Genomic DNA, 230,686 nt, shown 5'->3' on the forward strand with positions numbered 1-230,686 from the left:
GCACTTCAATCATCGTTTTCAAATTAATCACCATAAATTATTATATCAAAAGCTTGTATTAATGGGAACTAAACAGACGAAAACCCGAATCAGTTAACGATCCGGGTCTTTTGGGTCTAATATTTCAGGGCGACGATGCTTTATCGGTACTGGTACGCGGATAATAACATCACGTAACGCTTTTGGTGAAAATGGAATAAATGGCCAAAAATAAGGTATTTTGAACGTATTCATTTTTGTAATGTACAATAGCCAACACGTTATTCCTAGCACGTAACCAATCACACCGAAGCTTGCAGTTGCGAGTAATAATATAATACGTACAATTCGGTTTGCCATACTTAGCTCATAACTAGGAGTCGCATAAGAACCTATTGCAGCAGTAGCAATATATAGAACTACTTCATTCGTAAACCAGCCTACTTGAACGGAGACATCACCGATCATGATTGCTGCCACCAAACCGAGCGCCGTTCCTAATGCTGAAGGCGTGTGAATAGAAGCCATTCTTAGCATATCTAACCCTATTTCCGCTATTAAAAATTGTAGCAGCAGAGGAATTACTCCTGGATCATCAGGGCCAATAAACTCTAGGGCTGCTGGCAATAACTCTGGCTGTGAAGACATCAAATAATATAAGGGCAATAATATCATTGAAAATAAAATTGCAAAAAAACGAACCATTCTTAAGTAAGCACCAACAGTGGGCTTTTGTCGATATTCTTCTGCATGTTGTAAGTGATTCCAAAACGTAGTTGCAGTGATCATGACACTAGGTGATCCATCAATAATTAATAATATATGCCCATCATATAAATGTGCCGCAGCAGTGTCTGGCCTCTCTGTATATCGGACAGACGGATATGGATTCCAATAACGATCACTTAAAAACTCTTCAATTGTTTTTTCAGCCATCGGTAGACCATCTGTGTCAATTCTTTCCAGTATCGATTTTATTTTATCTATATGTTTATTATCTGCAATATCTTCTATATTACTTATGACTACGTCTGTTTTTGACCTTCTACCAACCTGTAAGTATTCCATTCGAAGTGAACGATCTCTTACCCGTCTCCTTGTTAAGGCGGTATTAAATACTAAAGTTTCTACAAAACCATCTCTAGGTCCTCGAACCACTCTTTCTAAATCTGGTTCTTCAGGTGAACGTGCAGGGTAAGTTCTTGAATCAATGATAATCGCTTTATCTACACCATCTACAAATAAAGCAGTTGCTCCTGCTAAAACAAAATCAGCAGCTTGATAAATATTATCTATTGGTTCGATTTCTATATAGGGAATATATCTCTTAAGTAGTTTTGTTAACGTGTCTTCATCCAGTTCATGCTCTTTTAGCTCAGCCAACGTTTGCATGATATATAACGATATATCATCCTTGGCAAATCCATCAACCATGAACATAGCCATATCTTTACCAGCATAATTTAAATCTAAATAAATTAAATCAAAACTTTTTTCAACCCCTAAATAATTTTTTAGGAATGTAACGTTGTTTGTTAATTTATGGTCAATTGGTCTTTTATCCTGTTTCATTCGTTACCACCCATGATCTATAAGATATGAATAGTTTATAACGAACTATAATTTCTATACTACAATCCTTCATATATTCTTTTTCATTATCATATATAAACATATAGACAAGCGATAAAGGATGAGTAAGATGTGGAAAAAATATATTCTTCCTATCATAGGCGGTTTACTATTTGTAATTACGTTATACTTAATAAATATGGATAAACAAGCAATTAGCTTTTTTCCGTTGGACGATACACATACGTTTAATTATGCAGATACTAAAATTTCTCTTATCGGAGAAGAAGGTACAAATCAATACGAAATGCAATGGGATGTCCATTCACAAAGTGACACCGAATTAGCCATGCGCCAAGATGTTTCATTATTATTCGTAAATGGAAGGCTTAAAGGAGTACGTAGTAAATGGCAACAAGATACTGATAAGATTGATATCAAACAAAATTTTATTGGACAAGACTCAAATCATTATGAAAGTATTTCTTTTCACCAAGGAGAAATTCATATAGATGATAATACTATAAGAAGTATTCAGCGTATGTCTCATGATGATTTATATGTTATCGACTCCCCTTCTGAACCAATAGCTTCATTTAAAGAACCAGCTAATGAATATGAAAAGGAATGGAAAGAAGTCTTAAAACGAACTTCAAATCAACAATTGATTTATCAATGGCAACAGCTTATGTATTATTTTAACGTTGATTCTTCTGATTATTATGCTATACCTTTAACAAATTTAATATTATATGAAGATACTCCATTACCAAATATGACAAAGCAAGAATCAAATCAAGTGATTGGACAATTATGGGAAGGGCTATATAAAAACTACATTATCCCTGCACTTGATCCACCAAATGATAAACTTAGCAGCTTTGTACCAATAATTTTAATTGACAAAGAAGCAAAGCACTTACTCGTGCTGTTCGAACTTAATGGAAAAAAAGAGCAGCTCATTCAGCGATTGCCAAAAGCTACTCTTAGTGATTAATAATTGGATAAGTCTTGTTGAAGATCTAATAATTCTTGATTTTCAGGAAAACGTTCTAAACCTTCATCTATTATTTCATTTGCCTTATCAAATTCAAAATTATTTGCATAGATAATAGTTAAATTATTGTATGCTTCAGGGATCGTTTCATCGTAGTTTAAACTTTCTTCTAGATCAGCTTGTGCTAATTCAATTTCATCCTGCTGTAAATATGCATATGAACGATGGAATAGAAAATAAGGAACCAGCTCATTATCGTTCGTTGATTTTAATTCATTTAAAGCATTGGTAGATAGGTCAATTGCTTCTTCAAATTGATTGTCAGATAATTTCTCTTCTACTTCAATTAATTTAAATTCTAAAGAAGAAGCATTATTATCAAAACCGTACATTAATAATCCAGAACATAAAATAATAAATGCAATAATTGCTCCTAATTGATATTTACCATTCTTTTTACCTGGTACATAAAGACAAGCTGCTATTAGAAAGCCTCCAAGTAATCCACCGAGATGAGCACCCATATCTATTTCCGGTATAGAAAAACCGATAACAAGATTCACTACAAGTATAAATACAATATTCATACCCATTGTATCCTTAAAGACATCTTTATAGATTAATCCAAAGAATAACAAGGCACCAAACAATCCAAATATTGCTCCAGACGCACCGGCTGAAATACTAATAGATGTAGCGAAGCTCGCTATAGAACCAGCAATTCCACCTAGAAAGTAAATAACTAAAAATCTCGTTCTGCCAAATATCCTTTCAACTGCTGTTCCTAAATAGAATAAAGCAACCATGTTCATTAAGATATGAACAAACCCTATATGCAGGAACATCGAAGTCAATAGACGCCACCATTCTCCTTCCATGATTAATGGATTATATTTTGCACCCATTTGTATAAGCGTATCGATATTTTCACTGCCGCCATTATTTATTTGTTGTAAGAAAAAAAATAGATTAAGTGCTATTAAAATATATGTAAATAATGGTTTTCCATTTGAAAATACTTTTCTTCTTTTTTCGATTCGATTATTATAATCATGAAATATGGTTTGCTTAAAATAATTAACTTTACTTTCTTTTTGTTCATCATCCAATTCATTTAGTTCATCCATAGATAAATCTAACCCTATTTTCTCCCGTAACCGTTCAATTTCATCAGAAAACGTAGATTCATGTAAAAAATAGACATTCATCGTAAATGGTTTTTTTGCATTTGAAGTAATTGGTTTCTTTAATGTTTGCCAATCATCACCAATTGGTTCCTCACTTGATGTATAAATCGTAATTGCTTCAATATGTTTTCCTTTAAACATCTTTCTCATTTGATGAATTCGTTGATATGTATTTGTTACATCTTGTTTAAGTTGATTGTCCCAATCAAACCTTTTTGGTATTAATCGAATGATGACTGAAGTATTGTTTTTAAACTTTTCAAACCAAAGCTCATCTGTTTCCTCGTTCTTATTAATTAATTCAAACCCTTGTTCAAGTAATTGATAAGCTAACTGGTACTCCACATATACATCGTTTATGTACATACACCAACCTCCCCAATAAATATCATACCAAACGGGAATATTTTTTGCACAGAATTACCATAATCCAGGTATCTAAAAAACCTTAGAAGATAAGTGTAAAAATACTTATCTTCTAAGGTTTTAGTAATTATAGCGATTTGATTGTTCACCAAAGATTTTTGATTGAACGCCCGGAAAATTCATAGCTAATCTAACTGCTAATTTTCGTATTATACTTATAGCAAACAGCGTATTAAATAATTTATATCTCCACTTTAATACGATAAAAATTAGAGATATAAATAATGCAATCGAAATAAGTGGACGCATTAAAAAATCATTCCTTCCTAGCTCTATTATGTATATAGTTTTTTCTAGAATGATTTACTTATACATAGAAAAATTAGCTACCATAAATTCTTGTTTCAGTTAGTAGATAATCCACCGAAAGGTCATGGGATTCTTTAGGTATGGAAGAAATTATTTGTACCTCACTACAAATTGACAAGGTAGGAGCTTGTATACTCGGTAATATTCGATCATAATACCCCCCACCAAATCCAATCCGATAACCGTTTTTATCAAAAACAATTCCCGGAACAATACATAATCCAAGTAATTCATTTTCTAAGGGACTCGTATGTTCCATAATAGGCTCTTCAATTCCCGCGTATACAACTTCAAGTTGTTCAAAAGAAGTGATTTGACGATATGTCATTGTTTTATCAATCGGATTACATTTAGGAACGGCAATTACTTTATTTTCTTTCCATCCTTGTTGAATAATTTGTTTCGTGTCCCATTCGAACCCTTTAGAAACAGTGATTCCAATTGTTAAGGAATTTTTCCATAGGTGTGAATGAAATAGTAGATGCTGTTGTTTTGATTGAATAGACTTTCTTCTATCTTGAGATAATTCATTTAATTGTTGAATCATATTTTTCCTTAAAATTTGCTTATTCATTATGTACACCCCTAATAATAGAAAAACTCCTATCCAAACGATAAGAGTTTTTTGCTAACATTATTTTGTTTCACGATGTAACGTGTGTTTTTTAAGACGTGGTGAGTATTTCTTAAGCTCAATACGTTCAGGATTTGTACGCTTGTTTTTTGTAGAGATGTAGTTACGATCTCCCGTTTCTGTACAAGCTAAAGTTATATTTACGCGCATATTTTATCCCTCCAAACTTTTCAACTTGCCTCTTCATACATAATTGTGCAGACTTTAATTATATTATCAAACTTTCCATTAATTATCAAGATTGTTTACTGCAATAATGAATGAAAATCAACGCTTAACTTATTTCCATAATAATTGTAATGATAAAAATTAGTAGAATAATGATGATTCCATTGTCTATTTATGGTATAACTATTAATGAATATAAAGGAGGGAATAAAATGTTTTATGCGATAATAGCTATTATCGTAGTTGCAATTGTTCTATTCATACTATCTTATTTTATGAATGATAGAATTGAAGAAGTAGAATCACAATTAGAACAAATGTCGATTACAACAATGCAAGATACATATCAATTAAAGAAGAAAATCAAGGTGCTTGAAGAAGAACTATTACCAAGTGATTTAAATGATCATAAAACGGAAAATAGTAATCTTATCAATAGTTAAAGGAGTAAATCAATGAAACACCACATTAGAGCTTTTGCACTTGGTTTGTTTACAAGTGCCATAATTATTCTGATTGTATTCTTTCTCGTGCAAGACTCACAAACATCTATCGAAGATGTTAATGCAGAAGAAATGATTCCTGTATTAGAAGATCAAGGGTACACAGTTCTTTCCCAAGAGGAATATATATCCTATAGTGTAAATGGCAACGATTCAGAAAATAGTTCGGAAAGTAACAATGAATCATCAGATGAAGAGTCTCAACAAAATGAAGATACAAACAACAAGAAGAGGAAGAAGAATCATCAAATGAAAATCAGAATGAAGATGAATCTGATGAAAATTCTACGATAGAATATGAGCTAACTGTTGAAACGGGTATGGCATCATCTGAAATAAGCGACATTCTGGAAAATGAGGATATCATTGAAAGTGCTTCTGACTTTAATGATTATTTAGAAGATAATGATTATGCAATTAACGTTAAACCAGGTACATTTGAATTAACAAGTGACATGTCTCATTTTGACATAGCAGAAGTAATTACAAGTTATAATTAAAAATAGCACAGCGATATGCTGTGCTATTTATTTAGATTTACATTTTCTCCTTTGACCAAATATAATATGCTTTCACCAATATTTGTGATATGATCTGCAAATCTTTCCAAGTATCTCGCGCAAAAAGACATTTGCATCACATATTCGATCTGATCGGGTCGGGTAGCCGTTTCGTATAACAAGTCACTAACTACTCTTTTATAAACATGATCTACCTCATCATCCATTTCTGCTAACTTTCCAGCAAGCGAAATATCTTCCTGTTCAAATGCTAATACTGCTGTGTGAAGCATCTTTTTTACTTGATGGTGCATATGTGAAAGGTCAGGAGGGACACTCGAAGGATTATCTAGTAACCTAATACTCGATTTGGCAATATTTTTCGCGTTGTCACCCATTCGTTCTATATCTATCATTACTCTTAAAGCAGTTACAATTTTTCTTAAGTCTGTTGCTACTGGTTGTTGTTTTGCAATTAATAAAATAGCTTTATCATTAATGTTTTTTTCAAGCTTATCAATTTCTTTATCTTTCGCTATAACAGTCTCTGCAAGTTCTTGCTGTTGTTGTATTAGTGATTCAACTGAACTATCCAATGCTTCACCTACCAAATCCGCCATATGAAGTATGTCACCATAAAGTTCTTGAAGCTCTTCTTGGAACTGATTACGTGTTGTCATATAAGTTCCTCCCCTAAACAAATAGTTTCTATATGTTACTAATTATAAAGGTTTAATATTAACTATTTGTAAATTCTATGTAATCATTTATAAAAATAAGCGAATCCATTTTGGATTCGCTTATTTTTTATTCATCAACTGCATTTTCTTCATCTTGTTCTTCTTTGACTTCGAAGTATGCATCGAGGATACGTCTGCCGATTTTACCGTTAATTCCATTTCCTTGCCCCGTGTGTGGAACTATTATGGCAAATGCAACTTCAGGTTCATCAAATGGAGCATAGCCAACAAGTGAAAGACTATTTGTATCAGCTAGCTTTTTCCCATCATCATAAATAGATGTTTCAGCTGTTCCTGTCTTACCTGCAGGATTATAATCTACATCTTGAAAATAACCTCTTGCTGTTCCAGATTCATAAACTCGCTTAAAACCATTTTGTACTCGTTCTATTTCACTTTGACTCATATCAATACGGTTCATTACTTGCGTATTTTTTGTATAATACACTGGACCTAATTCATCAAATGATGCAATCGGATCATGAACTTGCTTTAAAAAGTGTGGTTGAACACGATATCCATCATTGGCAATTGTTGAAACATATTGTGCTAACTGTAATGTCGTATACGTATCATATTGTCCTATTGTAAAGTCCAGAACATTACCTGGGTTCGGTGCACCATTTGATCTAACCCCGGTAGATTCATGTGGAAAATCAATACCTGTAGATACTCCTAGACCAAATTGATTAAAGTAATTTTGTAAATCATTTAGCGCATTGTTGTATTCAGACCAACTTGCATTAAGAGTTGAGTTATCTGGATAAGGGTGACGATTTTCTCCCATCATTCTTAAAGCAATATAAAACATATATACGTTTGAAGATTTTTCCAATGCTTCTAGATCTGTTACATAGCCTAAATTTGAAACTGATTTTTTTACAGGCGTACTAGCTATCCTAACGGGGTTATCAAAAAAAACTTGACCAGGTGAAATGACACCTGATTCATACCCTGCTAATACACTGGCACCTTTTACGGATGATCCAGGTTCATATGCGCTAGCTAAAGCCATAAATGCAGCATCATTGTATTCGTTTTTTTCTTTATTATAATTCACACCAGACATCGCCAGTAGTTCTCCTGTTTTTGGATCCATTACTACTGCGAATGCATTGGTTAAGTGTTGGTTAGGTCCAGGATATTGTTGTTTAACCTTCTTCATTTCATCTAATACTATTTCATCTACTTTTTCCTGAAATTCCATATCAATAGTTAATACAAGGTCTTTTCCTCGTTTCCCTTCAACTACTGTTTCCGTTCCAACTATTGATCCATTTTTTCTTGTCTCATATTGAATCTGTTCTTTTCTTCCTCGCAGGAAATCCTCATATTGTTGTTCTATTCCACTTGTACCTACTCGATCATTACGGCTATATCCTTTACTTAAGTATGCCTGCACATCTTCAGCTGGAATACCCTGCTCTTGACTTGTAATACCTCCCAGGATACTGCTTAGCGTATTATCATAAGGATACAGTCGATCCCAATCTGTTGTCGCATTTATTCCTGGTAATTTATCAAGATTCTCCGCTACAGTAGCATATTCCTCAGCTGATACATCTTCATTCTTTATAACTTGTGGAGTCAATGAATATGCTTTATCTAATTCTTTTTTTATGGCGATAATTTCCATATCGTCATCAGAAAAATCACTGATTTCTTCCTCGGTAATCAACTCTAATGTGTGGTTATATACATCTGCATTATCCATTTCGGAAGTATCTATGTCATTTAACCGTTCGTCTACATCTTTTTGATTTAATAAGTAATAATATTCTCGTTTATCTCTATCTGTGATACGTTTTAAGCGATCTTCCTGACCCATCTCAATATAATCCGCTAACTTTTGGGCTAATTGTAAGCGGTCTTTAGCTTGTACCCCTTTTGGTGGTGTATACGTAATAGAATACATTGCATTATTATCTACAATTACATTTCCATTAGTATCCAAGATTCTTCCTCTTGGGACCGGTACACTTGTCGTATCAATATTGGTTCTCTCAATTTCTTCTTGGTGAGCCTCCCCATTTAATATTTGAACAACCCCTAATTGCAAAATTAATACAGAGAACATCAAAAAGATTGCAAAAAATAATATATTTATCCGAAAGGGAAGTTGGGCTCGTTTCTTTTTAATATCTTTACTCAATGTTTCTTCTCCCCCAATAATTTAGTACAATATTTTCCTCTGTTTGATTTTACCATAATTAACGATTTTTTTCGTCTGTAATTTGCTCTTTTATTAAAATTTCTTTTGGATTCCTTGTCCCTATTTGAATATTTTTAATGAAGAAATAAATAGCGAGATGACCCGCGCCAAAAACTACAAGTAGAATCGGGATGATTTGTTCTTCTTTAAATAATACAATCCCTAATATAAACACGGTTATTGATAGTGCTCTACCTAAATTCAAGAAAATTTCTCGTATTACGATATATTCCACTCGCATTTCAGCAGCTTTATATGCTTTTCCAATTACATCAAAAGTCATTGATACAAATGGGACATTTAATATAGGGTAGGCAATACCGATAATTACTGCATACACCATCAATAAGGAGTAATTCACTTCAAAAATGATGATAAATATGGAAGCAAATAGTAACAAACCACCTAATAATATCGATTTTTTCCTTAAATGGGGCTTTATAAATCTTGCCGCAATTAGATAAAACACAATCGATAAACCAGATAAAAACATATTAAATGTCCCAAGTGCGAGTTCACTATTTGTAACGAGAAACACCCATATTGTGATATAAAAACCAAAAATACCTTCTCTTAAGCCTTGGAAAAAATGAGAATGTAAAATTCTTTTCCAATTTTTGTTTCTCTTCCTTTCTTTTGCGATATGCTTCATTGCAAATAACCCTTTTGACCCTTTCCGTACGATAAAAAAGCTTGCAATCACTGCACAAGCAAATAACAAAAAAGAGATTCCAAAGATTACATTATAACCAACATCATCTACCATATTTGAAATTATAAAGCCTGCTAATAGAGGGCCAACCATACCTGCAAATGAACTTAAAATACCGAACACACCATTAAACATATCTCTTGTATCCGGTTCCGTAATCTCAAAAGTCATAACATGAAAAGCTAACCAAAAAAATCCGTAACCAATACCGATTAAACACCCCAGTATAAAGTTATAATAAGCTGCTAACTCACCAATAAATAATACACATACAAAAAATAAGCAAAGGAAGAGGATACCAACACGCAAAATAAGTATACGATCAATGGATTTGGATAATTTACCTGCCCATACAAACGCAAGAGCCTGAAAAATATAACTAGCTAAATTATAATTAGCAATTGTTATTAATTCTCCAGATTGTTTCCATATATAGACATTAACAAATGTATTAGATAAGAAAATACCGCCTGAATATAATCCACCAATTAATAAAAGAATGATTAAGTCACGATTTTCAATTTTATGTTTTTGAAAAAAATTGTTTATTTGTTGGAACATTAAAAACGACTCCTTCTTTTCCAACTTTATTTTTTGCGAAGGAGTCGTATCTATACAAAAAAAACACGTGAAAATCTTTTCACGTGTTTTAATCTATAATTATATTACTTAGCTTCTTCGTAGTTTTTTGCAACTTGATCCCAATTAACTACATTCCAGAATGCTGAAATGTACTCTGGGCGTTTGTTTTGATATTTAAGATAATAAGCGTGTTCCCAAACATCAAGTCCTAATACAGGAGTTTTTCCTTCCATTAATGGTGAATCTTGGTTTGGTGTGCTTGTAATTTCTAGTTCACCATTGTTAACAATTAGCCAAGCCCATCCAGAACCGAAACGTCCTGCTGCAGCTGCTGCAAATTCTTCTTTGAATTTGTCTAATGAACCAAATTTAGCATTAATTTTATCAGCTAATTCACCTGTTGGCTCACCGCCGCCATTTGGTGATAATAACTTCCAAAATAGGCTATGGTTAGCATGTCCGCCACCATTGTTACGTACTGCAGTTTTTGCATTTTCAGGGACTGCATCAAGATTACTAATTAATTCTTCTACAGACTTACTTTGAAGGTCTGCATGTCCTTCCAATGCATCATTTAATTTAGTTACATACGTGTTGTGATGTTTCGTATGATGAATGTTCATTGTTTCTTTGTCAATTGTCGGTTCCAATGCATCATATGCATATGGTAATTCCGGTAATTCAAATTTTGCCATGTTTATCTTCCTCCTTAAAATAAATGATGTAAAGGTTTATGTCCCTTTATATTAAAAAGACTATCAAAGCTTTTAAGTAGTTGCAAACGATATGCTTTATATTTCCAATGTTTGTAGTTGGTTCCAATTTCAACATACAAAAAAACAAGCAAATGCTTGTTTTTTAAAATGGCTCGGGACGGAATCGAACCGCCGACACAAGGATTTTCAGTCCTCTGCTCTACCGACTGAGCTACCAAGCCGTATTAAATTATAACGTAATCCATTCTAAATCGAATTTCCAGCTTACTATCAATTAGCTCAGAAGTTATATTGCAATTTTAGTTTCATCGATAGTTAATTCGAAATACGTATTTTGAGGTCATTTAGTAATCACTCAAAATAAAAATATGTATGGAGGAGGTAGAGGGATTCGAACCCCCGCGCGGTTTGACCCGCCTCTCGGTTTTCAAGACCGATCCCTTCAGCCGGACTTGGGTATACCTCCGGATTGGTTAAAATGGTGGACCCTGCAGGACTCGAACCTGCGACCGATCGGTTATGAGCCGATAGCTCTAACCAACTGAGCTAAGGGTCCTTCTATTTAATATATGACGTTATTCATGGGGCGACCGGTGGGGATTGAACCCACGAATGCCGGAGCCACAATCCGGTGCGTTAACCACTTCGCCACGACCGCCATGATTATAATATGGTAGCGGCGGAGGGGATCGAACCCCCGACCTCACGGGTATGAACCGTACGCTCTCGCCAGCTGAGCTACACCGCCATGGCTCCACAGGTAGGATTCGAACCTACGACCGATCGGTTAACAGCCGATTGCTCTACCACTGAGCTACTGTGGAATAATCATCAAGTTTTGTTTATGTAATAACAGCAACGAATAATAATTTATCATGTTTAGCAAAATCTGTCAAACATTTTTTTGCGTCTTTGCAAAAGTTTTTATTTCGTTTTTCGACTGCGTTATTTATAATAGCATGTTCTTTTTCATATTTCAACAAAAATATTAATAGATTTTACATTTTTTTATTTTTTTCCGTTGAGACCTGCCTAATTTCATTATTTTGGACATCTCCTAAGTGCTATATCTTGGTATTTATCCCCTTTTTTCGATCTACCTGAAATAAAAGTATACTCTTCGTGTATCTCTATTTGGATTAATACTAAAAGTTTAAACGACACAAAAACTTAACGAGTATGCCCAATAAATAAGAAGGTTTAAAAACTTCTAATACAACTATTGATTTACATAATATATCACAATATCATTATGTGGTACATAATAGTTGGCATTTAAATAAATCCGTTTTTCTTTTTCGTTTCAATTCTTTCTTATTCACCTCTTTCATTTCCCCCTAAACTCCTTAGCGTAAATTGATTTTTTATACTATGATTAGATTCACTAGTCCTCCTTCATGAAAAGCAGTCAGAGAATCATATTTATGCTTGTGAACAGTATACACATTAATCATCAAGAGCATCTGCAAATTAAATTATTTATATTACATTTATTTCCCACAAAAAAATCGTAGAGAAGTTTTACCTCCCTACGATTTATTTTTTATTGCTCGCCTAATACATTTTCTGCAATATTCACTGCATGATCACCAATTCTTTCTAGATTACTTATAATATCTACAAAGACAATCCCTGCTGAACCATTACATAGACCTTCATTCATACGTATGATATGACTTTTACGGAATTTCCGCTCCATTTTATCAATTTGATCTTCCTTTTGAATAACTTCAAGAGCTGCTTCTCTGTCTTTTGATTCTAATGATTCAATTGCTTGTTTTACTGTCATTGCAGTAAGATCAAACATGTTATTTAAATTTTCCATAGCTTGATCTGTTAGAATTACTTTGTTTGACATTTTGTAATCAATTAATTCAACAATATTTTCAAAGTGGTCACCAATACGTTCAATATCTCGTACTGTATTCATTAGAGCTGTGTGTTCGGCACTTTCAACTTCTGATAAAGATGTTGATGCAATTTCAACCAAATAGTCCGTAATTTTTCTATCTAGATTATTTAAAGCACCTTCAATTTGTAACGCCATTTCCGAATTCTTTTCATTTTGAGTTGTCACATATGAATGTGTTTCTTCAAGACCTTTATGAGCATATCCACCCATTCTCACAACTTCAGCTTTAGCTTGATCCAATGCTAAAGAAGAGGACTGCTGGATAAATATTGGATCTAAGTGTTTTGGCTTATATTCAATAATTGTGTCATCGCCAGGTATGAGTTTTGTTACAAACCATGCTAGAGCTGCAATAAATGGAAATTGTAGCACTGTATTAGCAATGTTAAAGCTACCATGTCCAAATGCAATTGTCATTTCAGGATTTAAATTTAGCCAATCTTGTAAAAATGCCACATAATTAGTAAATGGTATTAATAGTAATAGGAAAATCGTTGCCCCTATTAAGTTAAACGTAACATGAGTTAATGCAGCTCTTTTAGCAGCTACTGAAGCACCAATACTAGCAATAATTGCAGTTATAGTTGTTCCTAAGTTATCCCCAAATAAGACTGGTAAGGCTGCTCCTAATTCAATTGCACCTTCAGAATATAATCCTTGTAAAATCCCAATTGTTGCAGATGAACTTTGAACAATTAATGTAAATACTGTTCCTATAACTACTCCTAAGATTGGAGTATCACTCATTGATAATGTAAGTTCATGAAACGCTTCTAAAGAGCGAAGTGGGGACATTCCACTACTCATTAATTCTAAACCAAAGAATAGGGAACCAAAACCAAATACAGCTTGTCCCACAGCATTAACAATTGGTTTCTTAAAGAAGAATAATAAGAATGCACCAAGAGCCATTATTAGTAATGCATATTCACCTAAATCGATACCGATAATGAATGCAGTTACTGTCGTACCTATATTGGCACCCATTATAACTCCAATTGCTTGTCTTAGAGTCATAAAACCGGCATTTACTAGTCCAACAGTTAATACGGTTGTTCCAGAACTACTTTGGATAAGTATAGTTACAATCATACCAGCAAGTACTCCTAAGAACGGATTGCTTGTAAACCGGTCAAGTATGTTACGAAGGCGATCCCCAGCCGATTTTTGCAAGCCATCACCCATATATTTAATACCTAATAGGAATATTCCTAACCCACCGATAAATTCAATTATAAGTTTTTGTACATCGATTTCCACGTGTTACTTCATCCCTTCTGAGGCCTATGTTATATCTTGTAGAATTTTGTGCCTTATCCATTATTGATGATATTATACCGTTTGTAAAGGTACTTTTGGAAAATTTACATACTCTTAATATTTCTTTTCATTTAATAAAAATAATATGGCTAAACCTTATTTTTAGATAATAATTTCTAAATATGTGTCCTTTCAATAATAAGTAATTTCCAGCTAGGAAAAATTGCAATTCCAGATATACTCTCATAATGAATTTTTTAGTATTCTTTTACTTTTAGCACAAAAAAACCGAAATTAAACCTCTTTTTCCAAAAGGTTATAATTTCGGGATCATATCAATTTTATTCTTCTACTATAGGTTTATCTATTTTTTCAATTCGAATTTTAGTTCCATCAACTTCTACAACCTTCACTTTCGATCCTTTTTCTAACCATTGACCACCAGTTACAGCGCTATAATGTTTCTTATTTATCTCAACTGTCCCCGAAGGTCGAAAGTCTGTTAATGCTTCTCCTTCTGTTTCTAATAGATCTTCATATTCTTTTGATAATGAACTGTACCCTGCTTCTTTTGTTAACTGATCCATAAGAGCTAATTTGGTCCACATTTTCCTACGTTTAAAAACTTTTAAAAATACCAATGATAATCCTGTACCGAAAAGTAGAGCAATAACTGCATATAAGCCACTTGCCAAATTTGGCTGTGGTAATGCTACAGCTGCAATCATTGTACCAAGCCCTAGTGTTGCCAGTGTACCATCGTTGACAATCTTACCGTCAATAATAATTAGTAATAAACCAATAAAATATACAATAACGATTAGTAAGACAGAATCTGTATCTAAATAAGCAGTAAAATATACAGAAATAAATCCAATTCCTAACAAACCAAATATTCCACGCATATTAACTAATACTTCACCTAATAAGAATAAAGTTCCTAAAAATAATGCAAGAAAACCAATCCATTGTACATCGAATAAATCCATACGATACTCGCCCCTTCCACTCTCTATCTATACATACGATTTTAGTACAAAAAGGTTTCAAAAAAGGAGACAAGACAACTATGCATCCCTTTAAAAAATTCTTATTATCTATATTAATTATATTGGTTCTCATAAGTATATTTCAAGATTTATCTAATATTAATAATAATCAACTCACCCAAAAAGCAAATGTTCAGACTCAACAATCTGATTATAACATCATACCAATAAAAGTAATGCCAGGAGATACGGTTTTAAGCATAATAGAGGGTCTCCACCAGGGAAGAACCAATGAGATTAAAACAGACCTTTTACTAAAAGAATTTAGAAGTTTGAATCCCACCACAGAACCAACAGATATAAGAGTAGATCATATTTATTATTTTCCCCTAGAGCAAGAGTGAAAAGAATAAAAAAATAAGGCTGTAAGAACAGCCTTAAAATAGAAAAGGTATTATAAATAAAGCAATTATCATTGAGATTGCACCTAATCCAATTGCAATATTTCCAAGTGTATCTACATCTCTACTTCTGGCTACAAAACCAAAAATGATGCTTGCAGCTCCTAATATTATTGGCCAAACAAAGAATGAGATTAATGCTAAAGCAATTCCTGCCCAGCCATAAAACGTACCTGGATTAGCGTCATCTTCAGGAATATCACTATCCCTCAGGTTATCAGCGGTAAATTCTTGTGCATATTCCTCATTTCTTTTGCTGTCTAAATCATGCCCAATAAAAGAATGGTGTTCATCATCCCCATGATGCGGTGCATTCTCTGTATGAACATCTTTATTTCTATCTTCTTCCATCATAAAATCCTCCCTCCAACATATATTTTGATACGACCTTATTTTATGGAGACAGTTACTATTCGAAACTGTTAAAATATGGTTAAAGTACCAGGCACTTAGATTATCATTTCTAAATTTTTAGCATATCTATATATGAGTGTGAAAAGGAGAGAAGAATATGTCATTTTTTATTAAAGAAATGGTTAAAAGTAAAGTCCGCAACCTGACAGTTGGAGAGTTATTGCATTACAGCAAACAATATAATTTTCACATAACTGAACCTCAAGCGAGACAAATCATTAACTATTTGAGAACTAATTCCCCTGATCCATTTAAAGCGAGCGATCGTGATCGTATGTTTCATGAATTATCTACGATTACAGACCCTCAAACAGCAAAGCAAGCTCAAGCTTTAATGGATGAAGTTATTCAATCTTACGGATTAGGACATCTCTTTAACTAAAAAAGAAGCTGATTATAAAATAAAGTTATAATCAGCTTCACTCAGTTATGCTTCCATTATTTTTTCTTTTAGATGTGGATCAAAATTGCCTTCTTTTAACATTTCTATTTCATGTTTATAAGGAGGTTTTTTGTTTTTCTTGTCTGTACCTACAAAAGGTGTTTCCAAAATTTTAGGTAGATCAGATAATTGTGGATGGTGCACTATATTATGCAGAGCTTCAAAGCCGATATAACCAAAACCAATATTTTCATGACGATCTTTATGAGCACCTCGCTCATTTTTACTATCATTTACATGGACAACTTTTAATCGGTCTATCCCAATGATTTTATCAAATTGCTCTAACACTCCATCAAAATCTTCTACAATGTTGTAGCCTGCATCGTGAATATGGCATGTATCCATACAAATAGACAGCCGATCATTGTGTGTTACACCTTCGATAATTTGAGCTAGCTCTTCAAATGTACGTCCTATTTCAGATCCTTTTCCTGCCATTGTTTCCAAAGCAATTTGGACATTACTATTTGGATCTAGAACTTCATTTAAACCTTCTATAATTTTTGGTATTCCTTTTTCAGCACCTTCCCCAACATGCGCTCCTGGATGAAGTACAATTTGTTTCGCACCTAATGCCTCTGTACGATCAATTTCATTTTTTAAAAAGTTAACTCCCAACTCAAAAGTAGCTGGTTTAATGGAATTACCAATATTTATAATATACGGTGCATGTACTACTATATCTTGGATTCCATTGGCTTTCATATGTTCTGTACCTGCTTCAATATTCAGCTCTTCTATAGGCTTCCTTCTTGTATTTTGAGGGGCACCTGTGTAGATCATAAACGTATTAGCTCCATATTGAACAGCATCTTCACTGGAGCCTAATAGCATTTTCTTGCCATTCATTGAAACATGTGATCCAATCTTTACCATTTTACTCCTCCTCTTCGCTTACTTTACTTTTTCTTTTTTTTAGTTAACTGTTTTTTAATTTCTTGTTGTTGGCGTTTTTGTTTCTTCTTATATCCTGGTTTAACTTTTTTCTGTTTAGATACTCGTTTCCAAGCCTCTTTATCAATAGAAGTATCTACTTTTTGACGACGTTGCCTTTCATTCCATGAAGGGTCAGTTTTCCATTCCCCATTTTTAACTTCTACGAATTCAAATATTAAACCTTTTTGTTCCAATCGTTGAATTAATGATAAATCATTGTCATCATATATACTTATGGCTGTTCCCTCTAGTCCAGCTCTTGCAGTTCTACCAACTCGATGAATATAAAATGATTCTTCTTTTGGAATTTGCGCGTTTATAACATGGCTTACACCCTTTATATCAATTCCTCTCGCAGCTAAATCAGTAGCTACAACGTATTGATATCTAAGGTTTTGAATTTCCTTTAAGACCCGTTTTCGTTCTCTCGGGGTTAATCCACCGTGAATAACTCCTACTTCTAACCCATACTCTAATAATTGATCTGCCAATTCATTTGCTTGTTGTTTTCCGTTAGTAAATATAAGCGCAAGATAAGGGTGAATAGATTGAGAAATTTCCCAAATGATTTCTGCTTCATTTCGATGTTTTTTTCGAATTAATCGATGATCCATTTTTTCTGGTGAAAAGTGTTCATTAATTTTTACATTTAATGGATTTTTTATATATTTCTTGAAAAAATGCTGTAAACGTTGTGGAATAGTTGCAGAAAATACAAGCAATTGTATATCTTGTTTTGACCTAACTAATAATTGATCTACTTCTTCAATAAACCCAAGATCTAACATCAAGTCAGCTTCATCAACAACAAAAGATTTTGCTGTATAAATAGATAGAGCTCCACTTTTAACAAGATCTAAAATTCGACCTGGAGTTCCGACAATAATATGAGGAGGTGTTTTTAACTTCTCCGTCATTTTTTGTTTATCGGTACCTCCAACGAGCAACTTTGCATTCCATTCTTTCGTTTTATCAGCTAATGTTATTATATTTCTTACTTCACCATATAATTGTGTGGCCAGTTCCCTAGTGGGTGCAGTGATAACAAACTGAACTTCTTTTTTATCACTTTCTAAGCCGTGAAAAAGTGGTAACAAAAAGGCATGTGTTTTACCAGATCCCGTACGAGATTGTCCAACTACACTATCTCCTTTTATAATGGCAGGTATAACCTTTTCCTGAATTTCTGTAGGATTTTTAAATTTTAACTGTTCAATAACATCATTTACAATGGGGTTTAATTGTAAATCTTCAAATTTCATACCCATGTAATGACCTCCTGTCTACTTCTACACAAACTGGAATGGATCTGTATTAATTTCAGATACCTCTATAAAATCCTTATCCAATTCCATCGTCTGTGCTAGTTTTTGTTTCGTATAGTATTTCATAACTTTTTCAATGTAATGTCCAGCATCAATTACAGTTAATCCCATTTCAGCAGCATCTTGAGCAATGTGAAAAGTCATATCTCCAGTGATATAAACATCCGCTTTCTTACGCATAGCATGGGAAACATATTTCTCACCGCTCCCACCTAAAATTGCTACTCGCTTGATCTTTTTATCTTTATTTCCTGAAATACGTATTCCTTCTAACTGAAATTGAGTTTTGACTGTTTTTATAAAAGAATCTAATGTAGTTGGTTCTGTTAAGTTACCAATACGACCAATACCAAAATTAGTAGTTTTATTTTCTAAAGGGTAAATATCATAAGCGGGTTCCTCATAAGGATGTGCAGAAAGGATTGATTTCACAACATTTGAAAGTATACTTTCTGGAACAATAGTCTCTATCTTATATTCATCGACATATGTGATTTTATCCTGTTCCCCAATGTATGGATCAGTACCCTCCAATGGTTTAAATGTCCCCTGTCCCGGGCTTTGAAAAGTACAATGACTATAATTCCCTATATAACCGGCTCCAGACTCAGCAAACGCTTGTCGGATCTTTTCTATATGACTTTCTGGTACATAAATTACTACTTTATAATTTTTCTCATTATATACTGGCACTAGTGGAGTTGTATGAGTGAGCTTTAATTCTGTAGCTAACATATCATTAACCCCGTTATTTGCTGCATCTAAATTTGTATGAGAAGCATATACAGTAATATCATTTTTTATCAATTTTTGTACTGTTCTTCCCTTAGGTGTATCCATATTAATCTGTTTTAATGGTTGAAATAATAGGGAATGATGCGCAATAATTAAATTCATTCCTTTTTCTATTGCTTCGTCTACGACACTTTCAGTAACGTCTAATGTGATAAGAACCTTGCTTGTAATTGCATTAAAAGATCCTATTTGCAAACCTACATTATCCCAATCATATGCTAAATGTTTCGGTGCCCAAACATCCATTGCTCGAAAAAAATCAGCGTGTTTCCATGTTGTTTTTTTCATTGTTTAAGACCTCCTGCATCCAATCCAATTCGTTAATAAATTGATCGATTTTATCTCGATCCATTTGCCTTGCTTGCTTCATCTGTTCGACAACACGTGTTAACTTATCTCTTTCTCCTCCCCATTTTTTCATAAATGCATCATTTCTGTCTTGTAATAAGTATGGACCAAAATATAATTGTTTTTCTTTTTCTAAATCGCTATAAGGTGATTGATGTGAATTACATTTCTCTGCAACTAAAATCTCATAAATATGTCCTTGTTCTTCTATAATTTCTTCCATTATTAACATATAATTTTGATCATCTAACCACTCTCGTAATTCTTTTGCATCTACATTAGGTTGTAAAATCATCCGATCAACTTCTAAAGATATGTTTTTTTGTTTATTTAAAATCGATGTTATTAACGATCCGCCCATACCCGCGATTACAATTTGATTAACTTCTCCTGGTCTAATTACTTCTAGTCCATCCCCGAGGCGTACCTCGATTTGATTTTCCAACCCATATTCGTTAATTGTATCTTTCGCACTATTTAATGGACCAACATTTACTTCTCCGGCAATTGCTTTTGCATTTGGGTCGTTCTGGCAAACATATGCAGCTAAATATGCATGATCTGATCCGATATCAGCAAAGTTTGCATTTTCGGGAAGATAAGATGCAACTTTCTTTAAACGATTTGATAAACTAACTCTATTACGCATTACTTAATTCACCTTCTACATTAAGAAAAGCTTTCTGATTTTTAAGCAGAAAGCTTTCATTCATTTAAACTTATAATTACTGTTTCTCACTTAGCCATTGTGTTAAAGCATCTAAATCTTCACCTTGAACTTGAGACTGTGCTGGCATATTACCTATACCTTCTTGTACAATTTGAGCAAGTTCTTCTTGAGAATATTTGCTTCCTATCTCAGTTAAATTAGGTGCTGATCCACTAGCTAAATCGGATCCATGACACATTGCGCAATTATTTTGGAAAACTGCATCTCCGTCTCCTCCAGCAGTTTCTCCACCGCCTTCGCCTTCTTCAGATTGCTCGGTTTGTTCCCCACCATTTTCTTCAGCGTCTTGAATAGCTTGTCTTTGATCAATCCCAACTACTGAAATAATAATTACAGCAAGGATCCCGATAACAGCAATAATCGCATATGGTATAACCGGGTTTTTTTTCATTATGCTTCCTCCTTATGTAATCCCCTTAATGCATATATAAAAGACTATATATAGTGTACTTTAAAATTGGATAATTTTAAAGGATTATCATAGAAAATTTAAAAAAACGACATAAATTAACATAGTTATAAGAGCGATTAATCCAACGATTCTTAAAATCCGATCTTTACGAATATATCCTAAGATATACCAAAGAAGAAATTGAAAACTTACTACGATAATTACTACCAAAGCATTAAAATATTGTTGACTTAATAGAATTGATAACTGCAACAAGAACAATAAAAGCGATATCCATCCTATAAAAGAAATAAGTTGTTGGTTTGGACGAAAAAAAATTATACCGATACCACTAAAAACAAATCCAATTGTTAATAGTAAAAATTGTAATGATGTATGACTATAAAAAGTAAATAACATGGATACAACCACTAGCATTACCAGTATTAATGCAAAATATACAAAGGCTATCCGCTGCTTCTTTGGATTTACCTCTGTCACCTTAATTTCTCCACCTTGTGAGTATAAAGCAAGGAGATAATCACAATACCTCTCTGGTAATAATCGATTTTCTTTCCAATAACTAATTTCATCTAATATAAGTTTCGTTTTTTCTTTTGAAATTCAGATCACCCCATTTTAGATATACATAAGTCATTATCCACCACGGGCAGATAATGACTTCGATTTAATCTAAAAAGTCTTTAAGACGCTTGCTTCGACTAGGGTGTCTTAATTTACGGAGTGCTTTTGCCTCTATTTGTCGAATTCGCTCACGAGTAACTCCGAAGACTTTTCCTACCTCTTCTAATGTTCTAGTTCGTCCATCGTCAAGTCCAAATCGTAATCGAAGGACATTTTCTTCTCGATCAGTTAGCGTATCTAAAACATCTTCTAACTGTTCTTTTAGCAATTCATAAGCTGCATGGTCTGACGGGGAAATCGCTTCTTGGTCCTCTATAAAGTCGCCTAAATGAGAATCATCTTCTTCTCCAATCGGAGTTTCTAATGATACTGGTTCTTGAGCAATCTTAAGAATATCTCTTACCTTATCCGGACCTAATTCCATTTCCTCACCAATTTCCTCTGGTGTTGGTTCTCGTCCTAGATCTTGTAACAATGACCGTTGAACTCTAATCAACTTATTAATCGTTTCAACCATATGAACTGGAATTCGGATTGTTCTTGCTTGGTCAGCTATTGCACGGGTAATTGCCTGACGTATCCACCAAGTGGCATACGTACTAAATTTAAACCCTTTACGATAATCAAACTTCTCAACAGCTTTGATAAGGCCCATATTTCCTTCTTGGATAAGATCCAAGAATAACATTCCTCGTCCAACATAACGTTTTGCTATACTAACTACTAATCGTAAGTTCGCTTCAGCTAGACGTCTTTTTGCTTCTTCATCGCCTTCTTCAATACTTGAAGCAAGATCGATTTCTTCTGCAGCAGACAATAGATTGACTCTGCCAATTTCCTTTAAGTACATACGAACAGGGTCATTTATCTTAATACCTAATGGTACACTTAAATCATTAAGATTAAATTCCTCTTCTTTTGCGATTTTCTGCATTTCGGGGTCATCTTCCGACTCACCTATCACATCAACACCCTGTTCTTCTAGGTACTCATAAAATTCGTCCATCTGCTCAGGTTCAAGCTCAAAGTTAGATAAACCGTCTGCCACCTCTTCATAGGCTAATGAACCGCGTTTCTTACCAATTTCTAAAAGTCTATTCTTAGCCTGTTCCAATGTAGTTACTTCTGTTGTTTCCGTTACTTCTGTTACTTCTTCTTTCATATGCGAAGGCTTTTGTTCGGCCATGAGTCCCCCTCCTTCCAAGTTAAATAATTTTTAGTGCATGTGCTTACGTTGTTTTTGTAGTTCAATGATTTCCATTGCTATTTTTGCTGCTTCCATTGGATTGTTTTCTTGCTCAGCAATTCTTTGCTTTTCTTTCAAGGATTTAATACTTACATTTTGATTACTTTCATTTAAGATAAATCGAATGTAATCATCAATTTCTTCATCTGTACTATTTGCAATATCCGTCATCATAACTGCTTCAACAACATGTTTTTTCAAATGATCTTCGGATAGTCTTTCCATAAATAATCCTATATCAGGAGGATTTCCCTCCTCGTAATAAGCATATAAATGCGTAGCAATAATTTTGTGATCATTCACATTAAATGCCGCTCCTAAATCGTTTTGTACCTTTTCAGTAATATACGAATCCTGTAACATATATGCAATTAATTTTTTTTCTGCATTAATAAAAGCAGGATGGAGCTTGGTTTGGTATGATGAATTACCTTTATTAGTATATCTGTTATACCTATGATTATCCCTAGAATTCTGTTGGTTATTCCGATATGATTGTAATTGAGTCATCAAAGATTCATGAGACAAATTAAATTCCTTATGCAACTCTTGCACATAATATTCCCGTTCTAGGGTACTCTCAATCATTGAAAGTTCTTTTAGTACTTTTTCAATATAAGCAATTCGATCTCCTTCTACTTTTAAGTTATAATCTCTGCGAAAATATCTCATATAGAAGGTCATATACGTATCACTTGTTCGAATTATCCGATTCTGAAAAGCTTCCATACCATTACTTCGTATAAAGCTATCCGGGTCATCAGAGGGATCCATTTTGGCAATTCTTATTTCACATCCTACCGATCGAAGTAACTGAGAAGCTTTATAAGCCGCATTAAGACCTGCATCATCTCCGTCATAACATAGGACCACAGTTTCCACATAACGGTTTAATAACTTAGCTTGAGATTCCGTCAAAGCTGTACCTAATGTAGCTACTACATTCTTTAAACCATTTTGGTAAGCACTAATAACATCAACAGAACCCTCAAACAATATCACTTCATTTTCTTTTCGAATGTGTTTTTTCGCTAAATCAAAATTAAATAATATTTTACTTTTTTGAAACAAGCCGCCCTCAGGGCTATTTAAATACTTTGGTTCTACACCATCATGCAGAGCACGCCCAACGAAACCAACTGTTTTTCCTATTGCATTACGAATTGGAAAAATCACGCGACCACGAAAACGGTCTATAACATCATGATCATTCTGTGCTGATAAAATACCGTTTTTCACAAGTAATTGTTTACTAAACCCTTTCTTCGTAAGGAACTCTAAAGTAAAGTCTTTTATATTTGGAGCATAGCCAATCTGAAAATCCTCTAAAGCTTCATCACTAATACCACGATCTTTCAAATATTGATATCCTTCTTTACCGTCTTTCGTGTACTTCAATAAATGATGGTACAACTTCATAAGCCAATCATTCGCTGTAAGTACTTGTTGGTCTTCTTCCGATAAGAAGGATTCTTTTTTTATGGATGTTTGTGGCAATTCAATTCCTTGCTTCTCCGCTAAGAACTGTAACGCTTCATAAAATGTAAAGCTATCTATTTCTTTCAAGAAAGTAAACACATTCCCACCTTTTCCACATCCAAAACAATGAAATATTTGTTTTTCTTGGGATACTGAAAAAGAAGGTGTCTTCTCTCCATGAAATGGACAAAGACCAAAGTAATTTCGTCCTTGTTTCTTCAGTTGAATATATTCTCCAATAACATCAACTATATCATTAGCATTTTTCACTTGTTCAATGATTTCATCTGGTATCTGATTGGTCATCTTTACCACCATACTATACTATTATTCGTTACATATTAAATAAATCCTTCACTTTTCGACATATTTTTCTCTTATTCCGAAAAAAACACCTTCTAAATGCTAAAAGTAACTCTCAGAAGGCTTTCATAATGTTTTTTTCGATAATTGCCTTTCTCTAGATTCTACAAAAGTGTAGTAGAATCCTTCTTACTTCTTAATGTTTTACTTTTCAGAATTGGATTTTGTGATGTTATACTCACACGAATGATAATTATAATATATTTTCTAAAGGATATCTATCATTTTGCCTCAAAATCTAGTAAAAAGAAAAACATTCTGCTTTTACGACAGAATGTCATCTTCTATGCTTATAATGAGTTGTTTTCTTGTTTCAAACGTAATATATGATTCGCTGTTTCTTCAACAGCTTTATTAGAAACATCAATGACCTGACAACCAATTTTGTCGACAATAGATTGGAAGTATTCTAGTTCTTGCTCGATTCTATTCATATTTGCATACGTCGCTTGATCTCCGAGTCCAAGTGCCTTAAGTCGTTCTTTTCGAATGCTATTCAGTTTTTCTGCTGTAATTTTTAAACCAATACATTTTTTGGGATCGACCATCATTAATTCTTCTGGAGGATCTACTTCTGGGACGATTGGAACATTTGCAACTTTAATTCTTTTATGAGCGAGATATTGTGACAATGGTGTTTTAGAAGTACGCGATACGCCTATCAAAATGATATCAGCTCGTGCAATCCCTCTTGGATCCCTACCATCATCGTATTTAACTGCAAATTCGATTGCTTCTATTTTTTTGAAGTAGTCTTCATCTAATTTATGGACTAACCCTGCTTCTAGACGTGGAGTTCGATTAAAAACTCTTCCCATTGCATCCATTGTCGGACCCATAATATCAATTGCCTCTACTTCTAATTTTTTGGCTTGACTATTTACGTACGCTCTTAATTCTGGATCAACTAATGTAAATCCTACTATGCTAACCGTATCTTTCGCAAGTGCAAGAAACTCATCCACGGTTTCCTTGTCTTCTACGTATGGAACTCGTTGAATTTTATAATCTCCATTTTTAAATTGACTCAAACCTGCTTTCACTACCAATTCCGCAGTTTCCCCTACAGAGTCAGAAAGCACATAAATAATTGGTTGGGTAGACATCCATATTACCCCTCTCTTAAGAATCAATAATGATTAAATATTTTCATCCGTAGTTAGTTCCACTAACAATTTAGTCATTGTTGTTTTCGTTATTCGACCTACTACTTCTAATCCACGCTCAGTATCCTTCACAACGGGAAGTCCATCGATTTGTTTTGAAATTAAATTATGAGCTGCATCAATTAACAAATCATCTCTACGACACACTGTAATATTTGGCATACGTGTCATTATAATATGCACTGGAATGCTGGTTAAGTCTTGGTGACCCATACTTGTTCTAAGTAAATCTTTTCTGGATAGTACACCAGTTAAACAAGCGTGGTCATCAACTACGAATAATGTACCCACATCTTCTAAAAACATGGTTGAAATTGCATCATACACCGACACACTTTCTTTAACCGCGACAGGCACCTGTTGAAATTCATGCACCTTGTATTTCTTGATTTTCTCAGATAATAGCTCTGAAGCGGTTTTTCCCGTATAGAAATAACCTACTCGTGGTCTTGCATCCAAGAATCCAGCCATTGTTAAGATAGCTAAATCCGGACGAAGGGTAGCTCGAGTTAAATCTAGTCGGTCTGCAATATGCTCCCCAGTAATTGGACCATCAGCTTTTACAATTTCTACTATTTGCTGTTGTCGTTTTGTTAAGTCCATTTTTTCACCACCCAAATAGCAATATATTCGTTGCTATTTAATTTTGATTGCGACCTTTATCCATCATTAATTGTATCAGTTATAGTACAAACAAGCATCTATTTTTCAACTTAAAACTGTTGTTTCCATTCAATTTTTCTTAAATCAGCATATGGAAGAATTAGTGATGTTAATGCTTGTATTAATGCAAGCCGGTTATTACGTATCTCTAAATCATCTGCCATTACCATATTATTGTCAAAGAACGCATGAATTGGAGCTGCAAGCTGTGCAAGCGTAGCTAATGCCTGTTTTGTTTCATTATGCAAGAGTTGTTTTTCATAAGTTTCCTTGATATCCAAATAGCGTGTATAAAGAATTTTCTCAGATTCGGTTTCTAACTTATCTTCACGAATCAATTCATTCGTTTCTACTTTATTTGATAAATTTAACACACGTACGAGTGCTTCCTGAATTGGTTTGAATGTCTCATCATTTCGTTTGTCAGATAATTCCTTTGCCTTTTCGAATGATACAAATACATTACCAAGCTTTTGATCTGTTACAGCGTGGATAACGTCCACTTCTAAGCCTTTATCCTTCATTAAATACACTGCCCGCAAACGGAAGAACTCAATTAATTCTTCGTTGGTTTTCTCCATAATAGTAACATTGGATTTTTGAAAAACATCTAGTGCAATATCAATTAATTCCTCTACAGTAAGATTCCATTTTTCATTATGCAATATCCGTAATATAGCCGAAGCCTGTCTCCGTAGTCCATATGGATCTTGTGAACCAGTTGGCACTAGTCCAACTGCTATACAACCAGCAATTGTATCTAACTTATCTGCTACACTAACAACAGAACCGATTACCGTTTGTGGTAAATCATCCTTGGCATGTTTGGGCTGATAATGCTCTTTTATAGCTTGTGAGGTGGCTGAATTTTCGCCGAAATGATTTGCGTACTTTTCACCAATAATCCCCTGCAATTCAGTAAACTCATTAACCATACTTGTCATTAAATCAAACTTAGAAATTTCTGCTGCTCGTTCAATTATTTTTCTATCGTCCGATTCCAAAGAAAGTTTCTCTGATATACGATCAGCAATTTGTTTCATTCTTTCTACTTTATCTGAATAAGTACCTAGCTTTTCTTGAAAAACTACTTTCGTTAGCTTCTCTTGGAAGAAATCAATGGATTGATGAAGGTCTTCGTTATAGAAAAATTCTGCATCAGCTAACCGAGCTCTTAATACCTTTTCATTACCTTTGGCAACTGTTTCAATATGATAATTATCGCCATTACGAACACCTACAAAATAAGGTTGTAAGACCCCTTTTTTGTGGACTGGAAAATATCGTTGATGTTCTTTCATCGACGTTATTAAAACCTCAGGTGGAATTTCTAAGTAAGCTTCTTCAAATTTTCCAACAAATGCGGTTGGGAATTCTACTAAGTTCCGGACCTCTTCAAGTAATTCCTGATCCACTGGAATTTCAAAACCATGCTCTCGTTCCAGTTTTGATAGTTGTTCAACAATTAGCGTTTCTCTATCTTTTGCTTTTACAATCACATAATTATCTTTTAATGTCTTCTCATATTCAGCCGGTTCCTGTATGGTTACTTCTTCTCCTAAAAACCGATGGCCATACGTTACATTATTTGTAGCCACATGAGCAATTTCAAATGGAATTACTTCATTTCCCATCATAGCCACTAACCAACGGATTGGTCGTGCATAACGAATAGTCTCACTACCCCAGCGCATATTTTTACCAAAAGTTATGGACTCAATTATCGATTTGAACTCAGGTAATAATTCTTGAATAGGTCTTCCTTCTATATGTTTTGTAACATAAATATAAGAAATGCCCTTTACTTCTCTAACAACAATATCGTCTGTAGTCAATCCCTGACCTTTCGTAAATCCTTGTGCAGCCTTAGTCCAATTACCATCTTCATCTTTGGCAATTTTAAGTGCGGGACCTTTTACATCTTCTTCAATGGATGATTGTTTTTCAGCCATATTTTTTACAAAAACAGCTAATCTTCTTGGGGTTGAATAAGATATTACGTTCTCTGAAGAAATTCTATTTTCTTCTAACCACTGCTTTGTTTTGGTATATAATTGTAACTCTGCATCATCAATAAATCGCGCAGGTAGCTCTTCTAATCCAATCTCAATTAATACATCACGTGCCATATTTTATTTAGCTCCTTTCTCTTGAAGCATTGGAAAACCTAATTTTTCGCGTTCGGAAACATATATTTTGGAAATACTTCTCGCTAAATTACGAATTCGAGCTATGTAACCCGTTCTTTCTGTTACGGAAATTACTCCTTTTGCATCAAGGAGGTTAAATGTATGTGAACATTTAAGCACATAATCATATGCAGGAAATACGAGTCCTTTTTCCATCGTTTGCTTCGCTTCTTGTTCATACATTGAGAACAAGTCGAAAAGCATATCTGTATTAGACTCTTTAAAAGTATAAGTGGAATGTTCATATTCAGGTTGATAAAAGATATCTCGAATGGTAACACCATTATTCCATTCAAGATCAAACACATTTTCTTTATCCTGAATATACGAAGCTAAACGTTCAATTCCATATGTTAATTCTACCGTTACAGGATTTGCTTCGAGTCCGCCAATTTGCTGGAAATAGGTGAATTGAGTGATTTCCATGCCATCTAGCCATACTTCCCAGCCTAATCCCGCTGCACCTAAAGTTGGATTCTCCCAGTTGTCTTCCACAAAACGAATATCATGTTCCAACGGGTTAATCCCTAGTTTTTTTAATGACTCTAAATATAGTTCTTGAATGTTATCTGGTGATGGCTTCATAATTACTTGGAATTGATGATGTTGATATAGCCGGTTCGGATTCTCCCCATATCTACCATCATCAGGACGTCTAGATGGTTCCACATAAGCTACATTCCAAGGCTCTGGACCTAAACTTCTTAATAGTGTCATTGGAGACATCGTACCTGCACCTTTTTCTGTATCATAGGCTTGCATAAGTATACAATTATGTTCTGACCAATGATTTTGTAGTGTTAAAATCATTTCTTGTATATTCATATTGTCAACTCCTTATTTTTTACTGCGAGGATCACTAAAGGTTAAATACTGTTATCCCACACTTTTTTTATAAGAAAAACCGTCCCTATGTCTACTATAGACATAGGGACGGTTTTACCGCGGTTCCACCCTACTTGCTCAAGATACATGAGCCACTTTATAGTTCATTGCTCAGAAGTTCCTTCTTAAGGTTACTATCCTCTAGCTTTCACTATCCTAGAGTCGCTAATCATAGTAAATCCTTAATACTCTTCTTCTTCATCGCAATAGAATTTATTATTAAATATGTAAAAATAATACTCTATACGGTTCATATTTGTCAATCTACATAAAGTGAAATTTTATTCATTGTAGGAATTACCGTTCTTTACATTCGGAATAAAAAAATCGAGTTGATCTAATACTTTACGGGATTTTATCCAAAATCCACCGTACTGATCATAATACTCATACAGTATTTTTCTTATCAATTGAACATTTTCTTTCTTCATTCGAATATTTCCAATTCGCTTTAAATCTACTTCACTAAAAAGATACAGCAAACGAGATAACTTTTCCGATATATGAATGGCTTCCGGATCAAAATAAGCGCATTGTTGACATAACATGCCACCTTCTCTAATTGAAAACTTACTCAGGCCTTCTTGATTACCGCATCTACTACATTGGTGAAGAACAGGGGCAAATCCTGCTTTTTTATATAACTTTAATTCATACATAATTACAGGGATATCTACCTCATCTTGATTATTTATCCACAATAAAGTCTGATAAAATTGTTCGTATAAGAACGGGTCATTTTCTTTAGCATCAAGCAGTTTATCGGTTAGTTCTGCCATATATGATACATAAGCAGTTTTAAAAATATCTTCTCGAATAATCCGAAAAGAGTCAAGTACTTCCCCCTGTTGTATCGTACTCAATCCTGATCCGATATATACAAAGAATCGAGCATTAATGAATGGCTGCGTAACAGCAGCCATCCTACTTTTTGGTTTTTTTGCGCCTTTTGCCAAAGCATTAAATTTACCTATTTTATTACTAAATATAGTTACTAATTTATGCGTTTCTCCATAGTCTTTCGTTTTAATAATAATTCCATCAATTTTTTCAAGCAACCGCTTCACCTTACTTTCTTTCCAAGATGAGCTATAGATTGGTTTCAGTAGAAGATACTTCTGTTGATTCTTTAGCCTGTCCATTATTATCCATTGTTGCATTTTCTAATTCTTTCATCAATAAATAGGTTTCTATGTTTCCTGTCTGACTAAACAACTTCCATGTTAAATCTACCACAAGAAACCCCACCTTTCTTTAATTATTAGGTTGAAAATGTAACTTATTTATAGAATGGCTTTTCTAAATCAAATCATAAGTATTAAATATTTCCATGTTTAATATTCGTCACTTCTAAATCCAAATTCATGTAATTGGTTTTGCCTGTTTCTCCAGTCTTTTTTCACTTTAATCCATAGCTCTAGATATACTTTGGAGCCGAGTAGTGCTTCAATATCTCTTCTTGCTTGTTTTCCAATATTTTTCAACATGGTTCCTTGCTTTCCAATCAATATCCCTTTTTGAGAACTTCTTTCCGTCACAATCGTCGCTTGAATTAGTAACTTTTCATTTTCATTCTTCTCTATATTCTCAATGACTACTGCAATTGAATGAGGCACCTCTTCTTTTGTTAAATGCAATACCTTTTCTCGTATTAATTCAGATATAACAAATCGTTCTGGGTGATCTGTCACTTGATCCTCCGGATAATATTGAGGACCTTCCGGCAAATGCTCCTTCAACACATCTACTAAATGGTCGACATTATTTCCCTCTAGAGCAGATATAGGTATAATTTCCTCAAAATCGTATAGTGACTTGTACTTTTCAATGAGTGGTAATAGCTGATCAGGGTGAATTAAATCAATCTTATTAATAATAAGAAATACAGGGCTATTAACCTTTTGCAATAAATCAATAATGTATTGGTCCCCTCTTCCATATCCCTCATCTGCATTTATCATGAATAATATGCTATCGACTTCATTTAGCGTATCTTCTGCAATTTGAACCATAAAATCACCAAGACGATGTTTCGGCTTATGAATACCTGGTGTGTCGATAAAGATCATTTGTGCATCATTTGTAGTAAATACACCTTGTATTTTGTTCCTTGTTGTCTGCGCTTTATCACTCATAATTGCAATCTTTTGACCGATTACTTTATTCATAAAAGTTGATTTACCAACATTAGGGCGACCAATAATTGATAAAAATCCTGATTTAAAATTTGTTTCCATATTGTATCCTCCGAGACGTTAAATTTTATTAATTTATATCATACTATAAAATGATTTCAGTTTCATTAAATCGACAAAACGTTTAAAAACTTTCTTTTTTTTGCGGTAGATTTTTGTACCAATAAACATCCTCTAAAAGTTAAATTATTAATTCCATACGAAGTACAGTCTCTATCTTTTATATAATAAGACAAAGACTACAAATCTGCGTTCCGGACGTAGCCGAAGCTACTTCAGTAATTTCGTTATCCGCTGCACACGAACGTATATATATATATCTTTTACAGTAAAAAAAGTCCAAATCTCATCTAAGATTTAGACCTTTACATTCTAATAATAATTGATTCATGTTTCTTCGCGTTACATAAGCTCAATTATCCTAGGAACAAAAATCATAATACCAACTACTACTGCAATAATAGCAGCGATTAAAACTGCACCTGCTGAAACATCCTTAATATGTTTGACTGCTGGATGAATCTCAGGTTGTACATAATCCATTACTTTTTCTATGGAGCTGTTAATCATTTCTGTAATTAACACCAGTCCAATTGTGAGCATAATGATTGCCCACTCTACATTTGATAAGCCAATGATGATACCAAAAAATATTACAATTACCGTTGAAATTAAATGTAGTTGAAAATTGGATTCCGTCGAAGCAATTTCTTTAAGACCATCCCAAGCATATCGGAAGCCTATTTTTCTTCGTTTACCTTTCAACGCCAAACTCACCTAGTATTTCTTCTTGTCGAGAAAACATTTTCTTCTCATCCTCTTCTTTCATATGATCATAACCTAACAGGTGTAAAAAACCATGTACTGCTAAAAATCCTAATTCTCTTTCTAGACTATGATCATATTCAATGGATTGTTCTTTTGCTTTATCCACAGAGATAACAATATCTCCTAATACTAGTGGTCCATCAGCTCCGATGATCTCCATCTCATCTTCATTACTTTCTTGCATTGCAAATGAAATAACATCTGTTGGAGTATCTTTTTGACGGTAATTACGGTTGAGAACTTGAATTTCTTTATTGTCGACAAAGTTTACGGACAATTCAGCTTCAGAAGTAACTCCTTCTTTTTGAGCAGCAAAATCCAATAATCGTTGAATTAAATCAATATAATCCTCCGATACAGAGTTTGTTTCATCGTGAAAGTCAATATGCATTAGTTTTCCTCCTCTTTCGGATATTGGATTCGAGAGTGAAATATTCCTTTGAGTGATTCACAAATAGTAAATTGAATTACAGTAAGCTCCTTTAATGTTAAAGGACTATCATTTAATTGTCCATCAGCAACTTTATCACGGATAATACCAGAAACAATTGCTTCTATCTTTTCTTCCGTTGGTTCTTTTAAAGAACGAACTGCTGCTTCGACTGAATCACATATACAGATGATTGCTGTTTCTTTTAGTTTCGGTTTTGGACCTGGATATCGAAAATCACTTTCTTCTACTTCAGGGTTTTCTTCCTTCTCTTTCATATAAAAATATTTTAGTAAAGAATTGGAGTGATGCTGCATCGCTATATCGATAATTTCTTTCGGCATGTGATGCTCTTTTAACATATCAGCACCATCATATGGATGACTAATTATTATTTCAGCACTTTTCTTTGGTGACATAAAATCATGAGGGTTACGCATAGATACTTGATTTTCAATAAAATACTGTGGTCTAACTGTTTTCCCTATATCATGATAATATGCCCCAACTCTTGCCAATAATCCATTGGCCCCTATAGCTTCACATGCTGTTTCACTTATATTTGCCACCATTACCGAATGATGATATGTTCCAGGCGCTTCAGTTAATAATTTTTTTAATAACGGTTGATTAGGGTTAGACAATTGAAGTAATTTCATATCTGATAATACACCTAGTAGGCTTTCGAACAGTGGTAGCATTCCCATTGCTAACACTGCAGCGAGACAAGCTGAGATTATTCCAAAACTACCTTGAATAATGATATCCATCCATGTATATTTTTCAAACGATAAAAATATAAATAATAGTATAGTGGCAATATGGATAAGTGACATCCCAAAAGCAGATTTAAGGATGGCATATCTATCTTTAACATTAGATAGTAGTCCAACCGCCGCTACTTGAGAGACTAAAAAATATATTCCTACTTCAACATTCAACGCTCCCGCAATTTGACCATTAAAAATAACCGTTGCGATAATCGAATAAAATATTGCCATTTTTATTGCAATCCGCTCATGTAACAGTAACTTATGTAAAATTGCTGCTGTGGCAATTGGTGTTACAAAGAACAATTGATTTGATTGAGATGTATACAAGCTGGTGACCTTCATTAGAAATACAGTGACTACACTGATTAATAAAACTGCCGCAACTTTTTTCATATTCCAATCATTTTCTTTTGCATTTCGATATAACTCAACTGCTATAAATAATGTAATGATAGCTACTAACAAACCTAGTCCCAATAAAGGGAAAATATTTCTTTCAGAGTCTAAAACACCTACTAAATCTAATTTTTCATAGATTTCATTCGTGATTGTTTGACCTTCTCGAACGATTACCTCTCCAGCTCGAATCATCACTGGATCAACTGTTGTAGCAGCATCTTTTCTAGCCTGTGAGGTTTTTTCATAATCAAAAAATGAATTCTCTGTTACTGTAAAATTCGCCAGATCATTAAGCGCTAATGTTAATTCCTCATTGAAATCGGAATATTCTACGGTTTGTTCTACATTAGCTATTGCTGTCTGTATATTTTCTGTCCTGACACCCCTATCCAATGTTTCCTCTAAAGCTTCTATAAATACCGTTTTGGCTTGATTTAAATCTTCATCCGATTGGGAAAGGAAGGTAATTAAAGTCTGGTCACTAAGTTCATTACTTATTTCATTTGATAATAATTGCTTTAACTGGATCGCCTTATCTTGATCGGTCAATGGCGGTACATCATTGTCATCATTCATTTCTTCGTCTTGCTCTTCATAAAATTTATCAACTGCATCAAATAATTCCGTAACGTAATTTAATTTCTCTTCTGTTACTTCTTCTGAAATATCATATCGATCTGGTACAGATTGAACAGCTTCCCTTGTCCTTCTTTCTGTCTCACCTTCATCTTCGATTGTGATTGGTGACCGTATGGTTTGACTAGCGTTACTAAACCTCTCGATTTCATAAGTTTCTGTCTGTACGTTGTCCCACATCAATACAAAAAATAGAAGCCCTAATAAAATTGCTGGTGGAATAATAATAATTGCTGAATGTTTTTGTTTAAACAACTGATACCTTTCTACCCATTTCTCTTTCACGCAGTTTCACCCCAATGATATAGAAATAAGACCCTTTTTACGGGTCTTACTTTTGTATAAGTTTTCATTTTTCATAAGCGTCAATTACTTTTGAACAAGTGGATGTCGAACTACGTCAGTTTGACTGAGGTGAATGAAGGATATTCCTTCAACTTTAGAAAGTAGTTGTTCTGCAACTTGTAGCCCGGAAGTTACTCCTTTTGGTAAATCAATCTGTGTAATATCACCAGTTATTATCATTTTTGATCCAAATCCAAGACGAGTTAAAAACATTTTCATTTGTGCGGGTGTGGTGTTTTGAGCCTCATCCAATATAACAAATGCATCATCTAATGTTCTGCCCCTCATATAGGCTAGAGGCGCAATTTCTATCGTCTCTCGTTCAATGAGACGTAATGTATGCTCTGACCCAAGAACATCATGTAGCGCATCATAGAGAGGTCGTAAATAAGGATCAACTTTCTCTTTTAAATCTCCTGGCAAAAAACCTAGACTTTCCCCAGCTTCTACTGCGGGGCGCGTTAGTATTATCTTTTTAACTAGTCCATTTTTTAATGCATGCACTGCCATAACTACAGCTAAATAGGTCTTCCCCGTACCCGCTGGACCAATTCCAAACACTAAGTCATTACCTTTAATTGATTGTATATAGCTTTTTTGTCCAAGCGTCTTTACCCTAATGGATTTCCCTTTATAATTCTTTGTTATTTCGTCTTCAAATAAAGTCTCAAACTGCGAGATTTTACCTTTACGTGACAACTCTACGGCGTAAACAACATCACGTTCGGTTATCGTTTGTCCTTTTCGGATAACATTTAACATTGCTAAAAGAATCTCTTTAACTTGTTGTATTGCTTGTTCTGAACCAGAAACACTAACTGCTTCTCCACGTGATACAATATTTACATCGAGCAATGTTTCTAGCTGTTGTAGGTGCTTATCATTTGTACCGAATAAACCTAAAGTTTCATTGGTACCATTTAATTGCAAATCTAAATCAGTTAAACGTTCGGACATAATCAGTCTCCTTGGCGAATAGGTTCATTTTTAACAATATTTTCTTCTACAGAAACATAAACGATTAATTTTACTTTACCATGCTCGATACGTTCATGCAAAACTTTTTCTGACAATATTTCTGCATCAGGACCTAGTTCAGTCTCTAGTTGTTTTACCGCTTGCTTTTTCCCTGCATCAATCGCTTCTTCCTTCGTTCTTTCACCTTCATATAATTGTTTTTCGTTAATTTCAGATTCTATAATTGAAATTGGTAGCTGCCATTTTAAAAACTGTATCGGTTTTTCATTTAATTCCACTTGTGTTTGTTCAAATTCGGGATCACGAAATCCCCATATAGGCAATTGAAGTTGTCCCATTTTCATATAATATTTATTTTTACTTTTTCCTGTTAACTGTTCATAATTATACGATAAGGGTACTGTTAATGTAACTTCATACCATGTATTTGCAAAGATCTCTGCTTCAGCAGTAATTGGTGGAGTTTTTCTCTTTTCCGAGTCACTTTCATCTTCATCTTGATTTTCTTCATAACTCAAGTCTCCAGATACGAGTAAATCTCCTGGTTTAACATAATCATTAATTTGTTTTACAGGTTCCCCTTTTGAAACATACATCCTTGTTATTACTCCTTCTTTAGCAGCAACAATATTTCCTGGTTCACCTGGGTCTAGTTCTTCAACAATTAACTTTTCCACCCCTTCTAAGTATAGGGTTGTCCCTCGTAATTCAACGCCTGCCCACAACAATTCTGGAACATCATCTAATAAATTTCTTTGTATATCTTTTGGTGAATCCACAGAAAATAACCACACACCAGAGTGAATACCATAACTATCTAATTGCACTTTAATTTTTTCTTCTATTTCTTTCGGTACACCTGTGATATTAACAGACCATAACAAATTAGATAAAAATAAAAAAAACAATACTCCAACTAATATACCTATTACTAAAAATCGCTTCTTCAAAAACCGAGCAAATCCAAACGGTAATCCTTTCCTCTCTTCAAAAGAAATTTTATATAATGTTCTTCTACGTAATTGTTTTAATTTCTTAATATCTTGTAACTTTAATTTAGCAACACAATCTTTTGAAGAGATTTTTTTTGCATCCCATACCAAAATACCTTCATTAGCACATTTTTGGAAAAATAGCTCCGGCTTTTCGCCAGAGACTCGAACAGTTACATATCCTCGGATCCTCTTACCATAATTACGTTTCATTGGAACCTCCTGTCCTACGAGTTAATTCGGTAAAAACTTCACCTCATGAATGGTACCCTCCAACATTATTTCTTTCGGTAACATCATTTTTAATACAAATGCATCTCCTTTAATTTGTACATAACCATTCGTTACCTTTAATTTTAATTCGTTATTTGAGTAAACCTCTAACCCTTGATGATTTTCAATATAAAAGTGAATATGCCCTATGATTGTTATTCTAGGCATCTCTAGAATAACATCAGAAGGAAGAGAGAATTGTTCAATTAATAGTGAACGAATTCGCTGATGCCATTTAGCCAATGATGATCCCCCCTCACATAGATATGTATGAAAAAACTTCATCAATAAGAACAAGAACCGTTGACTAAACCTAATTAACATACAAAAATTCATATACAATGGGTAAGGATACTATATGACAATTGAAGAGAATCGCACAGTCCAACCAATCTTTAGTTTATTTAATCCAGTTCACTTTCTATCATGGTCTGTTAGATATGGATGAAATAATATCTAACACAAAAATCCCGATTAACCGTAAGGATAATCGGGATTTACATTAATCAAATATTATTTATCTAATGTGAACGATCACGTATCACACTTCGATATGGTTTCTTTGCCCTTGGAGAGCCTAGAACTTCTGCCATAATTACACCATTCACAAGACCTTCTGCGCTTAAATTACTAGTAACTCGACGCTTCATTTCTTGCTGACTTATACCTTGATGATCGTCTTTCTTTGTAGGTAATACTGTAGACGTATCTTTCTTCTCCAGATTCTCTACATTCTGCACCTGGGCACTATACTTATTAGCAATGCGTTTCATTTGCTCTTGCTGTTGTTCCTGTATATTACCTGCTGCTGACATATTAGGCCTATCATTTTCGGTATAAACCTTTCTTTCTGCTCTGGGTTGGCGCTGGGTAGTTCTAGGAGCAGAGCTGGACTGTTTTTGAGGAGGAGTTTTCTTTTTTTGCTCTTCCTGATTTTTCTTTTTGCCATCTCCAAGTACTGCAATGATACCTGAAATAATAACAAAAATTAAAAATAGGTTTTCAAAAATCCAGTCCATTATATCCCTCCTTTACATCCACATATGGTTTTACTGTTGGTCATCATCTTTATTCTCTTTAGACAATTTACCAATAGAATCACGCATATCTGTATCAGCATCAATGTTTTGGTAATTCATATAATCCATAACACCCATTTTTCCTGAACGTAATGCTTCTGCTAAAGCAAGTGGTACATCCGCTTCTGCTTCCACAACTTTCGCACGCATTTCTTGAACACGAGCGACCATTTCTTGTTCTTGTGCTACTGCCATTGCGCGACGTTCTTCTGCTTTTGCTTGTGCAATATTCTTATCTGCTTCTGCTTGGTCAGTTTGTAAGATTGCACCAATGTTCTTGCCGATGTCCACATCTGCAATATCAATAGATAGAATTTCAAATGCAGTACCAGAGTCCAGACCTTTACTCAACACTGTTTGTGAAATAGAATCTGGATTTTCTAAAACTTGTTTATGGTGATCAGAGCTACCGATAGTACTTACAACACCTTCACCAACACGAGCGATAATTGTTTCTTCACCTGCACCACCGACCAAACGGTCAATATTTGCACGCACTGTGATACGAGCAAGTGCCTTTACTTCAATACCATCCATAGCAATACCTGCAATAAACGGCGTTTCAATAACTTTTGGATTAACGCTCATTTGTACAGCTTCCAAAACATCACGACCAGCTAAGTCAATAGCTGCCCCACGTTCAAATGGTAAATCTATGTTTGCACGGTGTGCTGCAATTAATGCATTCACTACTCGGTCCACATTACCACCCGCAAGGTAATGGCTCTCTAATTGATTGGTTTTTACATTTAATCCTGCTTTATGCGCTTTAATCAGCGGATTAATTACTCGATTTGGTACAACCCTACGTAAACGCATCCCAATTAGAGTGAAGATACTTATCTTAACCCCTGCAGCAAGTGCACTAATCCATAGTGCTACTGGTACAAAAGTAAACAAAATTGCTAAAGCGATGAGTACCGCTGCTATAATAATTATTGGTAAAATTATACTGTTTTCCATTTACACGCCTCCTAATTTTCTTTTATTTCCTTTACTACTACACGAACACCTTCTACACGAATGATCTTAAGATGTTGCCCTTTACCTATAAAAGAACCATCTGACACTACGTCAATTTGTTCATCTTCAAATAGGCCAATACCTGATGGGCGAAGTGGTGTTAGTGCTCTTCCTTCTAGCCCTACTAATTCTATTCGGTTAACAGAAGAAACATACCCTTGTTCTGTTGCAGTACTATCTCTTAGTATAATATGGCGGAAAACTCCTTTATCCATTCCAATTCTTCTAAACAATATTACTCCAACAATTACGGCTATTAAAAAGGCTATACCTATACTTAAAGACATATGACCAAGATCGTAACCGGACATAAACAAAGATCCTATTACAGCAGCAATACCAATAAAGCCCATAATACCGCTTGTAACAAAAAATTCAGCAATAATTAAACCGACGCCAATTAATAGGAGAATGATTGCTTCCATTCCTGCAAGACCAGCAACAATATGACCATAGAAGAATAATATTAATGCAACTAAGCCCATTGTTCCAGCAACACCAAACCCAGGTGAGTACAACTCTACGACTAAACCAAGACTAGCAACGGAGAGAAGAATAGGGATTACTACAGGGTTCGTTAGAAAGCGGGCTAATTCCTCTGCAAAAGATGTTTCGACTTCTACTATACTTGCATTACTTAGTTCTAGTTGTGTAAGTAACTCATTCCGATCATCTACTATTCCTTCTGCATAACCAACTTCAACAGCATCATTAGGTCCTAATGTTAAAAATTTTCCTTCTCCTGCACCAAATTCTGGAAGATCGATACTACTATCCGCCATTGCTGCGGCATATATTGGATCTCTCCCTTGCGATTCAGCAGCACTTCTCATTTGCGCTAACCAAGCAGATTGCGCTTTTGCATCTGCAGCTGTTCCATCTTGATTGATTACCCCACTTGCACCCATTGTAGCATGAGGATTGAAGTAAATATTATCAGAAAATAATGCGATATAAGACCCAGCTGAAAGTGCTTCATTAACAATATACGATGTGGAAGGAACGACCAAACTTTGAATCAGCGAACCGATTTTTCCTGCCGAGTCAACTCTTCCCCCTGGTGTGTCTATCTCAAAAATGATATGATCTGCACCATTCTCCATCGCTTCCTCTGTTGCTCGTTTCAAGAAGGCTTCTAGACCTCGCTCTACTTCATTTTCAATTGGAATAATATAGACTGTTTCTCCTTCTCCCTGTTCTGCCTCTACACTATTCCCAGAAGCAAAAGGTATGCAAAAAAGAATCACAATGAAAGTTATGTATACAGCATATCTTAACCGCTTTCCAATCAACTTAAATCACCCCCTACAAAGCACCTGTACCTATAATACGAAGCAATCAGTTAAAAGGATTCATCTTTTTTCGTGTATTCGGTACATCTTGATAGTACCACATAATTGAATACTAGAGAAAGTCTGACCTTAACATCGAATAAAGTGAATCTTCGTAATAGGAGAGTTTTATTCTTCCTTCACTGTGTTTTAGCAATATGGGAGCATAATCTAAAGTCCCCTCGAATAGGAAAAAATTATCCTATTCGTGTCTATGTTGCATACTCCAACCGAACCCAATTATGTTTTATTACTAATTGTATGCGATATGTAGACATAAATATTTTACCAAAAAAGAGATCATCCTAACTTAGGACGATCTCTTTTCATTAGCGCAATTCTTCTTGCACTGTTGTTTTTATTTGAGAGCCATCTGCTTTACCTTTTACTTTTGGCATAACAGCGCCCATCACTTTACCCATATCCTTCATCGATGTAGCATTCAATTCTTGAATTGTTTCTTGAATGATCGATCTTAACTCATCATCTGAAAGTTGCTCTGGTAAATACGTATTAAGTATTTCCAGTTCTTTTTCGATTTTTTCTACCAAATCTTCTCTTCCAGCATTATTGAATTCTTGGAGGGAATCTTTTCTTTGTTTAACTTCTCTAGATAGAATTGTTAATTCTTCGTCTTCAGAAAGTGTATCTTTACCAAGTTTAATCAATTCATTCTGAATAGAAGCTTTTACCATGCGAATAACGCTAAGGGTTTCTTTATCTTTGTTCTTCATCGCTTGCTTCATATCTTGATTCAGACGATCAAGTAACGTCATACGCTCGCACCTTCTTTAGAATTTACGTTTTCTAGCAGCTTCTGATTTCTTCTTACGTTTTACACTAGGCTTTTCATAGTGTTCACGTTTACGATATTCCTGTAGTGTACCGCTTTTTGATACACTGCGTTTAAAGCGACGAAGAGCATCTTCAAGAGACTCGTTTTTACGAACGCGAGTTGTATTTGACATGCTAATTTCCCTCCCTCCGAAGCACAAAACCATTTTATACATGCATGAATCTATTCTCATGCCTTTATAAAGTATAATATAAACAATCTTATAGGTCAACGGTTATTTGTATCTAATAATAAAAATAGGGAACAAAGATGAATTTGAAATTTAGTAATCTGATGTACCTTGTTCTCCTGAGACAATCGCTACCCCAGAACTAGCTCCAATTCTAGTTGCTCCAGCTTCAATCATTGCTTCTGTTTGCTCTAAATCACGAACACCACCAGATGCTTTCACTCCCATTTCAGGTCCTACTGTCTCTCGCATTAAGCGAATATCCTCAACAGTTGCGCCGCCACCAGAGAACCCAGTAGAAGTTTTTACATAGTCAGCCTCTGCATTTTTTGCTAATTTACAAGCACGTACTTTTTCATCTTCTGTTAAAAGACTTGTTTCAATTATCACTTTTGTTAAAGCTTTACCTTTTGCTGCTTCAACAACAGCACGGATGTCTTTTTCAACAAAAGCATCATTATTCGATTTTAATTCACCGACATTAATTACCATGTCTACTTCTGTAGCACCATCAGCAATAGCCTGATTGGTTTCAAAAATTTTCGTTTCAGTAGAAGTGGCTCCTAATGGGAATCCAATTACTGTACAAACTTTAACTGGTGTATCTTTTAATTCATTATAACAGTAAGAAACCCAGTGTGGATTAACACATACTGAAGCAAATTCATGTTGTTTTGCCTCTTCCACAATTTTTACAATACTTTGTTTTGTAGTATCTGGTTTTAATTGAGTATGATCAATATATTTAGCTAAATCCATTAAATCTCTTCCTTTCTGTGTTGTTAAGCTTCATAAACTTTTGCTTTACTGTGAGTTGAATGTTCCATTACACGAACAAAAACACCTTGATTAATAGGATATCCTGATTGAGTTACTTTGACTTTAACAATCTTTCCTATTAAGTCTGGTGTACCTTCAAATTGTACTTTCATATAATTATCAGTATAACCAACTAATGTATTGGATTGATTCTCATCTACTTGTTCTTCTGGAATTACCTCTAATACTTCATTTTCATATCTTGAAGCATATTCTTTAGCAAGTTGATCGGAGAGTGCAATTAAATCATGAACTCGTTTTTCTTTTATTGGATCTTCCACTTGATTTTCCATACGAGCAGCTGGTGTTCCTGTTCTTCTCGAGAATGGAAATACATGTAACTCTGCATAGCCTATTTCTTTGATAAAAGAATACGTTTGTTGAAACTCTTCCTCTGTTTCGCCTGGAAATCCAACGATAACATCGGAAGTAATTGCTAGTCCAGGTAATGCTTTTTGAAGTTTATTTACCTTCTCCTTATAAAAGCTTGTAGAATATTTTCTGCGCATACGAGCTAGAACACTATCAGATCCTGATTGAAGCGGTACATGCAGATGTCGCACAATTTTATTGCTTTGATCTATTACATCAATTACTTCATCCGTAATTTGACTCGCTTCAATAGAACTAATTCGAATTCGCTCTAATCCTTCTACTTCTTCTAGCTCTCTTAGTAACATAGCAAAATTATAGTCTTTCATATCTTCTCCATACCCAGCTGTATGAATCCCAGTCAGAACGAGCTCTTTATATCCTGCTTTTACTAATTTAGTAGCCTGCTCTATCACATTCTTTGGATCCCTAGATCGCAATAATCCTCTAGACCATGGGATAATACAAAATGTACAGAAGTTGTTACAACCTTCTTGTATTTTCAATGATGCACGTGTACGGTCTGTGAATACTGGGACGTCCATTTCTTCAAACACACGATTTTTCATTATGTTTGATACTCCATTTACTGGTTCTTTGGTTTTCTGATGTTCTTCAATATAGGAGAAGATATTTTTACGATCTTGTGTGCCTACTACTATATCTACACCAGGAATCTCCATAATCTCACCAGGCGACGTTTGAGCATAGCAACCTGTTACACAGACAACTGCATCTGGATTTTTACGAATCGCTCTACGGATGACTTGCCTGCTTTTTTTATCACCAGAATTAGTAACCGTACAAGTATTAATCACATAAACATCCGAATTATGATCAAAGTCTACTCTCTCATATCCTTCTTCTTTAAACATTCTCCAGATTCCTTCTGTTTCATAATGATTTACTTTACATCCTAGCGTGTGAAAAGCCACTGTTGTCATGTTAAACACCTCAATTCTTCTAATTGATAGGAAATACTCGATAGAGCATATAAAGCGGCTGTTTCTGTGCGTAAAATTCGTTTTCCAAGGCGAATGGGTATAAATCCATTTTCCCTTAATTGATCTGCTTCTTTAATTGAAAAGCCGCCTTCAGGACCAATACAGAGAATTATTTTATCATGAGATAAGATGTTTTGTAGTGTGTTCACTAAGTTTGAAGACATCTTCTCTGTTTTTGCTTCTTCTTCATAAGCAAATAATTTCACTGTGTATGCTGAAGCTTCATCCAAAATTTGTTTTAAATTCATTACTGAGTGTAGCGAAGGTATACGATTACGATGACTTTGCTCACTTGCTTCTTTAAGGATTTTTTGAAACCTCTTTACTTTTTTATGATATTTTTTTTCATCATTCCAAAGAGCTACTGACCGTTCAGCTTGGAATGGAATAAACGCGTCCGCGCCTAATTCAGTCCCTTTTTGAAGGATCAAATCAAACTTATCTCCTTTTGGAATACCTTGAGCAATCGTAACAGATACTGGTAATTCATTTGATTCCTCTAACCACTTTTCTATTTCCACATCCACATAGTCATCGGATAACTTTATAATATAGGTTAACGCAGCTCGTCCATTATCAGAAACGCAAATTAATTTCTCTCCAACTTGTGCTCGCATTACTCGTTGAATATGATGGACATCATCTCCAATGATTCGTATGGAGTTCTCAGTGACATTTTCTTGGGATACAAAGTATCTTTGCATCGTTTCACCTACTTTTCACTTGGCTTCTTAGCGACAATCGAAACCCAGTCTTCCATCTCGTTTAGAGATATAACTTCAAATCCTTGTTTTGTTAAATTATCTATAACAAGTTGTTTTTTGTTTTGAATTATTCCAGAAGTGATAAAATATCCGCCTGCTTTTAAATTACTCCATGCATCATCGACAAAACGTACGATAATTTCCGCTAAAATATTGGATACAATAACATCCGCCTCTTGCTGAACACCTTCTAGCAAGTTATTTTGTTTCACCTTAACAGACTCATGGATCTGATTTAACTTGGAGTTTAATTTTGTACTTTTTACAGCAATTTCATCAAGATCATAAGCATTTACTTTATCTGCACCTAATTTGGCAGCTGCAATACTTAAAACCCCTGATCCACAACCTACATCCATTACTAAATCTCCTGGTTTCACATACGCCTCTAATCCTTGAATACTAAGGACTGTAGTTGGATGTGTGCCAGTACCAAAAGCCATACCTGGATCTAATTCGATAATCAATTCATCACTAGATACTGGTGTATACTCTTCCCATGTAGGAGTAATTGTGATTCGATTTGATATTTTAACTGGTTTATAATATTTCTTCCAAGCCGTTGCCCATTCTTCTTCATGAACCTCACTCAACGAGACTTCATTCTTACCTAAGTCAATATCATAAATCAACAATTGATTAATAGCAGACTTTATTTCTTCAACTGTTTCTCCTAAAAAACTATTCATAGGAAGATATGCTTTAATACGTACTCCCTCTTCAGGGTATAGCGCCGGGTCAAGATCATAAAGTTCCCCAAATTCAGCTTTCTCCACCCTCTCGAGATCTAATGGATCCTCAATAACAAGACCACTTGCACCTGTTTCATGTAAAATATTCGAAATTGGTTCAATCGCCTCGTTTGTTGTATGAATACTTATCTCTGACCATTTCATTTGTGGTTACCACCCGTCTAATGGAAAAATATCTATGTAAACGGCGCAAAATTTGCGCCGTTATTCTCCTTTAAAAGCTCTACGAAATCGTTGGAAAATATTATCATCTTGTTCATCTGTTGATTCATTTCCTCCAAGTTCATTAAACTCTCGGAGTAAATCTTTTTGTTTTTCTGAAAGGTTTGTAGGTGTCATCACTTTGATCTTAATATGCTGATCGCCATGGCCTCTGCCACGTACATTTGGTGCACCTTTTCCTTTGATTCTGAAAGTTTTTCCAGTTTGTGTTCCAGCTGGTACTTTGACTTTTACTTTTCCATGTACTGTAGGAACTTCTAATTCATCTCCCAATGCAGCCTGAGCATAGGTTAGAGGCAATTCACAGAAAATATGATCCCCTTCACGTACGAAGAAATCATGTGGTCTAACCTTAATTACCACAAATAAATCTCCTGCTGGTCCACCATTTTTTCCAGATTCCCCTTTGCCTGCCACTCTAATTTGTTGACCTTCGTCAATTCCGGCTGGAATGGAGATATGGATTTTCTTATTCTTTTGTACTGTTCCTGAGCCACCACAAGTATTACATTTATCAGGTATAATTTTACCAGTTCCTTGACAATAGTTACATACTCTGCGATTCACAACACGTCCAAATGGCGTATTTTGTTCTTGGTTTAATTGACCAGATCCATGACAATGCGAACATGTTTCGGGTTTTGTTCCTGGTTTTGCACCTGATCCATTACATGTATCACAAGATTCCTCTTTTGGAATTTCAATATCGGTCTCTTTACCAAATACCGCTTCTTCAAAGTCTAAAATCATTGTATATTGTAAATCATTACCTTGTTGCGGAGCATTGGGATCACGAGAACGACCTCCACCCCCAAAGAACATATCAAATATATCTCCGAAGCCTCCAAAGTCTTGTGCTCCACCGCCAAATCCTCCGAAGCCTTGGCTTTGTGGTCCTGAATGTCCAAATTGATCATATTGAGCACGCTTTTGGTCATCGCTAAGTACTTCGTAAGCTTCTTTTACTTCTTTAAACTTTTCTGCTGCATCCGCTTCTTTATTCACGTCTGGATGGTACTTACGAGCTAATTTACGATAGTTTTTCTTTATTTCATCTTGAGATGCAGATTTATCAATCCCTAGAATCTCATAATAATCTCTTTTGCCCATCTTACATCACTCTCCCGACACACTTATAGCATAAGTTTTATCTTATCATCAACTATTTGTCTAAAGCAAATAGTTATTTCCATATATCCTTAAAAAAGCCAAAGTCAAGAAAATCCTGACTTTGACTTTTCATTTATTTCATCAGCTATTATTTTTTATCATCATCGTCTACTTCAGAATAATCAGCATCTACAACATCATCGTCCTGGTTTCCACTTTCTTCACCTTGCTCGCCAGAAGCTTGTTGAGCTTCTTGTTGAACTTGTTCATAAAGCTTTGCAGACAATTGTTGAACATGCTCTTCTAAAGCATCTTTTTTCGCTTTCACTTGTTCCATATCACCAGACTCAAGCGCTTGTTTTAATTCATCTTTAGCAGATTCTGCTTTTTGTTTATCTTCTTCAGATACTTTATCATCTAAATCTTTGATTGTTTTATCTGTTGTAAAGATAAGTTGATCTGCTTCATTTCTTAAATCTACTTCTTCACGACGTTGTTTATCTGCATCTGCATTTTCTTCTGCTTCTTTTACCATACGGTCCACTTCATCATCAGAAAGGCCAGAAGAAGATTTAATTGTAATGGATTGTTCTTTATTCGTACCAAGATCTTTTGCACGCACGTTAACAATACCATTAGCATCAATATCAAAGCTTACTTCAATTTGCGGCATACCACGTGGTGCTGGTGGTATATCAGTTAATTGGAAACGTCCAAGCGTTTTATTGTCTGAAGCCATTTCACGTTCACCTTGAAGGACGTGAATATCAACAGCTGTTTGATTATCAGCTGCAGTAGAGAAAGTTTGAGACGCACTAGTTGGAATAGTTGTATTACGTTCAATTAACTTAGTAGTTACTGCTCCCATTGTTTCGATACCTAATGATAATGGTGTTACATCAAGTAGTAAAACATCTTTTACATCTCCTTGAAGAACTCCACCTTGAATTGCAGCCCCAAGTGCTACAACCTCATCTGGATTTACACCTTTTGAAGGGTCTTGACCTAATTCTTTTTTAATCGCTTCTTGTACAGCTGGGATACGAGTAGAACCACCGACAAGAATTACTTTATCAATATCGCTCTTGGATAAGCTTGCATCACTTAATGCTTTACGCGTTGGTTGCATCGTACGCTCAACTAAATCTGAAGACAGCTCGTCAAATTTCGCGCGAGACATTGTCATCTCTAGGTGTAATGGACCAGCATCTCCTGCTGTAATAAATGGTAATGAGATTTGAGTTTGTGTCACACCAGATAAATCTTTCTTCGCTTTTTCTGCAGCATCTTTCAAGCGCTGTGTTGCCATTTTATCTTGAGAAAGATCAATTGCATTTTCTTTCTTAAATTCTTGTACCATATGATCGATGATTACTTGGTCAAAATCATCTCCACCTAGACGATTATCACCTGCAGTAGATACTACTTCAAACGTACCATCGCCAATATCAAGAATAGAAACGTCAAATGTACCGCCACCAAGGTCATAAACAAGAATTGTTTGATCTTGATCTTCTTTGTCAATACCATATGCTAGTGCTGCTGCAGTAGGTTCGTTAATAATACGTTCTACTTCTAGTCCAGCAATTTTACCTGCATCTTTTGTAGCTTGACGCTCTGCATCATTAAAGTAAGCAGGTACTGTGATTACAGCTTTTTCTACTTTTTCGCCGATGTAATCCTCTGCATACGACTTAATGTATTGAAGAATAATCGCAGAAACCTCTTGAGGAGTGTATTCTTTTTCTTCAATTTTCACTTTATAATCTGTTCCCATATGACGCTTAATAGATTGAATGGTATTTGGATTTGTAATTGCTTGTCGTTTAGCTACTTCACCAACTTGGCGTTCACCATTTTTAAAAGCGACTACGGATGGTGACGTACGGTTACCTTCCGGATTCGGAATAACAACAGCTTCGCCGCCTTCCATTACTGATACACATGAATTTGTAGTTCCTAAGTCAATTCCAATAATTTTACTCATTGTTTGTTTCCTCCTTAACTGCAATAACTTTCGATTATTTATTCACTTTTACCATCGCAGGGCGAATAACACGATCTTTAAGCTGGTATCCTTTTTGTAATTCCTCTACAACTGTATTGGAATCCATATTTTCATCTTCAATTTGCATTACAGCGTGATGAAGATTCGGGTCAAATACCTCACCCTCCGTTTTAATTGGTTCAACACCCTGAGATGTTAGAGCTTCTTGTAGTTGGCGATACACCATCATTATTCCATCAATAATGCTTTTGTTTTCTTCTGTAACTTCAACCTGTAAAGCTCGTTCAAAGTTATCAATAGCTGGTAAAAGTTCTGTAATAAGATCTTGTGATTTATACTTACGATCCGCTTCTCTTTCTTTTAGCGTTCTTCGTTTGTAATTATCAAATTCTGCTTGAAGACGTACTAAACGATTGTAAGTTTCATCTTTTTCTTGTTGTAATTTAGCTATTTCATCATTTTCAACAGCTTCTTCTTGAGGTTGTTCTGTTTCATTCTCCTCTGGCTGTTCACCAGAATCATTTACATCAATTATTTCTTGTTCATTTTCTGGTTCAGAAGTTGTTTGATTATCTTTTTCGTTCAATTTTAGTGGCACCTCGCTTTCAATTTCCATCATTGACTATATCATGATTGCACTATTTAGAAAACCAAGACGTTCTATTAAGAACTTAAGTTAAGAATCTCCCTTATACCACCTATCTAACGTGTTGGTCATTTCATCGGAAATTCCCTTCATTAATGAAATTACTTTTTTGTATTCCATTCTTGTTGGCCCTAATAATGCAATTGTACCCATAAGATTATCTCCTACATGATAAGATGCAGTTATGAGACTTAAATCTTTAATCGCCTCAACTTTATTTTCATTACCAATCGATACTTTAATACCTTGATGCGTATTTTTCAAGAGATTTGCTATTTCATCTTCTTGTTCGATTAAGGCATAAAATGATCGAATTTTATCTACATCGTTAAACTCAGGCTGCATTAAGATGTTTGATTTCCCACCGAAATACAACTTAACTGGGTGTTCGTTCATAAAGAATGCTCGAAGTAAATCAAAGGAAGCTTCAAAATCATCCATATAACGATGCATTAGTTGTGCGACTTCAGTAGAAATAACTTCTCCTAATCGAATAATCGGCACGCCTTTTAAACGATCATTTAAAATGTTCACTAACTTCTCTAAATCTGAAGAAGCTATACCTTCAGGTAGGGCAAACGAACGGTGCTCTACATGACCTGTACTGGTTACTAGAATTGCTACAGCGGTATGATCGGATAATGTTAGTACTTGAATTTGTTTTAACGTAGCTTCAAACATTTCTGGCCCTAAGATTATCGAAGTGTAATTTGTTAGTTCAGATAATACTTCTGCAGTCATTTGTACTACTTGTTCAAATTCAAAAAACTCTCCGTCAGTATACTTACGTAATATTCCCGCTTCGTGTTGATTCATAGGACCTATAAGGTGGTCTACATAATAACGATAACCCTTTTCTGAAGGAATTCTACCTGATGAAGTATGGGTTTTTTCAAGAAAACCTAAATCCTCTAGGTCAGCCATTTCATTCCGGATAGTTGCTGCACTATACGGAAGGTATTCGCTTTTTGATAATGCACGAGACCCAATGGGATGTGCAGTTTCAATAAAATCATCAATAATGACTTGTAAAATGATCAGTTGCCTTTCAGTTAACATGATGATCACCTCTGTTAGCACTCTTGATTATTGAGTGCTAATTCTATAAATAAATTATCAAATCCCTTTTTCTTTGTCAAACAGTTTAGCTTTCCAATTGAATAATTTTATCACCAGCAGATTGTAGCATTAAGAATTTGGAAAATACTTGATCCCCCAATAGCATTCCTCTATCCGTTAAACGGTAATTCCCATCTATCAATCTTAGTAAACCTTGTTCTAATAAATCCTGTAATTCTTTTTCATACAATTGCTCAAGAGATACCCCGTATTTTTGCTCAAACATCTTCTTATCAATTCCAGATGTTTTACGTAGTTGCAAAAATAGCTCTTCTTCAATTTGATCTTTTTTAGTGATTTCTTCGATTTCGTCAATTGCACTTCCTTCTTCTTTAGCAGCACGCATATATGTACCAAGTGGCTTACTATTGGAAGTACGCTTACCTGGAATGTATCCATGCGCACCTGCACCAAAACCGTAATAATAATCATTATTCCAATAAGTAAGATTATGTTTACTTTCATATCCTGGTTTTGCAAAATTACTTATTTCATACTGCCTTATGCCACGTTTTTTCATCTCGTGTTGTAATATCCGATACATTTCCACTTCTGCATCTTCTGGAGGGCGCTGTAGCTGACCTTTATTCTGCTTATGGAAAAACACTGTCTTCGGTTCAATTTGCAATGCATAGGTTGAATAATGTGGTAATCCAAATTGAAGCGCATCGTGTAATGTTTTTTCAAAGTGTTCTACTGTTTGGTTTGGTAATGCATAGATTAAATCGAGACTAATATTTCGAAAATCATTTTTGGTTAATAAGTCTACTGTTTCATAGACGTCTTTTACACAATGCATTCTTCCAATTTTTCGTAGCATGTCATCGTCCATTACTTGTACACCAAATGAAACTCTGTTAACCCCATACGAAGAAAGTAGCTGAGCTTTTTCATGATCGATGTCACCGGGATTTATTTCAATCGTAAACTCTTTACAAGATTCTAAATTAAATTTTCTACCTAAAAAATTAAATAGTTTTTTGAGTTGTTGTATATTTAAAGCGGTAGGTGTACCTCCACCCATATAAATGGTATCCACATGAACATTATATCCAATTACAGTGCAATCTATCTCATGGATTAGCGCTTCAATATAATCGTCAGCTTTGTTTTCCATATAAAAATATTTAACAAAATTGCAGTAATGACATATTTGTTTACAAAATGGAATGTGTATATATACTGCTTTTATTGAATCCAAAATTAATCGACCCTTCTAATAAAAAGGAAAACTGATAGATATTACTCTATCAGTCCCCCCTCTATCTATTTATACAAGTTTCTTTTTAGTTATCATCCATCTTCAGTACTGCCATAAATGCCTCTTGTGGTACTTCTACGGAACCAACCATTTTCATGCGTTTCTTTCCTTCTTTTTGTTTTTCTAATAATTTACGCTTACGAGTTATGTCTCCACCATAGAGTTTAGCAGTAACGTCTTTACGCACCGCTTTAATATTTGATCGTGCTACTATTTTATTGCCTATCGCAGCTTGTACTGGTACTTCAAATTGTTGTCTTGGGATTAACTCCTTTAATTTCTCTACAATTTGTTTTCCGCGCTCATATGCAAAATCACGATGGACAACAAAAGATAATGCATCTATTGTATCTCCATTTAATAAAATATCCATCTTAACTAAGTTCGATTGTTGATAGCCAATTAATTCATAGTCAAATGACGCATATCCTTTTGTATTAGATTTTAGTTGATCAAAGAAATCAAATACTATTTCAGATAATGGTATATGGTAAACGACATTTACTCGAATGTCATCCAAGTATTGCATATCAATAAAATTACCACGTTTTTTCTGTGAAATCTCCATAACTGGACCAACATACTCATTTGGAACCATTATAGTCGCTTCAACATAAGGTTCACGTATTTGTTCTACAACTTGAGGATCAGGCATTTCTGATGGATTATCGATATTTAATACTTCTCCATCTGTTTTTTCAACCTCAAATATAACACTTGGAGCTGTTGTAATTAAATTGATACCGAATTCACGCTCTATTCGTTCTTGAATGATTTCCATATGCAAAAGACCTAAGAAACCACAGCGATATCCAAAACCTAATGCCTGTGAAGTTTCTGGCTCATACTGTAATGACGAATCATTTAATTCAAGTCGTTCTAAAGCTTCTCTTAAGTCATTATAATCATTGGTATCGACTGGATACATACCACAAAACACCATAGGATTTAATCTTCGATAACCCGGTAAAGCTTCATTTGCTTTTCGATTTGCATGAGTGATCGTATCCCCGACACGAGAATCTCCTACATTCTTTATAGAAGCTGTTAAATAACCAACATCTCCTACGTGTAATTCTTTTTTCACCACCGTTTTAGGAGTGAATACTCCAACTTCATTAACTTCAAATTCTTTACCAGTCGCCATCATTTGAATCTTATCGCCAACTTTTATAGAACCTTCTTTCACACACACATAAGCGATAACACCACGATACGAATCATATAAAGAATCAAAAATTAAAGCTTTTAACGGTGCTTCACCATCACCAGCTGGTTCTGGTACAACCTCTGTAATACGCTCTAAAATTTCTTCAATACCAATATTTGCTTTTGCAGAAGCTAATATTACATCGTCACCATCAATTCCTAGTACATCTTCTAGTTCTTTTTTGACTTTTTCAGTATCTGCACTAGGCAAATCAATTTTATTAATAACAGGAATAATCTCAAGATCATTTTCCATCGCTAAATACACATTGGCTAATGTCTGAGCTTCGATTCCTTGAGCAGCATCAACTACTAAAATCGCTCCTTCACAAGCAGCTAAACTTCGTGAGACTTCATATGTAAAGTCGACATGTCCTGGTGTATCTATTAAATGAAAAATGAAATCTTCACCCTTATTACTTGTATAAGCTAGTTGAACTGCGTTTAATTTAATTGTAATTCCACGTTCGCGTTCTAAATCCATTCCGTCTAATAGTTGATCTTTCATTTCACGTTTTGTTACTGTTTTTGTATTTTCAAGTATTCGATCAGCTAAAGTAGACTTCCCATGATCTATATGAGCGATAATCGAAAAATTCCTGACGTTTCTTTTTTTGTTCGCCATTTCATGCACACTCCTATTTTTAATCCTACACGTTTCTATATATACTATATTAAAATAAGACGTCAATTACTAGGATGATTATAGCAATTGACGCCTTGAGATTCAATTGTTAACTAAAACAAAATAGGTTTATCAAAAAAAGATTTTCGAGATTTCATACATAATCCCAACAATAATATCAAATACTTTTTTAACCGTAGCTTCTAATACCGATGCTGTTTTATTAGTTAAGGAATATTGGCCCTCTTCGATTTCATATACGTTTGCTTCTTGTTCCATTGATGGTTGTTGAGATACAGGCGTAGCTGGTTCTTCTATAGCAGGTGTCGTTTCAGTAGTTTCTATTGTTGATGCTTGTTCATCTTTTTGCATTCCAAATACAAACCCTGATAAGAAAAATATAACCATAATCAACAATATTATTAAACCACGCATATTACTACCTCCTAAGGATTGGAAACTTCTTCTGCATCCCAATAATATTCACTAAATACTTCAGCTAACGCATCAGCGGATCGATAAAGTTCTTCCATCGTGTTGTCTACTCCCCCAAATTCAACTAATAGTGCATTACCAGAAACATCTTGATTATATACACCATTTCCATTTGATCCATCTTTTGGATAAATACCTCTACTTAATCCAGGATATTTTTCTTCAATAAGTGCATTTAACTCTGTAGCAGTTTTCATATTTTCTTCGTAATTTTCATGTGCTGTTCCAACTACAAAAATCAGTTTGGCATAGCTTTCGCCTTCAATTTCTATAGTTGTTTTATCCCTACGTAACGCATCACGATGTAAGTCAAATACATACTGAATATCTTTATTTCCAGAAAATGCTGTTTCTACTGCTTCTCGAGATACTTCATAGGACTGGTGATATTTTTTCCCTTGTTCATTTAGTTGTTGACCAAAATCTGTATTATCGACATAAGTACCAATACCTTTTCGTTCTAAAGATTGTCCTAGTCGTTCACTGACTTTAGAAATATTAATCTCGGCATGCATCGCAGAGTTAGGATCTTCCACACCTGGCAAATGTGGTAAAAACGATTCTCGATTATGTGTTGTATAGAGAAACACAACATCTCGATCACCAGTAGTTTGCTCTATATCTTCTTCTGGAGGAAGCTCTTCATCAACGTCATCTTCTACAACAGCTTCTCTATCCTTCAACACTTCTTCCAAAGGAGGATTAGATTCAATAGGAAAACTTGTAAAATGATTATCACCGCTTGCCATTAGAATTTGACTATCATATATGGAAAAACCAGGTAATTCATTCCCTAATAGACTCCTTGGATCACTTGGTTGTAAATTAGTTGTCAGCTGAAAAAATATAGATGATAACTTTGGCAATTCTTCATCATCGGGGAAGGAACTCTTGTATGCTCGATTTTCCATACCTAACATATTATAAAAAACCAATTCATCTATATTTCTTGTCCAATCAGACAATATTGTTGAAGAAAAACGATAAGCCGGTTGAACTGTAGTTAAGATACTAATCATTAAAAATAATACAAGTACGCTTGCTAGGTATAGTCCACTTCTCCTTGAAAAGACTTGTATAAAGGGCTTGATGTTTTTTTTCATAAGAATACACGACTCCACCTTTCATCCGACTCTTAGTATAATCTATGAGAGGGACTTAAAAAGTAGAACCGTGTAATTATAAAAAATAGAGTATTTAATAGAGCTAACGAGAATAGTTTGCAAAGTTGTCAACATCAACCTTTTCATGTAATGCAGCATTTATACCATTAGCTAGAACCTCTGCCATGTCGATCATAAATCCATCTACTTCTTTTGGAGTTACCATTAAATTATGCCCCAACGGCGTAAGAACCTCTGTGATAAGTTTTCGTTTTTCTTCATCTGATAGCTCTCCTACAATTCCTAAAACCGTCTTTCTTTTTTCCATATTCGGCAAATCTTCATCTGTTAATTTTCTATTTCCAAACGACATTCCTGCAGGAGTTAAAGATTTAGATGGGTCATCTTTTTCTTTCCATTCTCTACCAAAATGTTTTAAAACATAGTCAATCGTATCGCTTGTTATCGTAACTGCGTCAACAACAGTAGGTACGCCAATAGCGATTACGGGAATACCTAATGTTTTTTTGCTGATTTCTTTTCGTTTATTCCCAACTCCAGAACCAGGATGAATGCCCGTATCGGAAAGTTGAATCGTTTCATTTACCCGATTAATAGAGCGAGAAGCTAATGCATCAACAGCTATTACAAGATCAGGTTTATATTTTTCAACGATCCCAAATATAATGTCACTTGTTTCTATACCGGTTACTCCCATAACCCCCGGAGTAACAGCAGCAACATCACGGTAGCCTTGCGCTACAGTCTCGTATTGTAATCGAAACAGATGACTGGTTACTAATACTTTCTCTACAGTCATTGGCCCTAAAGCATCCGGGGTAACATTCCAATTTCCTAACCCAACAACTAAACAAGTACTTTCTTTAGTAACGTTATTTTTTCTCATTAGGTCTTCTAGTTCTTTTGCTAGTACCTGGGCTGCTTGTCCTTGACGATCCGTATCTTGTTTTTTTACTCCATCAGCATATATGGTTACATAGGAACCTGGTTTTTTTCCAAGCAGTTTTTCTCCCTCTTCATCAATATCTACATAGGATACCTTAATATCTTTAACCGATCTTTCTTTAAATGTTACTCCTTTTATCTCTTTATCATTTGTTTCTTCAGGTTTTGATTCTGTGTACATATCCTTCGCTTCAATTGCTAAGTCAGTACGAACCTGGAAAGGGATTTGTTGTTCTTCCATATTCTCATCCTTTCAAATTATAATTCCATTCTTAGAATGAGCCGTTTTAATAAATTCATACTTTATTTTATCTTGAACAAGCAACAATTCTATTGAAAACCGACGTTAGCTTTGGTACAATACTTGTTGTCCTGATGAGAAAAGGAGAACTTAAAATAGAAGTATTTGAATAATCGAATCTGGAACTATAGAAAGCTTTTGTAGGAGGTGAATGAAATGGCAAATATTAAATCTGCAATTAAACGTGTAGAAGTTAACGAGAAAAAACGTGTTTCTAATAGCAAACAACTTTCTGCAATGCGTACAGAAGTTAAGCGTGTAGAAAAAGCAGTAGAAGCAAACGATACAGATAATGCGAAGTCTCTTTTCCAATCTGCATCAAAACACATTGATAAAGCAGCTCAAAAAGGTATCATCCACCAAAACGCTGCTAACCGTCAAAAATCTCGTTTAGCTAACAAAATAAACGCATTATAATACTATTAGGATAAAGATCTCCTTTTAGAAAAAAAAGCCGAATGAACCTTGGAGTTCATTCGGCTTTATTTATGCAACTATTAATTCCATAAGTAATAGTTCAAACGCTAAACTTTTTTCCATCTTTCCTTGTTTCATTACACTATCCGTTTCAGCTAGTCGCTGGATTATCTGTTCTAATTTATCCTGTGAAATATTTTTTTCTCTTGACATTGCAATTTTAATAACATATGGATGAGCACCAATTTGTTTTTGCATTTGGAACTGTGTATATCCCTTTTGCTTCATTAATTTTACCCGAAGGATCATTCTGAACTGATAAGATAATAATCCGATCATTGCAATAGGATCTTCATTCATCTTTTCTAAATCTTTATAAATTCTCATTGCTCGCTGAATTTCTCCATGCATAACTGCATCTACCATTGCTAATGAGGTGCTTGTTGGAGTGTGAGAAATCAATCGTTGAGCATCTTCCTCACTGACATGTCCACCCTCTCCAACGTATAACGCCATTTTCTCTATTTCACTCTGTAATAGCTGAATATTAGTCGTAACTTCTGCTTCTAGCATATCTTTAGCTTTTGCATCCATTGTTATATTGTTTTTTGATATGATTGATTCTAGCCATTTTCTTGCATCCTGTTCTCTAATTTCCTGGCAGTCCACAAGTTGAGAATTATTTTTAAGTTGTTTTGTTATCTTTTTGCGTTCATCTAATTTTTCGTAAGGAGCAATAATTAATAAAACTGTATAATCTGGAGGATTTTGAACATACTCTTCTAAATAAGAAGTATTATGTTCAAAAGAAAGCTTGTCCGGTCTTGCTTTTAAAAATGATGCATTGGTAGCTATAATCAGTTTTTTTTCTTCAAAAAAAGGGAATGTCTCTGCATCTGTAAGAACTTCTTGAATCGGCATTTCATTTAAATCGTATAACGATAAATTACTTGTATCACCATTTAATACTTGTTTAATCAGAGCCTGTTTCAGTTCTTCTAAAAAATATGACTCCGTCCCAAATGCAAGGTAAACAGGTTGAACGGACTTCTTAATATCATTTACTATATTCGTTATTGACATTTCATTCACACACCTATGTATATTATATCAATATGTTAAAATGGAATGAAATGAATAGCAAGTGATATTTTATTTATTAGGAGGAGAAAAATATATTTGCATTGGATGTCTTCTCCCCCTAGCTCATCTATATTAAACGCCATAGGAAAAGCTCTAGAAACTATCCCTATTGACGATGTTTTTTACTTATCGTTAGGTTTTCCGATAATAGTAAAAGTATAGATGTTAACTCTTGCTAAAATTGGCTTTCATATGTGTTGTCTAATGAGGTAGATTTTTTAAAGTAATTCATTTATACTTAAATTGTGATAATAGGAGGGGTACAAGTTGAACGAGTTTGAAAAAGATGTGCAGTATAAAGGTAATGATGTAGTTGATTCAATTAAAGGTTTTACTTTTTCATTTTTATTCTTCTTTTTGATCTTTGCTATTGGCGTAGTAATTAGTTTTATCGGTCAATAATTGAAGAATGAATTACAAAAAGGAAGGGATTATAGCATCTCTTCTTTTTTATTTTCTTTACAAAGATAGTTTATGGCAAATGTATTAAAAATGTTCCTTGATTATTTGAAAAAAAATATTGGATGGCACCATGCATATCTGTACGTAGAATATCAATGCTTTTTGATTCCATTGTTTCAATTACTTCAACCGCGGGATGACCATATCGATTATTTCTACCTACCGATATCAATCCAAAATCAGGATCTATTTTTTCAATAAATTCACTATCACTGGACGTATCACTTCCATGATGAGCAATTTTTAGAATATCGATATTCATTTCTGGATGATTATTTAATAATGACTTTTCTACTCCGCTTCCTATATCTCCAGTAAAAAGCCATTTGCCCCCTAAATCAGCATACATTACTAATGAATTATCATTTACCGTCTGATGATCACTAGTTGGAGAAAGAACATAAAAATTAGTAAAATCGGCTTTGATTATCTGCCCTGCTTCAATTCTTTTAATAATTTGCTTTGGAAATAAAGACTGAATATCATTGATTATCTGATCATCAAAAAATGAACTGACCAAAATTGTATCAACGGTTACTTCTTCTAAAATATACTCCAGACTTCCAATATGATCCAAGTCTTCATGTGTCAATATAATTGCATCCAAATGCGTTATCCCCCTGGAATAAAAATAAGGACGTAATATTTGTTTATATACACCTCTATTTGCCTCCATACTTTCAAAATCAAAGGTTGATCCTGCATCCAATAAAATTGTGTCTTGTCTGTACGGAGTCTCAATTAAGATGGCATCTCCTTGTCCAATGTCAAACATTGTAACAATTCCTTCGTCACTTACATATGGTTTCAATGCTCCAATGATTACAGGTAGGCAAAAAAGTACTCCTGATAAAAATGCCATCTTCATTCTTTTTAGCTCTAGTTCATACATAAATCGAAAGAAAAAAATATAATAAGCAAATACCGCCGCAATAGATAACCCGCTCATAAGCAAAGGAAATGACAAATAAGTGTCAACCCATACTAGAAAAGCTACTACGATAGAATGAATCCATTGAAAAGAATTATCTAAAATGAGAAGCAAATGCTTTGGAAAGAAAGAAAATAACGTAGCAATATACATAAATGGTATGACCAAAAAGGTGAAGTAAGGAATAATAATGACATTGAGTAGAATCGATAGTGGTTGAAAAATATAAAAATAATGTAATTGTAGTGGGAGGATAGCCATTTGAGATACAAAACTGATCTGGACTATATTCCATAGAGTTGAGGTTGAATGAGTTATCCATTTGGCGGATAGAAGAATGCCAAAGGTGACCGCAAAGGAAAATTGAAATCCCAGTTCATATATAACGTAAGGATCAAAAAGAATTAATGACATAAATACAAAACTAAATATATCTATATACAGAAATTTCTTTTTAAACTTTTGTACGATAAGCAATATCGTAATCATCCAAACTGCTCTCCAAACCGAAGGCTCCCCGCCGGCTAATATCCCATAAAAAGGTAAAAATAAAATTAAAAGCGTTTGCGCCCTTTCTTTTGTAACAATATTTCCTTTTACTAGTAATAAGAACACAATTGTAATTATTAAAGTGATATTTGATCCTGAGATTGCAATGATATGAGATAAACTCCATCGTTGAAATAATTCTTCCGTAGGTTCATCCATCATAGAATCATCACCAAATACAATAGAGGTTAACCATGTAACAGTTTCATCACTCCACCTTCCTTTCACGTAATCAATAAGTTGATGGCGTAACAAATATATATGACTTAATGGTTTCGGATTTGTACAGTGTAGTTGGTCTACATCTTCCATAATGATTTGATAGTGAATATCTTTTTGAAGAAGAAATTGTTGATAATTAAATTGGGCAGGGTTAGTACTCGATGGTGGTTTTTCTATAGATTCGTGAGAGGTATAAATTGTACATGTGGCACCATGTAATAATTCGTTATTCTTAACGAATAATGCTTGTGATCGTGGAGATTGGTCAAAAAAGTACATAACCAAAAAGTTAACATTCGATTCAGATTGTGATCCATCCAACTGAAATTGCATATAGTCTTCTGTTATGACGACCGATCCATTAATGCTACCAGTTAATGGTGACGATTGGTGTTGGAAGTCTTCCTTCTCGACCCCTTCTTCAACCTCAGGGATATAGAATATAAAAAAACAGAAAGAAATTATTGAAATTATAAAAGGTAAAGTGGGTAATCCCTTACGCGTCTTTAACCAAATTAACCAAAGAATAATTAACAGCGGCAGCCATTCTGCTCTAGTAATAACAAAAAGAATAGCTGCCCCTGTTGTTATCGCAGCATAATACCAATACCCTTTCATCGATATGTACCTACTTAAATAGGCGCTCTGCTTTTTCTTTAATACGGGAGATTTCCGTATCATTCCCTGATACTTCATCAATTTTAGCAATTATCTCTTGAATAAATTGTGCTTTTTCTTCCACATTTACATCAATTGATAACTGATGGAGCGGGACTTTAACTGTTTTAACTCCTGCTTCAGTAAATAATTCCATTGCATATGGATGATTATGATAGTCTTCAGCATAATAAACAGTTCTTATCCCACTTTGAATTAATTGCTTGGTGCATTGTAAACAAGGGAAATGAGTAACGTACACGTCTGCACCTTCAGTTGGCACGCCAAATTTAGCACATTGCAATAACGCATTTGCTTCTGCATGAACTGTACGGACACAATGGCCGTCAATGACATAACAACCTTCATCTGTGCAATGTACACTTCCAGTAACGCTACCATTATATCCTCCAGCTATAATTCGCTTATCCCGTACAATAGTAGCTCCTACTTCAAGTCTTGTACAAGTACTTCTTAGTGATAGTAAATGGCTTTGCGCCATAAAATATTGATCCCATGAAATTCTCTCCATCTCAGACTCGTCTCCTTTTATTACACTGCTATAAAAGCTTTTTCTCTCTATGGAATTTGAATATAATCTCTTAATGATTCAATGGTTTTTTCGCCAATACCAGAAATATTTAATAAGTCCTCTAATTCACGAAACAATCCATTTTCCTCACGGTATTGAAAAATTGTTTCTGCCTTACTTGGGCCGATACCCGGTAATTGTTCTATTTCTTGGACTGATGCGTAATTTATTCGTATTTTATCATTTGAATCATTAATGCCTGAACTTATATTAGTTTCTTGTTCACCTTGCTCTGGAACTGCAATAATCATTTCATCTTGTACAAGTTGAGCTAAATTAACTTGAGATTGATCAGCATTCTTACTAAATCCACCAGCTAATTCAATCACATCGTGAATACGATCATCTTGTTCAACTGTGTAGACTCCAGGGCTTTGAACTGCACCTTTTACATCCACAACTAAAGATTGTTCATTATCCACTGTTGATTCAGAATTAGTATCATCTTGAAATAGTTCATCGGTATCCTTTGTATCGATAGGGAGTTCTGCAGAGGAATCTTGCTTTTTAGTAAATACCACAAAGAAGAAAACAGCTAATCCTGCAAGCAAGAAAAACGAGGATTTTTTCAGAAGATTTAACAACAGAATTTCACCTCCTTCTGAAACTGACCTTATAAGATATATATCAATTCGACAAATATCTCATTTCTCCTTCTTTAACTACCTTCATTAAAAACATAAAAGTTATCCATTTTTTTTAGCCAAAAAGAAGATTCTTTCCCCTTCTTGAATATGATTTTTGCTTTCAAAGGAAAAATCAGCGAAAACTTCGATATTATTGAATCCTGAATTACCAAGTAATTTTTTATAATATTCAACTGAAAATGTCCGTTGGTGATGTGTTTCAGTATAACGTTCATATTTCCCCGATTGATTCTCTTCAAAGAGGGTTAATTCATGGAACATCTCTCCCTCTTGATCACTTGGTTGGCAGTACCAAATATAAGCAGCCGTTTCTGTTACATCCGCAAACGTATTATTCATATAGTTTTCTTCAACATTTTGCAAACTGTGAACGTCAAAAAGAAATAGTCCATTATTATTTAGTGAACGGTATACTGAATCAAAGAAATCAGTTAAATCGCTAGGATTTACAATATAATTTACAACATCACAACAGCTGATAGCCATATCCATATATGGAATATTACTTAATTTAGTTATATCTTGTTGTAACCAATTAATAGAAAGAGAAGGATCTGACTCTTTTTTTGCAAGTTCTAGCATGTCGTTAGATACATCAATTCCTGTTATATCATAGCCTTGAACAGCAAGTTTTCTTGTAATTACTCCCGTACCACATCCAAAGTCCACAATCGACTTAATTTGACGGTCCGTATTTGATCCAATCACCTCTTGAATAACTGCTACCCAATCATCATATGGTGCATCGACCATTAACCGATCATAAAGAGTGGCCATTTTACTATATACCATACATTAGCGTTCCTGTCCTAAATGTAGCGGGATTTGATTTGCATCTCCCCATAGTTTTTCCAAGTTATAATAGTAGCGTTCATCTTTATGGAAAACGTGGCATACTATATCTCCAATATCAACTAACACCCAGCGAGCCTGATCAAATCCTTCTATTCGTTTTATACTTAACCCTTTTTCTTCAACCGTTTCTTTAACAGCTCGAGCAATTGCCTGAACTTGTCGCTCATTACTTCCATGACAAATTAGAAAATAGTCTGCAACTAGAGATACCTCATTCATATCTAATGCAACAATATTTTCTGCACGTTTATCATCACATGCTTCTGCAACATGTTTTATCAACTCTTGTTTATCCATTTAAATTCCTCCATTAATTTGATTTCGCAAGTCATTATAGGCATGAATGCTATCAGGATATATCGTATTATTCTTCGATATTAAATACATCGTCGTATTCTTAGCTGCCATCCAACAAGCTTTAGTCAAATCTTCTTGTGCTAACTTACGGACTTCTTCCACTCCAGGGAATTGTCTGCCTGGTTCAATATAATCTGCTAAAAAGATAATTTTTTCTAACTGAGACATATTTGCTCTGCCAGTCGTGTGATATTTTATTGCATTTAGTACATCTGTGGTCTCTACCCCATATTTTTCTTTTATAATATGCGACGCTACCGGTCCATGCCATAATTCATGATGATAATTTAACAAGTCATTAGGGAGATCGGTTTCTATAATAATCTGCTTCATTGTCGATTGATTATAGTACTTTGCATAATCATGAAAAATAGCCGCTAGTTCCGCATTACGAATAGACTCATTAAATCGTTTGGATAACTCAACAGCAGTATCCACGACTCTTAGAGTATGTGCAAATCTATGCTCTGTTAACTGAGCTTGCACATCTTGTTTAATTACGTCCAAATCCATATAACTGATGCTCCCTCACATATTGCATAACAGAATCGGGTAGTAGATATCGAATCCACTCCCTATTTTGTAATCTTTCACGTAAAATTGTAGAGGATAATTGGATAGTAGGAATATCTACAAAATCAACAGGATAAGATGTTTGCAATGAATAGCCCGGACGGCTCACACCAATAAATGTTATCATTTCCAATAATTCATCTATCCGATGCCATTTAGGTAAAAACTCCACCATATCTCCGCCAATAATAAAATAGAAAGTATGAGAAGGATACAAGTCTGTTAATTCCTGGATCGTATCATACGTATATGATTTCCCTTCCCTTTTTAATTCCATATCATTTAACTTAAAAGACGGATGACTATCAATTGCTAATTGTATCATCGATGTCCGATGGTCTGCACTTGTAGTCGTGTCCTCCTTATGAGGAGGTGTATTCGTAGGAATAAACCAGATCTCATCTAATTCTTTAGCTCTTCTAACTTCTTCCGCTATCAATAAATGACCCAGATGCGGAGGGTCAAAAGTGCCACCAAGGATACCTATTTCCCTCAATATTAATCACCTTCTGTAATTCTGTTATGGTAACCTAATCTGTTTATTTTCAACTGACTCTTTATATAATACGATATTATTCCCAATTACTTGTACAAGCTCAGCATTAGCTGAAGTCGAGATTTGCTCAGCAACTACGTCCTTGTCCTCCATGCAATTTTGAAGAACACTAACTTTAATTAACTCTCTTTTTTCGAGCGCTTCCTCTATTTGTATAACCATATTATCATTAACCCCATCTTTCCCGACTTGAAAAATAGGTTTAAGTTGATTTGCTTGAGCTCGTAAAAATCTTCTTTGTTTTCCTGTTAGCATTATTATCTTCCTTTCAATATTTGTTCGATTTGCATATCCATTCCGGATACATTGACATTTGTTCCTGTCCATATTTCAAAAGCTGCTTGTGCTTGATATAACAACATAGTGTGTCCATGGTGAATATAGGGAGTGCGTTGTTTTGCTAATTGCAGAAAATGGGTTTCTAACGGTTGATATACGATATCACTAACAACCGTATCTTCATTAATCCTGTCTAATATAATAATCGAGCGTGGTTCATTCATTCCAACGGCAGACGTTTGAATAACTAAATCAAATTGATGTAACTCTTCTGCAGCTTCTTCCAAACTGATTGCTAAAGCTTGTTTATTTGTTCCAATTATTGATTCAGCTCGGCTTAAAGTCCGGTTAGCAATTTTAATATTATTATAGCCTTCATTTACTAGGGCATGGAAAATACCACGCGCCGCTCCACCAGCTCCAAGGATTAATACACGCTTATTCGTTACTCCCTTTAAGAAAGGATATGCTGCATATAAAGATCGTAAATAACCTATACCATCTGTATTATATCCAATCCATTTCCCGTCTCTAATAGATACCGTATTTACTGCCCCCATTAAATTTGCTGTATCATCAACTTCATCTAAGAATTGCATAATCTTTTGTTTATAAGGTACCGTAACATTAAAACCCGTCAAGACAGATTTTTTGAGTGTTGTTACATTATCTTCAAAGCTTTCTTCCGGGCTTATTTCAAAAAGTTCATACGTACCTTCAAGATTTGAACGTTTTAGAAATTCATTATGAATCCATGGTGACATTGAATGTTCTATTGGATAACCAATCAATTTTAAAGATAACGTCAACGTTCTCCCCTCCCACATCTTAAATAAGTGACTTGCGTACAGTAATAGAAATGCCTTTCCAAGTATGAGCTTGTACAGTTGCTCCTTTTCCTTGCACACTGATCCACCCTAATCCCGGAAATACAATATCCGTTTTCTCATCATTTAATTTAAACGTTTTACCCACAAATTCAGGTAGATTATTCACTGATTCAGAATCTGGGGGCGACAATAACGCTCCTAAATGATCTTCATAAAGCGCATCTGCTTTTTCCAGTTTCGTTCGATGAATGGATAACTCGTTAGAAAAATAGCATACAAATGACTGTTTTTCCCCTTTTAGAAAATCTAAACGAGCTAAACCTCCTATAAATAAGGTTTGTTGATCCTGTAATTGATACACTCTTGCTTTAATCTCTTTATTAGGTGTAATTGTCTTTAAATCTTTATCTGAAACGTAATGAGCCATTTGCTGTTTATTTACAATTCCAGGTGTATCTACTAAAACATTACGTTCATCCAAAGGAATTTCAATAAAGCCTAATGTTGTCCCTGGAAAATATGAAGTAGTAATCGCATTTGCTTCCCCTGTTGATTGTTCAATCAACTTATTTATAAATGTAGACTTACCAACATTTGTTGTACCAACAATAAATACATCCTTTTTACCTCTATATGTCTCGATTAATTGTTTTAGTGAATCAATCCCCGTTCCTTTTTTTGAAGAAATAAACGCAATATCTTTTACTTTTATTCCTAACTGACTAGCTTCCCGTTGCAACCAATTTTTCAGCTTATTTACATTCGTTGACTTTGGAAGAAGATCTAATTTATTACCAACGAGAAGTATTGGATTGGCACCCGTAATTCTTGGTAAACTTTTTAATAATGTTCCGTCCACATCGAAAATATCGATAAGATGTACGATTAATCCATCTGTATCACGAATAGAACTTACCATTTGTAAAAAATCATCATCCGATATATTTACATCTTGAATCTCATTATAATGTTTTAAACGAAAGCATCGTTTACACAATACTATTTCCTTATTTAAAGAACTTGGCGGCGCATAACCTACTTCAGATTCCTCAGAAGTTTGTATCTCTGCTCCACAGCCTTGGCAAATCAATTGCTCCAAAATTATTCCTCCCAGCTTATTTTTCCTTTACGACGCATATAATTCAGAATTCTGCGTTCGATCGTACGGTTTATTCTTGTAATTTTCCCATCGGTCTCTACAATAGGTACAACTAATACAGTATAAAATCCTGCAAAATTTCCTCCTAAAACATCTGTTAAAAGTTGATCCCCTACAACCACGATTTCCTCCTTAGATAACTCCATTTCTTTAGCTACTGTTTTAAATGCTTTACTCAATGGTTTTCTTGCACTATAAACAAACGGGGTTTCTAAAGGCTCAGAAAATACTTGTACTCTCTCTTGGTTATTATTTGAAATTATCGTTACTTTAATATCATTTTCACGCATTTCTTGAAACCATCTAACAACCTCAGGAGTAGCATCCTTAACATCCCAAGCAACTAAGGTATTGTCTAAATCAGTTATGATCCCTTTAATACCACGTTTTTTTAATGTTGAAGGTTGCAAGTCAAATATACTTTTCACATGTTCATTTGGTAAAAATCTAGATAACATCTTCACACCTCATGTTCTTCCATCTTATCACTAATGCAATATCTCATTATAACTAATCCTATTACATCTTACTAGGTTTTTTAAAGCAATAACCATAATAAAACTATAATTGTATGCAGATTAATTGGAATTCATCACTTCATTGTCAATATAATCAGAAGAATCGTTCGACAAATTACTACTAATATCGATTCTGTGGATAACTTTACTAACATTATAAAAGTTTATATAACGGATATTACAGAAGTTATTTATATCTTTATACACAAGTTATCTACATACTGATGTAGATAACTTCAACCTTGTCCAACGTGAAATTACGTGTTAAATTATTAATAACTTTAAGACAGATGAAGGGTAGGAGGAGGCTGTATTATGGAAAATTTATCAGATGAATTACTGCTTGAATCCTATTATACAGCATGCGAATTACAGTTAAGTCCTGACTTTCTTTCTTTATTTGAAGAGGAAATTCATAAACGTTGTCTTTCTCACAAAATCAAAAATACTGTTTAATTTTGTCTAAAACAAGCAAGCGATCTTCAAATTTCACTTTTGAAGGTCCTTTTTTTTGACTTTTTTTTGAAATTTGAGGCTGTTTTTTCCTATTTAATATAAAAAGTTAAAGCTAGTTTTTTTGCATACTTTATACATGCATGCACTTCTCTTATAGGTTATACTGTTAAATAGTTCAGCATCTATATAGTTATCACAACAGAGATATTGTATGTAACTTAAATACAAGGAATTTTAAATTCAGTATGGATGATTTCTTTCCATTGTGGAATCTTAATTAAAAAACCAAAAGATAACTAAATAAAAAAATATGCTTTTTATGTTAGAAAAGGAGGAATTATCTTTGACAGTTTTACATTGGGCTACTCTATCCCCCTTTTTGATAGCCATTCTTATTCCGTTTTTGTATAAATATGTAAGGAAAGTGCATACTGGCTGGTTTGTTTTACTCTTGCCTTTTACTTTATTTATCTATTTTCTTTCGTTTTTATCAAGTACTAGAGAAGGAAATGTAATTTCTGAACATCTTGCATGGGTACCTTCCCTTGGTATCAATTTTAATTTATACATAGATGGTCTTAGTCTATTATTTGCTTTATTAATTACTGGGATTGGTACATTAGTTGTACTTTATTCCATATTTTATCTCTCAGATATTAAAGAGAAGCTGAACAATTTTTATGTATATCTCTTAATGTTTATGGGAGCAATGTTAGGAGTCGTTTTATCCGATAACCTAATAGTTATCTATGTGTTTTGGGAAGTAACTAGTATTGCTTCGTCCTTGTTAATTAGTTATTGGTATGGCAGAGAAAAATCAATATACGGTGCTCAAAAATCAATGTATATCACTGTATTTGGTGGTTTGTCGATGCTTGGAGGATTCTCCCTTTTATATGTAATCGCTGGTACATTCAGTATTCGTGAATTAATTGCAAATGCAGATATTGTTATGGCAAGTTCACTATTTCTACCTGCAATGATTCTTGTATTATTAGGTGCATTTACAAAATCTGCTCAGTTTCCTTTTCATATCTGGCTACCAGATGCAATGGAAGCTCCAACCCCAGTTAGTGCTTATCTTCACTCCGCTACAATGGTAAAAGCGGGGATTTACCTTGTCGCTCGATTAACAGGTGTGTTCGGAGGAAGCCCTGAGTGGTTCTGGATAATTACAATTGCTGGACTAACTACATTGGCGTGGGGATCTATATCCGCTGTTCGTCAAAAAGATTTAAAAGGTATATTAGCCTTTTCGACTATTAGTCAATTAGGCTTAATTATGAGTTTACTTGGCGTCGGTTCTGCTGCATTCTACTTCCAAGATGGTAATAATGCATTATATACTACTGCTATTTTAGCAGCAGTATTTCACTTAATTAACCATGCTACCTTCAAAGGAAGCTTATTTATGGCTGTAGGTATCATTGATCATGAAACTGGTACAAGAGATATAAGAAATCTCGGTGGTTTAATGACCATTATGCCTATTACAGCAACTGTCTCTCTAGTTGGATTAGCTTCAATGGCTGGATTACCACCATTCAATGGGTTCTTAAGTAAAGAATTGTTCTTTACAGGTATGTTGAATGCAACGGAATACGGTATATTTAATCTAGAAACAATGGGATATATCATACCTATTGTCGCTTGGATCGCTAGCGTTTTTACTTTCTTATACTGTATGATTATGTTCTTCCGTACATTTACTGGTAAATTTGATGGAAGCAAACTAAAAGTAGACCATGTACATGAAGCTCCAATTGGAATGCTAATAAGTCCTGTTATTTTAGGAATTCTAGTTATTTTATTTGGTCTATTCCCAAATGTATTAGCTTATTCGTTAATAGAGCCTGCGATGGCTGGTATTTTGCCAGGAATTTTAAACCCAGGTGAGTTTTTCAATGTTCACATTACACATTGGCATGGTTTTATACCAGAACTCTTTATGACAATTGGTGTGATCGTTCTTGGAGTAATTTTATACCTGTCAATGAGTAAATGGCAGAAAACTGCTTTTTACCTTGGTGAAAGAGACATCTTTAATTATGCCTATGACTATGGTTATGACGGATTAATTAAAGGATCGCAATGGATAACACGCATTCAAATGACCGGGCGACTTCGGGACTATTTTATCTATATGTGTGGATTTATGATTCTTCTTATAGGATATACGATGTATAAGTTTAATCTTCCTTCGTTTAACACGATGGAACTTTCCCCAATCGAACCATTTATCTGGATAGTTGCTATCGTATTTATTGGTTCTGTTATTGCAGTACCATTTATCAATAATCGTCTTGGATTGATTATCCTTACAGGAGTAACCGGATATATTGTAGCTCTATTTTTTGTTGTATTCCGTGCACCCGATTTAGCACTAACCCAATTACTTGTTGAAACTGTTACTGTAATTCTTTTCATGCTTGCTTTTTACCACTTACCTAAATTGAAAAAAGAAAAAACAAGCAAAGGTATACATGCGATAAAGCTTATTATTTCAATTTCGTTTGGAGTAATGATAACACTTGTATCATTAAGTGCATTTTCAATGGGTAGTACAGCTGGAATGCCATCTATTTCCGAGTACTTCACTGAATTCTCAAAAGAACTCGCAGGAGGATACAATATTGTAAATGTCATTCTAGTTGATTTTCGTGGTTTAGATACTATGTTGGAGATTCTTGTTGTAGGGGTAGCTGTTTTATCAATAATCAGCCTTATAAAACTCCGTTTCAAAGGGAGTGAAGATGTATGAAACAAGTAAAACCGAATGATGTTATGTTACAAACTTTTGCTCGTATGTTAATTTTTATAATACTTGCGTTCTCCATCTACCTACTGTTAGCCGGACATAATAGTCCTGGAGGGGGATTTATAGGTGGTTTGATGACCGCCAGCGCCATTTTGATTCTTTATTTAGCGTTCGATATGAAAACAATTCGTAAATCCATACCAATTGACTTTGTTAAGATTATTGGAATTGGATTGCTATTTGCAAGTTTAACCGGTGTGGTATCCATGCTCTTTGGATTTCCTTATCTAACTCAATTCTTTGACTATTTTCATATCCCCCTTTTAGGGGAAGTAGAATTGACTACAGCACTACCATTTGATTTAGGTGTATATTTTGTCGTTGTAGGTAGTGCATTAACGATAATATTAACAATCGCGGAGGATGATAATTAATGGAACTATTGATGTCAATCATCATTGGAATAGTATTCAGTGTCAGTATCTATTTATTCATGTCCAGAAGTCTACTCCGTGTAGCTGTAGCAAGTGTAATACTTTCACATGGTGTACACTTACTTCTTCTAACCATGTCTGGATTACAAAGAGGTATTGCACCAATTTTAAGTTTTGAATCTGATGCCTATGCAGATGCCCTTCCACAAGCATTAGTACTAACAGCAATTGTTATTAGTTTTGCAGTAACTTCTCTATTGCTTGTTATGGCATATCGCACATATAAAGTGCATCAAACGGATGATTTAGAAGAGTTAAGGGGTTCTGCTGATGAGTAATTTAGTTATTTTGCCGATTATAATACCATTTATAATAGGTGCTATATTATTAATGTTTGCAAAGCACCATAAAGTACAGCGTATAATTAGTAGTATTTCCATAATTATATTATTAGCTCTAGCTATATATCTTGCTATTTATGCATACCAACATGGTACTCTAGTATTAGAACTAGGTAATTGGGATGCCCCATTCGGTATTGTGCTAGTTGCTGACTTACTGTCAACATTTATGGTATTACTCGCTACCCTTGTTGGAGCGGTATGTTTATTCTTTGCTTTTAAAACAATAAGTCCGGATAGAGAAAAGTATTATTTCTATCCACTTTATTTCTTTTTACTAATCGGTGTAAATGGAGCATTTTTAACCGGTGATCTATTTAATTTATTTGTATTTTTTGAGGTAATGTTAATTGCCTCATACGGATTAATTGTCCATGGTGGTACAGGCTATCAGTTACGAGAATCATTTAAATATGTGATTATCAATGTTTTTGCTTCCGGGTTATTTATAGTAGCAATTGCGTGGATTTACTCTATTACTGGTACAATGAATATGGCTCATATAGGAGAAAGAGTTGCAGAACTTGACCAAGCAGGTGCATTAAATGTGGTAGCTATCCTCTTATTTATTGTATTTGCTTCAAAAGGTGCCCTATTCCCTCTTTATTTTTGGTTACCAAAATCCTATTTTGGTCCTCCAGCTGCAATTGCAGCATTATTTGGTGGATTACTTACCAAGGTCGGGATATATGCGATCATTCGCACTTTTACAGTTATTTTCAATCATGATCCTGGATTCACTCATAAAGGAATTATTGTCACCATCGCTGGTTTTACAATGTTATTTGGCGTGTTAGGAGCTGTATCTCAATTTGATTTCAAACGTATCCTTTCCTACCATATTATTAGTCAGGTTGGATATATGGTTATGGGACTAGGAATCTTCACGCCATTAGCTATGGCGGGCGCTATCTATTATATAGCACATCATATGATTGTAAAAACTGCATTATTCTTATTCGCTGGTGTAACAGAGAAAATAACAGGAACAACTGATTTAAAGAAAATGGGAGGACTACTTGGAAGTCATCCTGCCCTAGCATGGATGTTCTTTATTACCGCTGTCTCATTAGCTGGAATACCTCCTTTAAGTGGATTCTTCAGTAAATTCCCGATCATCTTGGCAGGTTTTGAAGAAGGACAATATGTGATTTCTGGAGTAGCATTACTTGTAGGTTTATTAACACTATTTTCGATGATGAAAATATTCAGTTATGCCTTTTGGGGTAAGCAAAAGCATACAGAAGAACAAGCAAATATCCCTATCGGTAAATTATTGTTACCAGTGGTACCATTAGTTGCATTAACGATAATTTTAGGATTCGCAGCTGAGCCAATCTTCACTTACTCATTAGATGTTGCTGAACAGATTATGGATCCTTCAAATTATATTGAATCTGTCCTTAAGGAGTAGTGATTATGCCTTTTCAAATTTTATTAAATGTATTAATTGCATTTTTATGGATGTTTTTACAGAATGATTATACCGCAATTACTTTCGTAGTAGGTTACCTTATTGGTATATTATTGTTGTTTTTCATCAGACGATTTCTTAAAAGCGAGTTTTATTTTAAAAGAGTTTGGGCAGCTATTAAATTAATTTTCTTATTTTTAAAGGAGTTAATTAAAGCAAATATAGATGTTGTACGTATAGTATTAAGCCCAAAACTTAACAATGAACCAGGAATCGTTGCTGTTGAAACAAAACTAGAGACCAATTTAGAAATTTCATTGCTTGCTGCTTTAATTACTTTAACTCCTGGTACCGTTTCAATGGATTTTTCACCAGATAGTAAGACTATCTATGTACACGCCATTGATGTTCCAGATCGAGAAGAAGTGATTCGTGATGTACAGAATACATTCGAACGAGCGATTATGGAGGTGACAAAGTAATGATGAATACGATTCTTACGATTGCATTAGTAATCATGGCAATAACGCTTGCTTTGTTATTTATACGTGTAATCATTGGTCCTTCCATTCCTGATCGAATTTTAGCTTTAGATGCGATTGGCGTAACGCTTGTAGGTTTTATTGGTATTATCATGATAAAACAAGATACAATCGTTTATTCGGATGTTGTACTTCTGTTAAGCATACTAGCTTTTGTTGGTACCTTCGCCCTATCAAAATTCTTAGAAAGGGGTGCTGTTATTGAGCCAGGGGATTGATACAGTCGTAGTGTTATTGGTAATAATTGGTTTATTCTTTACGGTTGTCTCCGCTATTGGAGTATTGCGTCTACCTGATGTATATTCCCGTACACATGCAGCAGGAAAAAGTGCGACTCTTGGAGTAATGTCAATTATGTTAGCAGTGTTTATTCATTTCTTATCTCATGGTACAATGAATGCAAAAATACTTTTAGCGATAATTTTTCTATTTATGACAGCCCCATTAGCAAGTTTAATGATTACAAGATCTGCATATCGAACAGGAGTTAAATTATCAGATAATACAACTACCAATGATCTTGCGGATATGTATAAAGAACACACAAAAGAATCCAATTGATAAAATTGGATTCTTTTTTCTATATTTTTCAGATTAATAAATATGGAAATTGGAAATATTACTAACAACTTAAATATGATAACTTAAAAATAAGGAGACATCACCTTGAATACTTATGAACTTATTTCATCCTTAAAAATAAAACAACAAATAGGTAAATTACCTAATACTATTTCCTCAATTTCACACAATTCTCGTCAAGTGGACGATAACTCCTTATTTATTTGTATAAGTGGCTTTACTGTAGATGGACATAATTTTGTAGCCGAGGCTGTAGAGAATGGTGCAACGTGTATTGTAGCAGAAAGAGAAGTTAATCTCGATACAAATAAAGCGACTTTAATTATAGTTCCCGATACAAATAAAGCTATAGCAACACTTGCTGCTACTTTTTATAAACATCCATCTCATAATTTAACGATATACGGTGTTACAGGAACAAATGGAAAAACTACAGTGACAACCATTATTAATCATTTATTAACGGATAATGAACTTTCTACTGCCCTGATTGGAACGAATGGATTCCAGATAAATAAAGATATCTATTCTAGCAGTAATAATACAACAAGTGATGTTTTAACAAATCAACATATGCTATATGAAGCAAAAAATCAAGGTGTGACACATGTGGCAATGGAAGTATCTTCACATGGATTAGAACAAGGCCGTCTATGGGGGATTGATTTTACCGTTGCTACCTTCACCAACCTGTCCCATGAACATTTGGATTATCATGGTAGTATGGAAGAATATGCTGCTACCAAGGTGCAATTATTTAGTTCGCTAGCAATTCAACCTAATAAACAAAAAATTGCAGTGTTAAATCGAGATGATAATTGGTACGAATATTTTCAGAAACGAACGCCTGTACAAATCGTTTCGTATGGAATTTATGAACAGGCTGATTTCAGGGCTACCGCTATAAAATATTATAAAGACAGAACTTCATTTGAACTATTAACACCAGAGGGAAGCTTTCAAGTACAAACAAAGCTTATGGGAGAGTTTAATGTTTATAATGTTTTAGCAGCGATCGCATCCGTTTATGTAAAAGAATCAATTCCTTTAACAGATTTAGTTAAATCAATTGAAGGGACTCCTACCCCACCTGGAAGAATGGAAAAATTAGAAAGTAGTGGAAATAGACATATCTATATTGACTATGCTCATACTCCAGATGCACTAACAAAGGCAATTAATAGTTTACTTCCTTTTAAACAAAACAAATTAATTGTTGTTGTAGGAACAGGTGGTGATAGAGACAAAAGTATACGTCCGTTATTAGCCAAAGCTGCATCTGTCGCAGATTATGTTATATTAACGATTAATGATCCAAGACATGAAGATCCGAATAATATATTACAAGACCTTGAAAACGGAATGTTACATCATCAATATACGTGTCTTGAAAATCGAAAAGAAGCTATTCGTGAGGCAATAAATTATTCTTCTCCCAACGATATTATTTTAATTGCAGGGAAAGGAAAAGAGCCATACCAGATTATTAAAAATAAGAAGGTAGCTCATAATGATGCTACTATTGCACTTGAATGCAGTAATGAATTATTTCCAAATATATGAATGAATTTCTTTAGAGGTTTTATATCCAATATTACTCTGGCTAATTCCCGTTAACCAAGGAACTCTTTAGCGTAGATTTTTTTTAATGCATCGATTTTATATGGACAGACACGATTTCACTTCTTCACTCATAAAGTGTTACATAGGCTAATACCTAGCTACTTTGACACATATGCTACAGTTTTAGGAGGTGATCGCGTTTGTCCGGTATATTATCCGTACTTGGCCTTATTATTAAAGAGGCATTGTTTTTTGTATCTTATGTAAAGAATCATTCTTTTCCGCAGCCCCTCCCCCCAGATAAAGAATCTAAATATCTCCAACTTATGCAAGAAGGTGACGAGGTCGCAAGAAACAAACTCATTGAACATAATCTTCGTCTTGTTGCACACATTGTAAAAAAATTCGAAAACACTGGTGAGGATATGGAGGATTTAATATCCATCGGTACAATTGGTCTAATTAAAGGCGTAGAAAGCTTTTCTACTGATAAGGGTACTAAATTAGCCACATACGCTGCTCGATGCATTGAGAATGAGATTTTAATGCATTTGCGTGCCTTAAAGAAGGTTAAGAAAGATGTCTCCCTTCATGACCCAATTGGCCAAGACAAAGAAGGAAATGAAATCAGTTTGATTGATATTTTAGAAGCAGAGAATGAAAATGTAATTGAGTATATTCAGTTAAATATGGAGATATCAAAAATGCAGAAGTATTTTTCTGTATTGGATAAACGAGAACGGGAAGTCATTGTTTATCGTTATGGGTTAAATGATCGAGAAGAAATGACTCAACGTGAGATTGCTAAGAAATTAAACATATCTAGAAGTTATGTATCAAGAATTGAAAAAAGGGCATTAATGAAAGTATTTCATGAGTATTATCGGAAGGAAAGAGACAATTAAAAGAGAACGCTGTCGGATCATGCATTTTTATGCAACGTAAGTGCGACTAGGTAATGATTTGCTCGCTATCGAGGTTTTCAATTTTTTAAGTATCACTGCATAAACACATTTTATGTAAAATGCAAAACGCAGCCAAATTAATTGAGATTATTTGGCTGCGTTTTGTAGTGTTTATTAAATTATATTTTTTTTACCATATTTATAATTAATTGAGCGGCATTTTTACCAGCTGTCTGTAAAAACTGATCAAACGATACAGAGGATTCTTGTCCTGCAATATCAGATAATGCACGAGTAATAACAAAAGGCGTATTGTATCTATAACATACTTGTGCGATAGAGGCTGCTTCCATCTCTAACGCTAGCATACCTGGAAATCGTTGTTTAACAATATCCGTTTGATCCTTTCGTTGCATAAATGAATCACCTGTTGCAATAACACCGATTCTTGAGTTAATTTCTATATCCTTCATAACTTCAGAGGACAATTCAACTAGTCGTTGATCTGCTTTATACGTTGCAGGCATACCAGGAACTTGTCCATATACATAATCAAACGCTGTTGCGTCCACATCATGATGCAATACTTCTTCAGAAATTACTACGTCTCCTACTTGTAAATCGCTAGCAAACCCACCTGCAGAACCAGTATTTATAATCATAGATGGGGAAAATCGCTCATGTAGAATTGTTGTAGCCATAGCAGCATTTACTTTTCCGATACCCGATAATAGTAATACGACACTCTTGTCATGTAGATGCCCTGTATAAAAGTAGCAACCTGCTACCTCTAATTCTTCCATATCTTTCATTTGTTGTTTTAAAAGTGCAATCTCTTCGTCCATTGCTCCAATAATTCCTATTGTCATAGTGACCCCCAAAAACTATTTTTTATCATTCTCAATTAACTCTTCTACTTTGGTAGGCTGCCAACCTTCACCATCAACCCATTGAAGGTATACACGAAACGTTTGTGTTTCATCCTTATCTGAAACGGTCGCAATTACTTTTTGATCGCCACCATTTTCAACAAGCCATTCTACCATGTTGTCCGCATCAATTCCCGTTACCATTGAAGTTGCTTCTTTAATTTCAATTCGATCCTGCGAACCATCATCATACGTTGTTGTATGTGGACCTTCTTGTTCTGTACCAATTGGATCCCAATTGCCTGTATATGCGTCTGAGACATTTTCATCCGATGGTTCTACTGATTCTGTTTCTACATTGTTGTTTTGTTCATTATCTTCATTTTGCTCATTTTCATTTTCTTGTTCGTTATTATCATTATTTTGTTCATCTTGTCCATTTTCTTCGTTGTCTGTAGAATTATTATTTTCTTCCTCTTCTTCATCTGGTTCCGTAATAAGGAAATCAGAGTCTTCATCTGATGATGAATTTTCATTCTCATTAGCATTTTGTTCTTTTCCTCCACTACCACCAAACACCCATATTCCGAGGAGAATTATAACTAGTATACTAGCAGCAATTATACCAATCGTTATAGCTTTTGTACTTTTTCTTCTTTTTTCAAATTTATCCGATCTCGTTTGATTCATATCACGACTCATCAGATTCCCTCCCCATCTTTATAATTGTAGCATACTACCGTATTATCGTAGTGACAACTAATTTGTATGGAAATATCACAACGGTAACCATACTCTATATCATTCGTTTCTAACAGGGATTTTCAGGTTACATTATTCATTTTTAATTGGTTTTACTTCAAAAATGAAATGCCTATAAAGTATGTCACTCTACAGGCATTTAAACTTACTCTACATTTGTAATTCGAACATCTATATCTCCACCTGGAGTTGTTACGGTTACTTCTTCACCAATTTCTTTTCCTAATAAGCTTGTTGCCATTGGGGAATCGTTGGATATTTTTCCTTCAAACGGATCTGCCTCAGCACTTCCTACAATTGTATAGGTTTCTTCATCACCATCAGGTAACTCCACAAAAGAAACGGATTTACCAAGTGATACAATATTAGGATTATCATTATCATTTTCTATAATTACAGCATTACGAATCATTTTTTCAACTTGCGTAATACGTTGCTCTACAAATGCCTGTTCATCTTTCGCAGCATCATACTCCGAATTCTCCGATAGATCGCCAAAGTCACGAGCAACTTTTATACGCTCTACGACTTCTTGTCTACGATCTGTTTTTAAATAATGTAATTCTTCCTCTAATTTATCTTTTCCCTCTTGTGTCATGTAATAACTTTTTTCAACTGTCATCTCTCTACACTCCTTCTTTTCACTTTCCAAATAAATAAGTCTTACAACTTATGCTGGAAACATTTACAATATACTAAAGACTACTATGGCAGATTTATTATTAATTTTCAATATTTCTTACCGTTAATTATAACCCTCTAGATAATATTTTTTCTATTTTAGAAGCCATGATATCAATTGCGACATGATTTTGTCCACCTTCAGGTATGATTATATCGGCATAACGCTTTGTTGGTTCAATAAATTGCAGGTGTGATGGGCGAACATTCTGGATATATTGATCGATTACAGAATCTAACGTCCTACCGCGCTCTTTGATATCTCGCATTAAGCGGCGAATTATTCGTAAATCTGCATCCGTATCAACATAAACCTTAATATCCATTAAATCAACTAAGCGTGGATCTTCAAGTATTAATATACCTTCTACAATAATAACTTCTTTTGGTTCTACATGAATAACGTCTTTTGACCGAGTATGAATTTTATAATCATATACAGGTTTTTCAATTGGTTCATTATGCATTAATTGCTGTAAATGTTCTATTAATAAATCATTATCAAACGCCAATGGATGATCATAATTGGTATTTAATCTTTCCTCGAATGGTAAGTGACTTTGATCTTTATAATAATAATCCTGCTCGATTACCAAAATCGATGTTTCTGTAAATCGTTGACAAATGGAGCGAGTCACAGATGTTTTTCCTGATCCACTTCCTCCTGCTACTCCAATTACAACTGGTTTTTGCTTTGTCATGCCTTGCTCCTCCTAATTTCCTTCTTCTAGCTTATAACTAATTGCTACACCATCACCAATTGGTAAGATCGATGTTTGATAATGTGGATGGTTCATTAGTTTTTCATTATATTCCCGTAATTTTTTTACCATACTACGAAAACGTTTAGGTGTCTCCTCTGGTGCTGCTACGTACCCTCTAAATAATACGTTATCTGTTATGACTAATCCACCATTACCCACCATTAAATCGGCCAGTTCTAAAAACTTGCCGTATTGACCTTTTGCTGCATCAATAAAGATCGTATCAAACCTCTCATTATTTTCCTTCAATCTGCTCATTTCTTCCAAAGCGTCTCCATGAATCACCTTTATGCAATCATCTTTGTTCAAATTGTTAATATTTTCAACGGCATCACGGTAACGTTTTTCATCTTTTTCAATCGTGACGATGGAAGCTTGGGTATTATCTTGCATTCTTAATGCCGAATAACCTATCGCTGTCCCAACCTCTAGAATCCGTTTGGGTTGGTGGATTTGTAACAATACTTGTACAAAATGCATACTCGTTCTATCCATAATAGGTATATTGTTTTCTTCTGCAACAATTTCAAGTTGGTCTGCCCATTCAGGAGAATTAGGAGTTAAACCTGCCAAATAATCTAATATCGTATCATCCATTGTCTTCCCTCTCATCTAAATGAAAACGGAATGTGAAGATATTCTCTCCACAACTCCGTTTAATTAATATATTCTTCTCTATTTTCCACATGCTGTTCAAAATCCTCTGCGAAATGGAGATTTCCTTCTGAATCATGAAGGAAATATAAGTAGTCAGATTCCTCTGGTTCGACTACGGCTTTTAATGAGTTTTCCGCAAAGTTAGAAATAGGTCCTACAGGAAGTCCTTCAACAAGATAGGTGTTATAAGGTGACTCTATCTCTAAATCTTCAAATGTAACTACTTCCTGATGTTCACCTAGTGCATAGATGACTGTAGGATCCGTTTGTAATTTCATTTCATTCTCTATGCGATTGTAAAAAACTCCCGCAATTTGTGGACGCTGTTCTTCTGTTGCTGTTTCTTTTTCAATAATACTCGCAAAGGTAATTGCTTCATGTATCGTAAATTCTGTTGATTCCACCTGTTCACGATAACGATTATATACGGTTTGCGTTTGTTGAAGCATTTTTTCGATAATAGTATCAATACTTGGGTCCTCTTCATAAAAATCATAGGTAGACGCAAATAAATATCCTTCTAATGGCGTTCGTAAATCTTCTTGTAATATTTCTTCCGTTAATATATCCGGATACTTTTCAATTAATTCTTCTATATATGCTTCATCGTTAATTCTTTCAAGAAATTCTTCTTTTGTAAAGCTTAAGTTCTCACTATAAATCTCTGCAATCTGGTCCACTGATAAACCTTCGGGAATTGTTATTCTATGCGTTGCTTCCATAACAACTCTACCTGTTTGCAGTGACTCAATAATTTCATTAAAATCCATGGATGGTGTAAAAGTATATTCTCCCGCTTGAAATTCAGTAATATTATTGAACTTCGTGTAGAAACGAAAAACTCTTGCATCTTTTATAATGCCATTCTCTTCTAGCGTATTAGCAATCACTGAAGTAGAAGAGCCCATAGGAATTTCTACAGCAATTTCTTCATCACTATCAGGGTCAACAGGTTTTAAAGAACTATTAATATATAAATATCCTGAAATTCCACCAATAATTAATATGAGTACCATTGCGATAATTATTATGGATACAATTTTTCTAACAGTAGAAGCCTCTTCCGCTCTTTTTTTCATATTATAAAAGAAACCACCCTGCTTTTCTTTATTCGACACTATGTATCCCCCTTTCATCCGCTATATTATACTAAAAAACGCCAACATATTCCATTATTATATCAAAAGCTTCATGAATCCGTAAGAGCCGTACAAACTGGACCGCGTCTGACGGAGATATAGGAAACACGATGCTACGACAGTAGCAACGATTGTTTCCTTATCGTACAGAAGACTCGGGAAGTTTGATAGGCTCTGATTCATGAAGCTAGACGAATCAAAAGCTTCATGAATCCGTAAGAGCCGTACAAACTGGACCGCGTCTGACGGAGATATAGGAAACACGATGCTACGACAGTAGCAACGATTGTTTCCTTATCGTACAGAAGACTCGGGAAGTTTGATAGGCTCTGATTCATGAAGCTAGACGAATCAAAAGCTTCATGAATCCGTAAGAGCCGTACAAACTAAGACCGCGTCTGACGGAGATATAGGAAACACGATGCTAAGAGGATAACATATAAAAAGCTGATGCCCCTTATAGGCATCAGCTCACACTATTTTATTGTATTAAGCTTCTTCTTCTTCAGCAAGTGTATTTAACATTTCTTCTACCATTTGCCATTCATCATCAGATTCAATTGGGAAAAGCGTAAAGTCTTCATTTTCCTGTTCTTCGAATCGAAATGCATAAACCTCAACTTCTTCTTCTTCCGCCTGTTCAGCGGGAACGACTGCAATGTAAGATTGTTCCGTTTCATCTACATCGAATGTAAACAATACTTCAAATAAATGTTCGTCTCCATTTTCATCTGGAATAATAATTCGTTCTTTTTCTTCTAGTGCCATATAAATCCTCCTTCCTAAAGGTTAGCTGGCTATAACATCCGAAGGGATTTATTTATTTTTGGTCCAAATAACCCTGTAGGATCATAACAGCTGCCATTTTATCAATAACTTTTTTTCGCTTACTACGACTCATATCTGCTTCTAGTAGAACACGTTCAGCTGCCATTGTTGTTAAGCGTTCATCCCATAGATCAACGGGAATTTGAAACACTTTTTCAATGTGGTTGGCATAGCGTTGAGATGCTTCTCCACGTTCGCCAATAGTACCATTCATGTTCTTAGGCAAACCAATAATAGCTTTTCCTATTTCATGTTCACTTATTATTTTTTCTAATTCTTCATCGGCAGAGGACAAATCATTTTCATCCCATCGAATGGTTTTGACTCCTTGAGCAGTCCAACCTAATGCATCACTAACCGCAACGCCAATCGTTTTTGAGCCGACATCTAAACCAATTATTTTCATTTAGTCTCCCTGTTCTGTTCTAGATAAAACTTAACAAGTTCTTCAATCACTTCATCACGTTCTACCTTACGAATTAAATTTCTGGCATCGTTATACCGCGGGATATACGCAGGGTCACCAGATAATAAATACCCTACAATCTGATTGATCGGGTTGTATCCTTTCTCTTGCAGTGATTCATGCACTGTCATCAAGATTTCCTTAATATCCTGATCAAATGGTTCTTCTGAAAAATTGAATTTCATCGTTTTATCAATTGAACTCATCGTGACACCTCATCCCAATTAGCCTTCTACAAATATTTTAACATGTTTGTGGTTATTATTATACTTTTTTCCTTATGAACATACAACCTTCAAGATTATTTGACCGTATCTACTATATATTGCTCCACAGATTGGAGAGCTTCTTTAATTTTAGAAGGATCTTTTCCACCTGCTTGAGCCATATCTGGGCGGCCTCCGCCACCACCACCACAAACAGTAGCAGCCTGTTTCACAATATTTCCTGCGTGCATGTTCTTCTCTAGCATATCTTTTGTAACACCAGCAACTAGTTGTACTTTACCGTTGTTTTCAGCAGCAAGTAAAATAACTCCTGAAGAAAGCTTTTGTTTTAATTCATCCATCATCGAACGTAATTGATTCATATCTTTCACGTTCACTTCTTGAGCGAGTACAGGTACACCTGATATTTCTTTAACCTCATCAAGAATCGAAGAAGCTTCTAAGTTGGATAACTTAGCACTTAATGAATCCACTTGTTTTTGTGAATCTTTTAATTCAACTTGTAATCCTTCAATACGCTCAGGTAATTGTTCTTCTGAAGTTTTTAGTTTTTGAGCACTATTATGCAAAAGATCCAGTTTCGTATTTAAATAATCATAAGCCTGTTTACTTGTCACAGCTTCTATACGACGTGTACCTGCTCCAATACCTGTCTCCTGTACAATTTTAAACAAACCAATTTCCGCAGTATTTATTACATGACACCCACCACATAATTCAATACTATAGTCTCCAATTTGAACAACTCGAACAATATCACCATATTTCTCACCAAATAAAGCCATTGCTCCCATTGCTTTTGCTTCATCAATTTTCTTACTATCAATTGCTACAGGTAAGGATTCCCAAATTTTTTCATTCACTTTTAATTCGATTTGCTGTAATTCCTCTGCTGTAACACCATGGAAATGGGAAAAATCAAATCGAAGTCTTTCTGGACGAACTAGTGACCCTGCTTGGTTCACATGACTACCTAATACATCTTTAAGAGCTTGATGTAATAAATGAGTAGCTGTATGATTTTTAATCACATGATTTCGGAAAGTCCTTTCCACAACAGCATGAACAGGTTGATTTATTTTAAAACTACCTTCTTTGATTTCAATTTGGTGGATATGATCTCCGTTTGGTGACTTCTGAACATCGGACACATAAGCAGAAGCATTTTCTGAATATATCCATCCGTTATCAGCTACTTGTCCCCCACTTTCGGCATAAAATGGAGTCTCTTTTAAGAAAACATAAAGTACATCTCCCTGATTTGCTTCTTCAATTTGGTTCTTATCTTTTACCAATGCTTCGATAGTAGTTTCTTTTTGTAATTGATCGTAGCCAACAAACGTACTGTCTACGTTTATCTCAGTGAAAATCGTATCCTGCACTTGCATAGAATCCACTTTTTGTCGGGCATTTCTTGCGCGCTCTCTTTGCTTATTCATTTCTTTATCGTAGCCAGCTTGATTTACAGTAAACCCTTGTTGTTCAACATATTCCTCCGTTAATTCTTTAGGGAATCCATACGTATCATATAGACGGAATACTTCTTCTCCCGGGAATACCTCACTACCTTTTTTACGCTCTTCTTCTATAATAGAAGCAAGGATAATTAAGCCATCATTAAGTGTTTCGTGGAATCGTTCTTCCTCCACTTTAATAACGTTAGAGATGTAACCTGCATCTTTCTGGACTTCTGGGTAGAAATCTTTCATTATGTCTCCTACAACAGGTACTAACTGATACATAAATGGTTCGTTAACCCCTAAGTCCTTTGCAAATCTTATCGCACGGCGAATTAATCTACGGAGAACGTATCCTCTACCCTCATTAGAAGGCATTGCTCCATCCCCAATAGCAAAACTAACTGTACGAATATGATCTGCGATAACTTTAAAGGATGTATCTTCCGCTTCTGAATTCCCATATTTACGTTTGGAAATACGTTCTGTTTCACGAATAATTGGCATAAATAAATCAGTTTCAAAGTTTGTTGGTACTTGTTGGATAATTGATGTAAGACGTTCTAATCCCATCCCTGTATCAATATTTTTCTTAGGAAGCGGAGTATACGTATCATCTGGATTATGGTTAAATTGTGAAAATACAAGGTTCCACACTTCTAAATAACGATTATTCTCTCCCCCAGGGTAAAGCTCAGGATCTTGCGGGTCATTTCCGTAAGACTCACCGCGATCATAGAATATTTCTGTATTTGGTCCACTTGGTCCTTCACCAATATCCCAAAAATTCTCTTCAATACGAATAATACGTTCTTTTGGAATTCCGATGTCATTTAACCAAATATCATATGCTTCATCATCTTCAGGATGAACTGTTACAGAGAGCAATGCTTCATCAAAATTAATCCATTTTTCATCGGTTAAGAATTCCCACGCCCATTCCATTGCTTCTTTTTTAAAATAATCTCCAATCGAAAAGTTACCAAGCATTTCGAAAAATGTATGATGTCTAGCGGTATAACCAACATTTTCAATATCATTGGTACGAATGGATTTTTGAGCATTTACAATTCTTGGGTTATCCGGAATCACTCTACCATCAAAGTATTTTTTTAATGTAGCTACTCCACTATTTATCCATAATAAAGTCGGGTCTTCATGAGGTACAAGTGACGCACTTGGCTCTACGGAATGACTTTTTTCTTTGAAAAAATCGATAAACATTTGTCTTATTTCTGCTGATGTTAGTGACTTCATAATTATTATCCTCCTTTAAAATTACAGCCAATAAAAAAATCCCCTCACTGCAACATGCAGGGACGAGATATCGCGGTACCACCCTAATTATGAATAAAGTTAATTATTCATCACTTATGTCATAGTAACGGTGTGAAACCGACGGTGATTAGCCGTACTCAGGCATAGCTTTCCATGATAGCTGTATAGTGTCCCTTGCAGCCTTAGAGAACACCTCTCTTAAAACAACTACTTTCATGTACTCTTACCTTCTACGTGATTAGTCTTATTATGATAGCGCAATTATATAAAATTTAACCTCAATAGTCAATCTAGGTGCGCCGGAATTCAATAAATTGCTGAACAATAACTTTCGCTATCATTAAAATAGGAACTGCTAAAATCATTCCTAAGATTCCTCCAAGTTGACTGCCGAATAAAAGTGCAAAAATAATCGCCACTGGATGAATGCGAATTGTCTTCCCCATTATATATGGGGATAATAAATTACTTTCGATAATTTGCAATATAAATAGCGCTAAAATCACAAGCAAAACCTTTCCGCTATCCCCTGCAGTATAGGCAATGGTGATTACTGGTACGGCACCAATAATTGGTCCAAAATAAGGAATGATATTTACAATCGCTAATATAATCGCAAGTAGTAAGCCGTAGGGTATCTTCATGATTAAAAATAACAAAAACGATGCGATTCCTACAAATAAACTTACAATTAATTGACCTCTGATGTACCCTCCTAATCCTTTGTCTAACTCTTTCAGTAACCTCTTCGCATCATCTCGATATTGTGATGGTATAAACTTACCTAAAAAAGAAAGGATTTGTTTGAAATCTTTTAAAAAATAAAAGACTAGAACAGGGATAACAGTAATAATAATAATTTTGTCCATCAAACCGTCAAATCCACCAACTAAATTCGAAAGCAATTGATCTATTCGTGATTCAATCGATGCAATCATATCATCCATTCGGTCATGAACACCTTCAGGTAAGAACGAAGTATACTCATACACACGAAGAATGAGTTGCTCATAAAGTGAAAAGAATTCCGGTATATTCTTACTTATCTCTGTAATTTGTTGCACAATTACTGGATACCCCAGATAAATCGACAAGCCAACTCCACCAAAGAAAATAAGATAGATAAGTAAGATAGAGATTCCTCGATGAATATGAAGTCGGTGTAATTTCTCAATCACAGGATGTAATAAATACGTAATTAGAGTTGCTATAATAAATGGAATTAGCAGTTTGCCCACAAACGTAAAAAATCCACTATAATATGGAACAGTGATTACAAATAAATAAAAAGTGATAATAACTAAAATACCAATTATAAGATAGTAGATGATAGTTTTTCGATCTAATTTTTTCCACATAAATACACTCCTCAGCTAATTTCCATATAAGGCTGGGAGTATATCACAAGCGTCGTTCTTCCAAGGTAAATAAATCGTCTAATGAGCTTAAACTACCATCTGACTCAATTTGATGAACGTTAATTTGATCACCTGATACAGTTAATTCAATACAGCATGACCAGCAATAATAGTCGTGAGAACCAATTTTACCAATTTGTTTACCACGACAATTTGGGCAACGTAGCATATATATCCCCTCTTCATAGAATTATTGCTACTATCCTTGCCCAATAAATGAATAATTATACTCTAGTTACATAAAGTCATATGGGGATACTTCATCTTCTTCTTGTTCTTGTTCAGAGTCTTCATTTGCAGATTCATTTTCTATTCGTGTAACTAAAGCATCCTTTAAGGAAGTATTACGTTGATTTGTGTCTTTGGTATTTACACCTTTAAGAAATGCAGGTTGTTCTCCACATATGATGAGAGATTCTTTACTTCTAGTTATTGCTGTATACAATAAATTCTTTCTCAACATACGGTGATGTGCATAAACAACCGGTAACAGCACAATCGGAAATTCACTCCCTTGTGATTTATGGATTGAGATACAAAAAGCATGTGTGAAATTATTATAGTCTTTACGAATATAAACAACTTCTCGATCTTCAAAAGCAATCACAATTTGTTCTTCATGTTCCGTATTTTCTTCTGGTTTGAATATCGCTACTATTTCACCAATATCACCATTATATACACCATCTTCAGGTTGATTGACAAGTTGAATGACACGATCACCGGTTCGGTAAATCACATCTTGATAATGAATTTCTCTACGCTTCTCCGTTGGTGGATTTATTAATTTTTGTAATTCCTGGTTAATGATATTAATACCAGCTTGGGAGCGATACATTGGAGCTAAGACTTGAATATTATTCAAATCAATTCCTTTTGCTTTTGCTTTTTTCATAACAGAAGATATCACTTCAATCATTTGAGGTTCTCTACATGAAATAAAACTAAAATCTCGATCATTGGATAAAGAATTTGCTGAACAATTATCTTGTTTAATTTCATGAGCTAACTGAATGATTTTTGAACCTTCCTTTTGCCGGTATACCTCTTGAAGAGACACCGTCGGTAACAAATTACTATGCATTAGATCAGTTAAAACTTGTCCTGGACCCACAGAAGGAAGTTGATCTTCATCACCTACTAATAACACTTGCATATCCGCTGGAATAGCTTTAAATAGATGATTTGCTAGCCATATATCTACCATCGAAAATTCATCCACGATTAATAACTTTCCCTCTAATTGTTCATGCTCATCTTTTTCAAAGCTACCAATCCCGTTCCAACCTAATAATCGATGAATGGTTACTGCAGGAATCCCTGTGGACTCTGTCATGCGTTTTGCTGCTCTACCTGTAGGAGCTGTAAGTACAAATGGAAAATCTGATTTATTCTTATAATCCTTTGGGTCCAATGATACCTTTTGCAAGGACGCGTACGCCTTTAAAATACCCTTTATCACAGTTGTTTTGCCTGTTCCAGGACCACCCGTTAAAATCATTAATTTAGAATGAATGGCATGATTAATAGCATCAAATTGTTCTTTCCCGTAGCTTAATACCTCTTCTTCTTCAATCGAACCGATAATCTTTAACATTTCTGCCATAGGGATATTTTCTTCCATTGGCTTATCAAGGATTCGCTTTAGATTAGCTGCAAAGCCATCTTCTGCATAATATAGAGAAGGTAAATAAACTTTTTCATCGATGATGATTATTTTCTTAGCTGTATTTAATTGTTTAAAAACGAAAGAAACAATTTCTATATCACTAGTTGCAATTCGTAACAAATCAACAACTTCTTCTAGACAATCTCGTAAAGGAACATACACGTGCCCAGATTGAATTGCCCGCTGTAAAACAAAGATAATCCCTGCACCAATTCTACTTTCATGCGTTCCAGCTATTCCTTGTTGGGTAGCTATTTGATCGGCTGTTCGGAAACCAAATCCCTCTATATCAAATACAAACTGATATGGGTCTTGTTTTAATAAATCTATGGCTTCATCTTTATACGTCTGATATATAACTTGAGCCATCTTTAAGCCGATTCCATATGTTGCTAAATGAACAGCGACATGTTCAAATCCTTGATTTTCCTTTAATCGATTTGATAATCGTTCTGCTGTCTCTTTAGATAATCCCTTAATTCCCTTTAAAGCATCATCATTATCCAAAATCTTTGTTATTGCCTGCTCACCCAGTCTATCTACTATTCTCTCTGCAGTTGTTTTTCCAACGCCATAAAAGAGATCGCTTGATAGATAACTTATCAAACCATCTCTTGAACTTGGTATTATTGTTTCATAAGACTGAACCTTTAGTTGTGTTCCATATCTAGGATGTTTTTCTAATTCACCATAAAAACAGTAAGCAGTTTGTTCTTGAAGGGTATCAAAATATCCTTTTACAATAATTTCCTTATCCTCATAATCTAAATTCGTGTCATCTATTTGGACACGAACAATCGAAAAATGTTCGGCTGCATTTTGAAATATTGTAGTCAGAACGGTTCCTTTGGCAAATAAAGGTACATTTTGATCTTCAGACATAATTTGTTCTGTCATTTTATTAACCCCTTAACATAAAGTGAATCTTCAATCAATGGGTTTTCATTCTTCCCCAAGTTGAACAGAATCAGACTTTAACCTCACAGTCTTGAAGTGAGGTTGATATTGCCCGTTACAATTGGTTTTATTCTTGATCTCCCAAAAACGCCAATACGGTTTTTTTACCATTTGCAGCAAGCATATGATCTGGTTGAATCTCTAACGCTTGATCAAAATAGTGCATAGCCTCTTCTGCATTATCATGAAATAGTGAAATAACACCTAAATTATAGAAAGCATCACTATGATCTTCATTTAGCTTAAGAACCTGATGAAATATTTTCTCAGCTTCCTCTAAATACTCTAATTGAGCAAGAGCAAGCCCATATTGAAATAGTATTGTTTCATCTTTATTTGAGAGCTCCGTTGCCCGCAATAAATATGGTAGAGAAAGTTTGATTTGTTCATCATTCTTCAAACTCATCCCAAGCATAAAGTAAGCATCACTTTCTTCTAAACCACTTTTTATTGCTTTTTCAAAATACTGCTGTGCATTAGAGAACAATTCTTTATCAAAATATAAGTTCCCTAATGCGTAATAAGCAGTTGCAGCATGCTCATCTAATTCAATTGCTTTTTCAAAAAACCGTTTTGCCCTATCTGTTTCATTTAATTGGAGTAATAAATTCCCAAAGTTTATATAACCAGTTGGGTCTTCCGGATTTTCTTCAATTACTTCGTTAAAAAGTGCAGCCGCCTCTTGATATTTTTTCTCTTTCATTAAACTAATTGCTTGTTGATTCTCATCCATTATCGATTCACCCATTTTATCCTACATAATCTAATTTATGATCATTTTTTATAATTGTATCAATCGTTCCTCCACCAAGACACACTTCACCGTCATAGAACACAACAGCTTGTCCTGGAGTAATTGCCCGCTGGTCTTCTTTAAATGCTACATATACTTCGTTTTCTGATTTGATTGTTACATTTACTTCACTATCTTGTTGACGATAACGGAATTTTGCAGTGCAGTTAAATGTATCTGAAATTTTATCGGGTTGTATCCAGTTTATATCTGTAGCTACAAGTGCATTCGAATACAAATAATCATTCTCATATCCTTGTCCAACGTATAAAATGTTATCAGTTAAGTTTTTACCAACTACAAACCAAGGGTCCCCAGAACCACCGATGCCAAGGCCTTGCCGCTGACCAAGTGTATAATACATTAAACCGTCGTGGCTACCTTTCACAATACCATCTAGTGTTTGCATTTCACCTGGTTGTGCAGGAAGGTATTCACTTAGAAATTCCTTGAAATTTCGTTCTCCTATAAAACAAATACCAGTAGAATCTTTTTTCTCTGCTGTTACTAGCTCATGTTCCTTTGCAATTTTACGGACTTCCGATTTTGGTAAATGCCCCAAAGGAAACATCACTTTATCCAGTACATCTTCCGATAATTGATTTAAAAAGTACGTTTGATCTTTATTTTCATCGTTACCTCTTAGCATTTCAACACGGCCATTTTTATCGCGACGAACTTGTGCATAATGCCCAGTTGCTAAATAATCTGCTCCTAAAGCCAATGCATGATCTAAAAATGCTTTGAATTTAATCTCTTTATTACACATAACATCCGGATTTGGCGTTCTTCCTGCCTTATATTCATCTAAAAAGTACGTAAATACTTTATCCCAATATTGTTTTTCAAAGTTAACGGAGTAGTACGGAATTTCTAGTTGATTACATACACGTACTACATCGTCAAAGTCTTCCGTAGCTGTACAAACTCCAAATTCGTCAGTATCATCCCAATTTTTCATGAAGATACCTACAACATCATAACCCTGTTGTTTAAGTAGTAAAGCAGCTACAGAAGAATCGACTCCTCCACTCATTCCAACAACTACACGTGTATCTTTGTTATTTTTCATGTTTGTTCCTTCCTTTATTTTAATCTATTTACTACCTTAACGATTCGCATACTTGCTTCTTGGATGTTTTCCACTGTATTCATGCTACCAAAACTAAAACGAATAGAATTAGTTGTAATTGGATTTCCTGCACCATACATCGCTGCTAATACATGAGAAGGTTCTACACTTCCTGCAGTACATGCACTTCCACTTGACGCAGCAACACCATCAAGATCAAAATTAGTTAACATAGCTTCTACATTTATCCCATCAAAACTGATATTAATAATCGATGGGATTGTATGATCTTTATCTCCATTAATAGAAAATGAAATTTCATTTTCTATTAATGTTTGTAGGAGAATTTCTTTATAGGATTGGTAATTTTTCAATCTTTCGTCCCTATTATTCATCGATAATTCAACTGCTTTTTGAAATCCGACCACTCCTGGTATGTTTTCTGTTCCAGCACGACGCTTACGCTCTTGTTCGCCACCATATGACAAGGCGTTCATAGCTAATCCTTCTCTAGCATAAAGAAATCCGATTCCTTTTGGTCCATTGATTTTATGAGCAGAAGTTGTTAATAAGTCTATACCCATTTCATCAACATTAATATCTAATAAGCCATACGCTTGCACGGCATCCGTATGGAAGTATGCTTGATGTGACTGTAATAGCTTACCTATTTCTTCAATTGGTTGAATCACACCTGTTTCATTATTTACAAACATTATCGAAACAAGAATTGTCTCATTCGTTAAAGCTTGTTCTAAATCTTCTATATTAACGCGTCCAGTTTCATCTACAGGTAAATAAGAAACGGTAAAACCTTGTTTCTCAAGTTCTTCTGCCGTATGAAGTGTAGCATGATGTTCTTGTACTGTGGTAATAATATGCCTACCCTTGTGCATATTTGCTTTAGCAGTTCCAATTAATGCTAAATTATCGGCTTCCGTTCCACCACTTGTAAAGATTATTTCCTTTTCTTTAGCAGCAATCGACTGTGCAAGTACTCTTCTCGCCCCATCTAAATGTTGTCTTGCTTTTCTTCCAAATGAATGAACACTTGAAGCATTTCCAACAACATCCTGATAAATGGGCATCATAGCCTGTATAACTTCATCGGCAATTGGTGTAGTAGCAGCATGATCTAAATATATAGGTTGCATGATTAAAAAACCCTCTCTATCTAACTGTATCAATTTCATACTTTAAAAACTTGATATAAAGTATGAATATTTTTTACTAAGACTTAGCTTAATGAAACTGACTATGCAAATTAAATATAAAACATATAAGCATCACGTGGTTCATCATTTTCATGATCTACTAAATCTTGTAATGTTGTCTGATCTAAAACATCTTTAACTGCGTCACGTATACTTAACCATAAGGATTGTTGAGCAGGTTTTTCTTCTTCCATGCCTTCTACAATTGTTAAAGGACCCTCAAGAACTCTCAATACATCACTCGCTGTAATCGATTTTGGTTCTCTTGATAACATATATCCACCATATGCACCACGTACACTCTTCACTAAACCTGCATTTCTCAAAGGAGATGCTAACTGCTCCAAGTAATGCTCGGAAAGATTATTTTCTTTGGCAATCATTTTCAAAGAAGTTGGTCCCTGTCCATAGTTTAGTGCTAACTCAATCATAATTGTTAATCCGTATCTTCCTTTTGTTGAAATTTTCATTTATAGACACCTCATATTCTTCGTTCCTATTACATTCTACATGTTATTATATCATGACAACCATCCTCTTGCATTTCACTAGAATCCACTATAAGCTTGAAGGATAAAACTGAAATAAAAAGGACGATTTGTTATGAATCACCATCAACCGCTCGCATATCGTATGCGCCCGAAAAATATAGATGAAATTATAGGACAAGAACACCTTGTTGGTCAAGGGAAAATAATTGATAGAATGGTAAAGGCTAACATGCTATCATCCATGATTCTTTTTGGCCCACCAGGAACAGGAAAAACTTCTATGGCTTACGCTTTAGCAAATAGTGTAGGTCTACCTTTAAAGATATTAAACGCGGTAACGGATAAAAAGAAAGATATGGAAATAGTTGTAGAAGAAGCAAAAATGAGAGGGCAAATGGTTCTTATACTTGATGAAGTTCATCGACTAGATAAAGCAAAACAAGATTTTCTGCTTCCTCATCTAGAAAGTAACTTACTAACCTTGATTGGTTGTACAACGAGTAATCCATATCACTCTATTAATCCGGCAATACGTAGTCGCTGTCATTTATTTGAATTGCACGGGTTAACAATCGACAATGTAAAAACCGCGTTACATCGTGCAATAGTACAATATAATGAAACATCTCAAAATGATATTAATATTGGGGAAGATGCACTTGAACACTTAGCTTTAGCAGCAAATGGAGATTTACGGTCATCTTTAAACGGATTAGAATTAGCGGTAAGTTCGACTCCACCGACGGAAACTGGTGTAATTGAACTCACAATAGATATTGCTGAAGAATGTATGCAAAAAAAATCCTTTTCACATGATAAAGATGGTGATGCTCATTATGATGTTTTATCCGCTTTTCAAAAATCAATCCGCGGTAGTGATGTAGATGCCGCACTTCATTATTTAAGTCGATTAATTGAGGCAGGAGACCTCGATAGTATTGCAAGACGTATGATCGTAATTGCATATGAAGATATCGGGCTTGCTAATCCTCAAGCTGGACCAAGAGCAGTATCTGCTGTACAGGCTGCAGAACGATTAGGTTTTCCCGAAGCTCGAATCCCCCTTGCAAACGTCGTTGTAGAACTTGCACTATCTCCAAAGTCAAACACAGCCTATAAAGCTTTAGATGCGGCCTTAAGTGATTTACGATCTGGTAGAAGTGGTGATGTCCCTGCTCACCTAAAAGATTCTCATTATAAGGGAGCAGAAAAATTAGGAAGAGGAAAAGAGTATTTATATCCTCATAATTATCCTGGTGCTTGGGTAGACCAACAATATCTCCCTGATTCTATCAAAAACCGAATCTATTATTCACCAAAAGATACAGGGAAATTCGAAAAAGCTCTCAAACAAGTTTATGAAAAAATTCAACGAGATAGAAAGAATTAACGTATATTTCCCCCTCTTTGCGGTAACAATAGAAACTACTATACACAATTTCTATTGATTTCTAAATAAGAGGAGTGAATATTCAATGGCAAAAGTAGACAAGATGCATGGTCACATGAAGATGATTTATTATTAGCAGAAACTGTACTTCGTCATATTCGAGAAGGAAGCACGCAGTTAAATGCGTTTGATGAAGTTGGAGATCAGCTTAATAGAACTTCTGCTGCATGTGGGTTTCGTTGGAACGCGGAGGTACGTGTTAAATATGATAATGCAATTGATTTAGCTAAACGACAACGAAAAGAGAAAAAGAGAGCACTCAGTGCAGGCATGAAAAAAACTTATAGTACACAGCAACCTTCAACATTCACAACTAGTATAGAAGAAGAAGTAGGAGTAGAACTAACTGATTCTTCAAAGCAGGTAACGAACTCTATACCAACTATTAATATAGATTCCGTAATTCAATATTTACGAGAATTAAAAAAAGACTATCATGCTTCCAATCAATCAAAATCCGCGTTGGTATCCATAGAACATGAGAATACAGCTCTAAAAACAAAGGTAGAAGAATTACAGGATAAATTAGCGGATACCGAGAAACAACTAGCTACCATGCAAGAAGATTATCAAACATTTATCCAAATCATGGACCGTGCTAGGAAAATGACTGTTTTTAATGATAATGAAAACGGATTTGTTGCGCCAGCTTTCCGAATGGATAAAAATGGTAATTTAGAACAACTTGCTCATGGTTCCAATTAATTTAATAAATATATAAAGAGAAACTGGATGATTCTTAGTTTCTCTTTTTTTATGTGTAGAAATACACTATACTGGATTTTACAAATATGGACTAATAAAACACAAAACTGCCAAGAATGTATCTTGACAGTTTGTTTTATGTATACGTTCAATCCCGATTGTGCCGTCTTATTTCAAGCTTTGATCCCGCTATCAGCAGGTGGGTGTCCTGTTTTAAGGGTATTGTGCCTCCTACCATTTTTAGGCTTGCACGCACCTTAAAAACCAATTAGACTCCCATTTTTATAGTTGTTCGGTCAAAATACTTTTAATAGACGAACACATCAGGATGATACGTAAATTAAATTTTATTGTGTATTTATATTAGCATATTTATTTTTTGTAAACAATAGGTTTGTTGTACGATATTTTACTGGTTCTTTTCCCCTGATTGCAATTGAATAGATAATTCTTGTAATTGATCATCACTTACACCACTTGGAGCTGCAGTCATTAAATCAGAGGCTGAAGCTGTTTTTGGAAATAGAATGGTATCACGGAGGTTAGATCTACCTGCTAACAACATGATAATGCGATCCAATCCAAGAGCTATACCTCCATGTGGAGGTGCACCATATTCTAAAGCATCTAATAAGAATCCAAATTGACTACGTGCTTCTTCTTCTGAGAACCCTAGAACTTTAAACATTTGGTCCTGTTGTTCCTTTTGATGAATACGAATGGATCCTCCTCCAAGTTCAAAACCATTTAACACTAAGTCATAAGCATTTGCACGTACACTCGCAGGATCAGTTTCTAATTTATCTAAATCTTCTTCGATTGCAGATGTAAATGGGTGGTGTGCTGCAAAATATCTGCCTAAGCCTTCGTCATACTCTAATAATGGCCAATCTGTAACCCATAGGAAATGGAATTTGGATTCATCTATTAAACCTAATTCCTTACCTAAGTAAAGACGTAAAGCTCCAAGACTATCGTATACAACATTCGTTTTATCCGCTACAAATAACAATAAGTCTCCTTGCTCTACATTTGCACGATCACGAATACCTGCAACTTCCTCTTCAGATAAGAATTTAGCAATAGGACCTTTCAATTCGCTTTCATCCGCTTTTAGCCATGCAAGCCCTTTAGCATCATAAACTTTTACATATTCTGTTAATTTATCAATATCTTTACGAGAATAGTTATCCGCTTTGCCTTTGATATTTAATAAGGCTACCTTCCCGCCGTTATCTACCGCTTGAGAAAATACCTTAAATCCAGATGAAGCCACGATATCAGAAACATGAATTAATTCTAAATCGAAACGTGTGTCTGGTTTATCAGAACCATATCTATCCATTGCCTCTTGATATGGCATACGTGGTAATGGTAAAGAAATATCTATATCTTTTACTTCTTTCATTACTTTTTTCATCATATGTTCTGTCATATCCATAATTTCATCACTAGTTAAAAATGACGTTTCTATATCGATTTGTGTGAATTCAGGTTGCCTATCTGCACGCAAGTCCTCATCACGGAAGCATCTTGCGATTTGATAATATCGCTCAAAACCACCCATCATAATTAATTGCTTAAACAATTGTGGAGACTGAGGTAAGGCATAAAATTCTCCCGGGTGTACACGACTAGGAACTAAATAATCTCTTGCACCTTCTGGCGTACTCTTCGTTAGAATTGGTGTCTCCATCTCTAAGAAATCTTTGTCATTTAAGTAATTTCGAATAGATTGGGTTGTTTGATGACGCAATCGAAATGTTTCTTGTAATGAATTTCTACGCAAGTCCAAATATCTATATTTAAGCCTGACATCTTCTGAAACATCTGTTTCATCTTGTATGGTAAACGGTGGTGTTTTTGCTTTATTTAAAATTTGGACTGAAGAAGCATTAACTTCAATTTTACCCGTTTTCATCGATGGATTGATGGTTGCTTCATCACGAGCAACTACCGTGCCATTGATTTCAATTACATATTCTGAACGAATATTTTCCGCTGTTTCTAAAGCCTTTTTAGAATGGTCAGGATTAAAGACAACTTGTATGAGTCCTGATTTATCACGAAGATCAATAAAAATCAACCCGCCAAGATCTCGACGCTTTTGAACCCAACCTTTAAGCAATACTTTTTCACCTATATTTTTTTCGTTTAGCCTACCCGCCATTAATCTTTCACTCATATATTTTTCCTCCATTCAGCTTTTCCTGAAGCACTTCAACCAGTTGAGACATGGAAACCTCACTTTGATCACCAGTAGACATTTCCTTTAAAGTGACTTCCTGTTTTTCTATTTCATCATCGCCAAGGAAAATGACAAATTTAGACTGATAACGATCCGCAGCTTTTAGTTGCCCTTTCATTTTACGCTTCTGGTAATCCATATCCGCTTGTATTCCGTTATCTCGAAGTCTCTTCACGACTTTTGTTGCTTCCAGCTTAGATTCATCTCCCATATTTGCAACAAAGCAGTCAAGTTGTTGATCGATAGGAAGTGTAATATTTTCAGCCTCAAGTGCCATTATTAACCTTTCTAGGCCCATCCCAAAACCGATTCCAGGTGAGCTAGGACCTCCAAACTCTTCCACTAAACCATTATAACGTCCCCCACCAGCTAGGGTAGTAATTGCTCCGAATCCTTCTGCTTCACTCATAATTTCAAAAGCAGTATGGTTATAATAATCTAAACCACGTACGAGGTTGGGATCAACTACATATTCAATGTCCAATGCATCTAAATACGTCATCACATCAGCGAAATATGTCTTCGAGTACTCGTTTAAGAAATCAGTTATTTTCGGTGCAGTCCCCATAGCAGGATGATCTCTATCTTTCTTACAATCAAGAACCCGCAATGGGTTTTTATCAAGACGATTTTGACAGTCATGGCATAATTCTTCCCTGTGAGGTTCAAAGTGTTGAATTAATGCATTACGATGTGATTCTCTGCTTTCTTGATCACCTAACGAATTAATAACAAGTTTTACAGATTTTAAACCTAGGCTTTTATATATATTCATCGCAAAGTCCATCACCTCTGCATCAACTGCAGGGTCTTCACTGCCTATAACCTCTGTCCCGAATTGATTCAATTGGCGCATTCTTCCCTTTTGAGGACGTTCATAACGAAACATAGAACCAAAATAAAATAATTTGGTAGGTTGATTAGGACTTCCAAATAATTTATTCTCAACATAAGCTCGAGCTACAGAAGCAGTTCCTTCTGGGCGTAATGTAAGACTTCTTCCGCCTCGATCCTCAAACGTATACATTTCTTTTTGAACAATATCTGTTGTATCCCCTACTCCACGTTGGAATACTTCAGTATGTTCAAACAATGGGGTACGTATTTCTTGATAATGATAATTATGACATATCTCTTTAATTTTACTTTCCGCAAATTGCCATTTTATTGATTGCTCTGGTAATAAATCTACAGTTCCTCTAGGAGCTTTCATACTCATAAACTTACCTCCTTATGATTATCCGTACATACAAAAAACTCCCGTCCCTTCAAATTAAAGAAGGGACGGGAGTTTACCCGCGTTGCCACCCTAGTTGATGTTCAAAAGTTAGAACATCCGCTTTCACAGATAACGCCTGCAACACGTTTATACCTACTATATTCGATATAAAACCTCCAGAATGTCTTTCATTTGGAGCGTATAGGAAATAGCTTTCAGCCAATGGCTACTTCTCTCTTTGCTACTGCTTCCAAATTACTTTTTCCTTCAACGGTTGTACGTTCTATTTGATTGGAATGTATATTATAATAATCTCTGTTAGCAATAATGTCAAGAACGGATTATTTTTTTCTTTAATAATTTCACTTCACCAATGGATATTCCTAGCTCTGAAGCTATTTCCATATAATTCGAGCTTTCTTCTATTTCCATAAATTGATGTAGATCTGCAGACAGTAGATCTGAATTCTGGCTTGCACTCCAATGTTTTTTTTGAACTCGCAATATTGCCACTCCTCCAAATAGATTCCATTTCTATTTATAGCTTTGCCTAAAAGAATATTTTTTATTATACTATTAAAAGATAAAGTTAAATTCGGGGAGGAAGATCGTGAAATTAACTACACTCATATCAACGATTTTATTTACGCTGTTGTCTATCTTTGTATTTGAACAGTCAGTAAATGCAGACACTGCCATTGTAGATGGTGATGGAGTACATGTGAGAAGTGGCCCAGGTTCTGAATATGATAGTATTGGTAATGTAAATAACGGACAATCTTATCCATTGCTGCAGCAACAAACTGACTGGGTAGAAATTGATTATAATGGAGAGTCTGGCTGGGTTTCACAAGAATACATAAACATAGAGAGAGTTGAACAAGAATATGCTGAAATAGACAGTGAATCAGTAGACACAGTATATAATAATACTCACCTAAGATCAGGTCCATCTGTGAATGATGCGATAATTGCTTACGTTGATCAAGGAACTACCTTGGCTATTGTACGTAGCGAAGAAGAATGGCTTGAGGTTGAGTATGAAGAATCTACTGCCTTTGTTCATCGAGATTTTGTTACGGATACAACAAAAATACCAAATAATCTTGGTTTTAAAAATAAAACCATCGTTATTGATGCGGGGCATGGCGGAAGAGATGTCGGAGCAATCGGCACCTCGAACACGTATGAAAAAGACTTTACCTTCTTAACTGCTCAAGAACTAGCTAGTGAGTTGACTTATTTAGGAGCTGATGTACACATGACCAGAAGCCATGATGAGTTCATTTCTTTAAATAGTCGAGCATCCTACGCAAATTTTGTTGATACAGATGCTTTCATTAGTATTCACTATAACAGCGTAGCTGACCTACCAAGTGTCACCGGTATTGAAACATTCTATTATAATGATCAAATGAAACCCCTTGCTGAATCAGTTCAACAAGGTATGATTCGTTCATCAGAGGATGAGGATCGCGGAACTTCTTTCGGGGATTTCCAAATTCTTCGTTTAAGTTTACAGCCTTCTCTTTTATTAGAATTAGGATTTATTTCTAATGAGGAACAAGAAGCATTACTTTCAACTACTGGTTATCAAAAACAGTTAGTAAGTGGAATACTCGAAGGATTATCCACACATTTTAACCAATAAAAAATCGCCAGCGTTCCTATAGCTGGCGATCTTTTATCTATCTTTACTATCAATGATTAGAGTTACAGGTCCATCATTTGTTAATTTCACATCCATCATAGCACCAAATTCCCCAGTTTCAACATGTATCCCTTCGTCTATTAAAGAGGTATTGAACTTATTATATAAATCTTCTGCTACTGATGGTTTTGCTGCTTGCATAAAGTTCGGTCTTCTTCCTTTTCGAGTATCTCCATATAATGTGAATTGAGAAACAGAAAGAATACTTCCTCCTACATCTTTTAAGGATAAATTCATTTTCCCATTTTCATCTTCAAATACACGCAGATTAGGAATCTTTGATACCAAGTATTGTATATCTTCATATGTATCTTCATGTGTGATACCTAACAACACAACAAACCCACTGGATATATTGCCAATAATTTGATCATCTACTGTTACACTTGCTTCTTTTGATCTTTGTATTACTACCTTCATACTAATTAACTCCTAACCTTAAAATGAAACTACATCATTTGGAGATTTGATTCACCCATTAAATATATCATGACCTAAAGGACTTTGAACTGAACAGATTGAAGACAATAGGTTTCGATCATAAAAATCGTGCAAGCCAGAATAAGCGCATGAAATATACGGAGACCCAGATGCATAAACACCTGGAGCTCACCAGCCAACATAGGATAAAAACAGTATATTTCTGAAGCAAATTTTAAAAAGCTAACTACTCGCATCTATCTTATGCCTTAGATTTTTTTGTCTTAATCGCTTGAGAAAATTATTGCACTGTCCTAGTTACAGTATAAACATCACTAATTTGTTTAATTCGATCAACAATTTTTCGCAAATGACTAGTATTATGAATTAATATAGTTAATTGAATAATCGCCATCTTATTTCGATCTGACCTGCCATTTACATGGGTAATATTCGTTTTCATTTCATTAACTGCTTGTAGCACTTCATTTACGAGTCCTCGTCGATCGTAACCAGTTATTTGTAAATCAACATGATATTGCTTCTGCTCAGCGTATTCACTTTCCCACATTACATCTATATATCGTTGTTTCGCTTCCTCCGTTTGAACATTTGGACAATCTGCTCGGTGTACCGATACACCTCTGCCTTTTGTAATATAGCCTAAAATTTCATCCCCTGGAACTGGATTACAACATTTAGCGATTCGAACTAGCAAGTTATCTACACCAGCTACTCGTACACCAGAGTCCTTTTTGTACATTCTTTTTATATGCTGGTCCGATTCCGTCTTAACTTCTTCAATAGTTGCTTGCAAATCTTGTTCTTTCTCGCGAGATTGTCTTATTTTTTCTGTCAATCTCGTTGCAATTAATGAAGCAGTAATTCCTTGATAACCAACTGCAGCATACATATCTTCTTCGTTTTGAAAGTTAAATTTGTCAAAAACCCTATTTAAGTTATCTTGGGTTAAAACTTCTTTAGGATCAATATCATTTTCACGTATTTCTTTTTCGACAGCTTCTTTTCCTTTAACAACATTTTCATCTCGCTGTTGCTTTTTAAAGAACTGTTTAATTTTACTCTTCGCTTGTGAAGTTTGTACCATCTTTAACCAATCTTGAGAAGGTCCATAAGAATGTTTAGATGTCATTACTTCCACGATATCGCCATTTTGTAATTCGTAATCTAATGGCTCCATTTTACCGTTAATTTTTGAACCAATCGTCTTATTACCTATTTCCGTATGGATTTTAAATGCAAAATCTAAAGGAATTGAACCAGAAGGAAGTTCAATCACTTCCCCTTTTGGTGTAAAAACATATACCATATCTGAAAATAAATCAATCTTCAAGGACTCAATAAATTCTTCTGCATCATGAGTTTCACTTTGCCATTCTAAAATTTCTCGGAACCAAGATAGCTTTTCCTCGAAACTACTTTTTTCTCGAGAAGTCTTACCTTCTTTATATGCCCAATGTGCAGCAATACCGTATTCAGCAATATCATGCATTTCTTTTGTACGTATCTGTACTTCTAACGGATCCCCTTTTGGACCAATGACCGTTGTATGAAGTGATTGATACAAATTTTGTTTGGGCATTGCGATATAGTCTTTGAATCGTCCTGGCATTGGTTTCCAATTTGTGTGAATAATACCAAGTACGGCATAACAATCTTTAATATTTTCAACAAGAATTCGTACAGCAAGTAAATCATAAATTTCATTAAATTGCTTTTTCTGTTTTACCATTTTTTGATAGATACTATATAAATGTTTCGGTCGGCCGGACATTTCTGCTTCAATATTAACCGTGTCTAATTCAAGGGCCAACTCATCTATGACTTCTTGAATATAAGATTCTCTTTCTTCACGCTTTTGCTTCATTAACTGAACGATCCGGTAATACTGCTGTGGGTTTAAATAGCGCAAAGCAGTATCTTCTAACTCCCATTTAATAGTAGAAATACCTAATCGATGTGCCAACGGAGCAAAGATTTCTAATGTTTCATTAGAAATTCTGCGCTGTTTTTCTGGAGCAAGATGTTTTAATGTACGCATATTATGCAATCGATCTGCAAGCTTAATCATAATAACACGTATGTCTTTTGCCATTGCTACAAACATTTTTCGATGATTTTCTGCTTGCTGTGCTTCTTTTGTTTCGTATCGAATTTTTCCTAACTTGGTCACACCATCTACCAACATCGCAATTTCATGATTAAATGCTTCTTCTAATTGTTCTACTGTTACATCGGTATCCTCTACCACATCATGTAAAAACCCGGCAGAAATCGTTTCTGAATCCATTTGTAAGTCAGCTAATATACCTGCAACTTGAACAGGATGGATAATATATGGTTCTCCAGATTTCCGAAATTGATCTTTATGCGCATCGGAAGCAAACTCATATGCTTGTTCAATTAATGCGACATCATCTTCAGATAAATAAGTTTTTACTTGTTCCACTATATCCCTTATCGTCACATTTTCATCTTTTGCCATGTAATCACCTTTACTTGCTGTATATTCTTATATTGTAAAACGAAAATCATTTCATATGTAATCAAGACAGATTGCACTTACTTGAACTTGGATTTCGACAATCCAGTCGACATAGCGGTTTTTTGCTATGAATTAGTTGAAGTCGTGCTTTTTAAGTAACGAACATCTGCAATTAAAATCAAATAGTTCAACATTTAGATTTCAAACAAAATCCTTTTAACGATTTGATTCGTTTGTTAAATAATATTAATTATAAATCTTTTTGATACATGCTGTCCAACTATAAAATTATAAAGAAGTAGGTCTGACATTTATTGGCAATGTCAGACCTACCGCTACAACTCTAATATTTCATTAAAGTTAATACATCGTATCCTTCTAGTTTATCTTTTCCATCTAGATATCCTAATTCAACAAGAAATGCACATCCAACCACGATACCGCCAAGTTGTTCTACTAATTTAATCGTAGCTTCTATAGTTCCCCCAGTTGCTAATAAATCATCTGTGATAAGTACTCGTTGCCCGGGTTTTATGGCATCTTTATGAATCGTTAGTACGTTTTCTCCATACTCCAAGCCATAATCTACTTTAATAACTTCTCTAGGAAGCTTGCCTTCTTTTCTTACAGGTGCGAACCCTACTTCTAATGCATAAGAAACCGGACAACCAACAATAAAACCTCTAGCCTCAGGCCCTACTACTAAATCAATTTCTTTGGTATTTGCATAATCTACAATCTCGTCGACTGCAGATTTAAAAGCTTTTCCATCTGCCATCAATGGGGTAATATCTTTAAATTTAATGCCTTCCTTAGGCCAATCTTCTACTATTTCAATATAATTTTTAAATTCCATGTGTTGCTTCCTCCCTCGGATTTTCCAAATAATCCATACTTTCCATAAACCATTTTCTTAAATCCTCATAATTTGAATAATACAGTTGTTTTTCTATCTCAGATTGTTTCTCTCGTGCTTGATAAACGGTTGATTCAGTTAAATCTTTTTTGAGTGGATTATCCAATGCTGTAACTTTACCATCTTTTATTTTAACAAAGCCTAAATCAGAAAACACCTCAGACATAAAATTAATTTTATCTTCATTCCAGCCTTTGTGCTTTTTTAACGATTCTACATTGGCAGCAACATGGAATGGGCCTTGTTTCTTTATTAAAGCATAATACCACACGAAATCTTCTCTACTAGGAAATGCAAATAAATAATTACTTGATTCAACTTCATAACACACGACAATCTTCTTAGGTTGAAAATAATTGATTACATATTTTAAGTCATCTAATTGTTTGGGAAGATCATTTATATAAACCGTACGGCATCTGTTATGGTCGCTAATAATATCACTGTTATAACTAACATGACTAACTTCACTTGTAATAGATTCTGTTTGATTAGATATGATAACCGCATCTTCTTCTACGTGCGGGATGATATTTTCTCTACGTTTACCTCTGTAATCAAACAACTGCCATTCGTCAATCTTCATATCTTGTATCATTAATTGGGCAGTCTGGTTACCATTCCATTCATTTATGGATAGTTCTCCTGCAATTTGAATCGGTGTATGGGGGGCAATTTGATTATAAGCATCTCCCCAACCGAAGCCAATAGCGTCCATACGAGTAGAATTTTTACGGAACTGCATTTTTAAATGATTCTTTTTGCTTCCAATCCGCTTTATATCTGAAGGAATTTCTTTAATTTGAAAGACAGGCTTAGGATTTTTCATTCCAAAAGGAGCAAGCTTCGAAATATCCTTTATTAATTCTATATTAATATTTTCCATATTTAATTGCCCGCTTATTTCCAATTCCTGTTTTAAATCTTCCTCCGCAAGTTCATTATTTAATATATCATCAAGTTGAAGTTCTAACTTATCTACATTTTCTATCGGAAGCGTCATACCGGCAGCTTGCGAGTGTCCACCAAAATGTGTAAATAAGTCTCTCATTCGCATACAACCTTCAAATAAATCAAAAGCTGGAATACTTCGAGCAGAACCTTTTACGACTCCATTTTCTGGTTGGGTTGATAACACAATTGCTGGTCGATCGTACTTTCGAACTAGATGTGAAGCTACAATACCGAGAACGCCCTGATTCCAAGCTTCATTCGAGACCACAATAATTCTTCTTTCTGGTTTGGAATTCACAATTTGATCGGCCTCACTAACAATCCGCTGAACTACTTTTTTTCGTTCATCATTTATTTTATTAATTTCATTGGCTATCTCCAAAGCTGCTTCCATATCTTCAGTAAGAAGTAGTTCAACTGCTAAATCAGCATCCTGTAATCTACCAACAGCATTCAGTCGTGGTCCTATAGAAAAACCTATTGATTGTTCATCTAAATCTTCTATTTGACATACTTGTATCAATGCTTTTAAACCAACATCCGTTGTCGCTCGTAGTTCCTTTAACCCGTAAGAAGCCAATACTCTATTCTCATCAAATAACGGTACTAAATCGGCAATAGTCCCAATTGCGGTGTATGATAAAAACTGAGACGGAAAATACCCCAGGAGAGCTTCTGCAAATTTAAAAGCTACTCCAACACCAGCTAGTTCATTAAACGGGTATTCGGGAGAACACTTTGGATGAATGATTGCGAAGCTTTCAGGTATATTGGTTTGAGGTTCATGATGATCAGTAATAATCAAATCCATACCTAGTTCATTAGCTATATTTGCTTCATGAACGGATGTTATACCAGTATCTACAGTAATAATTACTTTGTATCCTTGTTCAGATGCATTACGAAATGCAGCTTCATTAGGTCCATAGCCCTCCGTAAATCGATTAGGAATATAGAAGTCACATGTAGCCCCTAATTCAGTTAATGCTTTTAACATTACTGCTGTTGAGCTTACACCATCTGCATCATAATCACCAAATACTAGAATCTTTTCTTCATTCTGTATTGCTTTATGTATTCGTTGAACCGCTTTTTCCATGTCCTTTAAAAGAAATGGGTGATGTAGATCATCTATTTGCGGAGATAGAAAGCGTTGCACCTCTTCATTTGTTGTTATTCCTCGTTGAATAAACAACTGCTTCAATAAAGGAGATAGATTAGTGTCTTTTAGTAAAGAACTGTTATGATCTTCTACCTGATTATATCTCCATTTCATTTTACTATCTAACATACGTTCACCCCTGACTAATCTATTATACAAAAGTAAGTTAAGAGGAGCAAATAGATTGTTATATATTCTTTATAGCTAGTTAGTATAAAAAAAGGATGGGACTAAAAAGTTATGAATCAAAAGATAAACGTAGTAAACATAGCTTTGAGATCAATCTAGATAATACCATAGCTACTTTTTAAAATTGTTCATCATTTGAATAAAACTTTTTGTATGTCCCAACCTAGGCTAAAAAATTATACTTGCGGTCCTTCTACTTTTTCTTTTTTCGTGAAATCTACTGGTTTATTTTTCACTGTACGCCCTCTCCAAACCATCCACAGTTGTGATGCAAAGAATAGAGAAGAATAAGTTCCGGCTAATAACCCGATGAGTAAAGCAAGTGCAAAACTCCAAATAGACGTAGCGCCTAAAACCAGAAATGCTAGTACAGCGATAATTGTTGTCACTGAAGTATTCATCGTTCTTGTAAAAGATTGTACAATACTTCTGTTAACAACTCGTGCTAATACTTTGAAGGTTTTCACTCGTTTTTCACGACGTATATTTTCACGAATACGATCAAATATAACAATCGTATTATTAATCGAGTAACCAACAATAGTTAAGATTGCAGCGACAATCGTAACGTTAAATTCAATTTGAGTGACACTGAATAATACAAGCATTAGAAATACATCATGCAATAATGCAACAACCGCGGTAATACCAAAGAAAAATTCAAATCGAATGGTTACGTAAGCTATCATGAAAATAGATGCTATTGATACTGCATAAATTGCATTTTTTACTAATTCTTGTCCTACTATTGGTGAAACAACACTTATACTTGGTGTTTGACCATAGAGTTCATTAAAATGCTGTTGAACTTCATCCACACCAGATTCATCAAGTACAGTGTCAAAACGTGCAACTGCGATTTGATTATTTTCTCCTGATAAATTTACGGAGTTAACTTCATGACCAAGCTCTGCAAATTGATCTTCCACTTCTTCAGCGGTTAGAGACTGATCAGCAACCACCTCTACCCTAGAACCACTTGTAAAATCAACACCTGGATTTATTCGAAAAATCCCAATTGCGATTGCACCAACAATTACAATAATCGAAGTTGTAATAAAAAATTTCTTTCGATGTTTGACAAAATTGATGGAACGTCCTAAGATTTTTGGTTCTTCTTCCGCTTTTGCAATATCTTGGATTTGTGTTTTATTAACGCCTAGCCATGCTTTACGGTTTTTAAGAAATCCACTTTGCACCCATAATCCGAGTAATACTCGTGTCCCAAGGACTGCTGTGAGGAAGCTTAAAATTATACTGATTATTAGCATTGTCGCAAATCCCTTTACGGAACTTGTCCCGAAAATGAATAATACAACAGCTGCGATTAAAGTTGTTATATTCGCATCTAGTATAGTGATAAAAGAATTTGAATTACCTGATTTAAAGGCAGCCTTCACGGATTTCCCTAGTCGAAGTTCTTCTTTTATTCGTTCAAACGTGATTACATTAGCGTCAACTGCCATACCAACACCAAGTATTAATGCAGCAATACCTGGTAATGTTAAAACGCCATTTAGCATCTCAAAAACTAAGATAACCAAATATACGTATACTGCAAGATTTATTGCAGCAATTATTCCAGTAAAACGATAGAAACCAATCATAAATAAGATAATTAATCCTACACCAACAATACCTGCAAACACTGTCTCGTTTAATGCCTGTTCACCAAACTGGGCACCAACAGAAGTTGAAAATATTTCAGTCATATGTACTGGTAAGGAACCAGAATTAATAATATCTGCCATTTGCTGTGCAGACTCAACCGTAAAATTACCATTAATCATTACATTACTAGAATTAATGGGACCATCTACATTTGGAGCTGATACATATTTAGGTTCAGCTTTAGCAGCTTCTTCTTCAAATGAATCTCCTTCTTGATAATCCATCCAAATGACTAAACGACTATCTTGCATTTCACTAATTTCAGTTGTAACATCACCAAATTTAGATGCATCTTTTAATTGTAATGTTACTATGGGAGCGTTTGTATTCGGATCAAAATCTTGCTTTGCACTTCCCTCCACGAGGTCAGTACCGTCCAAATACAAATTATCATTGACGTCACGAAAGGTTAGATTTGCAGAGGTTGATAGCATTTCTCTAGCTTCTGCCTGATTATCTACTCCTGCTAATTGAACACGAATTCGATTATCACCTTCGATATCAATTACAGCTTCACTGATACCTAGACGGTTTACCCTATCATTCAGTGTTTGAACTGTTCCTTCTAATAAACTTTGTGACACTTCTTGAGATTGATCTACTGGTTCTACTTCATATAAAACCTCAAAACCTCCTTGCAAATCGAGCCCGAGGTTTACATCCTTTGTGATATTGGTAAACGTTGTTCCAATTACTCCTGCCAATACTAATACAACAAGAAAAAAGGCAACGATTCTACCTCTTTTTTTCATTGAACCCATTCCCTCCTTCAAATCTAGTGCGATTGTTATTCGTCTTCAACTACATTATTCTCCGTCAATGCAGCAATAGATGCCAGCAAGTCCTCATTTTGATAGGAAGACATGGTTAAATAACTTAAGTAAATGTTTGAACCTAGGTGAAAGATATCCTGAACAACTTCATATAACTGTTTTTCTGGATCTCCTTTCCACACCTTTTCTTTTAAGCATCGCCATACATCATCTGAAGTCGCTTGTGAATAGCCTAACATCTCTAACTCTTCTGCTTTACTCTGTAATGCTGGAATAATAGTTTGTTTCCACTCATCCACCTTATGCTTTATTTCCATTTTATCGCCACCAATTCCATTATAGATGGGAACAACTGTCATGCTTTGTCCACCTAATTGCATATATATCATTGTATATCAATTTTAAATATTTGAGAAGGCAGGTCGACAATTATGACCAAACAATCATTTCTACAAGGAGCTTTAATATTAATTGTTGCTGGAATGATCACCCGATTTATGGGGTTTATTAACCGGATAGTTGTTGCAAGATTGATGGGAGAAGAAGGTGTCGGACTATACATGATGGCATTACCAACTTTATTTTTGGTAATGACATTAACACAGTTCGGACTTCCAGTTGCTATTTCAAAACGGGTTGCAGAAGCTGATGCACAAAATGATCAACATAGAATTAAAAAGATAGTCGTTGTATCGTTAGCTATTACTCTAACAGCTAGTATTGTCTTTACTGCAATATTAATACTTGTAGCACCTTTAGTTGCATCAACATTGCTAACCGATGAACGAGTTATGGTTCCACTTATTGTAATTAGTCCTATTATTCCAATTGCAGCTATGTCAGCAGTATTACGAGGATATTTTCAAGGAAAGCAAAATATGACCCCTCAAAGTGTAGCTCAAGTTATTGAACAAATAGTAAGAATTATCTGTGTTGCTGTATTTATTCAATTACTACTCCCTTATGGAGTAGAATACGCTGCTGCTGGAGCAATGTTTAGTGTAATTCTTGGTGAATTTATTTCTTTACTTTATATGGTCCGTAAGTTTAAACGAAAACGAACCGTTAAAGTTAGGAATAATTTTTTTAGAGTGTTAAGTGAAGGAAAACAAACTGCTAAGGACTTATTTTCTATCTCACTCCCCACCTTAGGCAGCAGAATGATTGGTTCCTTCTCTAACTTTTTAGATCCTATTTTAGTAGTTCAAAGTCTCGCAATCGCCGGAGTAACTGCTACTGTCGCCACTAAGCAATACGGTGAGCTCACCGGATATGCGATGCCATTGTTATTTCTACCAACATTTATAACAAGTTCATTATCTATTGCACTTGTACCTTCTATTGCAGAAGCAGAAGCTAATAAACAAATAAGCGTGATTCACAATCGTATCCACCAATCAATACGAATCTCCTTTGCATCTGGAGCAATTTCAACTGTTGTCCTTACGGTTTTTGCTACAGAAATACTCACGTATATGTACGGTACAGATTCTGCAAGTAAATTTTTATTGTTAATGGCACCCTTCTTCTTGTTTCTTTATATACAAGCTCCCCTACAATCTGCTCTACAGGCTCTTGATTTGGCCAGACCGGCTATGTGGAATAGCCTTATCGGTATGGGGTTAAAATTCATAGTAATGATTTTGTTTGCATCTAATCCTTCATTTGGTATTTTAGGTGCTGCAATGGCAATTTGTGTAAGTGTCGTAATTGTAACTCTCCTTCATTTAGCAGTATTGAAGAAAAACATTAATTATATGATTCCGTTTATTGATTTTGTAAAGATGATTATTTTAGTTGGTCTTACATTCTGGATCGGATATTCATTAAAACAATTCATCCCAAATCTAGACGGGCAGATATTTATATTCGGAACTTTATTAATTGCATTACTATCTATCTATATCCTATTGCTATTTATATTGAAATTTATAACAAAGCAAGAGCTTCAGCAAATTCCCTTATTTAGAAAGAAATAAGCTTAAAACAAGCTACTTTGAAAAATAGAAAACAAAAGAACGACCAATATAGAGGATATATGTATACTATCCAACTTTATTGGTCGTTCTTTACTTATTTATCCTACATATCGTTCACTGAAAGAAGTCTCATAGCTCTTTATATCCGTTGACATCAAATTTATGAAGCTCCTACATGTTGGTATATGGTAATAGATATCGGAAGTAAATATATATGGATGAAACAATCAAAGATAAAAATACAATGATCATTCCAAATTTCATAAAACGAAGAAAGGAAATTTTTTCACCTGCACTCTCTGCCATCCCCGCAACAACAACATTTGCCGAAGCACCAATTAAGGTTGCATTACCTCCTAAACAAGCACCTATTGCTAACGCCCACCATATTGGGTCTAAATATATCATTCCATAAGATTCAAATTCTTGAATTACTGGAATCATTGCTGCGACAAATGGAATATTATCAATAAATCCAGAGAATATACCAGACATCCATAATATAAGAATTGTAGTCGTTACGTAGTCTCCTTCAGTTGTTGCAACAAGTAATCTTGCGAGTTCATCAATTATACCAACTTGTTCTAAACCACCAACAATGGTAAATAAACCAATAAAGAAAAATAATGTTACCCACTCGACTTTAGAAAAAACGTGCTCCGTATGTAAATCCTTCTCCGTTAGTAGTAATAGAAGTATTGCTCCTGATAATGCAATTGCAGTCATGGAGACATGTACGATGGAATGCAGGATAAAACCCATTATGGTAAGCAATAAAACACTTACCGACTTATATAATAAAGGTGAGATTAATAATTTTTCCTTTGCATCTAATTTCACTATTTTCTCGACTTCTGGTCTTGCATTCTTTAAAGGCTTACGAAATAGGACTAACAATAATACTAACTGAATAACAAACATGATTATTGCTACTGGAGCTGTATGCTGTAAAAATGAGAGGAATGTGAAATGATCTACAGCCTGTCCAATCATTATATTCGGAGGATCACCAATTAAGGTTGCTGAACCCCCTATATTTGAACTAAAAATAATCATTAATAAGTAGGGAAACAAAGGTAGTTTTAATAATTTCGTTATTTGAATCATTATCGGTACAAAAATTAGTACAGTTGTTACATTATCTAGAAAAGCCGATCCAATAGCCGTTAAAATCCCAGAACCAATCAGTAAAGCTACCTGATTACCTTTTACTTTTTGAGCAAAACGAATTGCTATAAAAGTGAACAGTCCTGTTTTTTCAGTGATTGAAATAAGAACCATCATCGAAAACAATAAGGCAATTGTATTCCAATCAATATATTGCGTAAATACCTCATCTATCGTATAAACCCCTGTTAATATTAAAAGTGTTCCTCCTGCAAGTGCAATAATTGCCCGATTAATTTTCTCCGTCATAATAAATATATAGCTTACGATAAATATAATTGCTGTAAGAGTTATTTCCATATATTTTATCCTCTCGTTCCAAATATGTATTATCGTCCATAACTACCTTAAAATCGCTAGCAATATAAAGAGAAATCGACTTCCGAGATACAAGTTGTCAATCTCACATTAATTATCCATTAGTGAATAGGCCCCTTACATCACTATATGCAAAGATAGAGTAAAATATCTTCTTCTAAATTGAATTCTTAGGAATAAACTGTAGTAGATGAGGACAAACACTTTCAAAAGGGGGGCTTTATGGGTTGAATAAAAATCAATGGACTGCGTTATTATATGGATGGGTTGCTTTATTCGGAATTCTAATCATCTCTAGTTTCATTCTGGCATTACTGCTTAATTTCACAGAATTCAGTGAGTCAGCTTTAAGTTTAGTAACTTTAATAATTGGTATTTTAGCTCTTTTTATTGGGGGATTAATCGCAGGATTAAAAGGTAAAAATAAGGGTTGGATGATAGGAGCTATGATTGGAGTAGGTTTCACCTTACTCATATTTCTAGTCCAATATTTAGGGTACCAACAAGGATTCACATTAAAACAGACTGCTTATCATAGCCTTTATTTAGCTGTCGCACTGCTTGGGGGTATCATAGGGGTAAATTTATCTGGTACTGAAGAAGTTGAGTGAAAAATAGAAATTTAAAAAAAGCGCAAGCGCCCGTTTATCACCGTATGTCCTGCGCCCCTGTTTTTCAAGGGGTGGTCGACTGGTCGAACTTCTTTATTTCTTTGAGATAAAGAAAACACGATAAGCGAATGCGAATCGATGTTGACTTTCACCGCAAGGGTATAAGTGCGACTATGCCTCACAAAGGACATTCGGCAGTCTTCTTTTCACCATTGGCATAAGTGCGACTATGCCTCACAAAGGACATTCGGCAGTCTTCTTTTCACCATGGTATAAGTGCGACTATGCCTCACAAAGAACACTCGGCAGCCTTCTTTATCGTAAGGAGGTCTCCGGAAGGACAATAGGTGATGGGCGCTGGAGCTGGACGTGGCTAATTAACTTGGTTGTTTATCCACAGCTCCAAAATTTTATAATTTCCTAACCATAAAAAAAGCTAATATTGATGTAAATGCCTATTATGGCATCACATCGTCATTAGCTTCTTTTATCTTCCCATAACTACAATTTATGTATATATGGGTTACTCGAGATTAGTCTTGTTTAACTTCGCGAATAGCATTACGATCGTAAGTTAGCTTTGTACCTTCTGGTGTAATCAAAACGATCGTGCCTTCATCTAACGCATGGATTTTAGCGTGTAAGCCACCGATAGTAATAATATCATTACCTTTTTCTAAGTTATCCTGCATTTGTTTTACTTGCTTTTGACGCTTTTGTTGTGGACGAATAAGTAAGAAATAAAAAATCGCAAACATTATTATAATCCACATAAATGGCATAATAGCTTCCATCTAATTCAACTCCTTTCTAAAAGTTCTTTGGATTAGCTTTGTTTAATCCATATTGTTCAAAGAATGACTCTTTGAAATCACCAAGTCGATCTTCTTTTATAGCAGTTCGAACTTGCTCCATTAATTTTAACAGAAAATGCAAGTTATGATAAGTCGTAAGTCTGAACCCAAAAGTTTCATTACATTTTATTAAATGCCTGATGTACGCTCTTGAATAATTCTTACAAACATGACAACTACAATGCTCATCTATCGGATTAAAATCTCGAGCATATTTTGCATTTCTTACTACTAATCGTCCGTTTGATGTCATGCATGTTCCATTTCGAGCAATTCTAGTTGGTAATACACAGTCAAACATATCTACACCGCGAATCGCCCCATCTATAAGTGCATCTGGCGAGCCAACTCCCATTAAATAACGCGGTTTATTAGATGGTAAAAATGGAGTTGTAAATTCTAATACTTTATTCATAACATGCTTTGGCTCTCCAACAGAAAGTCCACCAATTGCATAACCAGGAAAATCTAATGAAACTAAATCTTCCGCACTTTGCTTTCGCAACGCTTCATATTCCCCACCTTGGACTATTCCAAACAAACCTTGATCATGAGGACGATTATGCGCCTGTAAACATCTCTCCGCCCAGCGAGAAGTTCTTTCTACCGAGGCTTTCATGTAATCATATTCCGCTGGATATGGAGGACATTCATCAAAGGCCATCATAATATCAGATCCAAGAGCATTTTGAATATCCATGGCTTTTTCTGGAGATAGAAAAAGTTTCTCTCCATTTAAGTGATTACGAAAATGGACTCCTTCTTCTTTTATCTCTCGCATATCACTCAGACTAAATACTTGAAAACCACCAGAATCAGTAAGAATTGCTCCATCCCAATTCATAAACTTATGCAATCCGCCAGCTTCTCGAATAATATCTTCACCAGGCCGTAACCAAAGGTGATACGTATTTGATAATATAATATTTGCTTGCATGGATTGCAAATCTTCTGGGCTCATCGTTTTTACTGTTGCCAACGTCCCTACTGGCATAAATGTTGGCGTATCAAACGACCCATGAGGAGTATGAACTCGTCCTAATCTAGCACCAGTTTGTTTATCCGTCTTAATTAATTCATACGTTATTGGATTCATTATATTCTTCCTTTTTATAAGATTAACATTGCGTCACCAAAGCTGAAGAAACGATATTCTTCTTTCACTGCTTCATTGTAAGCATGAAGGATTGCTTCCTTACCCGCTAACGCACTTATCATCATAATTAATGTTGATTTCGGTAAATGGAAATTTGTGATTAGACCATCAATCGCGCGGAATTTATATGGAGGATAGATAAAAATATCTGTCCACCCTCTAGTAGCAACAAACTTGCCATCATGGTCGCGAACAATCGTTTCTAGTGTGCGCGTAGATGTGGTGCCTACAGAGATAATTCTTCTTCCAGCTGCCTTGGCTTCATTCAGTGTTTTTGCTGCAGATTCCGACATGGAATAAAATTCCGAGTGCATATCGTGATCTTCAACTGAATCAACACTGACTGGTCGAAATGTACCAAGTCCTACATGTAATGTGACAAAAACAATATTGACACCCATAGCTTTGATATCTTCTAACAACTTATCGGTAAAGTGTAACCCAGCAGTAGGTGCAGCTGCAGAACCTTTCTCTTTCGCATAGACAGTTTGATATCTATCTTGCTCTGGTAATTGTTCTTTAATATATGGAGGTAATGGCATCTCACCTAATTGGTCTAAAATCTCATAAAAAATACCTGTATAAGAAAAAGTCATGATTCGACCACCGTGATCTTTTAGATCAATACAAGTCGCTTTTAACTTTCCATTACCAAATATGATTTCCGTGCCAACTTTAACTTTTTTTGCTGGTTTCACGAGTACTTCCCATGTATCTTCTTCTTGTTGATGTAAAAGTAATACCTCTATTTTTGCACCTGTATCTGATTTTACGCCGTACAATCTTGCAGGTAATACTTTTGTGTCATTTAACACTAAACAGTCTCCTGCTTGAAGGTAAGTAGTAATATCTTTGAAACTACGGTGGGTAATTTCGCTAGTCTGTTTATCCAAAACACATAAGCGTGAAGATGTACGATCCTTAAGCGGTGTTTGTGCAATTAATTCTTCTGGTAAATGAAAATCAAAATCTTCTATCTGCATGTTTATCTCCTTCATTTAACGAAATCTTCCAATGATAAACATAATCAATGTCAAAATAATACTAACAACAATTGAAGTTACAATTGGAAAATGAAATGTAAAATTACCTTTATTTATAGTAATATCCCCGGGCAATCTGCCAATGAACGTCCACAGAATACCAATTATGATAAAAACAACTCCAATGATAATAAACATTTTACCCATGTTTAATCTTCACCAGTCCTTTTTATTCCTAAATGATCATACGCTTTTGATGTAATGACTCTTCCCCTAGGTGTACGTTGAATAAAACCAAGCTGTAATAAGAAGGGTTCATAAACTTCTTCAATTGTTTGAGATTCCTCTCCAATCGTAGCAGCGATTGTATCTAAACCTACTGGTCCACCACTAAATCCTTCAATAATTCCTGTAAGCAACTTGTGATCAACGTGGTCTAATCCTGCATCGTCTACTTGAAGCATTTCTAATGCTTGCTTTGTTGATTCTAGACTTATTTCCTCTTCTCCTTTTACTTGAGATATGTCTCTAACACGTTTTAAAAGCCGATTAGCAATTCGCGGAGTTCCCCTTGATCGTCTAGCCACTTCAATGGCTGCTTCTGAAGAAATTGGCATATTAAATATATCAGCAGTACGTTCCACAATATTGCATAAATCCTTTATCTCATAATATTCAAGACGACTAAGTACTCCAAATCTATCTCTTAAGGGGGCACTTAATAAACCAGCTCTTGTCGTAGCTCCTACTAACGTAAACGGAGGTAAATCAATTCTTACCGACCGTGCACTTGGGCCTGTACCAATAACAATATCAATAAAGAAATCTTCCATAGCAGCATAGAGCACTTCTTCTACCGATCTAGGAAGCCGGTGCACTTCATCAATAAATAAAACATCTCCTGGTTCAAGGGAAGATAATATCGCTGCTAAGTCTCCAGCTCTTTCAATAGCGGGACCAGAAGTAGATCGAAATTGAACCCCCATCTCATAAGATATGATTGATGCTAGGGTTGTTTTTCCTAATCCTGGAGGACCATATAATAACACATGATCTAACGGTTCTTCACGCATTTTTGCTGCTTGAATAAAGATAGTCAGGTTTTCTTTCACTTTATCCTGTCCAATATATTGGGACAGCGTCGAAGGACGTAGACTAAGTTCTATCTCTACATCTTGATCTTGAAGCTCTCCGTCTATCATTCGATCATCCATTTATTCTCCCCCTTTCCTACTTTGCTAATAATGCTAATGCTTTGCGAATAGCTTCATCTACACTTAACGCATCATTATCCTTCTTTAAATGAGGTAGTACTTGCTTAACCTCTTTATCTGTATAACCTAGTGCCTTCAGTGCTTCCATCGCTTCAGAATATACTTCATTATTATTGACATTACTAACACTACTCTTTTGCTGTTCATCAGTTATGGAGAATACACTTGTTAACTTTCCTTTTAAATCAAGAATGATTTGTCTTGCTGTCTTTTTTCCAACACCAGGAAAACTAGTTAAGAACTTATCATCCTCATTTTCAACTGCAGCAATAAACCCTGATATATCCACTCCTGCTAAAATAGCTAAAGCTCCCTTTGGACCAATTCCTGAAACAGATATTAACTTCGTAAATAAGTATTTCTCATCTCTATTTTGAAAACCAAAAAGAATTTGTGCATCCTCTCGCACATGATGATAGGTTTGTATATGTATTTGCTGATTGAGTAAATCTTGAAAAACAAAAGGGTTTGGGCACACTATTTCATAACCAATTCCACCTACATCTACAATAAGCGATTCATCCCCTAAGGAATTCAAAGTACCTTTAATATATGCAATCATTATTTTCATCCCCTATTTAATTACATAAATCAATTTCATAACTATATATTTTATTTAAAATCTCGAATGTTACGATGAGGTAGACTCCATCTTCCATTACCATCAAACCAAATATTCTTCACAGTCTGATCGTTATATTTAACATGACTAATTATTTGGATTTAAATAAAACTTGTCAAATATGAAATTTATTCATCTAAAAGAATGAATAAACTTCTATTTCATTGTGAAATAGAAGCCTAAACATTCCATTAACTAATTACTTTCCTCTAAATTATGATGGATATCTTGAACGTCTTCACTATCCTCAAGCGCATCTATTAACTTCATCATCTTCGCTTCATCTTCTTGAGATAGTTGATTATAGTTTTGCGGGAATAATGTCACTTCAGAGTCAGCTAAAGTATAATCATTTTCTTCTAAATATTTTACAACTTCTTGGAAATCTTCCGGTTCGGTATAGAGTTCAAAAGCACCCTCTTGTGGAACAACATCTTCCGCTCCTGCTTCTAAAGCATCCATTGTTATAGTATCTTCGTCTAAAGTACCCTCTTCATTTTCAATAACAATATATCCTTTACGATCAAACATAAATGATACACTACCATTCTCGCCAAGATTTCCACCGTTTTTTTTGAAAGCGTGTCTTACTTCAGCTGCCGTACGATTCTTATTATCAGTAAGAACATTAACAATTACGGCTACTCCACCTGGTCCATAGCCTTCATATGTTATTTCTTCATAGGTTGCTCCATCTAGAGAACCTGTTGCCTTCTTAATGTTACGATCAATATTGTCATTTGGCATATTGTCGGCTTTTGCTTTCTCAACAGCTGTACGCAACGCGGCGTTTGTACCTAAATCCCCGCCACCTTGCTTAGCTGCAATATATATATCTTTAGCATGACGCATAAAAATTTTACCTTTTTTGGCATCTTGTGCATTTTTACGTTTTTGTATATTTTTCCATTTAGAATGACCAGCCATAAGATCTTCCCCTCTCTCTAAACTCTTTTTTTACTATATCAAAAAAAGCCTATTTGTCAAAGGGATAAAGACTTCTATCACTGATTACCATCTATCTTAAATATATCTTCAAATAAGTTTTCAACTTGTTCTCCCATTTCTTTTGCCTGCAGTCTGGAATCCAAATTTTTCATTCGGTCCCATTGTATATCATCTGTATAAACAATAATTTCTTTATTTGTATCTTCAAGTTGTCTCTCGATATGCTTAACAAGTTTGTCTCCAGTATCAGGATCTGCATGTTCCTTTAAGATCACCCCTACTACAATGCGATCTTCAGTAGATGCAACTTGTGCTTGGACAACGTCTACCCTATTTCTCAATGACTCAGTTATACGAATAGACTCTTCATTTGTGAAGGCATCTGTATAATTATTTGCACGGGTTTCATTAACACCATACTGTCTACTTTGAATATAACCACCTTGTTCACCAATTGATTCAGGTTGATTAGATTCTTCCATTTCTTGATCTTCAAAGTGTATTGGTTGTACAGATTCAGTACGATTATTACTTGGCTGATCATTCGTTGTATTATCATCCGTGCACCCTATTAAAAGGGTTCCAATAAAGATGATTAAAATAAATATAGTATACATCCTCATAATAAAACCTCCCTTATACTTATTTTGTATAAGGAAGGTACTTTTACACAGTTAAATATAGGTAATTTAAATAACTCGAATGGAACGGGCATTAAAAGCAGATTTCCAGAACGATTATACTTCTATTAATTGATTGATTAATTTAATCAGATCATGAACTTCCAGATACCAGTGGGGGATAAGAACCCCACTGTGATTCACTATTCCGTATTATAATTACGAGGATGTGTTTGGTGATTGAGGGTAGAATGGTGGTTTTGGATATACTGAACGTTGTTGATTATCTATAAATTGTGCAGGAAATGTTGGTTGTGAATGAGCTGGTGCTTGATTTTGTTGGGCATTCAATTGCGGATTGTGTTGATTCGACTGAGACCTATTTTCATTTTTAGGCACCCCATCATTCATAGGAGGCGTCGCCCCTTGTTGTGGTCTGAAATAATTATCATTTACTGGTCTGTCATAGCCTTGAAACATTTGTCCTTGATTCATATTGTTCAACATCCAATTCATGTCCTGACCATTGTTCATAGAGTTTTCAGTATTACTTTGTTGTTGTCCATTCATTGAATTATCGGGTGAACCAAAATTATTGCCTTGCCACATTCCATGATTATCATTTCCTTGATAACCGGTAAAATTCATTGTTGATGCATCACTTCCCCCACATCCACATCCTCCACCATTTGAGGTTCCCTGTACTTGACCATGTGGCGGATAAAATCCATGACCATGATGCATAGGCATTGGTGCAAAATAAGGATCAAAACATGGTGGCGGACATGGAACAAAATAGGCCGGACCCATATTTGGCGGACAAGGCATCGGTGGACAAGGCATTGGCGGGCAAGGTACTTGTATTGCCCCTGGCGGACAGAAATCCTCCACTGGCTTTTCTTTAGGCTTCTCTTTTGGTTTTTCTTTCGGTTTTTCTTTCGGCTTTACTTTTGGTTTCTCCTTGGGCTTTACTTTCGGTTTTTCCTTCGGTTTCTCTTTTTTCACTTGCTCTTTCGGTTTTTCTAAAATCGGCATACTTGGCATAGATGGCATCGCAGGCATCTTCGGTTGTGTCTGCATCTCTTTTACTGGCTTTTCTTTCTTATACTCATCTTCTTTAACGACGGCAATAGGTGTTGGAGACTGATGTTTATATGGATGTTGTGTTTCTTTCTTTTTAGGCTGCTGCGCTTCTTTGGCGATCGTTTCTTTTTTCACTTGCTTTGCTGTGCTTGGTATTTTTATTTTCATTCCTGGCATTATTTTTTCTGGGTTTGATAATTGTGTATTTACTTCTTTTAACTCTTGAAAATCAACTCCATACTGTTTGGATAAATTCCACAAGGTATCTCCCTTTTGAACAATGTGTATTTTCAAAATGAACGAACTCCTTTCCCTTAACTTCTGGGCTGGGCTAATACTCTATATCAGCATATGCACTAGAAATAAAAAGTTGCATATAAGGAAAAAGCAGTTCTTCACAATCCCGTGAATACGTGAGTCGTTTTAATTAGTTAAATCATCCACTATAGATATATCTATAAACTCCTATTAAAAATAAAAAAGCTATCGATTTTATATCGATAGCTCACATCATTAATTACTTTAGGTTTAGTTTTGTAACATATGGTATACAGGGTAAGTACCTAAGATCGTCACTTGACAGCCAAGTGCTTCCAGCTCTGATTTCACACCAGGAAATAACACATCATCATAGGGTTGATCTACATCAATAATAAAGAAATAATTACCTAATCCCGTTTTCGTCGGTCGTGATTCAATTTTAGACAAATTTAATTTTCTCCATGAAAAAGCAGATAAAATCTGATGAAGCGCACCAGACTGATCATTTGGTAAAGTAATCAGCATCGTCGTTTTTTCGGAATCTTTTTTATGCTTAATGTGTACCTTCTCCGGATGATTCGATAAAACTAAAAATCGTGTATGATTATTGGGATAATCATGAATATTTTCTTGGAAAATATGTAACCCATATTCTTCTGCCGCTAACCGATTTCCAATTGCAGCGATGGGCTCATTTGAGTTACTTACGATTTCAGCAGCTTTTCCGGTTGACGACGTATGTTTTGTCGTTGCAGCATGCAAGTGACGGTGTAGATATTGGTGACATTGTGCAATAGCATGACTATGCGAATATACTTCTTGAATATCTGACAGGTTGTTTGTTACTTCTTTTCGCACAAGTAAATGTTGTTGGATTGGTACTACTATTTCACCAACAACCGGCAATCGCACTTGATGTATTAAATAATCAATTGTCAATTGAACCGTACCTTCTATTGCATTTTCTATTGGCACAACTCCAATATCTACTTCACCTTTATCGACTGCATCGATACATTCTGGAATGGTTCTATATCCATTTTTCATTTCTCCATTAAAGACTGAATCTACTGCCATTTTAGTAAATGTTCCTTTTGGTCCTAAATACCCTATACTTGTCACTTTACTTCCCCCTTGCAGCTACTGTTGCATCATAGTTACTCTATAAATTCAAATTCATACTCAAGCAATCTGACAACATCCCCGTCTTGGGCTCCTTTTTCACGTAAAGCTTTATCTACACCCATTCCACGTAGTTGTCTAGCAAAGCGTTGTACGGCTTCATCATGTTGAAAATCAGTCATCTTAAATAATTTCTCTATACGTTGTCCATATAATACAAATGCACCATCTGGATCTCTTGTAATATGGAAAGGATCTTCTTCTTTTTGATATCTGTAAACAACAGTATCGTCTGTTTCTTCTAATTCTTTTTCATACTTTGGAATTGTTTCTAGTTTATCAGCTATAGCAAATAAAAGGTCTCTTAACCCATCCTTCGTTAAAGCAGATATTTCATACACAGGTATATCGTCTTCTAACTCATTTTTAAACTGAATGAGATTTTCTTGTGCATTTGGCATGTCCATTTTATTCGCTGCAATAATTTGCGGACGATCCATAAGTTTTTCATCATAATCGCTTAATTCTTGATTAATCTTTTTATAATCTTCATATGGATCTCTACCTTCTGTTCCTGCCATATCGATAACGTGTAGAATAACTCTTGTTCGTTCAATATGTCTTAAAAATTGATGCCCTAGGCCTATTCCTTGTGATGCCCCTTCAATTAAACCTGGCAAGTCTGCCAAAACAAAACTCCGCGAATCCTGAGTGTCAACAACACCTAAGTTTGGTGATAATGTTGTAAAATGATAATCAGCAATCTTCGGCTTTGCGGCACTAACCACAGACAGTAAAGTTGACTTACCAACACTTGGGAAGCCTACAAGACCTACATCCGCAATTAATTTCAATTCTACCTTTATATTTCTTTCTTGACCTGGTTCACCGTTCTCTGCCATATCTGGTGCAGGATTTCTAGGTGTTGCAAATCGTGTATTACCACGACCTCCTCGACCACCTTTAACAATAACAGCTTCTTGTTCGTGTTTTGTAAGATCAGCAATTACTTCTCCTGTATCTTCATCAATAACAGTCGTACCAGGGGGTACAGGAATTACTAATGGATCAGCATTTCTCCCATGCTGTGTTTTGCTCATTCCATTTTCTCCACGCTTACCTTTAAAATGACGGTTATAACGAAATTCCATTAATGTATTTAATCCTTCATCTACTTTAAATACAACATTTGAACCATTACCGCCGTCTCCACCAGCCGGGCCGCCTTTAGGAACATATTTCTCTCTACGATATGCTACAAGGCCATTACCTCCATCCCCAGCTTTTACATATACACTTACTTGATCGACAAACATTTTATTTCACCTCATTATTCTCTAATTAGCGAGAATACGAATTGCAACCGGTCATTAAATCGTTCGATTTGTACATTTCCTAAATTACTTTGCAAAACGTCAATTGCCAGATTAGGAATATTTCCTTGTATACTATAAACAATATCCCATCGGTCATTATTGATGTTATCTATAATTCGTATTTCCACTTCATACATGGAATCAGAATTTAAGTGATTCTGTAATTCATGCATTATTTGATTACATTTGCTTACTATCCATTCATCATTTATTAAATGATTAGAAGTAGTAGAAGTTGCTTCTATAAAGTAAGTCATCGAATACGATTTATAATATCGTTCGAATTCTAATATCCATAGCATTAAAGAAGGAGCCTGTAATTGCATTAATTTCCTCTCTTCTTCGTAATAAGCAATCGCCTCATTTAATTTATCTTCAGCCTTTTCTACTTTCCCCATACTCAAATATCCAGATACTAGTTGTAATCGATTCATTAAATCATGACGATAATGTTGAATTATATGCAGTACATTGTCAGTCATCGATTTCACCTCATTAAAACTGAGTATAGCAGAAAAAGGGAGAAAGCAAAAGAATGACTCATAAAAAGCAAAAGGAAATTTTTATAAGAAATGAACAAACACACATGCGCCCATTTAGAAACGCAGCAAGTGTGGCCCTGTTATTTAGGGGGATTCCACAGAAGTCGAACTTCTTAGGGAAGAGTGGATGATGATTTCACTACAAGGGTATTAATTTGAATAGATGTTAAAAAGGCCATCTGACTTATACTTTCTTCCCCCAAGAAAAAAGAACTCCAGTTTTAAACCGGAGTTCTTTTTCTTAAGCATATAAAATTATGCTTCTTTAGCAACTGGATATACACTTACTTTTTTACGGTTACGACCATAGCGTTCGAATTTCACAACACCGTCGATTTTTGAGAAAAGCGTGTCATCTCCGCCGCGACCCACGTTTTCACCTGGGTAGATTTTTGTTCCACGTTGGCGATAAAGGATAGATCCGCCAGACACAAATTGACCGTCTGCACGCTTAGAACCTAGGCGTTTCGATTCAGAATCACGTCCGTTTTTGGAACTACCTTGCCCTTTTTTCGTAGAGAAAAATTGTAAATCAAGACGTAGCATAGAAATGCACCTCCTTATTTATAATTCACTTGCATATGATTTCCGTATTCCGCTTCAATTGTTTGAAGGGATACTACCATACCTTCTAATAGTAGCTGAATACGTTCAGCTACCTCTAGATCAAGGTCTTCAGGAATTCCTACGTATAAGTAGCCTCCGTCTTTCCCTTGATCAATATGCAAATCTGTATCACATAATTTAATTACTGCATTCACTCCCCCAAACGATACAGCAGATACTCCTGCACAGACAAGGTCATAACCATATGGTCCACTATCTGCATGTCCAGAAAGTTCAAATGCCGTTATTTGGTTGTTTGTTTGGAATACAGTAACTTTAATCATTATAGCCCACAGAACCTTTATGCATTAATTTTGTCGATTACTAACTTCGTGTAAGGTTGACGATGACCTTGTTTACGATGATAGTTCTTTTTCGGCTTAAACTTGTGTACATCAATTTTCTTTTGACGACCATGTTTTTCTACTTTTGCAGTAACAGTAGCACCGTCGATTAATGGAGCACCAACTTTAACGTCATCCCCACCAATGAATAGTACTTTGTCAAATGTAACAGATTCATTTACATCAGCTGTAACTTTTTCTACATAGATTTCTTGGCCTTCAACTACTTTAATTTGCTTACCACCAGTTTCAATAATTGCGTACATGTTCTTGCACCTCCTCATTCAACTCAGACTCGCCATTTAGGTAATCCAATACGGATTTTAAAAATGTTAAGCAAAAAACAACGAATGCTGTTTTACGCTTTTTACACTCACCTATTCTGTGCGGTTGTAGCACGGGCGCTACGATGAATAACAGATTGATGTTACCATGTTTTAATCTAATTTGTCAAGCACCTATCCCAAAATTAGATTACTTATACAAAAAAGAATCGCCAATTCTACCTTTAATTTGATTCTCCTTAAAATAAAGTTCTAGACATTCATTATCATCTAAAAATATTCTCGATTGATCTGGGTATTTTATATAAATTGGATGTTTTTTTTCACGATGAAAGAAAGACAATACCTCTCCATATGTACTTTCAGATGAGACATATAAAGGCTTTACAGAACGAACAATATGTTTTCCTTCATATCGGTGAAGCAGAAATCTTATAAACACATAGAAACGTTGCTTCCACTCTCTCCAATTTTCCACAAATAGAAATGCCCAGACAAAAAAAGCACTCAACGTAAAAGGTAAAAATAAGAATTGTACGGCTACAACAACTACTATCATAACGAATGATGATAATATCGTAAAATGGTATGCTCCTTTAAAAGGAAATAAATACGAACAAAGTAATAATAATAATTTACCGCCATCTAATGGCCAAACTGGTATTAAATTAAACAAGAGGATCATCGAATTATAATAGAAAATTAAAGAAATCAACGCCTCCGGCAATAATTGAAACTCGTTCACCAAAAACAATCCACCATAAATAAGAATATGAACAAATGGTCCCGCAATAGTTACAACTAACTCTTCTCGAATCGGTTTATTTCCATGTTCATCCGTTTTCATTACTCCACCAAATGCCCACAATATAACTAAAGGAATTCGCCATTTATAGTACGTAGCTGCAAAAAAATGCCCAAGTTCATGCAAAAGAACAAGAGAAAAGATAATTGCCATTTCCATAATAGTACCCGTTAAAAAGGACACGATGATAAATATTAATAAAATGGGGTGTATGCGAATAGGTGGAATCCATCTTTTAATTATTGTCATCAACTTGAATCACCTGTGCAGGATCTACATAATGATTATCCTTCTCGATGGAGAAAAAAACCGATTGTTCTTCATTAGTAGGTGTAAACGTTCCTACTAGCTCGTTTGCTTGAATAAATTGATAAAGATGAACATCAACTGAACTTAAATTTCCATATTGAGAAATCGATCCATCGGAATGTTGAATCTTCACTGTTTTTTCTGTACTCGTATCATTTCCTGCAAATACAATAACCCCTTCATTTATCGCGGTTACGTTGGTCGATTGTCCTGGGTCAATCTTTATGCCAATTCCATTCGCTTCAAATGACTCTGAGATATTACCAGTTACCGGTAGTGCTACTGGTTGAGAATCCTCTCCTTCCGTAACAACACTAGGAGTTAAAGAGAGCGGTCTTCCAAATACTTCTTTGTACCAAACGTTAACTTTAGCAAAAGGAAATTGATCGGTTAATGCAGAAGCTGCCCAAGCTTTTGGTTTGTTTAAAACAGGCGATTCTGATTCCCAAATAATTGCTGCCCCAAGAAAAAGCATAAGTGATAATATTGCCTTTACCGCGTATTTTGTAACAGGAGACGAACTGCTTTTTTTACTTTGATTTGCACTGGTAGGGAAAGTAGGATAATATCCATGCGATTCTTCCGTGTCTGGAAGAACATGTGACCTAAGATAGTCTTTCCCTTTAGATTGGTCTTGCTTTATTCCCCTTGCTTTTTTCCGCTGTTCAATTGATTTTCTAATCTTTTGAATATCCTTATCCATAGCCTCACATTCCTTCACTTGATTTGTACCATGTATATGTACAAGCTTCACATTCTATGAACAAGGAATATTATTTATATGTAAAAACACCTCAAAACCTACCAACTGTTTTGAGGTGTTTACGTTGAATTATATTTTAAAAAATTCTTTTACTCGTTGGAAAATACCTTTTTCATCATCAAGTGCTTGCAAAGGTACTGTCTCCCCTAATATTCTTCTCGCAATATTTCGATAAGCAATCGAAGCCTTAGAATTTGGATGAAGTGCAATTGGCTCTCCATTATTAGATGCTTTAATTACTTCATCATCATCTACAACGATCCCAATTAAATCAATAGATAGTAAATTAACGATATCATCTATATCTAACATGTCACCATTTTTCATCATATGATTACGTATACGATTAATAACCAATCTAGGTGATTCTTTCATATCCTGTTTTTCTAATAAACCTACAATTCGATCTGCATCACGCACACTGGATTTTTCCGGAGTAGTTACTACGATCGCTCGGTCTGCACCTGCAATCGCATTTTGGAATCCTTGCTCTATTCCTGCTGGACAATCAATTATAATATAATCATACTCTTGTTTTAATTCCGCAATTATTTCTTTCATTCCTTGAATCGTAACAGCAGTTTTATCACTTGTCTGCGCTGCAGGTAATAGCGTTAAATAATCAAAACGTTTGTCTTTTATAAGAGCTTGTTTTAATTTACATCTTTCCTCTATTACATCAACAATATCAAAAATTATTCTGTTTTCTAACCCCATTACAACATCTAAATTTCTAAGTCCAATATCTGTATCAATCAAACATACTTTTTTCTCCATTAATGCTAGGGCAGTTCCGATATTCGCTGAAGTAGTGGTTTTTCCTACTCCGCCTTTACCAGAAGTAATTACGATAGCTTCACCCATTATTCATTCTCCTCTCAAATCCACTTATTTCTTTCCGTTTTTTTGAAAGAACCTTTAAGGAATCGATAGTGATTTTATCTTGATCTGTATCAATAATACCACATTCCATATAAACACCATCAGATTCATAGTCAGGTGCTCGACTTATATAGTCGGCAATTCGTAATTGTGTTGGCTTCATATAAGAAGCTGCTATAAAAGCATCTTTATCCCCATGATAACCTGCATGAGCAATTCCTAATAGATTACCTAATATATAGATATTCCCACTAGCTACCACTCTTCCCCCAGGATTTACATCACCAACCAATAATAAATCTCCTTGTATTTCTAGAATTTGACCTGATCGAACTACACGGTTAATCACTTTTACTTCACTATCGTCCATCCACCGCTTTGCATCGTTAATCGGAATCAGATTTGAATCAATCCCGATCACTTTAAATCGCTGATCAGTTGTTATAACTTGACGAATCTGCTCTTCTTTTTCTCCACTTATATATCGATTTCCTAATTTAACTTTAACAGACACAACAGGCTCATCTTGTTTTGGTTTACTAAATTGAATTTTCTCTTCTAATTCTTTTAGAACCTCTTCAAATGATGCATCTTCATCAATAAATAGACTTAATCCATCTCTGGTACCTTTAATTGTAATGATTTGTTTTAGATCCTGCACTCTTTAATCACCTCATTTTCACACTACATTAATGATCTATGTATCTTATATTATTTAGCGCATTCGTTCACCAAGCGGAATTTCTGTTTTCCATTTTTCCAATCTTTTAGATGAAAATGGATAAATAACAATTAAGAAGACAAGATTTAATAAGATTGTCGGAGCTAACCTATTTAACATAAAACTCTCTATTGAAATATCCACCATACCAACAACAGAGAAAATCCCATAAATCGTAAATTCTATCAATACAATACCAAACGTTGCTAGCAATAATAGGACATAAAAATTACCCTGTAACATTTTCTTTATTCCATGAACAATATAAATTACTAAGGCGTAAGAAAACATATAGACACCGAGCACGCCTGTATACACAATATCAAAAAGCAATCCGAATATTAATGCATATAACACAGAATAATACGTATCATTATGATCGAAAAAAACAGCAACAAAGACTAAAAAGATAAAAAGCCAATGAGGTACGATGAAATAGTCTCCCGATAATAACTGTAGTGGAAGTAGCTCCAGAGCAACCCCTTCTAGTACAATTATTATAAATAATACGAGAGGTAATACAAGGCGCCTAATCAAGACTCATCCTCCTCATCTGCATTTTCTTCCATTTCTTGTGGTTGTTCTATAGCTCGATCCACTACAACGACATTATTAATATCATAAAGGTCAGCAGCTGGTTCAACCATAGCAATCCGAGTAAGACCGTATTGATCGGACACTATTTCTTTCACTTCACCGATTTTTAAGCCTGCAGGAAATTTCCCGCCCTTTTCAGAAGAATAAACAATATCTCCTTCTTCCACATTTTTCTCGGATTCTTCAATAATACGGAATAATAATGAATTAGATTCTTTGTCGAACCCTTCAATCATTCCAAAAACATCTTGATCATCTTCTTTTGTAATTGTAGCTGATATACGATTAAATTCGTCAAAGCCGGTTAAAAGTTGTACCGTAGCTGTAACATTGGAAATCTGTAACACTTTACCTATCATTCCATCAGCAGTAATTACAACCATATTTGTTTCTATTCCATGGTCAGATCCACGGTTAATTGTTACTTGGTCCATCCATTGTTCTGGTGATCGAGAAATTACTGACGCATGGATGGGTTCATAATCTCTCACCGTTTCGGTCATACCAATTATTTCTCTTAACTCTTCGTTCTCTTCTTCTAATTTTTGAACGTCATATAGTAGAGAATCTTGTTGAGCAATTTGCTCCCTTAGAATTTGATTCTCTTCATACGTATTTTTCATATCATCGATATTAGAGATAATACCTGTTACATAGGAAACTGGTGCATGAATCGTATTTTGCACCCAACCTACTGTATCGTTGATAATTGTTTCAACAAACCCCATATTTTCTCGATCTCTTAAGGAATATCCGATTAGAGCAACTAAAACAATTACTCCAATTAGGATAATAAAAAGTTTTTTGCTACGTAAAAATTGCATTTTAACACACCTACTTATTTATTTAACGGACGTGCAGACACACTTGGGCTATTTCTAAACTGATTAATATACTCTAAAGATTTTCCAGTACCTATCGCGACACTTTCTAAAGGTTCATCTGTAACGAATACTGGGATCTTTGTTTCATCACTTATTACTTGATCTAAATTTTTTAACAGTGCCCCTCCACCAGAAAGGACGATTCCACGATCCATTATATCTGCAGATAACTCAGGAGGAGTTTTTTCCAGTGTCGACTTTACCGCATTTACAATCGAGTCTACTGTATCATCCAGAGATTTCGATATTTCTTCCGATGTTACTGTAATTGTTTTGGGAAGCCCCGTCAATAAGTCTCTTCCTCTAATGTCCATTTCTTCAGGACTTTTTCCACCCTTTGCTGATCCAATATCCATTTTTATTGACTCGGCTGAGCGCTCACCAATCATTAAATTATAGTGTTTGCGAATGTAATTAATAATGGCTTCATCCATATCATCACCGGCAATACGAATGGACTCACTTGTTACAATACCGCCGAGTGATATTACTGCTATTTCAGTAGTACCTCCACCTATATCAACTATCATACTTCCCGTAGGTTCCCAGACTGGCAAACCAGCTCCAATTGCAGCAGCAAATGGTTCAGCTATTGGATAAGCCTCTTTTGCGCCTGCTTGTTTTGTTGCATCAATAACGGCCCGTTCCTCTACCATTGTGATTCCAGATGGAACACATACCATCACATTAGGCTTTTTTGCGAATAATGAACGTTTTTTCATTGCTTTTTTCATGTAATAATTCATCATTACGGATGTGGTATCATAATCTGCAATTACCCCATCTTTCATAGGGCGAATAACAGAAATATTTCCCGGTGTTCTTCCAATCATATTTCGTGCGTTACGACCTACAGCCTCAATACTACCTGTCTCTAAATTCTTAGCTACAACAGATGGCTCCCGCACAATAATTCCTTTACCTTTAACAAAAACAAGTGTATTAGCTGTACCCAAATCAATGCCTAAATCCTGTGAAAAATTAAACATACCCAAGCGTATCTCCCTTTCCTTCGATTCTAATTTTCTTTATGTATCTCGCTTTTATAACATTTTTCATTCATTATAAATGATAAGAAGCGCCTCTCCCTTTCTTGCAATGAAAGATGGCGCTAAATTTACCAATTCTTATTTAATTATACGAAAAAACTTATAAAATAGATAGTATTTATAAATAACCTTTTTCTTTTAGGGATACGAATTTTTTGTCACCGATAATCAGATGGTCTAATACTTCAATGCCAATTAATTTACCAGAGTCCACTAAACGTTTCGTCACATGGATATCTTCTTGTGACGGTGTTGGGTCGTAGGGTAGAAAAAATACGCCTTTCTTTAAATGATAGAAGGTTTTATTTCTCCTCCCTCAGAACCGTACGTACACCTTTCAGCGTATACGGCTCGCTAGTTGAATATAGCAGGTCAACAGGAAAAGTTTTATGTTACACTTCAGAAAATTTTTGAAGAACTTTCTTTCGATGTAGTTTTAAATCATACATTTTTATAAACATAATAAATGTTTGATTCTTACACTTATCATTACACACAAGAGCGATTCTTTTATTTCGAGGATGTTTCATAGACATAGCAAGCTGCTTCGCTGTTGTCTTATATTTAAACGCAAGCGTTTTTAAAAAGCTACTCTCAGCTAAATGAACCATTTTTTCAATATCATTAAAATTTACAGCAAATAGACAATGATTGGCAAATGAAATAAGTTCTTCATTGTATATCTTTAAAATTTCTTGAGCAGAAAAATGTAAGAGCCTTTTTCTAGCCAAAGGTATGTGCTCTTGAAAAACACCATAACCTTTTTGAGAAGCCCATTGGTTCATTTGTTGCTTAGGAATAATCAAATTAAGTTGCTGACTTGTACCAGAATTTGATAGATAATTTCTTTTAGAGGAGAGTTGATAATTTTGAAAATAAATTCTGTCACCTCGATGATTTAGGTTTGATTGTATATCATAAAAAGAATGAAGTCCGCTCCGATCAAGCTCATTATTAATCTCCCCAAGTAAACGGTTCGCATGAACTTTTGTGCTGTTTAAACCAACAAGATACTCTTCCTTATTGAAAACGAATTTGATAGAAGTACCATTATTTCTTTCAAATGCATCGATTATCCCTTTTAAGTTTTGTACGACAGATTCCTGGAAAATATGTTCTAGGAGATTGGATAATTTAATCATTGTATAGCTATATGGGTGATGCTGCTTTTGCAGACTCAGCATTGATGCATAAAACACAAGTTGAATAAATCGTTGATCATTTACTTTTCTTTTAATCTTATTAATTAGAAATTCAAGATGTTGTTGTGAAAAGGGGATTTTTTTTAACTTTATTTTTATAAACCAATTAATGGTACCCCAGCTTTTTAATTTTTGAAGTGAAGAAAATGAAGGATTATTTTTAATCAGTAGTAGTTTTTCAAAGTTCCCTAAATGATATATATGTTCTAGTATAACAACTACGGATTCTATTATTAATATATTCTTCATATGGAGGTTCTCATTTAATTTTGATTTTGAGGGCTGTGAGAAGCGGAATTTTCCTGATTTTAACTCATAAACCAATTCTTTTATCATTTTATCTTTAATTTGTCTGTGTAGATATCTTAGACGAATTGTACGCATAATAACGATTTGCCAGAGATCGTCATTATATAATAACCGGTAGCAATCGAATACTACTTTTCCTTGTTGAGCTGCTCTTTGTATTACGTCCAATTGAGGAAATGGATGAATTGTCATATTCATGACTCCTTTCGTCTAGACGTATTTCAACCTATCTTCCTTCCCCTTGCCAAACCTATTACAGGCTGACGTTGAGTACTATGAAGACTCCGTTACCTTATGCCTTATTTTTGAGACATAGCACTTAGGCAATCCCTGCATTATGTCAATATATAGATACGTGATGTTTAGGTACCCATTTCGATGGTTTCTTCTTATTGAAGATGGGAGGATAACCCTTACGATGAGATAGAAAGCGGTGAATTCCAATCTCATGATACCCTAACTATTTAATAGTTACACACCCAATATCCCTTCACCTTGGGTTCAAGCAGTATAGCTTTTACCATGCATCACTTGGTCTGAAAGACAAAAGTATAGGATGTACTATTTCCTTCTTTTCACATCATGCTATTGTCCCCTAATTGGTTTCCCAATTAAAGTAAGATGCTGACCATAGAACATTGTAAGGAGTTCTAGATACTTTGTGTATCACTATATAATTACACCTTGCAGGCGCACACCACTCGGGTGATTGTGGGCTACAATTAATGATGCTGCAGAACGTTTAACTGCTTCTTTAAAAACCTCTCTAGGGTGCACTATCGAGGCATTTAAACTACCTATAAAAACTGTTTGATAATGAATAATTTGATTTTTTGTATTTAGAAATAAAACTACAAAATGTTCCTGACTTAAATAACGCATCTCTTCCATGATGTAACTAGCACCGTCTTCAGGAGACCGGATAACATAAGGACCATCGGGCTTATAGGTATTCAATCTTTTCCCTAACTCGATAGCAGCAAGAATGATAAGTCCTTTCGCTGTGCCAATACCTTTAATTGCTATAAGTTCTTCAATAGTCGCATCTCTTATTAATTTCATCCCCTCAAAATGCATTAAAATTCGATTAGATAATACATTTACTGAATCTTGTTTTGTTCCGCTACCAATAAGAATGGATAGTATTTCTTGATTCGATAAATGAGATGCTCCATGCTTTAGCAATCTTTCTCTAGGTCGATCTTCTTTGGGTACGTTCTTCATAGTAAGTACCGTGGTTTTCATCTTCTCCCTCCTTTCTTTGTATAGCATATCGGTAGAAGAGTGTAACAACAAATATAAAAAATAATATTTTAGTTTGGATTTCATACACTAAATTTTATATTTATCATAAAGAAACGTATAAATAACTAGTGCCGAATTTACAAAATATATAAATCCTTATCATTTTTAAATCACGTTAAAAAAGCTTGTGAAGAATCCAGATAGAATTCTCCACAAGCTCGCTATTATTTTTGTAGTATTTCGTACTCATGCATTAATTTTAAAAGTTGCTCTGAAGATGGTTCGCCACTCGTTTCATTTAACGTCTCTACCAATTTATTTATAGCATTTGTTTCTTTAGGAACACTTTCTATTAATGGCTGAATTTTGTCACTAGTAATTGGTTCTGTCGCATTTAATTGATTCGTCAACTCGGATTGCCAAAAAGTATGAAAGGAATCTATCCACTGGGCTTCTTCTTTTGTTAACTCTACTTCACCCTTTGTAGTACTCCATTCTTTCACATATAAATCTACATTATTTTGTTCACTTATAGACGCAGCAATAGATTGACCCAAATCTTTAGTCGGAGCAACACCTGCCAGAAGAAAGTATTGATCTTCTCTTTGCCAAATCACTGTTTCGATTTCTAAGTCAGAATATTTTTCTTGCCACTCAACCGCGTTCGCCTCTTCCGAAAATATTCCTGCTTGAATAATATAAGATTGCAGTGGCTCTATTTGATATGCTTCTGTAGAAATCGCCATTGAAGATCCATCATCATTCATTCCTCCAATAGTTGGAATAGACCCATTTGCTGAAGGTGGAGTATCCACTTGTACAAACATCCGAATTAAGGTAAACCCTAGAATCGACCCAATAATTACTGCAGATATAACCGCCATTAATAAAGGCTTAAGTTGAAATGATTTTTTGTTTTTTTTATTAGGAAATCCTTTTTTAGACTTTTTTAAAGCGGTTAATACTGGCAGCTTCTCTTGTTCATGCTTTTCTTGGGCAGCAGCTGACTCTTCTGGTGAGCTTAAGAATTCCTCTGCAGGTAATTTATACGTCCATTTTTTTCCATTTTTCTCTACTAATATTGGTTTCTTTTTCTCCACAATATGTTCCTCCTGTGCCCAGTAGTATGTCCCTCACTCTAGCACAGCAGATATAAAAAGTAAGACGAAATCTGACACTAGTTCTAAGAATCGTTCAACATATTTCGCTGCAGATCATTAACATATTGTTTTACTAATGATATGAAATGTAAAGATCCAGTAATATAATAGCATTCATCCTTATTTTCAAAAATTGTTTCCAAGTATTTTTTCCAATCATAAACGATTCGTTTTGGCTGCTTTGTTTCTAATTGTTCTAATTCCTCAAAGGAGGGAGCGCGAACATGATCAAATGTTGTTACATTAACGTTCGACAAGTCTGATTGCAGACAATTTATCATGTTTCTTACGTCTTTATCCTTAAAAGCTGCAAATAAAATATGATGACCGCTTTTAGAATCCTGTCGTTTTATCGTGTCTATCAAAGAATGTATACCTTCCATATTATGTGCGCCATCTACAATTATTGACGGATTACTATGGATTTTCTCTAATCTTCCAGGTAATCTAGCTTGTTCTACCCCTTTAATTATCTTATCTTCCGTTAACTGCCAGCCTTGTTCATGAAGTATATGTAATACATAAAGGGCTATAGAAGCATTATAGTGTTGATGTTTTCCATTCATATCTAAATCTATATCAAATTGTTGATTAGATATATTAAATTTAAAATGATTCATAGTTATAGATTCATACGTAAAATCTTTGTCTAAAACAAATAATGGTGAATTCATCTCTTCCGTTTTCTTCTCTATTATGTCATACGCAGTTCCGTTAACACCAGTTATCATTGGAATTAACGGCTTGATTATACCCGCTTTTTGTTCAGCAATTTCTACTAACGTTTCACCTAACAATGCAGTATGGTCATAAGAAATAGTAGTGATAACAGTTACAATTGGCGAAATTACATTAGTCGTATCCCACATTCCTCCCATGCCCGCTTCGACAACTGCGATATCTACATTATTTTCAAAACAAACAAAGCTTAATACCGTTAATATCTCAAAGTTACTCGGGGAGTTCCCATCTTTGTCTAGCATTTCAATGGCAGGCAACATTTTTTGAAATGCTTGTGAAAATACCTTCTCCGATACTGGCTCGTTATTCATTTGAATAAATCCTCTTATTCCATAAAAACTAGGAGATGTAAAAGATCCAACCTTATAATCATTAGCTATGAGAGCAGATTGAATGAATTGACTCGTAGAACCTTTTCCATTTGTACCAGCTATATGAATAGTGGGAAGGTCTTTATCTGGATAGTCGACAAACTTCAATAATTCCTTCACTCTTTCTAATCCAGGTTGTACCCCTATTGTTTCTCTATTATTAAAATATTGTTCTATTTGTTCAAATAACATACTTTCCCTACTTTCCATTCCATCATATAATAATTATAGCAGAAAGGATGATTCGTTTAATGAAAAAGACTGGGTGGATTATTGTCAATGGCAATCTAAAAACTGATAAATTCATCGACTATGCAAAAATGATACAAGCTGCTGCAATAAAAAGACATATCGATATCAGTATTATGAAAAACAACGATATTTTACTTGATTTATCTGATAAGCAACCGCTACATTTACATAAACAAACATATACTTTACCTGATTTTGCATTCTTTATTGATAAAGATATCTATTTGGCACAATATCTGGAACAACTTGGAATACCTGTCTTCAACAGTTCTTCTACGATTGAGATGAGTGATGATAAGATTCAGACGTATCAAAGACTCACCTCTCTAGATATACCTATTCCACATACCATAATTGCTCCCAAAATCTATACCAAAGGTGTACTTTCTGATGATTATCTACAATCCATTATTCATAAACTAGGTATACCATTAGTTGTTAAAGAAGCGTTTGGTTCTTTTGGTGAACAAGTTTACCTCGTGAATAATGTTGAGGAACTTAAAGAATTGACGAATAATTTACAAGGAAAGCCATTTTTATTTCAATCTTATATTTCCTCTAGCCATGGTAGAGATATTCGATTACAAGTGGTAGGGAATGAAGTCATTGCAGGTATGGAACGGAATAATAATCAAGATTTTAGAGCCAATATAACCAATGGTGGGGATATGAAACCATTTACGCCTGATCAAAAAGCTATAAATATTGCTGTTGATGCCGCACAAGCCATTAATGCTGATTTTGCTGGAGTGGACTTATTATTTGGTCCGGAGAACTCCTATTTTGTATGTGAAATTAACGCTAATGCCCATATTCGTAATTTGACAGAATGTACGGGTGTGAATATAGCGGATAAAATGATAACCTATATCGAAAGGAAAATAAGATGACTTCAGGTTGGTTAATATACTCAGAAAAAGACGCAATAAAAAATGCAAGCTATATTGAATGGTTTCAATTAGAGGCAACAAAACAAGGCCTTTCCTTACAATTAATTATTCGTGAACAATTAACAATAGGAATTAATCGAAATCAATCCATACTTTATTATGATCATAAACATATATCTACACCGGATTTCGCCATTGTCCGATATATGGATCCATTATTAAGTAAACATTTAGAAAGAAAAGGAATTCATGTATTCAATTCGTCAGCTATCTCAGCGATTTTCAACCATAAAGGTTATACGCATGATGCTATATTACAAACCGGGGTCCCTATGCCAGATACATACTATTATTCAAATGGACTCTTACCAAACGATCCACCTCTTCAATTTCCATTCATTAGCAAAGTGGTTAATGGAAAAGGTGGAAATCAAGTAACTTTAATTCATCATATAACAGAGTGGAATACATACAAACTAAACTGTCAATCGGATATTATCCTGCAGTCTACCGAGAACATTCAGTTTGGAAAAGATATAAGAGTATTTGTCATTGGTAAACAGATTATCGGAGCAGTATTACGAGAAAGCAAAACTGATTTTCGGGCTAATTATACCTTAGGAGGTACTGCTTCCATCTATACATTAAACACTCCTCAACAAGAGCTCATACAGAAAATTGTAAATAAGTTCGATTTTGATATGGTAGGAATTGATTTCTTACTATCAACAAAAGGTGAATTACTATTTAATGAAATTGAAGATGTAGTTGGTTCGCGTACGTGGAGTAAAGTAAGCAATATAAATTTACTCGAACTATATATCAAACATATTAAATCATCCATTTAAAGTTTTTAGTGTTTTTCTTTGCATTAATTTGCGGAATGATAAGAATGCTAAAAAAGAAGTGGTAAAAAACATGTATCGATGTTTTTTACCACTTCTTTTTCGTTAATCTTTCACTATTTCAGTTCAGATAATCGCGTCTTCACTTTTGCTTGTTTATCTAAATAATCTTTTTCTTTTCGTTTTTCTTCTTCCACTACTGATTCAGGTGCTTTACTTACAAAACCTTGGTTTGACAGTTTCTTCTGTACTCGTTCTACTTCTTTTGTCCATTTTGCAAGTTCATTTTCTAATCGTTTAATTTCTTTATCAAAATCAATTAAGCCTTCTAGTGGAAGGAATATTTCTGCTCCTGTCACTACTGAGGTCATTGCCTTATCAGGCGCTTCAATAACTGTTGATATTGACAATTCACTCGGATTACAAAAACGCTCTAAATAATCTCTGTTTTTCTCCAACTCCGCTGTTAACTGTTCATTTTCTGTTTTTATAAGCATTTTAATTTGTTTCGACATAGGAGTATCTACTTCTGCACGGCTGTTACGTACCGATCGAATAATGGATACTAAGCGTTGCATCTCCTGGACTGCTTGAGGATTGTCAAATTCAGAATTAACCTCTGGCCACTTACTAACCGTAATAGAAGGTCCTTCATGAGGCAATTGTTGCCAAATCTCTTCTGTTATAAATGGCATAAACGGATGTAACATGCGCATTGTTTGATCTAGCACGTGGGCAAGAACAGAACGCGTTGTCTTTTTCTTATTTTCATCTTCCCCATAAAGAGATAATTTTGCCATCTCAATATACCAATCACAAAATTCATCCCAAATAAAATTGTATAGATGTCGACCAGCTTCACCAAATTCATACTTGTTTGAGTTTCTGGTAACTTGTTCAATGGTTTCGTTTAATCTTGCTAAAATCCATCGATCAGGAAGAGAAAGCTCCCCTGTTAAATCAATATCTTCATATGTGAAACCTTCCATATTCATAATCGAAAAACGGGAGGCGTTCCATACTTTATTGGCAAAATTCCACGTTGACTCTACCTTTTCCCAGTGGAAACGTAAATCCTGCCCTGGTGTTGACCCTGTCATTAAGAAATAACGTAACGAATCTGCTCCGTACTTCTCAATCACATCCATTGGGTCTACTCCATTTCCAAGTGACTTACTCATTTTTCTACCATCTGCATCACGAATAAGTCCATGTAATAACGTATCTTCAAATGGCTTTTCATTCATGAATTCTTTAGATTGGAAAATCATTCTCGATACCCAGAAGAAAATAATATCATAACCCGTGACTAATACATTCGTAGGGAAGTAACGTTTTAAATCAGCAGAATCTTCATTTGGCCATCCCATTGTTGAAAATGGCCATAATGCAGAAGAGAACCATGTATCTAACACATCTTCATCCTGTTCCCAATTTTCAATATCTGCTGGCGCCTCTTTCCCTACATATATTTCCTTGGTTTCTTTATGGTACCAAGCCGGAATTCGATGTCCCCACCATAATTGACGAGAGATACACCAATCGCGAATATTATCCATCCAATTAAAGTAAGTACGTTCAAATCTATCCGGTACAAAGTTTACTTTTTCATCAGCATCTGCTTGCATATCTAATGCTGATTTTGCCAAAGGATCCATCTTAACAAACCATTGTGTAGAAAGATATGGTTCAACGACTGCACCACTACGTTCTGAATGACCTACCTGATGAGTGCGTTCTTCAATATTGAACATTACACCTTGTTCCTTGAGATCTTTTACAATTTGTTTACGGCATTCAAAACGGTCTAAACCTTGATACTTTCCAGCATTTTCATTCATAGACCCGTCTTCATTCATCACTAGGATACGTTCTAATTGATGTCGATTACCTATTTCAAAATCATTTGGATCATGTGCAGGTGTTATTTTAACTGCACCAGATCCAAGTTCCATATCAACATAGTCGTCTGCTACAATTTCTATTTCTCTTCCTACGATAGGCAAAATAACGGTTTTTCCGATTAAATGTTGATAACGCTCATCTTTTGGATGAACAGCCACTGCTGTATCTCCAAGCATTGTTTCTGGTCTTGTTGTTGCAATTTCAATCGTCTCATCGCTACCTTTAATTGGGTAACGCATATGATAAAACTTGCCTTGAATTTCTTCGTAAATTACTTCGATATCTGATAGAGCTGTCTTCGTAGACGGATCCCAGTTAATTATATATTCACCACGATAAATGAGACCTTTCTCATATAACTTAACAAATACTTCTCGAACCGCATCCGATAATCCCTCATCCAATGTGAATCTTTCTCTTGAGTAATCTAGACCTAGCCCAAGTTTTTCCCATTGTGAACGAATAAAAGCAGCATATTCTTCTTTCCATTCCCATGCTTTTTCTAAAAATTTCTCACGACCTAATTCATAACGATTCGTGCCTGACTCTTTTAACCTTGCCTCTACCTTTGCTTGAGTAGCAATTCCCGCATGATCCATACCAGGTAGCCAGAGAACATCATAGCCTTGCATACGCTTCATTCGTGTAATCGTATCTTGCATTGATGTATCCCATGCATGCCCTAAATGTAATCTTCCGGTAACATTTGGAGGTGGGATAACAATCGAGTATGGTTCCTTATCCGGATCCCCTGTTGCTTCAAAAAACTTACCATCTAACCAAAATTGATACCGGCCTTCTTCTACTTCCTTAGGATTATACTTTGAAGGAAGTGATTGTTTATTTTCTTTGTCCTGTTCCATTTATAAACCTCCTTATATTAAAGCAAAAAACCCTTTTCATCCTTAAAAAAAGGACGAAAAGGGTATAATTTCCGTGGTACCACCTTTGTTTACAAACAAAGAATTGTTTGTACACTCATGTTTGGATAACGGTCAATACACCGATCTCTCTTACTAATTATTCAGAGAAACTGCATCAAGGACGACTTCAAGATTAACATACTTAGGAAATTTCCAGCTCAAGATTTCCCTCTCTAAAAGTGTTAATTCTTTACTACTTCCTATCTTCGCATTTATTTTGCTTATTTGTATTTTTATTTTATCTTGAAGTTTTGATAGCGTCAACTGTTATTTAGTATAGACACGAAACAAGCTTATTTATACATAGTATACGTTAGAGCACAAAAAGGTGCTCACGAATAATACAAGGAGGTTATTTAATTATGGCTAGGTTCTACCGATTTCGACTTCCACCTTGGGCACGAAAGTGTATTGTTATTATAGAAGTTTCCGTAACACCGATTATGGTATTTCAACTTGTTCGAACATTACTCATCCCAACCACGTTTGACATTCTTTTAACAGGAGTTTTAATTGGCTTGGTAATTGCTTTTTACCTTGAATGGATTTAATTTGTATCAACATTTATCGTTTCGTACTCTTCTTGGATAAAATCAACCCAGGTCATACCAAATTGTAACCGCCTAAATTGGTGTTGTAGTTCTCTCGTTTGTTCCAACATAGATTTTTTAGTTCTTTGTTCTGTAAAATTTTGAACCACACGAATATAATGAGCGGGGTTTAATAAATTAATAGTTAATAAATGGATTTCTTTTACAGTTAGATGGTTTGTTTTACGATATAACTTAAAAGCCTGCTTCATTTCTTCTATCGGTTGGTCATAATGGCCAGTGATATGTTGAAAATAGTTAGCAATATCAGTAGAAGGATGGTCAAAACTTGCTTCTTCCCAATTCAACAAATAACCGCCCCTACAATGAGATGGATCTAATTTCCCATGACATAAGCTTTTCGACCAAGAAATGCTGTCTTCTTCTTGTTCAAATATAGCATTAATTTTATTTTGAAGTAATTCAGAAGCGTGTACTACAGCTTTATACTGGGAGCATGCAATTAACTCAAAAGGTGACATGTATCTTCTACTTTCAAAATGAACAATATTTTCCTTCAGGCCATCTGGTATATTTCTATTAAATGATTGAAATCCTTCAAAATCTTTTTTCATTTTATCGATTTTAATCCGTTCTGTTTGTTTCGTTTTTTTGTGAATTAAAGCCAATGTCTGCATGGTACTCTCAATCTGATAATTAATATCCATGTTTCTAGGAATATCAACCCATGGAGATAAATAATAATAAAAATGTTCATGTTTTTGATAAAGTGATCCGTCTTTCGTTACATACACAGGTAGGATTTCAGAGATATTTCTTTCACTAGCAACATGATAAATACTAACCCATGATTCAATATTGTTTTCATCAAGATAACTGCGCTTTAAGGCATAGTCTCGCATTCCATCATGTACTCGAAAAAGTCGATTTGTAACTTTTTCAATTTCTAGAGGATAAATGCTGTAATGTTCAAGTACTTCTTTTAGTATATCCAACTGTCATCCCCCCTTACTTCACCATATCGGTTTCCTAACATTATCATCTTCTTATGTATACCTACGCAAAGCTTGTTTGCGCAGGGCCTCCTTATTTAGGAGGAATATACAGTAATTGACCTTGGTTCACTTCAAAATCTGACTCTAATTGATTATGTTTGATTAATTGTAAAGGACTAATAGAAAACCTTTGTGCAATGGTTTCAATTGTGTCATCCTCTTGAACAATACATAGACGCATTTTAGTATACTGTTCTTCTTCAGCATTACGGAATATATCAGATAAATAGGTTACATCTTCCGGACTCTCTTCATTATCGAGAATATCAAGAACTTCCTCCTGATCATTTACTTCATAATCAGTTTCATCTTCATATTCTTCATAATTATCATCTTCTGGTGATGCTTCTACTTCCGAGATACTTTGGAAGTACTCTGATAATGGCTGTGACTTGATTTTCCATCGATCAGGGTCATCATCAGCTGGTTGTTCATGTTGTTCATGTTGTTCATGTTCTTCCTTACTTTCATCTGTTCGCTCGAGATTTTCTGTTGTCTCTTCTTGGATAGGATGTTCTATTTCAAAAGAAAACGAATCTTCTTCTTCTGAATCTTCTCTGGCAGGTTCTGCTTCTAAATTATTGTCTTGTTGTATACCTTCAATATCTATAGAAGCAAAAACCTTTAATTGATCCTCTTCTAATAACTCATAATCAAAAGACTCAATTTGAACAGTTACATCATCAAGATTATCAACTCGATATGGTGGAACAGAAATTTCTACTGGAAAAGTGTGAGAGAATAAATATAAACCATTTATTTCCTCAATCTTTTCGACGTAGCGTTTAGATTGAATTTGATCGAAATCTAAAGGTTCATCTTCTACTTCTGTATAAGGTACCCTTTGATACTCACCTTGCAGTTCAATCGCACCACGAATTAAAATGTAGTCTTCATATGCATGAATAGATATCTCAGGTTCCAAAGATATTCCTCTGATTTCCTCCACTTCCTGTCCTTTTTCAAAAAACAAGGATTCTTCTAATTCAAATGTAAAAGCATTGGAATCAGTTGACAAATCTTATTCCTCCCTTCACATAGCTTCCTATGCCACTTTTTCTTTAACATTTATATGTTGTTACCAACAAGGATATGCAAAAAAAGCAATGTGTAATGAAGGAATCCCCTCATCATACATTGCTTTGTAAATAAATATGGAATTTTATTTTTCTATTTGTTCAAAAGCTTTATGAATAGCTTTAACGGTTTTTTCTATATCGTCATCAGTGTGAGCAGTGGAAAGGAATAATCCTTCAAATTGAGAAGGTGGCAAGAATATCCCTTCATTAACCATCGAGCGATAATACTGAGCAAAGTAATCAAGATTTGAGGTTTGAGCTGTCTCAAAGTTAATTACCTCTTCATCTGTGAAAAATACTCCAACCATGGAACCTGCTCGATTAATATGAATCGGAATATCAAATTTGTCGGCAGCATCTCTAAACCCATTCACTAACGTATCCACTTTATTATTGATATCTTCATAGGATTCTTCTGATAAAGAAGATAATGTCTCATATCCTGCAGTCATAGCTAATGGGTTACCAGATAGTGTACCAGCTTGATATATAGGACCTGTTGGAGCTATCTGTTCCATGATTTCGCGCTTACCACCATAAGCACCAACCGGTAATCCACCACCGATTACTTTTCCTAGGCATGTTAAATCAGGAGTTACATCATAATGACCTTGTGCACAATGATAACCGACTCTAAATCCAGTCATTACTTCATCAAATATTAATAAGGAACCATTTTCCTCCGTAATATGTCGAACATATTGTAAGAAACCATCTTTCGGTGGAACTACTCCCATATTTCCACATACTGGTTCCATAATTATCGCTGCTATGCGGTCTCCATAATTTTCAAAAGCTAATTTCAAACTGTCTGTATCATTATAAGGTACAGTAATGGTATTCTTTGCAATATTTTCAGGTACTCCAGGACTATCTGGTAATCCAAGAGTTGCCACGCCTGATCCCGCTTTGATAAGCAGAGAGTCTCCATGACCATGATAACTTCCTTCAAACTTTAGGATTAAATCTCTATCCGTGTAGCCTCTAGCTAATCGAATAGCACTCATCGTTGCTTCTGTACCTGAGTTAACCATTCGAACCATTTCAATTGAAGGAACACGATCAATTACAAGTTTAGCTAAATCATTTTCTAATAGTGTTGGTGCGCCAAAACTTGTACCTTTAGCAGTAATATCTTGAAGTTTTTTTACTACACGTTCATCAGAATGACCAAGAATTAATGGACCCCAACTTAAGACATAATCAATATATTCATTGTTATCAATATCTACTATTTTAGAACCCTTTCCTTCTTTCATAAAAATCGGATTCATCCCGACAGATTTAAATGCTCTTACTGGTGAATTAACCCCACCCGGCATTAAATCAACAGCTTCTTTATACGCATCAATTGACTGATTAAGTGTCATTAAAATACCTCCTTAGTTCGATTCCTGTAACCATTTCGCAACATCTTTAGCAAAATAAGAAATAATCAAATCAGATCCTGCTCGTTTCATCGATGTTAGTTTTTCCATTACTAATGCTCTTTCATCAATCCATCCATTTTGTGCAGCAGCTTTTACCATGGAATACTCTCCACTAACATTATACGCTACTACCGGCAAATCAAAGTTATCACGAACCTCACGAACAATATCAAGATAAGACAGAGCTGGCTTCACAATTAAGAAATCAGCACCTTCTTCTACGTCTGAAGTTGCCTCGCGAATAGCTTCTAAGCGATTTGCAGGATCCATTTGATACGTTTTACGGTCTCCAAATTGAGGTGTGCTATCAGCAGCATCTCTAAATGGACCATAAAATGCAGAAGCATACTTTACTGCATACGACATAATTGGAATATGATTAAAACCTGCTTCATCTAAAGCTTGACGAATCACTACGACAAATCCATCCATCATATTGGATGGCGCAATAATATCTGCACCAGCTTTAGCTTGTGAAACAGCAGTTTTAGCTAATAATTCTAATGAAGCATCATTATCCACATCGCGGTTCTGTATCACGCCACAGTGACCATGAGAAGTGTACTCGCATAAACAAGTATCTGCTACTACTAGCATATCTGGAAAGTCTTTTTTAACCATACGTGTAGCCTCTTGGATAATCCCGTGATCATGAAAAGCTTCTGATCCTATCTCATCTTTATTAGACACTACACCAAATAAAATAATAGAACGTATACCTAAATCATAGGCTTCTTGAACTTCTTCTAATAGATGATCAAAGGATAACTGATAAATCCCTGGCATTGAAGGTATTTCATTTTTTATGTTTGAGCCTTCTATTACAAAAATAGGATAAATAAAATCAGTAGGTCTTAAATGCGTTTCTCGTACTAATGAACGCATAGATGTAGATGCACGTAATCGACGATGCCGTTTAAAAGTCAACTGTTGTTCCATATTAAGTTACATCCTTTCCTAAAGCCAAATCAATCATAACTTCTATCATTGCATCTGTAGTAAATTCACTAGGAATATGAAGATTTGGTATTTGTAATTTTTCAGCTTTCGCTTCTGTAGTCGTTCCAATACATATATAATCACATGAAAATGGTATATCTTTCACTAGCTTCATCAATGCCGTCACTGTTGAAGGACTAGTTAAGGTAACAAAATCAACATTCTTAATTGTGTCCTCTAATTCACGCTTTGCTTCATAACGATACGTCGTTTCATATACTTCAATTGTGTCATAGGAAATATTATGTTCAGTAAAATCATTTGGAATAATATTTCTAGAGAGATTTCCTCTTACAATTAATATAGGTTGTTCTCTATCATAGCTTTCTATAAATTCTTTTGCCATTGTTTCTGCGTCGAATATAGAGGGAATAAAATCTGGTTTCAATTCATACTCATCTAATGCGAGTTTCGTTTTTGTTCCAACAATACCAACCTTTATATCAGAAGGAAATTCAATATCTAACTGATGTAGAAAATGAAAAAAACCGTGAACTCCATTTGAACTAGTGAAAAGAATCCATTCATATTTTTTTAAGTGCAGCCAAATAGGGTTACTTATATCACTTTTATATTCTATAGATAAAAGAGGGACAACCAGTGGCTTACCACCAAAATTTTCAATCTGTTTAGCAAAAGCTTCTGCTTGTTGTTTTTCTCTAGTAATCAAAACACTCTTTCCTTGAAGAGAGTGACTCATTACTGATCCATCTCCTCTTTTACCCGATCAACGATTTCTTTTGCTCCTTGACTTATTAATAACTCCGCAGCTTCTTTCCCAACTTCAGTGGGTTCTGTGCCACGAACTGTTTCTTTTAAGATAGTTGTACCATCTGGATCTCCTACTAAGGCAGTTAATACTACCTCATCCCCGTCTAAATACGCATATCCGCCGATTGGAACTTGGCATCCACCTTCTAATAAATGAAGAAACGTTCTTTCTGCACTTACCGTCTTCGCTGTATAAGCATCATGAATTTTTTTAACTATATTGGTAAGTTCTTCATCATCTTCTCTACTTTCAATTGCCAGTGCACCTTGTCCTACCGCAGGAACACACACCTCTGGTTCCAGATATTCTGTTATTAGTTCTTCACTTAGTCCTACCCTTTTTAATCCAGAAACCGCAAGAATAATTGCATCATAGTCTTCTTCTTGAAGTTTTCGAATTCGAGTTTCAATATTTCCTCGAATCCATTTTATAGTCAAATCTGGTCGTTCTGCTAAAATCTGTGCTCCTCGACGTAAACTACTTGTACCAACGATGGCACCTTCAGGAAGGTCTTGCAAGAGAATATTGTCTTTTGCAAGGTACGCATCACGATGATCTTCACGCTCAGGAATAGACGAAATTGTAAGCCCTTCTGGTATTACCGCAGGCATATCTTTCATACTATGTACTGCTAAATCAATTTCTTTATCAAACATTGCTTTTTCAATTTCTTTAACAAACAGTCCCTTACCGCCAACCTTAGATAGGGTTACATCTAGAATCTGATCTCCTTTTGTAACAATCTTCTTTATTTCAAATTCATTTTTTACTCCAGCTTTTTTCAACTGATCGATAACCCACTCTGTTTGAGTTAAAGCAAGATTACTTTTTCTTGTACCAACAATAATTTTCCTCATTTAAGATCCTCCTAGTAATGAAAGTTTGATAATGTACTGGATAGGAAAAAATTAATTAATAATACTAAAAACGAAATAATATTATATAAAGCTATGCCCTTTCCTCGATAACCTAAAACTCGCATAAACAAATAAATAATATACATAACTAAAACTACGATAGAGCCTATTGTTTTCATATCCAACCATATGAACGGCCAATGAGATACATAAGCCCATACAATCCCTAATATTATAGCAATTAAAAATACAGGGACTCCAATTCGATTTATTTTAAAGCTTAATTTATCTAGTGTTTGAAGATCGCCAAATCGAGACATCCACTGGAATCCTTGCTTCTTTTTAAGTAAATCATACTGTATATAATACATACATGATAAAAAGAAACCAATTGTAAATAGACCATATGAAATAAGTGCTAATGTTATATGGGCTATTAACATTTCTTGTGCAAACTGTATGGTTCCACCTGGAAATTGAGTGTCAGCATGAGCAGTCATATACATTAACATCAGTACATAAGCAAATCCGTTAATAAATAAAACTATAGATCGGATAGAATATAACTGATAAATTATCAAAGATAACCCGATCAATATCCATGAATAAAAGTATAATCCATCTATAACTGTAGCTACTGGAAACGACTTCTCAGAAAAAACATGATAAAAGAAAAAAACGGTTTGAATGACCCAAACCATTGAAAGCAACCAGAAAGCAATTCGGACTGCTTTCCGGTTCGTATGAATAAAATCAATCATAAATCCAATTAGACTAAAGCTATATAGCAATAACAACAATTCGTATAGCCATTTTATTTCAACCATCTCGGTATCCTTTCTTTCGATCAGGCTGTTGTAATTTTTTCAATGATTGGAAAAGAAGACGGTTCTTCTTTAGCAATCTTCATTAAAGTTTCATTTTTTTTTGCATGTTTAACTAATTCTTCCTTAACCTCTTCTTCAATACCAAATATATTTATAAATAATTGCAATGAGTCTTCTGCATTGTCTTTACCTGCAAACTCTTTTGCTTGTGTAACAGGTTCTTTTAATAATTGATTAATAATACTTTTTGTATGCTTATTTAATACTTTTCTTTCTCTGTCAGTAAGGTTTGGTATTTTACGTTCAATACTCTGCATTGTTTCTGCCTGAATGGTTAAGGCTTTTTGTCTTAATGCAGATATTACTGGGATTACACCTAATGTTTTTAACCATTCCTTAAAGGTAACAATCTCTTCTTCTATTAATAGTTCAATTTTTTCAGCGGCTTGTTTTCTAGACTCAAGGTTGTCATCAACAATATGCTGTAAATTATCAATATCATACAAAAATACATTTTCAAGTTCTGAAATCGCAGGGTCCATATCACGTGGTACTGCTATATCAACAAGAAAAAGCGCGCGACCTTTTCGCTGTTTTTGTACTTTCTCCATCATCTCTTTTGTAACAACAATGGAATCAGCACCAGTAGAGCTAATTAAAATATCAGCCTGCTGTAAGATAACTGGAAGTTGATCTATACTCTCAACATCCGCATTAAATTTCTCTGCCATTTCATTTGCATTTTCAAGCGTTCTATTTACTACTGTAATTTTTGTAGCCCCAGAACCTTGAATGTTTTTTGCTGCTAGTTCCCCCATTTTTCCTGCACCAAGTATCGCAACATGTTTCTCTTGCAAATCACCAAAAATTTTCTTTGCTAATTCCACTGCTGCATAGCTAATAGAAACTGCGTGTTCTCCAATAGCAGTTTCCTTATGTGCACGCTTCCCAAAAGTAATAGCTTGTTTAAATAGCTCATTAAATATGGTGCCCGTAGTATTAACTTGTTGGGAATTTAAGAAGGCTTGTTTCACTTGACCAAGAATTTGTGTTTCTCCTAACACCATTGAATCTAGACCAGTAGATACTCTAAATAAGTGCTCCATTGCTCCGTCATCTTCTGTTATTCTTAGATAAGTAGAAAATTCTTCTTTTTCAATACCAAACCAATTAGATAAAAACTGTTTTATATAATATCTTCCAGTATGAAGTTGATCTACAACCGCGTAAATCTCCGTACGGTTGCAAGTAGAGATAATTACATCTTCTAATATGCTTTTTTGATTTTTCAATTCTACCATAGCATCTTGCAATGAATCTTCAGAGAATGTAAATTTCTCCCTAATGTCAACAGGGGTTGTTTTGTAATTAAACCCAACTTTTAGAATATGCACAGTACTACCCCCAAAATCTTTAAATCGGACTTTTTTAATATTATTATAACCTAATATTTATTATAACATGTAAATTATATCGTGAATCTTTAAAATGTGAACAGAATCTGAAACAATATGTTAATATATATTGGAAAGAATCAATTCGACTGTACTTTAACACAACAACACCGAGATAGCAAGGGATCAACTCAATATTGGAGGCAACTATAATATGAAAAAGCAACATTCCTTAATTGCATATTTGTTTATAGCAATAGGGGTATATTTTTTATTTAGAGAATTAAAATTACCTTTTTTTACTGATTTTTATTCGTGGCAAACATTACTGATGATTATCGGTATTGGCGTCCTTATTCATAGTTATACGACACGGACGTATAATAATCTATTTGCCGGTACATTAATACTAGGAATTGGGATTCATCTCCATGGTGTAAAACATTATCATTTTTGGATTGATCATTGGGGAGTATTCCCATTAATTATTGGATTAGCATTACTAGTTCGTTATTCTAAAACAAAAAAAGGATTATTATCAGGTATCGTCATTGTAATTATTGGGTTACTATTTATTTTCTCCGATCAATTATCATATTATACCGAGTGGATGAATCCAATAACCAACTTATTAGACCGTTTTTGGCCTATATTGTTAATACTACTAGGTTTCTTTATGCTGAGGAAGCCCAAAAAATAAACAAAATTAACAAAGAGACGGCACCTGTTATCTATCAGGTGCCCGTCTCTTTGTTATAAAACTTTTTATAATACCGAACCAAGGAAATCTTTTGTTCGTTGTTCATGAGGATTTGTAAAAATCTCTGTTGGTGAACCTGTCTCGACTATTCTTCCTTCATGCATATAAACAATCCGGTCTCCTACTTCTTTTGCAAACCCCATTTCATGTGTCACAATGACCATTGTCATTCCTTCTACTGCCAACTCTTTTATGGTAGTTAAAACCTCATTTACTAATTCTGGATCTAATGCGGAAGTCGGTTCATCAAATAGCATAACATCTGGCTTCATCGCTAGTGCACGAGCAATAGCAACTCGCTGTTTCTGCCCTCCGGATAACTTTGATGGGTACTCATTGTATTTATCACCAAGACCAACTTTATCCAACAACTGCTTTCCATCTAAAACAGCTTCTTGTTTTGCCACTTTTTTCACTTGTGTTGGTGCTTCTATAACGTTTTCTAATACAGTCATATGTGGAAATAAATTAAAATGTTGAAACACCATACCAATTCTCTGCCTAATATGATTCAGGTTATGTGTTTTGGGCTCCACCTTTTCTCCTTCTATAATTATATTCCCACTGTTTTTCAACTCCAAATAATTTAAACAACGGAGTAAAGTACTCTTTCCAGAACCACTAGCTCCAATTAACACAACCACATCACTTTCATAAACCGTTAATTTGATATCTTTTAATACATGCAGTTTACCAAATGACTTGTTTAAATCTTCCACACGAATCATCTCTTTCATCCATAGCACCTCCATTAATCACTTACAGATAATCTTTTTTCAATCCGGTTTACAATAAACGTAAGTATTAAGACAATTAACAGGTAGTAGACCGCAACGGTTAAATAGTATGGTAAGTAATCAAATGAATTTGACCCCATAGTGCTCGCCACACCAAACAAATCTTGTAGTCCGATAAAAGAAACTAGCGATGAGTCCTTGATACCAATAATAAATTGGATTGCCTAGAGATGGAACTGCTCTTCGAAAAGCTTGAGGCAATATAATACGTCGCATCGTTTTCCCTTTACTCATTCCTAAGGATAATCCAGCTTCTCTCTGTCCTTTATCAACTGACTGAATAGCGCCACGGATAATCTCTGCTATATACGCTCCACTGTGAAATGCTAAACCAATTGCACCTGCCCAAAATTGATTAATTAGAAAAATATCTGTAAGCCCATAGTAAAGAATAAATATTTGAACGATTAATGGTGTACCTCGTACAAGCCATATATAAGCATCTGCTATCCATGTAAGTATTTTTATATTCGATATCTTTAATATCGCAATGAACAAACCAATAAAAATAGCAATAAACAGTGATACTACAGATAACTTTACAGTAATCCATAGCCCTTCCATAAATACATCCAAACTACCAATAAATACATCCATAAAATGTAAAATTGCTTCCATATCAACACTCCAATTTATTCGTTGCTTGTCACTTTAATTGAAATAAAAATTCTATAAAATAAAGCGCAGGTCGTTCATAACTCCAAACGAACTGCGCCGTATTCTGAAATTATATATTCTTTTACGATCGTTATTTTGTATTAAATCTAAAGCTAGCTTTATCCATATCTATTCAGTTTCTTCCACGTTTTCAGGTTCTTTTGTTATATCTCCACCAATCCACTCTTCAGATATTTCAGCTAATTCACCGCTATCCTTTAATTCTTGTAAAACTTCATCCACTGCATCTCTCAATTCTTTGTTTTCTTTATTGACTGCGATTGCTTGCTCAGCAATACCTAATTGTATACGTCCTTCTACCTCTAAACCAGCATCTATCGCAGTAATTCCGGTAACATCATCTGTAATCACTGCATCATGATGCCCGCTTGATAGCGATTGTAGAGCAACCACATCACTATCCACTTGTGGAATATTATCTGTATATTCTTGAGCTGTCTCTAGATATGTTGTTCCTCTTGCAACTGAAATTTCTTTGCCTTCTAAGTCCTGGACTTCTTTAATATCACTATCTGGTCTTGTATAAATTACTGGACCAGAATAATAATAAGGTTCAGAGAAATCCACCTGTTCTAGTCTTTCTTCCGTGATAGTATGGCTGGCAACTGCAATATCGTATCTACCTTCTGTGACACCTGTGACAATTCCAGAGAATTTAGCACGTTGAGGATTCGGTTCCAGTCCAAGCTTTTCAGCAACTGCTTCCCCAACCGCTATATCATATCCCACCATGTCAGAACCTTCCATATAACTAAAAGGTTTAAATTCACCAGATGCAGCAAATGTCAATTTTCCATCCTCTACTAGATCATAAGGTTGGTCTGTTTCGGATTCCGCATTTGAACCTTCCTCACTACAAGCAGATAGTAACAGAAATGCAACAAGTGTAAATAACAGAAATTTCAGTTTTCTCATCTTATCAATTCCCCCTTTTATTTTCATAACCACTTCGTTACTGTTGTCACGTTGTTTAGTATATCAATTTACGAAAGGTTAACCAAATCAGAATATTCATAGCATTTGTACAAGTTTTTAAGTATTTGGAAGCTATATTATCTATGCAGTTATATACCCTTAATTATAGATTTTAATCACACTTTTCTAAATATTAATAACAAATCTTCCATTTTTAAGAACAAAAGCGCAAGCGCCCGTTTATCACCGTATGTCCTGCGCCCCTGGTTTTCAAGGGGTGGTTCGACTGGTCGAACTTCTTTATTTCTTTGAGATAAAGGAAACACGATAAGCGTATGCGAATCGATGTTGACTTTCACCGCAAGGGTATAAGTGCGACTATGCCTCACAAAGAACATTCGGCAGTCTTCTTTTCACCATTGGCATAAGTGCGACTATGCCTCACTAAGAACACTCGGCAGTCTTCTTTTCATTTTCACCATTGGCATAAGTGCGACTATGCCTCATAAAGGACATTCGGCAGTCTTCTTTTCACCATGGCATAAGTGCGACTTAGCCTCATAAAGAACACTCGACAGTCTTCTTTTCACCATGGCATAAGTGCGACTATGCCTCATAAAGGACATTCGGCAGTCTTCTTTTCACCATGGCATAAGTGCGACTATGCCTCATAAAGGACATTCGGCAGTCTTCTTTTCACCATGGCATAAGTGCGACTATGCCTCATAAAGGACATTCGGCAGTCTTCTTTTCACCATGGCATAAGTGCGACTATGCCTCATAAAGGACATTCGGCAGTCTTCTTTTCACCATGGCATAAGTGCGACTATGCCTCATAAAGGACATTCGGCAGTCTTCTTTATCGTAAGGAGGTTTCCGGAAGGACAATAGGTGATGGGCGCTGGAGCTGGACGTGGCTAATTAACTTAGTTGTTTATCCACAGATCCAAAATTTTATAATTTCCTAGAGAACGAAAAAAAATAGCGGGCACAATAATTGTAACCCGCTATTTTTCAAATTTTATTTATCTTTTTATATATCTGGATAAAGCTGACCAAGCTTCATCTTTCCCTTCTCCTATTTCAGCCGAGAATGGAATAAATAAATCTGTTTCATCCATTTCTAATACTTGCTTCGCTCTATTGATGTGTTTTTGACGTTTGTTTTTTGTTATCTTATCTAATTTTGTCCCGATAATGATGACAGGAAGATCAAAGTACTTAATAAAATCATACATTTGAATATCATCTTGGGTAGGATCATGCCTTAAATCAGTTACTAATACGACAGCTCTCAACGTATCTCTTGTTTGGAAGTATTCTTCCATCATCCGTCCCCATTTTTCTCTTTCCTTTTTCGATACTTTTGCATAGCCATACCCTGGTACGTCAACAAAATAAAATGACTCATTGATACGATAAAAATTAAGTGTCTGTGTTTTACCCGGCTTTGATGACGTTCTAGCAAGATTTTTTCTATTGATTAGTCGATTTATAAACGATGATTTACCGACATTAGACCTTCCAGCTAAAGCAATTTCCGGTAATTGATCTTCTGGATACTGCTTTTTACTTACCGCACTAATGACAATTTCAGCATGGTTAACTTTCATTTTTTATTCCTCCACGAGTGCTTGTTCTAAAACTTCGTCTAAATGTTTTACTGGTATAAATGTTAATTCATTTCGTACACTTTCTGGAATGTTCTCAATATCCTTTTCATTTTCATCAGGAATTATTATAGTAGTTAATCCAGCACGGTGAGCACTTAGTGCCTTTTCTTTTAATCCTCCGATTGGCAATACTCTACCGCGTAAAGTGATTTCACCAGTCATTCCAACTTCCTTTTTAATTGCCCTGCCTGTTAATGAACTTACTAGAGCCGTGGCAATAGTTATTCCAGCAGATGGTCCATCTTTTGGTGTAGCTCCAGCTGGAACGTGAATATGAATATCATATTTCTCATAAAAATCTGGTTCAATATGAAAATGATTCGTTCTTGAACGCACATAACTAAATGCAGCTTGTGCAGATTCTTGCATAACATCTCCTAATTGGCCAGTTAATGTTAATTTTCCCTTACCAGGATAGTGACTTACTTCGATTGAAAGTATATCCCCTCCTGCCGAGGTATAAGCTAACCCAGTTGCTGCACCAATTTGATTTTCTTGTTCCATCAATCCATATCGGAAATAAGGTTTGCCTAAATAATCCTCGATAGTATGTTCTGTTATAATAATACGTTCTTTCGATGTATCCGTTATTAATGTTTTAGCTGCTTTTCTGCATAAGGTAGCTATTTGTCTTTCTAATCCCCTTACTCCTGCTTCACGAGTATATCTTCGAATAAGTTTCATTACTGCCGTTTCACGCATTTGTAATTTGCTTTTCGTTAATCCATTTTCTTGTAATTGCTTTGGAATTAAATGTTCCTTCGCAATATGGAGTTTTTCCACTTCTGTATAGCCCGCGATAGAGATTAGTTCCATTCGATCAAGTAAAGGCTCAGGAATACTTGATACATTATTCGCTGTAGCAATAAAAAGAACATTTGATAAATCATACGTCTCTTCTATAAAGTGATCACTAAACGCATGATTTTGTTCTGGATCTAATACTTCTAACATCGCTGAAGATGGATCACCACGAAAATCATTTGACATCTTATCAATTTCATCAAGTAAAAAGACTGGATTAATGGTTTCTGCTTTTTTCATTCCTTGCATGATTCTACCTGGCATTGCACCAATATAAGTTCTTCTATGCCCACGAATTTCCGCTTCGTCTCTTACCCCACCTAAAGAGATCCTCACAAACTTTCTATTGATGGAATTCGAAATAGATTTTGCTAAAGAAGTTTTTCCAACACCAGGTGGTCCAACTAAACACAGAATAGGTCCTTTTATAGAGTTAGTTAACTTCTGAACAGCTAAATACTCAAGAATTCGTTCTTTTACTTTATCTAATCCATAATGATCTCTATTCAATACCTTCTCTGCTTTTTTAATATTAATATTATCTTTCGTTTTGTTTTGCCAAGGTAATGCGATAAGCCATTCAATGTAATTTCTAATCACGGAACTCTCAGCTGATGATTGAGGCACTTTTTCATATCTACCTAATTCTTTTAACGCTACATTACGAATATGGTCAGGCATGTCCGATTTTTCAATTTTCGAATGCAACTGATCTAAATCTGTTGCCTTTCCATCCCGTTCACCCAATTCTTTTTGTATCGCCTTTAATTGTTCTCTTAGGTAGTATTCTTTTTGTGTTTTTTCCATTGAAGATTTTACTCGTTGCCCTATTTTTTTCTCTATATCTAATACTTTCTTTTCATTAGAAATAATCTTTAATAATTTTTTAATTCGCTCATTTATATTAAGTGTCTCTAAAAGCTTTTGTTTTTCTGGTACTTTTAAAGCGATATGAGATGTTATTATATCCGAAAGCCTACCTGGGTCTTCGATATCACCTACTGATTCAAATGTATCTTCTGTTACTTTACGTGATACTTTAACATATTGTTTAAAATAGTCTAGTAAGGTTCTCATTAAAGCTTCTATCTCATTTTCTTCACTTTTTGTTTCCTCTAATTTCTCAACTTCTACTAAATATTCATTTTCACTATCAATGTGACGTATTAATTTCCCTCGATACATACCTTCTACTAACACACGATTCGTTCCATTAGGAAGTTTTAGCATTTGCTTAACTTTTGCTACTGTACCAATCGTATATATATCTTCTGGTTGAGGATCTTCTATATTTCCTTTCTTTTGGGCAGCTAAGAATATGTATTCGTCTTCCACCATAGACCTTTCAATAGAGGCAATTGATTTATCACGCCCCACATCAAGATGTAGAACCATTGAAGGGAAAACTAACAATCCACGTAATGGCAAGAGGGGAATCTGTTTAAATTCTGTTGTCATTTTGTGTACCTCCACTATTGAATCAAGAAATAAAAGCAATATGTAAGTTATATTAAATACTATTGTTTTTCAATTATTATTAAAATGTGTCAATGTTGCTTCTCATATGTATGTGATAAAAAAAGACGGAGAAGGCAGATTGAACATAACTGCTACATCTCCGTCCTAATTTGTATTAAGCACTTTCTTTTGGTAACTTTTCATTCCCAAGTTTTACTGTGCCGTCTCGAAATACAAGTTTCGGACTACCATCATCATCAGAAACTGTTTCTTTCGTAATAATGCATCTATCCACGTCTTCTCTTGAAGGAATGTCAAACATTACGTCAACAATTATACCTTCAATAATGGATCGTAGCCCTCGAGCTCCAGTTTTTCGTTCAATTGCTTTCTTCGCAATTTCTTGTAGTGCCTCTTCCTCAAATTCAAGCTCAACATGGTCAATCTCAAATAATTTTTGATATTGTTTAACTAATGCATTTTTTGGCTTAGTTAGGATTTCAATTAACGCCTCTTCGTCTAATGGAGTTAAGCTTCCAATAACTGGAATACGTCCGATAAACTCTGGAATTAGACCGTAACGCAATAAATCTTCAGGTAGAACTTTTGAAAGTAATTGACCAGTGTCTAAATCTTCTTGTTTTTCATGAGAACCGAAACCAATTACTTTCTTACCTAAACGGCGCTTGATAACTTGATCAATACCATCAAACGCACCACCAACGATGAATAAGATATTGGTAGTATCAATCTGAATAAATTCTTGGTGCGGATGTTTTCTTCCACCTTGTGGTGGAACACTAGCTACAGTACCTTCAAGAATTTTCAATAATGCTTGCTGTACACCTTCACCAGATACATCACGAGTGATGGATGGATTTTCAGATTTACGAGCTACTTTATCAATCTCATCTATATATATAATACCTTTTTCCGCTTTCTCTACATCATAATCGGCAGCTTGAATTAATTTTAGAAGAATATTCTCAACATCTTCCCCTACATAACCAGCTTCTGTTAGAGAAGTAGCGTCTGCCATTGCAAATGGTACATTAATAATTCTAGCCAATGTTTGTGCAAGTAATGTTTTACCACTACCAGTAGGTCCTATCATCGCAATATTACTTTTAGCAATTTCAACTTCATCGTTGCCTTTGCCAGAATTCACGCGTTTATAGTGATTATATACTGCTACAGAGAGGTTCTTCTTTGCTTTATCTTGACCGATTACATAATCATCAAGTATATCGCAAATTTCCTTTGGTTTTGGAATTTCGTTCATTTCCATATCTTCTTCTGTACCTAATTCTTCTTCTACGATTTCAGTACAGAGATCTATACACTCATCACATATATACACGCCTGGTCCGGCAACTAGTTTCCTTACTTGCTCCTGACTTTTTCCACAAAAGGAACATTTCAATTGTCCTTTTTCCTCATTAAATTTAAACATTACTTTTCACCCCTAAACGTGCTGAAATCGTTCAGCAATCAACTTTTATAGTCATCATATCAGATACAAAATAAAAACAAAACAATATACCTTTTAGTGTCTCCCATTTGTCAGTGATAAATAAGTCTGTTCTTTCATTATGGATTTTTTTAATAAAAAGTCAACAATTTTACAAACAATTATTTCCACTTTCACTATATGTTTAAACAGTGAGTAAATATCCATATAATTACTAGAAATATGAAAGACAAGGTGCGACAAAAATCGCACCTTGTCTTCTATCCAACTGTCATTATTTAGTCTTGCTGTTTTCTGCTAAGAAGTCAATTGCAGCTTTAACTTTCAAATCATTTTCTAGCGTTTCTGTGTTTCCACCTAGCATTTGTACTAGTTGATCAACTTCCGCGCCGTACATAGAAGCCATTTTTTCAAGTTCAGCTTTTATGTCTTCTTCTGAAGGTTTTATACCTTCTGCTTCAGAAATAGCTTCTAATGTTAGATTAGTTTTCACACGCTTTGCAGCATCTTCACGCATTTGTTCTTTTAGAGCATCCTCATCTTGCCCAGAGAACTGTGCGTACATTTCTAATGTCATACCTTGCATCTGAAGTTGTTGTTCAAACTCACGAACCATTTGGTTTACTTCTGTATCAACCATTGCTTCAGGAATATCTACTTCAACATTATCTGAAGCTTTTTGGATTAGTTCTTCACGCTTTTTATTTTCAACTTCTTGTTTTTTATTTGTTTCTAACTCATTACGTTTTTTCTTTTTCAACTCATCTAATGATTCTACTTCTTCATCGACATCTTTTGCAAATTCATCATCAAGTTCTGGTAGTTCTTTCGCTTTTACTTCATTAATTTTTACGTTAAATACAGCTTCTTTACCAGCTAAATCTTCTGCATGGTATTCTTCTGGGAAAGTAACAGTAACTTCTGTTTCTTCTCCTGCTTTCTTACCAATAAGCTGCTCTTCAAATCCTGGAATGAATTGACCAGAACCAATTTCTAATGAATGATTTTCACCTTTACCGCCTTCAAAAGCAACTCCATCTTGGAAACCTTCAAAGTCAATAACAGCAGTATCGCCATTTTCAATAGCTTCTTCTTCTTTTACAATTAGTTCAGCATGACGCTCACGTACATTTTCAATCTCTTTTTCTACATCTTCATCTGTAACTTCTACTGATTCTTCTTCTACTTCTAAGCCTTTGTATTCGCCAAGTTTCACTTCTGGCTTCACTTCAACTTCAGCAGTAAAGATTAATTCTTTACCTCTTTCGATTTGATCAATATCCACAGATGGTTGAGCTATAGGGAAGATATCCGCTTCTTCCACTGCTTTTGTATATGCAGATGGTAATACAATATCTACCGCGTCTTGATAAAGTGCTTCTACGCCAAAACGTTTTTCGAATATCCCGCGAGGTATTTTCCCTTTACGGAATCCTGGAATCTGAACATCTTTAGATACTTTTTTAAAGGCTTGATCTAATGCCTGCTCAAACTCTTCAGCTGAGACTTCAAAAGTTAGTACACCTTTATTACCTTCTTGTTTTTCCCATTTTGCTGTCATTATTTATTCCCTCCAAAATCTATAATACAAATTTCTTTGTTTTTCATAAATGTAATGTTCGCTATTTACAACCATCTCATTATAACATAAATGCTAATGGTTTCAAGCATTTTACGCTATTCTTCAATGATACTAAGATATAGTGAGTCGGACATTTGAATGGAATCCATCCATTTCTGAATATCGTCGCTTAATTCTTCCATATTTACATCTATCTGAAAATAACGCTTTGCTACATTTATTGCTGCTGAGATAAATATATCTGTTTGTTCACTCAATGTTTCAAATGGATAGATTACATAAAAATAACGATATATAAGCTGTTCAATCAACTGCTGCAAAGATGGATTATTTTCCATCCTCATTTCCAATGCTTTCTTAGCCATTTGATATTCATGTAAATCTTCTATCTTGTCTAACTGTGTAGGTATAATATCCAAGCTCACATCAAACTTATGTATGGGTATTATTTCGCTCACTTTACTATCAACTAGCCATTGTACTAAACATGTCTTTACAACGGGATGTATTTGATTATTATCAAGTAAGGGAAACATATCCGAAGAAGGACTTATATTTAATGTACTCAATTTTTTTAAAAGCTGCCATTGCTTTTTATGCTGATCTTGATTAATCGCTTGATGTAACTCATCTTTATAGATAGAAGAAGAATCTTTTTGGATATCTATCTTCATACTTTGACTCATCTCATATAATTGTTGAAATGGTTCCCGTAAAAGCTCTGGCACATTATTTTGTTCAAACTCGTATCCCACTTGCTCCATAAGTATTTCATACTGACTTGTTTGAAATAAAATCGTCAAATAAATATGTAAGTAATGATAATAATGTTCATCTTTGTTTGCTATTAAATCTTCACAAAGCTCTTGCGCATCTTTATAATCTCCTAACTCCATTAAACACATTAATTTACCTATGTAAATCTCATGACTACTTGCATGATATTCTATTAAATGATTAAGCTTGTCTAAAGCTTCTTCATAACGCTTTTCTTGTAATGCTCTCAGACTTTCATCCTCTAGTGTTTTCTTTACAGAGGGGAACAATACTACATTATCTACTTCCTTATAGCTCATTTCTTCACCTCGCTCTCCACATCAAAATTGACATTATTAGTGTATACCCCAATAAATTATAACTTAAACACTCTAAAAATAGCTACAAGCCTTTCTATAAATATAGCTAAGATAATTATGAAAACAAAAAGAATTTGTTTGGGATATTTTTAACATGGTTTTCTGATTTTACCCGAATCTACCTTATTAAAATAGGTTTAAGATTGTAAAAAAAAATATGTCCAACTTTAATTACATTCTATAATTTCCTATTTAAATCCTGCCAACAGACAGAAATTCTAAATAGATGCTATATTTTAACAAAATTCGACTTAAATCACCATCTAATTATTCTCCCCCACTAATATAATTAGAAAACGAAACTCCATTCCGGAATTCCATGCCTATTACAAAACCGATAAGATATTGGTACCCTTACGATCTATTTCTACTAAACCATTTTCCTATTTCACTTCTAAAACCTTGTACACCTCCAATGAATTCAGTGCTGCCAATAGGTAGCAGCCGTTCCTTATTCAATTAAAATTCTATAAAATACAGCAGCTGATTAATTGAATGTATATTTTTAGGAGGTCAACTATGAAAAAAACAAACAATACAACAAACACTCCCTACGTAAATTCAAAAGTAGGTGTAATTGGCATGGGTTATGTCGGACTTCCTCTAGCTTTATTATTCTTAAAAAAAGGATATCAAGTTACTGGAATTGATATTAATCAATCTAAAATTAGCCAATTACAAAACGGAAAAAGTTATATTCCAGATATTAAAGACAACGAACTACAGGATGCGCTAAAAACGGATAGTATTATATTTACTTCCAACTATGATGTCATAAGTCAATTAGATATTATCGTAATATGCGTTCCAACACCTTTAACAAAAGAGCAAATTCCTGATCTTAGTTATATCAAAAATGTAAGTGAAGAAATATATCCAAGACTGCAAATTAATCAGTTAGTTATTTTGGAAAGTTCCACTTATCCAGGAACAACACGTGATATTCTCCTACCAATATTAGAAAAAAGCGATCTACAAATTGGTTCAGAGTTCTATCTAGGTTATTCTCCAGAGAGAATTGACCCTGGAAATAACACGTTAAAAGTAGAAGAAATTCCTAAAGTAGTTGGCGGTATATCAGAGGGTTGCCTGCAACATATAACTGATTTCTATCAAAATGTATTTGATGAAATAATTCCAACTTCTTCTGTTGAAATAGCTGAACTATGTAAATTAGTGGAGAATAGTTATCGTTTTATTAATGTATCCTTTATAAACGAATTGGCAATGCTCTGCGATCAATTAAATATTAATTTATGGGAAGCAATTGATGCTGCTAGTTCAAAACCATATGGTTTTCAACCGTTTTACCCGGGACCTGGAATCGGAGGACATTGCATTCCGATTGATCCACTATATTTGTCATGGATAGGACAACAACATGGATTTAATAACCAATTTCTAGCTCTTGCAGAGCAAAAAAACAAAGATATAAGTCAGTATGTAATCAATCAGATTAATAATATCGTTCATGCAGAAAAACCTATTAATGAGGCAAATATTCTTATCTGTGGTGTATCATACAAAAAAGATTCCAATGATGTTCGAACGTCTCCGCCTTTAGACATCATGAAAACGTTAGTAAAAAGTTACAAAAGTTTGGTGTACTTTGATCCAGCTGTTCCAACTGTTGAAATCAACCAACAAACATATCACAGTACGGAGATAACTCCCCAACTATTAAAAAAAATGGATATAGTTGTCATATTAGTCGACCATTCTGCCATTCCTGTCCAGGACATACTAAACCATGCAAAAATAGTATATGATACCAAGAATGTAACTGCTGGATTAACCGGAAGTGCTAAATTATTCTTGTTAGGTAACGGAAATATATCTTAGTTGGTGACCTTTATGATATCAATCATTACTTGTACGAATCGAGATCATATGATGGAAAATATATTCCTTAACTATAGTTCACAGACTATAGAGAACAAGGAATTAATTATCATTTTAAATAACGATAGTATTAATCTTTCCCGATGGATTGGCAAAGCTGCCAATTATTCCAATGTATCTGTTTTTCAACTACCTGAATGGTATACAGCTAGTGAGTGTAAAATGTTTGCATCTCAACAAGCATCCTTTGATTATATTGCTAAATTTGATGATGATGACTACTATGCTCCTAATTATTTAAAATCCATTTGGTCTATATATCAAACCAACAAAGAAGTAGATATTATAGGAAAGAGTACGGTTTATGTATATTTTCAGGAAAGCAATTATCTAGGAATCTTACATTCTAGTAAAGAAAACCAATATACAAATCGAGTAGTAGATTCAACTCTTACTTTTAAGAAAGATGTGTTATCTAAAGTGTCATTTATAAGAAGCAAGTATGGTTCTGACGCTAAATTTCAAAAGGATTGCATTTATAATGGGTTTAACATTTATTCTACTGACAGATTCAATCATGTTGTTTTCCGAAATGAACATCATAATGATCACACGTGGAAAATTACAGACCAACAGCTAATGAATGCATGTACAGACCTTATTTGTACGAATGATTTTAAATCAATCATTCACCGTTAAAAACAGAAAATAGATGCCTATTTTGTTAAATCAATTATATTCCCCCTATACGTATATTTATAACTTTCATAGTATATCAAGATCTAACTAACAAACGAAAAAGGGGAATGAAATTTGACAAAATATTTAGTTACTGGCGGCGCAGGATTCGTAGGATCAAATATCGTAAGGAAGCTTATTTCAAACGGGGAATCGGTTAGATTGCTAGATAATTTCAGTACAGGAAACAAGAACAATATAGCAGATATTAACGATCAAGTAGAGATAATTAGCGGAGACTTTACAAATAAAGCAGTAGTTAAAGAAGCTATGAAAGGTGTAGATATTATCTTACATCAAGGGGCTATTCCTTCTGTTCCTAAATCAATCGACAATCCAATATTATCTAATTATGCAAATGTGAACGGTACACTTACTCTTTTAAACGCTGCCGTTGAGGAAGGTGTCAGTCGATTTGTATACGCAGCTTCTTCTTCCGCTTATGGCAATAATAAAAGGTTACCGAAACAAGAAGATATGATTGCTAATCCTATGTCACCTTATGCAGTTAGTAAATATACGGGTGAACTATATTGTAAAGTTTTTTATGAAATATACGGATTAGAAACGATTTCCTTACGTTATTTTAATGTATTCGGCCCAAGACAAAATCCACATTCAAAATATGCTGCGGTCATTCCAGCATTTATAGAATCAATCATTCAAAATCAATCACCTATTATATACGGTGATGGTACACAATCAAGAGATTTCACTTATATCGATAATGTTGTATCTGCTAATCTACTTGCCGCTACCGCGAAAAATTTAAAAGGGGAAGTAGTTAATATCGGTACTGGAACCCAAATACAGCTAAATGATTTGGTGGATCGTATTAACAATATTTTAGGAAAAAACATTTCTGCTATCCATACGAAGGATCGTGCAGGTGACGTTAAACATTCCTTAGCTGACATACAGCGCGCTAAAGATATAATAAACTATGAACCAATAACTACATTTGATGATGGTTTAATAAAAACAGTAGAATGGTTTGACAAATAAATTATGAAGCAGATGAAATAAAAGAAAGAACAGTTTTTTCTAATTTAATTAATTAGGACTGTTAATGTTAAAATATAATCTAAATTTCATCTGCTTTACGTTTTTTCTCTGTTTATTTATTTATTATGACGTCAAATATCTATTTCGAATTGGAATTTTTCATCCTCCTATCACATAAACAATTCATCCACTCTTACTGGCAAACCACTATTTATAGACATATTACCAGCTATGCCGGTAAGAATAGATATCGCTCCATCTATATGACTTGCAGACCGATTAAATCTATCTTCTTTTGAATGCCCAAATAAGTCATTAAGTAATAGAGGATCTCCTCCACCATGACCACCCTCTTCTTCAATGACATTCACCTCATACGGTTGACCAAACATCGGAAGAACACGAATAAATTTTTCCTTTACTTTACCTTCATCAGCTTTCGAACCGCCTGAGTTAATATACGATTGTTCCTTCACTTGTACTTCTAATCTCCCTTTACTTCCATTAAATACAACAATAAAACCTTCCCAAGGCATATAGGCATTTAAAGAATAATTAAGAATTGCTTTATTTTTATATTTAATTAGTACTCCAAGTGTGTCTTCAATGCTGATCCCATCCCCAAAAACACTTTGGTCCCGATGATAGCCATCTTCATGTTCTGCATCTAAATACATTGCCTTCAAATGTTTATTTTCTTCTAAATTAATAGCAAAAGGATCATTAAGTGCTCTTTCATCCTGATATGCTCGCTGATAAAAATTTGTGACTCCTCGACTTTCAGCATTTTCCCTTCCATAAAAACGTAAATCACCTAACGCATAGACTGTTTCTGGAGTTGTACTTAACCAAAAATTTACTAAATCAAAATGATGGGTTGCTTTATGGACAAGTAATCCTCCACTATTTCTTTTATCACGATGCCACCTTCTAAAATAATCAGCACCATGTTGAGTGTCTAGAGCCCATTCAAAATTCACCGAGTATACTTCACCGATGACATCATTTAGTATTAACTCCTTTATTTTAGTATTGTGTGGAGCATAGCGATAATTGAATGTAACACGAACTTCCTTATTCGTGCGATGAATAGCGTCCATAATTTGCTGACATTTTTCTACATCCGTTGTCATTGGTTTTTCGGTAATAACATTACAGCCGAGTTCTAATGATTGAATGATATAATAATGATGAGTTCTGTCTATCGAAGTTATGATTACGGTATCCGGTTTTTCTTTTTTGATCATAGTTTCAAAATAAGATGATTTATATAATGGTATTTGGGGATGATTATACTTATCTTCGAGCAATTGATTAGCATAGTTCATTCTTGTTTCATTTATATCACAAAAAGCAACCAGTTTTGCTGTTTCTTCATAATCCCTCGCTATTGCCCCATAAAAAAACTCAGCTCTTCCTCCTGTACCAACCAGTGCATACCTCTTTCTCATCTTTATCCTCCTAATCGCTTCTTTAGTCCTTTATTTACTAAGAGGTGACCTTCTTTCCGTATTATTTAAATTGGAATACCCCTTACCCTCATACAAATCCATTTACATTATACGTTCTACTACAATCCCATTTCTTCTTTATTTATAAACTTTGCTAAGGGCAACCGTAAATCATTGATTCCTTCTATTACAAGTTGAGCTATCGTATTTGCTCCCAATTCTGTAAAATGAGTATTATCCTCCATACCTTCAGGGTAGTTAGAATAATCTCCCCGTTTCAACCACATATATAATTTTTTGGATAATTCCGGACCGATATTTTCGAGCAAAATGGTACTCTTTTCCGTAATATCAATCAAAGGTACTGCTAATTCCATAGCAAGTTCACGCATTGCAACGGGGTAAGAACCATGTTTATCGAGTATCTTCCCTTTGATAGTAAAATTCCTTCTTTGAACAGGGGTCAATAAAACCGGGAAAGCTCCTTTAGATCTAGCATTACTGATAAATATCTCTAAATTTTGTTTATAGGTAGTAAATGGTTCAGTATATCGATCACTGTCGGCTTTAGAATCGTTATGTCCAAATTGAACAAATAAATAGTCTCCTGGTTTTATAAGTTGGCAAATCCGTTTTTGTCTTCCCTCTTGAATAAATGTTTTTGTACTCCTGCCTGGCACAGCTTCATTCCAGATTTTTATTTTTTCATTAAAATATTGATCCAACACTTGTCCCCACCCCATTTGTGGTGCTCTATTTACATCATAAGTAGCCATTGTTGAATCCCCTGCAAGGAACAAATTTATATGATTCATAGTTTCCTCCAATGGAAAGTATCGTTATCGGGCTGTTAAAGCTTCCATCACCATTTGTACAGCTAAGTCTTGATGTTCACTATAAATTGGTACCAAGGCGACTAACTCAGAATTCAGATTAATATTAAGTTTTCCTAATAAATCAGAATTCTCATCTATTGGCAAAGCGTAGATAGTATCCTTTTTCGTTTTTTCATTTTTGAGAAAATATTCTTTTGGTATATCTTTCTTACGTTCATCAGTTAATTCAAAAGGAATAAGACCTTCCGAATCAAAACTACCCGGCGTTAGCAAATTTGATTCAACTATTAATATATCTCCATTATGTGAAGCTATTTCAGCAATTAACCTTTCATAGACAGATGCATAAAATTCACTTTTAAACTTTAAAGCTGACTCTGGGTAAATTTGTTCCAGATTATTGACTAAGCTATCTCCTGTATCTTCCGTAATCTCAGTGAAAAACAAAATCTCTAACGTGTCGGTCTTCTGTCCGCAACCTGTCAGAACAAGCATAAATATCAAAGCAATTACAATTTTACTTATGAAACGACCCATAGTATTTCGTCTTCCTTCCAAATAAGGTTCATAGGTTAAAAAATTTATGCATCTCTACACTTGCTAATATAAATGCACCCACACCGTGTAAATCATTTTTGATCGTGTCTCTGCCTACATAATAATTATAATCTCCGATAGAAGTCCCAATGCAAATATCACTTAAGAACAGATTGTTATTCGAATCTACTTGAGTTGAATGTTTTAATATGCCTGCATACCCTTTTTGGGCATTTTTTATATATTTTTTATCTACGTAGTTATTGTTTACTGCTTTAGCCATAGCATAAACAAATAAACATGAACAGGAGCTTTCTAGCCAATTATCTTCTAAATGGCCTTTATCAATTACTTGATACCATAATCCAGAATTTTCATCCTGATACCTGTTTAAACTGTCAAATAAATCACTTAGTACTAATTGTAATTCTTGCTGTTTTGAATGTGACTGGGGAAGTAATTCTAAAAAATAAGTAAGTACCATAGCATACCACCCAAGCGCTCTTCCCCACACTTCAGGTGCTCTACCAGAAGATGTCGCCCATGGCTGTTCCGCCTTCTCATCCCATCCATGATGATATAAACCATTCTCCTTATTCTTTGTATGACTACGCATGAGTTGTTCTTGATACAACACTAAATCTATAAGCTTTGGTTCATTAAACAGCTGACCAAATTGAATAGCAAAAGGACCAGCCATATACAAACCATCAAGCCACATTTGATAAGGGTATTTATCTTTGTGCCAATAGCCACCTTCCCTCGTTTTGTTAATTGTTCTCAGCACATTCCTCAGTTTTTCAGAGGCAATCTTATATCGTTTATCTCCAGTATGTTTATATAAATATAGTAATAATAATCCGGGTTGAATGGCATCTAGTTCACTTCTAGCAAATAAAAAATTACCCTCTTCATCTATTAAATTATCAACATACGCCTTTACATAGTTATAGTATTCGTTACCCTGAGTTTCTTTAAAAACTTCTAGCATCCCACTTAAAAATACCCCTTGATGATAATGCCACCTGTTCTGTGGAGGTAATTGACTTGGCGTAAATTGATTCATCATGCTTTTACATGCTTTTTCTGCCCATGTTAATGGATCCTCCTCGTTCAAATTAGTAATTTTATTCATAAAAACCTCCTCCTATTACACTTATTTTTGTAAGATTTCTTTATACTCAAACCAATCAAAATCAGCTTTATTCGTACTCTCCTTCCCATTACTGCTGGCATACATGCCTATATAGGTCCCTACAAATCCTCCAGCTATATCCGTACTTAGTAATTTGCCATCTTGATTTGCAAGTAGTTCAAAATTATTGAGTGAATTCCCATAATAAAAACAATAATCTTGCTCTTTTGCCTCTACTTTTAAATATAATTTATTCTCACTCGTTTGTTCCTGAGAAATCACCTGATCTATCCCATCATATCTTCTTATTAGTCGAACAATAGTAGATGCACCATCCAGTAGAAGTTCCATTCGAAATTGAAAATCATTGTTTTGTAGTAAAACGATTCCAGCTACTTCTCCACTTTTCTTAGGAACAAACTCCATTAATGTAGTAGCAACAAAATTTTTATGTTGTTGACGCCTCCCGATAAAGCTTGGATTAACTCGATCTATAATCGTTTCTGGTTTCAACTTTAGTCTTAAGTAGCCTGGACGTTCGTTCAAAGACCAAAATGTTTCATGTGGTGTCCGTACGAAATTCCACTGTAATGAAAGCTCTGTCGAATTAAAATCATCTCTATCTGAAACTTCCGGCCATTTTACTTCATCCAAATCAGGAAAAGGTGATTCCAATTCAACGATCCCTTTACCAGGGTTAATAACAGGCCAATCGTTCTCCCACACCATAGGGACTAGAAAAGTTTCCCTTCCTAAATTTCGGTAATGCCCTCCATAAGGACGTGATCCAAGACATACCATCCACCACTCTCCTTTATGCGTTTCAATAATGTCTGCATGCCCTATGTTACTTATTGGATACTCTCTTCCTAAATGTCGATGAGTCAAAATTGGGTTTGTTTTTGCTGATTCATATGGTCCTAGTAAGGATCTGCTTCTAGCTATGGTTACTGCATGCGTAAATCCTGTACCACCTTCTGCAATCATTAGATAGTACCACCCATTCACTTTATATAGGTGGGGAGCTTCTTGTGCATGAGCATTTTTCAACGCACCATCCCACAAGCTATACTTATCACCTATTAATTGTTTGCTTTCTAAGTCTAATTCCTGTAAATAGATTTCCATATGCTTCGGATATTCCTGTCCATCTGGTGGTTGACGGTTTGCGGTATAATAAACCTTTCCATTGTCATCAAAAAACAATGAAGGATCAATACCTGGCGTTGGTCCCAACCAGTTTGGGTCACTCCAAGGACCTCCTGGATCTTCTGCAGTAACATAAAAATCACGTCTCAATCCCGTTCTACTTTCAACAAAGGTAGTAATCATATAAAAGATCCCATTATGATATCTAATCGTAGGCGCGTAAATTCCTCTTGAACAAGGAATACCATTCAGATTCAGTTGAGATGGCCGGTCTAGCACATGACCAATTTGGTTCCAATTGACTAAATCTCTACTATGAAAAATTGGAACTCCTGGGAAATATTCAAATGTTGAAGTTACTAAATAATAATCCTCATCTACTCGACAGATAGATGGATCAGGGTAAAAGCCAGGGATGATTGGGTTTTTAAATGTTTTCAAATTCATTTACCTCCCTACTAGATTGATTAGTCCGTATATTAGTTACGTCATTGACAGTAACTATAGGAGTATTTGGGTGTTTACGCTTCCTAATTAAATGATCTAATTCTGCATTAATAACATTTTCCAAGTGAAGAGCAGGCCCCTGTCTTGTTTCCACTCTGACACGATGAAATTCTATTCCATCAACGTACTTACAATAAATGCCTTCTCCGGCCATAAATATTGGTTCTTTTACCATATCTGGTTCTCCACCTTGTTCATCGGGATTGATTGTCATTTCAATTAATACGTGCCGTAGAATAATATCTTTTACATACTTCTCAGGAAGTCCGTAAATAAACCCTGCAGCTGAGCGACAGTTTCTAGCTGTTACATTACTTATATGAATATATTCGATTTCTGGAGTCTTTTCTGAAATTTCTATTGGCGACAATTCATTAATTAAAGAATCACTCTTATCCAAACCGTGCCGATAAAAGGAATTTATCGCCAAAGGACAGAGAACCCCATCCATATAAATATTGTCAATTAAAATATCACGAATGTAGCTCCCGCGAGCTCGATTCGTTTTTAATCGAATGCCCCGATCTGTGCCTATAAACACACAGTTTGATACAGCAATATTTCTTATTCCACCTGAATTCTCACTTCCCATTACAATTCCACCATGCCCATTTTTCATCGTGCAGTTTGTAACAGCCACATTTTCCGTTGGTCTTGCAACTCTCCTACCATCTTCATTGATACCAGATTTAAATGCTAAACAATCGTCGCCCACATCAAAATGACAGTTTGATACACGCACATTGGAACATGAATCAAGATCTAGTCCATCCCCATTTGGAGTATCCCAAGGATTTTTAAACTTCACATTGTGAATAGTGACATTATCGCAATATACAAAATGCGTATTCCAAAATGGTGAATTTTCCAGCGTAATACCATCCAATGTCACTGAATCACAATCGTACATTTGAAGTAAAGGTGGTCGAAGAAATTGTGATGGCCATTCGACAAGATTCGTATTTTTAGGTTCAGTTATAGATTTATTTAATTCAGCTATCTCCTTCGTTTGTGGGTGATCATATTCTTCGCCTTTTCTTAATAGATGATTTACCTCCCACCAAGCTTCCCCCTGACCATCAATACAACCTGAACCTATAATTGATACATTAGTTAAACCATTACCATATAACAGTGGTGAAAATCCATAGCATTCATATCCAGACCATCTTGTTTTAACTGGAGGGTAAGCAGAGAAATCATCTATAAAAACTAGTTTTGCACCTGATTCAATATAGATTGTCAGATTACTAATCAGCGAAATTGGCCCCGTCAAGTACGTTCCTGCTGGAATGTAGAGTGTTCCTCCTCCACTATCAGCACATCGCTTGATTGCTGATGAAATCGATTCAGTATTGTCTGTGTTGGAATCTCCCTTTGCTCCAAATTCAGTAATATTACAAAACATATACATATGCCTCCATTCATTTCGTTATTTACTCAGATATTACTAACCTTTTACTGAACCTAGTAATGCTCCTTTTGCAAAGTATTTTTGTAAAAATGGATAAACAAGCAGAACTGGAACAGTAGCAACTACAATAGTTGCCATCTTAACGGTCACTTCTGGTGGAGGTACATCTGTATACGTGGCACCATCATAATTGATACCACTTGCTAAAACTACTATCTGCCTTAACAACACTTGAACTGGCCATTTAGCAGAGTCACTAATATAAAGAATTGCGTGCATATATGTGTTCCAATAAGTAACAGCATAAAATAATGAAATAGTAGCGATAGCAGGTAATGAACACGGAATTACTATGCGGAATAAAATACCAAAATCACTAGCTCCATCAATTTTTGCTGATTCTTCTAATCCAGCAGGAAGATTCATAAAAAAACTTCTTAAAATTATCATATTAAATGCATTGATAGAAACTGGGATAATTAATGCCCAAAGAGAATTTAATAAACCAGTTTGTTCAACAACTAAAAATGTTGGAATCATCCCTCCATTAAACAGAATGGTGAATACGATTAAAAAGTTAAAAAATCTTCTCCCAACCAGATCTTTTCTAGACAATCCATATGCAGTTAATGTGGATAAGAACATGCTCCATAGTGTCCCTCCCACCGTTACCGTAACGGAAATCAATAATGCCCGTAAAATGGTATCCGTGGAAAAAATATACTTATATGCATTCAATGAAAATTCAGTTGGAAACAATAGAAAACTTGTCTCTGCAATTTCCGCGCTAGTTGCAAACGAACTCCCCACTACATGTATAAAAGGGATAATCATAACCAATGCTAATAAACCCAATAATACGTAATTAATAACGTCGAAAATCTTACTGCCTACAGATATTCTATTTCGCAATATGAACTCCCCCTTCCAAATATATTAATAGATACCTTCTTCCCCAAATCGTTTTGCTAGTCGGTTTGCAAAAATGACTAATATAAGCCCGACCACCCCTTTAAAGAAGCCAACAGCTGTACTGTAACTAAACTGACCTTGTTGAAGTCCAGCAGTATACACATACGTGTCAAATATTTCACCAACTTCTCGATTCGATGCATTTAATAATAGATAAACATGCTCAAAACCAAGTTCCAACACATCGCCAATCTTTAGTATTAGCATAATGATTATCACACTTCGAATCGCTGGTAATGTAATGTGCCACATCTGCCGTAATCGATTAGCACCATCCATTTTTGCAGCTTCATATAATTGTGGATCCACACCTGTAATCGCTGCTAGAAAGATGATTGTTCCCCAACCAGCTTCCCTCCAAATCACTTGAAGAATATACATTGGTCGAAACCATTCTTCATTCATTAAAAAGTTTATTTTTTCAAATCCAAAATACTCAATTAGTGAATTAATAATCCCTCCATCTAATGTCAGCATCACATAACTTATGGAAACGATTACAACCCATGACATAAAATGAGGAATATATATAAGTGTTTGTATACCTCTTTTGTATAAAGAATGTCTTACTTCATTTAGCATTAAAGAAATGATAATTGGGATCGGGAAAAATATGATAATCTGTAGAGCAAAAAGAATAAGTGTATTTCTAAAAATCATCCAAAAATCTGGACTAGTAAATAAACGTTCAAAATGCTCAAATCCTACCCACTCGCTCCCACTAATTCCTAGGTATGGTTTGTAATCCTGAAAAGAAATCACTAACCCCGTCATCGGTAAATATTTGTAGATAAAAAAATAAAGAATACCCGGAAGTATCATTAAGTAAATCAGTTTGTTTTTCTTGATGTTTTTTAAGATTTCATGTCTCCGACTCTTCTTGATGGATGCACTTTCCATTCTTAATTCCCCCTCTCCAACAGGCATGTCCTGTAGATTCATTCTTTGACAGTCTGTTTTATTAATAAATCTTGATTATTCTTAATTTCATCCTACTGTAACTTTGATAATCATTATGTTATCAACTATAGGAAACTCTTCCTGTTATAACGAATTAAAGGCATTTCTTACATAATGATTAGTTATTTATAATTGACATGAATCGTTATTATAAAGCGAAGCATAGCAATAATAAATTCTATGTATCAAAAAATGAAATCTGAGTTCCAGACTCAAATAGTGATTTACTATTTTCATTAGAAACTAGACTTCCCTGATACAAATGAAACATTTACTCAACAGGAATTAATAATTTCCCTTCACATCTTATTTCCTGAGAATAGGACACTGTTCGCTCTGCAGCAATTACTAATTGCAGTTATCTTTTTTAATAAACGAAGCATGAATGCTATATATATGATTTATTAAAAAGTACTGCATTATTGGTTCTAAAACTACTGAGTAAGTATTTATTGATCAACTATTTATTATAAACAGAGAAGTTAATCTTCATTTCGTTCATCAACAGCATTATTCAATTACTTTTAAATAGTTAGTAGAATGTGTACTATGAGAAATTACAACGGCCCTTTCCCATTTGATAGTAAGAAAAGGCCGTAAAATTGTTAAAAATATAATGTCATGAATACTTCTTCGAATTAATTCTGTTCTGCATAGGAAGCATTAAACTCCTCGATAATCGCTTCGCCCCCTTGAGATTTCCAATTTTCTATTGCAGAATCAAATCCTTCCTCATCGATTTGTCCGAGAATATATTGGTATGTTGCATCTGTCATGATTTGTAATAACCTCGAACCATCTTGAATATTAGTTTCAGAATCCAATGTTATCGTTGGATCATGAATTAAATAATTTTCATTATCTTTAAACAATTCTTCCGACTTCGCTTTTGGCTCGTATTCAAAAAATCCTTCGTATCTTCCATTTGTCTCCGCCTCACCAATTTCAATCGCCTGATAAGGTTTTACTTCCCTGTCAAATAACGCCTGATCCTCTGTTGGAACAGCTCCACCTTCTTTTACTGTATAATGTTCACCTTCTACTCCCCAATAAATGGAATTTGACAGTTCTGGATCCATTAATGCATCAAAAAATCCAAGTATTCTTTTCAATTCTTCTTCTGATTCAACAGTACTTTTAGGAAACATTACTAAGTTTCCATATCCAGGAATTGCCCACGTGTTATATTCACCATTAGGTCCTTCAACTTGATTGTGGACATCATATACTACATCTGGATTAATAGCAGCAGCATCACTGTGTAAAGTTACTACGTCACCCATAGATCCTACATAAATTCCGGAAGATCCATTTTTAATAAATTCTTGTTGATCTACTTTACTTGTTACTGGGAAATCTTTATTGATGTATCCGTTTTCATGCATTTCCTTAAAAAAGTCCATCGCTTGTTTATATTCAGGGAACATGAATTCAGGAACCAACTCTCCATCTTGCTCTCCCCAATTATTCGGAGTACCAAACCATGAGGATACTGTTTTAAAAGCACCATAAACCAAATCGCTTCGGTCGGTAAGGCCAAACGTATCATCTTTACCATTGCCATCTGGATCATCCTCAGTGAAAGCACGTGCCATTTCCATAAACTCGTCAGTCGTTGTTGGTGCAGAAAGACCTAGATTATCAGCCCAGTCTTTTCTGTATATTATCCCTTGTCTTGATAATGGTCTTCCTTGATATAAAGAATAGATTTTACCATCAACTTTTGTATTTTCTAATACTTCTTCTTTAAGATTACCTAGGTTTTCAAACTCTTCTAAATAAGGACCGACTTCCCAGAATTGATCATCTCTTATTGCATCTTTAAATTGCATAAATGTTGTCTGGTTTTTCATAAATACTGCTTCTGGAAGTGTATTAGTAGCGAATGCTGTGTTTAACCTATCTTCATAGTTATTATCTGGTACCCACTGAAACTCAATCTCTGTGTTTGTTTTCTCTTCTAAAATATCCAAAATTACATCTCCAGGTACTTCAGGCGTATGAAGATTTGCCATAATGGAAAAAGAATAAACTTCATCTTCATTAAAATCTTCATTGCTTTCCTCACTTGAAGCATTTTCGTTATTGCACGCTGTCAGAACAAGTAATAAAATAAGTAAAAAACAGGTAAACAGAAATCTTTTTTTGTTCATTTTTTAACCTCCTTAGAAATTTATTTTTGTATAGTTTAATGTTATTTTAAAATTTTCAGGTTGTACATAATCACTTTCTCACAATTTGCAGAATTTTTATAATTTAGCTATAATTAACAATATTAGTCAATCACTTTCTTAGATTATGATCAAAGAATAATCAATTCCTTTGAAAGCGGTATCATAAACCTGTTGATATGATTATTGTATTGCAAATCTATTATGCTAGTATCATTAATAAGTACTTATGGAGGGAGAGCTACCCTATGGAAGTTGGAGGTATCTGGGGCAATTTTTATTGGTTATGTCTTTGGATTATGCGATTGGCTTATATAAATATACTTTGGGGATTATTTACCATATTTGGATTAATTATCATCGGTTTCACTCCTGCAACTATCGCTATGTTTACTATTATTAGAAAGTGGTTAAAAAAAGAAACCGAAATACCAATATTTAATACTTTCTTTACTATATATAAAGAGGAATTTTTTAAATCGAATATATTTACCATTATTATTGGATCAATTGGACTCATACTACTTGTCGACTTATCTTTTCTTGGCACCATCTCAGAACATCCGATATACCCATTATTACTTGGCGGTCTATTTCTATGTGGATTTATCTATATAACTTTAATCCTTTACATATTTCCTTTATATGTCAATTTCAATTTATCACGTTGGCAATATATTAAGTATTCAATTTTAATTGGCTTAACTAATTTACATTATACAATTACGATGATGGTAGCAATTAGTGGATTATATTATTTGTTTATGCGTATTCCCGGGCTTATTCCATTTTTTTCTATTAGTACAACAGGAGTAACAATTATGGGGATATCATATTTATCTTTTAAGAACCTTGATAAAAAAAGAAACAACCAGCAAGCTCAAAACACTTTGTCTTAAAGGCTTCAAAAAGTATGCAGTCATTGGGGTAGATGTTTATGAAAAAAAATTCTATTAAACATTATTATAAATTAATTACATTTTTGATCGTATTGAGCACTGTTCCTGTAATACTAGTTGGCGTTTTTTCTTATTTACGATCTTCCGAAATAATCGAAGCAAATGTAGCAGAAGAGAAACAACAAAGTGTTTATCAAATACAAACCAATGTTGAGCAAGTACTAAAAAGCGTTGATAACTCGCTTACACACTTTGTTCGCTCTCCAACTACTCAAGACATATTAAGAGATCCTCTAAATGCTGACAATTTTATTAGATACAACAATTTCAAACAAGAATTGGGACATTTGCAGACGTTAGAAACAGGTATTCAAGATGTTATTATGGTTAGTTTAGAGCATGAGTGGCTTATCAATAACAATGGTCTTCTTCGTCTTAATGAACAAAGTTATAATAAAATTCATGAAAAATATATGACTTCTACTAACTCCTCTTACTGGATTCTGGAGGAATATGATGACATTGTTTTGACGAATGACGCGCGTGATAATTGTAACTACTATATAAATCTAATTAAGAAACTCCCATTTCTTACATCAGATAAAACAGGTCTTGTAGGTGCACTTATACCAACATGTACCTTAAATAATATTATGGCAGAACAAATTGTAACAGAAACGTTTATTATTTTGGACGAGTCCAACCAAATCATCGCTGATAGTAATCCAAATAATGTCGGTAACTATCTTACGGAAAATGAAGATTTAGGTAACCTTATTGATTTAGACTCAAGTAAAGGCCAATTCAATTCAACCATAGAAGATATCGATTATAAAATAACGTTTAGAAAATCTAGTTATAATAATTGGACATATGTATCAATGGTTAAAATAAGTGATCTCAACAAGCAATCCAGTTCCATCGGCTGGTTTACATTATTAGTTTGTACTATTTTATTAGTCATATCGCTAATTATAGCATTCATCGGAATTAGTATATTTTATAAACCAATACGACATTTACAAGAATTCTTCACCAAGACTTTCACATCATCCACTAAATTTAGTACAAAAACTAAAAATGAATTCGATTTAATTAAATTTAATATCGAACAAATGCTTGATAAAAATGTTGAGTTAGAATCTCGGCTACAAAATCAGATTACCCAGCTAAGACAATTCTTTATTATACGATTATTGCAAGGTAAAATGGAACGCGAGGAAATTCCAGCGAAATTAAAATCATTTAAATACAATCAGACATGGTCAAGACTCTCCTTATTTACATTACAAATCGATTCATTGGATGATTCTAACTACCAATCAAAAGAAGAAGATGTCATTTTATTTGCAATAAATGCTATGATTGAAGATACCTTAGAAGAAGAATTACGATTTACCCCTGTAGTTATAAACCGAACACAGGTAACAATACTTACACTGGATATTGAGTCTGAAGAAGAATACCACTTCTATTTAAATGAGTTAGCACAGATGATTCAATCTAAAATACGCAAGGAATTTGATCTTCCTGTAAGTATCGGTATTAGTCTGCCATACACCGAATTAGTTTCGACAAAAGATGCATATAAACAAGGGATGGAATCACTGAAATATAGATTAAAGCTAGGAAAAGAATCCATTATCTTCTATGAAAATTTAGATCGAAATTATCATTTTAATGGACAACTACCCTCAACCAATAAAAATTTAATTTTTGATTCCATTAAAGTTGCTGACCGTGAAAAAGTAGATAAAGGATTGCAAGAATTGTTTAATACTTTATTTGATAAGGAATTTAATCATAATCAATATCAGATATTTATAATTAAGTTTCTTTATGATTTAATCGAATTAAAGCAATTATTAGGAGTAGATTTAAAAAATCTCGATGAAAGACCTCTTGTTCATGAATTGGAAAACCTAAGAACCTCAGATGACTTACAAAAATGGTTTAAAGATAACCTCATTTATCCAATTATCGAAAAAGTGGAGGAACGCACTGAATCCAAATACAAAACTATTTCAGATAAAATTATTCATATCATACAAAAAGAGTATGACACAGCTATATCATTGGATTCTATTGCAGCTAGACTACATTATAATCCCAATTATCTTAGTAGTATCTTTCAAAAAGAGATGAAAACCACTTTCAGTGAATATTTATTGAAATATCGAATAAACATAGCAAAAAAATGGTTAGTAGATACGGATTTGTCTGTTAAAGATATTGCGATTAAACTGCAATACAATAATTCCCAAAACTTCATTCGTTCCTTTAGAAAAATCGAAGGTATTACTCCAGGAAAGTTTAGATCAGAAAATAAAAAAACAGGATAAAAGTGATCTTTAAAAGACACTTTCACCCTGTTTTTTATTTATTTTTTATTATGTCATTTGAATTCATTTTAGAAACAAACCCTAATTTTTCTTTTGCATTATCATTACACCATGGTTTATTAGGATTATCAGAAACACCATAGAATGTTCCATATCCTATATCGCTTATAATAGCTTCCTTAAATAAAGTAATGGTATCTACTTCTGAAAGCCATGTATGTCGATTACGTTTTAGGTTTTTATAAATTTCTGTTTCCTCATTTAATTTCACACTTCCAATCCTCAGATTGATTACAGAAATACCATATTGGTTACTAAAAGCAAAACCTATATTTTCTACAGCAAGCTTAAGTACTCCGTATAGTCCTTCTGAATAAGGATAATCGTTTACATTTATACTTCTTCCCAACTTTGATTTGCCTTCTGACTCATAATAATCTGTAACATGATTACTACTTGCAAAAACAACTTTTGGAATATTTAATTCCTCGGCTGCCTTAAGGATATTATAAGAAGCTTTAAAATACACATCGACCATATCGTTCATCTCAGAAATATTAACAAGCCTTCCGACATTACCAGTTGATAGCAGGTTTATTAATACATCTGTTCCATTAGGTATGTTATTAATAAGTTCTGTAAAATTTTTAGCATCTGTTTCCTTCGAGTTTGCACTATTTTCATCAACATTAACATCAAGACTATAAACATCGAATTCCTGTTTTAATCCTCTTTGCAAAATGGTCCCAATTGTTCCACTACCACCTATTAAAACAACTTTCCTCATACAGGCACCTCCATCAGTAATATACCCATTATTTAGAAGTTGTATGTTAATTTAAATTTGAATATCTCAAATTGCAAGCTATTCTACACCTATATAAGCTAATTAAGATTCTGTATTAGCCAGGAAAAGGATTCTTCTCCATTAATTTCATGACCACCATTAAAATAATGGGCTTCTAATTCAGTTTCTGCATTATAAGCCTTATATATTTTTAGTAGCTTGTTCATACTTATCTCAACTTGGTCCATGGGGAAAAGTTTATCGTCTTTTCCGGATTCAATAAAAAGTGGCCTTGGAGCAATTAAGGCTATTAATTCATCCATCTCTCCAATTTCAAGTATGCCTGGTATATAATTATCAAGACAGTGTCTTCTACTCATAATACTCCCTTTAAATGTACTCAAATATCCACTGAGTACAGTTGCTTTGATCCTTTCATCGAGTATGGACGTAAATGCTGCAACTAAGCCTCCACCTGAAAAACCGAAACTACCGATTTTTTCCTCATCGACCATATTAAACGATTGAATATAGTCTAATACCCGTTTTATCTCCTGGACCCTTAAACCTGCTAATGTCTTCCCCATTAACAATAGTTGACTCCCAATTTCAAAGCATGAATTTTCAAGTGGTTGCTCTGCATTCATATCTTCATCCAGTCTGCGGTCGCCAAATCCAATAATCCCTGGTACCACAACAATTACTCCTTTGTTTACTAACCTAGCAGCAAACTTATTATGGATTCCTGTAAATTTACATTGTTCGCCATTAATGTTTAATCCAATCGCTTCTTTCATCCCATAGCCGTGTCCATGAAGCGCCAAAACAGTTGGTAGCTTTCGTTTCTTCTTTTTGTTGGGAATAAGTATATAAAGTGGGATTCGCAGCGGCTGGATAGAAGTAATTTCCATACAGATTAATTTATAATTTTCTAATTTTCTTCTTTCCAGTACCTTAGGGTTAAAGTGAACACTGTTATTTTGAAATTCTCCTAAAGCATGGCTGACACAATCTTTCATCCCTTTACCATGTGTTTTATCATGTTTGTCTAAGGAATGGATGGTATTAATGTATTGTTGATTTAAGAACATGCTAATATTATTCAATCGATTTCCCTCCAATGCTTCAGATATTTATAATCTTATATTTTATAATAGAGTAATATTTCAGATAAATATAGATTGACTTCCATGTTTTAACATCAAAAATAAGTAAAATGATTTCCATACCTGCTATTTCTATTTAGTAAAAAAAGATTAAATCGACTAGTTATTGTATTTTACGCACTTCTCCTAACACTTCCAAATTTCTATTTCATACTATATAGAAGATGTTATTTCAATACTGGAGGAAATCAGAATGGTAAATAAACCAATAAATGACAGCACAATTAAGGGAAAACATATCCTAATCTATGATCGACTATGGTGGATTCAAGGACAAAGAGCGTTACTTTTACAAAAATATCACCCAAATTTAGAAATAATGTCCTATCATGATTTTTTAGACTTGGTAAAGCAAAAAGGAGTAAAGATGGTTAACAAAGAATATGAAGTAATATCAACCTTAGGTTTATGGACAGCCGAACGCCTTATTCAACATAATGTTCATGTATATTCTTCTGTTGCTGGCTCATATAGTTACCTCGCTACAAATCAAGATGATTTTCGTGAATGGGCAGAACAAATCAAACCGAATAATCGCTATATCAAACAAGTAATTAAAAAAATTGATAGGATCGGTGCCGTAAATAAAAAACTAGCTAATACTATTAAAAAATACTGTCCAGATAAACATGTAGATTATGTAAAGGCTTTTGTTGAAACTGATAAATTTAAACCATTGCCTTTACCCCAAAAAGATACATCTGTTTTTACCATAGGTTGGGTAGGTAATTCCGATAAACGCTCCAAAAATTACCATACGGTATATAAGGCTATTAAAAATCATTACAAAAACGACTCTACGATTGTATTTAAAGAAGCAACAAAAGAAAGCAGAATTGATAGAACAGATATGCCAGAATTTTATAACTCTATTGATTTACTACTGGTTACTGGGGCGAATGAAGGTCTTCCAAATCCTGCTATGGAGGCTTATGCATGTGGAGTACCTGTATTAGGCACAAATATAGGTATTATTAAAGACTGGGCATCACCAAATGCAAAATCATTCATTCTCAACTCCGATGATCCTAGAAAGTTTATATATAAGATTAATCAATTAAAATCTAATCCAAAGCTTCATCAAACACTAAAAAAAGAAATCCGAAAAAATATAGAGAATAACTGGACTATTAAACAAAATATTGATGGTTGGTTATATACATTATTCAATATAGGTGGTGAACGTTAATGAAAAAAATATGTGTCGCCGTTTATGTGTTTGGTAGTTATACTCGCTATGCACCTTATTATATTTATAGCATTTTAAAAAGTTATCCTGATTACTATGTGAAAGTATTTTCTAAAGATCCGCTTACAGCAAACGAAAATAAAGCCTTAGAACTCATTCGAAATGAAGTTTCACCTAACTTCGAAGTTGTGGAAGGGTATTTAGACGACTATATTAACTTAGATGATCCATCTAAAATGGTTGGTAGTATTGGAACGATTTTGCGTTTCCTAATTCCATATGAAGAATTCAAAGACTTTGAATATGTTTATATAGGAGATATCGACTTTTTAATAATTCGTGAAAAGCCCACCTTAGTAGATGTCCATAAAAAACATTCTAAAAAAATCGGAGTACCTTATAGTAATGCTATTCGCCCCGATTCAAAACGTTTAACAGGATTACATTTTTTCAAGGTAAAAGATTATTACAAAAAAATGAATCCGATTATTGAATATTATTTAGAAAATCCTAGCATATTGTACGATGAAGTAAGAGCATTACGTTATGATGAAGAATTTCTATATAAAATTATCGAAAAAGGTATAGGTTTCGGAAAGATAGAAGAACATTTTTTTCGGCCGCCGCACGGTTTTCATATTGGAGTCGGTAGACAAGGAGATAACAACGAAAGATTAAGAAAAATGGATCGATATCTAAATCAGAAAAAGCTTATTAGACAAGGGGTTATTGATCAACTAGATGCTTTTTATAACGATCCAGTATTTAAAAAAATAATGTTATTAAGTCCGGATAAAGACATTAAGTTTCTTGGAGAACGAATAAAGCACTTTAAATCTTTATAATAATTCATTCTAAATAAAGTCATAAAAGTGATGTAGAGAAAAGAGAGCAGTCGAATAGAAAACCGACTGCTCTCTTTTCATCTGACTATTTATCCAGCATCCACTGAGGTTTACCAAACCCCTGAAATTCATCATCTATTATTTGTTCAAATTCATCGGATTCCACAATTTCTTTAATATCTTTTACCCACTGCTCCTCCATATCTGCTGTATTAACTACAACTCGATTTCGATAATCATCTGGCATATCTTCTAATACTAATGCATCTAATAGATCCATATCTGCTGAAAGTGCAAAATTTCCCGGTACCGCTGAAGCATCCTCAGAATCTACTAATCGTGGCAATTGAGCGGCTTCTACTTCTTGAAACTCAATATTTTTTGGGTTTTTCACAATATCTTTAACAGATGCTTTTAATGGATCGACTTCGTTACTAATTTCTATAAGACCCGCATCTTCTAACATGATTAATGTCCTTGCTAAGTTCGTAGGGTCATTCGCTATAGTAATCTTACTTCCTTCTTCAATAGCCTCGACACTATCATAGGAGTTGGAATATAGTCCCATAGGAGCTGTAGGTACAATAATTACTTCAGATAAATCCATACCATTTTCCTCTGCGAATGCTTCATAATAAATCTTATGCTGAAAAAGATTGGCATCAATATCTCCATTATGTAATGCATTATTCGGTTGTATATAATCCGTGAATTCTGTATTATTCACTTCATACCCTTTTTCCTCTAATAATGGTGTAATAGCATTTGTCACCATATCACTATAGGGTCCTACAGTAGCTCCAAATTCAATCGTATTCTTTTCTTCATTTCCACCATTTGCTTCTTCACTCCCACATGCTGTCAATAATGTAACACTTAATAGAGTTGCTAAAAATAATTTCCACTTCATATGAACCACTCCTTTATTCTTTAACGTTTATTTACACTCTTTGCAATAAAATCACCAAAATATTGAATAAATTGTACTAGTACAATAAGAACGATTACTGTAGTGAACATTACCATATCATCATAACGATAATAACCGTAGCGAATGGCTAAATCACCGATACCTCCTCCCCCAACAGTACCAGCCATAGCAGAGTAGCCTACTAAACTAATTGCCGTAATAGTGAGTCCACTAATAAAACCAGGTTTTGCTTCTGGATAAACAATATCCTTAATAATTAACCATGGTGATGCTCCAGTTGCAATAGCAGCTTCAATCACACCTCGGTCTATTTCCCTCGCTGCGGATTCTACAATTCTTGCATAGAATGGAATCGCTGCAACAGACAATGATACGGATGCTGCTAATGGTCCTGTTGTTGTATCGACTAGCCACTTTGTAAATGGAAGTAAAAATACTAATAAAATGATGAATGGAATCGAACGAATTAAATTAACAACCACACCTAATGTCGATTTAACAAATCTATTTTCTAAAAATAACCCTTGTTCTGTAACATATAGAAGAATACCAATAGGTAGGCCGATAATTAATGCAACAATTAAACCCAGACCTACCATGAGCATGGTTTCTAAGAAAGCTTGATTCAACTCAGGAAGTAAATTTAAAATACTAGTAAGATACATGTTGAATCACCTCCACTTGCTTTATGCGCTCTTCTAAGTAGCTAATAGCACTACTTATTTCCGAGGGATCTCCGCTTACTTCCATAATGAAAACACCTAATGGTTTGTCTTTTATGTATTCTACTTTTCCATGAAGAATATTTCCTTTCACCTTATGTTGTTGTAACATATCAGATACGACTGATTCAGCAGCAATATCTCCACGAAACTGCAGTTTAAGTAGTGTACCATTACATTGTTTTAGCAACGCTTCAGGTAATTGAAAGTCTAAAACTGTGTGGATAAAGTCTTTCGTTAATTTCTCGTTTGGATCTGAAAAGATATCATATGTCTTCCCATTTTCAATGACTTTACCGTTTTGCATCACAGCGCAACGATCACATATTTCTTTTACTACTTCCATCTCATGAGTAATGATTACAATCGTTATCCCAATTTGTTCATTTATTTTTTTAAGTAGTTTTAAAATTGATTTTGTTGTACTTGGGTCTAATGCAGATGTTGCTTCATCACAAAGTAATACCTTTGGGTTATTCGCAAGTGCTCTTGCTATACTAACCCTTTGTTTTTGTCCTCCACTTAATTGAGAGGGATATTGGTTTGCTTTATCCTCAATTCCAACTAGATTCAATAGTTCTAGAGCTCTTTTATTCCGCTCCAACTTACCAACACCAGCTGCTTTGAGTGCAAATGAGACATTTTCCACTACTGTTTTGGAAGAAACTAAATAGAATCCTTGAAAAATCATCCCTATAGATTGTCTTGCCTTACGTAATTGTTTATTGTTTAGCTCTAATAAGTCAATTCCATCAACAAATACCCTACCCTTTGTCGGCCTTTCCAGTACATTCATACAACGTAAAAGCGTACTTTTACCTGCACCGCTATATCCAACGATGCCATATATTTCTCCCTTTTTGATATCAAGGGAAACTTGATCTACCCCTATCACTCTTCTCTTTTTAGATTCATAGTGTTTCTCGATATTTTCCAACTGAATCATACATAACACATCCCATCAAAAAAACCTTCTTTCATTCAGAAAGAAGGTTTTTACATATCATTACCTTATCTTTCAGAAAAAATTCTGCAGGAAGAAGCACCACTCCGTAAAGGTAGGTTGCTGTGACATCGTAGGTCCTGTTCCCTCCGTCACTCTGGATAAGTTATTCAATTTTATTTTAGAAATAATAAGAATAATCATAATCTGATAATCCAAATTTGTCAATACATTAACGAAAATAAGCTGATAACAAAGTACATGTTATCATAAGTTATTTTTATCAACTAAACCTATTATTTTAGCTAAAAAACTGTAGATTTAACTATCTTTCACTTGTACGTTCAATCATATCTGTTACTGTAATTCCTTCGTACCCCTCTTCTTTAAAGAAACGAAGTATAATTGGAAGTGCTTCTATAGTTGGCGTACGATCTCCACCCGCATCATGAAAAAGAATAATATCTCCTGGTGAAAGATTACCAATCACTTGATTAGCAATGGTTTTACTATCCACATCATCCCAATCTCTTGTATCCTGATCCCAAGCCCACATCGCTACTTTTTGACCTTTTTTCTTTGCAATACTAATAACTGTTTCATTATAGTTTCCTCCAACCGGACGAAAAGTAGCAGGATATTTCCCAGTGATCTTTTCAATAATTTCATTTGTTTTTGTTAATTCATCATTTAAATAGGTAATGCTCCCGTTATGAGTAAACGTGTGATTTCCAATTTCATGGCCTTCTAGAAATGCTCTAAATACAAGTCCTGGATATTTACGTGCATGAGCACCCATCACATAAAATGTACCTTTCATATTATACTGTTCTAATATGTCTAAAATCTCCGGTGTATAATCAGGATGTGGTCCATCATCAAACGTTAAAGCAACAATTTTCTCATCGGTTTCCCCTTCCCAAATAGCATCTCCTGCTTTTTCGAAGTCAAACCGATCTTTTGATAAAACGTTACTTGGTTGCTGTATTAATAAAATAACGATACCTAGAATAACGAGTATAAACTTCCTCATTCCACATTCACCTCAACTCATATTGTTTGATTGTAAGTAAAATCTATACATACAAGCGGTTCTTTCCCCAATACTGATCAATGCTTTGCAAGATATGATTTCGGTATCTTTCCTCGACTTATAACTTTCCTCATGTTGATTGAAACCCGTAGAGAAATATCTAATAAACAGCCCTAAAGAAACGAGGATGCGGTCCATATATGAACCGCATCCTCGTACTTTAGTGTAATGACGTGTTATTTAATTTCTAGATAGCTTAAAATTCTCTACTAATTGTTGTAAGTCTTCTGCTACAGTAGTTAAATCTGCCGCTGAATTTGCAATTTCTTCCATTGAAGCAAGCTGTTCTTGTGTAGATGCTGAAACATTTTCGGCTTCATGTGATACTGTATCACCAATGGAGGCCACACCTTCAAAAAGAGAAGTAAATTGTTTCGTTGCCGTTGATATTCCTTCAATTTCAGTTGTTACATTCATGATTTGATTCGTTATAGAATCTACATATCCAGTAATATTTGAGAAAGATTGATCTGCATTATTAGCAATATTAATCCCTTTTTCAACCTCTGTTGTTGCAGCTTTCATCGAACTCACCGTATTCGCAGTTTCCGATTGAATAGCGCTAATCATTGTCTTAATTTGCTCTGCTGATTGGGAAGATTTTTCAGCAAGTTTTCTTACCTCATCAGCTACCACAGCAAATCCTTTCCCATGCTCTCCGGCTCTTGCTGCTTCGATTGTAGCATTAAGAGCTAATAAGTTTGTTTGCTCAGAAATATCCGTAATAACATCAATAATTTTGCTGATTTCTTCTGATTGATTGCCTAAACCTTCAATATTATTGGATAGCTGATGTGTATTCTCTTTGATAAATTCCATTTGACTAATTGTAGTATTCAATGCTTTGTTACCTTCATTAACAGCTGAAATGGTATTGGTAACAGTATTTGAAACTTCATTCGAACTTGCTTCTATCGTATAAATAGAATCTGTCATTTCCTTCGCTAATTTGGAGCTCTTTGTTATATTGTTATTTAAACTACTCATACCCTCAGCTACTTCTTGTACAGAAGAAGAAATTTGCTCTGTTGCTGATGTATTTTGTTCGGTACTGGCATTTAATTGTTCAGCTGAGGATGCTAAATGATTTGATTTATCTCTAACTTGAAGGATAATTCCATTCAAATTTTCTCGCATTTTATTAAATGATTGAGCTAGTGTACCTAATTCATCATCTCGATGGAGGTGTACCTCATCGCTTAAATCTCCATGACTTATCGTATCACTTGCACTTACAAGATGATATATCGGTTTCGAAATAGAACGAATAATAATGACAATTACTACCCCTCCAAGAATTAATGCAACCGTTATAACAAAGATTGTCGTATTTAAAATTGGGCTCACATTATAGGCTATTTCACTATTAAACATGGTTCCAGCTATTTTCCAACCTGTAATTTCACTTGTAGCAAATGCCAATTGTTTGTCATCACCTTCAAATTGATAGCTGAATTTTCCATTTTCCGAGTCGTATAGCTTGGAGAAAAAATCTTCTACCGCTTCAGAACCAGCCTCATAATCGGGGTGACTAATATAGCTTTGTCCTTCATCTAATAGAAACATATACCCTTCTTCCCCGATAGCGACTGAATTAACTATATTTGTTAAACTAGCTAACTCTAAGTTTACTGCTACAACACCATCATTATTTGCAGTAGCTTTCGCAAGTGTTACAACCACTTGATTAGAAGAAGCTGATACGTAAGGAGTTGTTACGATTACTTCGCCTTGATTTTCCATCGCTTGTTGATACCAAGGTCGCTCTCTTGGATCATAATCGGATGGGTTTTTAAAGGATGTAGGGAAGTTCATGAATTCTCCCGTCTCTGACCCTACATATGTTTGTTCAAAGACTACATCTTTTGCATTTTGCATATTTTCTAAGATTCTGCCTGTAGCTTCATCTGCATTATCTTCTATATCCGATGGATCAATTGCAGTAGATAAGTATTCGATGTTATCCATTTGATCATTCATAAACTGATCAATAGTTTGTTTCATAATTTCTACGTTCTTTTGTGCAGAGTCTATCATACTTTCCTCAATCTTATTCTTTGCGCTTTGATATGAGGTTAATCCTATTGCAATACTAGGGATTAATAATATGATAAGAAACGCTATTATTAATCTATTTCTTAAACTAAGTGATTTCTTGATTCTTTTTTTCTTCTTCAATGTGTTACCTCCTGCTATAAGTTTGTGCAATTATGAACTTTATATCGACCAAAAGCACTAGAACTTAACAGCAAGTTTAAAAATAAAACTAATCATAAAAGTCAAACAATTACAGAACTTATTATCTATAATAATATATCTAATTAACAAATAAGCACCTATCTCATGGATAGATGCTCGTCGCTCCCGTTATTCACCTTAAGATATGTTACTTATACATCTATATTGTTATTTAAAATAAGGCTACTTATATCAGCAAGTTCTTCACGTTGATATATGATATCTTTCGTTGTTAATTCTTCTAAGAAAAAGGAATAGAGGCTTTCCTCATCGGTAAAAATGTTAACCTGATCGTCATTTGAATAATTCTTCACAAACGTACGGTATTGAGAAGCACAATTATAATAGACAATCGGTTGTACGGAATTATACTCTATATGCGTTTGTTCTAAGAAGTTTTTCAGTTTTAATGCTGTCTCCATCACTTCATTAGATGGATTTCCATAGGATACTACTTTTACATTTGCTTGCAAAGTTTCAGATACTTCATCATTTTTAATTACCATTGTATGTTCTTTATGATCATCATAAGGGAACATCGATTGAATTAATACATCTAACGTATTATCCTGACCGTAAGAAACTCCGTGTAACACAGTACCTGACCATTTCTTTGTTTCTATAATGTACAAGCCAGTCGGCAGCAATATGAGATGATCAATTTGTCTAGTCTTTAATTCCAGTCCTTTATTATAAGGAATAAAAAGATTACCTATAATCAGCATTTCATCTTTTTGTACGAGGTTTTGTTTGATTAACATTTCCTTTACATGTAATAGTATATTATGAGTTTCTACTTCACCACTATTAATCGAGAACGCTTTTAAACTATTTATATAATCATTTTTATCACTTATCATTTTATTAAATCTATTTATTTCTTTATTGAGCTCAATCTCAAAACGTTGATGTTCATCATGCAACCTATTTTCGTATTCAGAGGTTTGTGTTTCCATTGTTGCCGATACCTCTTCTGTTATCAAATCAATATTATACTCATGCTCTCTTTCCATTTTCTTTGCGCGCTTCAACAATAATACAATAACAGCAGCCAAAATAATTATTATTGAAAAGTAAATTATAGTTACCATATTTTTCCTCCTATATGGTTATTATACGATATTGCTCTTATAATATCCTTTTAGATATCTATAAACTTTTGCAACGATCTACATAAAATCTAAATTCACCTATTTTGATTAGAATACAACATACTATTAAATAAACCAACCAAAATATCAACTTTTTCAACAAATTCGCTATAATCTACCACACTTACTAACGATTGAAACATAAAACAGCTAGTTTTTGATTTATATAGTAATAGCCTTACCTTTGTCATAGAATAAAAAAACCCTTATAAACATATCGTTTATAAGGGTTAGCATAACGTCCCAGGCAGGATTCGAACCTGCGACCCACAGCTTAGAAGGCTGTTGCTCTATCCAGCTGAGCTACTGGGACATATTTGGAGCGGGTGAAGGGAATCGAACCCTCGTCATCAGCTTGGAAGGCTGAGGTTTTACCATTAAACTACACCCGCAAATTCTATCTCTAGTTCAACATTATGTATGTCGTCTTTTTTAACGGACAAGTAATATTATATGATCCAGCAGGTAATTTGTCAACAGGTTTTAAAAAAAGTTTTAGTCAGTAACGAAAAAAGTTACTGACTTTACTTTTATAATGTTGTTGAATAAGACATACTTTCCACCCTTTGACCTTCCACTGTATAAAACTCAATTGAAACATTATAATTATCTAACCATTCTAATACAGCATACGTTTTCTCTACCCGGTTTCTCGGCATACGAATACTTCCTGGATTGATAAATAATTGTTCTCCAATTTTTTCTGCACCAGCGATATGCGTATGTCCAAAGCAAACAACTTTAGCTTCCTGTTCTTCCGCTGCATAAGCAAGTGTGGTAAGACCCGATTTCACTTGATGAAGATGCCCATGTGTAATAAAGAATCTGATTCCATCAATATCCTTAATTTCCTCTGTTGGATACCGGGGATCAAAATCACAATTCCCTCCAACTTTATAAAAAGGATGTAACACTTCCGCATCAAAATCCAATTCCGAGTCGCCACAGTGGATATACCAATCAACCTCGTGTTGATTCATAATTTCCGTTAACTCCTGTGTCAAACCATGACTATCACTAGTTATTAATACACGAGTCATCGTAATCCCTCCATTTGGTGACTTATATTGTATGTAACCATTTTTCTAGCTGATCAATCGCATTTTTACGATGACTAATTTGATTCTTTTTAGCTGGATCTAATTCAGCCATTGTCACATCATACTTTTTTGGAATAAAGATAGGATCGTATCCAAATCCATGATCGCCTTTTTGTTTACTATGAATGTGTCCTTCACAATAACCTGTACAAAAGTTAGTTTCTTTACCTGGTTGAGCTATAGCTAATACACAAATAAATCTTGCACTTCGATCATTATCGGGAACATCCTGCATTTCTTTTAGTACCTTCTCGATATTTGCTTGATCATTAGTCGGCTCACCGGCATACCGTGCAGAATATAGCCCAGGTCGTCCATCTAGAGCATCGATTAACAAACCTGAATCATCTGCAATAACAGCTGTATTAAAGCGTTCACTAATTTGCTCTGCTTTTAAGGCTGCATTTTCTTCAAAAGTGGTACCTGTTTCCTCAATATCGGGAATAGATTCAGGTAAATCCAATAGTGATATTGCTTCTATATCAAAGCTAGCAAAAAATTCTTTAAATTCTTTTGCCTTTCCTTTATTTTTAGTAGCAACAATTATTTTTTTCATATGATTGAGCACACCCTTATCATTCACTTTTCAATCTATAAGTAATTTATCTGCTAATAGTTCCTTTTGTATTTTCACCAACTGTTGAATACCTTCTTCTCCTAATTTTAGCATATTCTGTAATTGGTTAGGAGTAAATGTAGCTTCTTCTCCTGTTCCTTGAATTTCCACGAACTCCCCTTCACCAGTCATGACAATATTCATATCTACTGCTGCTTCGGAATCTTCTTCATAGTTCAAATCTAGAATTTCCGTTCCGTTTGTTAATACGCCTACAGAAATAGCTGCTAAATAATCTTGAATTGGCGTCTTTTTTAATGTTTTGGCTTCAACAAGTTTTGCGAATGCAAGTGACATCGCCACAAAAGCTCCTGTAATTGAAGCTGTTCTAGTTCCTCCGTCCGCTTGAATCACATCACAGTCAATCCAGACTGTTCGCTCTCCAATTTGATCTAAATCAACAACGGAACGTAGTGCTCTACCAATAAGGCGTTGAATTTCCATCGTTCTTCCGCTTACTTTTCCTTTGGAAGATTCACGAATATTTCTTTGTGCGGTAGCTCTTGGTAGCATAGCATATTCCGCAGTTATCCAACCTTTACCCTGTCCACGCATAAATGGTGGAACGCGATCCTCAATACTTGCATTACATATAACTTTTGTATTACCCATTTCGATTAAAACAGATCCCTCTGGATGCGATATATAATTAGTTGTTATATTTATATTTCTTAATTGATTTACTTCTCTCTGATCATTTCTCATTTATTTCTTCCTCCTCAATTGTACACTCAATAGCTTATCATATTTTTTCAAAAAGAAACATTATCCCTATATCTTACTATTCATATCTTAACAAATTAAAAAACCTCTATTCTACTTAAAAATGTAGGAATAGAGGTTTTTTTATTATAACATTATTTATAATTCTTCACTTGGTGAAAATACTTGTTTTGTTACTGGTTCTGTATAAGCTTCTCCATTTTCATTTACAACTTTTTCCACATTCTCTACTTTTACATCAACTGCATCTATATTTGGCTGTTCTGTTAGTGTGCGCACCATCGTTTCCATAACTTCGTCAGCTATAATACCTTGCTCACTATCAGCTAAAATCTCTTTATTAAATACGACTTCTAAAATTCCGTTATTTAATGTTGGTTCAGATGCTAGCCCAGCCTCTGGATTAAATACGTTTACTACTTTGGATTGATGTCCAGGTCCATCGATTAGTTCTTTAATTATATTAGCAATTGCTTCATCTTCATTCGTTTCAATATACTGTGTTACTGGTACATAATACCGATTATTTTCTTGTTCAACTGGATAATACATTGTTACAGGCTCACTCTGTAAATAATCTAGTGTATCATTGTTGATTATATTGATTCCATTTGCTCGTGAATAGCCAGAATTAATAGGCGTTCCATTTACTGGCATTTCTTTTAAATCTTGACCATTAACTCTTAATTTAACTTTATGCACACTTTCAAATTGGGTTAATGTATGTGTCACAGATTCTAGTATTTGTACTTCTTGATTCTCTTCATACTGTGTAAATTCTTCTGACAAATCGACAATAATGGTACCATCTTCTTGTAGATTAACTCCAAGTACTTCAGTACCTTCTGGCAGCACTGCTTGGAAGCCATTAGGAAGAAGTGGTGTTACTGGTCCACCTTTAACTAGATGCTCTAGTACTTGTGCTGCAACTTCATTTGTGTCTGGTACTGGAAGTTCTAATGTTTGAGAAGCAACCATACCATTTGCATCTAGGAGATATAAGTCTCTAGATACAGTATCAGCCGTTTCTTCAGGTGTAGCTGAAACATCTTCCTCATCTACTTTGTCAAGATTATCTACTTCCTGTGCGTTTTGAGGTGGATCAATTTCAGTTTGTGATTGCTCTCCTTCAAAACACCCAGATAAAATAGTAACAATACCGATTGACCCCGCTAATAGCATTAATCGCTTTTTCATGCAAATACCTCCCACGATGGTTTGTACTACTATATATACGAGCCACCTTAGAAAATAGACCAATAATAGAATAAATTTCCTATAAATGATTTTGAATTACATGAAAGCAGAAAAATACCATGAAAATTAAAAGTTCCAATCTCCGACATCGGTAATTGGAACTCTCTGATACGAACAATACATTTAACATTGTTTTACCAAACTTTGTTAGTTGATATATTCGCTTGTTTAATGGTTAGCATTTGGAAGTGAGATTCTTGAAATATTGTTTTTGCAATTTCGATAAAAATTTCCAAATCACCAGTTGTATAAAATTGATGAAGTGGAACTAAATCACTCCGGTTCATAATTTGGTGAACATCTAGAAGTGTGCTAGTTTCACGTGCCGTTTCTTCACTAGAGGAAATAACGGTGACTTCTTCCCCCATTACCTCCTGTATCGTAGATTTAAGTAAAGGGTAATGGGTACAGCCCAATATTAAGGTATCCATTTCTTTGTTATTCGAGAATGGTCGTAAAGCCTCTGATACAACTGCTTTTGCTTCAGGACCAGATAACACCCCTCGCTCAACCATTGGAACAAATGGAGGACAAGCTAATCCGCTTACTTGAATGTCTGACTTAATTTTTTCCAATGCTTGTGAGTAAGCTCCGCTACTAATTGTTCCTTCTGTACCGATTACACCGACTTGGTTATTTGTTGTAGATTTTATTGCAGCACGTGCACCTGGTTGGATAACTCCGATAACTGGTATATCTAATTGTTCTTTTAAATCTTTTAATGTAAATGCAGTGGCCGTATTACATGCAACAACTAACATTTTTATATTTTTTGTTAATAAGAAATCCACCATTTCCCATGTGAATTGCCTTACCTCTTCCTTTGATCTCGGGCCATAAGGACATCTAGCTGTATCGCCTAAATAAATTAATTGCTCCTTTGGAAGCTGCCTCATGAGTTCGTGAACAACTGTAAGTCCACCTACCCCCGAATCAATTACCCCAATCGATTTGTCCACAAAGATGTCTCCTCTTTCGTTTAGATTTAGACCACTATAATGAGTGCCTTTTTTTATCGCTCTCATCGATTTTGGTCACTCATCCAGCTCATCAGTGACCCTTTTTTATCGCTCTCATAATTTTTTGGCACTCATCCAGCTCATGAGTGACCTTTTTTTATGACTCTCCAAGATTTTGGGCACTCATAGCTTTTCTTAACCTTCATGATGACTCATTTAGCGTTGGAAGGTTAAACGTTTATGACACAGTTAGTACTATTTTTCATTAACCATTTTCATTTCTGTATAGAGAAAATCTAACAATTGATTCAACTGTTCTTTTTCCTCTTCAGAAAATTTCGTTAAGACTTCCCCTAAATATGCCTGTCGTTTATCAATTACTTCTTCAATAATATGTTTACCTTTTTCTAATAGGTGGATGCGGACGACCCGTCGATCATTAGTATCACGTACTCGCTCAACTAGTTCATTTTTTTCCATACGATCTACTAAATCTGTTGTTGTACTGAATGCATGACTAATTCGATTAGATAATTCACCAATCGTTAAATCACCTTCTTCTAACAACCATTGTAAGGCGATAAATTGTGGAGAAGTAATTGGATAATTGTTTAATATTTTACGACCATTTTGCTTGATCATTCCAGATATATAACGTAATCGCTTTTCCATTTGATTAACTGAATCACTTAATTCGTTTTTTTTCAACGTTCATCCTCCTACTTACTGTTCATCTATCAACTTCTAATTTATTCATCTTATGTAATTGATGGAAGTTGTTTCATGTAATGCTTGTTACTATAGTAAACCAAAATGAAGTTCTTGAAAACTTTTTTGAGTAACTAGCTTATTTCCGCACAAATATACGCACTAATTTTTTCTATAATCATAAGCTATATTGACTAAATAATTTCCCTTCATCATGCAGCTCTATAGAGCAAGGAGGGGGTAACATTTGAAGGACAACGAGTATAAACCGAAGCAATTATTAACCAAACGCGAGAAAGAAGTGTTTGAACTATTAGTACAGGATAAAACAACAAAAGAAATTGCACAAGAGTTGTTTATTTCCGAAAAAACTGTCCGGAACCATATTTCAAATGCTATGCAAAAATTGGGAGTCAAGGGACGGTCACAAGCCGTAGTTGAGCTTCTTCGCATGGGGGAATTAAAGCTGTAATAAAACCGACTACCCTTATAAGGGAGTCGGTTTTACTTGTGTTTTGATAAAATTTCTACTCATAAGTTTTTCTTTCATATCTTCTGTTAATGGTTTAGATTTACCAAGATTGGCATCTATATACACTAATCTACCTCTTGCTGTAAGAACCACATCAAAATTTCCTTTTGTAACCATGTAATGCACATCAAAAGAGGAATTCCCTACTTCTTGGGTTTTAACATGAACATTCACTTGGTCTCCAAAAAATAGTTGCTTTAAATAATCACATTGTAAATCAGCAACAATGATTCCTTCGTCTTTATTAGTAAAATCATTGAATAGTCCTAAAGATTGTAAATATGCAATTCTTGCTTCTTCAAAATAAATGAACGGAGACACATTGTTCATATGTCCATACATATCCGTCTCAGAAAAACGAATATTAATTGGTATGTAGAATTCAAACTCTTCTGCCCATGACCTGAAATCATCTATATACTCAATGGATTTCATCGTAACTTCCTCCACTTTCCCATATTATATGATGAAGACCCTAGCCTGTTCATCGGTTAGGGTCTTTCATGTTCGAATTTATAACGCTTGGTCACTTCCAAAGAAGTTTTTAAACGCTTGAATATTTGTAGCTCGGTTCATTGCTGCAATAGAAGTTGTTAGTGGGATACCTTTCGGACATACTTGAACACAGTTTTGTGAATTTCCACATCCATCAATACCCCCGTCTTCCATTAGACCATTTAATCGGTCACTTGCATTCATTTCACCAGTCGGATGTGCGTTAAATAGACGAGCTTGTGAAATTGCAGCTGGTCCAATAAAGTTTGAATTATCGTTAACATTTGGACATGCTTCTAAGCATACTCCGCATGTCATACATTTTGATAATTCATACGCCCATTGACGTTTATTCTCTGGCATACGTGGACCTGGTCCTAAATCATGAGTACCGTCAATTGGTATCCAAGCTTTAACTTGTTTTAATGCATCAAACATACGTTCACGATCGACAATTAAATCTCGAACTACAGGGAATGTAGACATTGGCTCTAAACGGATTGGTTGCTCTAATTGGTCAACCAAGGCAGCACAAGATTGCCTTGCTGTCCCATTAATTACCATAGAACATGCTCCACAAACTTCCTCTAAGCAATTCATGTCCCACATTACAGGTGTAGTATTCTCTCCCTTATTATTAACAGGATTTTGTCTGATTTCCATAAGTGCAGATATTACATTCATATTCTGTCTATATGGAATCTCAAACGTTTCCTCATAAGGAGTCGATTCCGGGCCGTCTTGTCTAGTTATAATAAAAGTAACTTTACTCTGTTCAGCCATTTACATTACTCCTCCTTAGTGTTTTGTAGTATAATCACGCTTACGCGGTTCAATTAAAGAAACATCTACTTCTTCATAGCTAAACTCAGGAGAAACCGATTCTGGATTGAATTTAGCGACCGTTGTCTTCAGGAACTCTTCATCATTACGTTCTGGAAATTCCGGTTTGTAATGAGCTCCACGACTTTCATTTCGATTGTATGCACCGATAGTTATTACACGTGCTAGATGTAGCATGTTTTTCAATTGACGTGTAAACATAACACCTTGATTGCTCCAACGAGATGTGTCATTAATATTAATATTATCCCAACGATCTAGTAGCTCTTTTATCTTTTCATCAGTTTTTAAGAGCTTTTCATTCTCACGAACAACAGTAACATTATCCGTCATCCACTCACCTAATTCTTTATGAATTTGGTAAGCATTCTCGGTACCTTCCATATTCATGAGTTTATTAAAGCTTTCTTGCTCTGCTTTTTCACGAGATTGATATAATTCATCAGATAAATCATCTACATGTTGGTCTAAACCATCAATATAATCAATTGCTTTCGGCCCAGCTACCATTCCACCATAAATTGCTGACAATAGTGAATTCGCACCTAGACGGTTACCACCGTGCTGTGAATAATCACATTCCCCAGCAGCAAAAATACCTGGGATACTAGTCATTTGATTGTCATCTACCCATAGTCCGCCCATCGAATAGTGCACTGCAGGGAAAATTTTCATTGGAACTTTGCGAGGATCCTCTCCAACGAATTTTTCATAGATTTCAATAATACCACCAAGTTTTATATCAAGTTCTTTCGAATCTTTATGAGAAAGATCTAGGTAAACCATATTCTCTCCGTTAATACCTAATTTTTGATTTACACAGACATCAAAAATCTCTCTAGTAGCAATATCACGAGGCACAAGGTTACCATAAGCAGGATATTTCTCTTCTAAGAAATACCAAGGTTCACCATCTTTATACGTCCATATACGTCCACCTTCACCACGTGCAGACTCACTCATGAGACGTAACTTATCATCACCTGGAATCGCAGTAGGATGAATTTGGATAAACTCACCATTCGCATATTTTGCACCTTGTTGATATAATTTGCTCGCTGCAGAACCAGTGTTAATCATTGAATTCGTTGATTTACCAAAGATTATTCCTGGACCACCTGTCGCAAATATAGTCGCATCCGATCGAAATGCCTTAATTTCATGTGTTTTAATATCTTGAGCAACGATTCCTCTACCTATACCTTGCTCATCAATAACAGCTTCGAGGAATTCCCATCCTTCAAATTTTGTAACTAATCCTTCCACTTCGTAACGGCGCACTTGCTCGTCCAAAGCGTATAATAATTGTTGTCCTGTTGTTGCTCCTGCATATGCAGTACGGTGCATCTGTGTCCCACCGAATCTACGGAAATCTAGTAAACCTTCTGGCGTACGGTTAAACATTACTCCCATGCGGTCAAACATATGTATAATGCCGGGTGCTGCATCACACATCGCTTTTACCTGTGGTTGATTGGCTAAGAAATCGCCACCATATACCGTATCATCAAAGTGTAGCCAAGGAGAATCCCCTTCCCCCTTCGTATTTACAGCACCATTTATTCCACCTTGTGCACATACAGAGTGAGAGCGTTTTACAGGTACTATAGAAAATAAATCTACTTTCACACCAGCTTCAGCGGCTTTGATTGTAGCCATAAGTCCTGCTAAGCCACCACCAACCACTGCTACTTTACGATTACTCATATTGTTCACTCACTCCTTCCTTCTCTTTCAATTAAACACCATAAGCAAATTTAATTAATGATCTAATTCCAAGATAGCTCACTGCTAAGAATACGCCTAAACACGCATACGTTGAGATACGCTGTGATTTTGGAGTTTGTGTAATTCCCCATGAAACAAGGAAGCTCCAAAGACCATTTGCAAAATGGAATACTGCAGCAATAACACCTACAACATAGAACCAAAACATGAATGGATTCGTTAAAATACCTTCCATGAGGCTATAATCTAGTTCTGCATTTCCTAAGCCTATCTGAACTCTTGTTTCAAATACGTGCCACGCAATAAATACTACAAGAATTATTCCAGTTATACGTTGAAATCTAAACATCCAGTTTCGGAAAAATCCATATTTGCGTGTATTTTGTTTTGCGACAAATACAATATAAACCCCTAAAATCGCATGGAACAAAATCGGTAAATAAATCACAAAAATTTCTAACAGTAATACAAATGGTAGGTTCTTCATAAACCCAGCAGCTGTATTGAAACTTTCTTCCCCATACACAGCAAAATGATTAATAAGTAAATGCTGCACTAAGAAGATCCCGATTGGAACAACCCCTAGTAATGAATGCAGTCTTCTGTAGAAAAACTCACGATGCTCTGCCATGTTTACCCCCCTTAGTCAATTGATCACTCAATAATTATGTATACCACTAAATAATAAAGCGCTTTATTGTCAGAAAACGGTGCCTTATCTAAGTAGTACAAAATGTAACATGTTTATTGTACTTCTAACTGTGAATACCGTCAAGAAATCGCCGTGAAAATTCTAGTAAAATAAAATATATGTAAAATAACCTCTAAAATTGTTAGGTATACTTGATAAATGTATAAATAATATAGATAATGAGATTAGTTATTTTTATCATGGTAATTTATCATACGTATAAAAAATTCTAGAATGAACAAAGACAGATATACTGTTAATATACCGAATGCTATTACTCTGATAAGTATCGATTAAGTTGTAAAGTGGCTTCTCTTCACTGAAAATAAGCTTACTTTATCGATCTTTATATACATGATCAAAGAAAGGATGGAATGGATGTCAAAAAAGTACCAAACGTTTGATGTACCTCAATTAGACAATTTACATACACCAGGAGCGGGTTATGACATCCTGCGTTATATTGGATTACCAGAATTATTTGGGGAAGAGAAAGATACACTGTTATATTTTTTAGGGAAAAATATTGCAAGAAAATTTAATATGAATACCTTAGAAGACATTATTTTATTTTTTGAGAAAAGTGGTTGGGGAACACTCGAACTCATTAAAAGTAAAAGGAAAGAAAGAGTATTCCAACTACTATCTGATTCAATAGTTCTGCGAATCAATTCCGAAATCGATACTGAATTTCGTTTAGAAGCTGGATTTTTAGCTGAAGCAATTCAGCAAATCGAAGGAACAGAATGTGAATGCGTAGAGTCGATAAATAAACGAATTAAACAAGTTGAATTTACCGTTCACCTAACAGATGAGTAAACTACATATTAAATAAAAAGCCACAAGATCTAGAAATTCTTGTGGTTTTTTAAATTAAATCTAGCACGTATGAAATTGGCTCAAATAATCATGATTTACGTTTCATCATCATTTGGTGAGTTTAAATGATTCAATACTAATTCAGCTATATTACTTGGAATCCCCAATTTCCTCATATCTTCAATAGATGCTTTTTTTATTTGATTAATCGATTTAAAGTGTGAAAGTAACAGTTTTCTTCTCTTTTCACCAACACCCGGAATCTTATCTAATTCAGACTGAAATAAGCTCTTCCCTCTTAATTGGCGATGGAATGTAATTGCAAATCGATGTACTTCGTCTTGAATTCGCTGTACAAGGTAAAAAGCTTGAGATTGTCTTTCTAATGGAACAACTATAGGTGGCATTCCATATAACAGTTCACTTGTTTTATGACGATCATCTTTGGCTAGTCCTGCTAATGGTATATCTAAACCTAACTCATCTTCTAAAACTTCTAACGCTGCGGACATTTGACCTTTTCCCCCGTCAACGATAATCAAATCTGGTAATGGTAAATTTTCTTTCAAGACACGCGAATATCGCCTTCGAACCACTTCCCGCATCGTATCATAATCATCGGGGCCTTTTACATCCCGAATCTTATATTTACGATATTCTTTTTTATTTGGCTTCCCGTCTTCAAAAACAATCATTGCAGAGACTGGATCAGTACCTTGTATATTCGAGTTATCAAAAGCTTCTATTCGATGTGGTGTCTCTATATTTAATTGTTCACCTAAATCTTCTATAGCTTGAATTGTTCGTTCTTCATCTTTTTCAATTAATTGAAATTTTTCATTTAAAGAAATCTCTGCATTTTTAACAGCTAATTGTACCAGTTCTTTTTTTCTTCCTCTTAATGGTATATGCACCTGTATCTCTAACACTTTAGCTAATAATTCGTTGTCGATACCAACCGGAACTAATACTTGTTTTGGCTTCAAATGATTTTCATGTAAATAAAATCTTCCGATAAAGCTGACTATTGTTTCTTCAGGACTATCAAAAAATGGAAAAACACTGGTATCTCTTTCAATTAATTTCCCTTGTCGTATGAAGAATACTTGGACACACATCCATCCCTTATCATAGCTATAACCAAAGATATCCCTATCCATTTGATCAGTCAATGTCATTTTTTGCTGTTCCATTGTAGCATCGATATGTTGTATTGTGTCCCTTATCTCTTTCGCTCGTTCAAAATTTAACGCTTCGCTTGCCTTTTGCATTTCCCCTGCTAAATTTTTTCGTATATCTTTAAATCCACCCTGCAAAAAAGAGCTAATCTCTTGAACTATTTCTTGATATTCTTTTACGGAAGGTGGATTTTCCGCACAAGCTTTGCACTGTCCCATATGATAATAAAGACAGGGCCTCCCCGAGGGGTTATTACATTTTCGCAAAGGATACATTCGATCTAGAAGTTTTTTTGTTTCCCGAGCGGCTATTACGTTGGGATAAGGTCCAAAGTACTTACCCTTATCTTTTTTTAATCGTCGAGTAACAATTAAACGAGGATGCCTTTCTGAGGTGATTTTCAAATAAGGATACGATTTATCATCCTTTAACATGACATTATACCTAGGATCATATTTTTTAATTAAATTCATTTCCAAAATCAATGCTTCAATCTCTGAAGAAGTAACCATGTACTCAAAATCTCTAATTTCTTGAACTAATCGTTGTGTTTTCCTATCATTTGCACCTCTAAAATACGATCTTACTCTATTTCTTAATTTTTTTGATTTCCCAACATAAATAACAGTCCCATTTTTATCTTTCATTAAATAACAACCTGGTTGTTGTGGCAATATAGACAGTTTTTTCTCTATATTTTCATTCATAAGCGTCAAATCCTTTATTCATCGATAAGAACGATAATAATTACTTTCTGCAAATGTGAGTTAGTACAGTTTGTACATTGCTCATCAGTATGTTTATTTGTTTAATTAGAAAATCCCTTATCAGCAATAATGACAGACAAGGGATTTTTCTCTATTTCTTATAATTATACAGGTATTCAGTTACAACACCAAGTAAATTCTCTTACGCGTGTTTGTTTATAAGATCCTCTAATGCTTCTTTCGGCTGGAATCCAATAACTTGATCCACTACATCCCCATCTTTGAATAATAGTAATGTTGGGATGCTCATTACTCCAAATTTACCTGCAGTTTCTTGATTTTCATCTACATCTAATTTAACAATTTGTACTTTTTCTTCCATCTCACCATCAATTTCTTCTAGTACTGGTGCAATCATTTTACAAGGTCCACACCACGGTGCCCAAAAATCAGCCAATACAAGACCTTTTGAAGTTTCTTCTGTAAAGTTTTGATCAGTTACATGCTTAATAGCCATTATTTGTTACCTCCTTAAAAAACAAATTCATCAAGCTTCATCTAAAGCTTATTATGAGTATATCACCCATGGCATATACTTCCTAATAGTTTGCTTATCTTTATGTAATAAATTTACGTTGGTATTTCTATGCACTCTTTGATAACAAACACAGGCCTGTAAATAATCGCTACATACGATTCAGCTCCTGTTTTTTGAGAAATTGTTGAATTTTAGATGAGTATTATTAAAGACAATAGGGTTAGCTATTAATCTATGAAAGCTTTCATGCAAACCCTATTGTCTCTTAGATTAAACTGTCACTTTAACTTTTTTTATTTCTTCAATAAGCAATGGAATGACTTCAAATAGATCTCCAACTATACCATAATCCGCTACATTAAAAATATTGGATTCAGGATCCTTGTTTATAGCAACGATTACTTTCGAGTTTGACATCCCCGCTAAGTGTTGGATCGCTCCAGATATTCCTACTGCAATATATAAATCTGGAGTTACTACTTTACCAGTTTGACCAATTTGAAGTGCATAATCACAGTAGTCTGCATCACATGCACCACGTGAAGCACCAACTGCACCTCCAAGTACTTCCGCTAATTCATATAATGGTTTGAAGCCATCCGCACTTTTTACACCTCTACCACCTGCTACAATTACATTTGCTTCAGATAAATCCACTCCTTCAGATGCTTTTCTAATAACATCTTTAATTACTGTTCGTAAATCAGTAATATTCACATCTACAGAGCTAACTTCTCCTGATCTAGATCCATCTTTCTCAAGCGCAGGTATATTGTTTGGACGTATTGTTATAAAAGTAATCCCATCCGTGATAACCTTTTTTTCAAATGCTTTTCCAGAATAAATCGGACGTACAAATACACCATCATCTTCGATATCTACCACATCGGATACAAGTCCAGTGTTTAATTTACTAGCAATTTTTGGAGTTAAATCTTTTCCAATCGAAGTGTGTCCCATAACTATTCCTGTAGGAGATTCATTATTAACCACTTCCATAACTGCTTGCCCATAACCTTCTGATGTATACGTTTTCAAATTATCGTGAGAAACTACAATCACACGATCAGCACCGTAAGCAATTAATGATTGACCTTGGCTTTCAATATCTCCACTACCTATTAACAGCCCTACAATTTCTGCATTATGATCAATCTTTTTAGCAGCAGCAATCGCTTCGTATGAAACGTTACGTACTTCGTCATCTCTCAATTCACCAATTACTAAAATTTTGTCGCTCATTATTTAAGCCCCTTTCTGCAATAAAACATTAAAGTACTTTTTTCTCGTTTTTCAATAAGGATACTAATTCTTTCACTTGATCAGCAGGTTCCCCTTCGAGAATTTTACCCGCTTCTTTTTCCGGCGGAAGATATACTTCTACTGTTTTTGTTTTTGCTTCCACATCATCTTCATCCAAATCTAAATCGTCAATTTCAATTTCTTCCAATGGTTTTTTCTTCGCTTTCATTATACCTGGTAAAGAAGGATAACGTGGTTCGTTTAAACCTTGTTGACAAGTAACTAACAGGGGTAAACTTGTTTCAATAATTTCCACATCCCCTTCTACATCTTTTTCAATTGAAGCTGTATCGTCATCAATCTTTAAGCTAGTTATTGTAGAAACGTAAGGAATATCTAACAGTGCTGCTAAACGTGGCCCGACTTGCCCACTGGCTTCATCAATTGCTACATTACCCGCTAGAATTAAGTCTACTTCTTTATCTTCAAAAAATGCTTCTAAAATTTTAGCAGTAGTATATTGATCTCCATTTTCAATATCTTCTTCTGTATTTATCAAGACAGCTTTATCAGCACCCATTGCTAAAGCAGTACGTAATTGTTTTTCAGACTCTTCATCACCAACTGTAACTACAGTAACCTCTCCACCATGTTCATCACGCTGCACGATAGCTTCTTCCACTGCATATTCATCATAAGGATTTATGATGAATTCGGCACTATCATCTTCAATTCTACCGCCTGAAACAGTAATTTTTTCTTCTGTATCAAAAGTTTTCTTTAAAAGTACATATATATTCATTTAACTTCCTCCTAAACTACGAATCTATTTATCTTGGAAATTTGGTTCTCGTTTTTCAATAAATGCTGTGACACCTTCTTTTGCATCTTCAGACCCAAATACCCTGCCAAAAGACTTTGCTTCTTCCTTTACACCTTTTGAGAGTTGATCTTTATTTGCATATGGAACTAAATGCATTATCTCTGAAATACCAGGCTTACTTTTCATAGTAATTTTATTCGCAATGTTCATTGCTTTTTGCAGCAATTCTTCTTCTGGAACTACATGATTCGCCAATCCCCAATCAGCAGCCTGCTGTCCACTTATTGGTTCCCCTGTTAATATCATTTCATAAGCTCGTGCATTCCCGATAAGTCGTGGTAAACGTTGAGTTCCTGCAAAACCAGGAATGATACCCAAATTCATTTCTGGTAATCCTAACTTTGTATTCTCAGTAACTAATCGAATATGACATGACATTGCAAGTTCAAGACCCCCACCAAGCGCAGCTCCATGTATAGCTGCAATTACAGGGATAGAAAAATGTTCTACACGATCAAATACGTTTTGCCCATTATTGGCAAGAGATTCATATTCAGATGCATGTTGATATCCAGTGAATTCTTTAATATCTGCTCCAGCAGAGAAGAATCTACCTTCACCCGAAATAACAACTGCCTTCGCTTTACCTTCTTCTTCTATTTGATTAAGTCGTTCATTGAGTTGTTTCAATATTGCCCCTGATAACGCATTGGCAGGTGGACTTTGAATAGTCAAACAGGCAACTTGATCTTTTAATTCAAAAGCTATTAACGTCAATGTTGGCACCTCTTCTCCCTTTTAATATTAAGATTCATATACTAAGGCACCAATTATTAATGCATGTGCCTCAGGAACCATACGAATCAAATTATATTTTTGTTCTTTCATTACCCAGTTCGTAACGATTTCATCTAAGGTACCAAATATCATTTGCCTTACAAGTGGTATATTTAACCCTTCACGAAATTCACCTAACTCCATACCTTCTTCGACGATCTGATCGATCATGGTCAAATATGGTTTTAATACTTGATTAATTTTTAGGCGTAAAGATAAATTTGACTGTCTTAATTCTAACTGAGTTACTATCGCTAGATGATAATCTGCAGATAATTGACTAAAATGCATTTCTATGAGTTTCAACAATTTGTCAGATACGTTGTCTTTCCCTTTAATGGCATCTGCTATTTTGTCTACAAATTGCCCCATTTTTTGTTCAAAAACAGAAACTAATATATCTTCTTTGTTTTTAAAATAAAGATAGATCGTTCCATCTGCAACCCCTGCCTCACGGGCTATCTTAGATACTTGTGACCCATGATAGCCATTTTCAGCGATAACTTTAACTGCTGCTTCGATTATTTGATGATATTTTGGTTTTTGATTATTCATGATTTTCTCCTTAAGATGTGTTTCGCGATACTGAGTGAATGATCATTCATAATTTCAATATACATTCCTCGAATTATTCTGTCAATAGATAGCTTGTCTATTTTTTAATGAAAAAAGAGCACGAGGCTCATCATTTATACAGATGAAACTTCTTCTGTTTGTTTTTCTTTCTCTTCATCTATCAATTTTCTTCGTAATATTTTTCCTACGGCTGTTTTTGGTAATTCATCACGGAATTCATATATGCGAGGTACTTTAAATGCAGCTAAGTGTTTTCTTGAATATTCATTTAATTCCTCTTCTGTTAAAGCAGCACCATCTTTTAACACTACATAAGCTTTAACGGTTTCTCCTCGATAAGGATCGGGAACACCTGCAACGACTGCTTCTTGAACAGATGGATGTTCATATAGCACTTCTTCAACTTCTCTGGGATAAATATTATATCCACTTGCAATAATCATGTCTTTTTTTCGATCAACTACATAGAAATAGCCATTTTCATCCATGTAACCCATATCACCAGTCATTAACCAGCCTTCTTTTAGAACTTTAGCTGTTTCTTCTTCGTTTTTCCAATATCCTTTCATAATTTGTGGACCTTTTACAGCTATTTCTCCTACTTCTCCAATCTCGGCTGGCTCTAATTCACCGTCCATTTTAAAAATGACTGCATCCGTATCTGGCCAAGGAACTCCGATACTTCCATTAATTCTCTCTTCCCAAACAAAATTAGAATGAGTTACAGGGGACGATTCCGTTAAGCCATATCCTTCAACCAATTTTCCACCAGTAATTTTTTCAAATCTTTCCTGAACTTCAATTGGAAGTGGAGCTGATCCACTGATACAAGCCTCAATAGAGGATAAATCGTATTTTTCTAAATCTGGATGATTAAGCAGACCAATATAGATGGTTGGAGCTCCAGGGAACAAGTTAGGTTTCTGCTTATCTATTGCCTTTAAAATATCAGTAGCGTTAAATTTAGGCATTAGTATGATTTTTGATCCTTTTTTTATCGAAAAGTTCATTACTGTAGTCATTCCATATACATGAAAGAATGGTAATACACCAAGCACAACATTTTGCTTGTTAGACTCCGAATCAACTATTTTGTACAACCATGTTTCACACATCTGTACATTTGAAGTAAGATTATAGTGCGACAACATAACTCCCTTCGGATGCCCGGTAGTACCACCAGTATATTGTAATAATGCAATATCCTCTTCTGGATCAATCGTCGATTCTAAATAATCAGCAACAGAATGTTCCATTATTTTTTGCCAAACATGTGTATCATTACTTTCTTCTACTTTCACCACCATATTGTATTCTTTCTTTTGAATAAATGGATAAATCAGGTTTTTGGGAAATGGGAGGTAGTCTTTAATACCTGTAACAATGACATGATCTAATGAGGTATGACTTCGTACCTGGTTCACTCTCGGTAACAATATATCTAAACAAATAATTACTGTAGCCTCTGAATCGTTCACTTGGTACGTAAGTTCTCTTTCAGTATATAGAGGATTTGTCTGTACTACCACTGCCCCAGCCATTAAAATACCATAGTAGCTGACTACTGCTTGTGGAGTATTCGGAAGCATGATTGCTACTTTATCTCCTTTTCTTACACCTATGGATTGCAGATAGTTTGCCATCTTCTTTGCTTCATCATACAATGATTGATAACTTATGTCTTTGCCCATAAAATGAAGCGCTTTCTTTTGACCGTATTTTTTTGCGCTCTCTGCCAAATCATCATAAAGCGGTCTTTTGACATAATCGATGGTTATTGGTATTTCTTTCGGATAACGACTATGCCAAACCTTCTCTTGTTTGACCATAATTTATTCTCCTCCTTTAGTTAATACTATAACCATTATACCGATTAATTTCTATTTTTTGAATTTTTATTTATATTTTTTTATAAAATCAGGTAAAAAATACCTACTACTAGAAACACAACCGAAACAGCGATTAAAATTTTCGCTAGTCTATCTAATACCATTTATTTGTCCTCCTATCCAACAATACTCGCACCAATTACATAAGCCAATCCTATAGATATCACCATTGATATTAATCCTACAGCTTTGTTCCCTTTACCTATTTCTTCATCTACCTTCATTGCAGGAGTTAAGAATTCAAAAATCAAATAACCAATCATTAATAAAACAAAACCGTAAATACCCCAGCCTATTGATATCAGCAAACTATCGTTATGTTCAATGGAGAATCGAAAAACAGTTGCTATACCAAATAATTTTCCTCCGGTTGCCATTGCCACAGCCACATTACCATTTTTAATTTCATGCCAATTTTTGTACGATGTTACTAATTCAAATATCGCTAAAAACAGTAGCGTACATAAAATAAACACACTATATCTTGCTGTTGTAACAATAATGATATGCTCCCAGAAGTTTTCCAATTCGGTTCTTCCCTTCTTATGTATAATAAAATTGAGACAAAACGATAACTTATAACTTTACGTGATTTTGTTTAACGAAATAGTAAAAGCTCGTTTTGTCTCAGTACAGTAAATTAACCTAATTGAATGACAGTTACTCCACTACCACCTTCACCTGATTCACCAGGTCGCGCACCTTTTATCCGTGGATGTCTCCCTACAAATTCTTGTACGCCTTTTCGTAAGGCGCCCGTTCCTTTACCGTGTATGATCGATGCTTTTGGATAACCTGCTAATAATACATCATCTACATACTTCTCCAAGCGGAGGATAGCATCTTCATATCTTTCACCACGTAAATCCAGTTCAGTACTAACATGATAATTAGAACCCTTGATTGTAGTTACTGGATCCACTTGTTTCTTTTTTGGTTTTCGTATTAATTCCAGATCTTTTCGTTTCACTTTTACTTTCATAATCCCAACCTGAACTAAATATTCTTTATCACTAACTCTTTCTAACACTTCACCCATTTGATTAACCGTTAGTAATTTAATTTCATCACCTGGCTGAAGTTGTCTATCTTCCACTGGTTTCGGATCAACTTGTTTTTGATTACCATTCTTGGTTAAGTTTGGTTTAGCTTCATCAAGCATTTTTCTTGCTTCGATCCACTCATGTTCCTTCAACCCTGCAGAGTCTTTCATCTGACGCATTTCGGAAACAATAGTCTCCGCTTCTTCTCTTGCCTTCTGAATCGCTTTCTCTGCTTTTTCTTCTGCTTTTTTATATAATTTTTCTTTTTTCTGTTCAAAAAGGTTCCATTCATGTTCTAATGCATTTCGAAGTTTTTCTGATTCTAATAATACATCATGTGCTTGTTCATAATCCTGTTCTGCCTCAAGATGTGACTTTTCTAAAGAGGCAATCATATTCTCCACACTCTTCGAATCTACACCGATTAAGCTTTTGGCTCTTTCAATAGTAGCTCGTTCGAGGCCAAGCCTTGTTGAAATATCGAATGCATTACTCCGTCCAGGCACACCAATTAATAAGCGATAAGTAGGCTTTAAAGTCTCTACGTTAAACTCAACAGATGCATTCACTACTTGTTCACGATTATAACCATATGCTTTTAACTCAGGATAGTGTGTTGTCGCAATCACACGTGCTTGCTTAGAGATTACCTCATCCAATATTGCCATTGCTAACGCAGCACCTTCTTGCGGGTCTGTACCTGATCCTAATTCATCAAACAATACAAGAGAACGGTCAGTGATTTTTTTCATAATATCGACTATATTCGTCATATGGGAAGAAAATGTACTTAAATTCTGTTCAATTGATTGCTCGTCACCAATATCGGCAAAGACTTCATCAAATACTGGCATTTCACACCCATCTAGTGCTGGAACTTGTAGTCCTGATTGGGCCATTAATGTACAAAGTCCAACTAATTTAAGGGTTACTGTTTTCCCCCCTGTATTAGGACCAGTAATAACAATTGAGGTATACTCTCTGCCAAATTCGATATCGTTGGCTACAACTTCATCGATAGGGATCATTGGATGCCTAGCCTGTTGCATCTTCATATATCCTTCATCGTTCATTTTAGGACGTGATGCTTTCATTGCTTGTGCTAACTTCCCACGAGCATAGATGAAATCAATATTTGTTAATACTTTTACATTTTCTAGTAAATCCTGTTCATAAGAAGCAACCTGATTACTCAAGTCTTTTAAGATGCGTTCAATTTCTAATTGCTCTTTCGACTTTGATTCATGAAGACTGTTGTTGATGTCAACAACTGCCTTTGGTTCCATAAACAGTGTTTGGCCAGAAGCGGATTGATCATGTACAATCCCTCCAATAGCTCCACGATACTCTTGCTTTACTGGTAATACATAGCGATCATTTCTTATAGTTATAATTGCATCAGAGAGCATCTTACTATTGCTTCTTGTATAATTTTCTAGCTTTTCTCGAATCCTACTCTCTAATGTACGAATGGAACTACGAATCGATCTTAATTGACTAGAAGCTCCATCCATAATATGACCATGATCATCGATACAGCTTTTTATTGCCTGTTCCAGTTCACGTATAGGAGTAATATGTTCCACTAGCTCTTTCAAAATAGGAATATCTAGCTCTTCCATATTTTCAATTGTATTTTTAACATTTCTACTTCCGTATAAAGTATTAGCAACATCTAAACATTCATCTGTAGAAAGAATCCCACCTATCGAGCTACGTTTTACACTAGCCCTAATATCTGTTATTCCTCCTAAAGGAATCGCTTGATTTAACCTAATGATTTTTGCAGCTTCATCTGTTTCGTCTTGTAACATATTTATTTTATCTAAAGAAGAAAGAGGCTTGGTAATCTTTGCTCTTTCTTTACCTAAAGCTGTTTCTGCTTGTCCTTTTAACATTTCAGTTACTGATTTGAAATCTAGTACACGTAATACACGTTCATTCATTTTAAAAACCCCTTTTAGCTAAGTCCATCCAAGGGCACTTACTTACCTCGGTTAAAGTAGCGCTCTACCTCTTCTTTCGTCCAACTGTTTATTACAGTTGATGGCTTTATCCATCCTTTTCTTGCTGTCCCTACACCATATTTCATATGATCTAACATCTGATAATTATGTGCATCTGTATTAATTGCTAACAATACACCTGCTTCTTGAGCCTTTCTCGCCCATTCATGGGATAAATCCAAACGATTTGGATTTGCATTAATTTCTAATACAGTATTTGTTTCTTTCGCTTTTTGTATCAGCATATCCATATCGACAGAATAACCCGAACGCCGCCCAAGTAACCTTCCCGTTGGATGTGCAATTATTGAAACAAATGGATTTTCTAAAGCTGCTGATAGCCTCTCCATAATCTTCTCTTCAGATTGATTAAAACTAGAATGAATAGCAGCAATTACATAATCCATTTCTTGTAGAAAATCATCAGAAAAATCTAATTCACCATCGGGTTTAATATCCATTTCAACACCTGAAAAAATATGAAAATCATCATATTTTTCATTTAAATGTGAGATTTCTTCGCGTTGTTTTCGCAAGCGATCCTCGTCTAATCCGTTTGCTACTCGTAAATACTTAGAGTGATCGGTAATCCCCATGAATTGATACCCTTTTTCTCTAACTTTATTTACCATTTCTTCTAAAGACTGAGCACCATCACTCCAGGTAGTGTGCATATGAAGATCTCCACGAATATCTGAATTCTTTATCAGTTTTTGCTCTTGTTGAAACGCTTCTACTTCGCCGGTATTTTCTCTAACTTCTGGAGGAATATAATTTAATCCAAAATGATTAAAAAATTCAGTTTCTGTTTCAAATGTAATAAGTTCCCCCGTTTCTTCTACTTCTACACCATACTCACTAATTTTTTCACCACGAGCTTTTGCTAGCTGACGCATTGCGACATTATGATCTTTTGAACCTGTAAAATGATGTAATGTAGTTGGAAATTCTTTATCTTGCACTAATCTAAAGTCAACATTGATATCATACACATCTTCAATCGTTACAGATACTTTTGTATCTCCATTGGCAATAATTTCTTTAATTTGTGGTAAATCTAATAGATTAGCTCGAACACGCTCTGTGTTTTCGGTAGCTATTATAAAATCTAAATCTTTGATGGATTCTTTCATCCTACGAATACTTCCGGCTTGCGAAAAACGGATTATCCCATCCATTTCTTCTAAATATCCGACTATCTTTTCCGCTAAAGGTAACATAGTAGCAATCGGCAACCGATCTGGTCGCTTGCCGACTTCATCCAGAGCTTTTACAATCTTCTCTGCAGATTTCTTACCAAACCCTGATAAGGCTTCTACTTTTCCTGTAAGACAAGCTTCTTTTAAACTGTTAGCATCTACAACCTGTAACTCCTGATATAACTTGGATAACTTTTTACCACCTAATCCTGGTAAATCTAATAAAGGAAGTAAACCAGGTGGTACTTCTTTTGATAAATCGTTTAACGTCTCTGAATAACCATCTTGGATGAACTGCTCAATAACAACGCTTGTCCCTTTTCCTATACCTTTAATCTTAGTGAAATCCCCCATTTCACTTAAGCTCCTATCATCTGTCTCTAATGCCTGCGCTGCCTTACGATACGCAGAAATTTTAAATGGGTTCTCTCCCTTTAATTCTAAATAAACAGCTATTTTTTCTAATAATTTTATGATATCTTTTTTATTAATACTCATTTAATTCACCAATCCAGTCTTTTTCGGTTAAGCAACCACCTAGAGTTATATATTTTAGAGTTAGTTACTTCCAAATAATATTCGTCTGCTGATTAAATACTTTTTACTAGGTCTCCACTTGCACGCTATAAAAAACAAACTGACTCACGCAATTTTCTAGGATGTACTCGTTAAGCCTCCCGATCAACATGAGTCAGTGCGTTTAGTTACTATTTAGCTTTTTCTAATTTCCAATTGAAAACCATAGTTCCATTATTTTCTCCGAGAAGTATGGTGTTTTTTCAATCATAAATAAAGCAATCGATGATTGTTGTATTGCCTCTTGAACTCCACCAAGTGGAGTTAATGCTAAAATAAATAACAAAATAAAAGACAGCAAATAGATCTCAACAAATCCTAATACTGCACCTAATAACTTATTAATTGAACTAATAATAGGTATGGATGCTACAAAATCTAACATGGAAGCAATTATTTGTAAGATTACGCGCACCGCAATAAAAATAAGCGCAAACGCTATTGCATTATAGAACGCGCCTTCAAGCGGTAATGACTGTAAAAAGTTTGCCCATGAACTATCACTGGACAACTCCGGATATGGGATAAACAATGCTAATTGTTCACCTAGTGGCTTGTAATACATCACGGCCAAGACAAAAGCAACAATAAATCCCGTTAAATGGAGTAATTGAAGAATAAATCCACGCTTCAATCCCATTAAAAAACCGAAAATCAAAAGTAAAAATAATAATATATCTAACATATGGTTTTAATCCTCTTTCTTCTTTATCGATCCTAAAAGCGTTGCATAATCTTCTTTTAGTTTTAGATAATCATTCATTGTGTTTACTGCAGTTAAGACTGCAAGACTGGAAGTATCCAATTGTTTATTCACTTCATGAATCTCATTCATTTTTTGGTCGACAAGATCCGCCACTAACTGCATATGTCTTTCAGACTCTTCCCCAACTATATGGTATTTACGATTATATATTTCAACTGTTATTCGTTGTTTATCTTCTTGACTCATAATGTTGCCTCCTGCGACAATAATTCTCATATAATAGTAACATGAAGTTCTTATAAAAAGAAGTATTTCAATGAATCAATCATTTTGCTATAGTCTAATGTATGTAAGGATTGGAGAGATGTCAAAAAATGAGCCAACAAGTAATTGTAACTACTAAGGAACAAATTCAAAAAATGAAGAAATATTATCTTTCGCAGTTAACATCAACCCCCCAAGGTGCTATTTTTCGTGCAAAAACGAATAACGCAGTAATCACTGCTTATCAATCAGGTAAAGTTCTTTTCCAAGGATCTGCACCGGAATCCGAAGCATCGAAGTGGGGTAACGTTCCTTTAAATGATAAAAAGAAACATTCGTTAGAACAAAAACACTCATATTCTCCACAAGCGGAATTATTTACTGACAATCATATCGGCTCTGATGAAGCGGGTACAGGTGATTACTTTGGGCCCATTACAGTAGCAGCATTATTTGCAACAAAAGAGCAACAATTAAAGCTAAAACAAATAGGTGTACGTGATTCAAAGCATTTAAACGATACAAAAATTAAACAAATTGCTAAGGAGATTGCTCATTTACAAATTCCCTATTCTCTCCTTTTGCTCCCGAATGGAAAATATAATAAATTACAGGCAAAAGGTTGGTCCCAAGGAAAAATGAAAGCAATGCTGCATCATCATGCTATTGATAAATTATTGCAAAAAATCGATGTCAGATCCTTAAAAGGTATTGTGATCGATCAATTTTGCCAACCTCCTGTTTACAAAAAATATTTACAATCAGAGAAAAAAACGCTCCATCCGAACACGACTTTTATTACGAAAGCAGAAAGTCATTCTATTAGTGTGGCAGCTGCTTCCATATTGGCTAGAGCAAGATTTGTAAATGCAATGGATGAACTATCTGAAGAAGCAAAAATGGAACTACCTAAAGGAGCTTCCGCAAAGGTTGATCAAACGGCAGCCAGACTTATTCGTTCTAAAGGTTTCGAAGAACTTGATAAATATGCGAAAACGCATTTTGCTAATACGCAGAAGGCACAAAAATTACTGTAAGGATGATATTAATGGAAAACCCTTTATATAATGATTGGTCCCTTTTATTAGAGGATGAGTTCAAAAAAGACTACTACCTAAGATTAAGAAGTTTCTTAAAAAAAGAATATACAGAAGAGAAGATCCATCCCGCTATGGAAGATATTTTTAATGCACTTCATTTTACTCCATTTCATAAAGTCAAAGTAGTCATATTGGGGCAAGATCCCTATCACGGTCCGGACCAAGCACATGGATTAAGCTTTTCTGTACAACCTGGGATAACCATACCTCCATCTTTAAAAAATATTTTTAAAGAATTAACCCATGAATTTGGTATGAGTATGCCTACCCATGGTCATCTTACACATTGGGCTAAACAAGGTGTATTATTATTAAACAATGTATTAACAGTGCGTGAAGGGAAAGCTCATTCTCATCGTGGTCAGGGTTGGGAAGTGTTCACAGATAAAGTTATTCAAACACTCAATCAAAAAGATCATCCGGTTGTATTTTTACTCTGGGGTGGTGCGGCTCAAAAGAAAGGGGAGCTAATCGACACAAACAAACACATTATCTTAAAAGCTCCTCACCCAAGTCCGTTGTCGGCTTATCGTGGATTTTTTGAATCAAATCATTTTTCCAAAGCGAATCAAATTTTACATAAGAATAATGTAGAAGAAATTGATTGGACTCTTCCTGAATCCCCATCCCAAGGATAATCAATACGGGAGAATTCGAAATGAGTAGCCGAGGATGAGACAATGAGTAATCATTCTTTTACATCAAAAAGCTAACAAAAGGGTAAAGTTATCGATGCTAACTTTACCCTTTTTTGATAACATACATTAATGTTCGAATCATCGGATTTCATAAATATTAATTGAGAAATTGATTAAATCTCTACATTAAGATCGAACGTAAGAACCAAATTTCTTATTTACAGCTTCTACAATTTGTTGATAAGAACTTTCTACCTCGTCATCTTGCAGTGTTTTTGCAGGATCTTGATACATTAAACGATAGGCGACAGATTTTTTCCCATCTTCCAGGTGTTCCCCTTGATATACATCAAAGATAGAAACTTCCTTTACTAATGGTGCTCCAATTTCTTGTATATACTGTTGTACCTCTCCTGAGAATACTTCAGTATCAAGAATAAATGCAATATCACGAGATACGGATGGATACCTTGGAATATCTGTAAAGGATGGCACATTTATATATTTTTCAAATACAGACTCTAAGTCTATCTCAAAAACATATGTCTCCGGTAAGTCAAAAACATTTGCTGTTTTTGGATGTAATTGACCCATAAATCCTATATTTTCTCCATCAATATTAAGTTCAGCACATCGACCTGGATGCATATCCTTCATTTTAACCTGTTTAAAGGAAATATTTAACTGCAAATAGTTGAATAAGCCTTCAATAATTCCTTTAACCACAAAGAAGTCAACCTGCTTTTTATCTTGCTGCCAAGGATGATTATGCCATAATCCTGTAAATGCCCCAGCTAAGTGCAATTTTTCAGTTGGTTGATGCGTCAATTCTTGTTCTTCTGAAATAAATACTTTTCCTATTTCAAAGTAATTTAAATCTGTTTGCTTACGAGCAATGTTATGCTGTAATATACGTAGCAATTCTGGCACAATACTTAGACGTAAATATTTATGATCCTCACTCATTGGCATAGCTAATGAAATTGGATAACTATTTTCTAAATCAATATTAGGCGTAACTAATCGCTTTACATTTTGCTCATTAGTTAAAGAATATGTCAATGTTTCCATTGCTCCACTGCTCATCATAAACTCTCTTATTTTCCGTTGCAGTAGTTGCTTATCTGTTAGGCCGCCAGATTTCACCCAACCTTGTGGAATTGTATATGGTAAATGATCATATCCATGAATACGGATAATTTCTTCTAACATATCCTCAAAAATCGTAATATCTCTACGACGAGTTGGCACATGAACAATAAATGTATGGCCATCTTGATCAAAATCAAATTTTAATCGATTCAAGACAGACTGCACATCCTTTTCTGTTAATTCCATGCCTAGTCTTTGATTTACTTGGGTGAGCGGAACTTTCACTTCTTTTGTTGATTTTGTATCAAGATGATTTTCTTCGGCAAATCCCTGTAGTACTTTGCCACCAGCATATCTCTGCATTAATTGACATGCTCTTAACCCCGCTTCAACGATTCGATTAGGATCAATACCTTTTTCAAACCGGGTACTTGATTCACTTCGCAGCCCAGTTTGCCTCACCGTATGTCTTACTGCTGTAGCTTCGAAATATGCAGCTTCTAATAAAACGTTAACCGTCTTATCCGTAACTTCACTATTTGCTCCTCCCATTACCCCTGCTAAGGCAACAGGCTCACTTCCATTAGTAATTACAAGATTATCTTCGGTTAGTTTTCTTTCTTGTTCATCCAATGTTTGGATTACTTCCCCTTCAACCCCTCTGCGAATAACAATTTGATTTGAAGCAAAACGATCGAAATCAAATGCATGCAATGGTTGACCATACTCTAAAAGAACATAATTCGTAATATCAACGATATTATTAATTGGTCGAATTCCTGAAGCCATTAAGTAATTTCTCATCCATAAAGGCGAAGGTTTAATCACTACATCTTTAACCATGAATGCTGCGTAGTACGGATTTAAATCTTTGGATTCAATATTTATTTCTATCTGATCAGATACTTTCTCATCAATATAATCGATATTTTTAGTTGGCAATTCAATCGGTTGATCTAAAACAGCTGCCACTTCATAAGCTACTCCTAGCATACTAAGTGCATCAGGGCGATTTGCTAAGACGTCTAAGTCTAAAACTGCATCTGTTAAATTCAACCACTCATCTACTTTTGATCCAACTTCGATATCCTCATCTTCTGGGAATACAAATATTCCTTCTGCAATATCTGTTGGTATATACTTCTCTTCTAATCCAAGTTCCTGTAGCGAGCAAATCATTCCGTTAGATTCCACACCGCGAAGTTTTACTTTTTTTATTTTCATATTCCCCGGCAGTACCGCTCCTGGTTTAGCTACTGCAACTTTTTGCCCTTTAGCTATATTTGGCGCACCACATACAATTTGTAATGTCTCTTCTCCGACACTCACTTGTGTTACATTCAATTTATCCGCATCAGGATGTTTTTCACAAGTCTCCACATAGCCAACTACTATATTTTCGTTTTTTTCCGCGATGTATTCGACGCCCTCTACTTCAATTCCTGATTTTGTTATCTTTGCTGCAAGTTCTTCAGGTGTAACAGCATCTAAGTTCACGTAATTTTTTAACCAATTATAAGATACTAACATGGTCTTCCTCCTTTTATCTCTGTCCGTTTATGCTTGGTGAAATTGGGTTAAGAATCGAATATCATTGGTATAAAAATGACGAATATCATTTACGCCATATTTAAGCATTGCGATACGCTCTTGCCCCATTCCAAATGCAAATCCGCTATAAACTTTTGGATCATAGCCACTCATCTCTAAAACTCGAGGATGTACCATTCCTCCTCCTAAAATTTCAATCCAACCAGTCTGCTTACATACGGAGCACCCTTGGCCACTGCATACTTTACAGGAAACATCCATCTCTACTGACGGCTCTGTAAATGGGAAGAATGATGGACGTAGACGAATTTCACGATCTTCTCCAAACATTTTTTTTGCAAAGATGTCTAACGTTCCTTTTAAATCACTTAGTGTAATATCTTTATCAATAACTAACCCTTCTATTTGTCTAAATTGATGGGAGTGCGTCGCATCGTCCGTATCTCGTCGATAAACCTTACCAGGACATATCATTTTAATTGGCTTCTCTCCATTGTAAGCCTGCATCGTACGTGCCTGTACTGGTGAAGTTTGTGTGCGAAGTAACAATTCATTTGTTATAAAAAATGTATCCTGCATATCTCTTGCTGGATGGTTTTTTGGGAGGTTCAATGCTTCAAAGTTAAAGTAATCTGTTTCCACTTCGGGACCTTCCTTCACTTCATATCCCATACCTATAAATAAATCCTCTATTTCTTCAACAACACGGGTTAATAAATGCTTACCGCCTATGTGTACTGGATTACCAGGTAAAGTAACGTCAATCGTTTCTTTCTCTAATTTCTCATTTAATGCTTCTTCTTCCATTTTTTCTGTTTTTTGATCTAGTGCAGCGGTAATTTGTTCACGAACTTGATTGGCTATTTCACCAATGACAGGGCGTTCTTCCTTGGATAATTTACCCATTCCTCTTAGAACACTCGTTAACGAACCTTTCTTCCCTAAATATTTCACTTTTAGATCCTGTAATGATTTCATATCTTTTGCTTCTTCAACAGAAGCAATTGCCTCATCACGGATGGCGTGTAATTCTTCTTTCATTCTTTATACCTCCCTAATATTTATCAATACGAAAAACAAAAAAGCCTCTATCCCAGAAAGGGACGAGGCTCTATGGTCGCGGTACCACCCTTGTTGATTATACATGTATTTTACATTATATTAATAATCCAACTTTGTCCTGATAACGGATGGGTTCCGAAACACCTTTACATTCATCTATGGTCCAAGTGTTAGCTCCAGAGTGAAATGCAATTCTCTTCATCAATAGGAATGCTTTCAGTCAGGACATTCCTTCCCTAAATTGATCAAAAATGAGTCTTGCTAGCTCCTTCATTGCTTGTATTGATTTATAGTAATAAAACCATTATAGAAAAAACATACTAAGCATGCAAGGTTATTTTTTTAAATGATACATTAATATACCAGCTGCAATGCCAACATTTAATGATTCAGCTTTCCCATAAATAGGAATATTTATACGTTGATTTGCTTTGTTCAATAATGAAGGAGCTATTCCCGCTCCTTCATTACCTAAAATTAAGCCAACCTTGTTATGAACGCTAACTTCAGTATATTCCACTGCATCATGTAGTGCTGTGGCAAGAATAGTGAATCCTTGTGTTTGTAACATATGAATTTCTTGTTCTAATGTTGCAGTATAAATAGGTATATGAAAAATTGACCCTTGCGTAGCACGGATAACTTTATCATTAAATATGTCCACACATCCATCACCTAATACAACTGCATCTACACCAGCTGCATCAGCAGTCCGAATTATAGTCCCCATATTTCCAGGATCTTGTATGGCATCAAGAAGTATAATCAAATTGTTATCTTCTTGTACTTTCGGTATATTCATCTCTACCACAGCAATAACTCCTTGAGGGGTTTGTGTTTGTGAAATTTCTTTTAATACATTTTCACTTACATACGCAACAGGAACATCTTTAGCATCGTTAGGTAATTCATACCCTTCAACGACGATTAACTCTTGTATAACCCAATTACTTTTTAAAGCTTCTTGAATTAAATGGATACCATCTATTAAGAATGTATTCGTCTTTAAACGTTCTTTCCTTCGATGCAATTTTTTCCAACTTTTAACTTTTTCATTTTTTATAGAAGTAATCATGATTTAAAACATCCTTCGTAATTTTCCTATCTGTATCATACATATATTTTGTCATTGTGGTCAAACTATGTTTAGTCCACTATTTCAAGAGGAGTGTGTTTGATGGATTTAAATTTACGCAAAGCAATTTATTCCAACATTTCTAATAATGATGAGCAACAGTTAGAAGCTACTATTGTGGATGCCATTCAAAATGGTGAGGAAAAAATGCTTCCCGGTCTAGGAGTGTTATTTGAATTAATTTGGAAACACTCTGATGATCAAGAAAAAAAAGAAATGATCCAATCATTAGAATCTGGTGTAAAGCAGCTTTAATTAAATTTAGGAGGTCAGGGTCTATTCTTGCGAATAAATTGACCGGATCTCCTTCTTTTATATATTGTAATGTTAATACTTCAAGTTGAATAGTATCTATGGTAACATTCAAGAACTTTTTTCCTTAATCCCTTTAATTATTCGAAACGTATGGAAAGTCTTGTTCATACCATTTACTTATATATAAAATCGAACATCAAATTAAAAATAAGTATAAAGAACTATTAATTCGACAAATCCCTTATATTATATTATCTCATTCTTCATTATTTTACATAATATCGTATACAATTAAGCATAAAGAATCATTTATTAATCTTAAATTTAAATTTTATATGAAACTTTTAATATATATAGCTATTTAGAAGATTATTAGATATATTTGACTACCTATCTGTTAAATGATATAAAAAATTGAAGCAATTTTTTATTATATGTTTTTCAGTAATGTAATAAACTTGTAAAAGAGCACAAACAGAAAGGGGTAAATATTTTGGAAGAAAATACGAGTAACACTTCAAAGAAAGGCCTTTCCAAGGGAATCATCGCCTTAATAGTAGGTGTAATAGTACTTTTAGGAGGAACAGCTGCAGCATTCTTTATTAATAGTTCTTCTCCAAAAGCTACATATTTTCTTGCTGAGAAGAATTCGTTGGAACATGTAAAAGAGTATGTAGAAAATCGTTATTCGGATGAATTAGCATGGGTAGAAAAATCAGAGGAAGAGGCAATCGAACAAAACCTAGACATTGGCGTTACCTTTAATGATCCAAGCTCTAACGGATTGCAAGCAGATCCAGCGATTGAAATGATTAATAACTCTAGACTTATGTTCAATACTCAAACAGATATGGAAGCACGTCAATTTTATACAAACATTGGCGTAAACTATAATGGAATAGAATTGAATGATATTGAATTGGCTGTGAACGAAGGAAATCTTACATTAGGATTACCATTCCTTAATGAGACACTTCAATTTCATGATGAGGATTTCGGTAGCCTTATGTATGAACTTGATCCATATACGTTCACAGGAAACGAGACGCTAAATTTAGATAGCATATTATTTGATAATATGTACGCACTAGAGGAAGAAGATCTTGAGTATGTCAAAGAAGAATATATAATGTATACTTATGATTTACTACCTGAAGATGCATTTGAGAGCTCTAATGAAGATGTAGAAGTAAACGGTGAATCAATTAGTGCGGAAAAAGTTACGATGCATTTATCAGAAGAACAAACAAGAGAAATATTGACTAACCTGTTTGAAAAAATGAAAGATGATGAAAAGCTAAAAGAACTTGTCCACGAACAATTAGTTAATACTTCTTACGTAGCAGGTAGCGATATGTCACAATTAGAAGAAGAAATCAATCTCATTCTAGAAGACTATGAAACTGTATTTGAAGAAGCAATAAAAGAAGTTGAAACGTTCCAATTTAATGATGGGATTCAATCAGCTTTATGGATTGCCGATGATAAAGTAGTACAACGTGAATTGAATATTGCTTTAGCTCCAGAAGGAGACGAATTAGTTTCATTAGATATCAACGGACAACAACATTTAACAGATGATCAAATTTTCTTCGATTTTGAATTTACAGCAGATGAAAGCTCATCTTTAGTGCTCTCTGGTGACTTAAATTCTAAAGATGGTATTATCAAAGACAATATAGAAGTCTCCATTCCAGATGCTGAGATGAAATTATATTATGAAGGTGAAGAATCAGTAAGTGACAATACTCGAACGTTCGATCGAACCTTAGGGTTTAGTGAGCCATATACCGGTGAAGGAAGTATGGTCTGGTCTGGTGAATCTACTTATGATGAAGATCAAATGAATTCCAGTAATACTGTAACATTCGGAACTACAGACATGCCTGAAGTTCTTGCACTCGATATGAATATAGATGGATCTATTATTGATAGTGTAACAGAAATGGATACTTCTAATATTGTAGACATTGGAGCAATGTCCTCTGAAGAAATTTCAACTTATTTTAGCACTGATTTCGCTGAACAATTTCAGCAATGGATCATGCAATTAATGGGTGGATCGAATTTTAATTAGTGTTAATTATAGATAGAAAAGAGCGTGCATTACAATGACGTTTATGAAACATGTAGGACTATTTCTAAAAAATCACATGGTTCACTTAAAGAGGAAGTGTCTAACACTTCCTCTTCTTTTCATGTTCCCAGTTGTTATCGTAAGTCTAATCGGATATATGTTATTTAGTTTTATTTCTCAAGATGAACAAGATCCTGTACAAGTTGGATTAGTAGATTTAGATGAAACGGAAGAAACCCAGTTTATGGTCCAATTCTTAGAAGGGTCATCTTTATTCAATCAGTTTTTACATATTAATAAACTAACAGAAAATCAAGCTGAAAAAGAATTAGAAAGTAATACATTAACTACTTACATAGCATTTCCAAAGAATTTTATTCAAGACCTTTATCAAGGAACAACCGTAGATATTCCAATCATAGGAAATCGTCAACAACCAGCAGAAAGTTATATGATATATGAGACAATGGAAAGTGTTGTCCGTCATATTCGTTCATCTCAAGCAAATATTCTTACCATGAACTACTATGCAAAACAATTTGAAATGAACGACGATGAACGAAACGATTTTGTTTTTCAACAATTTCAAGAGTTTTTATTGTACACCATAAGTAGGGATCAAATCGTACAGGAAAATGAACTTACTAACCAAGCTACCTCTTCCCCTAAAGATTTTTTTGGAATTGGTATATGGTTTGTCGTTATTACCATATGGGTCTTTATGATATACCATTTTTTCACAAAAGAAACTCCAACCTATATTTATCAAAGAATGCGTTTATATGGAGTTACCGTTTTACAGCAGATTACGGCAAAAATTATTATCTCTTTATTAGTCTCTTTACTTTTCATCATTCCTTCCTTATATGGAACTTTAAATGTATTAGATATTACATTAGTAAATGAGAACATTCTACGATTAACTTTTCTCATAACACTGTTTGTTGTATCTCTGCTATTACTTATTGCAAACCTGGAGTTACTTATAACATCTGAAAAATTTAGAATGCTTACTCAATCTGCGTTAGTCCTGTTGATTATATTATTAAGCGGAGCTATTATTCCCGCTATTTACTATCCACCATTTCTACAAGATGTGATGCCTTACATAACGAGCTATTTAGCTATGGATTGGATTCAACAGATTACACTAAACGGCCGACACCATGCAGAATTTTTCCCGTTATTAATAATAAGTGGAGCGCTTCTATTCTTATTACTTGCTTTATCTAGTTGGAAGGAGCGTGCACAAACATGATACGAGTGTGGAAGACAAGGTTCATGCAATTAAAAAAAAGATGGTTAACGATTGCTTTTTTGACTTTATTCCCTTTTTTAATGACCTGGATTGTCTTAGAAGCTACAGAGGTTATTCAAGATGAGAGCAAAATTCCAGTAGGTATCGTACTTCAAGAAAATACAGAGATGGCTCAACAGCTAAAAGAAAACCTACAGAATTCTTCATTTGTTGAGGTTTTGGATGTATCAGAAGCAGAAGCAAAAAGAATGGTCGCGACACATGAAATTGACAGTGCTTTTATAATTAAACGAGGTTATCAAGAAGCGATATTAGATGGAGAAAGAAATCGGTTAATTAGTTCCTACACTACAAACTTTTCTTTTGGATATGTTCCAATTAGAGAGATGATCAGCTCCTTTGTTCAAGAAGATAGCGGAAAAGCAAAAGCTGCTCAAACTATTTTACAGTTGGGAGAATATCTAAATGCGAATAATCTTCCAACTACTTCAGAAATTATTCAAAAGATACAAGAAGTAGAAATTAGTGAAAACTTAGTATATACCTCTTTTCAATTTCAAGGAGAAGATGATATAGACGATAATACCGGAAGCTACTTAATTGAGCCATGGAAACTTTGGGCTATATTTACTCTGTTAAGTACTTTACTCCTATTTGACTGGGTCATTCGTGATCGAGATACGTCCATGCAGTCACGCTTTGCATTTATACGCTATTCGTTCAAACAATATATGTTATCAAATTTGATATTTTATATACTCTTTCTTTATATCATTGATATATTTACCGCTATTGGATTTCATTGTTTATTTCAGGACCAATGGGAATGGAAATTCCCTTTTGTCCTTTTAAGCTTTAGAGTATTAATAACCTTAATCGCTTTTCTGATAGCTCTATGCTTCCGAAGATATTTAGTCTATTACAGTTTTGCTATTAGCTTAGTACTTTTTGTATTTCTTATTAGTGGTATTATCATCCCTTTAGAAGGGCTGACACAAAAATTACCTTGGATAGATTATTTAAGCCCACTGCATGCATTTAGCGAAGGGAAATTATGGCACCCACTATTTATATTAGTTGCTGCAACACTTGTCCCATGGTATATGAAAGGAGAAAAGTAACTTGATTTCTGTTCAGAATTTAAGGAAGTCATATAAGAAAAATGTAGTTATCGATCAGCTATCTGTAGATATTAATTCAGGGGATATTGTAGGCTTAGTAGGTGAGAATGGAGCAGGTAAGTCCTCGTTTTTACGTATACTAGCTACATTATCTAAAGCTGATAAAGGAACGATTACTTGGAATGATGTTTCCTATGAAAAGGAAACAAAGAAACTTCGTAGAGACATTGGATTTGTCCCCCAAGAAATCTCAATTTGGGAAGATTTTACGGTAGAAGAAAATATGAAGTTTTTTGAAAAGTTATCTTGGGTGAATCGTTCTGAATCGGAACTTAAACAATTATGTTTAGATATGAAACTTTCAAAATGGAAAGAGCCCGTTCACACTCTTTCAGGCGGGATGAAAAGAAAATTGAATATGGCAATTAGTTTCATCCATGATCCAAAACTATTATTATTAGACGAACCTACTGTAGGAATTGACTTAAAATCAAAAAAAGAAATTGGAGAATATCTATATAAACAATCAAAGGAACATCATAAAACGATTATTTACACTTCTCATGATATGGATGAAATCATTTCACTATGTGATTGGGTTATATGCATAGGTAAGGATAGTTTTTATGAAAATCTATTAAAATCAAGAGGAAAGGAAATATTTACTATTTAATATTGCCTATTTTTTTACAAACCGCTAAAATAGAATTAATAGATTATAAAAACGGATGTGATGAAGTGGAAATCAATGGTCTTCCGCAAATGATGCCTTTTCAAATAATGTCATCTTTACAAACAAGTAATTCTACTGATTCTTTAGGTGTATCGTTTCAACAATTATTATTAGAAAAAATTAACGAAGCAGAAAGACGTACTAGTTTGGATTTTGGGTCAAATTTAGTATCTGTTCCATATAAAATGCAATCCCCTCTGAATGCAATAGACAATTCATCTATAACTACGAATAACTCTAGTGTGTCAGCTTATCAACAATTAATCTCAAACGCGAGTCAAAAGTACGGAGTGGATGAAAGTCTAATTAATGCAGTAATTAAACATGAATCTAATTATAACCCAAATGCTACTAGTTCAGCAGGTGCTCAAGGATTAATGCAATTGATGCCACAAACTGCAGCAGGTTTAGGAGTTACAAATGCTTATGATCCTGTTCAAAATATTAATGCAGGAACTAAATATCTTAGTCAGATGTTACAACGCTATAATGGCGATAATCAATTAGCATTAGCTGCTTATAATGCAGGTCCAGGAAATGTAGATAAATATCAAGGAATTCCTCCATTTCGTGAAACTACTGCATATGTATCCAAAGTAATGCAATCCTTACAAGCATAATTAGATAAATTATAGAAAAAAATCATTAGCTGTCCATTTTTCGAGAAATTGGACAGCTTTTTTGTGGTCTAGGAAATAAAATATTACAGCAGTGGATATACGTACGAAGTTATTTAGCCACTTCCAGCTCATACGGTGATAAACGAATGTTTGTGCTTATGTTCTTTAATGGAGCTTATCAGGAAGAGAATGGATCGATTCAATTAATTGATTAAGCTTTCCTTCAATTCGGTGAAGAAGATAAAACGTAACCGCTATTGGAAAACCGACATCGGTTAAAAAAGAGATCCAAGCATCCATCAGACTGTCACCTCCACTTGTAAAAATAAGAAAAGTAGGGACAGAAGTATCTAAACAAAAGATAGTCCCGATTGATTCGCTGTTGAAACCCCGCTTGATAAAAATATACTCTGCTTACCTAGAACTAGAAGCGACTGGTGAGCTTCCGAATGCTTATGCAACAGGGTCTTCCTTTCCTCACTCCCACAGGACAAGGAAGACCTCGACATCGTTGCATCATGCAGATAAATAGTTTAATATTCAAGGCGTTTTCATCTATTACTTACTTATTTTAGCTATCATTCGTCTTTTGATCGAAACTTTGTCTTGTCCCTACCTCGGATATTATTATCCTAATTCAATGTCTTCTACAGTACGTTCTACTATTCTTGCGCTATGCTTTTCGATTAAGTCTCCTCCGCTAGATGAAAAAGCATTTTCACCTATAATGGTATCCATTGCTTCGTTAATAGCATTCGTATCTACTGGTTCAATAGGTTGATCAAGTGAATACGTTACTACCTTACCTTCTTGATTTGTAAATTTAAGCTCTAACCTACGCATATTGTCCCCTCCTTTCCCTTCTTACTTCTTCATTAACTTTCATAAATGTCCGATATATCTCGTCGACTGATCTGATATAGCGTATGTTCTTGCAATCCAGCAAATGCGGTCGCAACATTATAAAGCTGTTCGTGATTTGCTTCCATTTTAACTTGATTAAAACGTTTATACGTTAAAATCGGTTCACCTGACTCTTCATCTACTCCTTCGCTGAAAGTTAGTTGTAACATAGAATCCACCAAATCTACTACTGCCATATATATCACCTCCTCCCTTCATATATATAATCGAATGTTATCTTAAAAAGGAGGGAAAAAAAGAAAAAAAGATAACCTCGAAACCTGAGATTATCTTGTAATAAATTTTTATTCATATTCTTTATCTATTTTTTTAGTACTACGAGTTGTATCAATCGGACGAACCATGCTTTCAATTTTGTCTCGCTCTGATTCAAGGAATGGTGGTAATGAAAGTTTTTCACCAAGTGTTTCATAAGGCTCATCCCCCATAAAACCTGGACCCTTAGTCGCTAATTCAAAGAGTACTTGTGGGGCTACTCGTGTATATAAAGATTGGAAGAAAAAGCGATCTACGAAACCTGAAGTCTGTAATCCAAATGATTTAATATGATTATCCCATTCGTATATATCATTTTGATTGTCCACACATAAAGCAGCATGGTGTACAGTGCCGTACCCTTGTCTCGCTAATGGAAGATCCGTATTATGTTCAACGATTAGTTGTGCTCCATTACCGCCTTGGCCAACTTCAAAAAGATACGCTGGCCCTTCTTTCATTACTTCTTTATATTGAAATACTTTCTCTAAAATTTCCTTAAAGTAATCATATTGTGCCACCCTTACTACTACAGGCCCTAAACCTATAATTGCATATTCTAAAGGGATTGGACCTTCTTTCCACGCTACTCCAGCTTCAGCACCTTTATTTGTTTCATCGGATACAAGTTGATATTGTTGGTCATCAAAATCAGAGAAGGACAATGTCTGTGCACCAAATTGTTCTTGAATTCCAGAATGATTGACATCGAGACGATTAAATCGTTTGACCCAATAATCTAATGCGGCATCACTTGGAACTCTAAATGAAGTTTTATATATTTCATTTGTACCGTGTGATCCTTTCGGAATACCTGGAAAGTCAAAAAATGTCATGTCTGTTCCGGCATTCCCCTCATCATCGGCAAAAAATAAGTGATAGGTTTGGATATCATCTTGATTTACAGTTTTTTTAACTAAACGCATACCAAGAATATACGTGAAAAATTCATAGTTCTTCTCCGCACTACTCGTAATAGCAGTTACGTGATGCATACCTCTAATTGGATTCACTAAAAACCCTCCTCTTTTACTCTTAATTAAATTATCTTTAATTAATTATAATAACTTCCATTGGATTTGTCAAATCCACTATATAAAAAAAGTACCAACTTAGTAAAAAGTCGGTACTCATTATTCAACTATGATAACAATACTGTTTTTAAGATAATCTTATATTATCCAACATATCTTTATCGAGTTTTTTAACTACTTCTACAATTAATTTAACTGCATTTTCATAATCATCACGATGTAAAATCCCGGCATTCGAATGAATGTAACGAGTTGCGACAGTTATAGATAATGATGGTACTCCATTTCCTGTAAGGTGAATAGCTCCTGAATCTGTTCCTCCACCAGCCATGGATGTAAATTGATAAGGGATTTGATTATCTTCTGCGGTTTGTACCACTAAATCACGTAACCCTTTATGAGAAACCATGGACGCATCATACAAGACGATTTGAGGACCTTCGCCTAACTTGCTATCTGCTTCTTGCTTTGAAATTCCAGGAGTGTCTCCAGCAATACCAACATCAACGCCAAAACCAATATCTGGCTGGATAGAATGAGCAGAGGTGCGGGCACCTCTTAAGCCAATCTCTTCTTGAATAGTACCTACTCCATATACGGTATTTGGATGCTTTTCATCTTTTAGCTTTCTCAGAACATCGATAGCAATCGCTAACCCGATACGATTATCCCAAGCTTTTGCTAAGAGCATTTTTTCATTCTTCATTGGTGTAAATTCAAAATAAGGCACAATAGAATCACCTGGTTTGATACCAAATGATTTCACCTCATCCTTATTTGATGCTCCAACATCAATAAACATATCCTTAATTTGATACGGTTTCTTTCGTGCTTCTGCTGATAATACATGAGGTGGTTTTGATCCAATCACTCCAGTTACATCGCCTTTATCTCCCATAATAGTAACTCGTTGAGCTAGCATAACCTGATTCCACCAGCCTCCAACAGTTTGGAAATAAATAAAACCGTTATCATCGATACGAGTAACCATCATCCCAATTTCATCCAGATGTCCTGCAATCATAATCTTAGGTCCATTAACATCACCGACTTTTTTAGCAATGGAACTCCCTAAATTATC

General features: G+C 34.7%; 223 protein-coding genes, 8 tRNA genes, 1 other RNA gene, 3 pseudogenes, 1 riboswitch and 4 other annotated features (2 of these 240 only partly in view). Of the genes and pseudogenes, 45 read left to right on the forward strand and 190 right to left on the reverse strand.

The genetic code is table 11. The features are described from left to right. Together OB_RS09870 and OB_RS09875 are read right to left on the reverse strand one after the other, a co-directional pair. Positions 1-13 carry the 5' portion of a YqgQ family protein gene (locus OB_RS09870; protein WP_231847031.1) on the reverse strand. It extends 179 nt beyond the left edge of the window, so only the first 13 of its 192 coding nucleotides appear in the window; it begins with the start codon at positions 11-13; the stop codon falls past the left edge of the window. A gap of 80 nt (positions 14-93) precedes the next feature. Beyond that, on the reverse strand, positions 94-1,551 hold the full coding sequence (locus tag OB_RS09875; RefSeq protein WP_011066318.1) for a spore germination protein: 1,458 nt from the start codon (positions 1,549-1,551) through the stop codon (positions 94-96). 130 nt (positions 1,552-1,681) lie between these two features. Between OB_RS09875 and OB_RS09880 the strand changes: the two genes are divergently transcribed. After that, the gene (locus OB_RS09880; protein WP_011066319.1) at positions 1,682-2,548 is read left to right on the forward strand and encodes a hypothetical protein; all 867 of its coding nucleotides are present in this window, start codon (positions 1,682-1,684) and stop codon (positions 2,546-2,548) included. On the opposite strand, the gene OB_RS09885 is transcribed toward OB_RS09880, so the two are convergent. The 3 genes from OB_RS09885 to rpmG form a co-directional block, all read right to left on the reverse strand. Beyond that, a complete protein-coding gene (locus OB_RS09885; protein WP_011066320.1) occupies positions 2,545-4,101 on the reverse strand; it encodes a rhomboid family intramembrane serine protease in 1,557 nt (518 codons plus the stop codon). The two genes, OB_RS09880 and OB_RS09885, sit on opposite strands and share 4 nt — an antisense overlap. A gap of 382 nt (positions 4,102-4,483) precedes the next feature. Then, on the reverse strand, positions 4,484-5,044 hold the full coding sequence (locus OB_RS09895; RefSeq protein WP_011066321.1) for a 5-formyltetrahydrofolate cyclo-ligase: 561 nt from the start codon (positions 5,042-5,044) through the stop codon (positions 4,484-4,486). Positions 5,045-5,104: 60 nt separating this feature from the next. Next, the gene (rpmG, locus tag OB_RS09900; protein ID WP_011066322.1) at positions 5,105-5,254 is read right to left on the reverse strand and encodes a 50S ribosomal protein L33; all 150 of its coding nucleotides are present in this window, start codon (positions 5,252-5,254) and stop codon (positions 5,105-5,107) included. A 230-nt stretch (positions 5,255-5,484) separates the two neighbouring features. On the opposite strand from rpmG, the gene OB_RS09905 reads away from it, so the two are divergent. Genes OB_RS09905 through OB_RS09915 form a run of 3 tightly spaced genes read left to right on the forward strand, consistent with a single transcriptional unit; the run spans position 5,485 to position 6,275 of the window. Then, a complete protein-coding gene (locus tag OB_RS09905; RefSeq protein WP_011066323.1) occupies positions 5,485-5,715 on the forward strand; it encodes a hypothetical protein in 231 nt (76 codons plus the stop codon). Positions 5,716-5,727: 12 nt separating this feature from the next. Next, positions 5,728-6,069, forward strand: coding sequence for a hypothetical protein (locus OB_RS09910; RefSeq protein ID WP_011066324.1), 342 nt, complete (start codon positions 5,728-5,730; stop codon positions 6,067-6,069). Between the two features lie 26 nt (positions 6,070-6,095). Continuing rightward, a complete protein-coding gene (locus OB_RS09915; RefSeq protein ID WP_011066325.1) occupies positions 6,096-6,275 on the forward strand; it encodes a hypothetical protein in 180 nt (59 codons plus the stop codon). A 23-nt stretch (positions 6,276-6,298) separates the two neighbouring features. Here the strand turns inward: OB_RS09915 and phoU are convergent, their stop codons facing one another. The 12 genes from phoU to OB_RS09975 all read right to left on the reverse strand — a co-directional run bounded on the left by phoU (position 6,299) and on the right by OB_RS09975 (position 15,398). Continuing rightward, positions 6,299-6,955 carry a phosphate signaling complex protein PhoU gene (phoU, locus tag OB_RS09920; protein WP_011066326.1) on the reverse strand — a complete coding sequence of 219 codons (657 nt, stop codon included), beginning with the start codon at positions 6,953-6,955 and terminating at the stop codon, positions 6,299-6,301. 127 nt (positions 6,956-7,082) lie between these two features. Continuing rightward, a complete protein-coding gene (locus tag OB_RS09925) occupies positions 7,083-9,167 on the reverse strand; it encodes a peptidoglycan D,D-transpeptidase FtsI family protein (protein ID WP_011066327.1) in 2,085 nt (694 codons plus the stop codon). A gap of 58 nt (positions 9,168-9,225) precedes the next feature. After that, positions 9,226-10,500, reverse strand: coding sequence for an MFS transporter (locus OB_RS09930; protein WP_011066328.1), 1,275 nt, complete (start codon positions 10,498-10,500; stop codon positions 9,226-9,228). A 104-nt stretch (positions 10,501-10,604) separates the two neighbouring features. Continuing rightward, positions 10,605-11,216: a superoxide dismutase SodA gene (gene sodA, locus OB_RS09935; RefSeq protein ID WP_011066329.1), complete on the reverse strand. Its 612-nt coding sequence runs from the start codon at positions 11,214-11,216 to the stop codon at positions 10,605-10,607. A 169-nt stretch (positions 11,217-11,385) separates the two neighbouring features. After that, positions 11,386-11,458: transfer RNA gene (locus OB_RS09940), tRNA-Phe, on the reverse strand. Positions 11,459-11,610: 152 nt separating this feature from the next. Beyond that, positions 11,611-11,703: transfer RNA gene (locus OB_RS09945), tRNA-Ser, on the reverse strand. Between the two features lie 13 nt (positions 11,704-11,716). Continuing rightward, positions 11,717-11,793: transfer RNA gene (locus OB_RS09950), tRNA-Ile, on the reverse strand. 26 nt (positions 11,794-11,819) lie between these two features. Continuing rightward, positions 11,820-11,895 (reverse strand) — tRNA-His (locus OB_RS09955). A 13-nt stretch (positions 11,896-11,908) separates the two neighbouring features. Beyond that, positions 11,909-11,985: transfer RNA gene (locus OB_RS09960), tRNA-Met, on the reverse strand. 1 nt (position 11,986) lies between these two features. Beyond that, positions 11,987-12,061 (reverse strand) — tRNA-Asn (locus OB_RS09965). A gap of 719 nt (positions 12,062-12,780) precedes the next feature. Next, entirely contained in the window at positions 12,781-14,409 is a 1,629-nt protein-coding gene (locus OB_RS09970) for a Na/Pi cotransporter family protein (RefSeq protein ID WP_011066330.1), read from the reverse strand. Between the two features lie 341 nt (positions 14,410-14,750). Continuing rightward, positions 14,751-15,398, reverse strand: coding sequence for an NfeD family protein (locus tag OB_RS09975; RefSeq protein ID WP_011066331.1), 648 nt, complete (start codon positions 15,396-15,398; stop codon positions 14,751-14,753). An 80-nt stretch (positions 15,399-15,478) separates the two neighbouring features. Between OB_RS09975 and OB_RS09980 the strand changes: the two genes are divergently transcribed. After that, complete coding sequence (locus tag OB_RS09980) at positions 15,479-15,802, forward strand: hypothetical protein (RefSeq protein WP_011066332.1); 324 nt, start codon at positions 15,479-15,481, stop codon at positions 15,800-15,802. Positions 15,803-15,835: 33 nt separating this feature from the next. Here the strand turns inward: OB_RS09980 and OB_RS09985 are convergent, their stop codons facing one another. After that, positions 15,836-16,213, reverse strand: a complete 378-nt coding sequence (locus OB_RS09985) for a hypothetical protein (RefSeq protein ID WP_231846937.1) — start codon at positions 16,211-16,213, stop codon at positions 15,836-15,838. A 157-nt stretch (positions 16,214-16,370) separates the two neighbouring features. Here OB_RS09985 and OB_RS09990 point away from each other — a divergent pair, with 157 nt between their 5' ends. Next, positions 16,371-16,655: a DUF2624 domain-containing protein gene (locus OB_RS09990; RefSeq protein ID WP_011066334.1), complete on the forward strand. Its 285-nt coding sequence runs from the start codon at positions 16,371-16,373 to the stop codon at positions 16,653-16,655. A gap of 45 nt (positions 16,656-16,700) precedes the next feature. On the opposite strand, the gene OB_RS09995 is transcribed toward OB_RS09990, so the two are convergent. From OB_RS09995 to yqfC, 21 genes and pseudogenes are all read right to left on the reverse strand, one after another. Next, positions 16,701-17,594, reverse strand: a complete 894-nt coding sequence (locus OB_RS09995) for a deoxyribonuclease IV (protein ID WP_011066335.1) — start codon at positions 17,592-17,594, stop codon at positions 16,701-16,703. 23 nt (positions 17,595-17,617) lie between these two features. Next, positions 17,618-18,922 carry a DEAD/DEAH box helicase gene (locus tag OB_RS10000; protein WP_050750215.1) on the reverse strand — a complete coding sequence of 435 codons (1,305 nt, stop codon included), beginning with the start codon at positions 18,920-18,922 and terminating at the stop codon, positions 17,618-17,620. Positions 18,923-18,943: 21 nt separating this feature from the next. After that, positions 18,944-20,062, reverse strand: a complete 1,119-nt coding sequence (locus OB_RS10005) for a Nif3-like dinuclear metal center hexameric protein (RefSeq protein WP_011066337.1) — start codon at positions 20,060-20,062, stop codon at positions 18,944-18,946. Then, complete coding sequence (locus OB_RS10010) at positions 20,034-20,771, reverse strand: tRNA (adenine(22)-N(1))-methyltransferase (RefSeq protein ID WP_011066338.1); 738 nt, start codon at positions 20,769-20,771, stop codon at positions 20,034-20,036. Before OB_RS10010 ends, OB_RS10005 begins: the two co-directional genes overlap by 29 nt. Positions 20,772-20,847: 76 nt before the next feature. Beyond that, on the reverse strand, positions 20,848-21,243 hold the full coding sequence (locus OB_RS10015; RefSeq protein WP_011066339.1) for a c-type cytochrome: 396 nt from the start codon (positions 21,241-21,243) through the stop codon (positions 20,848-20,850). Positions 21,244-21,330: 87 nt separating this feature from the next. After that, a complete protein-coding gene (locus tag OB_RS10020) occupies positions 21,331-21,744 on the reverse strand; it encodes a hypothetical protein (protein ID WP_011066340.1) in 414 nt (137 codons plus the stop codon). Between the two features lie 187 nt (positions 21,745-21,931). Beyond that, on the reverse strand, positions 21,932-23,074 hold the full coding sequence (gene rpoD, locus OB_RS10025; protein WP_011066341.1) for an RNA polymerase sigma factor RpoD: 1,143 nt from the start codon (positions 23,072-23,074) through the stop codon (positions 21,932-21,934). 30 nt (positions 23,075-23,104) lie between these two features. Next, complete coding sequence (gene dnaG / locus OB_RS10030; RefSeq protein WP_011066342.1) at positions 23,105-24,919, reverse strand: DNA primase; 1,815 nt, start codon at positions 24,917-24,919, stop codon at positions 23,105-23,107. Positions 24,920-25,266: 347 nt separating this feature from the next. Continuing rightward, positions 25,267-26,082, reverse strand: coding sequence for a pyruvate, water dikinase regulatory protein (locus OB_RS10035; protein ID WP_011066343.1), 816 nt, complete (start codon positions 26,080-26,082; stop codon positions 25,267-25,269). A gap of 33 nt (positions 26,083-26,115) precedes the next feature. Continuing rightward, positions 26,116-26,745, reverse strand: a complete 630-nt coding sequence (locus OB_RS10040) for a helix-turn-helix transcriptional regulator (RefSeq protein WP_011066344.1) — start codon at positions 26,743-26,745, stop codon at positions 26,116-26,118. Positions 26,746-26,855: 110 nt separating this feature from the next. Beyond that, complete coding sequence (gene glyS, locus OB_RS10045) at positions 26,856-28,934, reverse strand: glycine--tRNA ligase subunit beta (protein ID WP_011066345.1); 2,079 nt, start codon at positions 28,932-28,934, stop codon at positions 26,856-26,858. A gap of 3 nt (positions 28,935-28,937) precedes the next feature. After that, on the reverse strand, positions 28,938-29,819 hold the full coding sequence (glyQ, locus tag OB_RS10050) for a glycine--tRNA ligase subunit alpha (protein ID WP_011066346.1): 882 nt from the start codon (positions 29,817-29,819) through the stop codon (positions 28,938-28,940). 341 nt (positions 29,820-30,160) lie between these two features. Beyond that, positions 30,161-30,937 (reverse strand): DNA repair protein RecO, encoded by a 777-nt coding sequence (recO, locus tag OB_RS10055; protein ID WP_011066347.1) that lies wholly within the window; start codon positions 30,935-30,937, stop codon positions 30,161-30,163. A 31-nt stretch (positions 30,938-30,968) separates the two neighbouring features. After that, a complete protein-coding gene (locus OB_RS18190; protein ID WP_081427513.1) occupies positions 30,969-31,115 on the reverse strand; it encodes a YqzL family protein in 147 nt (48 codons plus the stop codon). Positions 31,116-31,213: 98 nt separating this feature from the next. Then, entirely contained in the window at positions 31,214-32,116 is a 903-nt protein-coding gene (era, locus tag OB_RS10060) for a GTPase Era (RefSeq protein WP_011066348.1), read from the reverse strand. A gap of 360 nt (positions 32,117-32,476) precedes the next feature. Continuing rightward, positions 32,477-32,839 (reverse strand): diacylglycerol kinase family protein, encoded by a 363-nt coding sequence (locus tag OB_RS10065; protein WP_011066349.1) that lies wholly within the window; start codon positions 32,837-32,839, stop codon positions 32,477-32,479. Then, positions 32,829-33,293, reverse strand: a complete 465-nt coding sequence (gene ybeY, locus OB_RS10070; protein ID WP_011066350.1) for an rRNA maturation RNase YbeY — start codon at positions 33,291-33,293, stop codon at positions 32,829-32,831. The genes OB_RS10065 and ybeY overlap by 11 nt, the downstream gene beginning before the upstream one ends. Further along, positions 33,293-35,425 carry an HD family phosphohydrolase gene (locus tag OB_RS10075; protein WP_041544185.1) on the reverse strand — a complete coding sequence of 711 codons (2,133 nt, stop codon included), beginning with the start codon at positions 35,423-35,425 and terminating at the stop codon, positions 33,293-33,295. The genes ybeY and OB_RS10075 overlap by 1 nt, the downstream gene beginning before the upstream one ends. A 64-nt stretch (positions 35,426-35,489) precedes the next feature. Further along, positions 35,490-36,442, reverse strand: a pseudogene (locus tag OB_RS10080) (PhoH family protein). A gap of 2 nt (positions 36,443-36,444) precedes the next feature. Continuing rightward, a complete protein-coding gene (gene yqfD / locus OB_RS10085; protein WP_011066353.1) occupies positions 36,445-37,668 on the reverse strand; it encodes a sporulation protein YqfD in 1,224 nt (407 codons plus the stop codon). 21 nt (positions 37,669-37,689) lie between these two features. Continuing rightward, positions 37,690-37,971, reverse strand: coding sequence for a sporulation protein YqfC (yqfC, locus tag OB_RS10090; RefSeq protein ID WP_011066354.1), 282 nt, complete (start codon positions 37,969-37,971; stop codon positions 37,690-37,692). 122 nt (positions 37,972-38,093) lie between these two features. Here yqfC and OB_RS18410 point away from each other — a divergent pair, with 122 nt between their 5' ends. Then, positions 38,094-38,234, forward strand: a complete 141-nt coding sequence (locus OB_RS18410; RefSeq protein WP_160162353.1) for a hypothetical protein — start codon at positions 38,094-38,096, stop codon at positions 38,232-38,234. Between the two features lie 15 nt (positions 38,235-38,249). Here OB_RS18410 and OB_RS10095 read toward each other — a convergent pair whose 3' ends face one another. The 18 genes from OB_RS10095 to gpr all read right to left on the reverse strand — a co-directional run bounded on the left by OB_RS10095 (position 38,250) and on the right by gpr (position 56,902). Beyond that, positions 38,250-38,747 (reverse strand): hypothetical protein, encoded by a 498-nt coding sequence (locus OB_RS10095; RefSeq protein ID WP_011066355.1) that lies wholly within the window; start codon positions 38,745-38,747, stop codon positions 38,250-38,252. Positions 38,748-38,777: 30 nt separating this feature from the next. Further along, entirely contained in the window at positions 38,778-39,770 is a 993-nt protein-coding gene (gene floA, locus OB_RS10100; protein ID WP_011066356.1) for a flotillin-like protein FloA, read from the reverse strand. 11 nt (positions 39,771-39,781) lie between these two features. After that, positions 39,782-41,122 carry an NfeD family protein gene (locus OB_RS10105; protein WP_011066357.1) on the reverse strand — a complete coding sequence of 447 codons (1,341 nt, stop codon included), beginning with the start codon at positions 41,120-41,122 and terminating at the stop codon, positions 39,782-39,784. Between the two features lie 368 nt (positions 41,123-41,490). Beyond that, complete coding sequence (locus OB_RS10110) at positions 41,491-41,937, reverse strand: GatB/YqeY domain-containing protein (protein ID WP_011066358.1); 447 nt, start codon at positions 41,935-41,937, stop codon at positions 41,491-41,493. A gap of 15 nt (positions 41,938-41,952) precedes the next feature. Further along, positions 41,953-42,129: a 30S ribosomal protein S21 gene (gene rpsU, locus OB_RS10115; RefSeq protein WP_010650937.1), complete on the reverse strand. Its 177-nt coding sequence runs from the start codon at positions 42,127-42,129 to the stop codon at positions 41,953-41,955. Positions 42,130-42,279: 150 nt separating this feature from the next. Continuing rightward, entirely contained in the window at positions 42,280-42,945 is a 666-nt protein-coding gene (deoC, locus tag OB_RS10120; protein WP_011066360.1) for a deoxyribose-phosphate aldolase, read from the reverse strand. Positions 42,946-42,968: 23 nt separating this feature from the next. Further along, positions 42,969-44,321, reverse strand: coding sequence for a tRNA (N(6)-L-threonylcarbamoyladenosine(37)-C(2))-methylthiotransferase MtaB (mtaB, locus tag OB_RS10125; protein WP_011066361.1), 1,353 nt, complete (start codon positions 44,319-44,321; stop codon positions 42,969-42,971). Then, positions 44,318-45,085 carry a 16S rRNA (uracil(1498)-N(3))-methyltransferase gene (locus tag OB_RS10130; RefSeq protein ID WP_011066362.1) on the reverse strand — a complete coding sequence of 256 codons (768 nt, stop codon included), beginning with the start codon at positions 45,083-45,085 and terminating at the stop codon, positions 44,318-44,320. Before OB_RS10130 ends, mtaB begins: the two co-directional genes overlap by 4 nt. Before the next feature lie 8 nt (positions 45,086-45,093). Beyond that, positions 45,094-46,041 (reverse strand): 50S ribosomal protein L11 methyltransferase, encoded by a 948-nt coding sequence (gene prmA / locus OB_RS10135; protein ID WP_011066363.1) that lies wholly within the window; start codon positions 46,039-46,041, stop codon positions 45,094-45,096. A 60-nt stretch (positions 46,042-46,101) separates the two neighbouring features. Beyond that, positions 46,102-47,229 (reverse strand): molecular chaperone DnaJ, encoded by a 1,128-nt coding sequence (dnaJ, locus tag OB_RS10140; protein ID WP_011066364.1) that lies wholly within the window; start codon positions 47,227-47,229, stop codon positions 46,102-46,104. Positions 47,230-47,377: 148 nt separating this feature from the next. Next, positions 47,378-49,216 (reverse strand): molecular chaperone DnaK, encoded by a 1,839-nt coding sequence (gene dnaK / locus OB_RS10145; RefSeq protein WP_011066365.1) that lies wholly within the window; start codon positions 49,214-49,216, stop codon positions 47,378-47,380. Positions 49,217-49,250: 34 nt separating this feature from the next. Beyond that, on the reverse strand, positions 49,251-49,823 hold the full coding sequence (grpE, locus tag OB_RS10150) for a nucleotide exchange factor GrpE (RefSeq protein ID WP_011066366.1): 573 nt from the start codon (positions 49,821-49,823) through the stop codon (positions 49,251-49,253). A gap of 90 nt (positions 49,824-49,913) precedes the next feature. Then, a complete protein-coding gene (hrcA, locus tag OB_RS10155) occupies positions 49,914-50,942 on the reverse strand; it encodes a heat-inducible transcriptional repressor HrcA (RefSeq protein ID WP_011066367.1) in 1,029 nt (342 codons plus the stop codon). Between the two features lie 85 nt (positions 50,943-51,027). Continuing rightward, positions 51,028-52,203 (reverse strand): radical SAM family heme chaperone HemW, encoded by a 1,176-nt coding sequence (gene hemW / locus OB_RS10160; RefSeq protein ID WP_011066368.1) that lies wholly within the window; start codon positions 52,201-52,203, stop codon positions 51,028-51,030. Positions 52,204-52,288: 85 nt separating this feature from the next. Further along, positions 52,289-54,097 (reverse strand): translation elongation factor 4, encoded by a 1,809-nt coding sequence (lepA, locus tag OB_RS10165; protein WP_011066369.1) that lies wholly within the window; start codon positions 54,095-54,097, stop codon positions 52,289-52,291. 132 nt (positions 54,098-54,229) lie between these two features. Beyond that, complete coding sequence (locus tag OB_RS10170; RefSeq protein WP_011066370.1) at positions 54,230-54,532, reverse strand: hypothetical protein; 303 nt, start codon at positions 54,530-54,532, stop codon at positions 54,230-54,232. A gap of 11 nt (positions 54,533-54,543) precedes the next feature. Next, a complete protein-coding gene (locus tag OB_RS10175) occupies positions 54,544-55,695 on the reverse strand; it encodes a stage II sporulation protein P (RefSeq protein WP_011066371.1) in 1,152 nt (383 codons plus the stop codon). A gap of 103 nt (positions 55,696-55,798) precedes the next feature. Continuing rightward, on the reverse strand, positions 55,799-56,902 hold the full coding sequence (gpr, locus tag OB_RS10180) for a GPR endopeptidase (RefSeq protein ID WP_011066372.1): 1,104 nt from the start codon (positions 56,900-56,902) through the stop codon (positions 55,799-55,801). Positions 56,903-57,118: 216 nt separating this feature from the next. Between gpr and rpsT the strand changes: the two genes are divergently transcribed. Beyond that, the gene (gene rpsT, locus OB_RS10185; RefSeq protein WP_011066373.1) at positions 57,119-57,379 is read left to right on the forward strand and encodes a 30S ribosomal protein S20; all 261 of its coding nucleotides are present in this window, start codon (positions 57,119-57,121) and stop codon (positions 57,377-57,379) included. Between the two features lie 69 nt (positions 57,380-57,448). On the opposite strand, the gene holA is transcribed toward rpsT, so the two are convergent. Next, positions 57,449-58,462 carry a DNA polymerase III subunit delta gene (gene holA, locus OB_RS10190; protein ID WP_011066374.1) on the reverse strand — a complete coding sequence of 338 codons (1,014 nt, stop codon included), beginning with the start codon at positions 58,460-58,462 and terminating at the stop codon, positions 57,449-57,451. A 327-nt stretch (positions 58,463-58,789) separates the two neighbouring features. Between holA and OB_RS18195 the strand changes: the two genes are divergently transcribed. Continuing rightward, a complete protein-coding gene (locus tag OB_RS18195) occupies positions 58,790-58,924 on the forward strand; it encodes a YqzM family protein (RefSeq protein ID WP_011066375.1) in 135 nt (44 codons plus the stop codon). Positions 58,925-58,994: 70 nt separating this feature from the next. Here the strand turns inward: OB_RS18195 and OB_RS10200 are convergent, their stop codons facing one another. The 11 genes from OB_RS10200 to OB_RS10250 form a co-directional block, all read right to left on the reverse strand. Then, positions 58,995-61,304, reverse strand: coding sequence for a DNA internalization-related competence protein ComEC/Rec2 (locus OB_RS10200; protein WP_011066376.1), 2,310 nt, complete (start codon positions 61,302-61,304; stop codon positions 58,995-58,997). A gap of 10 nt (positions 61,305-61,314) precedes the next feature. Continuing rightward, positions 61,315-61,875, reverse strand: a complete 561-nt coding sequence (locus OB_RS10205) for a ComE operon protein 2 (RefSeq protein ID WP_011066377.1) — start codon at positions 61,873-61,875, stop codon at positions 61,315-61,317. 47 nt (positions 61,876-61,922) lie between these two features. After that, positions 61,923-62,519 carry a helix-hairpin-helix domain-containing protein gene (locus tag OB_RS10210; RefSeq protein ID WP_011066378.1) on the reverse strand — a complete coding sequence of 199 codons (597 nt, stop codon included), beginning with the start codon at positions 62,517-62,519 and terminating at the stop codon, positions 61,923-61,925. 102 nt (positions 62,520-62,621) lie between these two features. Further along, positions 62,622-63,374 carry a class I SAM-dependent DNA methyltransferase gene (locus tag OB_RS10215; RefSeq protein WP_011066379.1) on the reverse strand — a complete coding sequence of 251 codons (753 nt, stop codon included), beginning with the start codon at positions 63,372-63,374 and terminating at the stop codon, positions 62,622-62,624. A gap of 3 nt (positions 63,375-63,377) precedes the next feature. Further along, complete coding sequence (rsfS, locus tag OB_RS10220; RefSeq protein ID WP_011066380.1) at positions 63,378-63,734, reverse strand: ribosome silencing factor; 357 nt, start codon at positions 63,732-63,734, stop codon at positions 63,378-63,380. Then, positions 63,735-64,307: a bis(5'-nucleosyl)-tetraphosphatase (symmetrical) YqeK gene (gene yqeK, locus OB_RS10225; RefSeq protein WP_011066381.1), complete on the reverse strand. Its 573-nt coding sequence runs from the start codon at positions 64,305-64,307 to the stop codon at positions 63,735-63,737. Next, entirely contained in the window at positions 64,288-64,863 is a 576-nt protein-coding gene (locus OB_RS10230; RefSeq protein ID WP_011066382.1) for a nicotinate-nucleotide adenylyltransferase, read from the reverse strand. Before OB_RS10230 ends, yqeK begins: the two co-directional genes overlap by 20 nt. A gap of 24 nt (positions 64,864-64,887) precedes the next feature. Continuing rightward, positions 64,888-65,178: a ribosome assembly RNA-binding protein YhbY gene (yhbY, locus tag OB_RS10235; RefSeq protein ID WP_011066383.1), complete on the reverse strand. Its 291-nt coding sequence runs from the start codon at positions 65,176-65,178 to the stop codon at positions 64,888-64,890. Between the two features lie 2 nt (positions 65,179-65,180). Then, positions 65,181-66,011 (reverse strand): shikimate dehydrogenase, encoded by an 831-nt coding sequence (aroE, locus tag OB_RS10240; RefSeq protein ID WP_011066384.1) that lies wholly within the window; start codon positions 66,009-66,011, stop codon positions 65,181-65,183. Positions 66,012-66,030: 19 nt separating this feature from the next. Next, a complete protein-coding gene (gene yqeH / locus OB_RS10245) occupies positions 66,031-67,131 on the reverse strand; it encodes a ribosome biogenesis GTPase YqeH (RefSeq protein WP_011066385.1) in 1,101 nt (366 codons plus the stop codon). Between the two features lie 2 nt (positions 67,132-67,133). After that, positions 67,134-67,649, reverse strand: a complete 516-nt coding sequence (locus tag OB_RS10250) for a YqeG family HAD IIIA-type phosphatase (RefSeq protein WP_011066386.1) — start codon at positions 67,647-67,649, stop codon at positions 67,134-67,136. A gap of 375 nt (positions 67,650-68,024) precedes the next feature. Here OB_RS10250 and OB_RS10255 point away from each other — a divergent pair, with 375 nt between their 5' ends. From OB_RS10255 to sigK, 10 genes are all read left to right on the forward strand, one after another. After that, positions 68,025-68,165: a sporulation histidine kinase inhibitor Sda gene (locus OB_RS10255; RefSeq protein WP_017797104.1), complete on the forward strand. Its 141-nt coding sequence runs from the start codon at positions 68,025-68,027 to the stop codon at positions 68,163-68,165. Positions 68,166-68,508: 343 nt separating this feature from the next. Further along, positions 68,509-70,926 (forward strand): Na+/H+ antiporter subunit A, encoded by a 2,418-nt coding sequence (locus tag OB_RS10260; protein WP_011066387.1) that lies wholly within the window; start codon positions 68,509-68,511, stop codon positions 70,924-70,926. Next, positions 70,923-71,357, forward strand: a complete 435-nt coding sequence (locus tag OB_RS10265) for a Na(+)/H(+) antiporter subunit B (RefSeq protein ID WP_011066388.1) — start codon at positions 70,923-70,925, stop codon at positions 71,355-71,357. The genes OB_RS10260 and OB_RS10265 overlap by 4 nt, the downstream gene beginning before the upstream one ends. Then, entirely contained in the window at positions 71,357-71,695 is a 339-nt protein-coding gene (locus tag OB_RS10270; protein ID WP_011066389.1) for a Na(+)/H(+) antiporter subunit C, read from the forward strand. Before OB_RS10265 ends, OB_RS10270 begins: the two co-directional genes overlap by 1 nt. Continuing rightward, positions 71,688-73,172, forward strand: a complete 1,485-nt coding sequence (locus OB_RS10275; RefSeq protein ID WP_011066390.1) for a Na+/H+ antiporter subunit D — start codon at positions 71,688-71,690, stop codon at positions 73,170-73,172. The genes OB_RS10270 and OB_RS10275 overlap by 8 nt, the downstream gene beginning before the upstream one ends. 5 nt (positions 73,173-73,177) lie before the next feature. Beyond that, positions 73,178-73,654: a Na+/H+ antiporter subunit E gene (locus tag OB_RS10280; protein ID WP_011066391.1), complete on the forward strand. Its 477-nt coding sequence runs from the start codon at positions 73,178-73,180 to the stop codon at positions 73,652-73,654. Then, positions 73,654-73,932, forward strand: coding sequence for a Na(+)/H(+) antiporter subunit F1 (locus OB_RS10285; RefSeq protein ID WP_011066392.1), 279 nt, complete (start codon positions 73,654-73,656; stop codon positions 73,930-73,932). Before OB_RS10280 ends, OB_RS10285 begins: the two co-directional genes overlap by 1 nt. Beyond that, entirely contained in the window at positions 73,916-74,275 is a 360-nt protein-coding gene (gene mnhG / locus OB_RS10290) for a monovalent cation/H(+) antiporter subunit G (protein ID WP_011066393.1), read from the forward strand. The genes OB_RS10285 and mnhG overlap by 17 nt, the downstream gene beginning before the upstream one ends. A 105-nt stretch (positions 74,276-74,380) precedes the next feature. Then, entirely contained in the window at positions 74,381-75,859 is a 1,479-nt protein-coding gene (locus tag OB_RS10295; RefSeq protein ID WP_011066394.1) for a UDP-N-acetylmuramoyl-L-alanyl-D-glutamate--2,6-diaminopimelate ligase, read from the forward strand. A 200-nt stretch (positions 75,860-76,059) separates the two neighbouring features. Next, positions 76,060-76,764, forward strand: coding sequence for an RNA polymerase sporulation sigma factor SigK (gene sigK, locus OB_RS10300; protein ID WP_011066395.1), 705 nt, complete (start codon positions 76,060-76,062; stop codon positions 76,762-76,764). Positions 76,765-76,943: 179 nt separating this feature from the next. On the opposite strand, the gene mtnN is transcribed toward sigK, so the two are convergent. From mtnN to cymR, 17 genes are all read right to left on the reverse strand, one after another. Continuing rightward, positions 76,944-77,633 (reverse strand): 5'-methylthioadenosine/S-adenosylhomocysteine nucleosidase, encoded by a 690-nt coding sequence (gene mtnN, locus OB_RS10305; RefSeq protein WP_011066396.1) that lies wholly within the window; start codon positions 77,631-77,633, stop codon positions 76,944-76,946. A 15-nt stretch (positions 77,634-77,648) separates the two neighbouring features. Next, positions 77,649-78,335: a YrrS family protein gene (locus OB_RS10310; protein WP_011066397.1), complete on the reverse strand. Its 687-nt coding sequence runs from the start codon at positions 78,333-78,335 to the stop codon at positions 77,649-77,651. A 205-nt stretch (positions 78,336-78,540) separates the two neighbouring features. Beyond that, complete coding sequence (gene greA / locus OB_RS10315) at positions 78,541-79,017, reverse strand: transcription elongation factor GreA (RefSeq protein WP_011066398.1); 477 nt, start codon at positions 79,015-79,017, stop codon at positions 78,541-78,543. Between the two features lie 127 nt (positions 79,018-79,144). Continuing rightward, entirely contained in the window at positions 79,145-79,777 is a 633-nt protein-coding gene (udk, locus tag OB_RS10320; protein WP_011066399.1) for a uridine kinase, read from the reverse strand. A 12-nt stretch (positions 79,778-79,789) separates the two neighbouring features. Continuing rightward, positions 79,790-80,452, reverse strand: coding sequence for an O-methyltransferase (locus tag OB_RS10325; protein ID WP_231846938.1), 663 nt, complete (start codon positions 80,450-80,452; stop codon positions 79,790-79,792). A gap of 44 nt (positions 80,453-80,496) precedes the next feature. Then, positions 80,497-81,615, reverse strand: a complete 1,119-nt coding sequence (gene mltG, locus OB_RS10330; protein ID WP_011066401.1) for an endolytic transglycosylase MltG — start codon at positions 81,613-81,615, stop codon at positions 80,497-80,499. 510 nt (positions 81,616-82,125) lie between these two features. Beyond that, positions 82,126-82,404, reverse strand: coding sequence for a DUF1292 domain-containing protein (locus OB_RS10335; protein WP_011066402.1), 279 nt, complete (start codon positions 82,402-82,404; stop codon positions 82,126-82,128). 52 nt (positions 82,405-82,456) lie between these two features. Continuing rightward, positions 82,457-82,870 (reverse strand): Holliday junction resolvase RuvX, encoded by a 414-nt coding sequence (ruvX, locus tag OB_RS10340; protein WP_011066403.1) that lies wholly within the window; start codon positions 82,868-82,870, stop codon positions 82,457-82,459. Then, positions 82,867-83,136, reverse strand: coding sequence for an IreB family regulatory phosphoprotein (locus OB_RS10345; RefSeq protein WP_011066404.1), 270 nt, complete (start codon positions 83,134-83,136; stop codon positions 82,867-82,869). The genes ruvX and OB_RS10345 overlap by 4 nt, the downstream gene beginning before the upstream one ends. 95 nt (positions 83,137-83,231) lie before the next feature. Beyond that, positions 83,232-85,871: an alanine--tRNA ligase gene (gene alaS, locus OB_RS10350; RefSeq protein ID WP_011066405.1), complete on the reverse strand. Its 2,640-nt coding sequence runs from the start codon at positions 85,869-85,871 to the stop codon at positions 83,232-83,234. Between the two features lie 55 nt (positions 85,872-85,926). Beyond that, positions 85,927-86,134, reverse strand: a binding site (T-box leader). Positions 86,135-86,182: 48 nt separating this feature from the next. Next, a complete protein-coding gene (locus OB_RS10355) occupies positions 86,183-87,250 on the reverse strand; it encodes an AI-2E family transporter (RefSeq protein WP_011066406.1) in 1,068 nt (355 codons plus the stop codon). Between the two features lie 43 nt (positions 87,251-87,293). Then, positions 87,294-87,479, reverse strand: coding sequence for a hypothetical protein (locus OB_RS10360; RefSeq protein WP_011066407.1), 186 nt, complete (start codon positions 87,477-87,479; stop codon positions 87,294-87,296). A gap of 66 nt (positions 87,480-87,545) precedes the next feature. Next, on the reverse strand, positions 87,546-89,876 hold the full coding sequence (locus tag OB_RS10365) for an SF1B family DNA helicase RecD2 (RefSeq protein ID WP_011066408.1): 2,331 nt from the start codon (positions 89,874-89,876) through the stop codon (positions 87,546-87,548). Positions 89,877-90,003: 127 nt separating this feature from the next. Further along, positions 90,004-90,669 (reverse strand): tetratricopeptide repeat protein, encoded by a 666-nt coding sequence (locus tag OB_RS10370; protein ID WP_011066409.1) that lies wholly within the window; start codon positions 90,667-90,669, stop codon positions 90,004-90,006. Between the two features lie 16 nt (positions 90,670-90,685). Next, positions 90,686-91,801, reverse strand: coding sequence for a tRNA 2-thiouridine(34) synthase MnmA (mnmA, locus tag OB_RS10375; protein WP_011066410.1), 1,116 nt, complete (start codon positions 91,799-91,801; stop codon positions 90,686-90,688). A 14-nt stretch (positions 91,802-91,815) separates the two neighbouring features. Further along, positions 91,816-92,955, reverse strand: a complete 1,140-nt coding sequence (locus tag OB_RS10380) for a cysteine desulfurase family protein (RefSeq protein ID WP_011066411.1) — start codon at positions 92,953-92,955, stop codon at positions 91,816-91,818. 110 nt (positions 92,956-93,065) lie between these two features. Beyond that, on the reverse strand, positions 93,066-93,485 hold the full coding sequence (gene cymR / locus OB_RS10385; RefSeq protein WP_011066412.1) for a cysteine metabolism transcriptional regulator CymR: 420 nt from the start codon (positions 93,483-93,485) through the stop codon (positions 93,066-93,068). 133 nt (positions 93,486-93,618) lie between these two features. On the opposite strand from cymR, the gene OB_RS10390 reads away from it, so the two are divergent. Both OB_RS10390 and OB_RS18905 read left to right on the forward strand, forming a co-directional pair. Further along, positions 93,619-94,896, forward strand: a complete 1,278-nt coding sequence (locus OB_RS10390) for a replication-associated recombination protein A (RefSeq protein ID WP_011066413.1) — start codon at positions 93,619-93,621, stop codon at positions 94,894-94,896. Between the two features lie 78 nt (positions 94,897-94,974). Further along, complete coding sequence (locus OB_RS18905) at positions 94,975-95,661, forward strand: RsfA family transcriptional regulator (protein WP_041544188.1); 687 nt, start codon at positions 94,975-94,977, stop codon at positions 95,659-95,661. Between the two features lie 147 nt (positions 95,662-95,808). Here the strand turns inward: OB_RS18905 and ssrS are convergent. The 4 genes from ssrS to OB_RS18480 all read right to left on the reverse strand — a co-directional run bounded on the left by ssrS (position 95,809) and on the right by OB_RS18480 (position 99,632). Continuing rightward, a non-coding RNA gene (ssrS, locus tag OB_RS17950) (6S RNA) lies at positions 95,809-95,994 on the reverse strand. A gap of 76 nt (positions 95,995-96,070) precedes the next feature. Further along, a complete protein-coding gene (gene aspS, locus OB_RS10400; protein ID WP_011066415.1) occupies positions 96,071-97,846 on the reverse strand; it encodes an aspartate--tRNA ligase in 1,776 nt (591 codons plus the stop codon). Continuing rightward, the gene (gene hisS, locus OB_RS10405) at positions 97,839-99,128 is read right to left on the reverse strand and encodes a histidine--tRNA ligase (RefSeq protein WP_011066416.1); all 1,290 of its coding nucleotides are present in this window, start codon (positions 99,126-99,128) and stop codon (positions 97,839-97,841) included. The genes aspS and hisS overlap by 8 nt, the downstream gene beginning before the upstream one ends. A 58-nt stretch (positions 99,129-99,186) precedes the next feature. Then, positions 99,187-99,408: a binding site (T-box leader), on the reverse strand. A gap of 50 nt (positions 99,409-99,458) precedes the next feature. Further along, complete coding sequence (locus OB_RS18480; protein ID WP_011066417.1) at positions 99,459-99,632, reverse strand: hypothetical protein; 174 nt, start codon at positions 99,630-99,632, stop codon at positions 99,459-99,461. A 106-nt stretch (positions 99,633-99,738) separates the two neighbouring features. Here OB_RS18480 and OB_RS10410 point away from each other — a divergent pair, with 106 nt between their 5' ends. Beyond that, positions 99,739-100,779 carry an N-acetylmuramoyl-L-alanine amidase gene (locus OB_RS10410; protein WP_041544189.1) on the forward strand — a complete coding sequence of 347 codons (1,041 nt, stop codon included), beginning with the start codon at positions 99,739-99,741 and terminating at the stop codon, positions 100,777-100,779. Positions 100,780-100,812: 33 nt separating this feature from the next. On the opposite strand, the gene dtd is transcribed toward OB_RS10410, so the two are convergent. The 6 genes from dtd to OB_RS10440 form a co-directional block, all read right to left on the reverse strand. Beyond that, positions 100,813-101,259: a D-aminoacyl-tRNA deacylase gene (gene dtd / locus OB_RS10415; RefSeq protein ID WP_011066418.1), complete on the reverse strand. Its 447-nt coding sequence runs from the start codon at positions 101,257-101,259 to the stop codon at positions 100,813-100,815. A gap of 301 nt (positions 101,260-101,560) precedes the next feature. Beyond that, positions 101,561-103,765: a RelA/SpoT family protein gene (locus tag OB_RS10420; RefSeq protein ID WP_011066419.1), complete on the reverse strand. Its 2,205-nt coding sequence runs from the start codon at positions 103,763-103,765 to the stop codon at positions 101,561-101,563. Positions 103,766-104,108: 343 nt separating this feature from the next. Further along, a complete protein-coding gene (locus OB_RS10425; protein WP_011066420.1) occupies positions 104,109-104,621 on the reverse strand; it encodes an adenine phosphoribosyltransferase in 513 nt (170 codons plus the stop codon). After that, positions 104,611-106,926: a single-stranded-DNA-specific exonuclease RecJ gene (recJ, locus tag OB_RS10430; protein ID WP_011066421.1), complete on the reverse strand. Its 2,316-nt coding sequence runs from the start codon at positions 106,924-106,926 to the stop codon at positions 104,611-104,613. Before recJ ends, OB_RS10425 begins: the two co-directional genes overlap by 11 nt. Before the next feature lie 236 nt (positions 106,927-107,162). Further along, a complete protein-coding gene (gene secDF, locus OB_RS10435) occupies positions 107,163-109,409 on the reverse strand; it encodes a protein translocase subunit SecDF (protein WP_011066422.1) in 2,247 nt (748 codons plus the stop codon). 35 nt (positions 109,410-109,444) lie between these two features. Next, positions 109,445-109,789, reverse strand: coding sequence for a post-transcriptional regulator (locus OB_RS10440; RefSeq protein ID WP_011066423.1), 345 nt, complete (start codon positions 109,787-109,789; stop codon positions 109,445-109,447). A gap of 72 nt (positions 109,790-109,861) precedes the next feature. Here OB_RS10440 and spoVB point away from each other — a divergent pair, with 72 nt between their 5' ends. Beyond that, on the forward strand, positions 109,862-111,409 hold the full coding sequence (gene spoVB, locus OB_RS10445) for a stage V sporulation protein B (RefSeq protein WP_011066424.1): 1,548 nt from the start codon (positions 109,862-109,864) through the stop codon (positions 111,407-111,409). A gap of 171 nt (positions 111,410-111,580) precedes the next feature. Here spoVB and OB_RS10450 read toward each other — a convergent pair whose 3' ends face one another. Further along, positions 111,581-112,876 (reverse strand): ArsB/NhaD family transporter, encoded by a 1,296-nt coding sequence (locus OB_RS10450; RefSeq protein WP_011066425.1) that lies wholly within the window; start codon positions 112,874-112,876, stop codon positions 111,581-111,583. 245 nt (positions 112,877-113,121) lie between these two features. Here OB_RS10450 and OB_RS10455 point away from each other — a divergent pair, with 245 nt between their 5' ends. Beyond that, positions 113,122-113,505 carry a TIGR04086 family membrane protein gene (locus tag OB_RS10455; RefSeq protein ID WP_011066426.1) on the forward strand — a complete coding sequence of 128 codons (384 nt, stop codon included), beginning with the start codon at positions 113,122-113,124 and terminating at the stop codon, positions 113,503-113,505. Between the two features lie 533 nt (positions 113,506-114,038). Here the strand turns inward: OB_RS10455 and yajC are convergent. The 27 genes and pseudogenes from yajC to OB_RS10590 all read right to left on the reverse strand — a co-directional run bounded on the left by yajC (position 114,039) and on the right by OB_RS10590 (position 136,810). Continuing rightward, positions 114,039-114,299: a preprotein translocase subunit YajC gene (yajC, locus tag OB_RS10460; protein WP_011066427.1), complete on the reverse strand. Its 261-nt coding sequence runs from the start codon at positions 114,297-114,299 to the stop codon at positions 114,039-114,041. 16 nt (positions 114,300-114,315) lie between these two features. Then, entirely contained in the window at positions 114,316-115,455 is a 1,140-nt protein-coding gene (gene tgt / locus OB_RS10465; protein ID WP_011066428.1) for a tRNA guanosine(34) transglycosylase Tgt, read from the reverse strand. A gap of 14 nt (positions 115,456-115,469) precedes the next feature. Then, positions 115,470-116,498, reverse strand: coding sequence for a tRNA preQ1(34) S-adenosylmethionine ribosyltransferase-isomerase QueA (queA, locus tag OB_RS10470; RefSeq protein WP_011066429.1), 1,029 nt, complete (start codon positions 116,496-116,498; stop codon positions 115,470-115,472). Positions 116,499-116,513: 15 nt separating this feature from the next. Next, positions 116,514-116,705 (reverse strand): DUF2905 domain-containing protein, encoded by a 192-nt coding sequence (locus tag OB_RS10475; RefSeq protein ID WP_011066430.1) that lies wholly within the window; start codon positions 116,703-116,705, stop codon positions 116,514-116,516. Positions 116,706-116,707: 2 nt separating this feature from the next. Then, positions 116,708-117,712, reverse strand: a complete 1,005-nt coding sequence (ruvB, locus tag OB_RS10480) for a Holliday junction branch migration DNA helicase RuvB (RefSeq protein WP_011066431.1) — start codon at positions 117,710-117,712, stop codon at positions 116,708-116,710. Positions 117,713-117,728: 16 nt separating this feature from the next. Continuing rightward, positions 117,729-118,334, reverse strand: coding sequence for a Holliday junction branch migration protein RuvA (ruvA, locus tag OB_RS10485; RefSeq protein ID WP_011066432.1), 606 nt, complete (start codon positions 118,332-118,334; stop codon positions 117,729-117,731). A 255-nt stretch (positions 118,335-118,589) separates the two neighbouring features. Further along, positions 118,590-119,321, reverse strand: coding sequence for a YebC/PmpR family DNA-binding transcriptional regulator (locus OB_RS10490; protein ID WP_011066433.1), 732 nt, complete (start codon positions 119,319-119,321; stop codon positions 118,590-118,592). Between the two features lie 77 nt (positions 119,322-119,398). After that, positions 119,399-119,965 (reverse strand): YhcN/YlaJ family sporulation lipoprotein, encoded by a 567-nt coding sequence (locus tag OB_RS10495; protein WP_011066434.1) that lies wholly within the window; start codon positions 119,963-119,965, stop codon positions 119,399-119,401. 216 nt (positions 119,966-120,181) lie between these two features. Continuing rightward, the gene (safA, locus tag OB_RS10500; protein ID WP_011066435.1) at positions 120,182-121,339 is read right to left on the reverse strand and encodes a SafA/ExsA family spore coat assembly protein; all 1,158 of its coding nucleotides are present in this window, start codon (positions 121,337-121,339) and stop codon (positions 120,182-120,184) included. A 234-nt stretch (positions 121,340-121,573) separates the two neighbouring features. Beyond that, a complete protein-coding gene (pheA, locus tag OB_RS10505; RefSeq protein ID WP_011066436.1) occupies positions 121,574-122,428 on the reverse strand; it encodes a prephenate dehydratase in 855 nt (284 codons plus the stop codon). Positions 122,429-122,463: 35 nt separating this feature from the next. Beyond that, positions 122,464-123,744: a GTPase ObgE gene (obgE, locus tag OB_RS10510; protein ID WP_011066437.1), complete on the reverse strand. Its 1,281-nt coding sequence runs from the start codon at positions 123,742-123,744 to the stop codon at positions 122,464-122,466. Between the two features lie 14 nt (positions 123,745-123,758). Then, on the reverse strand, positions 123,759-124,286 hold the full coding sequence (locus OB_RS10515; RefSeq protein WP_011066438.1) for a Spo0B domain-containing protein: 528 nt from the start codon (positions 124,284-124,286) through the stop codon (positions 123,759-123,761). A gap of 315 nt (positions 124,287-124,601) precedes the next feature. Beyond that, positions 124,602-124,892 (reverse strand): 50S ribosomal protein L27, encoded by a 291-nt coding sequence (gene rpmA, locus OB_RS10520; RefSeq protein ID WP_011066439.1) that lies wholly within the window; start codon positions 124,890-124,892, stop codon positions 124,602-124,604. Positions 124,893-124,906: 14 nt separating this feature from the next. Beyond that, on the reverse strand, positions 124,907-125,236 hold the full coding sequence (locus OB_RS10525) for a ribosomal-processing cysteine protease Prp (RefSeq protein ID WP_011066440.1): 330 nt from the start codon (positions 125,234-125,236) through the stop codon (positions 124,907-124,909). A 17-nt stretch (positions 125,237-125,253) separates the two neighbouring features. Next, positions 125,254-125,562, reverse strand: a complete 309-nt coding sequence (gene rplU, locus OB_RS10530; protein WP_011066441.1) for a 50S ribosomal protein L21 — start codon at positions 125,560-125,562, stop codon at positions 125,254-125,256. Positions 125,563-125,577: 15 nt separating this feature from the next. Then, positions 125,578-125,698 (reverse strand) — a sequence feature (ribosomal protein L21 leader region). 72 nt (positions 125,699-125,770) lie between these two features. Beyond that, positions 125,771-126,634, reverse strand: a complete 864-nt coding sequence (locus OB_RS10535; RefSeq protein WP_011066442.1) for a site-2 protease family protein — start codon at positions 126,632-126,634, stop codon at positions 125,771-125,773. Beyond that, positions 126,621-127,397, reverse strand: a complete 777-nt coding sequence (locus OB_RS10540) for a M23 family metallopeptidase (RefSeq protein WP_011066443.1) — start codon at positions 127,395-127,397, stop codon at positions 126,621-126,623. The genes OB_RS10535 and OB_RS10540 overlap by 14 nt, the downstream gene beginning before the upstream one ends. A gap of 129 nt (positions 127,398-127,526) precedes the next feature. Beyond that, on the reverse strand, positions 127,527-128,321 hold the full coding sequence (gene minD / locus OB_RS10545; RefSeq protein ID WP_011066444.1) for a septum site-determining protein MinD: 795 nt from the start codon (positions 128,319-128,321) through the stop codon (positions 127,527-127,529). Beyond that, complete coding sequence (minC, locus tag OB_RS10550; RefSeq protein WP_011066445.1) at positions 128,314-129,000, reverse strand: septum site-determining protein MinC; 687 nt, start codon at positions 128,998-129,000, stop codon at positions 128,314-128,316. Before minC ends, minD begins: the two co-directional genes overlap by 8 nt. 54 nt (positions 129,001-129,054) lie before the next feature. Then, positions 129,055-129,597 (reverse strand): rod shape-determining protein MreD, encoded by a 543-nt coding sequence (mreD, locus tag OB_RS10555; protein WP_011066446.1) that lies wholly within the window; start codon positions 129,595-129,597, stop codon positions 129,055-129,057. Next, positions 129,594-130,481, reverse strand: a complete 888-nt coding sequence (mreC, locus tag OB_RS10560; protein WP_011066447.1) for a rod shape-determining protein MreC — start codon at positions 130,479-130,481, stop codon at positions 129,594-129,596. Before mreC ends, mreD begins: the two co-directional genes overlap by 4 nt. 14 nt (positions 130,482-130,495) lie before the next feature. Beyond that, positions 130,496-131,530, reverse strand: coding sequence for a rod shape-determining protein (locus OB_RS10565; RefSeq protein ID WP_011066448.1), 1,035 nt, complete (start codon positions 131,528-131,530; stop codon positions 130,496-130,498). A 178-nt stretch (positions 131,531-131,708) separates the two neighbouring features. Next, positions 131,709-131,849, reverse strand: a pseudogene (locus OB_RS18200) (JAB domain-containing protein); the annotation flags it as partial. 133 nt (positions 131,850-131,982) lie between these two features. Beyond that, positions 131,983-133,293, reverse strand: coding sequence for a hypothetical protein (locus OB_RS10575; RefSeq protein ID WP_152023704.1), 1,311 nt, complete (start codon positions 133,291-133,293; stop codon positions 131,983-131,985). Between the two features lie 477 nt (positions 133,294-133,770). Continuing rightward, positions 133,771-134,346, reverse strand: a complete 576-nt coding sequence (gene radC, locus OB_RS10580) for a RadC family protein (protein ID WP_011066451.1) — start codon at positions 134,344-134,346, stop codon at positions 133,771-133,773. Positions 134,347-134,570: 224 nt separating this feature from the next. Continuing rightward, the gene (locus tag OB_RS10585) at positions 134,571-135,446 is read right to left on the reverse strand and encodes a hypothetical protein (RefSeq protein WP_011066452.1); all 876 of its coding nucleotides are present in this window, start codon (positions 135,444-135,446) and stop codon (positions 134,571-134,573) included. 83 nt (positions 135,447-135,529) lie between these two features. Continuing rightward, on the reverse strand, positions 135,530-136,810 hold the full coding sequence (locus OB_RS10590; protein WP_011066453.1) for a bifunctional folylpolyglutamate synthase/dihydrofolate synthase: 1,281 nt from the start codon (positions 136,808-136,810) through the stop codon (positions 135,530-135,532). A gap of 59 nt (positions 136,811-136,869) precedes the next feature. Between OB_RS10590 and OB_RS10595 the strand changes: the two genes are divergently transcribed. Beyond that, entirely contained in the window at positions 136,870-137,760 is an 891-nt protein-coding gene (locus tag OB_RS10595) for an ATP-grasp domain-containing protein (protein ID WP_011066454.1), read from the forward strand. After that, positions 137,757-138,608 carry an ATP-grasp domain-containing protein gene (locus OB_RS10600; RefSeq protein ID WP_011066455.1) on the forward strand — a complete coding sequence of 284 codons (852 nt, stop codon included), beginning with the start codon at positions 137,757-137,759 and terminating at the stop codon, positions 138,606-138,608. The genes OB_RS10595 and OB_RS10600 overlap by 4 nt, the downstream gene beginning before the upstream one ends. Positions 138,609-138,721: 113 nt before the next feature. Here OB_RS10600 and OB_RS10605 read toward each other — a convergent pair whose 3' ends face one another. Then, on the reverse strand, positions 138,722-141,373 hold the full coding sequence (locus OB_RS10605; protein WP_011066456.1) for a valine--tRNA ligase: 2,652 nt from the start codon (positions 141,371-141,373) through the stop codon (positions 138,722-138,724). A gap of 46 nt (positions 141,374-141,419) precedes the next feature. After that, positions 141,420-141,649: a binding site (T-box leader), on the reverse strand. A gap of 146 nt (positions 141,650-141,795) precedes the next feature. Here OB_RS10605 and OB_RS10610 point away from each other — a divergent pair. Next, complete coding sequence (locus OB_RS10610; protein ID WP_011066457.1) at positions 141,796-141,984, forward strand: hypothetical protein; 189 nt, start codon at positions 141,796-141,798, stop codon at positions 141,982-141,984. On the opposite strand, the gene ysxE is transcribed toward OB_RS10610, so the two are convergent. From ysxE to hemA, 8 genes are all read right to left on the reverse strand, one after another. Beyond that, a complete protein-coding gene (gene ysxE / locus OB_RS10615) occupies positions 141,981-142,979 on the reverse strand; it encodes a spore coat protein YsxE (RefSeq protein ID WP_011066458.1) in 999 nt (332 codons plus the stop codon). The genes OB_RS10610 and ysxE overlap by 4 nt on opposite strands. A gap of 91 nt (positions 142,980-143,070) precedes the next feature. Then, positions 143,071-144,057 carry a stage VI sporulation protein D gene (spoVID, locus tag OB_RS10620; protein WP_011066459.1) on the reverse strand — a complete coding sequence of 329 codons (987 nt, stop codon included), beginning with the start codon at positions 144,055-144,057 and terminating at the stop codon, positions 143,071-143,073. A gap of 144 nt (positions 144,058-144,201) precedes the next feature. Next, positions 144,202-145,488, reverse strand: coding sequence for a glutamate-1-semialdehyde 2,1-aminomutase (gene hemL / locus OB_RS10625; protein ID WP_011066460.1), 1,287 nt, complete (start codon positions 145,486-145,488; stop codon positions 144,202-144,204). Between the two features lie 12 nt (positions 145,489-145,500). Beyond that, positions 145,501-146,487 carry a porphobilinogen synthase gene (gene hemB / locus OB_RS10630; RefSeq protein WP_011066461.1) on the reverse strand — a complete coding sequence of 329 codons (987 nt, stop codon included), beginning with the start codon at positions 146,485-146,487 and terminating at the stop codon, positions 145,501-145,503. A 1-nt stretch (position 146,488) separates the two neighbouring features. After that, a complete protein-coding gene (locus tag OB_RS10635; protein ID WP_011066462.1) occupies positions 146,489-147,247 on the reverse strand; it encodes a uroporphyrinogen-III synthase in 759 nt (252 codons plus the stop codon). After that, positions 147,247-148,176, reverse strand: coding sequence for a hydroxymethylbilane synthase (hemC, locus tag OB_RS10640; RefSeq protein ID WP_011066463.1), 930 nt, complete (start codon positions 148,174-148,176; stop codon positions 147,247-147,249). Before hemC ends, OB_RS10635 begins: the two co-directional genes overlap by 1 nt. Positions 148,177-148,187: 11 nt before the next feature. Then, complete coding sequence (locus tag OB_RS10645) at positions 148,188-149,003, reverse strand: cytochrome C assembly family protein (protein ID WP_011066464.1); 816 nt, start codon at positions 149,001-149,003, stop codon at positions 148,188-148,190. 20 nt (positions 149,004-149,023) lie between these two features. Then, complete coding sequence (gene hemA, locus OB_RS10650; RefSeq protein WP_011066465.1) at positions 149,024-150,397, reverse strand: glutamyl-tRNA reductase; 1,374 nt, start codon at positions 150,395-150,397, stop codon at positions 149,024-149,026. A 214-nt stretch (positions 150,398-150,611) separates the two neighbouring features. Between hemA and OB_RS10655 the strand changes: the two genes are divergently transcribed. Continuing rightward, the gene (locus tag OB_RS10655; RefSeq protein ID WP_011066466.1) at positions 150,612-151,097 is read left to right on the forward strand and encodes a LiaI-LiaF-like domain-containing protein; all 486 of its coding nucleotides are present in this window, start codon (positions 150,612-150,614) and stop codon (positions 151,095-151,097) included. Between the two features lie 65 nt (positions 151,098-151,162). Here OB_RS10655 and OB_RS10660 read toward each other — a convergent pair whose 3' ends face one another. From OB_RS10660 to OB_RS10700, 8 genes and pseudogenes are all read right to left on the reverse strand, one after another. Beyond that, the gene (locus tag OB_RS10660; protein ID WP_011066467.1) at positions 151,163-151,894 is read right to left on the reverse strand and encodes an amino acid ABC transporter ATP-binding protein; all 732 of its coding nucleotides are present in this window, start codon (positions 151,892-151,894) and stop codon (positions 151,163-151,165) included. 14 nt (positions 151,895-151,908) lie between these two features. Further along, a pseudogene (locus OB_RS10665) lies at positions 151,909-152,572 on the reverse strand (amino acid ABC transporter permease). Between the two features lie 168 nt (positions 152,573-152,740). Beyond that, on the reverse strand, positions 152,741-153,547 hold the full coding sequence (locus OB_RS10670) for a transporter substrate-binding domain-containing protein (protein ID WP_011066469.1): 807 nt from the start codon (positions 153,545-153,547) through the stop codon (positions 152,741-152,743). Positions 153,548-154,572: 1,025 nt separating this feature from the next. Beyond that, positions 154,573-155,160: a ribosome biogenesis GTP-binding protein YihA/YsxC gene (gene yihA / locus OB_RS10680; RefSeq protein ID WP_011066470.1), complete on the reverse strand. Its 588-nt coding sequence runs from the start codon at positions 155,158-155,160 to the stop codon at positions 154,573-154,575. A gap of 3 nt (positions 155,161-155,163) precedes the next feature. Next, positions 155,164-157,482, reverse strand: coding sequence for an endopeptidase La (lon, locus tag OB_RS10685; protein WP_011066471.1), 2,319 nt, complete (start codon positions 157,480-157,482; stop codon positions 155,164-155,166). A 175-nt stretch (positions 157,483-157,657) separates the two neighbouring features. After that, a complete protein-coding gene (gene clpX / locus OB_RS10690; RefSeq protein WP_011066472.1) occupies positions 157,658-158,935 on the reverse strand; it encodes an ATP-dependent protease ATP-binding subunit ClpX in 1,278 nt (425 codons plus the stop codon). 292 nt (positions 158,936-159,227) lie between these two features. Beyond that, a complete protein-coding gene (gene tig / locus OB_RS10695) occupies positions 159,228-160,514 on the reverse strand; it encodes a trigger factor (protein WP_011066473.1) in 1,287 nt (428 codons plus the stop codon). A 116-nt stretch (positions 160,515-160,630) separates the two neighbouring features. Continuing rightward, complete coding sequence (locus OB_RS10700; RefSeq protein WP_011066474.1) at positions 160,631-161,611, reverse strand: tetratricopeptide repeat protein; 981 nt, start codon at positions 161,609-161,611, stop codon at positions 160,631-160,633. A 579-nt stretch (positions 161,612-162,190) separates the two neighbouring features. Here OB_RS10700 and OB_RS10705 point away from each other — a divergent pair. The 3 genes from OB_RS10705 to OB_RS10715 all read left to right on the forward strand — a co-directional run bounded on the left by OB_RS10705 (position 162,191) and on the right by OB_RS10715 (position 165,256). Beyond that, entirely contained in the window at positions 162,191-163,513 is a 1,323-nt protein-coding gene (locus tag OB_RS10705; RefSeq protein ID WP_011066475.1) for a nucleotide sugar dehydrogenase, read from the forward strand. 12 nt (positions 163,514-163,525) lie between these two features. Further along, a complete protein-coding gene (locus OB_RS10710; protein ID WP_011066476.1) occupies positions 163,526-164,212 on the forward strand; it encodes a glycosyltransferase family A protein in 687 nt (228 codons plus the stop codon). A gap of 114 nt (positions 164,213-164,326) precedes the next feature. Beyond that, entirely contained in the window at positions 164,327-165,256 is a 930-nt protein-coding gene (locus tag OB_RS10715; RefSeq protein WP_011066477.1) for an SDR family oxidoreductase, read from the forward strand. Between the two features lie 170 nt (positions 165,257-165,426). Here the strand turns inward: OB_RS10715 and OB_RS10720 are convergent, their stop codons facing one another. From OB_RS10720 to OB_RS10760, 9 genes are all read right to left on the reverse strand, one after another. Further along, complete coding sequence (locus tag OB_RS10720) at positions 165,427-166,707, reverse strand: Gfo/Idh/MocA family protein (RefSeq protein WP_011066478.1); 1,281 nt, start codon at positions 166,705-166,707, stop codon at positions 165,427-165,429. A gap of 119 nt (positions 166,708-166,826) precedes the next feature. Then, positions 166,827-167,522, reverse strand: coding sequence for a rhamnogalacturonan acetylesterase (locus OB_RS10725; protein WP_011066479.1), 696 nt, complete (start codon positions 167,520-167,522; stop codon positions 166,827-166,829). Between the two features lie 24 nt (positions 167,523-167,546). Beyond that, the gene (locus OB_RS10730) at positions 167,547-168,080 is read right to left on the reverse strand and encodes a hypothetical protein (protein WP_011066480.1); all 534 of its coding nucleotides are present in this window, start codon (positions 168,078-168,080) and stop codon (positions 167,547-167,549) included. A gap of 28 nt (positions 168,081-168,108) precedes the next feature. After that, positions 168,109-169,215 (reverse strand): glycoside hydrolase family 88/105 protein, encoded by a 1,107-nt coding sequence (locus OB_RS10735; protein ID WP_011066481.1) that lies wholly within the window; start codon positions 169,213-169,215, stop codon positions 168,109-168,111. A gap of 21 nt (positions 169,216-169,236) precedes the next feature. Next, complete coding sequence (locus tag OB_RS10740; RefSeq protein ID WP_011066482.1) at positions 169,237-170,811, reverse strand: glycoside hydrolase family 43 protein; 1,575 nt, start codon at positions 170,809-170,811, stop codon at positions 169,237-169,239. Further along, positions 170,792-172,279 carry a glycoside hydrolase family 28 protein gene (locus OB_RS10745; protein ID WP_011066483.1) on the reverse strand — a complete coding sequence of 496 codons (1,488 nt, stop codon included), beginning with the start codon at positions 172,277-172,279 and terminating at the stop codon, positions 170,792-170,794. The genes OB_RS10740 and OB_RS10745 overlap by 20 nt, the downstream gene beginning before the upstream one ends. 42 nt (positions 172,280-172,321) lie before the next feature. Next, a complete protein-coding gene (locus OB_RS10750; protein WP_011066484.1) occupies positions 172,322-173,197 on the reverse strand; it encodes a carbohydrate ABC transporter permease in 876 nt (291 codons plus the stop codon). Positions 173,198-173,221: 24 nt separating this feature from the next. Further along, positions 173,222-174,157, reverse strand: coding sequence for an ABC transporter permease (locus OB_RS10755; protein WP_041544198.1), 936 nt, complete (start codon positions 174,155-174,157; stop codon positions 173,222-173,224). A gap of 698 nt (positions 174,158-174,855) precedes the next feature. Further along, a complete protein-coding gene (locus tag OB_RS10760) occupies positions 174,856-176,370 on the reverse strand; it encodes an extracellular solute-binding protein (RefSeq protein WP_011066486.1) in 1,515 nt (504 codons plus the stop codon). A gap of 266 nt (positions 176,371-176,636) precedes the next feature. Here OB_RS10760 and OB_RS10765 point away from each other — a divergent pair, with 266 nt between their 5' ends. Together OB_RS10765 and OB_RS10770 are read left to right on the forward strand one after the other, a co-directional pair. Continuing rightward, positions 176,637-177,287 carry a YesL family protein gene (locus OB_RS10765; RefSeq protein WP_011066487.1) on the forward strand — a complete coding sequence of 217 codons (651 nt, stop codon included), beginning with the start codon at positions 176,637-176,639 and terminating at the stop codon, positions 177,285-177,287. An 83-nt stretch (positions 177,288-177,370) separates the two neighbouring features. Continuing rightward, positions 177,371-179,629, forward strand: coding sequence for a helix-turn-helix domain-containing protein (locus OB_RS10770; protein WP_231846939.1), 2,259 nt, complete (start codon positions 177,371-177,373; stop codon positions 179,627-179,629). Positions 179,630-179,663: 34 nt separating this feature from the next. On the opposite strand, the gene OB_RS10775 is transcribed toward OB_RS10770, so the two are convergent. Together OB_RS10775 and OB_RS10780 are read right to left on the reverse strand one after the other, a co-directional pair. Continuing rightward, entirely contained in the window at positions 179,664-180,416 is a 753-nt protein-coding gene (locus OB_RS10775) for an NAD-dependent epimerase/dehydratase family protein (RefSeq protein WP_011066489.1), read from the reverse strand. A 98-nt stretch (positions 180,417-180,514) separates the two neighbouring features. Then, positions 180,515-181,522 carry an alpha/beta hydrolase family protein gene (locus OB_RS10780; RefSeq protein ID WP_011066490.1) on the reverse strand — a complete coding sequence of 336 codons (1,008 nt, stop codon included), beginning with the start codon at positions 181,520-181,522 and terminating at the stop codon, positions 180,515-180,517. Positions 181,523-181,775: 253 nt separating this feature from the next. Between OB_RS10780 and OB_RS10785 the strand changes: the two genes are divergently transcribed. Continuing rightward, positions 181,776-182,771, forward strand: a complete 996-nt coding sequence (locus tag OB_RS10785; protein ID WP_011066491.1) for a glycosyltransferase family 4 protein — start codon at positions 181,776-181,778, stop codon at positions 182,769-182,771. After that, entirely contained in the window at positions 182,771-183,616 is an 846-nt protein-coding gene (locus OB_RS10790) for a hypothetical protein (protein WP_011066492.1), read from the forward strand. The genes OB_RS10785 and OB_RS10790 overlap by 1 nt, the downstream gene beginning before the upstream one ends. An 85-nt stretch (positions 183,617-183,701) precedes the next feature. Here the strand turns inward: OB_RS10790 and OB_RS10795 are convergent, their stop codons facing one another. The 14 genes from OB_RS10795 to OB_RS10860 form a co-directional block, all read right to left on the reverse strand. After that, positions 183,702-184,526 (reverse strand): MetQ/NlpA family ABC transporter substrate-binding protein, encoded by an 825-nt coding sequence (locus OB_RS10795; RefSeq protein ID WP_011066493.1) that lies wholly within the window; start codon positions 184,524-184,526, stop codon positions 183,702-183,704. 20 nt (positions 184,527-184,546) lie between these two features. After that, complete coding sequence (locus OB_RS10800; RefSeq protein ID WP_011066494.1) at positions 184,547-185,212, reverse strand: methionine ABC transporter permease; 666 nt, start codon at positions 185,210-185,212, stop codon at positions 184,547-184,549. Continuing rightward, positions 185,199-186,215, reverse strand: a complete 1,017-nt coding sequence (locus tag OB_RS10805; protein WP_041544203.1) for a methionine ABC transporter ATP-binding protein — start codon at positions 186,213-186,215, stop codon at positions 185,199-185,201. Before OB_RS10805 ends, OB_RS10800 begins: the two co-directional genes overlap by 14 nt. A 62-nt stretch (positions 186,216-186,277) precedes the next feature. Continuing rightward, positions 186,278-186,380, reverse strand: a riboswitch (SAM riboswitch). Between the two features lie 157 nt (positions 186,381-186,537). Next, a complete protein-coding gene (locus tag OB_RS10810; RefSeq protein WP_011066496.1) occupies positions 186,538-187,245 on the reverse strand; it encodes a polysaccharide deacetylase family protein in 708 nt (235 codons plus the stop codon). Between the two features lie 240 nt (positions 187,246-187,485). Beyond that, positions 187,486-189,483 carry a methyl-accepting chemotaxis protein gene (locus OB_RS10815; RefSeq protein ID WP_011066497.1) on the reverse strand — a complete coding sequence of 666 codons (1,998 nt, stop codon included), beginning with the start codon at positions 189,481-189,483 and terminating at the stop codon, positions 187,486-187,488. 212 nt (positions 189,484-189,695) lie between these two features. Continuing rightward, positions 189,696-190,634: a nuclease-related domain-containing protein gene (locus tag OB_RS10820; protein WP_011066498.1), complete on the reverse strand. Its 939-nt coding sequence runs from the start codon at positions 190,632-190,634 to the stop codon at positions 189,696-189,698. Positions 190,635-190,933: 299 nt separating this feature from the next. After that, a tRNA-Arg gene (locus OB_RS10825) sits at positions 190,934-191,007 on the reverse strand. Positions 191,008-191,012: 5 nt separating this feature from the next. Beyond that, a tRNA-Gly gene (locus OB_RS10830) sits at positions 191,013-191,086 on the reverse strand. Between the two features lie 138 nt (positions 191,087-191,224). Continuing rightward, positions 191,225-191,734, reverse strand: coding sequence for a metallophosphoesterase (locus OB_RS10835; RefSeq protein ID WP_011066499.1), 510 nt, complete (start codon positions 191,732-191,734; stop codon positions 191,225-191,227). 22 nt (positions 191,735-191,756) lie between these two features. After that, the gene (locus tag OB_RS10840; RefSeq protein WP_011066500.1) at positions 191,757-192,350 is read right to left on the reverse strand and encodes an XTP/dITP diphosphatase; all 594 of its coding nucleotides are present in this window, start codon (positions 192,348-192,350) and stop codon (positions 191,757-191,759) included. A 30-nt stretch (positions 192,351-192,380) separates the two neighbouring features. Next, entirely contained in the window at positions 192,381-193,115 is a 735-nt protein-coding gene (rph, locus tag OB_RS10845) for a ribonuclease PH (RefSeq protein WP_011066501.1), read from the reverse strand. 156 nt (positions 193,116-193,271) lie between these two features. Continuing rightward, positions 193,272-194,330 carry a GerMN domain-containing protein gene (locus tag OB_RS10850; protein WP_011066502.1) on the reverse strand — a complete coding sequence of 353 codons (1,059 nt, stop codon included), beginning with the start codon at positions 194,328-194,330 and terminating at the stop codon, positions 193,272-193,274. Between the two features lie 194 nt (positions 194,331-194,524). Then, positions 194,525-195,349: a glutamate racemase gene (gene racE, locus OB_RS10855; RefSeq protein ID WP_011066503.1), complete on the reverse strand. Its 825-nt coding sequence runs from the start codon at positions 195,347-195,349 to the stop codon at positions 194,525-194,527. Between the two features lie 255 nt (positions 195,350-195,604). Then, positions 195,605-196,057 carry a MarR family winged helix-turn-helix transcriptional regulator gene (locus tag OB_RS10860; RefSeq protein WP_011066504.1) on the reverse strand — a complete coding sequence of 151 codons (453 nt, stop codon included), beginning with the start codon at positions 196,055-196,057 and terminating at the stop codon, positions 195,605-195,607. A gap of 247 nt (positions 196,058-196,304) precedes the next feature. Between OB_RS10860 and OB_RS10865 the strand changes: the two genes are divergently transcribed. Further along, positions 196,305-196,529: a helix-turn-helix domain-containing protein gene (locus tag OB_RS10865; protein ID WP_010651078.1), complete on the forward strand. Its 225-nt coding sequence runs from the start codon at positions 196,305-196,307 to the stop codon at positions 196,527-196,529. Positions 196,530-196,544: 15 nt separating this feature from the next. Here OB_RS10865 and OB_RS10870 read toward each other — a convergent pair whose 3' ends face one another. From OB_RS10870 to OB_RS10885, 4 genes are all read right to left on the reverse strand, one after another. Further along, positions 196,545-197,024 carry an acyl-CoA thioesterase gene (locus OB_RS10870; RefSeq protein ID WP_011066505.1) on the reverse strand — a complete coding sequence of 160 codons (480 nt, stop codon included), beginning with the start codon at positions 197,022-197,024 and terminating at the stop codon, positions 196,545-196,547. A gap of 78 nt (positions 197,025-197,102) precedes the next feature. Further along, positions 197,103-197,867, reverse strand: coding sequence for a succinate dehydrogenase iron-sulfur subunit (gene sdhB, locus OB_RS10875; RefSeq protein ID WP_011066506.1), 765 nt, complete (start codon positions 197,865-197,867; stop codon positions 197,103-197,105). A 15-nt stretch (positions 197,868-197,882) separates the two neighbouring features. Continuing rightward, a complete protein-coding gene (gene sdhA, locus OB_RS10880) occupies positions 197,883-199,634 on the reverse strand; it encodes a succinate dehydrogenase flavoprotein subunit (protein WP_011066507.1) in 1,752 nt (583 codons plus the stop codon). A 31-nt stretch (positions 199,635-199,665) separates the two neighbouring features. Continuing rightward, positions 199,666-200,286 (reverse strand): succinate dehydrogenase cytochrome b558 subunit, encoded by a 621-nt coding sequence (locus tag OB_RS10885; RefSeq protein ID WP_011066508.1) that lies wholly within the window; start codon positions 200,284-200,286, stop codon positions 199,666-199,668. A 438-nt stretch (positions 200,287-200,724) separates the two neighbouring features. Here OB_RS10885 and OB_RS10890 point away from each other — a divergent pair, with 438 nt between their 5' ends. Then, positions 200,725-201,165, forward strand: coding sequence for a YslB family protein (locus OB_RS10890; protein ID WP_011066509.1), 441 nt, complete (start codon positions 200,725-200,727; stop codon positions 201,163-201,165). A gap of 95 nt (positions 201,166-201,260) precedes the next feature. On the opposite strand, the gene uvrC is transcribed toward OB_RS10890, so the two are convergent. The 12 genes from uvrC to zapA all read right to left on the reverse strand — a co-directional run bounded on the left by uvrC (position 201,261) and on the right by zapA (position 214,732). Next, a complete protein-coding gene (gene uvrC / locus OB_RS10895) occupies positions 201,261-203,051 on the reverse strand; it encodes an excinuclease ABC subunit UvrC (RefSeq protein ID WP_011066510.1) in 1,791 nt (596 codons plus the stop codon). Between the two features lie 202 nt (positions 203,052-203,253). Then, the gene (trxA, locus tag OB_RS10900; RefSeq protein ID WP_011066511.1) at positions 203,254-203,568 is read right to left on the reverse strand and encodes a thioredoxin; all 315 of its coding nucleotides are present in this window, start codon (positions 203,566-203,568) and stop codon (positions 203,254-203,256) included. 291 nt (positions 203,569-203,859) lie between these two features. Next, on the reverse strand, positions 203,860-204,831 hold the full coding sequence (locus OB_RS10905) for an electron transfer flavoprotein subunit alpha/FixB family protein (protein ID WP_011066512.1): 972 nt from the start codon (positions 204,829-204,831) through the stop codon (positions 203,860-203,862). 28 nt (positions 204,832-204,859) lie between these two features. Further along, on the reverse strand, positions 204,860-205,633 hold the full coding sequence (locus tag OB_RS10910) for an electron transfer flavoprotein subunit beta/FixA family protein (protein WP_011066513.1): 774 nt from the start codon (positions 205,631-205,633) through the stop codon (positions 204,860-204,862). Between the two features lie 24 nt (positions 205,634-205,657). Then, positions 205,658-206,431, reverse strand: a complete 774-nt coding sequence (locus tag OB_RS10915; protein ID WP_011066514.1) for an enoyl-CoA hydratase — start codon at positions 206,429-206,431, stop codon at positions 205,658-205,660. 27 nt (positions 206,432-206,458) lie between these two features. Beyond that, positions 206,459-207,046, reverse strand: coding sequence for a TetR/AcrR family transcriptional regulator (locus OB_RS10920; RefSeq protein WP_011066515.1), 588 nt, complete (start codon positions 207,044-207,046; stop codon positions 206,459-206,461). Positions 207,047-207,180: 134 nt separating this feature from the next. Further along, entirely contained in the window at positions 207,181-208,896 is a 1,716-nt protein-coding gene (locus OB_RS10925; protein WP_011066516.1) for a long-chain-fatty-acid--CoA ligase, read from the reverse strand. A gap of 176 nt (positions 208,897-209,072) precedes the next feature. Next, on the reverse strand, positions 209,073-209,483 hold the full coding sequence (locus tag OB_RS10930; protein ID WP_011066517.1) for a DUF350 domain-containing protein: 411 nt from the start codon (positions 209,481-209,483) through the stop codon (positions 209,073-209,075). A gap of 113 nt (positions 209,484-209,596) precedes the next feature. Next, on the reverse strand, positions 209,597-211,945 hold the full coding sequence (locus OB_RS10935) for an endonuclease MutS2 (RefSeq protein ID WP_011066518.1): 2,349 nt from the start codon (positions 211,943-211,945) through the stop codon (positions 209,597-209,599). A 38-nt stretch (positions 211,946-211,983) separates the two neighbouring features. Continuing rightward, positions 211,984-213,702, reverse strand: coding sequence for a DNA polymerase/3'-5' exonuclease PolX (gene polX, locus OB_RS10940; protein ID WP_011066519.1), 1,719 nt, complete (start codon positions 213,700-213,702; stop codon positions 211,984-211,986). A 223-nt stretch (positions 213,703-213,925) separates the two neighbouring features. Continuing rightward, positions 213,926-214,465, reverse strand: coding sequence for a CvpA family protein (locus OB_RS10945; protein WP_011066520.1), 540 nt, complete (start codon positions 214,463-214,465; stop codon positions 213,926-213,928). 6 nt (positions 214,466-214,471) lie between these two features. Further along, a complete protein-coding gene (gene zapA / locus OB_RS10950) occupies positions 214,472-214,732 on the reverse strand; it encodes a cell division protein ZapA (RefSeq protein WP_011066521.1) in 261 nt (86 codons plus the stop codon). Positions 214,733-214,860: 128 nt separating this feature from the next. Here zapA and rnhC point away from each other — a divergent pair, with 128 nt between their 5' ends. Together rnhC and OB_RS10960 are read left to right on the forward strand one after the other, a co-directional pair. Beyond that, on the forward strand, positions 214,861-215,787 hold the full coding sequence (gene rnhC, locus OB_RS10955; protein WP_011066522.1) for a ribonuclease HIII: 927 nt from the start codon (positions 214,861-214,863) through the stop codon (positions 215,785-215,787). A gap of 11 nt (positions 215,788-215,798) precedes the next feature. Continuing rightward, entirely contained in the window at positions 215,799-216,488 is a 690-nt protein-coding gene (locus OB_RS10960; RefSeq protein WP_011066523.1) for a uracil-DNA glycosylase, read from the forward strand. Between the two features lie 186 nt (positions 216,489-216,674). Here OB_RS10960 and pheT read toward each other — a convergent pair whose 3' ends face one another. From pheT to OB_RS10975, 3 genes are all read right to left on the reverse strand, one after another. Beyond that, positions 216,675-219,110: a phenylalanine--tRNA ligase subunit beta gene (gene pheT / locus OB_RS10965; RefSeq protein ID WP_011066524.1), complete on the reverse strand. Its 2,436-nt coding sequence runs from the start codon at positions 219,108-219,110 to the stop codon at positions 216,675-216,677. Between the two features lie 27 nt (positions 219,111-219,137). Further along, the gene (gene pheS, locus OB_RS10970) at positions 219,138-220,172 is read right to left on the reverse strand and encodes a phenylalanine--tRNA ligase subunit alpha (RefSeq protein WP_011066525.1); all 1,035 of its coding nucleotides are present in this window, start codon (positions 220,170-220,172) and stop codon (positions 219,138-219,140) included. A gap of 355 nt (positions 220,173-220,527) precedes the next feature. Further along, a complete protein-coding gene (locus OB_RS10975) occupies positions 220,528-221,268 on the reverse strand; it encodes a TrmH family RNA methyltransferase (protein ID WP_011066526.1) in 741 nt (246 codons plus the stop codon). 102 nt (positions 221,269-221,370) lie between these two features. On the opposite strand from OB_RS10975, the gene sspI reads away from it, so the two are divergent. From sspI to OB_RS11005, 6 genes are all read left to right on the forward strand, one after another. Next, a complete protein-coding gene (gene sspI, locus OB_RS10980; protein ID WP_011066527.1) occupies positions 221,371-221,583 on the forward strand; it encodes a small acid-soluble spore protein SspI in 213 nt (70 codons plus the stop codon). Positions 221,584-222,076: 493 nt separating this feature from the next. Beyond that, the gene (locus OB_RS10985; RefSeq protein WP_011066528.1) at positions 222,077-223,660 is read left to right on the forward strand and encodes a DUF6583 family protein; all 1,584 of its coding nucleotides are present in this window, start codon (positions 222,077-222,079) and stop codon (positions 223,658-223,660) included. Positions 223,661-223,736: 76 nt separating this feature from the next. Then, positions 223,737-224,918 (forward strand): ABC transporter permease, encoded by a 1,182-nt coding sequence (locus OB_RS10990; protein WP_269445928.1) that lies wholly within the window; start codon positions 223,737-223,739, stop codon positions 224,916-224,918. A 23-nt stretch (positions 224,919-224,941) separates the two neighbouring features. Beyond that, entirely contained in the window at positions 224,942-226,039 is a 1,098-nt protein-coding gene (locus OB_RS10995; RefSeq protein WP_231846940.1) for an ABC transporter permease, read from the forward strand. A gap of 1 nt (position 226,040) precedes the next feature. Further along, positions 226,041-226,712 carry an ABC transporter ATP-binding protein gene (locus OB_RS11000; RefSeq protein WP_011066531.1) on the forward strand — a complete coding sequence of 224 codons (672 nt, stop codon included), beginning with the start codon at positions 226,041-226,043 and terminating at the stop codon, positions 226,710-226,712. A 65-nt stretch (positions 226,713-226,777) separates the two neighbouring features. Continuing rightward, positions 226,778-227,392, forward strand: coding sequence for a lytic transglycosylase domain-containing protein (locus OB_RS11005; RefSeq protein ID WP_041544551.1), 615 nt, complete (start codon positions 226,778-226,780; stop codon positions 227,390-227,392). A gap of 165 nt (positions 227,393-227,557) precedes the next feature. On the opposite strand, the gene OB_RS18205 is transcribed toward OB_RS11005, so the two are convergent. The 5 genes from OB_RS18205 to OB_RS11025 all read right to left on the reverse strand — a co-directional run. Next, positions 227,558-227,692, reverse strand: coding sequence for a YvrJ family protein (locus OB_RS18205; protein ID WP_011066533.1), 135 nt, complete (start codon positions 227,690-227,692; stop codon positions 227,558-227,560). A gap of 327 nt (positions 227,693-228,019) precedes the next feature. After that, entirely contained in the window at positions 228,020-228,235 is a 216-nt protein-coding gene (locus OB_RS11010) for a DUF2922 domain-containing protein (RefSeq protein ID WP_011066534.1), read from the reverse strand. A 32-nt stretch (positions 228,236-228,267) separates the two neighbouring features. Continuing rightward, positions 228,268-228,492, reverse strand: coding sequence for a DUF1659 domain-containing protein (locus OB_RS11015; protein WP_011066535.1), 225 nt, complete (start codon positions 228,490-228,492; stop codon positions 228,268-228,270). Positions 228,493-228,600: 108 nt separating this feature from the next. Further along, positions 228,601-229,584, reverse strand: coding sequence for a ring-cleaving dioxygenase (locus OB_RS11020; protein WP_011066536.1), 984 nt, complete (start codon positions 229,582-229,584; stop codon positions 228,601-228,603). A gap of 148 nt (positions 229,585-229,732) precedes the next feature. Next, on the reverse strand, positions 229,733-230,686 hold the 3' portion of the coding sequence (locus OB_RS11025) for a M42 family metallopeptidase (RefSeq protein ID WP_011066537.1). Its footprint extends 132 nt past the window's final position; 954 of the gene's 1,086 nt are visible here — the last part of the coding sequence; its start codon lies off the right edge, out of view; the stop codon is at positions 229,733-229,735.

Source organism: Oceanobacillus iheyensis HTE831 (assembly GCF_000011245.1).
Classification (GTDB): domain Bacteria; phylum Bacillota; class Bacilli; order Bacillales; family Amphibacillaceae; genus Oceanobacillus; species Oceanobacillus iheyensis.

Excerpts from the sequence above, each read along its gene's own strand:
- OB_RS09875 (WP_011066318.1), bottom strand. The coding sequence starts at position 1,551 with ATGAAACAGGATAAAAGACCAATTGACCATAAATTAACAAACAACGTT.
- OB_RS09880 (WP_011066319.1), top strand. The coding sequence starts at position 1,682 with ATGTGGAAAAAATATATTCTTCCTATCATAGGCGGTTTACTATTTGTA.
- OB_RS09885 (WP_011066320.1), bottom strand. The coding sequence starts at position 4,101 with ATGTACATAAACGATGTATATGTGGAGTACCAGTTAGCTTATCAATTA.
- OB_RS09895 (WP_011066321.1), bottom strand. The coding sequence starts at position 5,044 with ATGAATAAGCAAATTTTAAGGAAAAATATGATTCAACAATTAAATGAA.
- rpmG (WP_011066322.1), bottom strand. The coding sequence starts at position 5,254 with ATGCGCGTAAATATAACTTTAGCTTGTACAGAAACGGGAGATCGTAAC.
- OB_RS09905 (WP_011066323.1), top strand. The coding sequence starts at position 5,485 with ATGTTTTATGCGATAATAGCTATTATCGTAGTTGCAATTGTTCTATTC.
- OB_RS09910 (WP_011066324.1), top strand. The coding sequence starts at position 5,728 with ATGAAACACCACATTAGAGCTTTTGCACTTGGTTTGTTTACAAGTGCC.
- OB_RS09915 (WP_011066325.1), top strand. The coding sequence starts at position 6,096 with ATGGCATCATCTGAAATAAGCGACATTCTGGAAAATGAGGATATCATT.
- phoU (WP_011066326.1), bottom strand. The coding sequence starts at position 6,955 with ATGACAACACGTAATCAGTTCCAAGAAGAGCTTCAAGAACTTTATGGT.
- OB_RS09930 (WP_011066328.1), bottom strand. The coding sequence starts at position 10,500 with ATGTTCCAACAAATAAACAATTTTTTTCAAAAACATAAAATTGAAAAT.
- sodA (WP_011066329.1), bottom strand. The coding sequence starts at position 11,216 with ATGGCAAAATTTGAATTACCGGAATTACCATATGCATATGATGCATTG.
- OB_RS09975 (WP_011066331.1), bottom strand. The coding sequence starts at position 15,398 with ATGGATTTATTCGATGTACAATGGATTGGTTTTCTTGCATTATTTTTA.
- OB_RS09980 (WP_011066332.1), top strand. The coding sequence starts at position 15,479 with ATGCATCCCTTTAAAAAATTCTTATTATCTATATTAATTATATTGGTT.
- OB_RS09985 (WP_231846937.1), bottom strand. The coding sequence starts at position 16,213 with ATGATGGAAGAAGATAGAAATAAAGATGTTCATACAGAGAATGCACCG.
- OB_RS09990 (WP_011066334.1), top strand. The coding sequence starts at position 16,371 with ATGTCATTTTTTATTAAAGAAATGGTTAAAAGTAAAGTCCGCAACCTG.
- OB_RS09995 (WP_011066335.1), bottom strand. The coding sequence starts at position 17,594 with ATGGTAAAGATTGGATCACATGTTTCAATGAATGGCAAGAAAATGCTA.
- OB_RS10000 (WP_050750215.1), bottom strand. The coding sequence starts at position 18,922 with ATGGGTATGAAATTTGAAGATTTACAATTAAACCCCATTGTAAATGAT.
- OB_RS10005 (WP_011066337.1), bottom strand. The coding sequence starts at position 20,062 with ATGAAAAAAACAACATGGAAACACGCTGATTTTTTTCGAGCAATGGAT.
- OB_RS10010 (WP_011066338.1), bottom strand. The coding sequence starts at position 20,771 with ATGCGTAATAGAGTTAGTTTATCAAATCGTTTAAAGAAAGTTGCATCT.
- OB_RS10015 (WP_011066339.1), bottom strand. The coding sequence starts at position 21,243 with ATGAAAAAAAACCCGGTTATACCATATGCGATTATTGCTGTTATCGGG.
- rpoD (WP_011066341.1), bottom strand. The coding sequence starts at position 23,074 with ATGGCCGAACAAAAGCCTTCGCATATGAAAGAAGAAGTAACAGAAGTA.
- dnaG (WP_011066342.1), bottom strand. The coding sequence starts at position 24,919 with ATGACCAATCAGATACCAGATGAAATCATTGAACAAGTGAAAAATGCT.
- OB_RS10035 (WP_011066343.1), bottom strand. The coding sequence starts at position 26,082 with ATGTCTACCCAACCAATTATTTATGTGCTTTCTGACTCTGTAGGGGAA.
- OB_RS10040 (WP_011066344.1), bottom strand. The coding sequence starts at position 26,745 with ATGGACTTAACAAAACGACAACAGCAAATAGTAGAAATTGTAAAAGCT.
- glyS (WP_011066345.1), bottom strand. The coding sequence starts at position 28,934 with ATGGCACGTGATGTATTAATTGAGATTGGATTAGAAGAGCTACCTGCG.
- glyQ (WP_011066346.1), bottom strand. The coding sequence starts at position 29,819 with ATGAATATACAAGAAATGATTTTAACACTACAAAATCATTGGTCAGAA.
- era (WP_011066348.1), bottom strand. The coding sequence starts at position 32,116 with ATGGAAACAAATTTTAAATCAGGATTTTTATCAATTATTGGTCGCCCT.
- ybeY (WP_011066350.1), bottom strand. The coding sequence starts at position 33,293 with ATGCATATTGACTTTCACGATGAAACAAACTCTGTATCGGAGGATTAT.
- yqfD (WP_011066353.1), bottom strand. The coding sequence starts at position 37,668 with ATGAAACGTAATTATGGTAAGAGGATCCGAGGATATGTAACTGTTCGA.
- OB_RS10095 (WP_011066355.1), bottom strand. The coding sequence starts at position 38,747 with ATGGACTGGATTTTTGAAAACCTATTTTTAATTTTTGTTATTATTTCA.
- floA (WP_011066356.1), bottom strand. The coding sequence starts at position 39,770 with ATGGAAAACAGTATAATTTTACCAATAATTATTATAGCAGCGGTACTC.
- OB_RS10110 (WP_011066358.1), bottom strand. The coding sequence starts at position 41,937 with ATGACGTTACTTGATCGTCTGAATCAAGATATGAAGCAAGCGATGAAG.
- rpsU (WP_010650937.1), bottom strand. The coding sequence starts at position 42,129 with ATGTCAAATACAACTCGCGTTCGTAAAAACGAGTCTCTTGAAGATGCT.
- deoC (WP_011066360.1), bottom strand. The coding sequence starts at position 42,945 with ATGGATTTAGCTAAATATATTGATCATACTCAATTAAAACCAGATACT.
- mtaB (WP_011066361.1), bottom strand. The coding sequence starts at position 44,321 with ATGACAACAGTGGCTTTTCACACGCTAGGATGTAAAGTAAATCATTAT.
- OB_RS10130 (WP_011066362.1), bottom strand. The coding sequence starts at position 45,085 with ATGCAAAGATACTTTGTATCCCAAGAAAATGTCACTGAGAACTCCATA.
- prmA (WP_011066363.1), bottom strand. The coding sequence starts at position 46,041 with ATGAAATGGTCAGAGATAAGTATTCATACAACAAACGAGGCGATTGAA.
- dnaJ (WP_011066364.1), bottom strand. The coding sequence starts at position 47,229 with ATGGGCAAAAGAGATTATTATGAGATTCTAGGGATTGATAAATCTGCA.
- dnaK (WP_011066365.1), bottom strand. The coding sequence starts at position 49,216 with ATGAGTAAAATTATTGGAATTGACTTAGGAACTACAAATTCATGTGTA.
- hrcA (WP_011066367.1), bottom strand. The coding sequence starts at position 50,942 with ATGTTAACTGAAAGGCAACTGATCATTTTACAAGTCATTATTGATGAT.
- lepA (WP_011066369.1), bottom strand. The coding sequence starts at position 54,097 with ATGGCGAACAAAAAAAGAAACGTCAGGAATTTTTCGATTATCGCTCAT.
- OB_RS10170 (WP_011066370.1), bottom strand. The coding sequence starts at position 54,532 with ATGCGTGGTTTAATAATATTGTTGATTATGGTTATATTTTTCTTATCA.
- OB_RS10175 (WP_011066371.1), bottom strand. The coding sequence starts at position 55,695 with ATGAAAAAAAACATCAAGCCCTTTATACAAGTCTTTTCAAGGAGAAGT.
- gpr (WP_011066372.1), bottom strand. The coding sequence starts at position 56,902 with ATGGAAGAACAACAAATCCCTTTCCAGGTTCGTACTGACTTAGCAATT.
- rpsT (WP_011066373.1), top strand. The coding sequence starts at position 57,119 with ATGGCAAATATTAAATCTGCAATTAAACGTGTAGAAGTTAACGAGAAA.
- holA (WP_011066374.1), bottom strand. The coding sequence starts at position 58,462 with ATGTCAATAACGAATATAGTAAATGATATTAAGAAGTCCGTTCAACCT.
- OB_RS10200 (WP_011066376.1), bottom strand. The coding sequence starts at position 61,304 with ATGAAAGGGTATTGGTATTATGCTGCGATAACAACAGGGGCAGCTATT.
- OB_RS10205 (WP_011066377.1), bottom strand. The coding sequence starts at position 61,875 with ATGGAGAGAATTTCATGGGATCAATATTTTATGGCGCAAAGCCATTTA.
- OB_RS10215 (WP_011066379.1), bottom strand. The coding sequence starts at position 63,374 with ATGGTATATAGTAAAATGGCCACTCTTTATGATCGGTTAATGGTCGAT.
- rsfS (WP_011066380.1), bottom strand. The coding sequence starts at position 63,734 with ATGGATAAACAAGAGTTGATAAAACATGTTGCAGAAGCATGTGATGAT.
- yqeK (WP_011066381.1), bottom strand. The coding sequence starts at position 64,307 with ATGGATTTGGACGTAATTAAACAAGATGTGCAAGCTCAGTTAACAGAG.
- yhbY (WP_011066383.1), bottom strand. The coding sequence starts at position 65,178 with ATGCTAACAGGAAAACAAAGAAGATTTTTACGAGCTCAAGCAAATCAA.
- OB_RS10250 (WP_011066386.1), bottom strand. The coding sequence starts at position 67,649 with ATGTTATCTAGATTTTTACCAAATGAACATGTGAAAAGTATATTTGAC.
- OB_RS10255 (WP_017797104.1), top strand. The coding sequence starts at position 68,025 with ATGGAAAATTTATCAGATGAATTACTGCTTGAATCCTATTATACAGCA.
- OB_RS10265 (WP_011066388.1), top strand. The coding sequence starts at position 70,923 with ATGAAACAAGTAAAACCGAATGATGTTATGTTACAAACTTTTGCTCGT.
- OB_RS10270 (WP_011066389.1), top strand. The coding sequence starts at position 71,357 with ATGGAACTATTGATGTCAATCATCATTGGAATAGTATTCAGTGTCAGT.
- OB_RS10275 (WP_011066390.1), top strand. The coding sequence starts at position 71,688 with ATGAGTAATTTAGTTATTTTGCCGATTATAATACCATTTATAATAGGT.
- OB_RS10280 (WP_011066391.1), top strand. The coding sequence starts at position 73,178 with ATGCCTTTTCAAATTTTATTAAATGTATTAATTGCATTTTTATGGATG.
- OB_RS10285 (WP_011066392.1), top strand. The coding sequence starts at position 73,654 with ATGATGAATACGATTCTTACGATTGCATTAGTAATCATGGCAATAACG.
- mtnN (WP_011066396.1), bottom strand. The coding sequence starts at position 77,633 with ATGACAATAGGAATTATTGGAGCAATGGACGAAGAGATTGCACTTTTA.
- OB_RS10310 (WP_011066397.1), bottom strand. The coding sequence starts at position 78,335 with ATGAGTCGTGATATGAATCAAACGAGATCGGATAAATTTGAAAAAAGA.
- greA (WP_011066398.1), bottom strand. The coding sequence starts at position 79,017 with ATGACAGTTGAAAAAAGTTATTACATGACACAAGAGGGAAAAGATAAA.
- udk (WP_011066399.1), bottom strand. The coding sequence starts at position 79,777 with ATGACAAAGCAAAAACCAGTTGTAATTGGAGTAGCAGGAGGAAGTGGA.
- OB_RS10325 (WP_231846938.1), bottom strand. The coding sequence starts at position 80,452 with ATGAGAGGGAAGACAATGGATGATACGATATTAGATTATTTGGCAGGT.
- OB_RS10335 (WP_011066402.1), bottom strand. The coding sequence starts at position 82,404 with ATGGCACTAGAAGAAAAAGAACGAATTATTATTCCAGATGAAAATGGA.
- ruvX (WP_011066403.1), bottom strand. The coding sequence starts at position 82,870 with ATGAAAATAATTGGTTTAGATGTCGGCTCAAAAACGATTGGCGTTGCG.
- OB_RS10345 (WP_011066404.1), bottom strand. The coding sequence starts at position 83,136 with ATGAGTTCAATTGATAAAACGATGAAATTCAATTTTTCAGAAGAACCA.
- alaS (WP_011066405.1), bottom strand. The coding sequence starts at position 85,871 with ATGAAGTCACTAACATCAGCAGAAATAAGACAAATGTTTATCGATTTT.
- OB_RS10355 (WP_011066406.1), bottom strand. The coding sequence starts at position 87,250 with ATGTGGAAAAAATTAGATCGAAAAACTATCATCTACTATCTTATAATT.
- OB_RS10360 (WP_011066407.1), bottom strand. The coding sequence starts at position 87,479 with ATGCTACGTTGCCCAAATTGTCGTGGTAAACAAATTGGTAAAATTGGT.
- OB_RS10365 (WP_011066408.1), bottom strand. The coding sequence starts at position 89,876 with ATGACAGAACAAATTATGTCTGAAGATCAAAATGTACCTTTATTTGCC.
- OB_RS10370 (WP_011066409.1), bottom strand. The coding sequence starts at position 90,669 with ATGGATGAGAATCAACAAGCAATTAGTTTAATGAAAGAGAAAAAATAT.
- mnmA (WP_011066410.1), bottom strand. The coding sequence starts at position 91,801 with ATGAAAAATAACAAAGATACACGTGTAGTTGTTGGAATGAGTGGAGGA.
- OB_RS10380 (WP_011066411.1), bottom strand. The coding sequence starts at position 92,955 with ATGCAACCTATATATTTAGATCATGCTGCTACTACACCAATTGCCGAT.
- cymR (WP_011066412.1), bottom strand. The coding sequence starts at position 93,485 with ATGAAAATTTCAACAAAAGGAAGATACGGATTAACAATTATGATTGAG.
- OB_RS10390 (WP_011066413.1), top strand. The coding sequence starts at position 93,619 with ATGAATCACCATCAACCGCTCGCATATCGTATGCGCCCGAAAAATATA.
- aspS (WP_011066415.1), bottom strand. The coding sequence starts at position 97,846 with ATGAGTGAAAGATTAATGGCGGGTAGGCTAAACGAAAAAAATATAGGT.
- hisS (WP_011066416.1), bottom strand. The coding sequence starts at position 99,128 with ATGAGTATGAAAGCTCCTAGAGGAACTGTAGATTTATTACCAGAGCAA.
- dtd (WP_011066418.1), bottom strand. The coding sequence starts at position 101,259 with ATGAAGGTAGTAATACAAAGATCAAAAGAAGCAAGTGTAACAGTAGAT.
- OB_RS10420 (WP_011066419.1), bottom strand. The coding sequence starts at position 103,765 with ATGGCAAAAGATGAAAATGTGACGATAAGGGATATAGTGGAACAAGTA.
- OB_RS10425 (WP_011066420.1), bottom strand. The coding sequence starts at position 104,621 with ATGGAATTTAAAAATTATATTGAAATAGTAGAAGATTGGCCTAAGGAA.
- recJ (WP_011066421.1), bottom strand. The coding sequence starts at position 106,926 with ATGTTAGATAGTAAAATGAAATGGAGATATAATCAGGTAGAAGATCAT.
- secDF (WP_011066422.1), bottom strand. The coding sequence starts at position 109,409 with ATGAAAAAAAGAGGTAGAATCGTTGCCTTTTTTCTTGTTGTATTAGTA.
- OB_RS10440 (WP_011066423.1), bottom strand. The coding sequence starts at position 109,789 with ATGACAGTTGTTCCCATCTATAATGGAATTGGTGGCGATAAAATGGAA.
- spoVB (WP_011066424.1), top strand. The coding sequence starts at position 109,862 with ATGACCAAACAATCATTTCTACAAGGAGCTTTAATATTAATTGTTGCT.
- OB_RS10450 (WP_011066425.1), bottom strand. The coding sequence starts at position 112,876 with ATGGAAATAACTCTTACAGCAATTATATTTATCGTAAGCTATATATTT.
- yajC (WP_011066427.1), bottom strand. The coding sequence starts at position 114,299 with ATGGAAGCTATTATGCCATTTATGTGGATTATAATAATGTTTGCGATT.
- tgt (WP_011066428.1), bottom strand. The coding sequence starts at position 115,455 with ATGAATCCAATAACGTATGAATTAATTAAGACGGATAAACAAACTGGT.
- queA (WP_011066429.1), bottom strand. The coding sequence starts at position 116,498 with ATGCAGATAGAAGATTTTGATTTTCATTTACCAGAAGAATTAATTGCA.
- OB_RS10475 (WP_011066430.1), bottom strand. The coding sequence starts at position 116,705 with ATGGGTAAAATGTTTATTATCATTGGAGTTGTTTTTATCATAATTGGT.
- ruvB (WP_011066431.1), bottom strand. The coding sequence starts at position 117,712 with ATGGATGATCGAATGATAGACGGAGAGCTTCAAGATCAAGATGTAGAG.
- ruvA (WP_011066432.1), bottom strand. The coding sequence starts at position 118,334 with ATGATTGCATATATTAAAGGTACTTTGAATTCCTTAGGGGATGAATCG.
- OB_RS10490 (WP_011066433.1), bottom strand. The coding sequence starts at position 119,321 with ATGGCTGGTCATTCTAAATGGAAAAATATACAAAAACGTAAAAATGCA.
- OB_RS10495 (WP_011066434.1), bottom strand. The coding sequence starts at position 119,965 with ATGAGGATGTATACTATATTTATTTTAATCATCTTTATTGGAACCCTT.
- obgE (WP_011066437.1), bottom strand. The coding sequence starts at position 123,744 with ATGTTTGTCGATCAAGTAAGTGTATATGTAAAAGCTGGGGATGGAGGT.
- OB_RS10515 (WP_011066438.1), bottom strand. The coding sequence starts at position 124,286 with ATGACTGACAATGTACTGCATATAATTCAACATTATCGTCATGATTTA.
- rpmA (WP_011066439.1), bottom strand. The coding sequence starts at position 124,892 with ATGCTACGTCTTGATTTACAATTTTTCTCTACGAAAAAAGGGCAAGGT.
- OB_RS10525 (WP_011066440.1), bottom strand. The coding sequence starts at position 125,236 with ATGATTAAAGTTACTGTATTCCAAACAAACAACCAAATAACGGCATTT.
- rplU (WP_011066441.1), bottom strand. The coding sequence starts at position 125,562 with ATGTACGCAATTATTGAAACTGGTGGTAAGCAAATTAAAGTAGTTGAA.
- OB_RS10535 (WP_011066442.1), bottom strand. The coding sequence starts at position 126,634 with ATGACAATAATTAAAAGATGGATTCCACCTATTCGCATACACCCCATT.
- OB_RS10540 (WP_011066443.1), bottom strand. The coding sequence starts at position 127,397 with ATGGATAAGGATATTCAAAAGATTAGAAAATCAATTGAACAGCGGAAA.
- minD (WP_011066444.1), bottom strand. The coding sequence starts at position 128,321 with ATGGGTGAAGCTATCGTAATTACTTCTGGTAAAGGCGGAGTAGGAAAA.
- mreC (WP_011066447.1), bottom strand. The coding sequence starts at position 130,481 with ATGCAATTTTTACGTAGCAAAAAACTTTTTATTATCCTAATTGGAGTA.
- OB_RS10565 (WP_011066448.1), bottom strand. The coding sequence starts at position 131,530 with ATGTTTAATTTTTCACAGGATTTAGGCATTGATTTGGGTACAGCTAAT.
- OB_RS10575 (WP_152023704.1), bottom strand. The coding sequence starts at position 133,293 with ATGACAATTCATCCATTTCCTCAATTGGACGTAATACAAAGAGCAGCT.
- radC (WP_011066451.1), bottom strand. The coding sequence starts at position 134,346 with ATGAAAACCACGGTACTTACTATGAAGAACGTACCCAAAGAAGATCGA.
- OB_RS10590 (WP_011066453.1), bottom strand. The coding sequence starts at position 136,810 with ATGTTATTTGAACAAATAGAACAATATTTTAATAATAGAGAAACAATA.
- OB_RS10595 (WP_011066454.1), top strand. The coding sequence starts at position 136,870 with ATGAAAAAGACTGGGTGGATTATTGTCAATGGCAATCTAAAAACTGAT.
- OB_RS10600 (WP_011066455.1), top strand. The coding sequence starts at position 137,757 with ATGACTTCAGGTTGGTTAATATACTCAGAAAAAGACGCAATAAAAAAT.
- OB_RS10605 (WP_011066456.1), bottom strand. The coding sequence starts at position 141,373 with ATGGAACAGGACAAAGAAAATAAACAATCACTTCCTTCAAAGTATAAT.
- OB_RS10610 (WP_011066457.1), top strand. The coding sequence starts at position 141,796 with ATGGCTAGGTTCTACCGATTTCGACTTCCACCTTGGGCACGAAAGTGT.
- hemL (WP_011066460.1), bottom strand. The coding sequence starts at position 145,488 with ATGACACTTAATCAGTCAATTGATGCGTATAAAGAAGCTGTTGATTTA.
- hemB (WP_011066461.1), bottom strand. The coding sequence starts at position 146,487 with ATGGAACAACAGTTGACTTTTAAACGGCATCGTCGATTACGTGCATCT.
- OB_RS10635 (WP_011066462.1), bottom strand. The coding sequence starts at position 147,247 with ATGAGTCACTCTCTTCAAGGAAAGAGTGTTTTGATTACTAGAGAAAAA.
- hemC (WP_011066463.1), bottom strand. The coding sequence starts at position 148,176 with ATGAGGAAAATTATTGTTGGTACAAGAAAAAGTAATCTTGCTTTAACT.
- OB_RS10645 (WP_011066464.1), bottom strand. The coding sequence starts at position 149,003 with ATGGTTGAAATAAAATGGCTATACGAATTGTTGTTATTGCTATATAGC.
- OB_RS10655 (WP_011066466.1), top strand. The coding sequence starts at position 150,612 with ATGAAAAAGCAACATTCCTTAATTGCATATTTGTTTATAGCAATAGGG.
- OB_RS10660 (WP_011066467.1), bottom strand. The coding sequence starts at position 151,894 with ATGAAAGAGATGATTCGTGTGGAAGATTTAAACAAGTCATTTGGTAAA.
- OB_RS10670 (WP_011066469.1), bottom strand. The coding sequence starts at position 153,547 with ATGAGAAAACTGAAATTTCTGTTATTTACACTTGTTGCATTTCTGTTA.
- yihA (WP_011066470.1), bottom strand. The coding sequence starts at position 155,160 with ATGAAAGTTAACCATGCTGAAATTGTCATTAGTGCGGTAAGTAAAAAG.
- lon (WP_011066471.1), bottom strand. The coding sequence starts at position 157,482 with ATGACAACAGAATTTAAACAGATTCCCCTCTTGCCATTACGTGGATTG.
- clpX (WP_011066472.1), bottom strand. The coding sequence starts at position 158,935 with ATGTTTAAATTTAATGAGGAAAAAGGACAATTGAAATGTTCCTTTTGT.
- tig (WP_011066473.1), bottom strand. The coding sequence starts at position 160,514 with ATGACAGCAAAATGGGAAAAACAAGAAGGTAATAAAGGTGTACTAACT.
- OB_RS10700 (WP_011066474.1), bottom strand. The coding sequence starts at position 161,611 with ATGAGCTATAAGGAAGTAGATAATGTAGTATTGTTCCCCTCTGTAAAG.
- OB_RS10705 (WP_011066475.1), top strand. The coding sequence starts at position 162,191 with ATGAAAAAAACAAACAATACAACAAACACTCCCTACGTAAATTCAAAA.
- OB_RS10710 (WP_011066476.1), top strand. The coding sequence starts at position 163,526 with ATGATATCAATCATTACTTGTACGAATCGAGATCATATGATGGAAAAT.
- OB_RS10720 (WP_011066478.1), bottom strand. The coding sequence starts at position 166,707 with ATGAGAAAGAGGTATGCACTGGTTGGTACAGGAGGAAGAGCTGAGTTT.
- OB_RS10725 (WP_011066479.1), bottom strand. The coding sequence starts at position 167,522 with ATGAATCATATAAATTTGTTCCTTGCAGGGGATTCAACAATGGCTACT.
- OB_RS10730 (WP_011066480.1), bottom strand. The coding sequence starts at position 168,080 with ATGGGTCGTTTCATAAGTAAAATTGTAATTGCTTTGATATTTATGCTT.
- OB_RS10735 (WP_011066481.1), bottom strand. The coding sequence starts at position 169,215 with ATGAATAAAATTACTAATTTGAACGAGGAGGATCCATTAACATGGGCA.
- OB_RS10740 (WP_011066482.1), bottom strand. The coding sequence starts at position 170,811 with ATGAATTTGAAAACATTTAAAAACCCAATCATCCCTGGCTTTTACCCT.
- OB_RS10745 (WP_011066483.1), bottom strand. The coding sequence starts at position 172,279 with ATGTTTTGTAATATTACTGAATTTGGAGCAAAGGGAGATTCCAACACA.
- OB_RS10755 (WP_041544198.1), bottom strand. The coding sequence starts at position 174,157 with ATGGAAAGTGCATCCATCAAGAAGAGTCGGAGACATGAAATCTTAAAA.
- OB_RS10760 (WP_011066486.1), bottom strand. The coding sequence starts at position 176,370 with ATGAACAAAAAAAGATTTCTGTTTACCTGTTTTTTACTTATTTTATTA.
- OB_RS10765 (WP_011066487.1), top strand. The coding sequence starts at position 176,637 with ATGGAAGTTGGAGGTATCTGGGGCAATTTTTATTGGTTATGTCTTTGG.
- OB_RS10775 (WP_011066489.1), bottom strand. The coding sequence starts at position 180,416 with ATGAGGAAAGTTGTTTTAATAGGTGGTAGTGGAACAATTGGGACCATT.
- OB_RS10785 (WP_011066491.1), top strand. The coding sequence starts at position 181,776 with ATGGTAAATAAACCAATAAATGACAGCACAATTAAGGGAAAACATATC.
- OB_RS10790 (WP_011066492.1), top strand. The coding sequence starts at position 182,771 with ATGAAAAAAATATGTGTCGCCGTTTATGTGTTTGGTAGTTATACTCGC.
- OB_RS10795 (WP_011066493.1), bottom strand. The coding sequence starts at position 184,526 with ATGAAGTGGAAATTATTTTTAGCAACTCTATTAAGTGTTACATTATTG.
- OB_RS10800 (WP_011066494.1), bottom strand. The coding sequence starts at position 185,212 with ATGTATCTTACTAGTATTTTAAATTTACTTCCTGAGTTGAATCAAGCT.
- OB_RS10805 (WP_041544203.1), bottom strand. The coding sequence starts at position 186,215 with ATGATTCAGTTGGAAAATATCGAGAAACACTATGAATCTAAAAAGAGA.
- OB_RS10810 (WP_011066496.1), bottom strand. The coding sequence starts at position 187,245 with ATGAGGAAGTTTATACTCGTTATTCTAGGTATCGTTATTTTATTAATA.
- OB_RS10820 (WP_011066498.1), bottom strand. The coding sequence starts at position 190,634 with ATGGTAACTATAATTTACTTTTCAATAATAATTATTTTGGCTGCTGTT.
- OB_RS10835 (WP_011066499.1), bottom strand. The coding sequence starts at position 191,734 with ATGACTCGTGTATTAATAACTAGTGATAGTCATGGTTTGACACAGGAG.
- OB_RS10840 (WP_011066500.1), bottom strand. The coding sequence starts at position 192,350 with ATGAAAAAAATAATTGTTGCTACTAAAAATAAAGGAAAGGCAAAAGAA.
- rph (WP_011066501.1), bottom strand. The coding sequence starts at position 193,115 with ATGAGAAATGATCAGAGAGAAGTAAATCAATTAAGAAATATAAATATA.
- OB_RS10850 (WP_011066502.1), bottom strand. The coding sequence starts at position 194,330 with ATGAAAAAGCGATTAATGCTATTAGCGGGGTCAATCGGTATTGTTACT.
- OB_RS10870 (WP_011066505.1), bottom strand. The coding sequence starts at position 197,024 with ATGAAATCCATTGAGTATATAGATGATTTCAGGTCATGGGCAGAAGAG.
- sdhB (WP_011066506.1), bottom strand. The coding sequence starts at position 197,867 with ATGGCTGAACAGAGTAAAGTTACTTTTATTATAACTAGACAAGACGGC.
- sdhA (WP_011066507.1), bottom strand. The coding sequence starts at position 199,634 with ATGAGTAATCGTAAAGTAGCAGTGGTTGGTGGTGGCTTAGCAGGACTT.
- OB_RS10885 (WP_011066508.1), bottom strand. The coding sequence starts at position 200,286 with ATGGCAGAGCATCGTGAGTTTTTCTACAGAAGACTGCATTCATTACTA.
- OB_RS10890 (WP_011066509.1), top strand. The coding sequence starts at position 200,725 with ATGTCAAAAAAGTACCAAACGTTTGATGTACCTCAATTAGACAATTTA.
- uvrC (WP_011066510.1), bottom strand. The coding sequence starts at position 203,051 with ATGAATGAAAATATAGAGAAAAAACTGTCTATATTGCCACAACAACCA.
- trxA (WP_011066511.1), bottom strand. The coding sequence starts at position 203,568 with ATGGCTATTAAGCATGTAACTGATCAAAACTTTACAGAAGAAACTTCA.
- OB_RS10905 (WP_011066512.1), bottom strand. The coding sequence starts at position 204,831 with ATGAGCGACAAAATTTTAGTAATTGGTGAATTGAGAGATGACGAAGTA.
- OB_RS10910 (WP_011066513.1), bottom strand. The coding sequence starts at position 205,633 with ATGAATATATATGTACTTTTAAAGAAAACTTTTGATACAGAAGAAAAA.
- OB_RS10920 (WP_011066515.1), bottom strand. The coding sequence starts at position 207,046 with ATGAATAATCAAAAACCAAAATATCATCAAATAATCGAAGCAGCAGTT.
- OB_RS10925 (WP_011066516.1), bottom strand. The coding sequence starts at position 208,896 with ATGGTCAAACAAGAGAAGGTTTGGCATAGTCGTTATCCGAAAGAAATA.
- OB_RS10935 (WP_011066518.1), bottom strand. The coding sequence starts at position 211,945 with ATGAATGAACGTGTATTACGTGTACTAGATTTCAAATCAGTAACTGAA.
- polX (WP_011066519.1), bottom strand. The coding sequence starts at position 213,702 with ATGAGTATTAATAAAAAAGATATCATAAAATTATTAGAAAAAATAGCT.
- OB_RS10945 (WP_011066520.1), bottom strand. The coding sequence starts at position 214,465 with ATGTTAGATATATTATTATTTTTACTTTTGATTTTCGGTTTTTTAATG.
- zapA (WP_011066521.1), bottom strand. The coding sequence starts at position 214,732 with ATGAGTCAAGAAGATAAACAACGAATAACAGTTGAAATATATAATCGT.
- rnhC (WP_011066522.1), top strand. The coding sequence starts at position 214,861 with ATGAGCCAACAAGTAATTGTAACTACTAAGGAACAAATTCAAAAAATG.
- OB_RS10960 (WP_011066523.1), top strand. The coding sequence starts at position 215,799 with ATGGAAAACCCTTTATATAATGATTGGTCCCTTTTATTAGAGGATGAG.
- pheT (WP_011066524.1), bottom strand. The coding sequence starts at position 219,110 with ATGTTAGTATCTTATAATTGGTTAAAAAATTACGTGAACTTAGATGCT.
- pheS (WP_011066525.1), bottom strand. The coding sequence starts at position 220,172 with ATGAAAGAAGAATTACACGCCATCCGTGATGAGGCAATTGCTTCTGTT.
- OB_RS10975 (WP_011066526.1), bottom strand. The coding sequence starts at position 221,268 with ATGATTACTTCTATAAAAAATGAAAAAGTTAAAAGTTGGAAAAAATTG.
- sspI (WP_011066527.1), top strand. The coding sequence starts at position 221,371 with ATGGATTTAAATTTACGCAAAGCAATTTATTCCAACATTTCTAATAAT.
- OB_RS10990 (WP_269445928.1), top strand. The coding sequence starts at position 223,737 with ATGGTTCACTTAAAGAGGAAGTGTCTAACACTTCCTCTTCTTTTCATG.
- OB_RS10995 (WP_231846940.1), top strand. The coding sequence starts at position 224,942 with ATGCAATTAAAAAAAAGATGGTTAACGATTGCTTTTTTGACTTTATTC.
- OB_RS18205 (WP_011066533.1), bottom strand. The coding sequence starts at position 227,692 with ATGGATGCTTGGATCTCTTTTTTAACCGATGTCGGTTTTCCAATAGCG.
- OB_RS11010 (WP_011066534.1), bottom strand. The coding sequence starts at position 228,235 with ATGCGTAGGTTAGAGCTTAAATTTACAAATCAAGAAGGTAAGGTAGTA.
- OB_RS11015 (WP_011066535.1), bottom strand. The coding sequence starts at position 228,492 with ATGGCAGTAGTAGATTTGGTGGATTCTATGTTACAACTAACTTTCAGC.